205 protein-coding genes, 7 tRNA genes, 3 rRNA genes, 2 pseudogenes and 2 riboswitches are annotated in these 224,092 nt (G+C 71.8%); of the genes and pseudogenes, 119 read left to right on the forward strand and 98 right to left on the reverse strand.

What is annotated here, in order from left to right:
• The first annotated feature begins 145 nt into the window (after positions 1-145).
• On the forward strand, positions 146-1,675 hold the full coding sequence (gene purF, locus ACE4Q9_RS17645) for an amidophosphoribosyltransferase (protein WP_397985180.1): 1,530 nt from the start codon (positions 146-148) through the stop codon (positions 1,673-1,675).
• 35 nt (positions 1,676-1,710) lie between these two features.
• A complete protein-coding gene (gene purM, locus ACE4Q9_RS17650) occupies positions 1,711-2,778 on the forward strand; it encodes a phosphoribosylformylglycinamidine cyclo-ligase (RefSeq protein WP_397985181.1) in 1,068 nt (355 codons plus the stop codon).
• A gap of 94 nt (positions 2,779-2,872) precedes the next feature.
• Here the strand turns inward: purM and ACE4Q9_RS17655 are convergent, their stop codons facing one another.
• Positions 2,873-3,121, reverse strand: coding sequence for a DUF3073 domain-containing protein (locus tag ACE4Q9_RS17655; RefSeq protein WP_397985182.1), 249 nt, complete (start codon positions 3,119-3,121; stop codon positions 2,873-2,875).
• 364 nt (positions 3,122-3,485) lie between these two features.
• On the reverse strand, positions 3,486-4,589 hold the full coding sequence (locus ACE4Q9_RS17660) for a Leu/Phe/Val dehydrogenase (RefSeq protein ID WP_397985183.1): 1,104 nt from the start codon (positions 4,587-4,589) through the stop codon (positions 3,486-3,488).
• 198 nt (positions 4,590-4,787) lie between these two features.
• Between ACE4Q9_RS17660 and ACE4Q9_RS17665 the strand changes: the two genes are divergently transcribed.
• Together ACE4Q9_RS17665 and bldC are read left to right on the forward strand one after the other, a co-directional pair.
• Positions 4,788-5,630, forward strand: a complete 843-nt coding sequence (locus ACE4Q9_RS17665; RefSeq protein WP_397985184.1) for a hypothetical protein — start codon at positions 4,788-4,790, stop codon at positions 5,628-5,630.
• Positions 5,631-6,184: 554 nt separating this feature from the next.
• Positions 6,185-6,391, forward strand: a complete 207-nt coding sequence (gene bldC / locus ACE4Q9_RS17670) for a developmental transcriptional regulator BldC (protein WP_003949541.1) — start codon at positions 6,185-6,187, stop codon at positions 6,389-6,391.
• Between the two features lie 886 nt (positions 6,392-7,277).
• Here bldC and ACE4Q9_RS17675 read toward each other — a convergent pair.
• Positions 7,278-7,352: transfer RNA gene (locus ACE4Q9_RS17675), tRNA-Asp, on the reverse strand.
• Positions 7,353-7,449: 97 nt separating this feature from the next.
• On the reverse strand, positions 7,450-11,394 hold the full coding sequence (gene hrpA, locus ACE4Q9_RS17680; protein ID WP_397985185.1) for an ATP-dependent RNA helicase HrpA: 3,945 nt from the start codon (positions 11,392-11,394) through the stop codon (positions 7,450-7,452).
• Positions 11,395-11,582: 188 nt separating this feature from the next.
• Between hrpA and ACE4Q9_RS17685 the strand changes: the two genes are divergently transcribed.
• Complete coding sequence (locus tag ACE4Q9_RS17685) at positions 11,583-12,623, forward strand: ABC transporter permease (protein WP_397985186.1); 1,041 nt, start codon at positions 11,583-11,585, stop codon at positions 12,621-12,623.
• 8 nt (positions 12,624-12,631) lie between these two features.
• Here ACE4Q9_RS17685 and ACE4Q9_RS17690 read toward each other — a convergent pair whose 3' ends face one another.
• The 5 genes from ACE4Q9_RS17690 to ACE4Q9_RS17710 form a co-directional block, all read right to left on the reverse strand.
• Positions 12,632-12,976 (reverse strand): hypothetical protein, encoded by a 345-nt coding sequence (locus tag ACE4Q9_RS17690; protein ID WP_397985187.1) that lies wholly within the window; start codon positions 12,974-12,976, stop codon positions 12,632-12,634.
• A 76-nt stretch (positions 12,977-13,052) separates the two neighbouring features.
• Positions 13,053-13,129 (reverse strand) — tRNA-Phe (locus ACE4Q9_RS17695).
• Positions 13,130-13,153: 24 nt separating this feature from the next.
• Positions 13,154-13,228 (reverse strand) — tRNA-Asp (locus tag ACE4Q9_RS17700).
• Between the two features lie 39 nt (positions 13,229-13,267).
• A tRNA-Glu gene (locus ACE4Q9_RS17705) sits at positions 13,268-13,340 on the reverse strand.
• 80 nt (positions 13,341-13,420) lie between these two features.
• Complete coding sequence (locus ACE4Q9_RS17710; RefSeq protein WP_397985188.1) at positions 13,421-15,001, reverse strand: metallophosphoesterase; 1,581 nt, start codon at positions 14,999-15,001, stop codon at positions 13,421-13,423.
• A 414-nt stretch (positions 15,002-15,415) separates the two neighbouring features.
• On the opposite strand from ACE4Q9_RS17710, the gene ACE4Q9_RS17715 reads away from it, so the two are divergent.
• The 8 genes from ACE4Q9_RS17715 to ACE4Q9_RS17750 all read left to right on the forward strand — a co-directional run bounded on the left by ACE4Q9_RS17715 (position 15,416) and on the right by ACE4Q9_RS17750 (position 21,957).
• A complete protein-coding gene (locus tag ACE4Q9_RS17715) occupies positions 15,416-15,766 on the forward strand; it encodes a metallopeptidase family protein (protein ID WP_397985189.1) in 351 nt (116 codons plus the stop codon).
• Between the two features lie 149 nt (positions 15,767-15,915).
• The gene (locus ACE4Q9_RS17720; protein ID WP_397985190.1) at positions 15,916-16,428 is read left to right on the forward strand and encodes a hypothetical protein; all 513 of its coding nucleotides are present in this window, start codon (positions 15,916-15,918) and stop codon (positions 16,426-16,428) included.
• Between the two features lie 218 nt (positions 16,429-16,646).
• Positions 16,647-18,806: a DEAD/DEAH box helicase gene (locus tag ACE4Q9_RS17725; RefSeq protein ID WP_397985191.1), complete on the forward strand. Its 2,160-nt coding sequence runs from the start codon at positions 16,647-16,649 to the stop codon at positions 18,804-18,806.
• A 115-nt stretch (positions 18,807-18,921) separates the two neighbouring features.
• Positions 18,922-20,466 carry an amino acid permease gene (locus ACE4Q9_RS17730; RefSeq protein WP_397985192.1) on the forward strand — a complete coding sequence of 515 codons (1,545 nt, stop codon included), beginning with the start codon at positions 18,922-18,924 and terminating at the stop codon, positions 20,464-20,466.
• Between the two features lie 88 nt (positions 20,467-20,554).
• Positions 20,555-20,627, forward strand: a tRNA-Lys gene (locus tag ACE4Q9_RS17735).
• Between the two features lie 64 nt (positions 20,628-20,691).
• The gene (locus tag ACE4Q9_RS17740) at positions 20,692-21,228 is read left to right on the forward strand and encodes an NADPH-dependent FMN reductase (protein ID WP_397985193.1); all 537 of its coding nucleotides are present in this window, start codon (positions 20,692-20,694) and stop codon (positions 21,226-21,228) included.
• 50 nt (positions 21,229-21,278) lie between these two features.
• Entirely contained in the window at positions 21,279-21,686 is a 408-nt protein-coding gene (locus ACE4Q9_RS17745; RefSeq protein WP_397987253.1) for a leucine-rich repeat domain-containing protein, read from the forward strand.
• Positions 21,580-21,957 (forward strand): leucine-rich repeat domain-containing protein, encoded by a 378-nt coding sequence (locus tag ACE4Q9_RS17750; RefSeq protein ID WP_397985194.1) that lies wholly within the window; start codon positions 21,580-21,582, stop codon positions 21,955-21,957. Before ACE4Q9_RS17745 ends, ACE4Q9_RS17750 begins: the two co-directional genes overlap by 107 nt.
• Before the next feature lie 123 nt (positions 21,958-22,080).
• On the opposite strand, the gene ACE4Q9_RS17755 is transcribed toward ACE4Q9_RS17750, so the two are convergent.
• Positions 22,081-22,710 (reverse strand): DUF2637 domain-containing protein, encoded by a 630-nt coding sequence (locus tag ACE4Q9_RS17755; RefSeq protein WP_397985195.1) that lies wholly within the window; start codon positions 22,708-22,710, stop codon positions 22,081-22,083.
• 398 nt (positions 22,711-23,108) lie between these two features.
• Here ACE4Q9_RS17755 and ACE4Q9_RS17760 point away from each other — a divergent pair, with 398 nt between their 5' ends.
• The 4 genes from ACE4Q9_RS17760 to ACE4Q9_RS17775 all read left to right on the forward strand — a co-directional run bounded on the left by ACE4Q9_RS17760 (position 23,109) and on the right by ACE4Q9_RS17775 (position 26,947).
• Positions 23,109-24,290 (forward strand): dihydrofolate reductase family protein, encoded by a 1,182-nt coding sequence (locus ACE4Q9_RS17760; protein ID WP_397985196.1) that lies wholly within the window; start codon positions 23,109-23,111, stop codon positions 24,288-24,290.
• Positions 24,291-24,336: 46 nt separating this feature from the next.
• A tRNA-Met gene (locus tag ACE4Q9_RS17765) sits at positions 24,337-24,410 on the forward strand.
• A gap of 298 nt (positions 24,411-24,708) precedes the next feature.
• A riboswitch (cyclic di-AMP (ydaO/yuaA leader) is annotated at positions 24,709-24,878 on the forward strand.
• 7 nt (positions 24,879-24,885) lie between these two features.
• Complete coding sequence (locus tag ACE4Q9_RS17770; protein WP_397985197.1) at positions 24,886-25,935, forward strand: M23 family metallopeptidase; 1,050 nt, start codon at positions 24,886-24,888, stop codon at positions 25,933-25,935.
• Between the two features lie 67 nt (positions 25,936-26,002).
• The gene (locus ACE4Q9_RS17775; RefSeq protein ID WP_397985198.1) at positions 26,003-26,947 is read left to right on the forward strand and encodes an aldo/keto reductase; all 945 of its coding nucleotides are present in this window, start codon (positions 26,003-26,005) and stop codon (positions 26,945-26,947) included.
• 18 nt (positions 26,948-26,965) lie between these two features.
• Here ACE4Q9_RS17775 and ACE4Q9_RS17780 read toward each other — a convergent pair whose 3' ends face one another.
• The 4 genes from ACE4Q9_RS17780 to ACE4Q9_RS17795 form a co-directional block, all read right to left on the reverse strand.
• Positions 26,966-28,321: a PrsW family intramembrane metalloprotease gene (locus ACE4Q9_RS17780; RefSeq protein ID WP_397985199.1), complete on the reverse strand. Its 1,356-nt coding sequence runs from the start codon at positions 28,319-28,321 to the stop codon at positions 26,966-26,968.
• Positions 28,322-28,362: 41 nt separating this feature from the next.
• Positions 28,363-29,175 carry a tRNA (guanosine(46)-N7)-methyltransferase TrmB gene (gene trmB, locus ACE4Q9_RS17785; protein WP_397985200.1) on the reverse strand — a complete coding sequence of 271 codons (813 nt, stop codon included), beginning with the start codon at positions 29,173-29,175 and terminating at the stop codon, positions 28,363-28,365.
• A gap of 13 nt (positions 29,176-29,188) precedes the next feature.
• The gene (gene lhgO / locus ACE4Q9_RS17790) at positions 29,189-30,436 is read right to left on the reverse strand and encodes an L-2-hydroxyglutarate oxidase (protein ID WP_397985201.1); all 1,248 of its coding nucleotides are present in this window, start codon (positions 30,434-30,436) and stop codon (positions 29,189-29,191) included.
• Positions 30,437-30,519: 83 nt separating this feature from the next.
• Positions 30,520-31,944 carry an MFS transporter gene (locus tag ACE4Q9_RS17795; RefSeq protein ID WP_397985202.1) on the reverse strand — a complete coding sequence of 475 codons (1,425 nt, stop codon included), beginning with the start codon at positions 31,942-31,944 and terminating at the stop codon, positions 30,520-30,522.
• Between the two features lie 710 nt (positions 31,945-32,654).
• On the opposite strand from ACE4Q9_RS17795, the gene ACE4Q9_RS17800 reads away from it, so the two are divergent.
• Both ACE4Q9_RS17800 and ACE4Q9_RS17805 read left to right on the forward strand, forming a co-directional pair.
• Entirely contained in the window at positions 32,655-34,736 is a 2,082-nt protein-coding gene (locus ACE4Q9_RS17800; protein WP_397985203.1) for an asparagine synthase-related protein, read from the forward strand.
• A 195-nt stretch (positions 34,737-34,931) separates the two neighbouring features.
• On the forward strand, positions 34,932-38,186 hold the full coding sequence (locus tag ACE4Q9_RS17805; RefSeq protein ID WP_397985204.1) for a BTAD domain-containing putative transcriptional regulator: 3,255 nt from the start codon (positions 34,932-34,934) through the stop codon (positions 38,184-38,186).
• 62 nt (positions 38,187-38,248) lie between these two features.
• Here ACE4Q9_RS17805 and ACE4Q9_RS17810 read toward each other — a convergent pair whose 3' ends face one another.
• A complete protein-coding gene (locus tag ACE4Q9_RS17810) occupies positions 38,249-40,066 on the reverse strand; it encodes a sigma-70 family RNA polymerase sigma factor (RefSeq protein WP_397985205.1) in 1,818 nt (605 codons plus the stop codon).
• A gap of 214 nt (positions 40,067-40,280) precedes the next feature.
• The gene (locus tag ACE4Q9_RS17815; protein WP_397985206.1) at positions 40,281-41,084 is read right to left on the reverse strand and encodes a TetR/AcrR family transcriptional regulator; all 804 of its coding nucleotides are present in this window, start codon (positions 41,082-41,084) and stop codon (positions 40,281-40,283) included.
• 377 nt (positions 41,085-41,461) lie between these two features.
• Between ACE4Q9_RS17815 and ACE4Q9_RS17820 the strand changes: the two genes are divergently transcribed.
• On the forward strand, positions 41,462-42,826 hold the full coding sequence (locus ACE4Q9_RS17820; protein ID WP_397985207.1) for an NAD(P)/FAD-dependent oxidoreductase: 1,365 nt from the start codon (positions 41,462-41,464) through the stop codon (positions 42,824-42,826).
• A gap of 133 nt (positions 42,827-42,959) precedes the next feature.
• Positions 42,960-44,615, forward strand: a complete 1,656-nt coding sequence (locus tag ACE4Q9_RS17825) for a SpoIIE family protein phosphatase (RefSeq protein WP_397987254.1) — start codon at positions 42,960-42,962, stop codon at positions 44,613-44,615.
• A gap of 120 nt (positions 44,616-44,735) precedes the next feature.
• Here ACE4Q9_RS17825 and ACE4Q9_RS17830 read toward each other — a convergent pair whose 3' ends face one another.
• Entirely contained in the window at positions 44,736-46,010 is a 1,275-nt protein-coding gene (locus tag ACE4Q9_RS17830; RefSeq protein WP_397987255.1) for an MDR family MFS transporter, read from the reverse strand.
• A 122-nt stretch (positions 46,011-46,132) separates the two neighbouring features.
• Here ACE4Q9_RS17830 and ACE4Q9_RS17835 point away from each other — a divergent pair, with 122 nt between their 5' ends.
• From ACE4Q9_RS17835 to rrf, 4 genes are all read left to right on the forward strand, one after another.
• Positions 46,133-46,681, forward strand: a complete 549-nt coding sequence (locus tag ACE4Q9_RS17835) for a MarR family winged helix-turn-helix transcriptional regulator (RefSeq protein ID WP_397985208.1) — start codon at positions 46,133-46,135, stop codon at positions 46,679-46,681.
• Between the two features lie 635 nt (positions 46,682-47,316).
• Positions 47,317-48,841 (forward strand): 16S ribosomal RNA (locus ACE4Q9_RS17840).
• 280 nt (positions 48,842-49,121) lie between these two features.
• Positions 49,122-52,241 (forward strand): 23S ribosomal RNA (locus ACE4Q9_RS17845).
• Between the two features lie 75 nt (positions 52,242-52,316).
• Positions 52,317-52,433 (forward strand): 5S ribosomal RNA (gene rrf / locus ACE4Q9_RS17850).
• Together the 16S, 23S and 5S rRNA genes form the textbook arrangement of a ribosomal RNA operon.
• Before the next feature lie 70 nt (positions 52,434-52,503).
• On the opposite strand, the gene ACE4Q9_RS17855 is transcribed toward rrf, so the two are convergent.
• Complete coding sequence (locus ACE4Q9_RS17855) at positions 52,504-53,052, reverse strand: cysteine hydrolase family protein (RefSeq protein ID WP_397985209.1); 549 nt, start codon at positions 53,050-53,052, stop codon at positions 52,504-52,506.
• 61 nt (positions 53,053-53,113) lie between these two features.
• Here ACE4Q9_RS17855 and ACE4Q9_RS17860 point away from each other — a divergent pair, with 61 nt between their 5' ends.
• Positions 53,114-53,665: a GNAT family N-acetyltransferase gene (locus tag ACE4Q9_RS17860; protein ID WP_397987256.1), complete on the forward strand. Its 552-nt coding sequence runs from the start codon at positions 53,114-53,116 to the stop codon at positions 53,663-53,665.
• On the opposite strand, the gene ACE4Q9_RS17865 is transcribed toward ACE4Q9_RS17860, so the two are convergent.
• The 8 genes from ACE4Q9_RS17865 to ACE4Q9_RS17900 form a co-directional block, all read right to left on the reverse strand.
• The gene (locus ACE4Q9_RS17865) at positions 53,654-55,204 is read right to left on the reverse strand and encodes a type VI secretion protein (protein WP_397985210.1); all 1,551 of its coding nucleotides are present in this window, start codon (positions 55,202-55,204) and stop codon (positions 53,654-53,656) included. The two genes, ACE4Q9_RS17860 and ACE4Q9_RS17865, sit on opposite strands and share 12 nt — an antisense overlap.
• Before the next feature lie 13 nt (positions 55,205-55,217).
• Positions 55,218-56,630: an ATP-binding protein gene (locus ACE4Q9_RS17870; RefSeq protein WP_397985211.1), complete on the reverse strand. Its 1,413-nt coding sequence runs from the start codon at positions 56,628-56,630 to the stop codon at positions 55,218-55,220.
• A 14-nt stretch (positions 56,631-56,644) separates the two neighbouring features.
• Positions 56,645-58,204, reverse strand: a complete 1,560-nt coding sequence (locus tag ACE4Q9_RS17875) for an SCO6880 family protein (RefSeq protein ID WP_397985212.1) — start codon at positions 58,202-58,204, stop codon at positions 56,645-56,647.
• Positions 58,201-59,526, reverse strand: coding sequence for a hypothetical protein (locus ACE4Q9_RS17880; protein ID WP_397985213.1), 1,326 nt, complete (start codon positions 59,524-59,526; stop codon positions 58,201-58,203). The genes ACE4Q9_RS17875 and ACE4Q9_RS17880 overlap by 4 nt, the downstream gene beginning before the upstream one ends.
• Positions 59,516-60,346, reverse strand: a complete 831-nt coding sequence (locus tag ACE4Q9_RS17885) for a hypothetical protein (protein ID WP_397985214.1) — start codon at positions 60,344-60,346, stop codon at positions 59,516-59,518. The genes ACE4Q9_RS17880 and ACE4Q9_RS17885 overlap by 11 nt, the downstream gene beginning before the upstream one ends.
• A gap of 125 nt (positions 60,347-60,471) precedes the next feature.
• Positions 60,472-60,780 carry a hypothetical protein gene (locus ACE4Q9_RS17890; RefSeq protein WP_014673544.1) on the reverse strand — a complete coding sequence of 103 codons (309 nt, stop codon included), beginning with the start codon at positions 60,778-60,780 and terminating at the stop codon, positions 60,472-60,474.
• A gap of 360 nt (positions 60,781-61,140) precedes the next feature.
• Entirely contained in the window at positions 61,141-62,433 is a 1,293-nt protein-coding gene (locus tag ACE4Q9_RS17895) for a peptidase S8 (protein WP_397985215.1), read from the reverse strand.
• Between the two features lie 348 nt (positions 62,434-62,781).
• Positions 62,782-64,131 carry a peptidase S8 gene (locus ACE4Q9_RS17900; RefSeq protein ID WP_397985216.1) on the reverse strand — a complete coding sequence of 450 codons (1,350 nt, stop codon included), beginning with the start codon at positions 64,129-64,131 and terminating at the stop codon, positions 62,782-62,784.
• Between the two features lie 287 nt (positions 64,132-64,418).
• Here ACE4Q9_RS17900 and ACE4Q9_RS17905 point away from each other — a divergent pair, with 287 nt between their 5' ends.
• The 6 genes from ACE4Q9_RS17905 (at position 64,419) to ACE4Q9_RS17930 (ending at position 69,740) form a co-directional block, all read left to right on the forward strand.
• Positions 64,419-64,700, forward strand: a complete 282-nt coding sequence (locus tag ACE4Q9_RS17905) for a hypothetical protein (protein WP_397985217.1) — start codon at positions 64,419-64,421, stop codon at positions 64,698-64,700.
• A gap of 253 nt (positions 64,701-64,953) precedes the next feature.
• Positions 64,954-65,874, forward strand: a complete 921-nt coding sequence (locus tag ACE4Q9_RS17910; protein ID WP_397985218.1) for an oxidoreductase — start codon at positions 64,954-64,956, stop codon at positions 65,872-65,874.
• A 123-nt stretch (positions 65,875-65,997) separates the two neighbouring features.
• A complete protein-coding gene (locus tag ACE4Q9_RS17915; RefSeq protein ID WP_397985219.1) occupies positions 65,998-66,825 on the forward strand; it encodes an SDR family oxidoreductase in 828 nt (275 codons plus the stop codon).
• Positions 66,826-66,964: 139 nt separating this feature from the next.
• Positions 66,965-67,735, forward strand: a complete 771-nt coding sequence (locus tag ACE4Q9_RS17920) for a trypsin-like serine peptidase (protein WP_397985220.1) — start codon at positions 66,965-66,967, stop codon at positions 67,733-67,735.
• Between the two features lie 117 nt (positions 67,736-67,852).
• Positions 67,853-68,860 (forward strand): NlpC/P60 family protein, encoded by a 1,008-nt coding sequence (locus tag ACE4Q9_RS17925; RefSeq protein WP_397985221.1) that lies wholly within the window; start codon positions 67,853-67,855, stop codon positions 68,858-68,860.
• Between the two features lie 175 nt (positions 68,861-69,035).
• On the forward strand, positions 69,036-69,740 hold the full coding sequence (locus tag ACE4Q9_RS17930; RefSeq protein ID WP_397985222.1) for a phosphatase PAP2 family protein: 705 nt from the start codon (positions 69,036-69,038) through the stop codon (positions 69,738-69,740).
• Positions 69,741-69,815: 75 nt separating this feature from the next.
• Here ACE4Q9_RS17930 and ACE4Q9_RS17935 read toward each other — a convergent pair whose 3' ends face one another.
• Positions 69,816-71,411, reverse strand: a complete 1,596-nt coding sequence (locus ACE4Q9_RS17935) for an FAD-binding oxidoreductase (protein WP_397985223.1) — start codon at positions 71,409-71,411, stop codon at positions 69,816-69,818.
• 331 nt (positions 71,412-71,742) lie between these two features.
• On the opposite strand from ACE4Q9_RS17935, the gene pstS reads away from it, so the two are divergent.
• The 4 genes from pstS to pstB all read left to right on the forward strand — a co-directional run bounded on the left by pstS (position 71,743) and on the right by pstB (position 75,877).
• Positions 71,743-72,873 carry a phosphate ABC transporter substrate-binding protein PstS gene (pstS, locus tag ACE4Q9_RS17940; protein ID WP_397985224.1) on the forward strand — a complete coding sequence of 377 codons (1,131 nt, stop codon included), beginning with the start codon at positions 71,743-71,745 and terminating at the stop codon, positions 72,871-72,873.
• A 125-nt stretch (positions 72,874-72,998) separates the two neighbouring features.
• Positions 72,999-74,003 (forward strand): phosphate ABC transporter permease subunit PstC, encoded by a 1,005-nt coding sequence (pstC, locus tag ACE4Q9_RS17945; RefSeq protein ID WP_397985225.1) that lies wholly within the window; start codon positions 72,999-73,001, stop codon positions 74,001-74,003.
• On the forward strand, positions 74,000-75,061 hold the full coding sequence (gene pstA, locus ACE4Q9_RS17950; protein ID WP_397985226.1) for a phosphate ABC transporter permease PstA: 1,062 nt from the start codon (positions 74,000-74,002) through the stop codon (positions 75,059-75,061). Before pstC ends, pstA begins: the two co-directional genes overlap by 4 nt.
• A 39-nt stretch (positions 75,062-75,100) precedes the next feature.
• Positions 75,101-75,877, forward strand: a complete 777-nt coding sequence (gene pstB / locus ACE4Q9_RS17955) for a phosphate ABC transporter ATP-binding protein PstB (RefSeq protein ID WP_397985227.1) — start codon at positions 75,101-75,103, stop codon at positions 75,875-75,877.
• Positions 75,878-75,998: 121 nt separating this feature from the next.
• On the opposite strand, the gene ACE4Q9_RS17960 is transcribed toward pstB, so the two are convergent.
• Positions 75,999-76,997 carry an anion permease gene (locus ACE4Q9_RS17960; protein ID WP_397985228.1) on the reverse strand — a complete coding sequence of 333 codons (999 nt, stop codon included), beginning with the start codon at positions 76,995-76,997 and terminating at the stop codon, positions 75,999-76,001.
• A 7-nt stretch (positions 76,998-77,004) separates the two neighbouring features.
• Positions 77,005-77,625, reverse strand: coding sequence for a DUF47 domain-containing protein (locus ACE4Q9_RS17965; protein WP_015493282.1), 621 nt, complete (start codon positions 77,623-77,625; stop codon positions 77,005-77,007).
• A 234-nt stretch (positions 77,626-77,859) separates the two neighbouring features.
• Here ACE4Q9_RS17965 and ACE4Q9_RS17970 point away from each other — a divergent pair, with 234 nt between their 5' ends.
• Entirely contained in the window at positions 77,860-78,204 is a 345-nt protein-coding gene (locus ACE4Q9_RS17970) for a metal-sensitive transcriptional regulator (RefSeq protein ID WP_397985229.1), read from the forward strand.
• A gap of 15 nt (positions 78,205-78,219) precedes the next feature.
• Here the strand turns inward: ACE4Q9_RS17970 and ACE4Q9_RS17975 are convergent, their stop codons facing one another.
• Positions 78,220-78,381 (reverse strand): hypothetical protein, encoded by a 162-nt coding sequence (locus tag ACE4Q9_RS17975; protein WP_397987355.1) that lies wholly within the window; start codon positions 78,379-78,381, stop codon positions 78,220-78,222.
• A 129-nt stretch (positions 78,382-78,510) separates the two neighbouring features.
• Positions 78,511-79,377 carry a hypothetical protein gene (locus tag ACE4Q9_RS17980; RefSeq protein ID WP_397985230.1) on the reverse strand — a complete coding sequence of 289 codons (867 nt, stop codon included), beginning with the start codon at positions 79,375-79,377 and terminating at the stop codon, positions 78,511-78,513.
• Positions 79,378-79,490: 113 nt separating this feature from the next.
• On the opposite strand from ACE4Q9_RS17980, the gene ACE4Q9_RS17985 reads away from it, so the two are divergent.
• Positions 79,491-79,649, forward strand: coding sequence for a hypothetical protein (locus ACE4Q9_RS17985; protein ID WP_397985231.1), 159 nt, complete (start codon positions 79,491-79,493; stop codon positions 79,647-79,649).
• Positions 79,650-79,668: 19 nt separating this feature from the next.
• On the opposite strand, the gene ACE4Q9_RS17990 is transcribed toward ACE4Q9_RS17985, so the two are convergent.
• From ACE4Q9_RS17990 to ACE4Q9_RS18050, 13 genes are all read right to left on the reverse strand, one after another.
• On the reverse strand, positions 79,669-80,088 hold the full coding sequence (locus tag ACE4Q9_RS17990; RefSeq protein WP_397985232.1) for an NUDIX hydrolase: 420 nt from the start codon (positions 80,086-80,088) through the stop codon (positions 79,669-79,671).
• Positions 80,085-81,122 carry a CHAD domain-containing protein gene (locus tag ACE4Q9_RS17995; protein WP_397985233.1) on the reverse strand — a complete coding sequence of 346 codons (1,038 nt, stop codon included), beginning with the start codon at positions 81,120-81,122 and terminating at the stop codon, positions 80,085-80,087. Before ACE4Q9_RS17995 ends, ACE4Q9_RS17990 begins: the two co-directional genes overlap by 4 nt.
• Positions 81,103-83,457, reverse strand: coding sequence for an RNA degradosome polyphosphate kinase (locus tag ACE4Q9_RS18000; protein ID WP_397985234.1), 2,355 nt, complete (start codon positions 83,455-83,457; stop codon positions 81,103-81,105). Before ACE4Q9_RS18000 ends, ACE4Q9_RS17995 begins: the two co-directional genes overlap by 20 nt.
• A 207-nt stretch (positions 83,458-83,664) precedes the next feature.
• Positions 83,665-84,660 (reverse strand): ABC transporter permease, encoded by a 996-nt coding sequence (locus tag ACE4Q9_RS18005; RefSeq protein ID WP_397985235.1) that lies wholly within the window; start codon positions 84,658-84,660, stop codon positions 83,665-83,667.
• Positions 84,657-85,532, reverse strand: a complete 876-nt coding sequence (locus tag ACE4Q9_RS18010; RefSeq protein WP_397985236.1) for an ABC transporter ATP-binding protein — start codon at positions 85,530-85,532, stop codon at positions 84,657-84,659. The genes ACE4Q9_RS18005 and ACE4Q9_RS18010 overlap by 4 nt, the downstream gene beginning before the upstream one ends.
• Positions 85,529-85,915, reverse strand: coding sequence for a GntR family transcriptional regulator (locus ACE4Q9_RS18015; protein WP_397985237.1), 387 nt, complete (start codon positions 85,913-85,915; stop codon positions 85,529-85,531). The genes ACE4Q9_RS18010 and ACE4Q9_RS18015 overlap by 4 nt, the downstream gene beginning before the upstream one ends.
• 100 nt (positions 85,916-86,015) lie before the next feature.
• Positions 86,016-86,942, reverse strand: a complete 927-nt coding sequence (mshD, locus tag ACE4Q9_RS18020; protein WP_397985238.1) for a mycothiol synthase — start codon at positions 86,940-86,942, stop codon at positions 86,016-86,018.
• A gap of 238 nt (positions 86,943-87,180) precedes the next feature.
• Positions 87,181-88,641 (reverse strand): ATP-binding protein, encoded by a 1,461-nt coding sequence (locus ACE4Q9_RS18025; protein WP_397985239.1) that lies wholly within the window; start codon positions 88,639-88,641, stop codon positions 87,181-87,183.
• Positions 88,638-89,372, reverse strand: a complete 735-nt coding sequence (locus tag ACE4Q9_RS18030; RefSeq protein WP_037653459.1) for a response regulator transcription factor — start codon at positions 89,370-89,372, stop codon at positions 88,638-88,640. The genes ACE4Q9_RS18025 and ACE4Q9_RS18030 overlap by 4 nt, the downstream gene beginning before the upstream one ends.
• Positions 89,373-89,467: 95 nt before the next feature.
• The gene (locus tag ACE4Q9_RS18035) at positions 89,468-89,716 is read right to left on the reverse strand and encodes a hypothetical protein (RefSeq protein WP_397985240.1); all 249 of its coding nucleotides are present in this window, start codon (positions 89,714-89,716) and stop codon (positions 89,468-89,470) included.
• A gap of 113 nt (positions 89,717-89,829) precedes the next feature.
• Positions 89,830-90,888, reverse strand: a complete 1,059-nt coding sequence (locus ACE4Q9_RS18040) for a S1C family serine protease (RefSeq protein ID WP_397985241.1) — start codon at positions 90,886-90,888, stop codon at positions 89,830-89,832.
• A gap of 143 nt (positions 90,889-91,031) precedes the next feature.
• Positions 91,032-92,057 (reverse strand): LacI family DNA-binding transcriptional regulator, encoded by a 1,026-nt coding sequence (locus ACE4Q9_RS18045; protein ID WP_397985242.1) that lies wholly within the window; start codon positions 92,055-92,057, stop codon positions 91,032-91,034.
• 87 nt (positions 92,058-92,144) lie between these two features.
• Positions 92,145-92,924: a response regulator transcription factor gene (locus tag ACE4Q9_RS18050; protein WP_397985243.1), complete on the reverse strand. Its 780-nt coding sequence runs from the start codon at positions 92,922-92,924 to the stop codon at positions 92,145-92,147.
• Positions 92,925-93,101: 177 nt separating this feature from the next.
• Here ACE4Q9_RS18050 and ACE4Q9_RS18055 point away from each other — a divergent pair, with 177 nt between their 5' ends.
• The 4 genes from ACE4Q9_RS18055 to ACE4Q9_RS18070 all read left to right on the forward strand — a co-directional run bounded on the left by ACE4Q9_RS18055 (position 93,102) and on the right by ACE4Q9_RS18070 (position 96,138).
• Positions 93,102-93,926, forward strand: coding sequence for an alpha/beta hydrolase (locus ACE4Q9_RS18055; protein WP_397985244.1), 825 nt, complete (start codon positions 93,102-93,104; stop codon positions 93,924-93,926).
• A 51-nt stretch (positions 93,927-93,977) separates the two neighbouring features.
• Complete coding sequence (locus ACE4Q9_RS18060; RefSeq protein WP_397985245.1) at positions 93,978-94,232, forward strand: MoaD/ThiS family protein; 255 nt, start codon at positions 93,978-93,980, stop codon at positions 94,230-94,232.
• 4 nt (positions 94,233-94,236) lie between these two features.
• Positions 94,237-95,454: a hypothetical protein gene (locus ACE4Q9_RS18065; RefSeq protein ID WP_397985246.1), complete on the forward strand. Its 1,218-nt coding sequence runs from the start codon at positions 94,237-94,239 to the stop codon at positions 95,452-95,454.
• A gap of 159 nt (positions 95,455-95,613) precedes the next feature.
• Positions 95,614-96,138 (forward strand): DUF6879 family protein, encoded by a 525-nt coding sequence (locus tag ACE4Q9_RS18070; protein WP_397985247.1) that lies wholly within the window; start codon positions 95,614-95,616, stop codon positions 96,136-96,138.
• Positions 96,139-96,296: 158 nt separating this feature from the next.
• On the opposite strand, the gene ACE4Q9_RS18075 is transcribed toward ACE4Q9_RS18070, so the two are convergent.
• Genes ACE4Q9_RS18075 through ACE4Q9_RS18085 form a run of 3 tightly spaced genes read right to left on the reverse strand, consistent with a single transcriptional unit; the run spans position 96,297 to position 97,698 of the window.
• Entirely contained in the window at positions 96,297-96,569 is a 273-nt protein-coding gene (locus tag ACE4Q9_RS18075) for a DUF397 domain-containing protein (protein WP_397985248.1), read from the reverse strand.
• A gap of 29 nt (positions 96,570-96,598) precedes the next feature.
• Positions 96,599-96,874, reverse strand: a complete 276-nt coding sequence (locus tag ACE4Q9_RS18080; protein WP_397985249.1) for a DUF397 domain-containing protein — start codon at positions 96,872-96,874, stop codon at positions 96,599-96,601.
• On the reverse strand, positions 96,856-97,698 hold the full coding sequence (locus ACE4Q9_RS18085; protein WP_397985250.1) for a helix-turn-helix domain-containing protein: 843 nt from the start codon (positions 97,696-97,698) through the stop codon (positions 96,856-96,858). The genes ACE4Q9_RS18080 and ACE4Q9_RS18085 overlap by 19 nt, the downstream gene beginning before the upstream one ends.
• A 174-nt stretch (positions 97,699-97,872) precedes the next feature.
• Between ACE4Q9_RS18085 and ACE4Q9_RS18090 the strand changes: the two genes are divergently transcribed.
• Genes ACE4Q9_RS18090 through ACE4Q9_RS18100 form a run of 3 tightly spaced genes read left to right on the forward strand, consistent with a single transcriptional unit; the run spans position 97,873 to position 98,797 of the window.
• Entirely contained in the window at positions 97,873-98,145 is a 273-nt protein-coding gene (locus ACE4Q9_RS18090; protein ID WP_397985251.1) for a hypothetical protein, read from the forward strand.
• Positions 98,142-98,402, forward strand: coding sequence for a hypothetical protein (locus ACE4Q9_RS18095; RefSeq protein WP_397985252.1), 261 nt, complete (start codon positions 98,142-98,144; stop codon positions 98,400-98,402). Before ACE4Q9_RS18090 ends, ACE4Q9_RS18095 begins: the two co-directional genes overlap by 4 nt.
• 32 nt (positions 98,403-98,434) lie before the next feature.
• The gene (locus tag ACE4Q9_RS18100) at positions 98,435-98,797 is read left to right on the forward strand and encodes a DsrE family protein (protein ID WP_397985253.1); all 363 of its coding nucleotides are present in this window, start codon (positions 98,435-98,437) and stop codon (positions 98,795-98,797) included.
• A gap of 9 nt (positions 98,798-98,806) precedes the next feature.
• On the opposite strand, the gene ACE4Q9_RS18105 is transcribed toward ACE4Q9_RS18100, so the two are convergent.
• Entirely contained in the window at positions 98,807-99,070 is a 264-nt protein-coding gene (locus tag ACE4Q9_RS18105) for a DUF3099 domain-containing protein (RefSeq protein WP_397985254.1), read from the reverse strand.
• A 186-nt stretch (positions 99,071-99,256) separates the two neighbouring features.
• Between ACE4Q9_RS18105 and ACE4Q9_RS18110 the strand changes: the two genes are divergently transcribed.
• From ACE4Q9_RS18110 to ACE4Q9_RS18155, 10 genes are all read left to right on the forward strand, one after another.
• Positions 99,257-100,003, forward strand: a complete 747-nt coding sequence (locus tag ACE4Q9_RS18110) for a DUF2993 domain-containing protein (protein ID WP_397985255.1) — start codon at positions 99,257-99,259, stop codon at positions 100,001-100,003.
• Between the two features lie 206 nt (positions 100,004-100,209).
• Entirely contained in the window at positions 100,210-100,290 is an 81-nt protein-coding gene (locus ACE4Q9_RS18115; RefSeq protein WP_350751515.1) for an Ms5788A family Cys-rich leader peptide, read from the forward strand.
• Positions 100,291-100,412: 122 nt separating this feature from the next.
• Positions 100,413-101,258, forward strand: a complete 846-nt coding sequence (locus tag ACE4Q9_RS18120) for a sulfurtransferase (RefSeq protein ID WP_397985256.1) — start codon at positions 100,413-100,415, stop codon at positions 101,256-101,258.
• A gap of 30 nt (positions 101,259-101,288) precedes the next feature.
• A complete protein-coding gene (locus tag ACE4Q9_RS18125) occupies positions 101,289-101,576 on the forward strand; it encodes a DUF1416 domain-containing protein (RefSeq protein ID WP_397985257.1) in 288 nt (95 codons plus the stop codon).
• Between the two features lie 200 nt (positions 101,577-101,776).
• Complete coding sequence (locus ACE4Q9_RS18130; RefSeq protein WP_397985258.1) at positions 101,777-102,556, forward strand: hypothetical protein; 780 nt, start codon at positions 101,777-101,779, stop codon at positions 102,554-102,556.
• The gene (locus ACE4Q9_RS18135) at positions 102,553-103,302 is read left to right on the forward strand and encodes a hypothetical protein (protein WP_397985259.1); all 750 of its coding nucleotides are present in this window, start codon (positions 102,553-102,555) and stop codon (positions 103,300-103,302) included. Before ACE4Q9_RS18130 ends, ACE4Q9_RS18135 begins: the two co-directional genes overlap by 4 nt.
• Positions 103,299-104,189 (forward strand): hypothetical protein, encoded by an 891-nt coding sequence (locus tag ACE4Q9_RS18140; RefSeq protein WP_397985260.1) that lies wholly within the window; start codon positions 103,299-103,301, stop codon positions 104,187-104,189. The genes ACE4Q9_RS18135 and ACE4Q9_RS18140 overlap by 4 nt, the downstream gene beginning before the upstream one ends.
• Positions 104,190-104,400: 211 nt before the next feature.
• Positions 104,401-104,976 carry an FABP family protein gene (locus ACE4Q9_RS18145; RefSeq protein ID WP_397985261.1) on the forward strand — a complete coding sequence of 192 codons (576 nt, stop codon included), beginning with the start codon at positions 104,401-104,403 and terminating at the stop codon, positions 104,974-104,976.
• A 57-nt stretch (positions 104,977-105,033) separates the two neighbouring features.
• Positions 105,034-105,471 carry a Fur family transcriptional regulator gene (locus tag ACE4Q9_RS18150; protein ID WP_159702722.1) on the forward strand — a complete coding sequence of 146 codons (438 nt, stop codon included), beginning with the start codon at positions 105,034-105,036 and terminating at the stop codon, positions 105,469-105,471.
• Positions 105,472-105,481: 10 nt separating this feature from the next.
• Positions 105,482-106,447, forward strand: a complete 966-nt coding sequence (locus ACE4Q9_RS18155) for a YgfZ/GcvT domain-containing protein (RefSeq protein ID WP_397985262.1) — start codon at positions 105,482-105,484, stop codon at positions 106,445-106,447.
• 74 nt (positions 106,448-106,521) lie between these two features.
• Here ACE4Q9_RS18155 and dtd read toward each other — a convergent pair whose 3' ends face one another.
• The gene (gene dtd / locus ACE4Q9_RS18160) at positions 106,522-106,947 is read right to left on the reverse strand and encodes a D-aminoacyl-tRNA deacylase (protein ID WP_397987257.1); all 426 of its coding nucleotides are present in this window, start codon (positions 106,945-106,947) and stop codon (positions 106,522-106,524) included.
• A gap of 158 nt (positions 106,948-107,105) precedes the next feature.
• Here dtd and ACE4Q9_RS18165 point away from each other — a divergent pair, with 158 nt between their 5' ends.
• The 9 genes from ACE4Q9_RS18165 to ACE4Q9_RS18205 all read left to right on the forward strand — a co-directional run bounded on the left by ACE4Q9_RS18165 (position 107,106) and on the right by ACE4Q9_RS18205 (position 117,666).
• Complete coding sequence (locus ACE4Q9_RS18165) at positions 107,106-107,732, forward strand: aerial mycelium formation protein (protein WP_397985263.1); 627 nt, start codon at positions 107,106-107,108, stop codon at positions 107,730-107,732.
• A gap of 71 nt (positions 107,733-107,803) precedes the next feature.
• The gene (locus tag ACE4Q9_RS18170; protein ID WP_397985264.1) at positions 107,804-109,039 is read left to right on the forward strand and encodes a GNAT family N-acetyltransferase; all 1,236 of its coding nucleotides are present in this window, start codon (positions 107,804-107,806) and stop codon (positions 109,037-109,039) included.
• A gap of 233 nt (positions 109,040-109,272) precedes the next feature.
• Positions 109,273-110,187 (forward strand): winged helix-turn-helix domain-containing protein, encoded by a 915-nt coding sequence (locus ACE4Q9_RS18175; protein WP_397985265.1) that lies wholly within the window; start codon positions 109,273-109,275, stop codon positions 110,185-110,187.
• Positions 110,188-110,240: 53 nt separating this feature from the next.
• Positions 110,241-111,143, forward strand: coding sequence for a winged helix-turn-helix domain-containing protein (locus ACE4Q9_RS18180; RefSeq protein ID WP_397985266.1), 903 nt, complete (start codon positions 110,241-110,243; stop codon positions 111,141-111,143).
• A complete protein-coding gene (locus ACE4Q9_RS18185) occupies positions 111,143-111,880 on the forward strand; it encodes an HAD family hydrolase (protein WP_397985267.1) in 738 nt (245 codons plus the stop codon). Before ACE4Q9_RS18180 ends, ACE4Q9_RS18185 begins: the two co-directional genes overlap by 1 nt.
• 277 nt (positions 111,881-112,157) lie before the next feature.
• The gene (locus ACE4Q9_RS18190) at positions 112,158-114,254 is read left to right on the forward strand and encodes a phosphotransferase family protein (RefSeq protein WP_397985268.1); all 2,097 of its coding nucleotides are present in this window, start codon (positions 112,158-112,160) and stop codon (positions 114,252-114,254) included.
• A gap of 20 nt (positions 114,255-114,274) precedes the next feature.
• Positions 114,275-114,901 (forward strand): TetR/AcrR family transcriptional regulator, encoded by a 627-nt coding sequence (locus ACE4Q9_RS18195; protein ID WP_397985269.1) that lies wholly within the window; start codon positions 114,275-114,277, stop codon positions 114,899-114,901.
• 50 nt (positions 114,902-114,951) lie between these two features.
• Positions 114,952-116,994 (forward strand): HelD family protein, encoded by a 2,043-nt coding sequence (locus ACE4Q9_RS18200; RefSeq protein WP_397985270.1) that lies wholly within the window; start codon positions 114,952-114,954, stop codon positions 116,992-116,994.
• Between the two features lie 27 nt (positions 116,995-117,021).
• Positions 117,022-117,666 carry an RraA family protein gene (locus ACE4Q9_RS18205; RefSeq protein WP_397985271.1) on the forward strand — a complete coding sequence of 215 codons (645 nt, stop codon included), beginning with the start codon at positions 117,022-117,024 and terminating at the stop codon, positions 117,664-117,666.
• A gap of 113 nt (positions 117,667-117,779) precedes the next feature.
• Here ACE4Q9_RS18205 and ACE4Q9_RS18210 read toward each other — a convergent pair whose 3' ends face one another.
• Together ACE4Q9_RS18210 and ACE4Q9_RS18215 are read right to left on the reverse strand one after the other, a co-directional pair.
• Complete coding sequence (locus ACE4Q9_RS18210; RefSeq protein WP_397985272.1) at positions 117,780-120,146, reverse strand: ATP-binding cassette domain-containing protein; 2,367 nt, start codon at positions 120,144-120,146, stop codon at positions 117,780-117,782.
• A 76-nt stretch (positions 120,147-120,222) separates the two neighbouring features.
• The gene (locus ACE4Q9_RS18215; RefSeq protein WP_397985273.1) at positions 120,223-120,810 is read right to left on the reverse strand and encodes a CGNR zinc finger domain-containing protein; all 588 of its coding nucleotides are present in this window, start codon (positions 120,808-120,810) and stop codon (positions 120,223-120,225) included.
• Positions 120,811-120,902: 92 nt separating this feature from the next.
• Between ACE4Q9_RS18215 and ACE4Q9_RS18220 the strand changes: the two genes are divergently transcribed.
• The 4 genes from ACE4Q9_RS18220 (at position 120,903) to ACE4Q9_RS18235 (ending at position 123,525) form a co-directional block, all read left to right on the forward strand.
• The gene (locus ACE4Q9_RS18220; RefSeq protein ID WP_397985274.1) at positions 120,903-121,811 is read left to right on the forward strand and encodes an alpha/beta fold hydrolase; all 909 of its coding nucleotides are present in this window, start codon (positions 120,903-120,905) and stop codon (positions 121,809-121,811) included.
• Positions 121,812-121,953: 142 nt separating this feature from the next.
• Complete coding sequence (locus ACE4Q9_RS18225) at positions 121,954-122,385, forward strand: helix-turn-helix domain-containing protein (protein WP_397985275.1); 432 nt, start codon at positions 121,954-121,956, stop codon at positions 122,383-122,385.
• A gap of 80 nt (positions 122,386-122,465) precedes the next feature.
• Positions 122,466-123,065, forward strand: coding sequence for a hypothetical protein (locus ACE4Q9_RS18230; RefSeq protein WP_397985276.1), 600 nt, complete (start codon positions 122,466-122,468; stop codon positions 123,063-123,065).
• 112 nt (positions 123,066-123,177) lie between these two features.
• Positions 123,178-123,525: a DUF2516 family protein gene (locus ACE4Q9_RS18235; protein ID WP_397985277.1), complete on the forward strand. Its 348-nt coding sequence runs from the start codon at positions 123,178-123,180 to the stop codon at positions 123,523-123,525.
• Between the two features lie 70 nt (positions 123,526-123,595).
• On the opposite strand, the gene ACE4Q9_RS18240 is transcribed toward ACE4Q9_RS18235, so the two are convergent.
• The 3 genes from ACE4Q9_RS18240 to ACE4Q9_RS18250 form a co-directional block, all read right to left on the reverse strand.
• Positions 123,596-124,891, reverse strand: coding sequence for a PP2C family protein-serine/threonine phosphatase (locus tag ACE4Q9_RS18240; protein WP_397985278.1), 1,296 nt, complete (start codon positions 124,889-124,891; stop codon positions 123,596-123,598).
• Positions 124,892-125,576: 685 nt separating this feature from the next.
• A complete protein-coding gene (locus ACE4Q9_RS18245; protein ID WP_397985279.1) occupies positions 125,577-126,662 on the reverse strand; it encodes an NlpC/P60 family protein in 1,086 nt (361 codons plus the stop codon).
• Between the two features lie 237 nt (positions 126,663-126,899).
• Positions 126,900-127,715, reverse strand: a complete 816-nt coding sequence (locus tag ACE4Q9_RS18250) for a class I SAM-dependent methyltransferase (protein ID WP_397985280.1) — start codon at positions 127,713-127,715, stop codon at positions 126,900-126,902.
• Positions 127,716-127,876: 161 nt separating this feature from the next.
• Between ACE4Q9_RS18250 and mshA the strand changes: the two genes are divergently transcribed.
• The gene (gene mshA / locus ACE4Q9_RS18255) at positions 127,877-129,214 is read left to right on the forward strand and encodes a D-inositol-3-phosphate glycosyltransferase (RefSeq protein ID WP_397985281.1); all 1,338 of its coding nucleotides are present in this window, start codon (positions 127,877-127,879) and stop codon (positions 129,212-129,214) included.
• Positions 129,207-129,707 carry a YbjN domain-containing protein gene (locus ACE4Q9_RS18260; protein ID WP_397985282.1) on the forward strand — a complete coding sequence of 167 codons (501 nt, stop codon included), beginning with the start codon at positions 129,207-129,209 and terminating at the stop codon, positions 129,705-129,707. The genes mshA and ACE4Q9_RS18260 overlap by 8 nt, the downstream gene beginning before the upstream one ends.
• Here ACE4Q9_RS18260 and ACE4Q9_RS18265 read toward each other — a convergent pair.
• Positions 129,676-130,560 carry an AraC family transcriptional regulator gene (locus tag ACE4Q9_RS18265; RefSeq protein ID WP_397985283.1) on the reverse strand — a complete coding sequence of 295 codons (885 nt, stop codon included), beginning with the start codon at positions 130,558-130,560 and terminating at the stop codon, positions 129,676-129,678. The genes ACE4Q9_RS18260 and ACE4Q9_RS18265 overlap by 32 nt on opposite strands.
• A 49-nt stretch (positions 130,561-130,609) precedes the next feature.
• On the opposite strand from ACE4Q9_RS18265, the gene ACE4Q9_RS18270 reads away from it, so the two are divergent.
• Positions 130,610-131,092, forward strand: a complete 483-nt coding sequence (locus ACE4Q9_RS18270) for a DUF2000 family protein (protein WP_397985284.1) — start codon at positions 130,610-130,612, stop codon at positions 131,090-131,092.
• A 62-nt stretch (positions 131,093-131,154) separates the two neighbouring features.
• On the opposite strand, the gene ACE4Q9_RS18275 is transcribed toward ACE4Q9_RS18270, so the two are convergent.
• Together ACE4Q9_RS18275 and ACE4Q9_RS18280 are read right to left on the reverse strand one after the other, a co-directional pair.
• Positions 131,155-131,628, reverse strand: a complete 474-nt coding sequence (locus ACE4Q9_RS18275; RefSeq protein WP_397985285.1) for a carboxymuconolactone decarboxylase family protein — start codon at positions 131,626-131,628, stop codon at positions 131,155-131,157.
• Between the two features lie 120 nt (positions 131,629-131,748).
• The gene (locus ACE4Q9_RS18280; RefSeq protein WP_397985286.1) at positions 131,749-133,032 is read right to left on the reverse strand and encodes an MDR family MFS transporter; all 1,284 of its coding nucleotides are present in this window, start codon (positions 133,030-133,032) and stop codon (positions 131,749-131,751) included.
• A gap of 186 nt (positions 133,033-133,218) precedes the next feature.
• Between ACE4Q9_RS18280 and ACE4Q9_RS18285 the strand changes: the two genes are divergently transcribed.
• A complete protein-coding gene (locus tag ACE4Q9_RS18285) occupies positions 133,219-133,980 on the forward strand; it encodes a phosphoglyceromutase (protein WP_397985287.1) in 762 nt (253 codons plus the stop codon).
• An 84-nt stretch (positions 133,981-134,064) separates the two neighbouring features.
• Here the strand turns inward: ACE4Q9_RS18285 and ACE4Q9_RS18290 are convergent.
• The 5 genes and pseudogenes from ACE4Q9_RS18290 to ACE4Q9_RS18310 form a co-directional block, all read right to left on the reverse strand.
• Positions 134,065-134,448: pseudogene (locus ACE4Q9_RS18290) on the reverse strand (UTRA domain-containing protein); the annotation flags it as partial.
• Between the two features lie 493 nt (positions 134,449-134,941).
• Positions 134,942-135,352, reverse strand: coding sequence for a hypothetical protein (locus tag ACE4Q9_RS18295; RefSeq protein WP_397985288.1), 411 nt, complete (start codon positions 135,350-135,352; stop codon positions 134,942-134,944).
• 262 nt (positions 135,353-135,614) lie between these two features.
• Positions 135,615-136,832, reverse strand: coding sequence for an IS110 family transposase (locus ACE4Q9_RS18300; RefSeq protein ID WP_145486262.1), 1,218 nt, complete (start codon positions 136,830-136,832; stop codon positions 135,615-135,617).
• A gap of 785 nt (positions 136,833-137,617) precedes the next feature.
• Complete coding sequence (locus ACE4Q9_RS18305; RefSeq protein ID WP_397985289.1) at positions 137,618-138,214, reverse strand: hypothetical protein; 597 nt, start codon at positions 138,212-138,214, stop codon at positions 137,618-137,620.
• 39 nt (positions 138,215-138,253) lie between these two features.
• A complete protein-coding gene (locus ACE4Q9_RS18310; protein WP_397985290.1) occupies positions 138,254-138,847 on the reverse strand; it encodes a hypothetical protein in 594 nt (197 codons plus the stop codon).
• Between the two features lie 488 nt (positions 138,848-139,335).
• On the opposite strand from ACE4Q9_RS18310, the gene ACE4Q9_RS18315 reads away from it, so the two are divergent.
• Positions 139,336-139,689 (forward strand): antibiotic biosynthesis monooxygenase family protein, encoded by a 354-nt coding sequence (locus tag ACE4Q9_RS18315; protein ID WP_397985291.1) that lies wholly within the window; start codon positions 139,336-139,338, stop codon positions 139,687-139,689.
• 183 nt (positions 139,690-139,872) lie between these two features.
• Here the strand turns inward: ACE4Q9_RS18315 and ACE4Q9_RS18320 are convergent, their stop codons facing one another.
• Complete coding sequence (locus tag ACE4Q9_RS18320; protein ID WP_397985292.1) at positions 139,873-140,028, reverse strand: hypothetical protein; 156 nt, start codon at positions 140,026-140,028, stop codon at positions 139,873-139,875.
• Between the two features lie 217 nt (positions 140,029-140,245).
• Positions 140,246-140,935 (reverse strand): phosphate signaling complex protein PhoU, encoded by a 690-nt coding sequence (gene phoU, locus ACE4Q9_RS18325; RefSeq protein ID WP_128790653.1) that lies wholly within the window; start codon positions 140,933-140,935, stop codon positions 140,246-140,248.
• Between the two features lie 224 nt (positions 140,936-141,159).
• Between phoU and ACE4Q9_RS18330 the strand changes: the two genes are divergently transcribed.
• Both ACE4Q9_RS18330 and ACE4Q9_RS18335 read left to right on the forward strand, forming a co-directional pair.
• Complete coding sequence (locus tag ACE4Q9_RS18330) at positions 141,160-142,467, forward strand: sensor histidine kinase (RefSeq protein ID WP_397985293.1); 1,308 nt, start codon at positions 141,160-141,162, stop codon at positions 142,465-142,467.
• On the forward strand, positions 142,464-143,144 hold the full coding sequence (locus tag ACE4Q9_RS18335; protein WP_046419660.1) for a response regulator transcription factor: 681 nt from the start codon (positions 142,464-142,466) through the stop codon (positions 143,142-143,144). The genes ACE4Q9_RS18330 and ACE4Q9_RS18335 overlap by 4 nt, the downstream gene beginning before the upstream one ends.
• 84 nt (positions 143,145-143,228) lie before the next feature.
• Here ACE4Q9_RS18335 and ACE4Q9_RS18340 read toward each other — a convergent pair whose 3' ends face one another.
• Positions 143,229-143,933, reverse strand: a complete 705-nt coding sequence (locus tag ACE4Q9_RS18340) for a DUF461 domain-containing protein (protein ID WP_397985294.1) — start codon at positions 143,931-143,933, stop codon at positions 143,229-143,231.
• A gap of 615 nt (positions 143,934-144,548) precedes the next feature.
• Here ACE4Q9_RS18340 and ACE4Q9_RS18345 point away from each other — a divergent pair.
• From ACE4Q9_RS18345 to ACE4Q9_RS18375, 7 genes are all read left to right on the forward strand, one after another.
• The gene (locus ACE4Q9_RS18345; RefSeq protein ID WP_003953493.1) at positions 144,549-145,031 is read left to right on the forward strand and encodes a CarD family transcriptional regulator; all 483 of its coding nucleotides are present in this window, start codon (positions 144,549-144,551) and stop codon (positions 145,029-145,031) included.
• Positions 145,032-145,399: 368 nt separating this feature from the next.
• Positions 145,400-146,164: a 2-C-methyl-D-erythritol 4-phosphate cytidylyltransferase gene (ispD, locus tag ACE4Q9_RS18350; protein WP_397985295.1), complete on the forward strand. Its 765-nt coding sequence runs from the start codon at positions 145,400-145,402 to the stop codon at positions 146,162-146,164.
• Positions 146,154-146,645, forward strand: a complete 492-nt coding sequence (gene ispF, locus ACE4Q9_RS18355) for a 2-C-methyl-D-erythritol 2,4-cyclodiphosphate synthase (RefSeq protein ID WP_397985296.1) — start codon at positions 146,154-146,156, stop codon at positions 146,643-146,645. The genes ispD and ispF overlap by 11 nt, the downstream gene beginning before the upstream one ends.
• Positions 146,646-146,730: 85 nt before the next feature.
• The gene (locus tag ACE4Q9_RS18360; protein WP_397985297.1) at positions 146,731-147,135 is read left to right on the forward strand and encodes a PPOX class F420-dependent oxidoreductase; all 405 of its coding nucleotides are present in this window, start codon (positions 146,731-146,733) and stop codon (positions 147,133-147,135) included.
• Positions 147,136-147,267: 132 nt separating this feature from the next.
• Positions 147,268-148,668, forward strand: coding sequence for a cysteine--tRNA ligase (gene cysS / locus ACE4Q9_RS18365; RefSeq protein WP_397985298.1), 1,401 nt, complete (start codon positions 147,268-147,270; stop codon positions 148,666-148,668).
• A gap of 99 nt (positions 148,669-148,767) precedes the next feature.
• A complete protein-coding gene (rlmB, locus tag ACE4Q9_RS18370; protein ID WP_397985299.1) occupies positions 148,768-149,709 on the forward strand; it encodes a 23S rRNA (guanosine(2251)-2'-O)-methyltransferase RlmB in 942 nt (313 codons plus the stop codon).
• Between the two features lie 158 nt (positions 149,710-149,867).
• Positions 149,868-151,577 carry a DoxX family membrane protein gene (locus ACE4Q9_RS18375; protein WP_397985300.1) on the forward strand — a complete coding sequence of 570 codons (1,710 nt, stop codon included), beginning with the start codon at positions 149,868-149,870 and terminating at the stop codon, positions 151,575-151,577.
• Between the two features lie 101 nt (positions 151,578-151,678).
• On the opposite strand, the gene ACE4Q9_RS18380 is transcribed toward ACE4Q9_RS18375, so the two are convergent.
• The 3 genes from ACE4Q9_RS18380 to ACE4Q9_RS18390 all read right to left on the reverse strand — a co-directional run bounded on the left by ACE4Q9_RS18380 (position 151,679) and on the right by ACE4Q9_RS18390 (position 154,208).
• The gene (locus ACE4Q9_RS18380) at positions 151,679-152,410 is read right to left on the reverse strand and encodes an NDP-sugar synthase (RefSeq protein ID WP_397985301.1); all 732 of its coding nucleotides are present in this window, start codon (positions 152,408-152,410) and stop codon (positions 151,679-151,681) included.
• Positions 152,411-152,443: 33 nt separating this feature from the next.
• Positions 152,444-152,899 (reverse strand): hypothetical protein, encoded by a 456-nt coding sequence (locus ACE4Q9_RS18385; protein WP_397985302.1) that lies wholly within the window; start codon positions 152,897-152,899, stop codon positions 152,444-152,446.
• 172 nt (positions 152,900-153,071) lie between these two features.
• Positions 153,072-154,208 carry an ABC transporter ATP-binding protein gene (locus tag ACE4Q9_RS18390; RefSeq protein WP_397985303.1) on the reverse strand — a complete coding sequence of 379 codons (1,137 nt, stop codon included), beginning with the start codon at positions 154,206-154,208 and terminating at the stop codon, positions 153,072-153,074.
• Between the two features lie 218 nt (positions 154,209-154,426).
• Here ACE4Q9_RS18390 and ACE4Q9_RS18395 point away from each other — a divergent pair.
• Positions 154,427-154,503 (forward strand) — tRNA-Thr (locus ACE4Q9_RS18395).
• Positions 154,504-155,007: 504 nt separating this feature from the next.
• Positions 155,008-156,588 (forward strand): PE-PGRS family protein, encoded by a 1,581-nt coding sequence (locus tag ACE4Q9_RS18400; protein WP_397985304.1) that lies wholly within the window; start codon positions 155,008-155,010, stop codon positions 156,586-156,588.
• A gap of 74 nt (positions 156,589-156,662) precedes the next feature.
• Here the strand turns inward: ACE4Q9_RS18400 and ACE4Q9_RS18405 are convergent, their stop codons facing one another.
• Entirely contained in the window at positions 156,663-158,303 is a 1,641-nt protein-coding gene (locus tag ACE4Q9_RS18405; RefSeq protein WP_397985305.1) for an FAD-dependent oxidoreductase, read from the reverse strand.
• Between the two features lie 210 nt (positions 158,304-158,513).
• On the opposite strand from ACE4Q9_RS18405, the gene ACE4Q9_RS18410 reads away from it, so the two are divergent.
• The 7 genes from ACE4Q9_RS18410 to ACE4Q9_RS18440 all read left to right on the forward strand — a co-directional run bounded on the left by ACE4Q9_RS18410 (position 158,514) and on the right by ACE4Q9_RS18440 (position 163,817).
• Entirely contained in the window at positions 158,514-159,602 is a 1,089-nt protein-coding gene (locus ACE4Q9_RS18410) for a SchA/CurD-like domain-containing protein (protein WP_397985306.1), read from the forward strand.
• Between the two features lie 118 nt (positions 159,603-159,720).
• Positions 159,721-160,203, forward strand: a complete 483-nt coding sequence (locus ACE4Q9_RS18415) for a cupin domain-containing protein (RefSeq protein WP_397985307.1) — start codon at positions 159,721-159,723, stop codon at positions 160,201-160,203.
• The gene (locus tag ACE4Q9_RS18420) at positions 160,200-161,459 is read left to right on the forward strand and encodes a beta-ketoacyl-[acyl-carrier-protein] synthase family protein (protein WP_397985308.1); all 1,260 of its coding nucleotides are present in this window, start codon (positions 160,200-160,202) and stop codon (positions 161,457-161,459) included. Before ACE4Q9_RS18415 ends, ACE4Q9_RS18420 begins: the two co-directional genes overlap by 4 nt.
• 7 nt (positions 161,460-161,466) lie before the next feature.
• Entirely contained in the window at positions 161,467-162,711 is a 1,245-nt protein-coding gene (locus tag ACE4Q9_RS18425; protein ID WP_397985309.1) for a ketosynthase chain-length factor, read from the forward strand.
• A 19-nt stretch (positions 162,712-162,730) separates the two neighbouring features.
• Positions 162,731-162,985 carry an acyl carrier protein gene (locus ACE4Q9_RS18430; protein WP_397985310.1) on the forward strand — a complete coding sequence of 85 codons (255 nt, stop codon included), beginning with the start codon at positions 162,731-162,733 and terminating at the stop codon, positions 162,983-162,985.
• Position 162,986: 1 nt separating this feature from the next.
• Positions 162,987-163,466, forward strand: a complete 480-nt coding sequence (locus tag ACE4Q9_RS18435; RefSeq protein ID WP_397985311.1) for an SRPBCC family protein — start codon at positions 162,987-162,989, stop codon at positions 163,464-163,466.
• Between the two features lie 27 nt (positions 163,467-163,493).
• Positions 163,494-163,817, forward strand: a complete 324-nt coding sequence (locus tag ACE4Q9_RS18440) for a TcmI family type II polyketide cyclase (RefSeq protein ID WP_397985312.1) — start codon at positions 163,494-163,496, stop codon at positions 163,815-163,817.
• Between the two features lie 87 nt (positions 163,818-163,904).
• Here the strand turns inward: ACE4Q9_RS18440 and ACE4Q9_RS18445 are convergent, their stop codons facing one another.
• Entirely contained in the window at positions 163,905-164,969 is a 1,065-nt protein-coding gene (locus tag ACE4Q9_RS18445; protein WP_397985313.1) for a methyltransferase, read from the reverse strand.
• Between the two features lie 57 nt (positions 164,970-165,026).
• The gene (locus ACE4Q9_RS18450; RefSeq protein ID WP_397985314.1) at positions 165,027-166,139 is read right to left on the reverse strand and encodes a nitrous oxide reductase family maturation protein NosD; all 1,113 of its coding nucleotides are present in this window, start codon (positions 166,137-166,139) and stop codon (positions 165,027-165,029) included.
• Positions 166,140-166,226: 87 nt separating this feature from the next.
• Here ACE4Q9_RS18450 and ACE4Q9_RS18455 point away from each other — a divergent pair, with 87 nt between their 5' ends.
• The 3 genes from ACE4Q9_RS18455 (at position 166,227) to ACE4Q9_RS18465 (ending at position 169,130) form a co-directional block, all read left to right on the forward strand.
• A complete protein-coding gene (locus ACE4Q9_RS18455; protein WP_397985315.1) occupies positions 166,227-166,892 on the forward strand; it encodes a rhomboid-like protein in 666 nt (221 codons plus the stop codon).
• Between the two features lie 10 nt (positions 166,893-166,902).
• The gene (locus ACE4Q9_RS18460; RefSeq protein WP_397985316.1) at positions 166,903-168,309 is read left to right on the forward strand and encodes an NAD(P)/FAD-dependent oxidoreductase; all 1,407 of its coding nucleotides are present in this window, start codon (positions 166,903-166,905) and stop codon (positions 168,307-168,309) included.
• A gap of 173 nt (positions 168,310-168,482) precedes the next feature.
• A complete protein-coding gene (locus ACE4Q9_RS18465) occupies positions 168,483-169,130 on the forward strand; it encodes a hypothetical protein (RefSeq protein ID WP_397985317.1) in 648 nt (215 codons plus the stop codon).
• Between the two features lie 43 nt (positions 169,131-169,173).
• Here the strand turns inward: ACE4Q9_RS18465 and ACE4Q9_RS18470 are convergent, their stop codons facing one another.
• Positions 169,174-170,667: an MFS transporter gene (locus ACE4Q9_RS18470; protein WP_397985318.1), complete on the reverse strand. Its 1,494-nt coding sequence runs from the start codon at positions 170,665-170,667 to the stop codon at positions 169,174-169,176.
• A gap of 102 nt (positions 170,668-170,769) precedes the next feature.
• Here ACE4Q9_RS18470 and ACE4Q9_RS18475 point away from each other — a divergent pair, with 102 nt between their 5' ends.
• Positions 170,770-171,447: a pentapeptide repeat-containing protein gene (locus ACE4Q9_RS18475; protein ID WP_397985319.1), complete on the forward strand. Its 678-nt coding sequence runs from the start codon at positions 170,770-170,772 to the stop codon at positions 171,445-171,447.
• A gap of 25 nt (positions 171,448-171,472) precedes the next feature.
• Here ACE4Q9_RS18475 and ACE4Q9_RS18480 read toward each other — a convergent pair whose 3' ends face one another.
• Positions 171,473-171,973 carry a hypothetical protein gene (locus tag ACE4Q9_RS18480; protein WP_397985320.1) on the reverse strand — a complete coding sequence of 167 codons (501 nt, stop codon included), beginning with the start codon at positions 171,971-171,973 and terminating at the stop codon, positions 171,473-171,475.
• A gap of 183 nt (positions 171,974-172,156) precedes the next feature.
• Between ACE4Q9_RS18480 and ACE4Q9_RS18485 the strand changes: the two genes are divergently transcribed.
• Complete coding sequence (locus tag ACE4Q9_RS18485; protein WP_397985321.1) at positions 172,157-173,548, forward strand: M1 family metallopeptidase; 1,392 nt, start codon at positions 172,157-172,159, stop codon at positions 173,546-173,548.
• A 74-nt stretch (positions 173,549-173,622) separates the two neighbouring features.
• Here ACE4Q9_RS18485 and ACE4Q9_RS18490 read toward each other — a convergent pair whose 3' ends face one another.
• Entirely contained in the window at positions 173,623-174,198 is a 576-nt protein-coding gene (locus tag ACE4Q9_RS18490) for a TerD family protein (RefSeq protein WP_397985322.1), read from the reverse strand.
• A 168-nt stretch (positions 174,199-174,366) separates the two neighbouring features.
• Between ACE4Q9_RS18490 and arfB the strand changes: the two genes are divergently transcribed.
• Entirely contained in the window at positions 174,367-174,804 is a 438-nt protein-coding gene (gene arfB / locus ACE4Q9_RS18495) for an alternative ribosome rescue aminoacyl-tRNA hydrolase ArfB (protein ID WP_397985323.1), read from the forward strand.
• Between the two features lie 24 nt (positions 174,805-174,828).
• On the opposite strand, the gene ACE4Q9_RS18500 is transcribed toward arfB, so the two are convergent.
• On the reverse strand, positions 174,829-175,320 hold the full coding sequence (locus tag ACE4Q9_RS18500; RefSeq protein WP_397987258.1) for a flavin reductase family protein: 492 nt from the start codon (positions 175,318-175,320) through the stop codon (positions 174,829-174,831).
• A gap of 385 nt (positions 175,321-175,705) precedes the next feature.
• On the opposite strand from ACE4Q9_RS18500, the gene cdgB reads away from it, so the two are divergent.
• Together cdgB and ACE4Q9_RS18510 are read left to right on the forward strand one after the other, a co-directional pair.
• Positions 175,706-177,355 carry a diguanylate cyclase CdgB gene (gene cdgB / locus ACE4Q9_RS18505; RefSeq protein WP_397985324.1) on the forward strand — a complete coding sequence of 550 codons (1,650 nt, stop codon included), beginning with the start codon at positions 175,706-175,708 and terminating at the stop codon, positions 177,353-177,355.
• Between the two features lie 153 nt (positions 177,356-177,508).
• Positions 177,509-178,426, forward strand: a complete 918-nt coding sequence (locus ACE4Q9_RS18510) for a carbohydrate-binding protein (RefSeq protein ID WP_397985325.1) — start codon at positions 177,509-177,511, stop codon at positions 178,424-178,426.
• A gap of 12 nt (positions 178,427-178,438) precedes the next feature.
• On the opposite strand, the gene ACE4Q9_RS18515 is transcribed toward ACE4Q9_RS18510, so the two are convergent.
• The 3 genes from ACE4Q9_RS18515 to ACE4Q9_RS18525 form a co-directional block, all read right to left on the reverse strand.
• On the reverse strand, positions 178,439-179,365 hold the full coding sequence (locus ACE4Q9_RS18515; protein WP_397985326.1) for a 1-phosphofructokinase family hexose kinase: 927 nt from the start codon (positions 179,363-179,365) through the stop codon (positions 178,439-178,441).
• Positions 179,366-179,471: 106 nt separating this feature from the next.
• Positions 179,472-180,635, reverse strand: coding sequence for an N-acetylglucosamine-6-phosphate deacetylase (gene nagA / locus ACE4Q9_RS18520; RefSeq protein WP_397985327.1), 1,164 nt, complete (start codon positions 180,633-180,635; stop codon positions 179,472-179,474).
• Positions 180,635-181,573 carry an ROK family protein gene (locus ACE4Q9_RS18525; RefSeq protein ID WP_397985328.1) on the reverse strand — a complete coding sequence of 313 codons (939 nt, stop codon included), beginning with the start codon at positions 181,571-181,573 and terminating at the stop codon, positions 180,635-180,637. The genes nagA and ACE4Q9_RS18525 overlap by 1 nt, the downstream gene beginning before the upstream one ends.
• A 139-nt stretch (positions 181,574-181,712) precedes the next feature.
• Between ACE4Q9_RS18525 and ACE4Q9_RS18530 the strand changes: the two genes are divergently transcribed.
• From ACE4Q9_RS18530 to otsB, 3 genes are all read left to right on the forward strand, one after another.
• A complete protein-coding gene (locus tag ACE4Q9_RS18530) occupies positions 181,713-182,978 on the forward strand; it encodes an extracellular solute-binding protein (protein WP_397985329.1) in 1,266 nt (421 codons plus the stop codon).
• A 16-nt stretch (positions 182,979-182,994) separates the two neighbouring features.
• Complete coding sequence (locus tag ACE4Q9_RS18535; protein ID WP_397985330.1) at positions 182,995-183,234, forward strand: DUF3263 domain-containing protein; 240 nt, start codon at positions 182,995-182,997, stop codon at positions 183,232-183,234.
• A 223-nt stretch (positions 183,235-183,457) separates the two neighbouring features.
• Positions 183,458-184,291, forward strand: a complete 834-nt coding sequence (gene otsB / locus ACE4Q9_RS18540) for a trehalose-phosphatase (RefSeq protein ID WP_397985331.1) — start codon at positions 183,458-183,460, stop codon at positions 184,289-184,291.
• Here the strand turns inward: otsB and ACE4Q9_RS18545 are convergent.
• Together ACE4Q9_RS18545 and ACE4Q9_RS18550 are read right to left on the reverse strand one after the other, a co-directional pair.
• Entirely contained in the window at positions 184,279-185,706 is a 1,428-nt protein-coding gene (locus ACE4Q9_RS18545; RefSeq protein WP_397985332.1) for a trehalose-6-phosphate synthase, read from the reverse strand. The two genes, otsB and ACE4Q9_RS18545, sit on opposite strands and share 13 nt — an antisense overlap.
• Before the next feature lie 83 nt (positions 185,707-185,789).
• Complete coding sequence (locus ACE4Q9_RS18550; protein ID WP_397985333.1) at positions 185,790-186,734, reverse strand: glucosyl-3-phosphoglycerate synthase; 945 nt, start codon at positions 186,732-186,734, stop codon at positions 185,790-185,792.
• Between the two features lie 162 nt (positions 186,735-186,896).
• Positions 186,897-187,042, forward strand: a riboswitch (SAM riboswitch).
• 18 nt (positions 187,043-187,060) lie between these two features.
• Here ACE4Q9_RS18550 and thrC point away from each other — a divergent pair.
• The 5 genes from thrC to ACE4Q9_RS18575 all read left to right on the forward strand — a co-directional run bounded on the left by thrC (position 187,061) and on the right by ACE4Q9_RS18575 (position 192,522).
• Positions 187,061-188,344: a threonine synthase gene (gene thrC, locus ACE4Q9_RS18555; protein ID WP_397985334.1), complete on the forward strand. Its 1,284-nt coding sequence runs from the start codon at positions 187,061-187,063 to the stop codon at positions 188,342-188,344.
• Positions 188,341-188,619 (forward strand): MoaD/ThiS family protein, encoded by a 279-nt coding sequence (locus ACE4Q9_RS18560; protein WP_397985335.1) that lies wholly within the window; start codon positions 188,341-188,343, stop codon positions 188,617-188,619. The genes thrC and ACE4Q9_RS18560 overlap by 4 nt, the downstream gene beginning before the upstream one ends.
• A 444-nt stretch (positions 188,620-189,063) precedes the next feature.
• Complete coding sequence (locus ACE4Q9_RS18565) at positions 189,064-189,267, forward strand: cold-shock protein (RefSeq protein WP_037653356.1); 204 nt, start codon at positions 189,064-189,066, stop codon at positions 189,265-189,267.
• 301 nt (positions 189,268-189,568) lie between these two features.
• Complete coding sequence (groL, locus tag ACE4Q9_RS18570; protein WP_397985336.1) at positions 189,569-191,191, forward strand: chaperonin GroEL; 1,623 nt, start codon at positions 189,569-189,571, stop codon at positions 191,189-191,191.
• A gap of 203 nt (positions 191,192-191,394) precedes the next feature.
• A complete protein-coding gene (locus ACE4Q9_RS18575) occupies positions 191,395-192,522 on the forward strand; it encodes an NADH:flavin oxidoreductase (protein ID WP_397985337.1) in 1,128 nt (375 codons plus the stop codon).
• Positions 192,523-192,547: 25 nt separating this feature from the next.
• Here ACE4Q9_RS18575 and ACE4Q9_RS18580 read toward each other — a convergent pair whose 3' ends face one another.
• The gene (locus ACE4Q9_RS18580) at positions 192,548-193,129 is read right to left on the reverse strand and encodes a hypothetical protein (RefSeq protein ID WP_397985338.1); all 582 of its coding nucleotides are present in this window, start codon (positions 193,127-193,129) and stop codon (positions 192,548-192,550) included.
• Between the two features lie 101 nt (positions 193,130-193,230).
• Between ACE4Q9_RS18580 and ACE4Q9_RS18585 the strand changes: the two genes are divergently transcribed.
• A complete protein-coding gene (locus tag ACE4Q9_RS18585) occupies positions 193,231-193,878 on the forward strand; it encodes a class I SAM-dependent methyltransferase (protein ID WP_397985339.1) in 648 nt (215 codons plus the stop codon).
• Here ACE4Q9_RS18585 and ACE4Q9_RS18590 read toward each other — a convergent pair.
• The 3 genes from ACE4Q9_RS18590 to ACE4Q9_RS18600 all read right to left on the reverse strand — a co-directional run bounded on the left by ACE4Q9_RS18590 (position 193,783) and on the right by ACE4Q9_RS18600 (position 197,310).
• A complete protein-coding gene (locus ACE4Q9_RS18590) occupies positions 193,783-195,387 on the reverse strand; it encodes a PTS transporter subunit EIIC (protein WP_397985340.1) in 1,605 nt (534 codons plus the stop codon). The genes ACE4Q9_RS18585 and ACE4Q9_RS18590 overlap by 96 nt on opposite strands.
• Positions 195,388-195,403: 16 nt before the next feature.
• Complete coding sequence (murQ, locus tag ACE4Q9_RS18595; RefSeq protein WP_397985341.1) at positions 195,404-196,327, reverse strand: N-acetylmuramic acid 6-phosphate etherase; 924 nt, start codon at positions 196,325-196,327, stop codon at positions 195,404-195,406.
• Positions 196,328-196,404: 77 nt separating this feature from the next.
• A complete protein-coding gene (locus ACE4Q9_RS18600) occupies positions 196,405-197,310 on the reverse strand; it encodes a MurR/RpiR family transcriptional regulator (RefSeq protein WP_397985342.1) in 906 nt (301 codons plus the stop codon).
• 56 nt (positions 197,311-197,366) lie between these two features.
• Here ACE4Q9_RS18600 and ACE4Q9_RS18605 point away from each other — a divergent pair, with 56 nt between their 5' ends.
• Positions 197,367-197,750, forward strand: a complete 384-nt coding sequence (locus tag ACE4Q9_RS18605) for a hypothetical protein (protein ID WP_397985343.1) — start codon at positions 197,367-197,369, stop codon at positions 197,748-197,750.
• A gap of 7 nt (positions 197,751-197,757) precedes the next feature.
• Positions 197,758-198,036: a DUF4031 domain-containing protein gene (locus ACE4Q9_RS18610; protein ID WP_397985344.1), complete on the forward strand. Its 279-nt coding sequence runs from the start codon at positions 197,758-197,760 to the stop codon at positions 198,034-198,036.
• Positions 198,037-198,063: 27 nt separating this feature from the next.
• On the opposite strand, the gene ACE4Q9_RS18615 is transcribed toward ACE4Q9_RS18610, so the two are convergent.
• A complete protein-coding gene (locus ACE4Q9_RS18615) occupies positions 198,064-199,134 on the reverse strand; it encodes a GNAT family N-acetyltransferase (protein ID WP_397985345.1) in 1,071 nt (356 codons plus the stop codon).
• A 26-nt stretch (positions 199,135-199,160) separates the two neighbouring features.
• Positions 199,161-199,805, reverse strand: coding sequence for a hypothetical protein (locus ACE4Q9_RS18620; RefSeq protein WP_397985346.1), 645 nt, complete (start codon positions 199,803-199,805; stop codon positions 199,161-199,163).
• Between the two features lie 187 nt (positions 199,806-199,992).
• Here ACE4Q9_RS18620 and ACE4Q9_RS18625 point away from each other — a divergent pair, with 187 nt between their 5' ends.
• Complete coding sequence (locus ACE4Q9_RS18625; protein ID WP_397985347.1) at positions 199,993-200,697, forward strand: copper homeostasis protein CutC; 705 nt, start codon at positions 199,993-199,995, stop codon at positions 200,695-200,697.
• Positions 200,698-201,105: 408 nt separating this feature from the next.
• Here ACE4Q9_RS18625 and ACE4Q9_RS18630 read toward each other — a convergent pair whose 3' ends face one another.
• A complete protein-coding gene (locus ACE4Q9_RS18630) occupies positions 201,106-202,302 on the reverse strand; it encodes an FAD-dependent monooxygenase (protein WP_397985348.1) in 1,197 nt (398 codons plus the stop codon).
• 128 nt (positions 202,303-202,430) lie between these two features.
• On the opposite strand from ACE4Q9_RS18630, the gene ACE4Q9_RS18635 reads away from it, so the two are divergent.
• Positions 202,431-203,042: a TetR/AcrR family transcriptional regulator C-terminal ligand-binding domain-containing protein gene (locus ACE4Q9_RS18635; protein WP_397985349.1), complete on the forward strand. Its 612-nt coding sequence runs from the start codon at positions 202,431-202,433 to the stop codon at positions 203,040-203,042.
• 135 nt (positions 203,043-203,177) lie between these two features.
• Here ACE4Q9_RS18635 and ACE4Q9_RS18640 read toward each other — a convergent pair whose 3' ends face one another.
• From ACE4Q9_RS18640 to ACE4Q9_RS18655, 4 genes are all read right to left on the reverse strand, one after another.
• Positions 203,178-204,362, reverse strand: coding sequence for an SPFH domain-containing protein (locus tag ACE4Q9_RS18640; protein ID WP_397985350.1), 1,185 nt, complete (start codon positions 204,360-204,362; stop codon positions 203,178-203,180).
• Between the two features lie 13 nt (positions 204,363-204,375).
• On the reverse strand, positions 204,376-204,627 hold the full coding sequence (locus ACE4Q9_RS18645; protein WP_397985351.1) for a hypothetical protein: 252 nt from the start codon (positions 204,625-204,627) through the stop codon (positions 204,376-204,378).
• A gap of 77 nt (positions 204,628-204,704) precedes the next feature.
• A complete protein-coding gene (locus ACE4Q9_RS18650) occupies positions 204,705-206,687 on the reverse strand; it encodes a HelD family protein (RefSeq protein WP_397987259.1) in 1,983 nt (660 codons plus the stop codon).
• A 451-nt stretch (positions 206,688-207,138) separates the two neighbouring features.
• Entirely contained in the window at positions 207,139-208,989 is a 1,851-nt protein-coding gene (locus ACE4Q9_RS18655) for a choice-of-anchor A family protein (protein ID WP_397985352.1), read from the reverse strand.
• Between the two features lie 336 nt (positions 208,990-209,325).
• On the opposite strand from ACE4Q9_RS18655, the gene ACE4Q9_RS18660 reads away from it, so the two are divergent.
• Complete coding sequence (locus tag ACE4Q9_RS18660; RefSeq protein ID WP_397985353.1) at positions 209,326-209,508, forward strand: hypothetical protein; 183 nt, start codon at positions 209,326-209,328, stop codon at positions 209,506-209,508.
• Between the two features lie 12 nt (positions 209,509-209,520).
• On the opposite strand, the gene ACE4Q9_RS18665 is transcribed toward ACE4Q9_RS18660, so the two are convergent.
• Together ACE4Q9_RS18665 and ACE4Q9_RS18670 are read right to left on the reverse strand one after the other, a co-directional pair.
• Complete coding sequence (locus ACE4Q9_RS18665) at positions 209,521-211,176, reverse strand: DNA repair helicase XPB (RefSeq protein WP_397985354.1); 1,656 nt, start codon at positions 211,174-211,176, stop codon at positions 209,521-209,523.
• A gap of 123 nt (positions 211,177-211,299) precedes the next feature.
• Positions 211,300-213,990 carry a helicase-associated domain-containing protein gene (locus ACE4Q9_RS18670; RefSeq protein WP_397985355.1) on the reverse strand — a complete coding sequence of 897 codons (2,691 nt, stop codon included), beginning with the start codon at positions 213,988-213,990 and terminating at the stop codon, positions 211,300-211,302.
• Between the two features lie 110 nt (positions 213,991-214,100).
• Between ACE4Q9_RS18670 and ACE4Q9_RS18675 the strand changes: the two genes are divergently transcribed.
• Both ACE4Q9_RS18675 and ACE4Q9_RS18680 read left to right on the forward strand, forming a co-directional pair.
• Positions 214,101-215,213, forward strand: a complete 1,113-nt coding sequence (locus ACE4Q9_RS18675; RefSeq protein WP_397985356.1) for a hypothetical protein — start codon at positions 214,101-214,103, stop codon at positions 215,211-215,213.
• 268 nt (positions 215,214-215,481) lie between these two features.
• Positions 215,482-216,099: an HAD family hydrolase gene (locus ACE4Q9_RS18680; RefSeq protein WP_397985357.1), complete on the forward strand. Its 618-nt coding sequence runs from the start codon at positions 215,482-215,484 to the stop codon at positions 216,097-216,099.
• A gap of 45 nt (positions 216,100-216,144) precedes the next feature.
• Here ACE4Q9_RS18680 and ACE4Q9_RS18685 read toward each other — a convergent pair whose 3' ends face one another.
• Positions 216,145-216,402 carry a hypothetical protein gene (locus ACE4Q9_RS18685; protein ID WP_397985358.1) on the reverse strand — a complete coding sequence of 86 codons (258 nt, stop codon included), beginning with the start codon at positions 216,400-216,402 and terminating at the stop codon, positions 216,145-216,147.
• Between the two features lie 164 nt (positions 216,403-216,566).
• Here ACE4Q9_RS18685 and ACE4Q9_RS18690 point away from each other — a divergent pair, with 164 nt between their 5' ends.
• Positions 216,567-216,950, forward strand: coding sequence for a cold-shock protein (locus ACE4Q9_RS18690; protein ID WP_397985359.1), 384 nt, complete (start codon positions 216,567-216,569; stop codon positions 216,948-216,950).
• Between the two features lie 43 nt (positions 216,951-216,993).
• Here the strand turns inward: ACE4Q9_RS18690 and ACE4Q9_RS18695 are convergent, their stop codons facing one another.
• From ACE4Q9_RS18695 to ACE4Q9_RS18710, 4 genes are all read right to left on the reverse strand, one after another.
• Entirely contained in the window at positions 216,994-217,842 is an 849-nt protein-coding gene (locus tag ACE4Q9_RS18695; RefSeq protein WP_397985360.1) for a 1,4-dihydroxy-6-naphthoate synthase, read from the reverse strand.
• The gene (locus ACE4Q9_RS18700) at positions 217,832-218,617 is read right to left on the reverse strand and encodes a futalosine hydrolase (protein ID WP_397987260.1); all 786 of its coding nucleotides are present in this window, start codon (positions 218,615-218,617) and stop codon (positions 217,832-217,834) included. Before ACE4Q9_RS18700 ends, ACE4Q9_RS18695 begins: the two co-directional genes overlap by 11 nt.
• Positions 218,618-218,640: 23 nt before the next feature.
• Positions 218,641-219,138, reverse strand: a complete 498-nt coding sequence (locus ACE4Q9_RS18705) for a DUF2771 domain-containing protein (RefSeq protein WP_397985361.1) — start codon at positions 219,136-219,138, stop codon at positions 218,641-218,643.
• Between the two features lie 156 nt (positions 219,139-219,294).
• Positions 219,295-220,686: an MFS transporter gene (locus ACE4Q9_RS18710; protein ID WP_397985362.1), complete on the reverse strand. Its 1,392-nt coding sequence runs from the start codon at positions 220,684-220,686 to the stop codon at positions 219,295-219,297.
• A gap of 266 nt (positions 220,687-220,952) precedes the next feature.
• Here ACE4Q9_RS18710 and ACE4Q9_RS18715 point away from each other — a divergent pair, with 266 nt between their 5' ends.
• The 3 genes and pseudogenes from ACE4Q9_RS18715 to ACE4Q9_RS18725 form a co-directional block, all read left to right on the forward strand.
• Positions 220,953-221,879: a DUF3027 domain-containing protein gene (locus ACE4Q9_RS18715; RefSeq protein WP_397985363.1), complete on the forward strand. Its 927-nt coding sequence runs from the start codon at positions 220,953-220,955 to the stop codon at positions 221,877-221,879.
• 566 nt (positions 221,880-222,445) lie between these two features.
• Complete coding sequence (locus ACE4Q9_RS18720; protein WP_145486262.1) at positions 222,446-223,663, forward strand: IS110 family transposase; 1,218 nt, start codon at positions 222,446-222,448, stop codon at positions 223,661-223,663.
• A gap of 65 nt (positions 223,664-223,728) precedes the next feature.
• Positions 223,729-223,890 (forward strand): annotated as a pseudogene (locus tag ACE4Q9_RS18725) (GNAT family N-acetyltransferase); the annotation flags it as partial.
• Between the last annotated feature and the right edge of the window lie 202 nt (positions 223,891-224,092).

The raw sequence follows: 224,092 nt of genomic DNA on the forward strand, positions 1-224,092 counted from the left end.
CGGCGAAAATCCGGAGTGACGGCGGACACGCCGCGCTGACCTGCGTAGACGCGGAAAACGACAAGATGATCCGTAAACCGGTCGGCCGTTACGACCGCGTATCCCCAATTCGGACCAGTGGTCGATCTCGCCTACACTCGGTGCTGTGCCACGTGGTGACGGTCGACTCAATCACGACCTGCTCCCCGGAGAGAAAGGCCCCCAGGACGCGTGTGGCGTCTTCGGTGTCTGGGCTCCGGGTGAAGAGGTCGCAAAGCTCACGTACTTCGGGCTCTACGCCCTCCAGCACCGGGGTCAGGAATCCGCGGGAATCGCGGTCAGCAATGGCTCCCAGATCCTCGTCTTCAAGGACATGGGCCTGGTCTCCCAGGTCTTCGACGAGACCTCTCTCGGCTCCCTCCAGGGTCATATCGCGGTCGGACACGCCCGCTACTCGACCACCGGTGCCTCCGTCTGGGAGAACGCCCAGCCGACGTTCCGCGCCACCGCGCACGGCTCGATCGCGCTCGGCCACAACGGCAACCTGGTCAACACGGCGCAGCTCGCCGAGATGGTCGCCGAACTCCCGAACGAGAACAACAGCCGCTCCAGCCGGGTCGCGGCCACCAACGACACCGACCTGCTGACGGCGCTGCTCGCCGCCCAGGTCGACGAGGACGGCAAGCCGCTGACCATCGAGGAGGCCGCGCAGCAGGTCCTTCCGAAGGTCCGGGGCGCCTTCTCGCTCGTCTTCATGGACGAGCACACCCTCTACGCCGGCCGTGACCCCCAGGGCATCCGCCCGCTGGTCCTCGGCCGCCTGGAGCGCGGCTGGGTGGTCGCCTCCGAGTCCGCCGCCCTGGACATCTGCGGCGCCAGCTTCGTCCGCGAGATCGAGCCGGGCGAGTTCGTCGCCATCGACGAGAACGGCCTGCGCAGCTCGCGATTCGCGGAAGCAAAGCCCAAGGGCTGTGTCTTCGAGTACGTGTACCTGGCCCGCCCGGACACCGACATCGCCGGCCGGAACGTGTACCTCTCCCGCGTGGAGATGGGCCGCCGGCTCGCCAAGGAGGCCCCGGTCGAGGCCGACCTGGTGATAGCGACCCCGGAGTCGGGCACCCCGGCCGCCATCGGCTACGCGGAGGCCTCGGGCATCCCGTTCGGCGCCGGACTGGTCAAGAACGCCTACGTGGGGCGCACCTTCATCCAGCCCTCGCAGACCATCCGCCAGCTGGGCATCCGGCTGAAGCTCAACCCGCTCAAGGAAGTCATCAAGGGCAAGCGCCTGGTGGTCGTGGACGACTCGATCGTGCGCGGCAACACCCAGCGCGCCCTGGTGCGCATGCTGCGCGAGGCGGGCGCCGCCGAGGTGCACATCCGCATCTCCTCGCCGCCGGTGAAGTGGCCGTGCTTCTTCGGCATCGACTTCGCCACCCGCGCGGAGCTGATCGCCAACGGCATGACGATCGACGAGATCGGCACCAGCCTCGGCGCCGACTCGCTCGCCTACATCTCCATCGACGGCATGATCGACGCGACCACCATCGCGAAGCCGAACCTGTGCCGCGCCTGCTTCGACGGCGAGTACCCGATGGAGCTGCCGGACCCGGAGCTGCTCGGCAAGCAGCTGCTGGAGACCGAGCTGGCGGCCGGCCCCGCAGAGACGGCCGCGGCCGACGCGATCCGTCGCCCGTAACACCCCCGCAGTACGACACGAAAGCTCTCACAGTCATGTCTGAGACAACTGGTGCCAGCTACGCAGCGGCGGGCGTCGACATCGAGGCGGGCGACCGCGCCGTCGAGCTGATGAAGGAGTGGGTCAAGAAGACCCGGCGCCCCGAGGTCCTCGGCGGCATCGGCGGCTTCGCCGGACTCTTCGACGCCTCCGCCCTCAAGCGCTACGAGCGCCCCCTGCTCGCCTCCGCCACCGACGGCGTGGGCACCAAGGTGGACATCGCCCGCCGCCTGGGCGTCTACGACACCATCGGCCACGACCTGGTCGCCATGGTCATGGACGACATCGTGGTGTGCGGCGCCGAGCCGCTGTTCATGACCGACTACATCTGCGTCGGCAAGGTCCACCCCGAGCGGGTCGCCGCCATCGTCAAGGGCATCGCCGAGGGCTGTGTGCTGGCCGGCTGCGCCCTGGTGGGCGGTGAGACGGCAGAACACCCCGGGCTGCTCGGCGAGGACGATTTCGACGTCGCGGGCGCCGGTACGGGCGTCGTGGAGGCCGACCGGCTGCTCGGCCCGGATCGCATCCGCAAGGGTGACACCGTGATCGCCATGGCGGCCTCCGGGCTTCACTCGAACGGGTACTCCCTGGTGCGCCACGTCCTGCTGAACACGGCGGGCCTGGCCCTGGAGTCGGAGGTGGCCGAGCTGGGCCGCACCCTCGGCGAGGAGCTGCTGGAGCCCACCAAGATCTACTCGCTGGACTGCCTGGCCCTGACCCGTACGGCCGATGTGCACGCCTTCAGCCACATCACCGGCGGCGGGCTCGCGGCCAACCTGGCCCGCGTGATCCCGGACGGTCTGCACGCCGTGGTCGACCGCACCACCTGGACGCCGGGCGCGATCTTCGACCTGGTCGGCAGGACCGGGAACGTGGAGCGCCTGGAGCTGGAGAAGACGCTGAACATGGGCGTCGGCATGATGGCGATCGTCCCGGAGGAGTCCACCGAGGTGGCCCTCGCGACGCTGGCCGACCGGGGCGTCGAGGCCTGGGTGGCCGGCGAGATCACCGAGCGCGGCGACAAGGAGAGCGGCGCGGAGCTGGTGGGGGACTACGCGAACTGACGCCTACGGTGTGGTGCCCGCGGGAACCGCTCGCGGGTAGCACAGAAGCCGGTCGGTGGCTGTGCCACCGACCGGGCTTGTGCTCAGTACAAGGTCAAGCGCCGCGACGATGTTGTGAAGGGCCCTCGTCCTCGTCCTCGTCGTCCTCATAGAGGTCGGCGTAACGGGAGTAAAGGTCGTCCTCGTCATCGTCATCGTCCTCGAACGGCTCGCCGTTCGGCGGCTGGCTCGAAGTTGATGCGCCCAGTTCACTGGCCAGACGTGACAGGTCAGTCCCACCGCTGTTGTACTTCAGCTGGCGGGCGACCTTTGTCTGCTTGGCCTTGGCCCGGCCGCGCCCCATGGCTCGACCCCCTCGGTGACGGGGCTCGACGGCCCCAGAGTCTGACACGCGTTCATGATCTGGATCGGACTCTCCATGGAGAGGCCGGTCCGTAGGGCTTCCACGGTACCTGAGCCCGCGCCCATACGGTACGTCGCCCGCAGCACGCGCGTGTGCACAGAACCTTCGAGGTGCCCCGTCCTCGCTGGTCAGTGGCGATTTTAACCACTTATCGGGGAACGACCCGCCGAGGGAAGTGAGAGTTCTCTCTAACTCGCCCCCGGCGGGTACCGCTCATGTGTGCGAAATCATGCGCGTGAGGCCCTGCGTGCGGTGCTCACCGCAGTGCTCCATGTGGTGCTCCATGGGGTGCTCCGCATGGCGCTCAGCGCCCGGTGTGGCCCGCGCGTGCCTCGGCCATCCGCTGCTCGGCGATCCGGTCGGCCGCCGCGGCCGGCGGAATCCCGTCTTCCTTCGCACGTGCGAATATGGCCAGCGTGGTGTCGAAGATCCTCGCCGCCTTCGTTTTGCACCGCTCGAAGTCGAAGCCGTGCAGCTCGTCGGCCACCTGGATGACCCCGCCCGCGTTCACCACGTAGTCCGGCGCGTAGAGGATCCCGCGGTCGGCGAGGTCCTTCTCCACGCCCGGATGGGCGAGCTGGTTGTTGGCCGCGCCGCACACCACCTTGGCGCTGAGCACCGGCACGGTCTCGTCGTTCAGGGCGCCGCCGAGCGCACAGGGCGCGTAGATGTCCAGGCCCTCGACGCGGATCAGCGCGTCGGTGTCGGCGACCGCCGTCACCCCCTCGTACTGGTCGAGGATCCGCTGGACGGCGTCCGGACGGACATCGGTGACGACGACCTTGGCGCCCTCGTCCAGCAGATGGCGCACCAGGTGGTGGCCGACCTTGCCGACCCCGGCCACGCCGACCGTGCGGTCGCGCAGCGAGGGGTCGCCCCACAGGTGCTGGGCGCAGGCGCGCATGCCCTGGTAGACGCCGAAGGAGGTCAGCACCGAGGAGTCGCCGGCGCCGCCGTTCTCCGGGGAGCGGCCGGTGGTCCAGCGGCACTCGCGGGCCACCACGTCCATGTCGGCCACATAGGTGCCGACGTCGCAGGCGGTGACGTAGCGCCCGCCGAGGGAGGCGACCATCCGGCCGTAGGCGAGGAGGAGTTCCTCGGTCTTGTCGCGCTCCGGGTCGCCGATGATCACGGCCTTGCCGCCGCCGTGGTCCAGACCGGCCATGGCGTTCTTGTACGACATCCCGCGCGCGAGGTTGAGCGCGTCGGCGACGGCCTCGGCCTCGGTGGCGTACGGGTAGAAGCGGGTACCGCCGAGGGCGGGGCCCAGAGCGGTGGAGTGGAGCGCGATCACGGCCTTGAGGCCACTGGCGCGGTCCTGGCAGAGCACGACCTGCTCATGACCGCCCTGCTCCGAGTGGAACAGGGTGTGCAGGACATCAGCAGGCGCGCCGGTTACGTCGGTCACTGTGGTGACTCCTGTGTACTAGCGGCGAGTGGGGTCAGCTCCCGTACGGGTGGCGGGGGCTGGTGGCATGAGCGTAGAGCCTGCGTCCGGCCGCCGTCCGCGCAGTGTTCAGGATCACTCGCACGGGCTCACCGCGCCCCGCGGGCCGTGGCACGATTTGCAGTGTTTCCAGCCGGTCCCGATGGGGAGGGAGCAGGCGTGCCGAAGGTGTCCTCCGTGGTCGTCCCCTATGCCGCCTACCTGCGCGTGTACGAGCCGCTGGGCGCCTTCCCGCAGCCGGAGCGCGACCACTGGGCGCGCTACGCCCGCCGCCCGGACCGGCCCTCGTACCAGGACGAACTGCGCCGCTCCCTGGCCGACTTGGTGCCGACCCCGCCCATCGCGGTGCCGGTGCACGAGAGCGGCGACGCCTTCGTGCTGGAGGTCGAGGGGGTGGTCTGCGTATGCCCCTGGCGGACCCGGCTGCGCGGCTGGCAGGCGCTGGAGGAGCTCGGCGACGAGCTGCCGCCGCCGGTGCTGGACGCCGTGCTGCCGCCGGTGGTGCGCCGGCAGGCGGCCCTGGACTACGAGCGCTGGCTGGGCCGCAACCCGGACGCCCGCCCGTGGATCCGCACGGCGACCTGGCAGGTGCCGGTGAACTGGTTCGTGCTGGTCGCGGACGAGGAGCGGCAGTACGACAAGGGGAGCGCCGAGGAGCCTCCGGCGCTGCGCTACCGCACGCCGATGGTGCAGGCCCGGCGTCGGGTGGCCAGGGCGCTGCGCACGCTGAAGGAGACCGTGGCGGAAGGGCCGCTGATCGACGGCCTGCTATACATCGGCCGCTGGCTGGAGGAGTTCCATCCGCGTTCGCTGGTGGAACTGGACTACGGCGGTCTGGTGCATGTGCTGCCGGCCGACGAGCTGGCGGACGACCACTCGGCGGCGGACGTGGCCGAGGGCATCGAGGCGCTGCGCCAGGGCGACGAGGAGGCGGCCGCGGAGGCGTACGCGCGGCTGGTGGAGCGGTGGCGCCCGGTGCGGGACCGGCGTTCGGCGAACTGACGTTCAAACAGAATCCGCCGGAACGTGATCCGCGCCACAGCTGAGACGGTGCTCAACGGCGTACGGTCAAGCGCGCTTCCCTCACCTGACGGGGCATCGGCCACGATCCGGACGTTTGCGTCAAGGATGCCCGAAAGGTGATGGACTGCACGTACGGGGCCCTTGCGCCTCTTCCCCCTCCTCATGCCAAAATAGGACAAGGAGTCCGGGGAGGGTTCCTTCCGCCCAAGTGTGGTGCACTATGGGCGGAATCTTCGCATTGCAAGCTTTGGGGGGTCTGGTGCCTCCTGATCGCCCTGTGACTGATCGTCACGGTGGCGTGACTGTCCGCTATGGCATGGTCCATCGGCTTCCGTCGCTGATGAACACCTGGGAGGGCAATTCCGTCGGTTTGGCCGACCGGGCTGGACAGATGGTGTAGTTGTAGTGCCGAGGACAAGCCGTTCGTCCTATAACCGACTCGACTCGCGTCCGCCATTTCGGGCAACGCGGGTCAAGGTGCAGAATTTAGAGGAAAGAACCGAGAAGGTTCGGTTCTCCCGAGGAGGCCGCTCATGACCGCTCGCACCCCTGATGCCGAGCCGCTGCTGACCCCGGCTGAGGTCGCCACCATGTTCCGCGTCGACCCCAAGACGGTCACGCGGTGGGCGAAGGCCGGCAAGCTCACGTCGATCCGCACGCTCGGCGGGCACCGCCGCTACCGCGAGGCCGAGGTCCGCGCCCTGCTCGCGGGCATCCCGCAGCAGCGCAGCGAGGCCTGACCGAGCAGCGGAACAACTGAATACAGGGCGAAACGGCGGGCCCCCCAACCTGCCGAGGCGCCCGAAACCCTAGCTTCAAACGACGCGGGACCTGCCCCAACAGGCCTCACGCCCGAGCCGAAGAGAACGTTGTAGGCAAGCGACACAGGGTGCGTCGTCGATCGCGCTGGACTCCGCCGGGTCCAGCGCGATCTGTTTTGTGCGCTGGTCGGGGGTGGGGTGGGGGTCAGGGCGGGTGCTCGGGGCGCACTTCGGTATGGGGTGCAATTGCACATATTAAATTGACCCGTTGTAGGACGGGTGTAAGTTCCGCTCTCCTGAAAACTTATGCGGTGACACCCGTCACATGCCGGGCCACTTGTTGCCTCGGGCGCCGGTGAGCTAATGGAAGCACCGGTTCCAGTGTCCGCTGTGCGAACGGGAGTTGAGGGCGTGCGCCGGTCACGCCGTACGGGACCGGGCTCGCTGGTCCTCGGTCCGCTCCGCGGGGCCGGCGCTCGTCGCCGACCGCAGGGGCCTTGCTCCTTGGGCACCGACCCCGACGGACCCCGTCAAGGCCGCGCGCCACCAGGACCCCCCGGAAGCGCCCAGAAGCGGACGTGCGGGCTCGGACGGGCTTCTGCGGGGTTTGCCGACTGTCGTTGCCCTCAGGGGCCGTTGAGGCGGCGCGGCCGCGACGGGGCCGGGCGGCCTTCGCCTCAAGGAGACACGAGTAGGGCCCGCGATCCTCCGCGAACATGGGTCTTGCCGCTGCTGCGGTCCTGACGGGTTCTGCCCCGGCCGATCGCGGCTTCGCCGCGGGCGCGGCCCCCGTCTTGACGGGTGGCGAGATGGGGCATGAAGTAAGGCCCGCAGTCCTCAAGGGATGCGGGCCTTACTGTTACTGCGGTCCTGACGGGATTTGAACCCGCGGCCTCCACCTTGACAGGGTGGCGAGCACTCCAAACTGCTCCACAGGACCAGGTTTCGCGGCGCTTTGCCTGGTGCGTTGTGCTGCGAGATGAGACTGTACAGGAGGTGAGGCCGCCTGGTCGAACTCACCCCTTGTGAGCGGCCGGTTACGGCGCGAGCGCGTCGATCGCCTTGGTGATCCGCTTGTCCGAGACGGGGTACGCCGTGCCCAGCGCGTGCGCGAAATAGCTGACCCGCAGCTCCTCCAGCATCCAGCGGATGTCCAGGACCTGCTGCGGAACCGGCCGCCCCTCGGGCAGCTGCTCCAGCAGCCAGGCGTACTCGTCCTGCATCTCGTGGACCTTCTCCATGCGCGTGGTGTCCCGCTGCACGTTCGTCGGCATCTGCTGGAGCCGCCGGTCCGCCGCCACCAGGTACCGCATCAGATCCGGCAGCCGCCGTATCCCCGCCCATGTGACGAACCCCGGCTTCACCAGCGCGTCCAGCTGCTTGCGGACGTCCGTGAGGTTCGCGAGCAGCGCCGGGCTGCGGACGGCCTTCAGACGCCGCTCACAGGCCCCCCACGCGGCCAGCACCTGCTGCACCTGCCCGACCGTGCGCACCGTGGTGTCCACGATCTCGGCTCGCACCTTGTCGTACAGCTTCCGGTACGACTCCTCGTCCCACGCGGGGCCGCCGAAGTCGCCGATCAGCTTGTCCGCCGCGGCCATCGCGCAGTCGTCGAACAGGGCCTGGACGGAGCCGTGCGGGTTCGCGGACAGCCCGAGCTTCTGCTGGTTGCTGAGCTTCTCGGACGCGAACTTGGCCGGGTTCACCGGGATGTTGCGCAGGATCAGCCGCCGGGTGCCCTTCCACATGGCCTCCGCCTGTTCGGCCTCGGTGTCGAAGAGTCGTACGGAGACCGTGTCGCCGTCGTCCACCAGCGCCGGGTACGCCTTCACCGGCTGCCCGGCCCGGCGTGTCTCGAAGACCCGGCTCAGCGTGCCGATCGTCCAGTCGGTCAGCCCCTCGCGTTCCAGCGCGGGCCCGCCCTCGCGGGACGCGGTCGCCGCCGCGGCCTGGGAGAGGGCCTTGCGCGCCTTCGGTTTCAGCCGCAGCTTCAGCGCCTGGAGGTCCTTGTCCTCGGCCAGCTTCCGGCGCCGTTCGTCGACGATCCGGAACGTGATCCGGAGATGCTCGGGCACCTTGGACCAGTCGAAGTCCTCCGCCTCGAACGGCACCCCGACCATCCGCTTGAGCTCGCGCGCCATCGTCACGGTCAGCGGCTCCTGGAGCGGGACCGCCCGCTCCAGGAAGGCCTTGGCGTAGTTCGGCGCGGGCACGTAATGGCGCCGGATCGGCTTGGGCAGGGACCGGATCAGCTCCGTGACGACCTCTTCCCGCAAGCCGGGGATCTGCCAGTCGAAGCCCTCGTCCGTGACCTGGTTGAGGACCTGGAGCGGGATGTGCACGGTCACACCGTCCGCGTCCGCGCCCGGCTCGAACTGGTAGGTGACCCGGAACTTCAGGGCGCCCTGCCGCCAGATGTCCGGGTAGTCGGCCTTGGTGACCGCCTCCGCGGACTCGCGGATCAGCATCTCCCGCGCGAAGTCCAGGAAGTCCGGCTGTTCATGCCGCTTGCGCTTCCACCAGGAGTCGAAGTGCGCGCCGGAGACGACGTGTTCGGGGATCCGCTGGTCGTAGAAGTCGTACAGCGTCTCGTCATCCACCACGATGTCCCGGCGCCGCGCCCGGTGTTCCAGCTCCTCGACCTCGCTGAGGAGCTTGCGGTTGTCGGCGTAGAACTTGTGGTGGGTGCGCCAGTCGCCCTCCACCAGCGCGTTGCGGATGAACAGCTCGCGGGAGACCTCGGGGTCGATCCGGCCGTAGTTCACCTTGCGCTGGGCGACGATCGGCACGCCGTACAGCGTGACCTTCTCGTACGCCATCACGGCCGCCTGGTCCTTCTCCCAGTGCGGCTCGCTGTACGTGCGCTTCAGCAGGTGCCCGGCGAGCGGCTCGACCCATTCGGGCTCGATCTTCGCGTTGACCCGCGCCCACAGCCGGCTGGTCTCCACCAGCTCGGCCGACATCACGAACTTGGGCTGCTTCCTGAACAGCGCCGAGCCGGGGAAGATCGCGAACTTGGCGTTGCGGGCGCCCAGGTACTCGTTCTTGTTGCCCTCGCGTACGTCCTTCATCCCGACGTGGGAGAGCAGCCCGGCCAGCAGGGAGACGTGCACGCGGTCGGCAGGCGAGTCCTCCTCGGCGAGGTGGATGCCCATCTGCTTGGCCACGGTCCGCAGCTGGGTGTAGATGTCCTGCCATTCGCGGATGCGCAGGAAGTTCAGGTACTCCTGCTTGCACATCCGCCGGAACGAGCTGGAGCCGCGCTCCTTCTGCTGCTCGCGGATGTACCGCCACAGGTTGAGGTAGGCGAGGAAGTCGCTGGTCTCGTCCTTGAAGCGGGCGTGCTGCTGGTCGGCCTGCGCCTGCTTGTCGGCGGGGCGTTCGCGCGGGTCCTGGATGGACAGGGCGGCGGCGATGACCATGACCTCGCGGGCGCAGCCGTTCTTGTCGGCCTCCAGCACCATGCGCGCCAGGCGCGGGTCCACGGGCAGCTGGGCCAGCTTGCGGCCGGTGTCGGTGAGCCGCTTGCGCGGGTCCTTCTCGGCGGGGTTCAGCGCGCCCAGCTCCTGGAGCAGCTGGACGCCGTCGCGGATGTTGCGGTGGTCCGGGGGATCGATGAAGGGGAACTTCTCGATGTCGCCGAGGCCGGCCGCGGTCATCTGGAGGATGACGGAGGCCAGGTTGGTGCGCAGGATCTCCGCGTCGGTGAACTCCGGCCGGGCGAGGAAGTCGTCCTCGCTGTACAGCCGGATGCAGATGCCGTCGGAGGTACGGCCGCAGCGGCCCTTGCGCTGGTTGGCGCTGGCCTGGGAGACCGGTTCGATGGGCAGCCGCTGGACCTTGGTGCGGTGGCTGTAGCGGCTGATCCGGGCGAAGCCGGGGTCGATGACGTACTTGATGCCCGGAACGGTCAGCGAGGTCTCGGCGACGTTCGTGGCCAGCACGATCCGGCGGCCGGTGTGCGGCTGGAAGACCCGGTGCTGCTCGGCGTGGGACAGCCGGGCGTACAGCGGCAGGACCTCGGTGAATCTGTATTTCTTCTTCTCCAGCGCGTCCGCCGTGTCGCGGATCTCCCGCTCGCCGGAGAGGAAGACGAGGATGTCGCCCTTGCCCTCGGCCTGGAGCTCCTCGACCGCGTCGCAGATCGCGGTGATCTGGTCCCGGTCGGCGTCCTCGGAGTCCGCTTCGAGGAGGGGCCGGTAGCGCACCTCCACGGGGTACGTCCGCCCGCTGACCTCGATGATCGGGGCGTTCCCGAAGTGCCGTGAGAAGCGCTCGGGGTCGATGGTCGCCGAGGTGATGACGACCTTGAGGTCGGGCCGCTTGGGCAGCAGCTGGGCGAGGTAGCCCAGCAGGAAGTCGATGTTGAGGGACCGCTCGTGGGCCTCGTCGATGATGATCGTGTCGTAGGCGCGCAGCTCGCGGTCGGTCTGGATCTCGGCGAGCAGGATGCCGTCCGTCATCAGCTTGACGAAGGTGGCGTCCGGGTTCACCTGGTCGGTGAAGCGCACCTTCCAGCCGACGGCCTCGCCGAGCGGGGTGCGCAGCTCCTCGGCGACGCGCTCGGCGACGGTACGGGCGGCGATCCGGCGGGGCTGGGTGTGCCCGATCATGCCGCGCACGCCACGGCCCAGCTCCAGGCAGATCTTGGGGATCTGCGTCGTCTTCCCGGAACCGGTCTCACCGGCGACGATGACGACCTGGTGATCGCGGATGGCCGCCGCGATCTCGTCCTTCTTCTGGCTGACCGGCAGCTGTTCGGGATAGGTGACGGCCGGCACGCGCAGGCGCCGCTCGGCCATCCGGCCCGCTGCCTTGTCGAGCTCGCCCTCGATCTCGGCGAGCACGGCGTCACGGGCCTCGGGCTTGCGGATCTTGCGCGCGCCCTCGAGCCGCCGCCCGAGCCGGTGCGCGTCACGCAGCGACAACTCGGTCAGACGGGCGGCGAGGGAGCCGAGGGCGGGGGCTGGATGCGTAGACATACGCGATCCAGGATCTCACCTCGGCCGAAACGGAGTCGACCGATTTGCCGCCGGTCGACGGCCTCGCGCCCGAAGGGGCGCGGGACTGTGCCGATATGCAGCCCCGCCGCGTGGGCGCGAGCAACCACCGGCGACCCGCGCCCGGCGATCAACAGGCACCCGTCGCGCCGAGATGCCAGAGTTCCCCTATGTCCGATTCGCGTACGCCCGATTCGCACTGGACGACGTTCAAGCGGTCCCCCTTCCTCCCCGCCACCGTCCTGCTCCTCCTCATCTCCGCCGCGGCCGGCCTCTTCGCGGGCTCCTACACCTACGCCATGGCGAACCCCACCCCGCACAGCATCCCCGCCGCGGTCACCGGCGCCTACGGCAAACCACCGGCGCGCACCTTCCTCGCGGGCATGGAGCGCGCCCTGTCGGCCTCACTGAAGCTGCACCCGTACCCGGACCGGGCCGCGGCCGTACGCGCCGTGGACCGGCAGCGCGTCTTCGCGGTGGTCGACGCACCCGCGGGCGCCGGGCCGGTCAGGCTGGACGTGTCCGCGGCCTCCGGGGCGACCGTCGCCCAGCTCCTCGGCCAGGCCGCGGCGAGCGTGAGCCGGGCCACCGGGACGCCCGTGGTGGTGCACGACCTCAAGCCGCTCCAGCAGGGCGACCCGCGCGGACTGGCGATCTTCTACGTCTCCCTCGCCGCCGTGGTGATCGGCTTCATCGGCGCGATCCAGCTCAGCGTGCACGCGAAGGCGCTGAACCCGCTGGAGCGCATTGCCTTCACCGTCGGCTACGCCCTGCTCGGCGGGTTCACGATCGGCGCGGTGGTCGACTGGTGGCTGGGCGCGCTGCGGCTGCCGTTCATGGAGTCCTGGCTGATCCTCGCCCTGACGATGTTCACGTCCGGCATGGTCTTCACGATGTTCAACACCCTGTTCGGGCGCTGGGCCATGCTGCCGACCTGGGGCCTGATGGTGCTGCTCGGCAACCCCTCGTCCGGCGGCGCCGTCTCCTGGCCGCTGCTGCCGTCCGCGCTGGGCGCGATCGGCCGCTGGCTGCCGCCCGGCGCCTCGGTGAACGCCCAGCACACCGCGGTCTACTTCCGGGGCGACCAGCACGCCTTCCCGTTCCTGGTACTGGCCGGCTGGTCCCTGCTCGCCTGCGCGGTCTTCCTGATCTGGCGCCACCGCCACCCGGGCGGCCGCTCGACGGGCCCGGCCAAGGAGGTCGGGACCTAGGAACCGGCCTAGGAGCTGGAGGTGGGCGCCGCGGGGGCGGGGATCGCGTCGGTGCCCACGGGGGGTGCGGGGACCGCGGGAGCCGGCGCGGGGGCCGGCTGCTGGACCGGGCCGGCGGCCAGGGTCATGGACCGGGCGGTGTTGGACACCGCCTTGATGCCCAGGTAGGCGGTGGTCATGCCGCTGACCGCGGTGAAGGCGGCGGTGAGGATGCCGACGACCACCGAGGTGTCGCCGTTCAGCCGCCAGACCCCGACGGCCGCCACGGCGGCGATCGCGACATTGCTGGCTATCACCGCCAGCATGCCGTACTTCGCCTTCTTCTTTTCGAGCTCGATCTCGGTGCCGCTCATGGTCCCCCCGACCTGGCTGGAGTGCGACGCTGTCGTACGACGACGAAGGCCCCGTTCGTCGAACGGGGCCTTCGGGTGGTGGCTGGGGCCGGGGTCGAACCGGCGACCTATCGCTTTTCAGGCGATCGCTCGTACCAACTGAGCTACCCAGCCACGAGGTTTCACGTGAAACCTCAGCGGTCCTGACGGGATTTGAACCCGCGGCCTCCACCTTGACAGGGTGGCGAGCACTCCAAACTGCTCCACAGGACCAAGCTGTTTGTGTGCAACAGTGTCGCACACGGTTCTGCGTGCCCCCAACGGGATTCGAACCCGTGCTACCGCCTTGAAAGGGCGGCGTCCTAGGCCGCTAGACGATGAGGGCTATCGGCCCGCCTGGGCGCTTCTCAGCGCGTCGGGGACGTGAGAAGCATATGGGATGGCGAGGGGGATCGCCAAAACGGTTTACGGGCGGCCGGGGGCGGGCGCCTTCCCGGTGGGCGCGGGGGCGGTCGAGACGGGTGCCGCGCCGGGCCGGTTGTCGTCCGCCAGATGGCGGCTGACCTCGGCCGTCGTCAGTCCGAGGCCGCCCAGCCGGATCGCGTCCCAGGCCTGGAGCCGATGGCTGTCGCGGTCGAAATAGAGCACCGACGCCTCGATCGGCGCCGGGTACTTCCCCTCCACCGCCCGCAGCCCGCTGCCCCCGGTCGAGCCCTCCATCCGCAGCCGCGTCCCGTACGGAAGCTTCTCGTCCCCCTCGTGGTGCAGATGCCCGCACAGCACCAGCGGCACCTCCCCGTCCGTCTCCCGCGCCGCCACCGGCTCGTGCGCGATCGCCACGTCCACCGGGGTGCCCGCGGCCCGCTGGGAGCGCAGCGCGCTGTCCAGCCGGTCGCCGGCCAGCCGCTCGGCGGCGTCACCGCCGGGCACCACCGCGCGGTCCGGGGTGAACTGCGGATCGCCGATGCCCGCGAAACGCAGTCCGCCGACCGTCTGCGCGTGCCCGTCGTCCAGCACATGGACGTTCTTCATGTGCTCCAGATGGCGCTGGGTGACCTTGGAGTCGTGGTTTCCCCGCACCCAGACGTACGGCACGCCCAGCCCGGCGATCGGGCCCAGAAAGCCGTTCTCCGCCGCCGTGCCGTGGTCCATCGTGTCGCCGGAGTCCACGATCACGTTCACCTTGTACTGCTTGACCAGCGAGGCGATGATCTTCCAGCTCGCCGGGTTCAGATGGATGTCCGACACGTGCAGGACCCGGATGGTGGAGGGGTCCGGCTGGTAGGCCGGGAGCGTGGACGTGACGTCGTACAGCTTGGTCACGTTCGTCACCAGGCGGGCCAGCTCCTCCTGGTAGACGTTGAAGTCGGTGACGATGCTGCGCGCGTTGCCGATCACCGAGGGCGCGGAGGAGAGCAGCCCCGAGAACCTCGGCTCCAGCACGGACTTGGGGTTCCAGGTCGCGTACGCGGAGGCGCCCGAGGCGGCCAGCAGCGCGAGGGCCAGCCCGGCGGCCGTGAGGGCCCGGCGCGGGCGCCGGTAGACGGCGAACCCGAGGACGCCCGCGCCGGTGACCACGGCGACGCAGGAGCGCACGGCGAGGTCGAACGTGCCGTGCTCCACGTCGTGCACCACCTCGTCCTGGAGGCCGGAGATCCGTTCCGGGTGGTCGACCAGTTCCTGGGAGCGCAGCGGGTCCAGCTGATCGACGTTGACGTCCAGGCGGACCGGCGCGACATGGCTGTCCAGGGTGAGCGCGCCCAGCGGGGACACATTGATCTTCGTGCCGCCGGTCAGCGAGGGGCGCAGCGCCATCGTGGTGTTCATCGGCCCGACCGGCGTCCGTACGTTGCCGACGACCAGCAGCCCCAGCCAGGCGCCGACGAGCACGACCAGGGTGAGTCCCAGCGCGCCGGGCCAGGGCCGGGGACGGGCGGCCAGCTCCAGCTCGGGGAGCGGCCGGGGGCGGGGGGCCGGGGGGCGGCGGAAGAGGGCTGCGACGCGGTTCGGCATGCGGTTCAGGACGGCGGCGGGGACGCGGACCATTGGTCCCGTATGCCCATGTGCGGGGGCGGATATGCGGGTTGGCCGGCTCGCGCGCGGGGCGCCGTGGGGAAGTCGGCCAGGCTCGGAGGCTGCGGAGGGGTTCGCCGTCTCGTGGGCGGGGCCGTCCGGCCGGCGGGTGGCGGTCGTCCGGCGCGTGGTGATCGGCCGCCTCGTGCGGGGCGACCGGCCGCTCCCGTGCGCGCGGACCGGGTGGGCGGCGGGGGCGGACCGGTGCGGGAGCCGGCGGCCCCCGGTGCGCGGGCCCGATCGCCCGTGCGGCGTCGCGGGACAGGACGATGTCGCCGGCGGCCCCTGTGTGCGAGCGGTCGACGGCCCCCGTGCGCGGGCCCGGTCGCCCTCGCGCGCGTCGCACAGCCGCTCTCGTACGGCCCTCCCGTGCCCGACAATGGCCCTGTGCTGGAGATGACGCGCGAGGAGTTCGAGGAACTGGTGGCCGAGGCGCTCGACCGGATCCCGCCGGAGCTGACGCGGCTCATGGACAACGTGGCGGTGTTCGTCGAGGACGAGCCGCCCGCCGCCGACCCCGGTCTGCTCGGCCTGTACGAGGGCACCCCGCTGACCGAGCGGGGCGAGTGGTACGCCGGTGTGCTTCCCGACCGGATCACGGTCTACCGGGGGCCGACGCTGCGGATGTGCGACACGCGCGAGGACGTCGTGGCGGAGACCGAGGTGACCGTGGTGCACGAGATCGCCCACCATTTCGGCATCGACGACGCCCGGCTGCACGCCCTCGGTTACGGGTGACGAGGCGTCAACGCGGCCGTACGGGACGCGGGTACGGCCGTAGCGGCCGTACGAGCCGCGTGACTTGATGCGTACGCGGCGCGTGTCCTCCCGCGGGCGACGGGAGTTGGACAGGTTGACCCCGTTCCCTGTCCCCGGAGGTGGCCGCCGTGCGCCCCTTGCCCGTACCCGTACGTCTGGTCGTCACGGCACTGGCCGTCTCCACCGCCGCCGGCTGTGTGAACGTGGGTGATGCCGGGAGCCGGACCGCGCCCTCCCACTCCGCGGGGCGGCACGGCGGAGCCGGAGCGGCGGGCGCCGGGCCCGCTGCGGACGGCGTGGCCGCCCCCGGACGCATCGCCCCCGGCGGCGACGGCAAGCACGGGCACGGCGGCAAGCGGAAGCCGGGGGAGTCCGCCCCGGCGTCCCCGTCCGGCGCGTCCGGCGCGGACAGCGCCCCCGCGGACCCCGCGAAGCCCCGCAAGACCCCCGGCGCCCCGCCGGCCCCGCCGCGGGCCCAGCCGACCCCCGGACCCACCACCGCCCCGCCCCCGCCGCCGGCGACCACCCCGCCGCCCGACACCCAGCCCCCCTCGGCCGAGCCCTCCTCCTCGGCGCACGAGGACCCCGGCCCCCAACTGGTCCAGCGGGAGCCGGCCCCCGCGGCGGGCGTCCCGATGTGACCGGACACACGCTGCCGAGCGGGCCATCGGTTTGCCTTCATGGGGGGAGGGTGCGTATGGTGGTAGATCGTTTGATCCCATTTGCCCGGCGCCACCACAGAGCGCGCCGTGTGGCGCGTACTCTCCCTTGCCGTGGCGGACCGCATTGAGGCGGTCGTGTGCGAATCACGGAGTTGACGGGCGCGTGCCGACGAGACTCCGGAAGGTTTCGCATTCGCATGTCCGTGTCCAGTTTTGACCAGATCGTCGTGCCCGAAAACGAGAACGAGAACGAACTCGTGGACGAGACGACCGAGGCCACTGAGACCCAGGCCCCCGAGGCCCCCCAGACCCCCCAGATCACCTTCGCCGACCTCGGGCTCCCCGAGGGCGTCGTGCGCAAGCTCGCGCAGAACGGCGTGACGTCCCCCTTCCCGATCCAGGCCGCGACCATCCCGGACGCCCTGCTCGGCAAGGACATCCTCGGCCGTGGCCGCACCGGCTCCGGCAAGACCCTCTCCTTCGGTCTGCCGACGCTGGCGCAGCTGGCCGGCGGCCGCACCGAGAAGAAGCGCCCCCGCGCGGTCATCCTCACCCCGACCCGCGAGCTGGCCATGCAGGTCGCGGACGCCCTCCAGCCGTACGGCGACGTCGTCGGCCTGAAGATGAAGGTCGTCTGCGGCGGCACCTCCATGGGCAACCAGATCTACGCCCTGGAGCGCGGCGTCGACATCCTCGTCGCCACGCCGGGCCGGCTGCGCGACATCATCAACCGCGGCGCCTGCTCGCTGGAGGACGTCCAGATCACCGTCCTCGACGAGGCCGACCAGATGTCCGACCTGGGCTTCCTGCCCGAGGTCACCGAGCTGCTCGACCAGGTCCCGGCGGGCGGTCAGCGCATGCTGTTCTCCGCCACCATGGAGAACGAGATCCAGACCCTCGTCGACCGCTACCTGAAGAACCCCGTCTCCCACGAGGTGGACGCGGCCCAGGGCGCGGTGACGACCATGTCCCACCACATCCTCATCGTGAAGCCCAAGGACAAGGCGCCGGTCACCGCCGCGATCGCCTCCCGCAAGGGCCGCACGATCATCTTCGTCCGCACCCAGCTGGGCGCCGACCGCGTCGCCGAGCAGCTGCGTGACGCGGGTGTGAAGGCCGACGCGCTGCACGGCGGCATGACCCAGGGCGCGCGCACCCGCACCCTGGCCGACTTCAAGGACGGCTACGTCAACGTCCTGGTCGCCACCGACGTCGCCGCCCGCGGCATCCACGTCGACGGCATCGACCTGGTCCTGAACGTGGACCCGGCCGGCGACCACAAGGACTACCTGCACCGTGCGGGCCGTACCGCGCGTGCGGGCCGTACCGGCACCGTCGTCTCCCTGTCGCTGCCGCACCAGCGGCGCCAGATCTTCCGTCTGATGGAGGACGCCGGCGTCGACGCGGGCCGGCACATCATCCAGGGCGGCGCCGCCTTCGAGCCGGAGGTCGCCGAGATCACCGGCGCCCGGTCCATGACCGAGGTGCAGGCCGAGTCCGCGGGCAACGCCGCGCAGCAGGCCGAGCGCGAGGTCGTCCAGCTGACCAAGCAGCTGGAGCGCGCCCAGCGCCGCGCCGCCGAGCTGCGTGAGGAGGCCGACCGCCTGGTGGCCCGTGTCGCCCGCGAGCGCGGTGAGGACCCGGAGACCGCGGTGGCCGAGGCGCAGGCGTCCGCCGCCGAGGAGCTCGCGGTGGCCGAGGAGCCCGTCGCGCAGCAGGCCGAGCGCGAGGAGCGTCCGGCGGCTTCGGCGCCGTACGAGCGCCGGGAGCGCCGTGACGACCGTGGTGGTGCGCGTGGCTTCGAGCGCCGCGATGACCGCCGTGACGACCGTCGTGACGACCGTGGTGGCCGTTCCTTCGAGCGTCGTGACGACCGTGGTGGCTTCCGCCGCGACGACCGCCGTGACGACCGCCGAGACGACCGTGGTGGCCGTTCCTTCGAGCGCCGCGACGACCGTCGTCCGTTCGACCGTGATCGCCGTGACGACCGTGGTGGTGCGCGTGGCTTCGAGCGCCGCGATGACCGCCGTGACGACCGTCGTGACGACCGTGGTGGCCGTTCCTTCGAGCGTCGTGACGACCGTGGTGGCTTCCGCCGCGACGACCGTCGTGACGACCGCGGTGGCCGTTCCTTCGAGCGCCGTGACGACCGCGGTGGCTTCCGCCGGGACGACCGCGGCGGCCACCGGGGCAGCGACCGCCCGTTCAACCGCGACCGCCGCGACGACCGTCCGGGCTTCCGCTCCGGCGGCCACGAGCGCCCCTACGGCCGTCGTGACGACCACCGCGGCACCGGCGGCACCGGCTCCTCCTTCGGCCGCCGTGACGACAAGCCGCGCTGGAAGCGCAACGGCTGACGCACAGCGCCGTACGCACCGCGAAGGGCCCGCACGACCGATGTCGTGCGGGCCCTTCCGCGTACCGCCCCCGAGTGACGCATGTCACGCCCGTGACGGGGGAATTGCTGGGGGCATGACAGAAGACGCGACAGGCGACGCCACACGGGACGTCACAGGTGACACGAAGGGCGCCGCGCCGGCGGGCGGGCTCTCGGACGAGGAACGGCTGGCCCAGCTCGGTTACACGCAGGTCCTCGCCCGCCGTATGTCGGCGTTCGCCAACTACGCGGTGTCCTTCACGATCATCTCGGTCCTGTCGGGCTGTCTGACCCTCTACGCCTTCGGCATGGCCACGGGCGGCCCCGCCGTGATCACCTGGGGCTGGGTCGCGGTCGGCCTGATGACGCTGCTCGTGGGGCTGTCGATGGCCGAGATCTGCTCGGCGTACCCGACCTCGGCCGGCCTGTACTTCTGGGCCCACCGGCTGGCACCGGCCCGCTCGGCGGCCGCGTGGGCGTGGTTCACGGGCTGGTTCAACGTGCTGGGCCAGGTCGCGGTCACCGCGGGCATCGACTTCGGCGCGGCCTCCTTCCTCGGCGCATACCTGAACCTCCAGTTCGGCTTCGAGGTCACGCGCGTGCGAACCGTCCTGCTCTTCGCCGCGATCCTGTTGCTGCACGGCCTGCTGAACACCTTCGGCGTGCGGATCGTCGCCTTCCTGAACAGCGTGAGCGTGTGGTGGCACGTGCTCGGGGTGGCGGTCATCGTCGGCGCGCTGGCCCTCGTACCCGACCACCACCGCTCGACGTCCTTCGTCCTCACCCACTTCGTCAACCGGACGGGCTGGGGCAGCGGTGTCTACGTCGTGCTGCTCGGCCTCCTGATGGCCCAGTACACCTTCACCGGCTACGACGCCTCCGCCCACATGACCGAGGAGACGCACGACGCGGCCACGGCGGGCCCGAAGGGCATCGTGCGCTCCATCTGGACGTCCTGGATCGCGGGGTTCGTGCTGCTGCTCGGCTTCACCTACGCGATCCAGTCGTACGACAGGGAGCTGACGTCCGCGACGGGCGCGCCGCCGGCCCAGATCCTGCTGGACGCGCTCGGCGCCACCTCCGGCAAGCTGCTGCTCCTGGTGGTGATCGGCGCCCAGCTGTTCTGCGGCATGGCCTCCGTCACCGCCAACAGCCGTATGATCTACGCCTTCTCCCGCGACGGCGCGCTGCCCTTCTCCCGCCTGTGGCACACGGTGAGCCCGCGCACCCGCACCCCGGTGGCGGCGGTCTGGCTGGCCGCGCTCGCCGCGCTGGCCCTCGGCCTGCCCTACCTGATCAACTCGACGGCGTACGCGGCGGTGACGTCCATCGCGGTGATCGGCCTGTACCTCGCCTACGTCGTCCCGACCTTCCTGCGGGTCCGCAAGGGCGCGGCGTTCGAGCGGGGCCCGTGGCACCTGGGCCGCTGGTCGGGGGTGATCGGGGTGATCTCGGTCCTGTGGGTGCTGGCGATCACGATCCTCTTCATGCTCCCGCAGGTCTCGCCCGTCACCTGGGAGACCTTCAACTACGCCCCCGTCGCCGTCCTGGTCGTCCTGGGCTTCGCCGCCACCTGGTGGCTCGTCTCCGCCCGCCACTGGTTCCTCGCCCCGGCCCCCTCGGACCCCGTCAAAAACTAGCCATCCCGCCCCGCGACGCGGCCGGGTCCCCCCTACCCGATCGGAGACCCGGCCTCCTGCGGCTATGCTCGGACAGGCAACATCGCCTGGGCCCTTAGCTCAATTGGCAGAGCAGTGGACTTTTAATCCATTGGTTGTGGGTTCGAGTCCCACAGGGCCTACGGAATCGCCCCCAGCTCAGGAGCAGTTCGAGCTGGGGGCTGGTCCGTTTCGAGGGGGGCGGGGATGATTCTGTTGCTGTCGGGGAGCCTGCGGGCAGGTTCCGTGAACGAGCTGCTGTTGCGGACGGCGCAGGTGGTCGCGGCCGATGCGGGTGTGCGGGCCGTCCGGTACGACGGGCTGGGGCGGCTGCCGCACTTCAATCCCGATGACGACCGGGACCCGCTGACGGCGGCCGTGGCCGAGCTGCGGGCGGCGATCGGCGCGGCGGACGGGGTGCTGATCTGCGCGCCGGAGTACGCCGGGACGCTGCCGGGCGCGTTCAAGAATCTGCTGGACTGGACGGTCGGCGGGACCGAGATCTGCGACAAGCCGGTCGCCTGGGTCAATGTGGCGGCGCCGGGGCGCGGGCAGGGCGCGGAGGCCACCTTGCGGACGGTGCTCGGGTACACCGGGGCGGCCATCGTGGAGGCGGCCTGTGTCCGGGTGCCGGTGGGGCACGGGGACGTGGGCGAGGACGGGCTCGTCGCGGACCCGGAGATCCGCCGGCGGGTCGGGGAAGTGCTGGGCCTGCTGACGGCGGCCGGGGCGGGGGCGGCGTGACACCGGGTTCCGGGAGCGTGCTGAATCTGTGGCGGCGGCGGCTGGGCCGGGTGCCCGAGTCGGTCTGGGAGCGCACCGGCCTCCAGGTGCTGATCCTCGCGGACAACGGGCTCACCGACCTGCCGGACGGCATCGGGCGGCTGCGCTCCTTGCGGACCCTGGACCTCGGGCACAATCGGCTCCCCTCGGTGCCCCCGGCGATCGGGGAGCTGACCGGGCTCGACGGCTGCCTCTACCTGCACGACAACGCGCTCGCCGAGCTTCCCGGGGGAACTGGGGAAGCTGACGCGGCTGCGGTACCTCAACATCGGCGAGAACGCTCTCACCGCCCTGCCCGAGAGCATCGGACGGATGGCGGCCCTGGTCGAACTCCGGGCGCAGCACAACCGGTTGGCCGCGCTGCCGGACACCATCGGCGCCCTGCGCGCCCTGCGCGAACTGTGGCTGCGGGGCAATGAGCTGATGAGCCTGCCCGCGTCCGTGGCGGGCCTGCGCGAGCTGCGCCACCTCGACCTGCGGGAGAACGCGCTGACCGAACTGCCGTCCTGTCTGGCCGGATTGCCGCTGCTGCGGCAGCTGGACGTGCGCGGCAACCGGCTCACCCGGCTGCCCGGCTGGCTCGTGGACCTGCCCGCACTGGAGAAGCTGGACCTGCGCTGGAACCACGGCCTCCGGGAATCGCCGGTGACAGCGGAACTGGAGCGGCAGGGCTGCGTCGTCCTGCGCTGACCGGGCCTGCGGCGGTGGTACCGCGTTGACCGGGCTCGCGCTGACCGGGCCTGCGGCGGTGGTACCGCGTTGACCGGGCCCGCGATGACCGCGCCCGCCGGTGTCCCGGCGGGCGCGGTGGCCTCATCTGACGTCGTACGGTCCCTGTGTCTTGGGATTGCGGCGGCTGTGTGCCGCGTGCCGGGGGCGGGTCACCTTGGAGGAGACCTGGCCGACGATCTCCCAGAAACACACCAGGGCGGTGATCGGCGGAATTCCGAAGATGATCAGGGAGAGCGGGGAATGCGCCGTGTGACAGACGCACAGGGCGACCGCCATGGTGGAGGCGCCCAGCAGAACTCCCCAGGATCTTCTGGCACCTCGGTTCTGGACCGTCGCCCGCAGAATGGAAAGCGCCGCCACGAGCCAGGGCCCGTACACCGTCAACGGCCACCATTGTGCGAGGCGCATCGGCAGTACGGAGGAAGCGGTGGCGCGGAGTTGGGCGTAGGAATAGGAGAAGGACCAGCCCAGCATGCACAGCGCGCACACCGAGATGGTGGCGATCAGCAGCGTGACGGGCGCGCCGCGCTGATCGTCGCGCAGCAACCCGGGCTCGGTGCGGATGCGCCGGCGATTCTTCCGGTGGCTGGACCTGCCGTGGGGCGGGGTGGCCGGGTCGGGATTCGCGGCGGACGCGCCGGACAGCATCTGGGCCAGTTCCTCGACCGGGTCCCACTGCATCTCGAGCGTGCTGAACTCGTAGTCACACATAACGTCTTCATCGTGAATCCTGTCCATCGGCTGAGTCCTAGAGCCTCACCATCGCCCGCAGGTACTCACTCTCCAGCTGGCGGATTCTTCTCAAGAAATCGTCAAGAAGATCGGAACAGCCGTCGGTGAACACCTCGCCTTCCTTGCTTTCCACCCGGAATGTGACCGGCGAGTGGAGATTCAGCGCTGCGCGTCTCTCTGTGCGTGCCACGGTCAGCTAACGAGCCTCTCGGGAGCTGAGGGTGTGGGGCATTCGGGTGCTTCTGTAACTCGAAAGCGGGGTTCGGCGGTCCTATGACAGCAACGGGCGGAAATAAGAATGCTTTTAGGGCGGGCCGGGCGGCGCGTGCCGTCCCCCTGGGCGGGCCGGGTCGGCGGCGGGCCGCACACTGGAGTCGATGAGCACCGAGCGAGCTTTGCCCGAGTCCGCGCCGTACCCGTACGTGCTGCTGTCCGCCGCCGTCTCCCTCGACGGCTGCCTGGACGACACCGGCCCGCAGCGGCTGCTGCTGTCCGGACCGGCCGACTTCGACCGGGTCGACGCGGTACGGGCCTCGGCCGACGCCCTCCTGGTCGGCGCCGGCACCCTGCGCGCCGACAATCCGCGGCTGCTGGTTGCCTCCGCCGAGCGGCGCGCGGCCCGGCTCGCGCGGGGCCGGCCGGAATATCCGCTGAAGGTCACCGTCACCGGCACCGGCGATCTCGACCCCGCGGCCCGCTTCTGGCACACCGGCGGCGACAAGCTCGTCTACACGACCGACGCGGGCGCCGCACGGGTCACCCGTCTCCTCGGCGGCGCCGCCGACGTCGTCGCACTCGGCCCGGAGCTGGACTGGCGGGCCCTGCTCGGTCACCTGCGAGCCGAGCGCGGGATCGGCCGGCTGATGGTGGAGGGCGGCGCGGCCGTGCACACCCAGCTCCTCCAGCAGGGCCTCGCCGACGAGCTCCAGCTCGTGGTCGCCCCGCTGATCGTGGGCGATCCGGCCGCCCCACGGCTGTTCGGTCCCGGCCGCTACCAGGAGGGCCGGCTGCGGCTCGTCGAGTCCCGCCGGATCGAGGACGTCGTCCTGATGCGCTACGAGCCCACCGCGCCCGGCACCGGCCCGGTGCCCACCGCCGCCGACCGGCACTGGCTGCGCACCGCCTGCGAACTGGCCGCGCTGTGCCCGCCCTCGCAAACGGCCTTCAGCGTCGGTGCGGTCGTGGTCGCCGCCGACGGCACCGAGCTGGCCCGCGGCCACTCCCGCGAGGGCGGGGACCCGGTGGTGCACGCGGAGGAGGCGGCGCTCGCCAAGACCGACCCCGCCGATCCGCGGCTGCCCGGCGCCACCGTCTACAGCAGCCTGGAGCCCTGCGCCCGCCGCGCCTCGCGCCCCGCGCCCTGCGCCGAGCTGATCCTGCGGGCGGGGGTGCGCCGGGTGGTGACCGCCTGGCGGGAGCCGGACACGTTCGTGGTGGCGGCCGACGGCACCGGGGTGCTGACGGCCGCGGGCGCCGAGGTCGTCGTCCTGCCCGAGTACGAGCCGCTGGCCAAGGGGCCGAACCGGCATCTGGCCGGCCGATCCGGAGCCCCGTCGTAACCGGTGTGCTTTCCGCCCTGGTGATGGCGTACAGTAGAGACATCGCCGCGGGGTGGAGCAGCTCGGTAGCTCGCTGGGCTCATAACCCAGAGGTCGCAGGTTCAAATCCTGTCCCCGCTACTGATATCTCAGGGCCGGAATCCAGTTCATGGATTCCGGCCCTGAGTGTTTTCCGGACCCCGAAGGGGGGTTACCCCCAGTGACCGTTCGACCGCCCAGCGCATAAGATCTGAGTCACCATCAAAAACCGGGTGACTCCTGAACGGCGGTCAACTCGCCCGGATTGGCGGGCCGCTGGGCGGTAAGTCCACGGGTTTGAACCTTAATGATCAAGCCGAACGGCTTGGAAAGTTCCCCTCCGGTCTATTAACGTTCGATAACGCAGCGCGGTCGTCCCAGCCGTCACCCGAGGCGGCTCCGTGCGCACGCGCCGAATCCCGCGAGGGAACCGGGGAACCACCACCTTGGGGTGAATCACGCGGACACCACCGCGGACTCAGCCGAGTCCACGAGCGGTATACGCGCGTAGGAGACCTTCCTGCTCCGAACCCGTCAGCTAACCCGGTAGGCGGAGGAAGGAAAGGAGCACGCCCCCGTGGCGTCCAACCGTCCCGCCCCCGAAGCACCGTTCGTGCCCGCTCAGCGCGCACCCGAGTCGTTCGGTCCCGGCCCCGACGGCGACGGACCCTGGGAGGAGTGGAACCCCGGCGAGGAGTCCGTCGCCCCGGTCCGCGGCCGCCACCGCGTCGCCAAGCAGCGCGGCGGCTTCGCCCGCAGCTCCACCGTCCTCGGCGTCGGCGTGATCGCCGCCGTCGGCGCGGGCGGCATCGCCAGCGCCAACCCCGGCAAGCCGCCGGTCTCCGTCTCGATGCCCGACCTGCCGGACGTCTCGGTGCCGCACCTGTCCACCGTCGAGCACTTCCTCGGCGACGACTCCGCCGAGACGCCCAAGGCCGAGACCGCCACCGCGCTCACCGACCTCGGGCGGACCACCGAGGGCGCCACGGACACCGGCGCGGGCGAGGCCCTGCGCAACCGGATCATGGCCCAGGCCGAGCAGCAGCAGGGCCAGGCCGACAGCAAGGCCACCGCCGCGATGGTCGCCGCCGCCCAGCAGCAGAGCGACGCGGCGGCCGCCAAGGCGGAGAAGGAGGCCGCCGCCAAGGCCGCCGACGCCAAGGAGCAGGCGGAGGCCGACGCCAAGAAGGCGGCCGCGGCCAAGCGGCTGGCCGCGCTGGCCAAGCAGTACACGCTGCCCGTCGTCTCGTACACGATCACCGGCACCTTCGGGCAGCCCGGCGCCATGTGGTCCTCCGGCTACCACACCGGCCTCGACTTCGCCGCCCCCACCGGCACCCTGATCAAGGCCGTCCACGGCGGCACCATCACCCAGGCCGGCTGGGCCGGCGCCTACGGCTACCGCACCGTCCTCACCTTGGACGACGGCACCGAGCTGTGGTTCTGCCACCAGTCCTCGATCAACGTCTCGGTCGGCCAGAAGGTCGCCACCGGCGAGGTCATCGGCCGCGTCGGCGCCACCGGCAATGTCACCGGCCCGCACCTGCACCTGGAGGTGCACCCGGACGGGCAGCCGACCGCCGTCGACCCCGCGCCCTGGCTGCGCGACAAGGGCCTCAACCCCTGACGGAACCGCGCCGGTTCCCGCACCGGCGGCGGAATGCGGTCATCCGTCGCCGGTGTTGATGTGGAGCATGACTTCTCTGCGCACACTGGGCTCATCCGACCTCGAGGTCTCCCCGCTCTGCCTGGGCGGCAACGTCTTCGGCTGGACCGCCGACGAGCAGACCTCCTTCGCCGTCCTGGACGCGTACACGGCCGCGGGCGGCAACTTCATCGACACCGCCGACGTCTACACCGCCTGGATCGAGGGCCACCAGGGCGGCGAGTCCGAGACCGTCATCGGCAAGTGGGTCAAGGCCCGCGGCAACCGCTCCGACGTCGTCATCGCCACCAAGGTCGGCCAGCACCCGCAGTACCGGGGCCTGTCCGCGGCCAACATCAAGGCCGCCGCCGACGCCTCCCTGGCCCGCCTGGGCACCGACTACATCGACCTCTACTACACCCACTTCGACCAGCCCGAGGTGCCGGTCGAGGAGATCATCGGCGCGCTGGACGAACTGGTGAAGGCCGGCAAGGTCCGGCAGATCGCCGCGTCCAACATCAGCGCCGAGCGGCTCAAGGAGTCCCTGGACTTCTCCACCCGCGAGAACCTGGCCCGCTATGTGGCGCTCCAGCCGCACTACAACCTGGTCTCCCGCGACACCTACGAGGGCCCGCTCCAGGACCTCGTCGCCCGCGAGGGCCTGTCCGCGGTGCCGTACTTCGCGCTCGCCGCGGGCTTCCTGACCGGCAAGTACCGGCCCGGCGCCACGGTGGACAGCGCCCGTGCCGGCTCGGCCGCCAAGTACGCGGAGACCGAGCGCGGCCAGAAGGTGCTCGCCGCCCTCGACGAGATCGCCGGCGCACACGGGGCCGCGCACGCCACCGTCGCCCTCGCCTGGCTGGCCGCCCAGCCGACCGTCACCGCTCCGATCGCCTCGGCCCGCACCCTGGAGCAGCTCCCGCCGCTGCTGGCCGCCGGCGAGCTGAAGCTGACGGACGACGAGCTGGAGAAGCTGACGGCCGCCTCGGCCTGAGCAGCCAGGGCTCGCAGGTCACATTTGGTACGGGTGGTACGACGGGTACGACGGGTACGGCGCAGCCGGGTAGCCGTACCCGTGCCCCTGCGGCTGCCCCGGCCGGATGTACGCGTGCCCGTACGGCGCGGGCGCCCACCCCATCGGGATGTGGGCGGCGGCCGACCTGAGGGCCGCGTACTCCAGGGCCGGCCGGGCGGCCTCCCGGCGCTGCCACAGCTGATCGAGCAGTTCCCGCTCGCGGATGGCGAAGTCGGCGCCCGCCCGCCCCTGGCGGCCCTGCCGGCGCAGCAGCGCGAGGGCGGTGGCGTACGTCTCGTACTGGGCGACCGCCCGTGCCGTGGGGCGGCCGGCGTGGTGGCGGGCGTAGTCGCGGGCCATCCGGCGGGCGCGCATCGAGCCGAGCGCGAAGGGCTCGGCCGGGCCCAGCCAGCCGGCCAGCACGTACGTGGGCAGCTCCTCGCGCACCGTGCGCAGCTCCCGCTGCCGGGTCCAGACCGCGAGCCAGGTCAGCAGCCCGAACGCCGGCAGCATGAAGGCGCCGTAGACGGCGAGGAAGCCGTACTGGCCGAAGCCGGCGGAGCTGTTCCACAGGGAGTGCATGCACATCGCGAGCAGCAGACCGCTGAGCGGGAGCAGCACCCGCCGGGCGCGCCCGCGGGCCCCGTACAGCGCGGCGAGGCCGAAGCCGATGCCGGTGCAGGTGGTGAACAGGGGGTGCGCGAACGGGGACATCACGATGCGCACGAAGAAGGTGGCGGCGGTGACGGAGACGATGCCGTGGCCGCCGCTGATCCGGTCGGTGCCGAAGGCGGTGCCGAGATAGAGGATGTTCTCGGTGAACGCGAACCCGGTGGCGGTGATCCCGGCTATCACCATCCCGTCCACGATCCCGGTGAACTCGCGCCTGCGGAAGAGGAAGACCAGCAGGACGGCCGCCGCCTTGGCGGACTCCTCGACTATCGGGGCTATCAGGGTGGCGCCGAGGGTGTTGGCGCCCGCCGGGTCCGCGGTGGAGGTGGCTATCCACTTGGTCGCGAAGCTGTTCGCGACGATGGCTATCAGCGCCGCCGCGAACGCGCCCCAGCAGAATGCGAACACCAGGTTCCGCCAGGCGAACGGCGCCACCCGGTCCAGCCAGCGGAACGCGGTGACCAGCCAGGGCACCGGCAGCACCGCGAGGCCGAGACCCACCAGGAACCCTTCGGTGCCGGTCTCCTTGCGCACCAGCGCCAGGATGACCAGCCCGGACATGGCCAGCAGCGTGATCAGCGCGCCGTACCGCACCCACCGCAGCTGCCACCAGTGCGGGTGGCGCAGCGTCTCGCCGCCGGGGCTCGGGGGGTACATCGGGTACGCAGAACTGGTGGCCACGGCATCGACCCTAACGGTGGCGGGACGCGGGGCTGAGCGGTTTACCTGCGGCGGAACAGGAGATCGTGCACCACATGACCCTTGTCCAGCCCCTGCCCCTCGAAACGGGTCAGCGGCCGGAACGCGGGCCGGGGCGCGTAACCGCCGTCGGGCTGGATGTTCTCGTAGGAGGGGTGGGCGGTGAGCACGTCGAGCATCTGCTCGGCGTACGGCTCCCAGTCGGTCGCGCAGTGCACCAGCGCGCCGGGCCGCAGCCGGGTCGCGGCGAGGTCGAGGAACTCGGGCTGGATCAGCCGCCGCTTGTGGTGGCGCTTCTTGGGCCAGGGGTCCGGGAAGTAGACCCGGAGTCCGGCGAGCGCGTCGGGGCGGAGCATCTCGCGCAGCAGGATGATCGCGTCCCCGTTGCCCACCCGGATGTTGTCCAGCGCGTTCTGCTCGGCGAGGTTCAGCAGATTGCCCTGGCCGGGGGTGTGCACATCGACCGCGAGCACATTGGTGTCCGGGTCGGCGGCGGCCATCTGCGCGGTGGCCTCGCCCATGCCGAAGCCGATCTCCAGGACCACCGGACGGTCGTTGCCGAACAGCTCGGCGAGGTCGAGCACCCGCTGTCCGTCGATGTCCAGTCCCCAGGCCGGCCACAGCCGCTGGAGCGCGTCGGCCTGCCCGCTCGTGACCCGGCTGCGGCGCGGCTGGAAGCTGCGGATCCGCCGCTCGAAGTGCGAGCCGGCGGGATCGGCCTTCGGGCCGTCCGGGAAGCGCGGCTCGCCCTTGGCCCGGCCGGGCCGGGGGGCGGCACCGGGGGCGTCCGGGGCCGGCTCGGACAGGACGTCGGGGGTGTTCAGCGCATCAGACACAGTACGAACGAGTCTACGGGCGTCCGGCGGATATGCCCGCGCCGTCGGCCACGGCCAGCATCTCCAGGGCCCGGCGCGCGACCTCCCGGCCGATCGGCAGGGACGCGGTGGCCGCCGGGGACGGCGCGTTCAGCACATGCACCGCGCGGGGGCCCTCCTTGATCAGGAAGTCGTCCACCAGCGAGCCGTCCCGCAGCACCGCCTGCGCCCGCACCCCGGCCGGCGCCGGCACCAGGTCCCCGGCCCGAACCGCGGGCAGCAGCCTGCGCACCGCCGCCAGGAAGGCGTCCTTCGACAGCGAGCGGTGCAGCTCACCGGCGCCGTAGCGCCAGTGCCGCCGGGCTATCGCCCACGAGCCCGGCCAGGCCAGGGTGCCGGCCAGCTCCCGCGGCCGCACGACCCTCCAGTCGTACCCCTCACGCGCCAGGGCCGGTACCGCGTTGGGGCCGATGTGGACGCCGCCGTCGATGCCGCGGGTCAGATGCACGCCGAGGAACGGGAAGGCCGGGTCCGGCACCGGGTAGACCAGGCCGCGCACCAGCTCGGGCCGCGCCAGCTCGTAGTACTCCCCGCGGAACGGCACGATCCGCACGCCCGGCTCGTCACCGGTGAGCCGGGCCAGCTCGTCGCAGTACAGCCCGGCGCAGTTCACCAGCACCCGCGCGCGCACGACCTCGCCGGCCGCGGTGCGCACGGCCACGCCGCGCTCGGGGCGCCGGTCCACGCCGGCGACCCGCGCGCCGTAGCGGATGTCGGCGCCCGAGGCGCGGGCGAGCTGCCGGGCGACGCCCGTGTAGTCGCACACGCCGGTGCTGCCGACGTGTATCGCGGCCAGCCCGCGCACCTCGGGTTCGTACTCCTCGATCTGGGCGGCACCCAGCTCGCGCACCGGTATTCCGTTCTCCCGGCCGCGCTGGACCAGGGCGTGCAGCCGGGGCAGCTCGGCGCGCTCGGTGGCCACGATCAGCTTGCCGGTGACGGCGTGCTCGATGCCGTACTCGGCGCAGAACGCGACCATCTCGGCGGCGCCGCGCACCGCGTACCGCGCCTTGAGGGAGCCCGGCCGGTAGTAGATCCCGCTGTGGATCACCCCGCTGTTGCGGCCCGTCTGGTGGCGCGCCGGGCCCGGCTCCTTCTCCAGCACGGTCACCCGTGTCCCCGGCGCCGCACGGCCGATCGCGTACGCCGTCGACAGCCCGACGATCCCCCCTCCGACCACGAGCACATCGCAGTCGTACGCCCCGACCGGCACCTGCACCACCTCCCACGTCGATAGTGCACTGCGCCACTGACAACGCCTTCAAACACGGGATGCCGCGGTACGGCCGACGCGCGGGGATGTCTTTACGCGGGCGCCATCAGCAGGGGCCGGGCCCGCTCCCGCAGCTCGACCACGCGCGGCTCGTCGCCGTACGCCTCCAGCCGGTGCAGCAGATCCCGGACGTACTCGGTGGTCCGCGCCGAGGAGATCCGGCCGGCCACCTCGACCGCCCGCACCCCCTGCTCGCAGGCAGCGTCGAGGTTGCCGGACTCCAGCTCGGCCACCGCGGAGACGACCAGGCGCAGCCCGTGCGAGCGCACGAACTCCTCCGTCGGCTTCGACAGCGCCTGCTCGGTGAAGCGGCGCACCTGGCGCGGCAGCTTCAGGTCCCGGTAGCACTCGGCCGCGTCGGCGGCGAACCGGTCGTAGCCGTAGAAGCCGAGCCACGAGGGATCGTTGTCCCCCTCGCGGGAGCGCTCCAGCCAGCTCTCCGCCGCCTTCAGCGCCGCGCCCGCCGCCTGGGCGTCCCCGGCGCGCGCGTGGGCGCGCGCCTCGACCAGCCGGAAGAAGCTCATCGTGCGGGCGGTGGCCAGCCCCCGGTTGCGTTCGAGCGCGGCCTGCGCGAGGTCGACGCCCTCGTCCCCGAACCCCCGGTAGGTCGCCTGGAGGGACATGGAGGCGAGGACGTACCCGCCGAGCGGTACGTCGGCCGCCGCGCGGGCGAGCCGCAGCGCCTGGATGTAGTACCGCTGCGCCGCCTCCTGCTGGCCGGTGTCGAAGGCCATCCACCCGGCGAGCCGGGTCAGTTCGGCGGAGGCGCCGAACAGCGCCCGGCCGACTTCGTCGGAGTACCCGCCGAGCAGCAGCGGCGCCGCCTCGACCCGCAGGCACTCCGGCACCATGGACGAACGCCAGTCGCCGCCCCCGTACTTGGAGTCCCAGCGCCTGGCGTCCTCGGCGGCCTCCCGCAGCTTGCGGACGTCGCTGTGGCCGACTCTGACCGGTGCGCCGGTGCCCTCGGCGGCGCCGTCCGCCCGCGCGACCGAGCTGTCGGCGGGGGTTATCAGCCAGCGCGAGGCGGGCGTCGCGTAGGCGCTCACCGCGAACGATCCGGCCAGCGACTGCCAGATCCCGCCCGAGCCGGCCCGGCGTCCGGCGAGGTCGAGGCGGTACAGCTCGGTCGCCGAGCGCACCGCCTGCGCCACGTCCCTCGGGAAGGCGAGGCCGACCTCGGGCGCGGGGTCCGCGTCCGCCAGGCCGATCTCGTGGAGCGGCACCGGGCGGCCGAGCTTCTGTCCGATGGCGGCCGCGATGAGGTGGGGCGCGGCGCCCTGCGGCACCATGCCCTTCGACACCCAGCGCGCCACGGACGTCTTGTCGTAGCGAAGTGTCAACCCGCGTTGGGCGCCAAGGTCGTTGACGCGGCGCGCGAGTCCTGCGTTGCTGATTCCCGCGAGGGCGAGAACGGCGCCGAGCTTTTCGTTCGGCCCGCGTTGCTCCCTGGACATGCGCCACCCCTCGACACAGACGGCCGCCGCGCGGGCATAACCGTGCGGCATTCGTAAACCCAGCGTAGTTCGCCGCATCCCAAGCGTTAAGGGGCATTGTTCCGGATGGCGGGATTGTGGTCCGTACGGGAGTGCGGACCAGTACGCACCGTGCACGGACGGCCGTCGCGTGCCCCCGCGTGTGTGGCCGTGCGCCCGGCCGTGCGCTCTCCTGTGGCCGGCTCGTGGGCGGTTACCTGGTCCTGCGTGGGTCGGCCCGCTGTACTGGATCCAGCGGGCTGGGGGACACCGCCGCCTTCATCCCCGCGGGTGGCGGACCGGTCCGGGAGGCGGATGCCGTCTCCCGGACCGTGCGTGCGTCCGGGGCGACGCGCGAGCCGCGAGCCCCTACGGAGCGTGCTCATCTCCCCTGTCACTTCTGCTATTTGGCTGAAAATCGTCCCGGAGTCGACGGGGACATTTCTGCTCCGACCATGCAACTTGGGGGCGTGAAAGGCGTTATGGGGGAGTGTGCAGGGGGCGCATTCGCGTCGCGCCCTGCCTGGTGAGTGGCCACCCGAGCGCCGGCCCGCCCGCGGCGCCCGGCCGCCGACCGCCTTCTCCCTCCGCCGTTCCGGGCGGTGTCACCACACCTCTCCCACGCGTCCTTCGTGGCAGCATGGGGACCGGTTCGATCGGTGCACTGGTTGTCCCCGGGCTGTGGAGGCACGATGCGGTGGTTGGTGGGGTGGAGCAGCGCCGCCGGGGGCGCGGCCGGGCTCGGCTCCGCCGGTTCGCCGGGCGCCGCGGGCTCGCTGGGTTACGACGGCGAGACCCTGCACCCGGTCGGCTCCCAGCTCCTGTGGGGTGACCCCGACCCGCTGTGGGCCGTCGGCGACTGGCGCCCGGACGAGGTGCGCGTGATCAAGGCCGACGAGCAGAACCGGATCGCCGTCCTCGGCATCTGCGGCGCCTCCGACGAGGAACTGCGGCGCGGCCTGTTCACCGCGCGCGGCGGCGCGCTGCGCCATCTGACCAACTGGCCCGGCAGCTACACGGCCGTCGTCCAGGTCGGCCGCCGCGTCACCGTCTGCGGCGACCTCGCGGGCGCCCGCCCGGTCTTCCACACCCCGTGGGCGGGCGGCACGGCGTACGCCACCGCCGCGCTGCCGCTCGCCGACCTCATCGAGGCCAACCTCGACTTCGGTCATCTGGCCGCCCTGCTCGCCGCCCCGGACGTCCCGGCCGCGCTGCGCGACACCACCCCCTACGAAGGGGTACGGCGCATTCCGCCCGGACACGCGCTGGTGCTGCGCGCGGGGGCGCGGGAGATCGCCGGGTACGACCCGGTCTCCTCGCTCGCCGTGTCCGCACCCCCGGCCGATCCCGACCGCGCGGTGGACGCCGTACGCGACGCCCTGGTGGAGGCGGTGCGCACCCGGCTCTCGGCGCCGCGGCACGTGCCCGACCTCGATCCGGGTCCGGTGCCCGGGATGGGGCCCGCCGAGCGGCGCGCCCGGCGCGGGATGCCGGTGCCCGGAATCGGCGCCGACCTGTCCGGCGGGCCGGCCTCCGCCACCCTCGCGCTGCTCGCCGCCGGGCTGCCCGGGCGGCCCGGCACCCTGCTCGGGCACGGCGCCGGCGAACGCCTCCTCGCCGTCACCTTCAACGACCTCGCCGTCGGCGGCCGCGAGGCCGAGGTGCAGCGGGCGGCGGCGCTCGCGGCCGACCCGCGGCTGCACCACGTGGTGGTGACCGGCGGCGAGGAGGCCCTGCCCTACGCCGACCTCGACGGCCCCCTCACCGACGAGCCAGGACCCTCGCTGGTCACGGCCGGGCGGCACCGGGCGCGGTTGGCCGCGGGCAGCGCGGACCACTTCACCGGGCACGGCGCGCGGCAGGTCCTGGACGCGCACCCGGCCCGGCTCGCCGACCTGCTGATGGACCGCAGACGCCGCCATCTGGTCCGGCCGGTCGCCGCGCTCGCCCGTGCGGACGGCTCGGTCCTGGTCTCCGCGCGCGTGTACGGCGCGGCCCGGCGGCTCGCCCGCACGCCGTACCGGGCCGGCCTGGAGGAGCTCGCCGAGCGGCTGATGCGGCGGCGGTTCGAGGAGCCGAGGGGGGCGGTCGGGGCATCGCTCGCGGCGCTGACCTGGGCCGCGCCGGGTCCGGCCGCCCGGTGGCTCACGGGGGAGGCACTGGCTGAAGTATCGGTTCTGCTCGGGGTGGAGGGGGACCGGTCGGGTACGGGGGCGCAGCGGCCCGGCGAGCACCGGGCACGGGCGGCGCTCGCCCGGTACGCGGCGGACCTGCGGGTGCTGGAGCAGTCCGCGGAGGTCCGTTCGCAGCGGCTGCACGCGCCGTTCCTGGACAACCAGGTGGTCCGCGCGTGCCGGGAGCTGCCGGAGGCGCTGCGGGTACGGCCCGGTGCGCGGGCCGAGATCCTGCGCACGGTCCTGGAGAGCACCGGCATCACCGAACTGCCGCCCGGCTGGGGCACCCCGTCGCACGCCTCCTCGGCCGCGGCCGCGCGGGCGGGCCTGCGGCTGTCCGCCGACCCGCTGCTCGACCTCTTCTCCCGCCCGCTGCTCGCGGACGCGGGGCTGGTGGACGGGGGCGTGGTCCGCAAGGCGCTCCGCTCGGCGGCGGCGGGGTCCACGGTGGAGGGGCTGGCCGACCTGGTCTCCCTGGAACTGTGGCTGCACCGCCTGCTGGCCCGCCGGGGCACGTGCTGGACGGGAACGCCGGCGCGGTCGCGGGCGGTGCCGGCGGGGATCCAGCGGCGGAGGGACGCGCTGGCCTCCGGCGCGTGAGGGTTTCGGCCGGGCGCGTCAGGGGTGGGGGTGCGTGCGGCGGGGTGGCGTCCGCGGGTGCGTCGTGGCTGGTCGCGCAGTTCCCCGCGCCCCTAGGGAACTGCAGCGCTGCTACCCGTGTGGCGCCGCCGTTCCGCCCAGCCCCCGCCCGCAAACCCTTCGTCCGGAACTCCCGTCACCCGCGACAATGACCCGGTGCGGTACAGAATTCTCGGCATCACGCAGGCAGCGGACCCTGACGGCACCCCCGTCCCCCTCACCGCCCCCCGTCTCCGTACCCTCCTCGCCGTCCTCGCCCTGCGACCCGGCCGCACCACCACCCCCGCCACTCTCATCGAGGAGATCTGGACCGACGCCCCGCCCCAGGACGCCCCCGCCGCCCTCCAGGCCCTCGTCGGCCGGCTCCGCCGCACCCTCGGCAAGGACACGGTCACCTCCACCCCCGGCGGGTACCGCCTCGAAGCCACCGAGGACGACATCGACCTGTACGTCTTCGAACGGCTCACCCGCACCGGCACCGCCGCCCTCACCGCCGGCGACCCCGCCACCGCCCACCGCACCCTCACCGACGCCCTCGCCCTCTGGTACGGCCCGGCCCTCGCCGACCTCCCCGACCGCACCGCCGCCACCCGCCCCGAGGCGCTGCGCCTGGAGGCGACCCGTGCCCGTGCCGCCGCCGCCCTCGCCCTGGGCCGCGCCCGAGAGGTCGTACCGGAGCTGCGGGAGATGACCGCGGCCCACCCGTACGACGAACCGCTGCACGCCCTCCTCATCCGCGCCCTCACCGCCACCGGCCGCTCCGCCGACGCCCTCGCGGCCTACGAGTCCGCCCGCCGCACCCTCGCCGACACCCTCGGCACCGACCCCGGCCCCGAACTGCGCGCCCTGCACGCCGGGTTGCTGGCGCAGGAGCACCGCCCCGCCGCACCTCCCCCGGCCCGCGGGGGCAACCTCCGCCCCCGGCTCACCTCCTTCGTCGGCAGGGAAGGCGAACTCGACGCCGTACAAGCCGACTTGAAGCGGTCCCGGCTCGTCACCCTCACCGGCCCCGGCGGCTCCGGGAAGACCCGGCTCGCCGAGGAGGCCGCCGCCGCCCTCGCCCCGGCCTGGCTGGCCGAACTGGCCCCGCTGGACCAGCCGGACGCGGTGCCCGGTGCCGTGGTCAGTGCCCTCGGCCTGCGCGAGACCGTGCTCCGCAACCCCGAGCTGGCCGCCCAGCAGACCGACCCCACCGCCCTGTTGATCGAGTACTGCGCCCCGCGCGCCGAACTCGTCGTCCTCGACAACTGCGAGCACGTCATCGACGCGGCCGCCGCCCTCGCCGAGACCCTCCTCACCCACTGCCCGCGCCTGACCATCCTCGCGACCAGCCGCGAACCCCTGGGCGTGCCCGGCGAATTGGCGCGCCCGGTCGAACCCCTCGTCCCGGAGCAGGCGCACCGCCTCTTCACCGAACGCGCCAGGGCCGCCCGCCCCGACGCCGACGCGGTGCTCGGCGACACCGCCGCCGTGGCGGAGATCTGCCGCCGCCTGGACGGGCTGCCGCTCGCCATCGAACTGGCCGCGGCGAGGCTGCGGTCGCTCACCCCGCGGCAGATCGCCGACCGCCTCGACGACCGCTTCCGCCTGCTCACCTCCGGCAGTCGCACGGTGCTGCCCCGGCAGCAGACCCTGCGCGCGGTCGTCGACTGGTCCTGGGACCTGCTGGACGAGCGAGAGCGCAACGTGCTGCGCGAGGTCTCCGTCTTCGCCGGCGGCTGGGACCTCGCCGCGGCCGAGGCCGTGTGCACCGGACCGGTGGCGGACCTGATCGGGGCGCTGGTCGACAAGTCCCTCGTCCTCGCCACTCCCGGCGGCCCCGGCGGCATGCGCTACCGCATGCTGGAGACCATCCACGAGTACGCCGCCGAGCGCGCCGCCGAGACCCCCCACCTGCGCGCCGCCGCCGAGCGCCGCCACCGCGCCTGGGCGCGCGCCCTGGTCGAGGAGGCCGATCCGCGGCTGCGCTCGGCGGACCAACTCCACTGGATATCCCGCCTGGAGAGCGACCTGGACAACATCCGCGCCGCCCTCGACCGCGCGGTGCGCGCCGGCGAGGAGGCGGAGGCGGGCGCGCTCGTGCGGGCCATGTGCTGGTTCTGGTGGCTGCGCAACTACCGCCAGGAAGGGGTGGCGCGGGTACGTCAGGTGCTCCGCCTCGGCGCCGCCCTCGACGCCGGGGCGGCGGCCGACCCGGCGACCCTGATGGCCCGCACCGAGTCGGCCGACCACGTGGCCGCCCTGCTCGCCGCACCCGACGCCGAGGCCGCCCACCCGCTGCGCGAACTCCGCATGGACCTGCGGCTGTTCGAGCTGTTCCTGACGGCGGGCGGCGGCCTGGACCGCCTGGCCGGCGACGAACGCACCCCGCGCTATCTCGCTCTCGTCCGGGCCGCGTACCAGCCGGGCGGCCCGGTGGCCGCCCGGCTCCCCGGCGTCGTCTGGCCGATGACCGCCTACTACCTGGGCGGCCCGGACGACGCCGGCCGGGACATGGCCCCGGTGGTCGCCAACTGCCGTGTGCACGGCGGCGATTGGGAGCTGGGCGCCGCGCTGATGCTCCGCGCCCATGTGCTGGTCGACTCGCCGGGCAATCTGCGCGGGGTGGACGAGGACCTGGCCGAACTGCGGGTGCTCAGCCGCCAGGTCGGGGACCGCTGGATGCGGGCGCAGGTGTGCAGTGCGGCCGGCGAGGCGGAGATGGCGCGCGGCCGGTTCGCGGAGGCCCGCGGGGAGTACGAGGAGGCGCTGCGGCTCGCCTACGAGGTGGGCGCGTACGCGGAGTCGCCGTTCCTGCTGGCCCGCCTCGCCGACATCGCCTTCCGCTTCGGCGACCGGGACACCGCGCTGGCCGCCCTGGACGAGGCCGGTACCGCCGCGGACCGGTACGCGGTCCCGGAGTCCCGCGCCTTCATCCTGCTGATGCGGGCCTGGATCACCTTGTACGACGGCCGGATCGCCGAGGCCCGGACACACTTCGAGGCGATGCGGGACGCGGCGGGACCCGAGCCGGCCCCGCCGCAGTTCGTGGCCGCGCTGCGGACCGTCGAGGCGCTGCTGGTCGCCGCGGAGTCGGGTCCCGAGCACGGTCTGCCGATCCTGGCGGGGGCGCTGGAGGAGGCCGTCGCCGTGCGCTGCGCCGAGTCGATCACCGGTGGCATGGTGGACGCCGCGGCCGGTCTGCGCGCCCGGCTCGGGGACCTGCCGGGCGCGCTGCGGCTGTACGCGGCCGCCGACCACTGGCGCGCCGGCCGCCCGCGCAGCGAACCCGAGCGCACCGAGGCCGCCCGCATCCGTGCCGGGGCCCGCGCCGCCCTGCCCGCCGAGCGGTACGCGGCCGAAGAGGCCCGCGGCGCGGGCTACGACGAGGCCGACGTGCTGCGCGAACTGCGCCGGGCCACCGTGAGATGACCGCCGCCGGGCGACCCCGGCCGCCTGTCGGACGGTCCCTGCCGCCCGCCGGGTGAACCGGGCTACCGGCAGGTGAACCGGGACCGAGCCCAGTCCGCCAGCGCCATCCGGTCGAAGGGGGCGCGGTGCGGGCGCACCACGAGCTGCACGGTCCGCCGCCCGGTGAGGTCCACATGGACGGGGACGGCCCGGTCGCGGCCCTTGACCAGCCCCGACTGCCACAGCGGGACCCCGTCGGCGTAGACGGCGAAGGTCACCTTGCCCAGGCCGAGGGTCATGTCGTCCACGCCGGCCACCGCGTCGTACGCGGTGCACTGCCGGTTGAGGTCGATGGTCACGGAGGACTCGCCGCGCACGGTCGCGCCGTGCGCGTACCGAGTGCCGCCGACCTCCAGGCCGTACCGCTGCCACACCCAGCTGCTCGCGCCGAGCGCGATCTCGGGCCGGGTGCCGTCGCCGCTCACGTCGTAGCCCAGCTCGCTGAGCTGGTAGACGACGGGGGGCGCCGGGGGAGGGGGCTTCGGGGTCGGGGTGGGTCTGGGCGTGGGCGTGGGCTTGGGGCTGGGCTTCGGGGGTGCGGGCTTCGGCGACGGCTTCGGCGGGGGTGCCGGGGCCGGGGTGGGCGCCGGCGCGGGTGCGGTGGGCGCCGCCGGCTTCGGCGCCGGCTTCGGGACGGGCTTCGGCTTCGGCGGGGCGGGCGTCGGGGGAGGCGTGCGCACGACGACCGGCGGCGGCGCGGCGGGCTTGGCGACCTCCTTCGCCGGATGGCCGTCGTACACCAGGCCGAAGGCCACCGCGGCGGCGGCGACCGCGACGACACCGGCGGCGATGCCCGCCTTGACCGGCGCCCCGATCGCTTCGGAGGCGGCCCCGCCCGCGGCACCGGACCCGCCGGAGGACCCGCCCGCCGCGGCGGCCGCCCCCGCGGCACCCGCGGCCCCGGCCCCCGCGCCGCCCGCGACCAGGCCGAGCGCCTTGGCATACCCGGCGGCCCCGAACCAGCCGATGACCGCGACCGGCACGACCGCGGGAATGCCCCCCGCGACCTCCTCGATCTGCGCCGCCGCGAGCCGGCACCTGGCGCACTCCTCCAGATGCTTGCGCAGGCCCCGCTCGGCGCGCACGCGCAGCTTGCGGCGGGCGTAACCGCCGAGCTGGTCGGCGTAGCGGGCGCACTCCGCGTCCTCGGTGAGGGTGGTGCTGACATGCGCCTGGAGGTACGCCTGCTTCAGCCCCTCGCGGGCGCGGCTGGCGAGCACGCGGGTGCCGTTGGCGTCCAGCCCGAACAGGACGGCGACCTCGCTCGGGGACTCGTCCTCCACCTCGGTGTGCCACAGCACGGCCTGCCAGCGCTCGGGCAGCGAACGGAACGCCCGCATGGCCATGGACTGTTCGGCCTCGTGCAACGCCCGTACGTCGGCTCCGAGTTCAAGGGTGTCGTCGTCGGACACCGCCGAGGAGCGGGCGGCCTGCTGGGCGAACGTGGCGAAGTCGTCCACGAGTTGCTCGCGCCGGGCCGAGCTGACCCAGTGCGCGGCGACCCGTCGTACCGAGGTCAGCAGATAGGCCCGTACGGCGTGCTCGGGACCGGAGCCGCCGCGCACGGCCTGGAGCATCCGGGCGAACACCTCGGCGGTCAGGTCGTCGGCGGTGTGCGCGTCCCGGCAGCAGGTGCGCGCGTACCGGCGCACCGCGGCCGCGTGCCGCCGGTACAGCTCCTCGTACGCGGAGTCGTCGCCGCCCCGCATCCGCTCGATCAGCTCGGCGTCACCGGCCGGCATGCCCCGCTGCACCGGGACGTGCCAGTTGCTCGTCCGGCGCCCCTGGCTGGGCACCTGGGCCCCGGCGCCCTCGTCCTCACGCGCCCCGTCAGCACTCATCGCGGAACGCCCCCGCCCCAGCCCGACATCACCGCCTCAGCGTGCCACATCGTCATTTCTTCAACGACCCCCTCCGCCTCCTGTCACCCGTCCGAGGGGACTCGCGGAGAAACGCCCACGAAAAGAGGAGCCAGGCGAAAGGCCGCCCGCGCCCTCCGAGTGTGAAGATCGCTCGGGTGACGCGGGCGGCCGGAAATCCCCGCCGACGGCGCGGTCAGGCGATCGCCGGCCGGGACCGCAGACCCTCCAGCAGGATGTCCAGCAGCCGCGCCGAAGCCGCCGCCTGCTGCGCGGCATCCGGCAGCGACGGCGCCGCCGTGGCGATCACCAGCAGCACATCGGAGACGGACACATCGGCCCGCAGCTCCCCGGCCGCCCGCGCCCGCTCCACCAGCCGCCCCACGACCGCGAGCAGCTCCCCGGCCCCGGCGTCCTCCGCGGGGCCGGACTCCTCCCCCACGAGCCGCAGTTCACCGGTGGGGGGCTGGAGCCGCTGCTGCGGCACACGAGTCTCCCCGACGACCGGACCGACCGAGCGGACCCCGTCCACCGGATCCCCGGCGCCCTCCGCCGAGCCGACCCGCAGCACCTGCGGCGGCAGCAGCCGGCCCGCCCCCGACGCCACCGACGTGCGCAGGAACCGGGACAGCGCCGACCACGGCTCGTCCTCCTGCCCCAGCGCCGCCCGCGCCTGCTCGGTGAGCCGCGCCGTCTCCTCCTCGGCTATCCGCCGGACCAGCACGTCCTTGCTGGGAAAGCGCCGGTAGACGGTGCCGACCCCGACCCGCGCGCGCCGCGCCACGTCCTCCATCGGCGCGCCGTAGCCCAGCTCGCCGAACACCTCACGCGCCGCGCGCAGCACGTGCTCCAGATTGCGCTGTGCGTCCACCCGCAGCGGTGTCGTCCGCGCCCCGTCCGCGCGCCCGTTCGCCGTCGCGACCGCCGGCACCGCCGGCAGCGTCGAACCTGCGGTCGCCACCGCGGTGGCGGTCGACCAGTGCGTGTCCTGCATATGCATGTGTTTCCCCCCGGTGCATGACGTCTCCCCCCGGAGACACTCCCCGTCACTGATGCCGGAATGCGCGAAGGGGAACCGGTCGCCGCGGGCCGACCCGTCACAGAGCCCGAACGACCACAACCCCCACACCCCGTCGACACGAACATAGTTGAGAGGGAGTCAATTCAGAAGGGGCAGGTTCCGCACACTGCGCCCCCCGATCGGAGTACGAGCCGTATACGTCCCGATTCCCGGCGCGTCCGCCCGCGCATCCGCCCCCGCTGACCTGCCCCCTTTCCACCGCCCCGGGCGCCGGGCCGGCACCGCCCGCCACGAGACCTCCGGTCACACAAATTGCCGGGCCTGTGGACAAACAACAGCGCCGGGTGCGTCATGGGATGGTGAAGGAACGTGCGCGCATTCTGGTTGTCGGCGGCGGCTACGTCGGGATGTACACGGCCCTGCGCCTCCAGCGGAAGCTGAAGGCCGAGCTGCGGCGCGGGGAGATCGGCGTCACCGTCGTCACCCCCGACCCGTACATGACGTACCAGCCCTTCCTGCCCGAGGCGGCCGCGGGCTCGATCTCCCCCCGCCATGTCGTCGTACCGCTGCGCCGTGTCCTCGACCAGTGCCATGTCGTCGTCGGCGAGGCGAAGGCCGTAGACCACGCGGCGCGCACCGTCACCGTCACCACCCTCGCCACCGCCGACGCGGGCCGCACCGAACTCTTCCGCTACGACGAACTGGTGCTCGCCCCCGGCTCCGTCGCCCGCACCCTGCCCATCCCCGGCCTCGCCGAGCACGGCATCGGCTTCAAGACCGTCGAGGAGGCCATCGCGCTGCGCAACCACGTCATCGAACAGATGGACATCGCCTCCTCCACCCGCGACCCCGCGATCCGCGACGCCGCCCTCACCTTCGTCTTCGTCGGCGGCGGCTACGCGGGCGTCGAAGCCCTCGCCGAACTGGAGGACATGGCCCGCTACGCCGCCCGCTACTACCACAACGTCCGCGCCGAGGACATGCGATGGATCCTCGTCGAGGCGAGCGACCGCATCCTGCCCGAGGTCGGCGCCGACCTGGGCCGCTACACCGTCACCCAGCTGCGCCGCCGCAACATCCAGGTGCTGCTCGGGACCCGCCTGGAATCCTGCGCCGACCGGGTCGCCGTGCTCAGCGACGGCCAGCGCTTCCCGACCCGTACGGTCGTCTGGACCGCCGGCGTGAGACCGCACCCACTGCTCGCCGCCACCGATCTGCCGCTCACCCACCACGGCAAGCTGCGATGTACGGCCCGGCTCACCGTCGACGGCACCGAGCACGCCTGGGGCGCGGGCGACGCCGCGGCCGTACCCGACGTCACCGCCGCCGGACCCGGCACCCTCACCGCGCCCAACGCCCAGCACGCCGTACGCCAGGCCAGGGTCCTCGGTGACAACCTTGTCCACACCCTGCGCGGCGAACCCCTGGAGACCTACGCGCACGCCAACGCGGGTTCCGTCGCCTCCCTCGGCCTGCACCAGGGCGTCGCACAGGTCTACGGGCGGCGGCTGAAGGGCTACCCTGCCTGGTTCATGCACCGCGTGTATCACCTCAGCAGGGTGCCCACCGTCAACCGCAAGGCCCGCGTGCTCGCCGAATGGGTCCTCTCCGGACTCTTCAAACGGGAGATCGTCTCGCTCGGTTCACTCGAACACCCGCGCGCCGAGTTCGAACTCGCGGCCAGGGGAAAGCATCCTCACGACCCGAAGGGGTCGTCCTGACCGGATCCAGGAACTCCACGGCCCGCCCCACCGTCTGACGGATGTCGCCCGCCGCGGCCGGCTCCCTGCCAGACTGCCCCACGACATCGGACGGGCTCCCGCCCGCCCTAGCACCCACGAGGCCTTGCCCACAGTGAACTTCACGCGCTGGAGCGCCCGGCTCCCCGGAACGCAGCGCCGCGCCGCCGCGCGGACCGAGACCGCGGTACCCCCGGACCGGCGAGGGGAAGGCTCCGTGCCCGCGGCCCGCACCGGGGGCCCCGCCGACGGGTCCGGCCCGCTGCCCGCCGTCGACGCGCTGCCCGCCCGCGACGTCCTCGACCGCGTCCCGGCCCTCGTCGCCCTCCTACACGGCCCCGACCACCGCCTCGCCTACGTCAACGAGGCCTATACGACCGCCTTCGGCACCCGCCCCACCGGCGCCCCCGCCCGCGAGGCCCTGCCCGAACTCGCCGGACTGGGCCTGCTCCCGCTCCTCGACCAGGTGCTGCGCAGCGGCCGCCCCCGCACCCTGAAGTCCCGCCGCGCGGTCGACGGCCGCTCGTACACCTTCACCTGCACCCCCGTCGCCGAGGGCGGCGACGGGGGCGACGGCGCGGTCCTGGTCTTCGCCACCGACGTCACCGACCACGCGGAAGCCGCCGAGCGGCTGCGCGCCAGCGAACGCCGCCAGCGCGAGACCGCCGTCACCCTCCAGCGCTCCCTGCTCCCGCAGGACCTGGAGGAACCCGACGACCTGCGCATCGCCGCCACCTACCAGCCCGGCGGCACCGAGGCCGCGGTCGGCGGCGACTGGTACGACGTGATCACCCTCGGCGGCGGCCGCACCGCGCTCGTCATCGGCGACGTCATGGGCCGGGGCGTGCGCGCCGCCGCCGTCATGGGCCAGCTGCGCACCGGCGCCCGCGCCTACGCCCGCCTCGACCTGCCCCCGCACGAAGTGCTCCAGCTCCTCGACGGCCTCGCCACCGAGATCGACCCCCACCAGATCGCCACCTGCGTCTACGCCGTCCACGACCCCAACGAGGGCCGGCTGGTGTACGCCTCCGCCGGACACCTGCCCATCCTGGTCCGCGACGAGAACGGCACGGTCTCCCGCGCCGACGAACCCACCGGACCGCCCCTCGGCACCGGCGGCTGGATGCACTCCTCCGGCTCGATCGCCCTGGCCCCCGGCTCCACTGCGGTCCTCTACACCGACGGCCTGGTGGAGCGCAGGAACGAAGACCTGGACGAGGGCATCGCCGCCCTGGAACGCGCCCTGGCCGGTGCCACCGGCTCCCCCCAGGTGATCTGCGACCGCCTGGTCCGCTCGGCCGGCGTCACCGCCGACCATGACGACGACGTGGCCGTGCTCGTCCTCCAGCACCCGGCCCGCACCGGTCCCGACGGCGACCTCTTCCGGGGCGCGGCCCTGGACCTCCTCGGCGGGGTCGAGGCCGCCCCGCGCGCCCGCGCCTTCGCCTCCGGCGTCCTGACCAGCTGGCGCTTCCCCACCGAACTGCACGACCTCGGCGTCCTCGCCACCAGCGAACTCGTCGCCAACAGCCTCCAGCACGGCACCCCGCCCATGCGCCTGCGGCTGCGCCGCACCGACCGCCGCCTCATCGTGGAGGTCACCGACGGCGACGACCACCTCCCCCGGCGCCGCCGCGCCGAACCGGCCGACGAGTCCGGCCGGGGCATCGCCATCGTCGCCACCATCGCCTCCGCCTGGGGCTGCCGCCGCACCCCGGACGGCGGTAAGGCCGTCTGGTGCGAGTTCCCGCTGCCGAAACCGAGACCCTGACCGGCGACGCGGCAAGCAGCCGGGGCACGATCCAAGCCGCGCACGAGCGGCCACCACGACGCGAAGACCGGTGGGCACGCTCGCGCACCCACCGGTCTTCACCAATTCACCCGCGGAGCGTCACGCCTCCGCGGCCACCGGCTCCGCGGGAGCCCCGCCCCGGCTGACCACACGGCTCCCCCGCACCGACCACGGCCGGTCCTGCGCCACCGTGAGCTGCCGCCCGAGCCGCAGCGCCAGATACGTGATGCCCAGCGAGAACAGCACGAAGGTCACGATGTACGGCGCGTGCAGCGACGCCCCGAGAGGACCGCCCACCGCCGGACCGACGGCCAGCGCCAGCTGCTTGACCAGCGCGAACGCCGAGTTGTACTGGCCGGCCAGACCCTCCGGCGCCAGATCGGCGACCAGCGGGGCGACCGTCGGCGACAGCATCGCCTCGCCGAGACCGAACAGCGCGTACGTCGACACGAACGCGGCTGTCGCCATCTCCTGGCTGCCGTGCCCGAGCCCCGCGTACCCCGCGGCCAGCCAGGCCACCGCCCAGACCAGGCCCACCAGGGCGATCACACGGGTGCGCCGGGCACGCTCCACGAACCGCAGCACGGCGAACTGGGCGACCACGATCATCAGCGTGTTCGCGGCCAGGGCCGTGCCCAGCGTGGAGGTGGATATCCCGGCGGCCTCCACGCCGTACGCGCTCAGACCCGACTCGAACTGCCCGTAGCAGGCGAAGAACAGCACGAAGCCCAGCACGCACAGCTGCACCATCGCGCGGTTGCCGAGCAGCCGCTTCCAGCTGCCCTTCGCGGACGCGGGCGCGTCCTCCACGCGGGGGGAGTGCGGCATCCGCACGGTCGCCATCACCACGACCAGCAGCAGGAACATCGCCGCCTCGATCGCGAACAGCAGGGTGAACGAGGACACGCGCGTGGTGTCGACCAGGTGACCGCCGATGAGGCCGCCGATGCCGAGGCCCAGGTTCTGGAGGAAGAACTGCATCGCGAACGCCCGGGAGCGGGTGTCCGCGCTGGAGCAGTCCACGATCATCGTGGCCAGCGCCGGCTGCATCACGGCCTGGCCGGCACCGAGCGCCGAGGCGGCGAGCAGCACCGACCAGGCGCTGCCCGCGAGCCCCAGGCTCAGCGCTCCGAAGGCGGCGGTGACCAGGGCGGCGAGCAGGACCGGCAGCGGGCCGCGCCGCACGATCGCCCGGCCGGCGAACGGCAGCACGATCAGCGCGGCCACGGCGAAGACGGCGAGCACGAGTCCCGCCGTCATGGCCCCCAGTCCCCGCACCTGCGCCACATAGACGTACAGATACGGAACCGTGAAGCCGAGTCCGAATGCGCTGAGTGCGTTGCCCACGTGGATCCGGCGCATCGCAGCGCCCATCGCCCTGGTCACGTTCACCTCTTTCACTAGTTAGGAGTGAAGACTTCAAAGCTAAAGTTCGAAGCTAAAGAGTACACAGTGAAGGACTTCAAGGCAAAGCGGCCGCGTGCCATACTCGGGCCATGGCCGACACCGCCGGCATCACAGAGCCGACCCTCGAAGAACAGATCGCCGCCTACCAGCGCGAGTTCCAGGACCTCGACCCGCAGGTCGAGAAGATCGTGTCGGCCCTGTCCCGGCTCAACCGCCGGATGAACGTCGCGTACGGCCGCCAGACCGCCGCCCTCGGCATCAGCAACGCCGAGTGGGAGGTGCTCAAGGCGCTGGTCCTCTCCGGTGCCCCGTACCGGCTGGGCCCCAGCGACCTCGCCAAGCGCCTCGGCCTCACCCCGGCCGCCATGACCCACCGGATCGACCGCATGGTCACCGAGGGTCTGGTCACGCGGGAGCGCGACGAGGCCAACCGGGTGCGGGTCATCATCGAACTGACGCCCGAGGGCCGCGAGAAGTGGCTGGAGGCGATGCGCCTCGCGACGGTCTTCGAGGAGGACCTGCTCCAGGACCTCACCCCGGCCGAGCGCTCGGTCCTCGGGGAGGTCCTCACCACGCTGCTGCGCCGGGTGGAACACGCCCAGCCGGACGCCGGCGGCCGCCTCAGCGACCTCGACTGAGGCAGCGGAAAAGATCTTGACAGGGGATGGTTGACACGCCCCGGTCCGGTCCGTAGAGTTCTTCGGGTTGCCGCAGAGCCGTAGTGTCTCCGCGGTGGCACCTCAGCCGCTTCGAGCGGTACCTCTCACACCAACAGCGCGATCTCCCTCCGGGTTGATTTCGGCATGCCTGAATTCAATTCGAATAGGGATTCGGCGGCCCGATTGGGAATTGCCGGAGTGATCCGCTAAGGTTTGAGACGTCGGAACGGCCCAACGGTCGGGAAGACAAGCCCCGCTGACTGGGGGTCAGACACCGAAAGGGTCTGATAGAGTCGGAACCGCCGGAAAGGGAAACGCGAGAGCGGGAACCTGGAAGGCACCGAGGAAATCGGATCGCGAAGATCTGATAGAGTCGGAAACACGAAGGGAAGCCCGGAGGAAAGCCCGAGAGGGTGAGTACAAAGGAAGCGACCGTTCCTTGAGAACTCAACAGCGTGCCAAAAGTCAACGCCAGATATGTTGATACCCCGTCTCCGGTCATCACGATCGGGACGTGGTTCCTTTGAAATAAACACAGCGAGGACGCTGTGAACGGTCGGACTATTCCTCCGACCGTTCCGCTCTCGTGGTGCTCACCGGATTACCGGTAAACATTCACGGAGAGTTTGATCCTGGCTCAGGACGAACGCTGGCGGCGTGCTTAACACATGCAAGTCGAACGATGAAGCCCTTCGGGGTGGATTAGTGGCGAACGGGTGAGTAACACGTGGGCAATCTGCCCTGCACTCTGGGACAAGCCCTGGAAACGGGGTCTAATACCGGATATGACCGTCTTGGGCATCCTTGACGGTGTAAAGCTCCGGCGGTGCAGGATGAGCCCGCGGCCTATCAGCTTGTTGGTGAGGTAACGGCTCACCAAGGCGACGACGGGTAGCCGGCCTGAGAGGGCGACCGGCCACACTGGGACTGAGACACGGCCCAGACTCCTACGGGAGGCAGCAGTGGGGAATATTGCACAATGGGCGAAAGCCTGATGCAGCGACGCCGCGTGAGGGATGACGGCCTTCGGGTTGTAAACCTCTTTCAGCAGGGAAGAAGCGAGAGTGACGGTACCTGCAGAAGAAGCGCCGGCTAACTACGTGCCAGCAGCCGCGGTAATACGTAGGGCGCAAGCGTTGTCCGGAATTATTGGGCGTAAAGAGCTCGTAGGCGGCTTGTCACGTCGGTTGTGAAAGCCCGGGGCTTAACCCCGGGTCTGCAGTCGATACGGGCAGGCTAGAGTTCGGTAGGGGAGATCGGAATTCCTGGTGTAGCGGTGAAATGCGCAGATATCAGGAGGAACACCGGTGGCGAAGGCGGATCTCTGGGCCGATACTGACGCTGAGGAGCGAAAGCGTGGGGAGCGAACAGGATTAGATACCCTGGTAGTCCACGCCGTAAACGGTGGGCACTAGGTGTGGGCAACATTCCACGTTGTCCGTGCCGCAGCTAACGCATTAAGTGCCCCGCCTGGGGAGTACGGCCGCAAGGCTAAAACTCAAAGGAATTGACGGGGGCCCGCACAAGCGGCGGAGCATGTGGCTTAATTCGACGCAACGCGAAGAACCTTACCAAGGCTTGACATACACCGGAAAGCATTAGAGATAGTGCCCCCCTTGTGGTCGGTGTACAGGTGGTGCATGGCTGTCGTCAGCTCGTGTCGTGAGATGTTGGGTTAAGTCCCGCAACGAGCGCAACCCTTGTCCCGTGTTGCCAGCAGGCCCTTGTGGTGCTGGGGACTCACGGGAGACCGCCGGGGTCAACTCGGAGGAAGGTGGGGACGACGTCAAGTCATCATGCCCCTTATGTCTTGGGCTGCACACGTGCTACAATGGCCGGTACAATGAGCTGCGATACCGTGAGGTGGAGCGAATCTCAAAAAGCCGGTCTCAGTTCGGATTGGGGTCTGCAACTCGACCCCATGAAGTCGGAGTCGCTAGTAATCGCAGATCAGCATTGCTGCGGTGAATACGTTCCCGGGCCTTGTACACACCGCCCGTCACGTCACGAAAGTCGGTAACACCCGAAGCCGGTGGCCCAACCCCTTGTGGGAGGGAGCTGTCGAAGGTGGGACCAGCGATTGGGACGAAGTCGTAACAAGGTAGCCGTACCGGAAGGTGCGGCTGGATCACCTCCTTTCTAAGGAGCAATAGCCGACTGCAAGCAAGTGTCTTGCACGGTTGCTCATGGGTGGAACGTTGACTACTCGGCACACTTCGGATGGCTTCTCTTCCTAGTACTGCTTCGGCGTGGAACGGATGAAGGATGCAGCGGAGGGTGTCGGGCACGCTGTTGGGTGTCTGAGGGAATGATCTTTTCCTCAGTCGCCGGCCCCAGTGCACTCGGACTCGTTGGTGGGTTCGGGGTGATGGGTGGCTGGTCGTTGTTTGAGAACTGCACAGTGGACGCGAGCATCTGTGGCCAAGTTTTTAAGGGCGCACGGTGGATGCCTTGGCACCAGGAACCGATGAAGGACGTGGGAGGCCGCGATAGTCCCCGGGGAGTCGTCAACCAGGCTTTGATCCGGGGGTTTCCGAATGGGGAAACCCGGCAGTCGTCATGGGCTGTCACCCTTGCCTGAACACATAGGGCAAGTGGAGGGAACGAGGGGAAGTGAAACATCTCAGTACCCTCAGGAAGAGAAAACAACCGTGATTCCGGGAGTAGTGGCGAGCGAAACCGGATGAGGCCAAACCGTATGCGTGTGAGACCCGGCAGGGGTTGCGTGTGCGGGGTTGTGGGATCTCTCTTCTACGGTCTGCCGGCCGTGGGGCGAGTTATAAACCGTTGATGTAGACGAAGGACATGCGAAAGGTCCGGCGTAGAGGGTAAGACCCCCGTAGTTGAAATGTCAGCGGCTTGCTTGAGAGACACCCAAGTAGCACGGGGCCCGAGAAATCCCGTGTGAATCTGGCGGGACCACCCGCTAAGCCTAAATATTCCCTGGTGACCGATAGCGGATAGTACCGTGAGGGAATGGTGAAAAGTACCCCGGGAGGGGAGTGAAATAGTACCTGAAACCGTGTGCCTACAAGCCGTGGGAGCGTCGGAAGCACTTCGGTGCTTCTCGTGACTGCGTGCCTTTTGAAGAATGAGCCTGCGAGTTTGCGGTGTGTTGCGAGGTTAACCCGTGTGGGGAAGCCGTAGCGAAAGCGAGTCCGAATAGGGCGGTTGAGTAGCACGCTCAAGACCCGAAGCGGAGTGATCTAGCCATGGGCAGGTTGAAGCGGAGGTAAGACTTCGTGGAGGACCGAACCCACCAGGGTTGAAAACCTGGGGGATGACCTGTGGTTAGGGGTGAAAGGCCAATCAAACTCCGTGATAGCTGGTTCTCCCCGAAATGCATTTAGGTGCAGCGTCGTGTGTTTCTTGCCGGAGGTAGAGCACTGGATAGGCGATGGGCCCTACCGGGTTACTGACCTTAGCCAAACTCCGAATGCCGGTAAGTGAGAGCGCGGCAGTGAGACTGTGGGGGATAAGCTCCATGGTCGAGAGGGAAACAGCCCAGAGCATCGACTAAGGCCCCTAAGCGTACGCTAAGTGGGAAAGGATGTGGAGTCGCACAGACAACCAGGAGGTTGGCTTAGAAGCAGCCACCCTTGAAAGAGTGCGTAATAGCTCACTGGTCTAGTGATTCCGCGCCGACAATGTAGCGGGGCTCAAGCGTACCGCCGAAGTCGTGTCATTGCAGCATATAGCCCTAACGGGTGTTGTGATGGGTAGGGGAGCGTCGTCTGCCGGGTGAAGCAGCACCGGAAGGTAGTTGTGGACGGTTGACGAGTGAGAATGCAGGCATGAGTAGCGATTCACACGTGAGAAACGTGTGCGCCGATTGACTAAGGGTTCCTGGGTCAAGCTGATCTGCCCAGGGTAAGTCGGGACCTAAGGCGAGGCCGACAGGCGTAGTCGATGGATAACCGGTTGATATTCCGGTACCCGCTGTGAAGCGTCAAACATCGAGCATCGTGATGCTAAGGCCGTAAAGCCGCCCCGGAGCCTTCGGGCAAAGGGGAGTGGTGGAGCCGCCGGACCAAGCGGTTAGTAGGTGAGTGATGGGGTGACGCAGGAAGGTAGTCCATCCCGGGCGGTGGTTGTCCCGGGGTAAGGGTGTAGCCCGAGTGGTAGGTAAATCCGCCACTCATCAAGGGTGAGACCTGATGCCGAGCCGATTGTGGTGAAGTGGATGATCCTATGCTGTCGAGAAAAGCCTCTAGCGAGTTTCATGGCGGCCCGTACCCTAAACCGACTCAGGTGGTCAGGTAGAGAATACCGAGGCGTTCGGGTGAACTATGGTTAAGGAACTCGGCAAAATGCCCCCGTAACTTCGGGAGAAGGGGGGCCACACCTGGTGACGATCTTTACGGTCTGAGCTGGGGGTGGCCGCAGAGACCAGCGAGAAGCGACTGTTTACTAAAAACACAGGTCCGTGCGAAGCCGTAAGGCGATGTATACGGACTGACGCCTGCCCGGTGCTGGAACGTTAAGGGGACCGGTTAGCTTGGATTCGTCCAGGCGAAGCTGAGAACTTAAGCGCCAGTAAACGGCGGTGGTAACTATAACCATCCTAAGGTAGCGAAATTCCTTGTCGGGTAAGTTCCGACCTGCACGAATGGCGTAACGACTTCTCGACTGTCTCAACCATAGGCCCGGTGAAATTGCACTACGAGTAAAGATGCTCGTTTCGCGCAGCAGGACGGAAAGACCCCGGGACCTTTACTACAGTTTGATATTGGTGTTCGGTTCGGCTTGTGTAGGATAGCTGGGAGACTGTGAAGCTCATACGCCAGTGTGGGTGGAGTCGTCGTTGAAATACCAGTCTGGTCGTGCTGGATGTCTAACCTGGGTCCGTGATCCGGATCAGGGACAGTGTCTGATGGGTAGTTTAACTGGGGCGGTTGCCTCCTAAAGGGTAACGGAGGCGCCCAAAGGTTCCCTCAGCCTGGTTGGTAATCAGGTGTTGAGTGTAAGTGCACAAGGGAGCTTGACTGTGAGACCGACGGGTCGAGCAGGGACGAAAGTCGGGACTAGTGATCCGGCGGTGGCTTGTGGAAGCGCCGTCGCTCAACGGATAAAAGGTACCCCGGGGATAACAGGCTGATCTTCCCCAAGAGTCCATATCGACGGGATGGTTTGGCACCTCGATGTCGGCTCGTCGCATCCTGGGGCTGGAGTCGGTCCCAAGGGTTGGGCTGTTCGCCCATTAAAGCGGTACGCGAGCTGGGTTTAGAACGTCGTGAGACAGTTCGGTCCCTATCCGCTGTGCGCGTAGGAGTCTTGAGAAGGGCTGTCCCTAGTACGAGAGGACCGGGACGGACGAACCTCTGGTGTGCCAGTTGTTCTGCCAAGGGCATGGCTGGTTGGCTACGTTCGGGAGGGATAACCGCTGAAAGCATCTAAGCGGGAAGCCTGCTTCGAGATGAGGACTCCCACCCACTTGATGGGGTAAGGCTCCCAGTAGACGACTGGGTTGATAGGCCGGATCTGGAAGCCAGGTGACTGGTGGAGGTGACCGGTACTAATAGGCCGAGGGCTTGTCCTCAGTTGCTCGCGTCCACTGTGTTGGTTCTGAAACCACGAACAACCAAAGTGCCGGTTGTTGATAGTTTCATAGTGTTTCGGTGGTTATAGCGTTAGGGAAACGCCCGGTTACATTCCGAACCCGGAAGCTAAGCCTTTCAGCGCCGATGGTACTGCAGGGGGGACCCTGTGGGAGAGTAGGACGCCGCCGAGCAATCATTCCGGGGAACCCCCGCACCATTGGTGCGGGGGTTTTCTGCATTCCGGGCCTGTTGCGGGTGATCTCAGAACGTCACATCGGCCGTCTTCATCGTGCCAGCCTCACGTCCCGGTGCGGACTGGCCGCTCCAGTACAGATTGGTGTGCGCGATCACCTGCTCCGGGGCCGGGGCGCCGTACTCCGTGAGGTCCTCCGTCGTGTGCGCGTCGGCGACCAGCGTCGTGTCGTAGCCCCGCACCAGGGCGCCGTGCAGCGTGGAGCGGACGCAGAAATCGCTCTGGGCGCCCGTGACCAGCACCCGTCCCACCCCGCGTTCGGCGAGGACGGATTCCAGGTCGGTGTCCTCGAAGGAGTCACGGTAGCTCTTGGCGACCAAGGGCTCGGTCTCCAGGCGCTTCAACTGCGGGACGATCTCCCAGTTCTCGGTTCCGGGCACCAAGTCCTCGTCCTGGTGCTGCACCCACACCACCGGGACACCCGCCGAGCGGGCCCTGTCGATCAGGGCGTTGACGTTCGACAGGACATCGTCCAGGCCGTAGGAGCCGGCGACGACGCCGTTCTGGAGGTCGATGACGAGGACAGCGGTGTGGGGTCGTTCTCGAAGAATGGTCATGCGACGAGATTATGGGGTGCCGAGGGCCTGCCGCAGCACTACGGTGGCGGGCATGACCAGGATGACCAGCCAGGATTACGTCGTACGAGCCATACGTCCCGCGGAGTGGGAGAAGGTGAGGAGCCTGCGGCTGGACGCGCTGCGGGACCCGGCCGCGCCGCTCGCCTTCCTGGAGGGATACGAGGAGGCGGCCGCGAAGGACGACCTCTTCTGGCAGGACCGGGCTACCGGCTCGGGCGAAGGGTCGGCGACGGCGCGACAGTTGGTCGCCGAGCTGCCCGACGGCTCGTGGGCCGGTTCGCTGACCGTGCTGATGGAGGAGGCCGGCACCGAGGACTGGGCCGGCCTCCCGGTGGAATGCCGGCAGGGACATGTCGTCGGCGTGTACGTGCGGCCCGAACACCGGGGGAACGGGCTGATCAAGACTCTGGTCGACGCGGGCGTGACCTGGGCGTGGGAGCGCGGTGCCGAGCGGGTGCGGCTGCTGGTGCACCAGGACAACGAGCGGGCTCAGGGCGCCTATCGCAAGGCGGGGTTCGTGCCGAGCGGGGCGCGCGTGCCGTTCTTCAGGGACACGACACAGGACGAGCTGGAGTTCGTCCTAGACCGTTAGCCCCGGCAGTCCGGGCAGGCCCGGCAGCTCCTGGTGCGGCCAGCGGGCGCGGGCCTGTTCGCGCGAGCGGAACAGGGCGAGCGTCGGCAGCCCCTGTTCGTCCCCGCTGTCCAGCAGCTCCGGGAGCTGGGGGAAGGGGGCGACCGCGGCGATGTCGTCCAGGACCAGGGTCAGTGGTGGGTCGAGCCGACCGGAGGATGACCCTGCGGCCATGTGCCGGCCGTGCTCGACCACGCTGGAGACGAGGGCCGTCAGCAGGGGCATCGCGCCCGGCGTGCTCCTCGGGTCCTCGATGGATTCACCGACTACGTAAAGCGTGCCCCCTTCGTCGGCGAAGGAATCCAGGGCGAGCGCATCAGTTCGGTTGGGAGTGCACGCCTCGCGGATGTTGACCGTGGAGAGCGCAGCGAGCGCCCTGCCAGCCAACTCCTGGGCGATGTCCCGGCGTTCCGGATGGGCAGTGAGGGCGGCCTCCAGCTCACCGGCGGCACCGGCGGCGGCCTTGGGATGCGTGCGCAGGATGCGTACGGCGTCCTGCACCTGGCTGCCCTGGGACCAGCGGTGCACATGGCGGACCGTGCGGTTCTCCAGCGCGGCGGCGTGCAGATAGCTGCGCAGCAGGGTGGTCGCCGTGTCCACCACGGCCTGGTCGATGCGAGCGGTGGGCCGCACGGGGGCGAGGAGCGCGGTCGCCCGCTGGAGCGCGGTCTGCTTGTCCGCGCAACCGGCCGTGGGGGACCAGTGGAGGCGGGCCGGGGTGTCGCAGCGGTGTGCCGGGTCGTAGAGGTGGGTGGGGCCCAGCTTGGCCCTGGCGTCCTTGGTCTCCGCCCACAGGGACGGGTCCGAGGTGACGACGAGGACGGGCCCCGCCGCGTCCCGTACGGCCTGGGCGGCGGCCGTACGGCGGGTGTCCGGCGGCGCGATGAGGATCTTCTCCCGCCCGGCCACCGGTTGCCCGGCGGAAGCGGGGAATTGGTCCAACGGTGCTGTGGCGGGCGGCTGTTCGGCGGCGGCGGGCGGTTGCGGCATCTCGTGCCGCTGCACCGGAACCTCGTACCTCGGCGGCACCTCCGCAGGCGGCGGCGTGACCACCGGGGCCGCGGCCACCGGGGCCGGGGGCACCGGCTCCGGTACGAGCCTGCCCGCCCGTGCCCGCGCCCGGCCTGCCCGCCATCGCGCCACCGTCCCCAGCACGAACACGGTGGCGACGAACAGGACCATCAGCTGGGCGATGAACAGCCCCCAGAACAGGCCCCAGCCGGAGAGCCGGGACGCGGGGGTGTCCGGCCAGGCGCCGGCGAGGTCGTGCGGCCTGCCGATCAGATGGCGCATGGCCAGGGGGGTGCGCAGGAAGGTGACGCCCGCGGGCCAGGCGCCCTGGGCGAAGAGTGCCGACAGGCCCGTGGCCGTCCACACCAGGACGGTGATGCCGAGCAGGAAGGCGAGGAGGCCGAGCAGCAGCCCGTCGGGGATGCCGCCCTGGCCCTGCCGCACCTGCGGCCCCCGGTCTTCCCGTGGTGCGCGAGCGTCCGGTCTCACCTGCCGTGCCCCCCTACGCCACCGTCGACTCGGAGTCGCCGAGGTGCTGCTCCACGAAGGCCGCGGCCCGCTGCTCCGCCTCCAGCTCGGCGGCGCGCAGAGCGTCGTCCCGCGCACGGTCGCTGGAGGACTCGGTCATCGCGCGGTCGGTGAAGACCAGCGGGCGCTCGGACTCGGTGATGAGGTGCTTGACCACCTGGACATTGCCGTTGACGTCCCAGACCGCAATGCCCGGTGACAGCGTCGGGATGATCTCCACAGCCCAGCGCGGCAGCCCGAGCACACGGCCGGTGGCTCTCGCCTCGTCGGCCTTCTGGGCGTAGATCGTCCTGGTCGAGGCCATCTTCAGGATGGCCGCCGCCTCTTTCGCGGCCGCGCCGTCCACCACGTCGGACAGATGGTGGACGACTGCCACGAAGGACAGGCCGAGGCGCCGGCCGAACTTCAGCAGGCGCTGGAACAGCTGGGCCACGAACGGGCTGTTGATGATGTGCCAGGCCTCTTCGACCAGGAAGATGCGCTTCTTGCGGTCGGGCCGAATCCAGGTGTGCTCCAGCCACACGCCGACGATCGCCATCAGGATGGGCATGGCGATGGAGTTGCGGTCGATGTGCGAGAGGTCGAAGACGATGAGCGGGGCGTCGAGGTCGATGCCGACCGTGGTCGGGCCGTCGAACATGCCGCGCAGGTCACCGTCGACCAGCCGGTCCAGGACCAGGGCGACGTCCAGGCCCCAGGCCCGTACGTCGTCCAGGGCGACGTTCATCGCCTCGGCGGACTCCGGCTCGGGGTGCCGTAGCTGCTCCACGATGTCGGTGAGGACCGGCTGGCGGTCGACGATGGTCTCGTTGACGTAGGAGTGGGCGACCTTGAGGGCGAAGCCGGAGCGCTCGTCCAGGCCGTGGCCCAGCGCCACCTCGATGATGGTGCGCAGCAGCGCGAGCTGGCCGGTGGTGGTGATCGCCGGGTCCAGCGGGTTGAGGCGGATGCCGTGGTTCAGGGCGGCCGTGGGGTCCAGCCGGATCGGCGTTATCCCCAGCTCCTCGGCGATGAGGTTCCACTCGCCGACCCCGTCCTCGCCCTGCGCGTCCAGGACGACGACCTGCCGGTCGCGGAAGCGCAGCTGGCGCAGCACGTACGTCTTCTCCAGTGCCGACTTGCCGTTGCCGGACTCGCCGAGGACCAGCCAGTGCGGGGCCGGGAGCTGCTGGCCGTAGAGCTGGAAGGGGTCGTAGATGTAGCCCTTCCCGGAGTAGACCTCGCGGCCGATGATGACGCCGGAGTCCCCGAGTCCGGGCGCGGCGGTGGGCAGGTAGACCGCCTGGGCCTGGCCCGTGGAGGTGCGCACCGGCAGCCGGGTCGTCTCGACCTTCCCGAAGAGGAAGGAGGTGAACGCCTCGGTGAGGACGGTCAGCGGATCCCGCATCGGCGAATCAGCCCCTACCTTCGGATGCCGGTGGCGAAAGGAAGTGTGTTCACGAAGGCGCGGTGGTGCTCCCGGTCGCACCACTCCAGCTTGAGGTACGACTTTCCGGCCGAGGCCCTGATCGTCCGCTTGTCGCGGGCGAGGGCCTCCGGGGTGCGGGCGGAGACGGTGATGTAGCCGACGAGGTTGACGCCCGCGGCGCCGCTCGCGAGGTCCTCGCCGCGCTGGTCGAGCCGGTTGTGGGCGGCGATGTCGCGGGGGTCGACGGTGCGGTTCATCTTGGCGGCGCGGGACGCCTCGGCCACGTCGTTGGTCTTCTCGGTCAGCATGCGCTCGATGGCGACCTCGGTGGGTTCGAGGTCCATGGTGACGGCGACGGTGCGGATCACGTCCGGCGTGTGGACCAGGAGCGGGGCCAGGAAGTTCACGCCGACCGGGGTCATCGGCCACTCCTTGACCCAGGCGGTGGCGTGGCACCAGGGGGCGCGGGTGCTGGACTCGCGGGTCTTGGCCTGGAGGAACGTCGGCTCGGTGGCGTCCAGTTCGGCCGGCCAGGCGTTGCGCCGGGTCATCGCCTGGATGTGGTCGATGGGATGGTCCGGGTCGTACATGGAGTGGATCAGGGAGGCGAGCCGGCCCTGGCCGAGTGGCTGTCGGACGCGGATGTCGGCTTCCTGGAGGCGGGAGCAGATGTCGGTCAGCTCTCGGGCCATGACGACGGCGAGCCCGGCGTCCCGGTCGAGCTTGCGGCCGGACTGGGGGCGGGCGGCGCGGGCCATCGCCTGGGCCTCGGCGGCCAGTTCACGGCTGTAGTGCATGCAGGCGACGAGGTAGGCGCGGTGCTGCTCGCTGCTCGTGGACACCATCGACTGGAGTTGGTCGTAGGAGTGCTGGAGCCAGGCCGGGGCGCGGTCGTCGCCGCGCTGGGCGACGTCCTTCGCGTGCGCGTCGGGGTCGGCGGGCAGGGTGCGGGCGAGCATCTGGAGCCGGGTGACGAAGCCGTCGCCGTTGGCGACGTGCTTGAGCAGGGTGCCGAACCGGTCGACCAGGGCCTCCTGGTCCTCGGAGTCGCGCAGGCCGACGCCGGGGCCCTCGATCTCGATGGCGGCGGTGACGGTCTTGCGGTCGGCGTGCAGCAGTACGGCGATCTCGTCCGGGCCGAAGGGGGCGGCGAGCCAGCTGATGCGGCCGATGCCCGGCGGCGGCCCGATCTCCACTTCCTGGCCGTCGAGGCGGGTGCCGGCCTCCATGACGGCGGAGCGGTAGGTGGCGCCGCGCTTGACGGTGCGCTTGTAACTGCGGTTGATCTCGAACCACTTGTAGAAGGTGCGGCGCTTGTACGGCACGTACACCGCGGCGAGCGCGAGCAGCGGGAAGCCCATCAGCAGCACGATCCGCAGCGAGAGGGTGGGCACGAGGAGGCCGCACATCATGCCGAGGAACGCGCCCACGATGATCAGCGCGATCTCGCCGGACTCGCGGTTGCGGCCGACGATGGCGTTCGGCCGGGCGCGTCCGATGAGATACGTACGGCGGGGCGTGACCGGATGGGACAGGTGGGACTCGGTCGTCAACGCCCTTCACCTCCCGTGCGGTTGTTGCGGGTGTTGCCTGCGTGCGGGGTGTTGACCGGGCTGGGGGCCCGTGGCGCGGGGGTGGCGGAGGGGACGGCTCCGCCGCCCCCGCTGGGGGTACGGCCGCTGTGCGCGGCGACGCCGCCGGTGGCGGGGTTGGCCGGGCGGGGGGTGCTGGAGCCGCCGCCGCTCTGTGCCGCGTTGCTGTCGGCGCGGGTGCTGTGGGTCTTGATGCCCTGTGCGACGAGGGAGGCGGGGGAGCTGATGACGGCGGCGGCCTTGCCCTCGGCGCCCTGCATGATGCGGTTGTTGCGGCCGGCCGCGATCTCGTCGCCGAAGCCGGGGACGAAGCGGTAGATGGCGGCGCTGGCGAAGATGGCGAGCAGGATGATCGCGAGGCCGGAGACGACGGCGGAGAAGGCGTCGGGGCCGTTGCCGGAGGAGAGGGCACCGGCGAGGCCGAGGACGATCACGATGACCGGTTTGACCAGGATGACGGCGATCATGATGCCGGCCCAGCGGCGGACGTGGCCCCACATGTTCTTGTCGACGAGGCCCGCGTAGACGACGGTGCCGAGGAGGGCGCCGACGTAAAGGAGGGCGGCGCGGATGACGAGCTCCAGCCAGAGGACGCCGGCGGCGAGGATGCTCACCAGGGAGACGACGATCAGCATGATGGGGCCGCCGCCGATGTCGGTGCCCTTGCTCAGGGCGCCGGAGAACGTGCCGAAGAACGTGTCCGCCTGGTCGCCGGTGGCCTTCGCGAGTACGTCGGTCACGCTGTCGGTGGCGGAGACGACGGTGTACAGGATCAGCGGGGTGAACGCCGAGGCCATCACCGTCAGCCACAGGAACCCGACGGCCTCGGAGATCGCGGTCGTCAACGGCACGCCGCGGACGGCGCGCTTGGCGACGGCGAGGAGCCAGAGCAGGAGCGTGAGGATGGTCGAGGCGGCGAAGACGATGGCGTACTGCTGGAGGAACTTCTGATTGGTGAAGTCGACGTTGGCGGTGTCCTTGACGGCGGAACTGAGCTTGTTGATCGTCCAGGAAGCCGCCTTGGCACAACCCTGCGCAAGCGAGGAGAGGGGGTCGAGGGTGTCGGAGAGGGGGTTGGAGCCGGATCCGGTGCCGCCCTTGGATCCGCTGTTGCCCTGCTCGCAGTACTGCTTGGCGGGGCCGCGCACTAGGTCACAGTGACTGGTGCTTGTGGTGGGCGATGGGGATGGTGCCGCAAAGGCACGCGTGGCCAGAAGCACCGTGGCCGTCTGCAGGGAGGCGAAAACAGCAGTGACCTTGAGGAAGCGCTGGTTAGCGCGCATACGTGAACCCTCCGTACTCCTCGACGGCCTTCGTCATGTCCGTGGCGGTGGAGGCCTGCTGATCGCGACCCACAGGAACGGGCCCGTCCTTCTGCTGGAAGTCGCTGACCTTCCAGTCGTTGTTGACCCACTTCAGTTCGTAGGTCGTGGTGAACCAGCTCTCGGTCACCGGATTGATCGAGGAGTCACCTGAGAGGCCGAACAGCGAGGTGTACCAGACCGCGACCGTGGCGGTGTCTCCTGAGAAGTCGGTGGTCTTGGTCCCGACAGGAATGACCCGAGAGATGAAGGTCTCGCCCTTCGGGGCGATGCCGTCTTTTGACAGGCCGATGTTGGAGAGAAACTTTGCGCTGGTGTAGACGCTGTCCAGTGCCGCTTGTTTGTCTTTCGCGGAATCGGGGGTGTAGAGCCTGTCGATGAGCGCGTGCCGCGACGCGGTGTTGAACATGTCCGCCGAACCCAGAGCCACCGCGTAGTTCGCCGCCGCGCTCTCCGCGCCCTGTTCCGTATGTGCGAAGTTCGAGGGGATGCCGTTGGTTTTGGTTTGGACGGGGTGGGTGCCGGTGGGGGAGGTCGGGGAGGTCTGGGGGAGGGAGGACTTTCGGGTCGGGCTGTTCGACCCTGGATGGTCTCCGCGGTTCGCGAAGGCGATTGCCGCGATCAGGAGGACGACCACACCGACGACCGTGATGAGTCCGCGGGAGGGGGAGCGGGAGGGGCGGCGGGGGGCGCCGCCGTAGGGGTCGTGGTCGGGCAGGCGGGTACGGGTGTGCCCCGTGTCGCCGTAGTCGGAGTAGCCCTGCTCGTCTCCGTGACTCATGCCGTGTACGCCCCCTCCACCTCGTAGACATACGACGGTAGCCGTGCTGGTTCCCGCGCGGGCGCGGTGTGGTGACTCGACATCAGGGAGACGCGACCTCTAAGGGGAGGGGAACAGGGGGTGCGCTAGACCGCCATGCCGTAGACGATGGTGAACAGCGTGCCCAGGGACCCGATGATGAAGACCCCGGTGAGCCCGGCGATGATGAGACCCTTGCCCTGTTCCGCGCTGAAGGTGTCGCGCAGCGCCGTCGCCCCGATACGCTGTTTGGCCGCACCCCAGACCGCGATGCCGAGGCAGAGCAGGATGGCCACCGCCATCACCACCTCGATCATCACCTTGGCCTCGTTGCCCAGGCTGCCGAAGGGCCCCCAGTCCGGAGCGATCCCGCCGATGATGGTGTTGATGTCTCCCTTGTCGGCCGCAAAGAGCATGTAAGTCACCGCCCCTGGTGGGTAGTTCCGCGAGTCCTCTGCGGTGTGCAGAGGTCAGGCTTCATTGTCGCCGACAACCTCGCCGTCGTATGTCGACTTGACGTCATTGACGGCTGGGTTTCGTACGAATACCTCGTATGGTCACTCTGTGTATCACGGCAGGTCACCGCGGGCAACGAGATCCGACCGGAACCTGCCATGTGGTTCCGTCGTTGACCTCCTTTACGCCCCCGCCCGGTTCCTGACGGCCGGTCGGGTGAGAGGCCGTTTCGATGGTCTCACGCGCGGGCGGCGGAGGACGGCCGAGGGCCCCGGCGGCGGATGCCACCGGGGCCTGTGAGCGGGTGGGTTGACGAGCGGTCAGCCGGTGAAGGCCGAGACCCCCTCGGGGGTGCCGACGCCGGTCGGGCCGTCGTAACCCGAACGGGCGGTGCACAGGTAGCTGCCGCCGCACGAGCCGTTGCTGCCGCTGGTGACGTCGTTCAGCGCGGAGGTGCCGGCCTTGGCGTACGGGAACTTGGCCGGGTAGCTGCCGCTGCTCGGGGTGCCGGCCAGGGCGTAGACGGCGGCGATGATCGGGGAGCTGGCACTGGTGCCGCCGAAGGTGTAGAAGCCGGCGGTGACGCCGTAGGAGTCGTACACCGAGACGCCGGTCGCGGGGTCGGCCACGGCGGAGACGTCCGCGACGGTGCGCTTGGCGCAGCCGGTGTCGGTCTGCCAGGACGGCTTGGGGTCGTAGGCGGAGCAGCCGGATCCGGTGCCCTCGGTGCTGGAGGTGTTCCAGACCGACTCCGACCAGCCGCGGGTGGTGGAGGACTTGGTGAGCGCGGTGCCGCCGACGGCGGTCACGTACTGGGAGGCGGCCGGGTACTCGGCGCCGTAGCCCTCGTCGCCCGCGGAGACGGTGATGGCGACGCCCGGGTGCTTGAAGTACGAGGAGTCGTAGCTGGTGTCGGAGGAGGACTCCGAGCCGCCGTAGCTGTTGGAGACGTACTTGGCGCCCAGCGACACCGCTTCGTTGACGGCGGTGCCGAGGTTGGCCATGGTCGCCGACTTGGCCTCGACCAGCAGGATGTTGCAGTTCGGGCAGATCGCGGAGGCCATGTCGAGGTCGAGGGATATCTCCTCGGACCAGCCGGAGTCGCTGGTGGGCAGGGAGGTGGTGGAGCCGGTCTGGCTGACCTGCTTGAAGCAGCCGCTGGCCTTGGTGCAGGCGGGCAGGCCGTAGTACGAGCGGTACTTGGCGAGGTCGGCCTCGGCGTTCGGGTCGTTGTAGGCGTCCACGATCGCGATGGTCTCGCCGGCGCCCTTGGACGCGGCGGCGGAGGTGAGGCCGTAGGCCGACTGGAGGTCGGAGGGGCCGTAGCCGGAGGGCGTCGTGGCCTTGGGGGTGATGCCGTCGGCGGCCTGCTGCTGGAAGGCGGTGAGTCCGCCGGTCACCCGCAGCGAGTCGCAGGCGAGTTCGCCCTGGTGCTTGGGGGTCGCGCAGGGGGTCTTGGCCCAGGACGCCTTGGCCGGTGCGGCGGTGGCGGCGTCGGCCTGGACGGCGGTGCCGAAACCGGCGAGGGCCAGCGCGGCGGCGGCCGCGAAGGCGGTGCCGAGGCGGCGCCGGCGGGCGGCGGCCGTGGGTTCGGCGGTGGGGGACGTACGCATGAGTGCAGCCTCCAGGTGTTCCGGATATGGGGAGGGAACCGGGGCGTTGCTGGTGCGTGCGGCGGTACGACGAAGACGATGACTTGTTGAGTACGCGACAACAAGAGTCCGTGGCCGTTCCGTGGGAATCCTGGCTTCCGCCTTACCGAACGTTGCCGCCGCCTTGACCCGACTCACAGGAACGACGGCCGGAAAAGGCGCCACCGGAAACGGCCGGAGGGCGGGTCACGGCCGGCTGCCGTGATCCGCCCTCCTTCTTGCCCTGCCGCCGAGGGGACCCCACGTCCCCCTCTGGACCGGCGGCGCCCCCGTGACCCGACGGGGTGATCGCGTCCTCGGGACGCCTGCTCAGCCGGTGAAGGCCGAGACGCCCTCGGGGGTGCCCAGGCCGGTCGGACCGTCGTAGCCGGACCGGGCGGTGCAGAAGTAGCTGGTGGAGCAGGAGCCGTTGCTGCCGCTGGTGACGTCGTTCAGCGCGGAGGTGCCGGCCTTGGCGTACGGGAACTTCGCCGGGTAGCTGCCGCTGCTCGGGGTGCCCGCCAGGGCGTAGACCGAGGCGATGAGCGGGGAGCTGGCGCTGGTGCCGCCGTAGGTGTTCCAGCCGGTGCCGTCGGCGCCGTAGCTGTCGTAGACGGAGACACCGGTGGCCGGGTCGGCCACGGCGGAGACGTCCGCGATCATGCGCTTGGCGCAGCCGGTGTCGGTCTGCCAGCTCGGCTTGGCATCGTAGGCGGAGCAGCCGGAGCCGGTGCCCTCGGTGCTGGAGGTGTTCCAGACGCTCTCGCTCCAGCCGCGGGCGTTGGAGGCCTTCTTGAGCGCGGTGCCGCCGACGGCGGTCACGTACTGGGAGCCGGCCGGGTACTCGGCGCCGTAGCCCTCGTCACCCGCGCTCGCCGTGATGACGACGCCCGCGTGCTTGTAGTACGACGAGTCGTAGCTGGTGTCGGAGGAGGACTCCGAGCCGCCGTAGCTGTTGGAGACGTACTTCGCGCCCAGCTTCACGGCCTCGTTGACCGCGGTGCCGAGGTTGGTCATCGACGCGGACTTCGCCTCGACCAGCAGGATGTTGCAGTTCGGGCAGGCCGCGCTGACCATGTCGAGGTCGAGCGAGATCTCGCCGGCCCAGCCGCTGTCGGCGGTCGGCAGCGAGGTGGTCGAGCCGGTCTGGCTGACCTTCTTGAAGCAGCCGTTGGCCGTGGTGCAGGCGGGCAGGCCGTAGTACGAGCGGTACGTCGCGAGGTCGGCCGCGGCGTTCGGGTCGTCGTAGGCGTCCACGATGGCGACGGTCTCGCCGGCGCCCTTGGACGCGGCGGCGGAGGCCAGGCCGTAGGCCGACTGGAGGTCCGAGGGGCCGTAGCCGGTCGGGGTGCCGGAGGAGGCGTCGGGCTTGATCGTCGCGGGCGCGACGCCCTTGGCGGCGGCCTGCTTCTCCATGAAGGCGGTGGTGCCACCGGTCACGCGCAGGGCGTCACAGGAGGCGTAGCCCTTCTTCGGGGTCGCGGCACAGGCGTGCGTGGTCCGCACATGGGCCTTGGCGACCTGGGTGGCGATCGTCCGGGCGCTGACCTGGTGGGGAGTGGCCGCGTTCGCCTGGGCGGCGGCACCGAGGCCGGCGAGGGCGAGCGCGGTGGCGGCAGCGGCGGCGGAACCGGCGCGGCGCCATCTGCCGGATATGTGGGGGGTGCTGTGCGTACGCAAGGTACAGCCTCCTGGAGGTGGTGGGGCAGAGGCCTGCGGTGGGGGTCCAGCGGCGTGTTCGCCGATGGGGGCGGCGGCCCGCGATGACCTTCGCTTGTTGAGTACGCGACAACAAGGGGCTTTCGGAATACTGACTTCCGCGTTACCCAAATGGGGTGTCCGGCTTACTGATCAATGACGGGGCGATGGCGGGGAGATGACCGACTGAGCAGGTCAAGTGGGGTACGCGGAGCGTGAATTGACCAAGTGGGCGCTGTTCAGCGGGGCTTGAGCCCGTACAGCAGCAGATGGACGTGTTCGTCCAGGCCGGCCATGGCCTCGTCCGCGTCCAGTGCGCAGCTGGCGATGAGGGCGGCCAGACCGTGCAGATTGGCGGCGGCGGCCAGCGCGATGCGCTCGGGGTCGCCCGCGACGATCTCGCCGCTCGCCTGGGCGTCCGCGAACAGCCGGGGGAGCGAGCCGAAGGTGCGGTCGACCGCCGCGACGAGCTGGGCGAGCTGTCGGGGCGGTGCTTGCGTGTGAACATCAGCTCCAGCAGCTCGGGATGCTCGACGGCGAAGCCGAGGTAGGCGCGGGCGATCGTCACCATGCGCCGCCCGAAGTCCGGACCCGCGTCGTACGCCTCCGTGAGGACGCGCTCCAGCCGCTCGTACCCCTCCATCGCCAGGGCGTCGAGCAGGGCCTGCTTGTCCTTGAAGTGCCGGCCCGGCGCCGGGCCACCGACCCGTCCGGGATTTCCACCGCGGACGCCATCCTGTGTGGCTGACGCCGGTGTCGAGGGTGCGCTCGGCGGCATTTGTAGTCGCTGCCTACATTGAGACCATGGCTGAGACGACCGGCGCGCGCTCGGCGCGCAAGTGGAACGTGCACCGCATCCCCGACCAGACCGGTCGTACGGTCGTGATCACCGGTGCCAACAGCGGCCTCGGCCTGGCGACGGCCGAGGCGCTGGCGCGGGCCGGGGCGCATGTGGTGTTCGCCGTGCGCGACGTCGCGCGGGGTGGCGCCGCCGCGGCGCGGGTGGCCGGCAGCACCGAGGTGCGCCGCCTCGACCTCGCCGACCTGGACTCGGTGCGCGCCTTCGCCGCCGGCTGGGACCGCCCGCTGGACGTGCTGATCAACAACGCGGGCGTGATGATGCTGCCGGAGCAGCGCACCGCGCAGGGCTTCGAGATGCAGTTCGGCACCAACCACCTCGGGCACTTCGCGCTGACGAACCTGCTGCTGCCGTACGTCACGGACCGCGTGGTGACGCTGGCCTCCAGCGCGCACCGCTGGGGCGATCAGCGCATCCACTTCGAGGACGTGAACCTGCGCGGCCGCTACAGCCCGATGCGCGCCTACGGCCAGTCCAAGCTGGCGAACCTGCTGTTCACCCTGGAACTCCAGCGCCGCCTGACCGAGTCCGGCTCCGGCGTGCTGGCACTCGCCGCCCACCCCGGCTACGCGGCCACCAACCTCACGAGCCACCACGCGAACCCCCTGATGCGTGCCGCCATGGCGGTCGCCGACCGGGTCGTGGCCCAGAGCGACCGGGCCGGCGCCCTGCCCACGCTGTTCGCGGCCACCGAGGACATCCCCGGCGCGTCCTACGCCGGCCCCGACGGGCTCGGCGAGTTCCGCGGCGCGCCGACCCTGGTCGCCCGCAGCGCGGCGGCGAGCGACCCGGAGGCGGCGCGGCGGCTGTGGACCCTGTCGGAGGAGCTGACGGGGGTGGAGTGGAAGGCGGCCGGGAAGGGGTGAGGGGAGCGGGGGCCGGGTGATCGGGAGGGGAAAGCCGTAGGGGACGGGATACGGTGCGGGTAAGGGATGTCCCGGGACCTTCCGGGAATCGTCAGCACGCACCACGGACCGAGACCGACCCCCATGACCTCGGCAGAGACGGGCGGCAGCAGCGCCGGCCCGGCGAACGGCGGCGGCCCCGCGCCCGGCGGCGGCCCCGTGTCCTTCCGGCTCGACGGCCGTACGGCCCTCGTGACCGGGTCGGCGCGCGGCCTGGGCCTGGAGATGGCGCGCGGCCTGGCCGGGGCGGGCGCGCGGGTGGTCCTCAACGGCCGTGACCCGGCGGCCCTCGCCGCGGCGGCCGGGCGGCTGCGGGAAGCGGACGGGTACGACGTCACCACCGCCGCCTTCGACGTCACGGACCGGGCGGCCGCCCGGGCGGCGGCCGAGGAGCTGGGCGACCTCGACATCCTGGTCAACAACGTGGGCCACCAGGACCGGCGGGGCGTGGCGGAGATGACACCCGGGGATCTGAACGCGCTGCTCGACGCGGACCTGACCTCGGCGTACGCGCTGAGCCAGGCGGTGGCCAGGTCGCTGGCCGCCCGCGGGGTGCCGGGCCGCATCGTCAATGTCTCCTCGGTGGTGGGGCAGTTGGGCCGTACGGGTGATGTCGGCTACGCCACCGCGAAGGCGGGCCTGGACGGTCTGACCCGCGCGCTCGCGGCGGACCTCGGACCGAGCGGTACGACCGTCAACTCGGTCGCGCCGGGCACCTTCGCCACCGAGGTCAACGCCGGACTGGTGGCGGACCCCGACTGGCAGCGCTGGCTGCGCACCCGTACCGCGCTGGGGCGCTGGGGCCGGCCGGAGGAGATCGCCGGGATCGTCGTCTTCCTGGCGAGCGACGCGGCCTCCTTCATCACCGGGCAGACCATCGCGGTGGACGGCGGGATGACGACGACGTTCTGACACGGGGGGAGCGGTGGGGAGGCGGCTGCGGCGGGGGGACAGTAGCGTGGTGCCCGCACCGGCCATCGGGAGGTTTCTGCGGGAATTCTCAGCGAAGTCGGAGCGGGTTTCTCACCTTCGTGAGACAGAGTGAGGGCTGATGAAGCGCATCTCACGCATCTCGGTCACCTCGCGTCCCGCGTTGCTCGGGGCCGTGGTGATGCTCGCCCTGACCTCGGCGTCCGTGGCGTCCGCCGACGATGGGCCGGGACCCTTCGGGGTCACCGCGGACGCGGTCGGGTCCGTGCGCGAGGCCCGGATCGGCGCGCTGTTCGACGCGGACGGAGCGGCCCGGCCGGCCGGCAAACACTTCTGCACGGCCTCGGTGGTGCACAGCCCGCGGGGCGACCTCCTCGCCACCGCCGCGCACTGTGTGAGCGCCCAGGACCGGGACCTGGTCTTCATACCGGGCTACCGCAACGGGCAGGCGCCGTACGGGGTGTGGCGGGTGACCCGGCGCTTCCTGCCCGACGGCTGGACACGGGACCAGGACGAGGACAGCGACGTCGCCCTCGTCACCGTGGCCGATCTCGACGGGCGCACCATCGAACAGACGGTCGGCGGCAACCGCTTCGTCACCGGTGCGACGACCGGCGCGACCGCGGTGACGGTCACCGGCTACCCCGACTCCCGCGAACTGCCCATCCGCTGCACCAACAAGCCCCGCCGTCAGAGCGCCACCCAGCAGCGCATCTACTGCCCCGCCTTCACCGGCGGTACCAGTGGCAGCCCCTGGATCAACGGAGACCACCAGGTCGTCGGCATCCTCGGCGGCCACGAGGAGGGTGGCTCCACGGACGACGTGTCGTACAGCGTGGTGCTGGGCGCGCAGGCGGCGGAGCTGTACCAGGACGCGACGACGGCGGACTGACGCCCCTCGCCGCGGTGACGGGGTCGAGCAACTTCCGGTGTTCGGACGGGCGTTCTCGTGCTCGGCCGCCGCGGCTCCTACACTGCACTCGGCGGACTGGCCGACGGTGAGGGGCGGTTGACGGTGCGTAAGGCGTGGATCGTCGGTGGTGCCGTCGTGGCGGGCGGCCTGAGCTTCGTCATGGTGCTCGTGGTCGCGGTGTACCTGGTCGCCGGGAATCTCGTGGGGGGCCTGACCGCGGGCGGGCGGGCGCTGGCCAAGGGGGCGGTACCGGCGGCGTACCGGCAACTGGTGCAGAAGTGGGGGAACCTGTGTCCCGCACTGACCCCGGCGCTGCTCGCCGCGCAGCTGTACCAGGAGAGCGGCTGGAACCCCACCGTGGTGAGCCCGGCCGACGCCAAGGGCATCGCGCAGTTCATCCCGAGCACCTGGGCGACCCACGGCATCGACGGCAACGGCGACGGCAAGCGCGACATCTGGGACCCGAACGACGCGATTCCGTCGGCGGCGTCGTACGACTGCGAACTCGCCAAGTACGTCAAGGACGTTCCGGGCAACGTCTCCGACAACATGCTCGCCGCGTACAACGCCGGGGCGTACCGGGTCATCCAGGCCGGCGGGGTGCCGGGCATCAGCGAGACGCAGAACTACGTGCGGCGCATCAACAGCCTCGCGGAGAGCTTCGCCGCGCCGCCCAGCCGGCTCGACCCCACCCGGCAGGCGGCCGGCGCGATCAACTTCGCGCAGCAGAAGCTCGGTACGCCGTATCTGTGGGGCGGCGAGGGCACGGCGGCGCAGGGCGGGCGCTTCGACTGCTCGGGGCTGACGCAGGCGGCGTACGCGAGCGTCGGGATCAAGCTGCCGCGCGTGGCGAACGACCAGTACAACGCGGGCCCGCATCCCTCGCGCAGCCAGCTGCTCCCCGGCGACCTGGTGTTCTTCTCCCACGACCCCAACGACTCGCGGGCCATCCACCACGTGGGTATCTACGTCGGCGGCGGGTACATGATCGACGCGCCGCGCACGGGGGCGGTGATCCGGTTCGATCCGATCGACGGAGCGGATTATTTCGGTGCCACTCGGGTGACCGAAGATGGCGCAAAAGCGCTCCCCACGACGGTGTAAACCGCGCGTGAACCTACCCCCTGAGCTGCGATGATGAGTCTCTCTTCGATAACGTCTACGTGATCTTTCGGTGGAGAGTGGAACGCATTGGTGGTGACCGTGCGTTCCTGTTGACGGGGGTCGGTGCGACGCACACGAGGTGCGTCCGGGAAGACGACGAAGGGGCCGCAGCACCATGGCTGTACTCGCCGAATCCGGATCGAACCCCGACGTCGAACTGCTTTACGACATCAACGGTCTGGCCGGCAGTGCGCCGCACTGGTTCGACCGGGTCATGGAGTTCGTGGGTGAGTACGGCCTGCTGCTCGCGATGGTGCTGCTCGTGGTGTGGTGCTGGTGGTCCGTGCGCCGCCGGGGCGGAGCGGACGCGGCGACGTCCGTGGCCGCGCTGGTGTGGGCGCCGCTCGCCGCCGGGATCGCGGTGCTGGTGAACATCCCGATCCGGGGATTCGTGTCCCGGCCGCGGCCCTTCGTGGACCATCAGGGGCTCGATGTCCTCGTCTCCGGCAAGACCGACTTCTCCTTCGTCAGCGATCACGCGACCTTGACGATGGCGCTCGGCGTGGGGCTGTTCGTCGCCAACCGCAGGTTCGGCATCGCCGGGATCGGACTGGCCCTGCTGGAGGGGTTCTGCCGGGTCTACATGGGCGTGCACTACCCGACGGACGTGATCGGCGGCTTCGCCCTCGGCACCGCGGTGACCCTGCTGCTGGCCCCGCCGGCCTCCGCCCTGCTCACCCCGCTGATGAAGGCGGTGGAGCGGACCCCCAGGGTGTCCTGGCTGGTGCGCCGCCGGACGCCCGTGGACGTACCGCTGGTACCGGGCGCCCGCCGACCGGTCGAGCCGATGGACTCGGAGGAACGGGACCTGGCGGCGTAACCGGCCACGGCGCTCCCGCGGCCGGGAACGCCGCTCAGCCGATGCCCCGGACCCGCCGATCCCCCGGTCCCGCCCCTACACCCCCTGCGCGTACGAGAAGAACCTCGACGGGTCGTACTGCTGCTTCACCTTGGCCAGCCGCGCCGCCGCGTCCCCGTAGTACGCCTTCCGCCAGTCCGTCAGCGTCGGGTCCGTGTAGTTCTGGTACGCCGCGCCGGAGGCGTACGGTGCCATCGCGCGATGCGCCGAGGTCAGCCACGACTGCGCCGTGCTCCCGGACGCCCCCGCGGACCAGGACGCGATGTACTGCGCCAGCATCCGCGAGCGCCGGTGCACGAACGCCGTCGCCGTCGGCGCCACCCGGTTCACCGCCCCGCCCAGCGCCGTGAACGCGATGCTGCCCCCGCCGCCCCGCACCCCCGCGATCTGCCGCAGCACCGTCTGGATGCCGGCCGCGGACAGGGACCGGTCGAAGAAGTCGGAGCGGGCCGCGTACGTCTCCCGCCCGAGCGCCCCCTTCTCCGAGCGGCCCGGCGTGCTGCCCGGCAGATGGCACTGGGCCTGCGCGGAGAAGGAGGAGCACCCGGCGTAGATCTCCATCGCCTCCTCGTAGCCCCGCCGGTGCAGGGAGACGGAGGTGGCGTTGGCGCCGGCCTGGTGGGCGAGGCGGTCCACCGCGTTCTTCAGCTCGCCGTAGGTGCCGATGGAGAAGCAGGAGACGGAGATCGTCGGCGTCCGGCCCGGCACGCACGCCAGGTGCAGGGAGGACCAGATCTCGTCCGGCTGCGTCGGCCCCCACTCCTGCCACGCCTTGAGCACCGCCGCCGCCTTCGACCACGGCCAGGACAGATACGCGGTGACCGCCTGCGGCGCCGGGTGGGTGCGGAAGCGCAGCTCGGTGACGACGCCGAAGTTGCCGTTGCCCGCGCCGCGCAGCGCCCAGAAGAGGTCGGAGTGCTGGGTGGCGTCCGCGGTCAGCTGCTTGCCGTCGGCGGTGACCAGGGTCGCCTGGGTGAGGCTGTCGCAGGTCAGCCCGTACGCGCGGGAGACGACCCCGTGGCCGCCGCCGAGCACCAGGCCGGAGACGCCGACCGTGGGGCAGGAGCCCGCCGGTATGGTCACGCCCTTCGCGGCCAGCCCCCGGTAGACGTCGATCAGCTTCGCACCGGCGCCGACCACCGCCTCGCTGCCGCTGACCCGTATCCGGTTGAGCCGCGAGACGTCGACGATCAGCCGGCCGTCGCCGGAGGAGTACCCGGCGTAGGAGTGGCCGCCGTTGCGTATCGCCACCCGTATGTGCCGGCTTCTCGCGTACGACAGGACGGTGCGGATGTCGGCGGCGTGCGCGACGTAGGCGACCGCGGCGGGCTTCAGGCCGTCGAAGCGGGTGTTGTACAGCTGGTGCGCGGTCTTCCACTGGGCGTCGCCGGGCCGCACCAGGGAGCCGTCGAGGTCACGGCCGAGGGCGGCCCAGTCGGCGGCGCCGCCCGCGCCGGCCACGCTGCTCGCGCCGGTGGTCTTCATCGCCGTGAGCGACGCCGAGGAAGCCCCGGACCCGCCCGAGGCAGGTGTCCGGTCCGCCGCGGAGTGGCCCCCGCCCGTACCGCACGCGGTCAGTGCCGTCGTCGCCAGCGCGGCCGCGCCGCCCGAGATGAACGTACGCCGTTCCATGTGTCCGTCGCCTTTCCGCGGCCCGAGTGGCCTCCGGGAGACGAGACGACGCTGTGTACACAAGGGTTCCCCCGTACGGGTGCCGGACATCGCAAATGTGTGCGTCCGCCCCGCTCGCCGGAACCGGCGCGTGCCCTCCCCGTGAGCATTCCGTGACCTCACCGGGCCGACGGCAGGGGTTCACCCGTCGTTCACGTATGGCCTTCGGCGGCTTCACCTGATCTGCCTAATTTCGGCCTTACCCGGTGCGGAGTGCGGTTCGGATGCGCTCCCCGCACCCACGACTTCGCACGCCGCCGACCGCGGCGGCTCCTGGAAGGAACTCCCGAACGTGAAGCTTCAGCGCAAGAACCGGCTGCGCGCCGTGACCCTCGGTGCTCTCGCCGTCTCCGGCGCCCTGGCCCTGACGGCGTGCGGCTCCGACGACAACGGCGGCGGTTCCAAGCCCTCGGGTGGCGCATCGGCCTCCAACGCCTCTTCCATCAAGTGCGACGGCGCCAAGGGCCAGCTGCTCTCGGACGGTTCTTCCGCGCAGAAGAACGCGATCGACGCCTGGGTCAAGAACTTCTCGCAGGCTTGCGGCGTGCAGATCAACTACAAGGCCGGCGGCTCCGGCGCGGGCGTGACCTCCTTCACCCAGGGCCAGATCCCGTGGGCGGGCTCCGACTCGGCGCTCAAGCCCGAAGAGGTCGCCGCCTCCAAGAAGGTCTGCTCCGGCGGCCAGGGCATCGACCTCCCGATGGTCGGCGGCCCGATCGCCATCGGCTACAACCTCAACGGCGTGGACAACCTGGTCCTGGACGCCCCGACGCTCGCCAAGATCTTCGACGGCAAGATCACCAACTGGAACGACGCCGCGATCAAGAAGCTGAACCCCTCGGCGAAGCTTCCCGACCTGAAGATCCAGGCCTTCCACCGCTCGGACGACTCCGGCACCACGGACAACTTCACCAAGTACCTGAAGGCCGCCACCCCGGAGAACTGGAAGTACTCGGGCGGCAAGACCTGGCAGGCCAAGGGCGGCCAGTCCGCCGCGCAGTCCTCCGGCGTCGCCCAGCAGGTCAAGCAGACCAACGGCGCCATCGGCTACTTCGAGCTGTCGTACGTCGGTGACGGCATCAAGGCCGTGAGCATCAACACCGGTGCCGCCCAGCCGGTCGCCCCCAGCACCGAGAGCGCCACCAAGGCCATCGCCGACGCCAAGGTCATCGGCACCGGCAGCGACCTGTCGCTCCAGCTGAACTACAACACCAAGGCCGACGGCGCCTACCCGATCACCCTGGTGACGTACGAGATCGCCTGCGACAAGGGCAACAAGGCCGACACGCTGCCCACCGTCAAGGCGTTCCTCACCTACATGGCGTCCGAGGACGGCCAGAAGCTGCTCAGCGGCATCGACTACGCGCCGATGCCCGACGCGATCATCAGCAAGGTCCGCTCCACCATCGCGGGCCTGAGCTGACCTGATCCGAGAGTGCGGCCCGGTCCCACGGCCTCCCCGCGGGCCGGGCCGCACCGTCCGGTGCACCGCCGCCACGAGCCACGCGCCCCCACCGGGGCGAGCGGCTCCGCAGACCGGAGAACCCGATGGACATAACGAAGACAACCGACGCACCACCCCCCGCATCCCGGCCGGCCACCCGCCCGGAGAAGACCGCGAACCGCAGCGCCACCCGCGCCGGTGACCGCGTCTTCCTCGGCCTGTCCCGCGGCTCCGGCATCCTGCTCCTGGTGATCATGGCCGCGATCGCGGTCTTCCTCACCTACCGCGCGTCCCTCGCGATCAGCAAGGACCACGGCAACTTCCTGACCACCTTCGAGTGGAACACCAACCTGATGCCGCCGTCGTTCGGCATCGCGGTGCTCGCCTTCGGCACGGTGGTCTCCTCGGTCATCGCCATGGTGCTGGCCGTGCCCGTCGCGGTCGCCATCGCGCTGTTCCTCACCCACTACGCCCCCCGCAGGATGAGCGGCCCGGTCGCCTACGTGATCGACCTGCTCGCCGCGGTGCCGTCCATCGTGTACGGCCTGTGGGGCGCCCTGATCCTCGTACCGCACCTGAACGGCCTGTTCGGCTGGCTCAACGAGTACCTCGGCTGGACCGGGATCTTCTCCTGGCAGGGCGGCGCGCCCCGCTCGATGCTCACCGTGGGCATCCTGCTCGCGATCATGATCCTGCCGATCATCACCAACGTGAGCCGCGAGGTCTTCCGGCAGGTCCCGCGGATGCACGAGGAGGCCGCGCTGGCCCTCGGCGCCACCCGCTGGGAGGTCATCCGCATGTCGGTGCTGCCCTTCGGGCGCTCCGGCGTGATCTCCGCCTCGATGCTCGGCCTCGGCCGCGCGCTCGGCGAGACGATGGCCGTCGCCACGGTCCTCTCCCCGACCTTCGACATCCAGACCAGCCTGCTCGACCCGGGCGGCGGCACCTTCGCCCAGAACATCGCCAGCAAGTTCGGCGAGGCGACCCAGGACGGCCGGGACGCGCTGATCGCCTCCGGCCTGGTCCTGTTCGTCATCACCCTGCTGGTCAACGGCGCGGCCCGCGCGATCATCGCCCGCCGCAAGGAGTACTCGGGGGCCAACGCATGAGCACCGCAGCCGTCACCGACAAGCGCGGCGGATCGCTGCGCAGCGCCAGCCTGCCGAAGTGGTCGCCGTGGGCGATCGCCGGTGGCTCGATCGTGGTCGCGGTGGGCATCGGCGCGGGCGCCGGCCTGACCAGCCACATCCAGTGGGGCCTGATCGCCGCGCTGCTGTTCATCCTCGGCACCTACGTCATCGCCTCCGCGGTGGAGGGCCGCCGCCAGGCCAAGGACCGCATCGCCACCTCGCTGGTGTGGGTCGCGTTCCTGCTCGCCGTGGTCCCGCTGGTCTCGCTGATCTGGACCACCGTCAAGCGCGGTGTGAAGGTCCTCGACCCCTACTTCCTGACGCACTCCATGGGCGTCGTCGCCGACTCCGAGCCGGGCGGCGGCATCTACCACGCGATCATCGGCAGCCTGGAGCAGGTCGGCCTCGCCACCCTGATCGGCGCGCCGGTCGGTGTGCTCACCGCGATCTACCTGGTGGAGTACGGCCGGGGCGGTCTCGCCCGCGCGGTCACCTTCTTCGTCGACGTCATGACCGGCATCCCGTCGATCGTCGCGGGTCTGTTCATCCTCAGCCTGATGCTGATGGCGGACATGCAGCCCTTCGGCTTCGCCGGCTCGCTGGCGCTGGCCATCCTGATGATGCCGGTCGTGGTCCGCTCCACGGAGGAGATGCTCAAGCTCGTCCCGAACGAGCTGCGCGAGGCGTCCCTGGCGCTGGGTGTGCCCAAGTGGCGCACCATCCTCAAGGTGGTCCTGCCGACCTCCATCGGCGGCATCACCACGGGCATCATGCTGGCCATCGCCCGTATCGCGGGTGAGACGGCGCCGGTCCTGCTGCTGGTGTGGGGCAACTCCTTCATCAACAACAACCCGTTCTCGGGTGCCCAGCAGGCGCTGCCGCTGTACATCTACCAGCAGTACTCGCAGAGCTCGGGTTCCACGGCGGCGTACGACCGCGCCTGGGCGGCCTCGCTCACGCTCATCGCCTTCGTGATGATCCTCAACCTGGCGGCCCGCGGCATCGCCCGCTGGAAGGCTCCCAAGATCGGTCGCTGACGCGGCCCCACAGCGACTGACGGAAGTAGTGAAGTAGTCATGGCCAAGCGAATCGACGTAAGCGGACTGACCGCGTACTACGGCTCCCACAAGGCGATCGAGGACATCTCGATGACCGTCGAGCCGCGCTCGGTGACGGCGTTCATCGGCCCCTCCGGCTGCGGCAAGTCGACGTTCCTGCGCACCCTGAACCGCATGCACGAGGTCACGCCGGGCGGCCGGGTCGAGGGCAAGGTGCTGCTCGACGACGAGGACCTGTACGGCAACGGGGTCGACCCGGTGTCGGTGCGGCGCGAGGTGGGCATGGTCTTCCAGCGCCCGAACCCGTTCCCCACGATGTCGATCTTCGACAATGTGGCCGCCGGTCTGCGGCTCAACGGCAACTACCGCAAGAGCGAGCTGAACGACATCGTCGAGAAGTCGCTCAAGGGCGCGAACCTCTGGAACGAGGTCAAGGACCGCCTGAACAAGCCGGGCGCCGGGCTCTCCGGCGGCCAGCAGCAGCGGCTGTGCATCGCCCGCGCGATCGCGGTCGAGCCGAAGGTGCTGCTCATGGACGAGCCGTGCTCCGCGCTCGACCCGATCTCCACGCTCGCGATCGAGGACCTGATCGGTGAGTTGAAGGAACGGTTCACGATCGTCATCGTCACGCACAACATGCAGCAGGCGGCGCGCGTCTCCGACCGCACGGCCTTCTTCAACCTCGCGGCGGTCGGCCAGCCGGGCCGGCTGATCGAGATCGACGACACGGAGCGGATCTTCTCCAACCCGTCCGTGCAGGCGACGGAGGACTACATCTCCGGCCGCTTCGGCTAGTCCGTCCCGATTTCCTCGCGGTGCTGCATGGCGGTGCCACCACGAGGATGCAGAAGGGCCCGCCCCCGGCTTCCGGGGGCGGGCCCACTGCGTTCCCCGCCCGGCGGCGGGGAACCGAGAGTTACAGCGCCACCAGCTTCACCACGCCGAAGGCCAGCGCCGCGACCAGTGCGGCCGCCGGCATCGTGATGAACCAGCCCAGGACGATGTTCTTGGCCACGCCCCAGCGGACCGCGTTCACCCGCTTCGTCGCGCCGACGCCCATGATGGCCGAGGTGATGACGTGGGTCGTGGAGATCGGCGCCTTGAAGAGGTACGCCGTACCGAACATGATCGACGCGCCGGTCGCCTCCGCGGCGAACCCCTGCGGCGGGTCCAGCTCGATGATCTTCCGCCCGAGCGTCCGCATGATGCGCCAGCCGCCCGCGTACGTGCCGAGCGACAGCATCATCGCCGAGACCAGCTTCACCCAGACCGGGATCGGGTCGTTGTAGGTCGCGTGCCCGGCGATGACCAGGGCCATCACCACGACACCCATCGTCTTCTGGGCGTCCTGGAGACCGTGGCCGAGCGCCATGCCCGCCGCGGAGACCGTCTGCGCGATGCGGAAGCCCCGCTTGGCCTTGTGCGGGTTGGAGCGGCGGAACAGCCACATGATCAGCAGCATCACGAGGTAGCCGACGACCAGACCGACGACCGGCGACAGGAACATCGGCACGATGATCTTGTCGACCACGCCGTCCCAGTGGACCGCCGTACCGCCCGCGAGCGCCGCCCCCACCAGGCCGCCGAACAGCGCGTGCGAGGAGGACGAGGGCAGGCCGAAGTACCAGGTGACCAGGTTCCAGGCGATCGCGCCGAGCAGCGCGGCGAAGAGGATGCCCATCCCCGTGCCGCCCGACGGCGTCTCGATCAGCCCCTCGCTGACCGTCTTGGCGACGCCGGAGCCGAGGAACGCGCCGGCGAGGTTCATCACGGCGGCCATCGCCAGCGCCGCCCGCGGGGTCAGCGCCCGCGTGGAGACCGAGGTGGCGATCGCGTTCGCCGAGTCGTGGAAGCCGTTGGTGTACGTGAACAGGAGCGCGACCGCTACGGTCACGATCAGAGCCAGGGTGTCCATCGACGCCTCAGGACTCCTTGACGGCGATGGTCTCCACCGTGTTCGCCACGTGCTCGAACGCGTCCGCCGCCTCTTCCAGCACGTCCACGATCTGCTTGAGCTTCAGCACCTCGATCGCGTCGTACTTGCCGTTGAAGAGGTGCGCCAGCAGCTTGCGGTGGATCTGGTCGGCCTGGTTCTCCAGCCGGTTGACCTCGATCCAGTACTCGGTGAGGTTGTCCATGGTGCGGAGGTTCGGCATCGCCTCCGCGGTCAGCTCGGCCGCGCGGGCCAGCACCTCGATCTGCTGCTCGACGCCCTTGGGCAGCTCCTCGACGTTGTAGAGGACGACGAGGTCGACGGCCTCCTCCATGAAGTCCATGATGTCGTCCAGGGAACCGGCGAGGGCGTAGATGTCCTCGCGGTCGAACGGCGTGATGAACGAGGAGTTCAGCTGGTGGAAGATCGCGTGCGTGGCGTCGTCACCTGCGTGTTCCGCTGCCCGCATACGCTCTGCGATCTCGGCCCGGGCGGAGGAGTCCGCCCCGAGCAGTTCCATCAGGAGTTTCGAGCCGGTGACGATGTTGTCCGCGGAAGCGGCGAACATGTCGTAGAAGCTCGTCTCCCTGGGGGTCAGACGAAAGCGCACGTGGGGTCCTCGGGGTGCTTCGGTTTCGGTCAGGCTGATGCTAGGCGCATCATCCGGCCACGGCTATCGGGCCGCCCTCCAGTGTCGCCCATCGGGCAGAGCGATCATCACGGGGGCGTACCAAGGCCCCCCATACCCAGCAAAATTCGGTACCATATACCCAGTAGGGGTATGCCGGGTGATATGTCCCCCGGTGTGTGACCGAGAACACCCGTCCCGAGATGGAGGCCCGCTATGACGACCACCGAGGCCGGCGCCACGGCAGCCTCCGGGCAGACGGACCGCGCCGAGCACGCCACGCACGGTTACCACAAGCAGAAGGACGAGCACCTCAAGCGGCTGCGCCGGATCGAGGGGCAGATCCGGGGGCTCCAGCGGATGGTGGACGAGGACACCTACTGCATCGACATACTCACCCAGGTCTCGGCCTCCACCAAGGCGCTCCAGTCCTTCGCGCTCCAGCTGCTGGAGGAGCACCTGCGGCACTGCGTGGCGGACGCCGCGCTCAAGGGCGGGGACGAGATCGACGCGAAGGTGGACGAGGCGACGAAGGCGATCGGCCGGCTGCTGCGCACCTGAGGACCGCGCGGGCGCTCAGCCGTCCCGTTCCCGCCGTTCCACTCTCAGCACCTCGTCGATGCACTCCATGCTGAGCCGGTCCTCGGCGGCCGAGGCCGCGATGATCAGCTCGCCGCACAACTCGATCTCGGCGAGGGCCACATGGTCCTGAACCGCCGTACCGCCGGCCGCCGCCACCCGCCTCACCTCTTCTCTGACGTCACCGAACTCCTAGGGTAGGAGGCGGTTTACCTACCGCGCATGGCACGGACGGGCTACTTCCGAGGTGGCGTCAAGGGACTAGTGCGGCACCGGGAGTGGCCGGATTCAGGCACCGTCGGCGCCCGAGTCCTCCGCGATCCGGCCGGCGTAGATGTCCCGCTCGCGGGGCAGCGCGACGACGGCGGGGGCGCCGAAGTCGAACAGCAGGATGGTCGAGGTGACGGCGACGGGGGTGCGTCGGCGGCCGTTGACGAAGCTGAAGCGCTGGCGCAGCTTGCGCAGCCGGCCCTGGTCGTCCAGGTAGGCGTCGAAGGGCACCTGGGCCGTGGCGAACCCTTTTGCCGCCGCGGCCAGGGAGCTGCGGACGTCCGCGGGCGCGTACCGGGCGGCGCGGGCGAGGTCCGCGGTGCCCCGGTAGTGCCGTACCGGAATGCCGCCGACCTCGGTGCGGCCGACGTAGCTCGCCCGCCGGGTGCCGCGCAGCACCTCGGCCGCGGTGTACGGGTCGGTGACGCCGCCGGTGACCAGATTGCCGTCGGAAAGCGTGGCCGTCTCCACCCGCACCCACTTGTCGGCGGGCACCCCCGCCCCCCGGTTCTTCATGAACAGGGCGCCGGGTGCGAGGAGTTCGGTGAGCGGCTGGTGCTCGGCGGCGCCCACCGGGTCCTCCGGGAGCACGACGGTCAGCCGGCCGAGCCGGTGGACGTAGTCGTAGACCCCGGTGCCGCGGATGGTGACGCGGGTGCCGCCCGTGGCCATCTCCATGGCGGTGCCGGCCTTGGAGCTGCCCGCGCCGGTCAGGGCGCCGGCCGCGCCGGTCAGCAGGGTGATCGGATCGCCCGCGCCGCTGCTGACGTCCTCGGCGGGGAGCCCGAGGTCCGAGCAGCCGCCTACGCCCGCGCCCAGCGCGAGCGCGAGGCCCAGCGCGCCGGCCGTCCTGCCCGCGCGCCGTCTGTACTGCCGCCGTTCCATCGCCCTGCCTTCCCCCAGCCGGTACGTCCGTTACGGCCCCCTGTCCTCCGGTTAACGACGAGTAGGGGACCGCCGTCACGCTCTGCCCTTGGCATCTCGGTACGGTGGGCGGCGTGGCGGAGCAGGACACGCGGGACCCGGACCATCTGACGACGACGACCGAACAGGGCCGCTTCTGCGTGGCCCGCTGCACCTGCGGCTGGCGTGGCCCGGCCCGCAGGGCGCGCAGCCAGGCGAGAACGGACGCGACCGAGCACGAGGACGGCCGCTAGCGGGCGTACGGCACGGCCGCTAGCGCGGAGTCGTCGCGATGGCAGTCAGGGCCGGGGGGATCAGGTCCCTGTCGTGGGGGTGGGTCAGGCGGGCGCGGGCCTCGGTCGGGGGGAGCCAGAGGAGTTCGGTGACTTCGGCGTTGGGGGTGAAGGCGCCGCCCGTGGACTCGGCGGCCCAGTAGGTGACCTCCTTCGGGCGGCCCGCGTGGTCGGTGTAGCGGGCGGTCGGCAGGGGCGCGCCGAGCCGGCAGGTGTGGCCGGTCTCCTCCTCGACCTCGCGCAGTGCCGCCGCCCGCGGCGTCTCGTCCCGCTTCAGCTTGCCCTTGGGCCAGGACCAGTCGGACCACTTGGGGCGGTAGACCAGGGCCAGTTCGATGTCACCGGCGGGCGAGCGGCGCCACAGGACGCAGCCCGCGGCCCGTACGGGGGTCCCGGTCATACCGTCTCCACCGCCTCCCGCTGCCAGGCCCGCTGGAAGGCGAACCGGGCCGCCTCCACCTCGTGCCGCTGGTCCGCGTGCAGGACGCCCAGGGCGTAGGCCGTGGCGGGGGCGATACGGGGGGTGCGGGCGGCCTGGGCCGCGGCGGCGGCCGCCTCGGAGGCGTCGCGGTGCCGGTTCAGGGCCTGCCCCGCCGTCAGCAGGCGGACGTCCACGGGGGTGCCGGGGTCCAGCACCTCGCGGGCGTAGCGGTGCAGGCGCAGCAGCAGTCGTACCTGGTGCCAGGGGCCGTCCTGGGGGTGCGGGGACGGGTCCGGGGACAGGCCGTGGATCAGGGCCTCCGCGTTGTACGGGTGGCCCGCGGTGAGCAGCGGCAGCGCGGCGATGGCATCGGTGAGCCGCTCCCGCGCGGCCCCGGCCAGCGGGCGCAGGTCGGTGGTGGCGGCGGCCGGGGCGAGCGGGACCTCGCTGGCGAGCACGGCGACCTTGTCGGCGACGGCGTGGAAGCGGCTGGAGCCGAGCGCCTGGAGGGCGGTGGAGTGGGCGCGGGTCCGGGCGAGGGTGAGCTGGCGGTCGAGCAGGGCGCCCGCCTTCGCCGCGCCCACCGTCAGATTGCCGCGCTCCGGCGGAGCGGTCGCGGGGCCCCCGGACACCGCCACCTGCTCGGGGAAGGCCGCCGCCCCCGACAGCCGGTGCAGCGCCTGCAACAGCCGCTCCAGCCGGGCCTCGTACGCGTGCTCCAGGGCCAGCGTGCCCGACAGCCACGCCAGTTCGGGACGCATCGACTCCGACCAGGCGGGGTCGAGCAGCGGCCGGTAGGTGTGCAGGCTGCCGCTGATCCGCCGGGCCGAGCGGCGCAGCGCGCGGACCGCGTCGGCGGATTCCTCGCCGGAGCACGTGGCGCCCCCGGTCTCCCGGTGCAGCCGCAGGGCGCGCAGGAACTCCGTCGCCTGGTTGCGCAGATAGCCCGCGAGGGCGTCCCCGGTCACCACCTCGGCCGTGGGGTCCGTCGGGTCAAGGTGTCGCTGTGCCACGCCGGCGCCTCCGGGCGTCTATGAGCATCTCCTGGATGTTGCGCAGGGGCTGGCCGTCCGCGTCCACCGCGTGCCGCGTCCACTCGCCGTCCGGGCCGAGGTGCCAGGACGCGGTGGAGTCGGACATGCCGGTGTCCAGCAGCCGGTTGATGGCCGCGCGGTGGCCGGGGTCCACGACCCGCACCAGGGCCTCGATCCGCCGGTCGAGGTTGCGGTGCATCATGTCGGCGCTGCCGATCCACACCTCGGGCTCGCCGCCGTTGCCGAAGGCGAACACACGGGAGTGCTCCAGGAAGCGGCCGAGGATCGAGCGGACCCGGATGTTCTCCGAGAGCCCCGGCACACCGGGCCGGATCGCGCAGATGCCGCGGACCCAGACGTCCACCGGCACGCCCGCCTGGGCGGCCCGGTAGAGGGCGTCGATGACGGCCTCGTCGACCATCGAGTTGACCTTGATGCGGATGAACGCCGGGCGGCCCGCGCGATGGTGCTGGATCTCCTTGGTGATCCGCGATATCAGGCCGTCCCGCAGCGACTTGGGGGCGACCAGCAGCCGGCGGTAGGTCTCCCGGCGGGAGTAGCCGGAGAGCCGGTTGAACAGGTCGGAGAGGTCCGCGCCGACCTGCGGGTCCGCGGTGAGCAGGCCGAGGTCCTCGTACAGCCGGGCGGTCTTCGGGTGGTAGTTGCCGGTGCCGACGTGGCTGTAGCGGCGCAGCGTCTCGCCCTCCTGGCGGACCACCAGCGACAGCTTGCAGTGCGTCTTCAGGCCGACCAGCCCGTAGACGACGTGACAGCCGGCCTCCTCCAGCTTCTTCGCCCACTTGATGTTGGCGTGCTCGTCGAAGCGGGCCTTGATCTCCACCAGCACCAGGACCTGCTTGCCGGACTCGGCGGCGTCTATCAGCGCGTCCACGATCGGGGAGTCCCCCGAGGTGCGGTACAGGGTCTGCTTGATCGCGAGGACGTCCGGGTCGTCGGCGGCCTGCTGGAGGAAGGCCTGCACGGAGGTGGAGAAGCTGTCGTACGGGTGGTGCAGCAGCACGTCCCGCTGGCGCAGCGCGGCGAAGATGTCGGGCGGGGAGGCCGACTCGACCTCGGCCAGGTCGCGGTGGGTGCCCGCGACGAACTTGCGGTACTTCAGCTCGGACCGGTCGAGACCGTGGATGCGGAACAGTCCCGTCAGGTCGAGCGGGCCGGGCAGCGGGTAGACCTCGGCCTCGGAGATCTTCAGCTCGCGCACCAGCAGGTCGAGCACCTCGCGGTCGATGGACTCCTCGACCTCCAGGCGCACCGGCGGCCCGAAGCGGCGCCGCATGAGTTCCTTCTCCAGGGCCTGGAGGAGGTTCTCCGCGTCGTCCTCCTCGACCTCCAGGTCCTCGTTGCGGGTGAGCCGGAAGGCGTGGTGCTCCAGCACCTCCATGCCCGGGAACAGTTCCTCCAGGTGCGCGGCGATGACGTCCTCGACGGGGACGTACCGGCCGGGGCTGGACTCCAGGAAGCGGGAGAGCAGCGGCGGCACCTTCACGCGCGCGAAGTGCTTGTGGCCGCTGACCGGGTTGCGTACGACGACGGCCAGGTTCAGGGAGAGACCGGAGATGTACGGGAAGGGGTGCGCGGGGTCGACGGCCAGCGGGGTGAGCACCGGGAAGATCTGGTGCCGGAACAGCGTGAACAGGCGGGCCTGCTCCTTGTCCGTCAGCTCGCTCCAGCGCACCAGGTGGATGCCCTCCTCCGCGAGCGCGGGGGCGACGTCCTCGTGGTAGCAGGCGGCGTGCCGGGCCATCAGCTCGCGCGAGCGGGCCCAGATCATCTCCAGGACCTCGCGCGGCTGGAGCCCGGAGGCCGAGCGGGTGGCCACGCCGGTGGCGATGCGGCGCTTGAGTCCGGCGACCCGGACCATGAAGAACTCGTCCAGGTTGCTGGCGAAGATCGCGAGGAAGTTGGCCCGCTCCAGCAGGGGCGTGTTCGGGTCCTCGGCCAGTTCGAGGACGCGCTCGTTGAAGGCGAGCCAGCTGCGCTCCCGGTCGAGGAACCGGCCCTGGGGCAGCGGGGCGCCGTCGGCCCGGGAGTCCTCGTACGCGTCGAGGTCCGCGTCGATGTCGGGTTCCAGGTCGGAGACCGCGGAGGTCACGGTGTGCGGCCGGCGCGCCGCGATGGAGCCCACCGGGGGCTGCGGGTGCTGAACCTCTGCCTGGGCGTCTTGCTGACTCATGAACCCATTCTTCCGCGCGACCGGTGCGACGGGCGCGTCGGAACGTGCGGGCGGGAGCGTCACGGTCCCGTTCCCCGCGGGCCCCTCGGGGGGCGGCGAAGGCTCTGGCACGACGGGTTTCATTGGCCGAGCGTCGCAAGCCCGTCTGAATCGATGGTTACGGCGACATGACGTGCGGGATAGCGGGGGGCGGCTCCCAGGGGGCCCGCGTCGCGGAAGCGACGGATTCCGTGGCGGTCCGGGCGGGGTCGTACAAGGTCGTACGGGTCCGAAAGCGCGGGTGCGGGACCGTACGGCAGCGTACGGTCCCGCACCCGGTGGAAGAAGGCGTCAGGCGGCGGCCCGCGCGGTGCGCAGCGGCCCGGTCTGCCGGCGCAGCACCAGGAAGCAGCCGGTGGCCAGCAGCGCGGCGACGGCCAGGAACAGCGCGCTGGTGCCGAGCTGGAGCCCCCAGAAGTGGGAGGCGGGGTGGTAGGTGCTGTAGCGGCCGGCGAAGCCCGCGTACGCGGTCTCGCACGACGCGGGGGTGCCGCACGACGGAATCGGCACATGGGCGCCGGAGCGGGTCACCATGCCCTGGTCGACCACCAGCCCGCGGCCGGCGAAGCCGTGGTTCACCGTGCTCTCGCGGGTGACCGCCGGCCACAGGTACGGCAGCGCTTGGTACGCCAGCCCCAGCAGCCCCCCGCTCACCGCCACCCCGACGACCAGCGCGGGCAGCGTCCGGCGCAGCAGCAGCCCGGCCAGGGCGCCGGCCGCGAGCCCGGCGAGGGCGAGTGCCACCTCGATGGGGCCGTTGGCGTGCAGGGTGAAGCGGTCGTACCACTCCTTGGCGGAGTCGATCCGGCCCTGCCCCGCGGCCCAGGCGCGGTGGTGCAGCCAGGCCAGCAGCCCGGTGCAGACGGCGACGCCGAGCGCCGGCACGGCGAGGCGCACCGCGAGCCAGCGCGCCGGGGAGGTGGCCTGGGTCCAGGCGAGGCGGGCGGTGCCGGACTCCAGCTCCCGGCCGGTCAGCGCGGCGCCCGCCCAGGCGGCCACCAGGAAGGGCAGCACGTTCAGGGCGATGGTGGCGTAGTTGTAGTAGTCCTTGTAGTGCATGATCGCGGCCTGGTCGTAGCTGCACCGCTCGCTCATGCCGCAGGCGTCGTACTGCCGCCAGCCCTCGGCCGCCGCTTCCGCGAGCGGGCCGGAGAGGGCGATCAGCAGGGCGGCCAGGGCGAGCCACAGCACGCCCCAGGTGTACAGCGCGGGCCGGTGCAGGCGCAGCAGCCAGCGGATCTGCCGGGGCCGGTCGGCGGGTGCGGCGGTCAGGGTCACGGCGCTCACGCGGCACGCTCCTTCGTGGGGTTCGGTGCGCCGGGGCCCCGCAGGTGGGCGAGGACCAGCTCCTCCAGGGAGGGCGCGGTGGTGCGCCAGTCGCCGGCGAGCGGTCCGGCCGGGCGGATCAGCGCGGTGAGCTGGCGGCCGGTGACGTGGGACTCGATCACGGTGTGCGGGCCGAGGTCAGCGCCCGCGGCGGCGCCGCTGATCCGCAGATGGGCGGCGAGCAGCTCGTCGATCTCGCCGGCCAGCCGGATCCGGCCGCCCGTGACCAGCAGCAGATGGTCGCAGGACTCCTCCAGCTCCGCGATGACGTGCGAGGAGAGCACGATGGTGGTGCCGTGCAGCGCGGTCTGGCCCATCAGCGTGCCCATCAGCTCGTGCCGGGCCACCGGGTCGAGGTCGGCCATCGGCTCGTCCAGGAACAGCAGTTCGGGGCGCTTGCCGAGGGCGAGGGCGAGCGCGACACGGGTGCGCTGGCCGCCGGAGAGGGTGCGGATGCGGGCGGCCGCGTCCAGGTTCCCGACGATGTGCCCGGCGAGGTCCGCGTCCCAGCGTCCGGGGTTGAGGTCGGCGCCCATGCGCAGCGTCTCCGCGACGGTGAGCTGCGGGTACAGGGGCTTGTCCTGGGCGACGTAGCCGACCCGCGGGCGGGCCTCGGCGGGGGTGGTGCCGAGGACGCTGAGGGTGCCCTCGGTCGGGGTCGTCAGCCCGGCGGCGAGGGCCAGCAGGGTGGACTTGCCCGCCCCGTTGGGGCCCACGAGGGCGCACACGCGCCCCCTCGGCAGGCGGAACGCGCAGTCCCGCAGGGCCCAGCCGCCCCGGCGGCCGAACCGTTTGCCCAGAGCGTCGGCCCGCAGGGCCGTGTCGCTGCTCATGACGGATCTCCCTGGAAGTGCTTGTCGAGTACGGCGGTGAAGATCGCGGCCACGTCCTCCCGCTCCAGGCCGGCCGCGCCGGCGCGGCGGGCCCAGTCCTCCAGCTCCGCGCGGAGCGGGGAGTCGGCGGGAGCGGTGCCCAGCGCTCGGCGCACGAAGGTGCCGAGCCCCCGCCGCGCCTCGACCAGGCCCTCCCGCTCCAGCTCGCGGTAGGCCTTGAGGACGGTGTTGGGGTTGATGGCGGTGGCCTCGACGACCTCGCGGGCCGTCGGCAGCCGGTCGCCGGGGCGCAGCAGACCGAGGCGCAGGGCCTGCTTGGTCTGCTGGACGATCTGGACGTACGTGGCGACACCGCTGTGCCGGTCGATGCGGTATTCGACCACGCGTGCATCACCCTTTCACTAATTGAGTAGTGAAAGGGTGATGCGAAGAAGGGGCGGCCGTCAAGGCGACCGCCCCTTGAGGTGCCTGATGCCCCTTATGTCACGTCTCGGTGCGGTACATCAGGTCCGTCTCGTACGTGCGGAATCCCAGCCGCTCGTACACCGCGACCGCGGCCTTGTTGTCCGCGTCGACGTAGAGCATCGCGGTCGGCAGGCCCTGCGCGGCGAGATGACGCAGGCCGATGGTGGTGAGCGCCTTGCCCAGGCCGCCGCCCTGCTCGCCGGGGCGCACCCCGAGCACATAGACCTCGCCGAGACCCTCCTCCGCGTGCACCTTGGTCCAGTGGAAGCCGATCAGCTCCCCGCGCCGCTCGGCGAGGAAGAACCCGGCCGGGTCGAACCACGGCTGGGCCTTGCGGTCGTCCAGGTCGCGCTGGGTCAGCGAGCCCTGCTCCGGGTGGTGGGCGAACGCGCCCGCGTTGACCGCGAGCCACGCGGCGTCGTCCTCGCCGGGCTCGAAGGCGCGCACGCTCACGCCCTCGGACAGCTGCGGCTCCGGCAGCTCAAGTCCCGTCAATTCGCGCCGCATCTGGCGCAGTTCGCGGAACAGGGTCAGACCGAGCACCTGGGCGAGATGGCGGGCGGCCGGGTGTCCGCCGTGCGCCCACACCCGAAGGCGCTTGCCGGAGGCGGCGAGCAGGGCCGTGCCGAGCGCGCGGCCGTGTCCGTGGCCGCGGTGCGCGGGGTGGATGACGAGTTCGGCGGCCGGCGCCTCCACCGGGTCGGTGTCCTCCAGCTGGGCGTAGCCGACGAGTTGGCCGTCGACGGTCAGCAGTAGGTGCGAGACGCCCTCGCGGGCACCCCCGCGCAGTTGCAGGCGGCCCTGCTCGGACACCGGCTGCTGCCCGTCGACCCCCGCGGCCTCGCCGAGCAGGGTGAGCACGGCCTCGGCCTGGTCCGGGGTGAGCGCGGAAAGGGTCTCGATGGAGCGGGCGGGAAAGGCCCGTACGGTGTCGTCGCTGCTCATGCGTACGAGAGTACGGGGCGGTCACCGGCGCCGCCGAGAACACCGGCCGGCGGCCCGCCCCGGTGTTCATCCCGAGGGCCGCGGGAAGGCGCTCAAGGTGTCCATGGCCGGCTTGTCCGTCCCGGCATGCGCACCGGACAGGCGGTGCACGAGGGGCCGGCCGGGGGCGGTGACGTCGGTGATGCCGCCGAGCGGACGTGGTCCTGTGCCGAGGTGCGCTCCGGGCCGCCGGGGCCGGTTACGGCTGTCCGGCCGTCTCGTTCGCGGCCGGTTCCGGCGGGGGCACCGGCGCTCCCGGCAGTCGTACGGTCGCCACCGTGCCGCCGCCCGGTGCCGGGGCCAGGGTGACCTCGCCGCCGCACTGCTGGACCGTACGGGCGACGATGGACAGGCCGAGGCCGGAGCCGGGCAGCGCGCGGGCGCCGGGGGAGCGCCAGAACCGGTCGAAGACATGCGGGAGTTCGTCCTCGGGGACACCGGGACCGTGGTCGCGCACGGTGAGCACGCCCCCGGTCAGCCGGACCTCGATGGTGCCGCCCTCGGGGCTGAACTTCACGGCGTTGTCCAGGATGTTGACCACGGCGCGCTCCAGCGCGGACGGCTCCCCGTACACGTACCAGGGCTCCAGGTCCGCCGTGATGGTCAGCTCCGGGCCGCGCAGCCGGGCCCGGCGCAGGGCGGCCTCCACGATGTCCTGGAACGAGGTGATCTGCGTCTGCTCGCCGCCCTGCCCCTGCGGCCGGGACAGCTCCTGCAAGTCACCGATCAGCGACGCCAGTTCGGTCACCTGCGCCGTCACCGAGGAGAGCAGGGCCTTGCGGTCCTCCGGCGGGAGCGGACGGCCGGTCTCCTCGCTGCGGGTGAGCAGTTCGATGTTGGTGCGCAGCGAGGTCAGCGGGGTGCGCAGCTCGTGCCCGGCGTCCGCGATCAGCTGCTGCTGCATCACGCGGGACCCGGCCAGCGAGGAGGTCATCGAGTTGAACGACCGCGACAGCCGGGCCACCTCGTCGTCGCTGTCGTCCTCCACGGGGATGCGGATGGTCAGGTCCTCGGTGCGGGCCAGCTGCTCCACGGCCTCCGTCAGCCGGTCGACCGGGCGCAGGCCCGCGCGGGCCACGGCGAGCCCGGCGGCGCCCGCTCCCAGCACGCCGACGCCGGAGACGAGGAGCAGGATCAGCGCGAGGTCGTCCAGCGTCTTCTGGGTGTCCTTGAGGGAGATGGCGGCCACCACGACGATGCCGGGGTAGGTCTCCCCCGGCCCCGTCGGGATGGCCATGTCCATGACCCGCACATCGTTTCCGGCGCTGTCGGAGCTGTCGTAGAAGAGACGCTTGCGGAAGTCCATGCCCTTCGCCGCGTTCTTGTCCGTCGCCGTCACCTTCAGCACGCCGTCGGAGTCCGGTACGACGCAGAACTTGCCGTCGACCGTCACCATCTGGAGGTACACGAAGGCCGGGGAGCGGCCGACCATGGTGGCCGGGGCCTGCGGGCAGGCGGCCAGCAGCGTGGTGGCGTAGTCGGGGGAGAACGGCCTTATGCTCATCAGCCGGTTGTCCACCTCGTCGTAGAGCTTCTTCTCCACGATGAACCAGCACGACACCGACACCGCCGCGACCGCGAACGCCACCGCCGCCGCGACCAGGACGGCCAGCCGGGCCCTGATCGGCAGCGAGCGGTAGCGCCGTACGAGCTTGTTCACTCGGCGCCGCCCTGCCGCAGCACATAGCCGACGCCCCGCACGGTGTGCACCAGCCGGGGCTCCCCGCCCGCCTCGGTCTTGCGCCGCAGGTACATCACGTACACGTCCAGCGAGTTGGAGGACGGCTCGAAGTCGAAGCCCCAGACCGCCTTGAGGATCTGCTCGCGGGTGAGGACCTGGCGCGGGTGCGCCATGAACATCTCCAGGAGCGTGAACTCGGTGCGGGTCAGTTCGACCTGCCGCCCGCCCCGCGTGACCTCGCGGGTCGCGAGGTCCATGCGCAGATCGCCGAAGGTGAGGGCCTCGTCCGCCTGGGCCGCCGGGGAGACGGCCGCCGCGTACGAGCTGCGCCGCAGCAGGGCGCGGATCCGGGCGAACAGCTCGTCCAGCTCGAACGGCTTGACGAGGTAGTCGTCGGCGCCCGCGTCCAGGCCGGTCACCCGGTCGCCGACCGTGTCGCGGGCGGTGAGCATGAGGATCGGCAGGGTGTCGCCGCCGCCGCGGATGCGGCGGGCCGCCGTCAGACCGTCCATCCGGGGCATCTGGATGTCCAGGACGACCAGGTCCGGCTGGTACGCCGCGGCCTTCTCCAGCGCGTCCGCGCCGTCGACGGCGACCTCGGTGTCGTACCCCTCGAAGGCGAGGGAGCGCTGGAGCGCCTCGCGTACGGCCGGCTCGTCGTCGACGATCAGGATGCGCTGGGTGTCACGGTCGCCTTCGGCGGGGCTCATGCTCGCGATTCCTCGGGGGGATGGGTCCTGTGGTGGATGGTGAGCTGTCCTCCAGCCTGCCATGGTGCCGGGCCGGGCGGCACGGATGCCGGGGGTCAGGCCGTGAGGGCGGCGAGATTGCGCATCGCGGTCAGCCGGTGCAGCGGCACCTTGTGGCCCCGGCGGTGGTGCCGGTCCGATGCGCTGCGGCGCAGCCCCATCAGCTGGGGGACGTGCGCCGGGGCGATCTCCGCGGCGCGGGGCTCGGGGGCGGCCGGCGCGTGCAGCCGGCGTGCCACGGCGAGGGCGAGGGTGAGATCGGCCGGGCCGAGGCCCGCTTCCCGGTGGAAAGTCAGCTGGATCATGATGTTCCTCCAGACACCCCGAGTGACACTGGACGGCCCCGGTGGGACCGGTGTGCGGCCCTGGTGGGGCCCGCGTGAGGCCCCGGTGGGGCCCTGCGAGCCCCGGTGGGGCCCTAGTTCCGCCCGCCCGAGCGCAGCTTGGCCAGGTCGGACTTGACCGTGTTGACGGGGATCGCGAAGCCGAGGCCGATGCTGCCCGCGTCCGAGGACGAGGACGCCTGCTGGCTCGACGAGTACATCGCGGAGTTGATGCCGATGATGTTGCCGGCCGCGTCGATCAGCGCGCCGCCGGAGTTGCCGGGGTTCAGGGAGGCGTCCGTCTGGATCGCCTTGTACGTGGTGGTGGACGAGCCGGTGTCGCCGTTGAACTCGCGTCCGCCGAACTGGAACGGCCAGCTTCCGTCGCCGCCCTGGCCCTGCCCCTGGCTCTCGTCCGTGGGCACCGTGACATCCCGGCCCAGCGCCGAGACGATGCCGCTGGTGACGGTGCCGGTCAGGCCCTCGGGCGAGCCGATCGCCACCACCGAGTCGCCGACCTGCACGCTGTCCGAGTTGCCGAGGCTCGCCGCCCGCAGCCCCGAGGCGCCCTCGAGTTTGATCAGCGCGAGGTCCTTGGAGCGGTCGGTGCCCACCACGTCGGCGGTGTAGCTGTGCCCGTCGCTGGTGCGCACCTTGACCGACTGCGCGCCCGCGATGACGTGGTTGTTGGTGATGACCTCGCCCTTGGACGAGATGACCACGCCGGAGCCGGTGGAGGAGCCGTCGGCGAGGGTGGCGTTGATCTCCACCACGCTCGGGCTGACCGCGGCCGCGATCGCGGCGACATTGCCCTTCTTGCCGGCCGGCACCACGGCGGTGCTGGTCCCGGTGGCGGTCGCGTCGCTCTTGCCCGCCAGCTCCTGGAAACCGTACGCGGTGGCGCCGCCGACCGCCGCCGCGACGAGCGCGACCGCCGCGAGGAGGGCCACGGGCCCGCGGGCCCGCTTGCGCCCCGGCTCCGGCGCCGCCTCCGGTCCGGCGGGCGGCAGCGGCGAGGTGGCCGTGGCCGCCGGCTCGTACGCCGGCGGGGGCGGCCACTCCGGGTTCACGGGAGCGGAGTAGCCGTGACTCTGACGGTGCGGACCCTGCGGGTCGTAGTCGTACTCGCCGCTGCGGCGGAAGCTCTCGGTCATGGAAGAAGCCTCCCCGGCGACCATGAGAGCTTCCTGAGTGCGTGCTGAGAAGCCCGGCAGAACCTCGTTTGCCCGATATAAAGACGCCCCTCGGGGCTCGGCGAGGGCTCTCACCGGCCTCTCAGAAGGCGCCGACGACGTTGTCAGTGCGCGCATCCGCAGGAGGGGCGCACCACCAGCCGGGACGGGAACGTCTTCAGCCGCTCGCGCCGGGACCCGGCCACCCGCAGCCCGTCGTCCAGCACCAGGTCGACCGCCGCCCGCGCCATCGCCGAGCGGTCGGAGGCGACCGTGGTCAGCGGCGGGTCGGCGAACGCGGCCTCCTTGATGTCGTCGAAGCCCGCCACGGCCAGCTCGCCGGGCACGTCGATGCGCAGCTCGCGGGCGGCCCGCAGCACGCCGATCGCCTGGTCGTCGGTGGAGCAGAACATCGCCGGCGGGCGCTGGGGCCCGGACAGGATGTCCAGGGCCGCGCGGTAGGCGTCGTACCGGTTGTACGGCGCCTCGAACAGCCGGCCCTCGGTGCTCAGGCCCGCCTCGGCCATGGCCCGCTTCCAGCCCTCCACGTGGTCGGAGACCGGGTCGCCGACGGCCGGGGTGTCCGCGGTGCCGCCCATGCAGGCGACGTACGGGTGGCCGTGTTCCAGCAGGTGGCGCACGGCGAGCTGGGCGCCGCCGAGGTCGTCCGTCACCACGGCGACGTCGTCGATGGCCTCCGGCCGCTCGTGCAGCAGCACCACGCGGGCGTCCCAGGCGTCGATCTCGGCGGCGGCCAGGTCGTTCAGCGCGTGGCTGACCAGGATCAGCCCGGAGACCCGCATCCCGAGGAAGGCCCGCAGATAGTGGACCTCGCGCTCGGCGATGTAGTCGGTGTTGCCGACGAGCACCATCTTGCCGCGCTCGGCGGCGGCCTGTTCCACGGCGTGCGCCATCTCCCCGAAGAAGGGCTGGCGGGCGTCCGGGATGATCAGCCCTATCAGGTCGGTGCGCCGGGACGCCATCGCCTGGGCGACCCGGTCGGGGCGGTACCCCAGCTCCTTGATCGCGGCGAGGACACGCTCGCGCGTGGCCGGGGCGACCGGCCGGGGTCCATTGTTGATGACATAACTGACGACGGCGGTGGAAGTCCCCGCCAGCCGCGCCACATCATCCCGAGTCACCTTGGCCACGCGCGGAGTCTACGCGGATTGACCCAGCTCGGGCAGGGTGTTCCACACCCCGGCTGTACGCGGGAAACCGTCGGAAGGTGTGGAGGGTCAGGCGTCCGCGTGGACCTCGGCACCAACCGGGGCGCCGGCCGCGCCCGCCTCGTCCGCCTTGGCCCGGTTCGCCTTCGCCCTGGCCTCGTCCCCGCCGCGGTCGCCCTTCTCGGGGGTGACGAACCGGTAACCGACGTTCCGTACGGTGCCGATCAGCGACTCGTGCTCCGGGCCGAGCTTGGCCCGCAGCCGCCGTACGTGCACGTCGACGGTCCGGGTGCCGCCGAAGTAGTCGTAGCCCCACACCTCCTGGAGCAGCTGCGCGCGGGTGAAGACCCGGCCCGGATGCTGGGCGAGGTACTTCAGCAGCTCGAACTCCTTGAAGGTCAGGTCGAGCACCCGGCCCTTGAGCTTGGCGGAGTACGTCGCCTCGTCCACCGAGAGGTCGCCGTTGCGGATCTCCATCGGCGAGTCGTCGTGCGTGAGCTGCTGGCGGCCCATCGCGAGCCGCAGCCGCGCCTCGACCTCGGCCGGCCCCGCGGTGTCGAGGAGCACGTCGTCCACGCCCCAGTCGGCGGTGACGGCGGCGAGCCCGCCCTCGGTGACCACGAGCAGCAGGGGACAGCCGGGACCGGTGGAGCGCAGCAGCTGGCACAGGCTGCGCACCTGCGGCAGGTCGCGCCGGCCGTCGATCAGGATGACGTCGGCGCCGGGGGTGTCGACCAGGGCGGGGCCCTCGGCGGGGGCGACCCGCACGTTGTGCAGGAGCAGGCCGAGGGCGGGCAGGACCTCCGTCGACGGCTGGAGGGCGTTGGTCAGGAGCAGCAGAGAACTCATACGTCTGGTTCCTCCTCGGTCCCTGCGAGAACTGTGCGGACGGGCACTGCTCTGCGTTCCCGAAGGCCCGTACACCGGGGGCACCCGAAGGGGCCGCTCCGTATACAACGCTTCCGAAAGCACAAAAGGACCCGGTGGCGACGCTGCCCGAGTCCTCTGCCCAGCAGAATAGCCCACATGAGCAATCGCCCGGCAGGAGATGTGGCAGGTTCCACCGTACGTCCGGATGCCGAGACAGGCAGACCAGGCCCTGTCCGGACATTCCTGCGCACGGCGGACGGCGTCCCGGTCGAGGCCGTATACGACGCGGGTGCGGCCGTATACGACTCCGACGCTCCCGTCCTGGTGATCGCGCACGGTTTCACCGGGGACGTGGACCGTCCGCATGTGCGAAGGGTGGCGGCCGGGCTCGCCCGTTACGGTGCCGTCGTGACCTTCTCCTTCCGGGGCCACGGGCGCTCGGGCGGGCGCTCCACGGTCGGCGACAAGGAGGTCCTCGACCTCGCCGCCGCCGTCGCCTGGGCACGCGGCTTCGGGCACGGGCGCCTGGCGACCGTCGGCTTCTCCATGGGCGCCTCGGTGGTGCTGCGGCATGCGGCGCTGCGTCCGGGCACGGTGGACGCGGTGGTCGCGGTCAGCTCGCCCGCCCGCTGGTACTACCGGGGCACCGCCCCGATGCGCCGGCTGCACTGGCTGGTCACCCGCCCCGAGGGCCGCCTGGTCGGCCGCTACGGCCTGCGCACCCGCATCCACCACCGGGACTGGGACCCCATACCGCTCTCGCCCGTGGAGGCGGTCCCCCGGATCGCCCCCACCCCGCTGCTGATCGTGCACGGCGACCGGGACGGCTACTTCCCGCTCGACCACCCGCGGATGCTCGCCGACGCCTCCGGCGGCCACGCCGAACTGTGGCTGGAGCCGGGCATGGGCCACGCGGAGCACGCCGCGGACGACGCCCTGGTGGACCGCATCGGGGACTGGGCCGCCCGCCGCTGCGGCTAGCCTGGCTTCCGTTACTTACTGACTTTTACCAGCCGTCGATTGAGGAACCAGATGCCCAAGGTCACGGTGCGCTACTGGGCCGCCGCCAAGGCCGCGGCCGGTGTCGCCGAGGAGCCGTACGACGCGGCCACCCTCGCCGACGCGCTCTCCGCCGTCCGCACCCGGCACCCCGGTGAACTCACCCGCGTGCTCCAGCGCTGCTCCTACCTGATCGACGGCGACCCCGTCGGCACGCGCGCGCATGAGACGGTACGGCTGGCCGAGGGCGGCACGGTCGAGGTGCTCCCGCCGTTCGCAGGAGGGTGAGTCGATGACCGACCAGCCGTATCAGGGCGGCCCCTACGAGGGCTACGACCCCTACCAGCAGCCCGCGCCCCCACAGGACTGGCCGGGCCACCCCGCCCCGCAGGGCGGCTACGACCCCCAGCAGACCCAGACCTGGCAGGGCCAGACCTGGGAGACCCAGACCCACGCACCGGTCCAGCCGGCGGCCGAGGCGACGGCGTACCTGCCACCGGTGACGGGCTATCCGGGACCGGACCAGGGTCAGGGGTACCAGCAGGGCGGGCAGGGGACGCAGCCGCAGCATCAGTGGGCGGGGCAGCAGCAGGCGGGGCAGCCTGGGCCGATGCCGCAGCCGCAGCCGCAGCCGGTGGCGGGCCCCACGCAGGCCGCGCCGGTCTCCGCGCCCGAGTCCCCGGCCGGGGCCGCCGGGGAGCCGTCGGGCGACGAGCCCTCGTACGGCCCCGCGACGCTCGCCGGCAACTCCCGGATCACCGACGCGCAGCGGGCCCGCCTGGAGGGCCGTTCGCCGATCATCGAGCCCGGCATGCAGCCGGCGCTGCTCACCGCGCTGCTGGGCCTGCTGCTGGCCGCGGCGGCGGGCCTCGGCTCGTACGCGCTGGCCGTCCCGCTGGTGCTGCTCCAGGCGGTGACGGCGGCGGGCTGGTTCCGGCTGAACGGCATGTGGCCGGCCCGGCAGGGCATCGCGCTGGCGTTCGCGGGCGGCCTGGTGGCCGACGTGGCGGTCCTGGCCGCGGGCCGGGGCAACGCCCCCGCCGCGATCCTGGGCACCCTCGGCGTGTGGGTCCTGCTCTCCCTGGTCCTCCAGCTCCGCTCGCACGCCTCGCCGGACGAGCGGATGTACGGCCTGATGGCGACGGTCGCCTCCGCGGCCCTGGCGATCCTGGCCACCGGCTACCTGGGCGCCGACCCGCACGCCACCTCGGTGGGCGCGGCCGCGGTGGCGGTCGCCGCGCTGGCGCGTGCGCTGCCCCTGCCGACCCCCGCGTCGGTCGTGGTCGCGCTGCTCGCCGCGGCGGGCGCGGGCATCGCGGTGGGCGGCATGACCGGCCTCGGCACCCGGGGCGCCCTCCTCGGCGCGCTGGCCGGCGCCTGCGCCCTGGTCGGCCACCGCGTCGCCGGCTACGACTACCCCTCCCGCTTCGTCCACTTCACCGCGGGCGTCGCCCTCCCCCTGTCGGCGGCGGCACCGGTGGTGTGGGCGCTGGGGCGGGTGCTGGGCTAGGGCCTTTCACCGCTGAGGCGAAGGGCGCTCTTGACCGACCTCCGCTGCCGGATGATGGTCGTCGCACGTCGTGGAGACCACAGGAGGCGGAGGCGGTCATGGCCTTACGGTTCATACGGCTGCCCATCCGTATGGTGCCCGCGCTGAGGGAGGCGTGTGATGTCGCGGACCGACTCGGCGTTCACTGATCTGCTTGCCGAGACGCGGCACTCGGCCGTGCATCTGGAGATGCGCGACTCCTACGGGATCGGGGAGGAGGCGGCCGAGTTCGAGCGATGGCGTTCCGGCTGGCGGCCCGAGCCGGACCCGCAGACGTGGTGGAACGACTTCCACACCTGGGTGCGGGACGCGGCGGCCCGAGGGGTCGCGTTCCGCAGGGCGCGCATCGTGTCCGAGCCGGTGAGCGACTACATCCGGTACGAGCACGCCTGTACGTACCAGAACGTGGCGGCGGGAGAGACGGTCCGCTGGCTGCCCCGCCGACAGGCCTCGGACATCGCGCTCCCCGGCAACGACTTCTGGCTGTTCGACGGACGCGTGATCATGTGGAACCACTTCACCGGTGACGGAGGTTCGGCCGGCCCGGAGCTGGACGAGCGTCCCGAGGTGGCGAAGCTGTGCGCGTCGGCATTCGACGCCGTGTGGGAGCGGGCGATCCCACACGAGGACTACCGGATCCCGTAGGTCGGCTGCGGGAGCTCAGGAAGGACGCGGGCCTTACCGGTCACGCCCTGGCCGAGGGCGCCGGCTGGTACAAGTCCACCGCTTCGGCCTGACAGTGAGTGCCACCGGCGAACGGGCCTGGCTGGACAGCCCGTCCACCGAGTCCTGGCAGCTAGGCATCAGCCCTGCTTGACCCCGTCCACGAACGCCTTCCAGGCGGGGGCGGTGAAGAGGAGGGGGGTGCGGGTGGTGTCCTTGCTGTCGCGGACGGGGATGAGGGGGAGGTTGTCGGCGAACTCCAGGCACTCGCCGCCGTCCTGGTTGCTGTAGGAACTCTTGCGCCAGTCGGCGGTGTGGAGGAGATCGTCGGAGACCTCGACGCAGGCACCGCCGTCCTGGTTGCTGTAGCTGCTCTTACGCCACGTGATCGCGTTCGGGTCGATGAATCGCACGGCGGTTTCTCCAGCGGTCTGAGGTCGGATTACTGCCCGGCCTTGACCCCGCTCACGAAGGCCGCCCAGGTGGGGGCGGTGAAGAGGAGGGGGGTGCGGGTGGTGTCCTTGCTGTCGCGGACGGGGATGAGGGGGAGGTTGTCGGCGAACTCCAGGCACTCGCCGCCGTCCTGGTTGCTGTAGGAACTCTTGCGCCAGTCGGCGGTGTGGAGGAGATCGTCGGAGACCTCGACGCAGGCACCGCCTTCCGAGTTGCTGTAGCTGCTCTTACGCCACGTCAGGCTGCTCAGATCGATGGCTCGCATGGCGCTTCCTCCAGCATCCGCAAGATGAACTTCCGCGAGGCAGCAGGATCCAGGACCGCGTCGCGAATCGCATCATATCTGCGCTGTAGGTCCTCAACTCCGTTTGCGTCCTCGATGAGTTCGCCGCTCACGACGGTCTCCACGTAGGCGACGGTACGGCCGTCCGGGAGCCGCAGGAATGTCACAGCGGTGTCCATCAGACCATGCAGCCCGGCGCCAAACGGCAGCACGTAAAGGGTGATGTTCGGGCGCTCCGACAGCATCACCAGGTGCTCCAGCTGCCGCCGCCACATCTGTGGATCGCGCAGCGAGTTCCGTAGCGCCGCCTCGGAAAGGATGACGCGAAATGGTGAGGCGCATTCCCCGTGCAACAGGCTCTGGCGGTCCATACGTGCGTCAGCCTGCTGCTCCACTTCATTGCGGGTGAGGCCGCCCGTTGCGAGCAACTCCAACGCGTACTCGCGGGTCTGAAGCAGACCGTGCAGGACGCTGCCGCCGTAGTGCCACATGCTGAGAGCTATGGCCTCCAGCGACATGTACCGCCGGAAACGCTCCTTGAACTGCGTCGGGTCCGCCTTCGCCAGCTCCCACAGTGTGAGCAGCTTGTCACCCGTGCCGTAGAACGTGTCCAGCGCGGCCACCGTCTCCGGGCCGCCGAGCGACTGGCCCTTCTCCATCTTGCTGAAGAGGGTCGGGTCCCAGCCCACCTGCGCGGCCAACGCCCGGAAGGTCAGCTGGCGTTCGTCCCTGAGTAACCGCAGTTCCTCGATGAAGCGAGCCCTCGGCTCCTGGCTGCGACCCGTGGTCGCCCGTCGCTGCGGCACCGCACCCTCCCCGGTTTGTGGAATTTGTGGCACATGGCCCGCGCGGCCTGGCACAAGGCGCCGTTCCATGCGTTTCCGCCGTCGCGCTGGGCCATCCTCGTATCAGGCCAGGAATACGCAGAGTAGTGCAACTGGCTCATTTCGTATAGAAGTTGGAGCAAAGGAGTAAATCAGGTGAGTACGAATCCGGTCACCCCGGCGGCCCGAGCCGACCTCTACGACCGCGCACGCCTCAGCGCCGAGGTGCGGATCGCGAACGAGCGCGCGCTGGCGGCGCCGCCGGACCCGGACGACCTGAGCCGACCGCCCCGCCCGGTGCCGGGCTGCTCGGCGTGTCTGGCGCTCGCGGAGCGGCGCGAGGTGGCGCGGGCGGAGTGCGACCGCAGCGCGGAGGCGGACGCGAACGTGCTGCTGCGCCGGCACCAGAGGGCGGAGCACCGCCCGTGACCAGGCCCACGACGCGCAATGAGGACCGCGCCCCGCTGAACCCCGGCTACGCGATCCCGCCGCCGCTGTTCCCGCCGACGCCCCGGTCGCCGGCGCACTGGCCGCTGCCGCCCGCGGTACTCGTGGCGCCCGCCCCCGAGGCCGTACCGCGCCGTCGCCACCGTGCCCGCAAAGTCGACGGCGCGTTCATGAGCGGTGCGCTGACCGTGCTCAGCCTGGCGAGCCTGCTGGTGACGATCGCCGTGGTGGCGGTCTGAGCCGCGCTCGCGCCGCGGGCTACGCTTCCCGCATGGCGAAGAAGCTCGTGATCAAGGTGACGGCCGGGGCCGATGCCCCCGAGCGCTGCTCGCAGGCGTTCACGGTGGCGGCGGTGGCCGTGGCCAGCGGGGTCGATGTCTCGCTGTGGCTGACCGGGGAGTCGTCCTGGTTCGCACTGCCGGGGCGGGCCGCGGAGTTCGAGCTGCCGCACGCCGCTCCGCTGCCCGATCTGATCGATTCCGTCCTCGCGGCCGGCCGCGTCACGCTGTGCACCCAGTGCGCGGCCCGGCGGGAGATCACGGAGAAGGACGTGCTGGAGGGTGTGCGCATCGCGGGTGCGCAGGTCTTCGTGCAGGAGGCGCTGGCCGACGACGCGCAGGCGCTCGTCTATTAGTCGAGTGGTTCAGGGGCGCGGACGCTTCTTGCCGTCCAGTTCGTCCCACCACTCGTCGGACTTGGGATCGCCGGAGGGGTCGTCCCACCAGCGGTCCTCCGGCCCCCGCCGGTTCGCGATCATCGCGGCGACCGGCGGGATCACCATGGCGACGACACACATGCCGACGGCCGCCGGGACGGACCAGATCCGTACGACTCCCCACGCCAGGACGAAGAGACCGATACAGATCCCCATCATGGCGAAGTACACGTGACGTCGCCGTGCGTACATGCCTCCAGGGTAGGCCGGGTCACCTCGTTCGGCGCCGCCGCGTACGACTTCAGCGCCGTAGAGGGGCCCTCGGATTGCCGTCCCACTGCGTGCCCTGTCACAAGTGATCGACATTTACCCTGCCCGAAGCCCCGCGGCGTTACCGTTGCGTAGCCGTGACCTACGCCGACCGGGGGGAAACACCACATGCGCGCCCTGCGAATACTGCTGATCGTCGTCGTGATCCTGGGCGGGCTGTTCGTGATCGTGGACCGGGTGGCGGTGCACTTCGCCCAGGGGGAGGCCGCGGACAAACTGAAGTCCTCGGAGAACCTGTCGACGACCCCGAGCGTGGACATCAAGGGCTTCCCGTTCCTCACCCAGGTCGCCGGCGGCTCGCTGGACGACGTCGAGGTCGGGATCAAGAGCTACGACGCGGCCACCGGACAGGCGGGGAAGACGATCCGCGTCGACGACCTCAAGGCCGACATGAAGGGCGTCTCCTTCAGCGGTGACTACAGCTCGGCCACCGCCTCCAGCGCCACCGGCACCGCGACCATCTCGTACGACGAGCTGCTGAAGACCGCCAAGTCGCAGCCCACCGACATCGGCCTCGGCATCCAGGCCAAGGTCGTCGGCCTCTCCGACGGCGGCAACGGCAAGATCAAGGTCGCCGTCAAGGTGAACGGCACCATCGCCGGCGCCATCCCCGTCGACCGCACGGTCTCCGTCCTGAGCACCGTCAGCGTCGTCAACAACAAGGTCGAGGTGCACGCCGACTCCCTCCCCTCGGTCGCCGGGCTCGGACTCGCCGAGGAACGCGTCCGTACGATCACCGACTTCCAGCAGGTCGTCGACCAGCTGCCCGGCGGCATCAAGCTGGACAAGGTGGAGGCCGCGCGGAACGGCGTGGAGATCAGCGTGAAGGGTTCCGACGTCAAGCTGGCGGGGTAGAGGCCGCGAAACGGCCCGGATGGGCGCCGTACGTCCGACAGGCGAGACGGTGACGTCCGTACCGCAGATGTGAGAGCGCACCCGAGCGCCCGAAGGCCCCTTCCACGGCCGCCGGGCGCTTTCTTCATCCCGCCATTCGGACGATCCTGTCTCGCCATACGACACACCGGTGACACGCGCGCCTCCGCGTACCTACGATCGAGGCCATGAAGCGTCAGGCGGATCTCACGAAGCGGCGGGCAGTCGACCTGTGCCGCGTAGCCGCCATGCTCTGTCGCCCCTTCTGATCGGGAGCCCCGCTTCCGCGTCATTCCCCCCGCCCTGCTGGGCACCCGTGCGCCGCCCGCACCCCGAGCGCGCGCCCCTTCGCACTCGCACGCCCCGCCGTAACTGCCCCGGAGGAGAAAGCATGAGTCGCAGCGACGTCCTGGTCGACGCCGACTGGTTGCAGGAGCACCTGGACGACCCGACCATCGCGATCGTCGAGGTGGACGAGGACACGTCCGCCTACGAGAAGAACCACATCAAGAACGCGATCCGCATCGACTGGACGAAGGACCTCCAGGACCCGGTGCGCCGTGACTTCATCGACCAGGAGGGCTTCGAGAAGCTCCTGTCGCAGAAGGGCATCGCCAACGACCACACGGTGATCCTCTACGGCGGCAACAACAACTGGTTCGCCTCCTACGCCTACTGGTACTTCAAGCTGTACGGCCACGAGAACGTCAAGCTCCTCGACGGCGGCCGCAAGAAGTGGGAGCTGGACGCCCGCGAGCTGGTCGCCGGCGACGAGGTCCCCGAGCGCCCGGAGACCACGTACAAGGCCAAGCCGCAGAACACCGCGATCCGCGCCTTCCGCGACGACGTCGTCAAGGCCATCGACGTCCAGAACCTGGTCGACGTGCGGTCCCCCGACGAGTTCTCCGGCAAGCTGCTCGCCCCGGCCCACCTGCCGCAGGAGCAGTCGCAGCGTCCGGGCCACGTCCCGAGCGCGCGCAACATCCCGTGGTCGAAGAACGCCAACGACGACGGCACGTTCAAGTCGGACGAGGAGCTCAAGGAGCTGTACACCGCGGAGAACGTGGACCTCGCCAAGGACACGATCGCCTACTGCCGCATCGGTGAGCGCTCCGCCCTGACCTGGTTCGTGCTGCACGAGCTGCTCGGCGTGGAGAACGTCAAGAACTACGACGGCTCCTGGACCGAGTACGGCTCGCTCGTCGGCGTGCCGATCGAGCTCGGCGCCAACAAGTAAGCGACCCCAAGCGACCTCTGGAGAAACAGCATGTGCGGAGCGAAGGCCGGCGGCCCCGACGCCTCGGCGATCAAGCCCGGTGAGACCACGATCCAGGGCCAGGTGACCCGCGACGGCGAGCCGGTGACGGGCTACGTCCGGCTGCTCGACTCGACCGGCGAGTTCACCGCGGAGGTTCCCACCTCGGCGACCGGCCAGTTCCGCTTCTACGCGGCCGAGGGCACGTGGACCGTGCGCGCGCTGGTGCCCGGCGGCTCCGCCGACCGCACGGTCGTCGCGCAGCAGGGCGGGCTCGCGGAGGTCGCCATCGCCGTCTGACCGGCGGACGACGCGGAAGGGCCGCACCCCTGGGTTGGACGCCAGGTGGGGTGCGGCCCTTCGGCACGTCCGGGCGCGTCCGGGCGCCTTCTGGCTTTCCCGAATCGTGATCCCTCCGCCTACAACTCCATGCACATGCCATGGGTCTGCTGTGCGTGCGCGGGCCATCGGATCCCGCGTTCCGTACGGGAGGGGATGTCTTGGAGACACGGGAGAAGCCGGGCCCGGAAGCCGGGCCGACGGAGGAGGGCGAGGGGGAGAGACCCGTGGCCCCGGTGCGGCGACGCGCTCGTACCGCCGCGCTGATCGCCGCGGCCGCCGCCCTCGGGATCGTGGCGGGGGGCTGCGTCGGCTACGTCGTGCAGGCCGGCCGGGTGCCCACGAAGCTGCCGCCGCTCTCGCAGCCGGTGCTGCGGCAGGGGAAGGGGGCGGTTCCGGTGCTGACCGCGGCCGAGGACCGGCAGGTCAGGACCGACGGGGATCTGCGCAAGCTGCTGCTGCCGAAGCCGCGCGGGGCGCGGGGCAGCGTTCTGGCCGAGGGCACGGACGGCTGGTTGGACCTCGCGGGGTACGCGGGTGACTTCCAGGACCCCGCCGCGGCCTTCCAGAACCAGCTGGTGGACGAGTTCCGGCGCGCCGCTGTCACCAGCTGGCAGGCCGACGGCGGCTACGACATCGAGATCAGGCTCGTGCAGTACCGCCAGGAGACGAAGATGGCCGCGCACGAGGAGGCGGACCACGAGCAGTACTGGGCGTCGATCGAGCCGGACACCGAAGACCTGTCGGTGCCGGGTACCGGGGACGGGATGGCGTACACGCATCACCGGCCGCAGGCCGAGGCCGGGCACCGGTCGTCGTACCTGGGCGAAGCAATCGCCTCGCGCGGCGGCATCCTCATGGAGATCTGGGTCTACGGCTCGAAACCGGTGCCGATGAAGACGGTCATGGATCTGGCGAAGCGGCAGGTGGGACGGCTGTGAACAGGACAGTGGGCAAGCGGATCCGGGTCGGCGCGCTCGCCGTCGCGGTCGTCGCCGGGATCGCGTCCACCGCCGTGGTCGTCGCGGGGGCCGACCGGGACCCGGGTGCGCCCGGGTGGAGGTTTCCGCCGGCGGCCGCCGCGAAGGGGAGCGGGCAGGAGGCGCCCGGGCTCCGAGAGATGCTGCTGCCGTACACGCAGGGCGCGTACGGATACGGCCGGGGGCCGGACATCGAGGGGTACGGCTCGGACGTCGAGCTGAGCGGACGCCAGGCCACCGCGCTGCGCAAGCAGGCGGTCACGGACTGGCCGGCGGACACGCGGCGCAAGCTCGACGAGCTGATCGACAAGCAGCACATCAGCGGCATGGCCATGCGCAGCTACGCGAGCATCGACTCCTGGTCGGTGAACGGGCGGCACTCGTTCGTCATCGACTTTCAGCTCATGCGGATGGAAAACCGTGATTCTGTGCGCGCGATGGACGCGAGCCAGAAGGCGCTGTTCTCCGTCCTTGACGTCTTCCGCAAGGGGCCCGCGATCCAGGGGCACAAGGAGGCCGCCTGCTTCCTGATGCCGAAGGACGACGGGGAGAAGCTCGACCGGATGTTCTGTTCCGCCGCCGAGGGCGATGTCCTGGTGGGCGTCCAGGTCTCCGGGCACCGGCCGCTCGACGGCACCGCCATCGCCCTGTTCATCGGGCGCGAGCTGGACCGCGTCAAGGACAAGGACCCGGGGGAGGCCGTATGAGTGAGCAGGAGGTCGAGGGCCGTATGGCTGAGCAGGTCGTGGCCGGGCAGGAGGACGCGGGGCTCCGGGCCGAGGGGATCGCGGACACGAGGGGCGCGGACGCGGCGGGCGCGGACACGGGTGTCCGGGAGCGCCGGCGGTTCGGCGGGCTGCTGCGCTGGGCCGCCGCCGTCGCCGTGTTCGCGGTGTGCGGTGCCGGGACGGCGTACGGCGTCACACGGATCCAGCGCACCGACGTGCCCGGTCTCGCCACCGCCTCGGACGGCCGCTGGGACTACCCGGAGCTGGTCCGCCCGCCGCTGCCCGCCGGCCGCCCGGCGCCCTTCGCCGCCGCCAACACGGCCGCCGCCCACTACGCCGACCTGCGCCGGCTGGTGCTGCCCGCGCCGAAGGGCGCCACGGCGGACAAGGCGCTGGCGGGAGACCACGGATGGGTGAAGCCGGGGACGTTCCTCGCGGAGTACGCGACCAAGCAGGACCGGGAGGCCCTCGCCGGCACGTTCACCGACCAGGGACTGCGGCACATCGCCGCCCGCGGCTGGACCACGCCGGACGGCACTCGCACCCGGATCTATCTGCTCCAGTTCGGCACCGGCCTGATCGCCGGGGACGTCCAGCAGACCGACTTCGCCGGCTCCGACCAGGCGCCGTACGTCCTGCGCGGGGCGCCCAGCACGGTGGCGGAGGACCTCCCGGGGCGTGCCGCGGTGCCGAACGTGTCGGTGTCGGCGTACGAGGAGACCACGCCGTTCGGCGCCGAGAACGTGCGGCAGGCGTACCTGGTCGCCGGGGACGTGCTGGGGCTCGTCGTGCAGTCGCGAAAGGGCGGCACGCACACGGTGCCGTTCCAGCAGACGGTCGTGCTCCAGGAGCAGCTGCTCGGCTGAGGCCCACCTCGGAAAGAGAGCCGGGGCCCGGCCGCGTAAGCTGGGGCCCGGCTCTGTCGTATGCCCACCCTCGCTCAAGGAGCACCCGTGGAGATCTTCTTCGAAACCCTGCTGGTCCTGGTCTGCGTCGGCGTGCTCGCCTTCGCCTACCTGACCGTGAAGAAGCTGTACCAGGGCCAGCGCTGACCCTCCCACCAGGAAAGCTCCGCTCATGATCGAGATCCCGTCCGACCTGCACAAGGACCTCGTCCCGCTCGCCTTCCTCCTCGGCGACTGGGCCGGCGCTGGCGTGCACGACTTCCCCGGCTCCGAGAAGTGCAACTTCGGCCAGGAAGTCACCTTCACCCACGACGGCCGGGACTTCCTGGAGTACCACTCCCGTACCTGGGTGCTGGACAACGACGGCAACAAGGTCCGCCCGCTGGAGACCGAGTCCGGCTTCTGGCGGATCGACGGCGACCGCAAGGTCGAGGTCACGATGACCCGCGACGACGGCACCATCGAGATCTGGTACGGCGAGATGGCCGCCAAGAAGCCCCAGATCGACCTGGTCACGGACGCCGTCGCCCGGACCGCCGACGCCCGCCCCTACACCGGCGGCAAGCGGCTGTACGGCTACGTCAAGAGCGACCTCATGTGGGTCGGCGAGAAGCAGACCCCCGAGGTCGAGCTGCGCCCCTACATGTCCGCCCACCTGAAGAAGGTCGTCACCCCCGAGGACGTCGAACGCTGGGCCAAGGCCCTCCCGGACGACATGCCGGACGACGGCATCGCCTTCTTCAAGTAGGCCCGCGGGCACCTCACGGCTCTCCGTGGCGACGGGCGTGGTCCTAGACTCGTCGGTGTGGTGAGCACCGACTGGAAGAGCGACCTCAGGCAGCGCGGTTACCGGCTGACTCCGCAGCGCCAGCTTGTCCTCGAAGCCGTGGACACCCTGGAGCACGCGACCCCCGACGACATCCTCGTGGAAGTGAGGAAGACGGCGTCGGGGGTCAACATTTCCACCGTCTACCGCACCCTGGAGCTGCTGGAGGAGCTGGGCCTGGTCAGCCATGCCCATCTGGGGCACGGCGCGCCGACGTACCACCTCGCCGACCGGCACCACCATCTGCACCTGGTGTGCCGCGACTGCGAGAGCGTGATCGAGGCGGACGTGAGCGTGGCGGCGGAGTTCACCGACAAGCTGCGGCGGCAGTTCGGCTTCGACACCGACATGAAGCACTTCGCGATCTTCGGCCGCTGCAAGGACTGCTCCCTGAAGAGTTCAACTACCACGTCGTAGGCTTGCGCGTATGAAAAGCCCCCTGCTGTCCCTGCCCGGCGCCGTCCCCGCCGAGGGCGTGGACGAAGGCGTCGCCGCCCACTACGGCGATCTGTTCCGCGAGCAGCGCGCCCTCGCCGAGGGCACCGGATTCGTCGACCTCTCGCACCGCGGTGTCGTCACCGTCACCGGCGAGGACCGGCTGAGCTGGCTGCACCTGCTGCTCTCCCAGCACGTCAGCGATCTGCCGGCCGGCCAGGCGACCGAGGCGCTGATCCTCTCGGCCAACGGGCACATCGAGCACGCGCTGTACCTGGTGGACGACGGTACGACGGTCTGGGCGCACGTCGAGCCCGGCACGCGGCAGGCGCTGGTCGCCTACCTGGAGTCGATGAAGTTCTTCTACCGGGTGGACGTCGCCGACCGCACCGACGAGTTCGCGGTGGTGTACCTGCCCGCCGGGTCCATCGCCGAGGCGCCCGAGGACGTCGTCGTACGCGAGACGCCGTACGGCCGTGATCTCTTCCTGCCGCGCGCGGAGCTGGAGTCCTTCGCGGCGGCGCACGGGCCCGCGGCGGGCCTGCTCGCGCACGAGGCGCTGCGGGTGGAGCAGCACCGGCCGCGGCTCGGCTTCGAGACCGATCACCGGACGATCCCGCACGAGCTGGGCTGGATCGGCACGGCGGTGCATCTCCAGAAGGGCTGCTACCGGGGGCAGGAGACCGTCGCCCGCGTGCAGAACCTCGGCAAGCCGCCGCGTCGGCTCGTCTTCCTCCACCTCGACGGCAGCGATGTGCACCTGCCGGCGCCGGGCACGGAAATCCGGCTCGCGGAGGAGGGGCCCGAGGGCCGCAAGATCGGCTTCGTGACGTCGTCGGTACGCCATCACGAGCTGGGTCCTGTGGCGCTCGCGCTGGTCAAGCGGAACGTACCGGTCGACGCGGGACTCCTGGCCGGGGAGACGGCGGCGGCGCAGGAGGTCGTGGTCGAGCCGTAGCGCCCCCGGCGGGCCGGGCCGATCACGTCCCCGCGCGGCCCGGGTCCACCACATCCCCGCGCGGCCCGGGTTGGCTACATCTCCAGCAGCACCGTGAACGGCCCGTCGTTCGTCAGGGACACCCGCATCGTCGCGCCGAACCGTCCCGTCGCCACCGTCGCGCCCAGTGCCCGCAGCTGGGACACGACCTCGTCCACCAGCGGTTCGGCGACATCGCCGGGGGCCGCCGCGTTCCAGGTGGGGCGGCGGCCCTTGCGGGCGTCGCCGTAGAGGGTGAACTGGCTGACGACGAGCAGCGGGGCGTCGATGTCGCTGCACGAGCGCTCCCCGGACAGCATCCGCACCGACCAGAGCTTGCGGGCCAGCTGCGCCGCCTTCTCCTTCGTGTCCTCGTGGGTCACGCCGACCAGGACGCACAGGCCCTCGCCCTCGATCGCGCCCACCGTCTCGCCGTCCACGACGACGCTCGCGCCGTCCACTCTCTGCACCACCGCTCGCATGCGGACCATGATGCCGGGTACGCGGGCGGCGGTCACAGGCGGACCTTATGGAACCCTTACCGCCCATCCGGGGCTGTTCGGGGGCACTCGGTCACATATGGTGCGCCGGGGGTGGCACGATGCTGTCACACGCCGGTCGAGGGGACGGTCCGAACCACATGAGCACATTCAGCACCAGTGAGCTGCCCATCCCGCAGGGGACGTACCGGCCGCCCGTGCAGCGGGCCGACGAGCCCGTGATCGCACCGGCGCCGGCCCGGCAGGCGGCACCCGAACCGTCCCGGCCGGGCCTGCCCGAGCTGTCCGGGCTGAGCCTGTCCGAACTGCGCGCGCTGCGCCGCGACGCCCAGCGCGACGAGGCCGATCTCAGCTATGTGCGGCGGCTGTTGCAGGGCCGGATCGACATCCTGCACGCGGAGCTGGCCCGCCGCGGCCGGGCGGCGGTGCCCGCGCCGAAGGACGCCTCCCTGGTCGAGCGGCTCCCGGAGATCCTGCGCGACGCCCCGGCCCGCCAGCGCTCCTCGGCCCGCCATGTCACCGTCGGCACCCCGCGGGGCGAGGAGGTACGACGGCTCGCCGCCGAGATGCTCGCCGAGGTGGAGCTGAGCGACCTGAGCGCCCGCACGGATCTGGAACTGTCCGCCGCGCTGGGCCGGTTGGTTCGGTACGAACACGAGGTGTCGGGGCGGCGGCAGCGGCTCCAGCACACCGCCGACGGGTGCGGCGGGGAGATCGCCCGCCGGTACCGGATGGGCGAGGCGCAGGTGGAGGACCTGCTGGTGTGACGGACCGGTGACGGGGCCAAGGCGCGGAAATCGGGAGGACATCCGGCGGGACGGATGCCTACCGTGGGCCCATGAGCGACGTCCGCACCGCCACCGAGGCCGACTTCGACGACTGGCAGCGCGCCCTGGCCGTGGGGTTCACCCAGCCTCCGGCCCTGGCCCGTGAGCAACTAGACGCCCGGCGGCGGAAGTTCACACCGGGCCGCTACCGGGGGGCCGTCGACGGCGGGCGCTGGGTGGCCACCTTCCGGTCCTTCGAGCAGGAGCTGACCACGGTGGGCGGCGGTGTGGTGCCCGCCGACGCCATCAGCGGCGTGACCGTCAGCCCGACGCACCGCCGCCGCGGCCTGCTGAGCCGCATGATGGCCCAGGACCTCGCGGCGGCGCGGGAACGCGGGGACGTCGTCGCGACCCTGCTCGCCGCCGAGTACCCGATCTACGGCCGGTTCGGCTTCGGTCCGGCCACCTGGATGTCCCGGTGGGCCGTCGACGTACCGCGGGCCGGCCTCGACCCCCGCTGGTCCGGCCCGGACGACGGCGGCCGGATCGAGCTGCTGGACGGTGCGGAGGTGCGCAAGCTGGGCCCCGAACTGTTCGACCGGTTCCGCCGCGCACAGCCCGGCGCGGTCAGCCGGGACGAGTTGTGGTGGGAGCAGTTCACCGGCGCGCTGCGCGTCCACTCCGACTACGTGGAGCCGGTGCACGCCCTGTACCGCTCGGCGTCCGGGGAGGCCCAGGGCCTGGTGACGTACCGCAGCGACAACACCTGGACCGGACAGCAGCCCGACCAGACCGCGCGGGTGGAGCGGCTGTTCGGGACCACCCCGGCGGCCGAGCGCGCGCTGTGGCACTACATGTGCTCCATCGACTGGATCACCAAGGTCGACACCGGCGGGCGCGGCCCCGACGACCTGCTCCCGCACTTCCTGCCCGACCCGCGCGCCGCCCGGATCACCGATCACGCGGACCTGCTGTGGGTGCGCGTCCTGGACGTCGTACGGGCCCTGGAGGCGCGTGGCTACGACCGGGAGGGCACGCTGGTGCTGGAGGTCCTGGACGACGGCGGTTACGCGGGCGGGCGGTACCGGCTGGATGCCTCGCCCGAGGGCGCGTCCTGTACGGCCACCACCGCGAGCCCCGATCTGACGCTGGGCGTCCAGGAGCTGGCCTCCGTGTGGCTCGGCGGGGAGTCGCTGCTGCGGCTGGCCGCGCTGGGCCGGGTGCGGGCAGAGCGAGAGGGCGCCGCCCGGCTGGCCGACGCCCTGTTCCGCTCGCCCGTGCGCCCCTGGTGCCCGGACGACTTCTGACCGCTCCCCTCGTCGGCGGCGCTGATCCGTACATCCGTAGCGAGCTGTTCAGTTGTGGCTGTGCTGTGCGGTGTTCAGTTGTGGCTGTGCGCGTCGTGTTCAGTTGTCGGCAAGCTTGACCATGTCAGCCGAGTTGGCTGCCAACTTATCTCTACTTATCTCCGTTGGAAGGCGTCTCATAACCACCTGTCGGTGAACTGCCGGAAGTTGGCGGGAAGTTGTATGGTTCGCCCGTGGACCCGGAGCACGCCTCCGCCAGGGGACCCCGCGCGTCCCGCGCGTCCCACCGGGAGATCGCCGACGAGCTGCGCAGCCGGATCGGCTCCGGCGTACTGCGCGCCGGGCAGCGCATGCCCACCCAGGCCGAGCTGGCCGAGGAGTTCGGTGTGGAGCGCGGCGCCGTCCGCCGGGCACTGGACATCCTGCACGCGGAGCGACTGCTCACCGGGGTGTCCAGGGGCAGCCCGGCCAGGGTGGCCGAGGGGGCGTGGCCGGGGTGGTCCGCCGCGCCGCCGCAGCCCACCGTGGTGGGGCTAGGACCGCGGGTCGCGGCCGCCTTCGCCGCCCCGCACGTGCGGATCGACGCGCTCTGCCTGACCTCCGTGTCGCTCACGCTGGCCGTCGGCGAGCAGCTCCGGCTGATCCATGCGGGGGAGCTGGAACCGGCCAAGATCGATGTGCCGGTGCTGCTGCCCAGCCGCCGGATCGAGCTGGCCTTCCCGGCGCCGGTGGACCCGGTGCGCGCGGGCGACGGCGGACTGCTGCACGAGCGCTGGCTGGCGGTGCGCAACGCCCAGGGCATGGTGCTGCGGCAGAACCTGCTGGCCCTGCGCACCACGCACGGCATCGAGGTGCGGCTGACCTTCCGCGCCCTGCCGTTCACACCCCCGGTCAAGCTGGACCTGCTCAACGAGGACGAGGCGCTGCTGGCGTACTACACCCTGGACCGCCGTGAGCAGGAGTTCGGCGCGGAACCGCTCCAGCTGTACGACGCCGACGGCACGCGCTCGATCCTGTTCGCCTTCGGGCCGGGCGCCTCGGTTCTCAGATCGCGGGGCCGGTCAGGAGGGCGAGAGCGGGCACGGCGAATTCCCCTTCGCAGGTGGAACTTCCGCCAACTTGGAAATTCGGCAACCAACTCTGTTTGAGTTGCCCCAACTTGGTGGCACTACATAAACAACTGCTCGGCAACTTTCTTGAGATGGACGGAAGTTGTAGCGTTTGGGTGGTGACCCAGGAGCACATGGCAGTCAACGGCAGCGGCAGGCGCACCCCGCGGGAGATCGCGGGCGTCCTGCGCGAACGCATGCGCACCGGGATCCTGCGGCCGGGCGAACGGCTGCCCACCCAGGCCGAGTTGGCGGAGGAGTTCGGCGTCGAGCGCGGTGCCGTGCGGCAGGCCCTGCGGATGCTCCAGCAGGACGGTCTGCTCACCGGCGTCACCAAGGGCAGCCCGCCGCGGGTCGCCGAGCAGCGGTCCGGGGCCGAGGAGCCCCAGCCGACCATGGTGGCCCTCGCGCCCCGGCTGACCGACGCGTTCGCGGCGCCGCGGGTGCGCATCGACGCACTCTGCCTGACCGCGCAGAGCCTGATCCCGGCCCTCGGCGAACCGCTGCGCCTGATCCATGAGGGCAAGCTGCGCCCGGAGCGGATCGACGCCCGGATCCTGCTGCCCTCGCGGGAGATCAGCCTCGCCTTCCCGGTCTCGGTCGACGCGGGGAGCGCGGAGGACGACGCGGTGCACCAGCGCTGGCTGGCCATGCGCAACGCCCAGGGCCAGGTGCTCCAGTACAACCTCCAGGCCCTGCGCGGCACCCACGACATCGACGTCCACGTCACCTTCCGGGCCCTGCCGTTCACCCCGCCGGTGAAGCTCTACCTGCTCAACGGGTCCGAGGCGCTGTTCGCGCACTACATGATCACGCGCCGCGCCGAGTCCACCGACAGCGGGACGCTGGAGATGTACGACGCGGTCGGCTCCGAGTCCCTGCTCTTCTCCTTCGAGCGGCGCGCCGGGCAGCGGGACGCGGCGTTCGTGGAGGAATCGCAGAAGTGGTTCGACGCCCTCTGGGAAACCATCTCCTCGGACCTGACACTCTCCTAGTGACTTCTGATACGACTTCTGATGCGAGCGAGATCGAGAAGCTTCGTGTACTGATCACTTCCGCTCGGGTCGTGCTGTGGGACTTCGACGGACCCATCTGCCGGCTGTTCGCCACGCACAAGGCCGAGCGGATCGCCGCGGACCTGGTGGCCTGGCTGGAGCGGCAGGGGCTGCACGGCCTGCTCACCCCGGCCGAACGCGGCACCCTCGACCCCCAGGTGGTGCTGCGCGCGGTGGGCCGCCGCCGGCCCGGCAGCGACCTCGTCACCGGCCTGGAGGAACGTCTCACCCAGGAGGAGCTGCGCGCCGCCGCCTCCGCGCTGCCCACCGCCTGGGCCGACCCGCTGATCCGCACCTGGACCGCCGTCGGCACCCGGCTCGCCGTCACCACCGACAACTCGCCCCGGGTGGTGCGCAGCTACCTGGAGAGCCGGGGCCTGACCGCCTGCTTCGCCCCGCACCTGTACGGCCGTACCGAACACCTGCACCACCTCAAACCGGCCCCGCACTGCCTGCTGCGCGCCCTCGCCGCCATGGGCGCCGCCCCCACCGCCGCCCTGATGATCGGCGACGCCCCCTCCGACCTCGCCGCGGCCCGCGACGCCGGGGTCCCCTTCCTGGGCTACGCCCGCAACGAGGCGAAGGAGAAGCCCCTGCGCGCGGCCGGCGCCGAGCACGTCGTACGGTCGCTGGAACCGCTGTTGCGCCTGCTCAGGGGCGGGCGCGTGGTCGGCTAGCATGCGGATGCGCGGCCGGTCACCGTCCGGTCGCGGGCATGCGGGCGCGGGGTGCGGCGAGGAGCCGGGCCCCGGTCGCCGGATCGGCACAGCCGAGCGGCGGACCACCCGTTGGGCTACTCCACCGCGCCCGGCGGCCGTACCGGCCGCCACGGGGGAATAGCGTTTCCCCGGACCTGTCGTCCGGCATGTCCTCCCCTTGTGCGATCGACCTCCGGAGCGGCCAGTGGGCGCACCGTCAGTTCCCCCTACCGTCGCGGGGGAGCGCGCCACGACCATGCGGACCGACGCCGCCTGCCGCGCGTTCGCGGCCCGCGCCGCGGCCGGGCGGCCGGTCCGCGAGGGCCCGCGCCACCGTGACCACGTCCGGCCGCTGACCGAACCGCTCGCCGGTCTGCTCGGCCGCGCTCCGGGCACGCCGGTGACCGTGCGGCTGCCCCGCCCGGACGCGGCACCGGCCGTGCGCACCTGGGACGGCGAGGCGGAGATCCTGCGCGCGGTCCACCGGGTGCTGCCGGGGGCCGCCCCCGAGTGTCTGGCCGCCGGGGAGGGTTACGTCATCCACAGCCATGTGGACGGCGAGGTGCCGCCCCCCGAGGACGTCGCCGCGCTGCCCGCCGCCCTCGCCCAGGTGCGCGGCACCGCGCTGCCCCCGCTGCCCGCGCACTGGCCGCGCAACCACACCGACTCCCAGGGCTTCCTGCGCACCCTCGCCCACCTCGCGGACCGGCAGGTCCGGGGAGTGAACTGGCAGGCTTACGGCGGCCTGTTCACCGCGCTCGGCGTCCCCGAGGACGCGCTCGCCCGGTTCGCCGACCGGGTGCCCGCGCTGACCCGCCGCCCGTACGTCCTGCTCCACGGCGACCTGCGCCGCTCCCAAGTGGTCTTCAGCGAAAGTGGGTTGTGCTGCACGGGCTGGGAACTGGCCAGCTTCGGCGACCCGTTGTACGACCTCGCCGTCCACCTCGTACGGTCCCGGTACCCGGAGCGCGAGCGGGCGGCCGTGGTGCGCGCCTGGGCCGAGACGGTGGCCCGTGCCCGGCCCGCCGCCGTCGCCGGGCTCGCCAGGGACCTGCCCCACTACCTCGCCCTCGAACACGCCCAGTCCCTTTACGCCGACGTCATCGGGGCCGTCCGCGCCCTGGTCCGCTCCTTCGGCCCCAAGCCCCTGGAGCGGGCCACCGCCACCGTGGGCGACGCCCTGCGCGCGGCCGCCGAACCGCTGCGGCTCGGCCGGGTGCCCCGAGACGAGGAGATCGAGCGGATCCTCTTCCGGCGCGGCGCCGCCCGGCCCGCCGCGCGCCCCCGCGCCATCGTCTGGACACCGGACCGGCGGGTCCCCGAACACCCCGACTTCCCGCACCGCGCGGTCGCCGACGCCCTGTTCCTGGAGGGCGCCGCCCCGGCCGAGCGGGTGTTCAAGGGCGCCGCCCACCTCACCACCGTGCTCCGGGTGCCCGGCACCGGCTTCCCCGTCGTGGTACGGCGCGAGGCGACCGTCGTCCTGCGCCGCGAGCGCAGCTTCCTGAGCGAACACGCCGTCCTCGCCGCCATCGAACGGTCCGGGGTGCCGGTCGCCGCGCCCCGTGTGCTCGCCCTGGGCACCAGCCACGCCACCGACCCCGCCCACCGCTACCGGGGCGACCGGTTCGCCGTGCACACCTACGAGGGCGCCCGCGACCTCGGCCGCCGCCCCGACCACCCGGTCGACGGGCTGCGCCCGCACGAGGCGGACCACCTGGTCGACCAGCTGGCCGCGCTGACCGGCGTCGACCCGGCCGGCATCGACCCGCTCGGCGGCCGTCCCGGCTTCTACGGCTGGCTCAGCGAACAACTCGTCGCGCTGGTCGAGGCGCTGCCGGAAGGGTCCCGGCAGACCGCCCGCCTCCTCGGCCTGCCGGACGCGCCCCGGCTGCGCGAGATCCTCGCCCGCCACCACGTCACCGACCGCGCGCCCGCCCTGCTGCACGGCGACCTCAACCCCTGGAACCTGGTGCGCCGCGACGACGGCCCCGCCCTCACCCTCATCGACTGGGAGATGGCCCTGGTCGGGGACCCGCTGTACGAACTGGTCCGGCACATGCACCTCACCCCGACTCTGCCGGAGATCCGCGACCGCATGTTCCGCCGCTGGGCGGCGCGCCTGGACGCCCGGTACACCCGCAACTGGCAGGAGGACTGGCGGGTCTACCGCTGGATCGAGCTGGTCCGCTCGGCCTACGTCGACCTCGACCGCCTGGTCACCGGATCGAGCCTGGACGCGCCCAACGTGCGGCGGGCGGTGGCGTCGTACGGCATGACGCTCGCGGCGGCGACGGCCTCGCTCGGGCTGTCCCGGCGCGGGCGGGGGCTGCCCCGGCCGGGTCTCGGCTGAGCCTTGCGTAGGCTCGCCCCATGGGTGAGACGGAACCGCGCGAGCCGGGTCTGCGGGAGCGCAAGCGGCAGCGGATGTACCAGGAGGTGTCCGACACCGCCGTACGGCTGTTCCTGGAGCGGGGCTTCGACGCGGTGTCGGTGGCGGAGGTGGCCGCCGCCGCCGGGATCTCCAAGCCGACCCTCTTCCGGTACTTCCCGGCCAAGGAGGACCTGGTCCTGCACCGGATCGCGGACCACGAGGACGAGGCCGCGCGGGTGGTCGCCGGCGAGCCGGACCCGGTGGCCGCGCTGCGCCGGCACTTCCTCGCGGGCCTGGAGCGGCGCGACCCGGTCACCGGGCTCAACGACCACCCCCAGGTGCTCGCCTTCCACACCCTGCTCTACGGCACCCCGGCCCTGGTCGCGCGCGCCTACCGGCACCAGGAGCGCTCGGAGGCCCGGCTCGCCGAGGCGCTCGGCGGGGACCTGGACGCACGGCTCGCGGCCGGGCAGATCATCGCCGTGCAACGGATCCTCGCCCTGGACAACTGGCGGCGGATCGCGGCCGGGGAGAAGGTCGAGGACGTGGCGCCGGACGCGGTGCGGGCGGCGGAGCGGGCGTTCGGGCGGCTGGCGGGGGTGCCGGCCGGACCCGCGCCGCAGTGAGAGAGGGTTAAAAATTTAACTGGGTAACGACTTGTCGTAGGGTGGGCGGCATGACGCCACGCCCCGCCCTCACCGACGCCCTGCGCGCCGAGCGCGCCCACCACGACGCCTGCCGGGCCGGCCTCGCCGCGATGGTCGAGGGCGCCGCGGAGCAGGTCGTCGTCGGGGAGGACGTCTCCGCCTCCGGCGCGGACGCCGAGGTGCTCGGCCACCGGCTGCGCAGCCAGGCCAAGGCGCTGCGCGAACTCCCGCCGGGCCCCCTGTTCTTCGGCCGCCTGGACTTCGCCCCCGACCACCCCGAGCACGGCGGGCTCCGCTTCCACCTCGGGCGGCTGCGGATCACCGAGAGCCCCGCCGCCCCGCCCCTCGTGGTCGACTGGCGGGCCCCCGTCTCCCGCGCCTTCTACCAGGCGAGCGCCCGCGACCCCCAGGGCGTGGTGGTACGGCGGCGGTTCGGCTGGGCGCCCGGCAGCACCGGGGAGACGGCGGACCTCACGGGCTTCGAGGACGAGCACCTGGGGGAGGACCCTTCCGGGGACGGGGCGCCGCGCCCGGGCGGCATCGTCGCCCGTGAGCTGGAGCGTCCCCGCGTCGGGCCCATGCGGGACATCGCCGCCACCATCCAGCCCGAGCAGGACGACCTGGTGCGCGCCGCCCTCGCCGACTCGGTGTGCGTGCAGGGCGCCCCCGGCACCGGCAAGACCGCCGTCGGACTGCACCGCGCCGCCTATCTGCTCTACACCCACCCCAAGCGGCTCAGACGCTCCGGCCTGCTGATCCTCGGCCCCAACCGGACCTTCCTCGCCTACATCTCCGAGGTGCTGCCCGCGCTCGGCGAGAGCGGGGTGCGCCAGTCCACCCTGCTGGACGAGATCGCCCGCCACCCGGTCACCGGCACCGACCCGGCGCCCACGGCCGCCCTCAAGCACGACCCGCGGATGGCCGAGGTGCTGCGCCGGGCGCTGTACGCGCGCGTGAGCACGGACGGGGTGAGCGACCTCGTCGTGCCGGACGGCTCCTACCGCTGGCGGGTGCGCGCCAGCGAACTCGCCGCGATCGTACGGGAGGTGCGCGCGGAGGAGCCGCCGTACGCCGTCGGCCGCGAGCGGGTGCGCACGCGGGTGGTACGACGGCTGCGCGAGCTGGCCGAACGGCGCTCCGGGGTGCTGCCGGCCGCCTGGGTACGGCGCATGGAGCGCGCCCGGCCGCTCACCGCCCAGCTCGACCTGGTGTGGCCGAAGGTCCGCCCGGAGGAGGCGCTGGCCCGACTCCTCACCGACGAGGAGGAGTTGGCCCGCTCGGCGGACGGGATCCTGACCCCCGGCGAGCAGGCGGCACTGCTGTGGGCGCGCCCGCCGCGCTCGTTCAAGTCCGCCCGCTGGTCGGCCGCCGACCTGGTCCTCCTGGACGAGCTGTCCGGGTTGATCGAACACCCCGAGGGCTACGGGCACATCGTGGTGGACGAGGCGCAGGACCTCTCGCCGATGGAGTGCCGGGCCGTCGCCCGCCGGGCCGCCTTCGGCTCGCTGACCGTCCTCGGCGACCTCGCCCAGGCCACCGCGCCGTGGGCCGCCCGCGACTGGTCCGCGCAACTGCGCCACCTCGGCCGGCCGGACGCGGCGGTGGTGTCGCTGACCACCGGGTTCCGGGTGCCGGCGGCGGTCGTCGCCCTGGCCAACCGGCTGCTGGCCCGCCTGGAGGTGGCGGTGCCGCCCGCCCGGTCCCTGCGCACCGACGGCGAGTTGACCCTGCACCCGACCGACGACGTGCTCGCCACCACGGTTGCCGCCGCCCGCCGCGCCCTCACGCGGGAGGGCTCGGTCGGCGTGATCGCGGCCGACGCGGACGTGCCGGCCGTGGCCGGGGCCCTCACCGGCGCGGGCCTCGAACCCGCCACCCCGGACGCGCGCGGCGCCCGGCTGACCCTCGTCCCGGCGAGCGTGGCCAAGGGCCTGGAATACGACCACGTCATCGCGGTGGAACCGGCCGCCGTGACCGAGGCGGAGGAACGGGGCGCGCACCGGCTGTACGTGGTGCTGACCCGGGCGGTGTCCCGCCTGGACGTCGTGCACGGCCGGCCGCTGCCGTTCTGAGCGGGCGCGCCGGGTAGCGTGCCGGACATGACCGAACCCGCCGCCGGAACACCGGACTTCGCCGCCTTCCGGGACATCCCCACCACCACCCTCGCCGATCTGCTCGGCGTGGAGCAGGTCATGGACATCGGGATACGGCCGCTGTGGGGGCCGGTGCCCCGTGTGGCCGGCCCGGCGTTCACCGTGAGCTGCCCGCCCGGCGACAACCTCATGCTGCACGCGGCCATCCACCGCGCGGCCCCCGGCTCGGTGATCGTGGTCGAGTCCGGCGATCTGCGGTACGCCCTGGCCGGTGGCAACGTGTGCGCCGTCGCCCAGCGCAACGGCGTCGCCGCCTTCGTCGCCGACGGACTGATCCGTGATCTCGGCGAGGTACGCGACATGGGCTTCCCCGTCTTCGCGCGGGGGATCGTGCCCATTCCGGGCGCCAAGAAGGTCACGACCCCCTTCGGCCGTCCCGTGCGCTGCGGGGGTGTGCGGATCGAGGCCGGGGACGTGGTGGTGGCCGACGAGGAGGGCGTGGTCGCCGTCCCGGCCACCCGCGCCCCCGGCATCCTCACCGCCGCCCGCGCCAAGCTCGCCAAGGAGGCCACGCAGACCCTGGACGACTGGGAGCGGGCGCACCGGGCACGGATCGAGGAGATCCTGAAGGAGCAGGGATTCGAGGGGTGAGGTGAGGGGCGGGGCGGAAGGGCGGGCCGTGCGGTCCGAGGCCACGCCCGCGTCAGCGCCGTTCGCCCCTCCGGCAGCGGATCCCGGTGATCCGCCCGGTCAAGCCCCGCCCCTCACGCCCCCACGTACTCCGCCAGATGCTCCCCGGTGAGCGTCGAGCGGGCCGCGACCAGGTCGGCCGGGGTGCCCTCGAAGACGATCCGGCCGCCGTCGTGCCCGGCGCCGGGGCCGAGGTCGATGATCCAGTCGGCGTGGGCCATGACCGCCTGGTGGTGCTCCACCACGATGACCGACTTGCCGGAGTCCACCAACCGGTCGAGCAGGGCCAGGAGTTGGCCGACGTCGGCCAGGTGGAGGCCGGTGGTCGGCTCGTCCAGGACGTAGACGCCGCCCTTGTCGGCCATGTGCGTGGCCAGCTTCAGGCGCTGCCGCTCGCCGCCGGACAGGGTGGTGAGCGGCTGCCCGAGGGTGAGGTAGCCGAGGCCCACGTCGGCGAGCCGGCCAAGGATCTTGTGCGCCGCCGGGACGTGCGCCTCGCCCGCGCCGAAGAACTCCGCCGCCTCGGCCACCGGCATCGCCAGCACCTCGCTGATGTCCCGCCCGCCGAGCCGGTACCGCAGCACCGACGCCTCGAACCGCCTGCCCTCGCACTCCTCGCACGTCGTCGCCACCCCGGCCATCATCGCGAGGTCGGTGTAGACGACGCCCGCGCCGTTGCAGTTCGGGCAGGCGCCCTCCGAATTGGCGCTGAACAGGGCGGGCTTGACCCCGTTGGCCTTGGCGAACGCCTTGCGGACCGGGTCCAGCAGGCCGGTGTACGTCGCCGGGTTGCTGCGCCGCGAGCCGCGGATCGGCGCCTGATCGACCGATACGACGCCCTCGTCGGCCGGGATCGACCCGTGCACCAGCGAACTCTTGCCGGACCCGGCCACCCCGGTGACCACGGTCAGCACCCCGAGCGGGATGTCCACGTCCACCCCGCGCAGGTTGTGCGTCGTCGCGCCGCGGATCTCCAGCGTGCCGGTGGGCTTGCGCACCGTCTCCTTCAGCGTCGCCCGGTCGTCCAGATGGCGCCCGGTGAGCGTGCCCGCGGCCCGCAGCCCCGCGAGGTCGCCCTCGTAGCAGACCGTGCCGCCCGCCGTGCCCGCGCCGGGGCCGAGGTCCACCACATGGTCGGCGATCGCGATCACCTCGGGCTTGTGCTCCACGACGAGCACCGTGTTGCCCTTGTCGCGCAGCCGCCGCAGCAGCGCGTTCATCCGCCGCACGTCGTGCGGGTGCAGGCCGATGGAGGGCTCGTCGAAGACGTACGTCACATCGGTGAGCGAGGAGCCGAGGTGCCGGACCATCTTCACGCGCTGCGCCTCGCCGCCCGACAGCGTGCCCGAAGGCCGGTCCAGCGAGAGGTAGCCGAGGCCGATCTCCACGAACGAGTCGAGGGTGCCGCGCAGCGACTCCAGCAGCGGCGCGACCGACGGCTCCGTCAACTCCCGTACCCAATCGGTCAGATCGCTGATCTGCATGGCGCACGCGTCCGCGATGCTGATCCCCGCGATCTTCGAGGAGCGGGCCGCCTCGGTCAGCCGGGTGCCGTCGCAGTCCGGGCACACGGTGAAGGTGACCGCACGGTCCACGAACTCCCGGATGTGCGGCTGCATCCCCTCCCGGTCCTTGGCCAGCATCGACCGCTGGATGCGCGGGATCAGACCCTCGTAGGTCATGTTGATCCCTGCGATCTTCATCCGGGTCGGCTCGCGGTGCAGGAAGTCGGCCAGTTCCCGCTTGGTGTACGAGCGGATCGGCTTGTCCGGGTCCACGAGGCCGGACTCGGCGTACAGCCGGAAGTTCCAGCCGCCGGCCTTGTAGCCGGGCACGGTCAGCGCGCCCTCGTTCAGCGACTTGCCGGCGTCGTAGAGCTGGGTGAGGTCGAGGTCGGTGACGGTGCCCCGGCCCTCGCAGCGCGGGCACATGCCGCCCGTGATGCTGAAGCTGCGCCGCTCCTTGACCTGCCTGCCGCCGCGCTCCACGGTGACCGCGCCCGCCCCGCTGATCGAGGCCACGTTGAAGGAGAACGCCTTGGGCGAGCCGATGTGCGGGGTGCCGAGCCGGCTGAAGAGGATGCGCAGCATGGCGCCCGCGTCGGTGGCGGTGCCGACGGTGGAGCGCGGGTCGGCGCCCATCCGCTGCTGGTCCACGATGATCGCGGTGGTCAGCCCGTCCAGGACGTCCACCTCGGGCCGCGCGAGGGTGGGCATGAAGCCCTGTACGAACGCGCTGTACGTCTCGTTGATCAGCCGCTGCGACTCCGCGGCGATGGTGTCGAACACCAGCGAACTCTTGCCGGAGCCGGACACTCCGGTGAACACGGTCAGGCGGCGCTTGGGGATCTCGACGCTGACGTCCTTGAGGTTGTTCTCGCGGGCTCCGTGCACCCGGATCAGGTCGTGGCTGTCGGCGGGGGCGGCGTTGGCGGCGTCCATGCGGGCCACGGTAGCCGGGCCCACCGGCCCACCGCTTCTTCGATCCTGACCGGCTCCGGCGCCCGCCCTCCCGCGCTCACGTCCGGGGCGGCTGGGCCGCGCTGTGCCGCTGGTAGTAGCGGGCGACGCGGGCGCGGTTGCCGCAGCGGGCGGGGGAGCACCAGCGGCGGCGGGGGTGCGCGGGCAGGAAGACCAGCACACAGCCGTCCGCCTCGCACTCCTTGAGCCTGCCGATCGCCGGATCGGTGAGCAGCCCGGCCGCGGCCTCGGCCAGCGCGGCGGCCACGCGGACACCGAGCGGGCCGGTGCGGCGGGGGACGGCCGTGACGCTCGTCCCGTCCCAGCCGAGCTCGCGCACGGCCGGCGCGGCCCGCTGGGCCTCGGTGAGCCCGCGCAGGGCGGTAGCGGGGGGCTCGGCCCCGTCCAGCAGCGCCCGGACGACGGCCTCGGTGTGCTCTCGTACGGCGTGCACGGGAACCAGGTCGTCCGGTACCGGCTGTCCATCGGTGCCGCTCTCCGGCAGCCGGTCCGCCTCCAGCTTCAGCCACCGGGCCAGCTGCCGGGGCGTGCCGAGCAGGTCCATCCGGCCGTCGCCGCTCACCGGACGGGTGTTGACCAGATCCAGGGCCAGGGCCTCACCGGCCAGCGGTTCGCTCTCAGTCATGGGCTAATGCTAACTCCATCGATTGACACATTAGCCGGACAGGAGTAGCACTGACTGCACTAATGCATCTCCGTGCGAGAGAGGCATGTGAAATGACAGGCACAGGCACTCTCCCCCTCCCGGCTCTCCCTCTCCCCGCGCGGACCGCCCACCGGTTCGCCGAGGTCGACGGGGTGCGGGTCTTCTACCGGGAATCCCTGCCCGAGCGCGCCGACGCCCCGGTGCTGCTGCTCCTGCACGGCTTCCCCACCGCCTCGTACCAGTTCCGCCGCCTGATCGACGCCCTGGGCGGCCACTACCGGCTGATCGCCCCCGACTGTCCGGGCTCCGGGCGCACCGTGGCCCCGGACGGGTTCACCTACTCCTTCGAGCGGCTCGCCGAGATCGTCGAGGGCTTCACCGAACGCCTGGGGCTGACCCGCTTCGCGATGTACCTCTTCGACTTCGGCGCCCCGGTCGGCTTCCGGCTGGCGCTGCGCCACCCGGAGCGGATCACGGGGCTGATCGTGCAGAACGGCAACGCGTACGAGGAGGGGTTGTCGGATGCGGCCCGCGCCTTCACCGCCCTCACCCCCGGCGCTCCGGGCGCCGAGGAGGCCGTACGCGACCTGCTCAGCCCCCAGTCTCTCCGCGCCCAGTACGAGGCCGGCACCGCCGGCCCCGAACTGATCGCCCCCGAAGGCCCGCTGCTCGACCAGCACTTCCTGGACCTGCCGGGCCGCCGCGAGGCGCAGCGCGCGCTGTTCTACGACTACAGGACCAACGTCGCCGCGTACCCCTCATGGCAGGCGTGGCTGCGCGAACACCAGCCTCCGACGCTGATCACCTGGGGAACCGGCGACCCGTTCATCCTCGTCCCCGGCGCCCGCGCCTACCTGCGCGACCTCCCCGCAGCCGAACTCCACCTGTTCGACACGGGCCACTTCGCCCTGGAGGACCACCTCCCCGAGATCGCCCCCTTGATCTCCGCCTTCCTCACCCGATGCGCGGCGGCGCACTGAGCCCTCCATCGCGCCGTACCGGCCGCGTACGCACCGTGGTTCTTCTCGGGTGGGTGTCGGGGGCAGGCGGCGCCCCTCCGCTTCGGCACACTCCTGCAAGCAGGTGCTTGCAATTGTTAGCGGAGAGGGGCATGGTGGAGGCATGGCATCGCTGAACGTCGGCAATCTCGGTGAGTACCTGCGCGAGCAGCGGCGGAACGCCCAGCTGTCGCTGCGGCAGCTCGCCGAGGCGGCCGGGGTGTCCAATCCGTATCTGAGCCAGATCGAGCGCGGGCTGCGCAAGCCGAGCGCGGAGGTGTTGCAGCAGGTCGCCAAGGCCCTGCGCATCTCCGCCGAGACGCTGTACGTCCGCGCCGGCATCCTCGACGCCGAGCGGGACCGGGACGAGGTGGAGACGCGCGCCGTCATCCTCGCCGATCCCTCGCTCAACGAGCGGCAGAAGCAGGTGCTGCTCCAGATCTACGAGTCCTTCCGCAAGGAGAACGGATTCGGGGCCGGCGAACCCGCGGGTGAGGACGGCGCGGAGCAGGGAACGGACACCGACGATGCCGGTTCGCGGCGGACGGCCGGCTGACGCCGGACCAGGGCACCGGGCGCCCACCGCGAACCCACACCACCTCAGCCGAACGCGAGATCCGGGAGGACCTGATCACCATGGCCATCACCGACGACCTGCGCAAGACCCTCAGCGACCCGACCCCGCTCTACTTCGCCGCCGGCACCGCCGACCTCGCCCTCCAGCAGGCCAAGAAGGTGCCCGCACTGGTCGAGCAGCTGCGCACCGAGGCCCCGGCCCGGATCGAGAAGGTGCGCGGCACCGACCCGAAGGTCGTGCAGGAGAAGGCCACCGCCCGTGCCAAGGAGGCCCAGGAGACCCTCCAGGCCAAGGTCACCGAGCTGATCGGCGGCTTCGACGTGGACCTGAAGAAGCTCGGCGAGCAGGCCCAGGACCTCGCCCTGCGCGGCGTGGGCGTCGCCGCCGAGTACGCCGTCAAGGCCCACGAGACCTACGAGAAGGTCGCCGAGCACGGCGAGCAGGCCGTGAAGACCTGGCGCGGCGAGGCCGCCGAGGAGATCGAGGACCTGGCCATCGTCGTCGAGGGCAAGCCCGAGCCCGTCGAGGTCAAGGACGAGGCCGGCCGCCCCAAGGTCGCCACGCCCGAGGTCGCCGCGGAGAAGAAGGCCGCCGCCAGGAAGGCCCCGACCGCCCGGAAGACGACCCCGGCCAAGAAGCCCACTCCGCCGGCCAAGTGACCGCGCGGGCCGTGACGGACCGGGCATCTTTGGGGTGTCCGGCCCGTTCCGCCCGTTCTATGGGTACGGTTGCGGCAAAGGGACCGAGCAGCGGACAGGGGCGGTGGCGAGCATGCTGATGTTGGGCTTCGCGGGATTCATGGGGATCCTGAAGATCGTCCTCATGGCCCTGGCCGCGTTCGCGCTCGTCGACGCCGCCGTGCGCCGCGAGGACGCCTTCCGCGCGGCCGACAAGAACAACAAGGTCTTCTGGCTGATCATCCTGGCCATCGCCCTGGTCGTCAGCATCCTGTTCTCGATCCTGTCCATCCTGCCGATCGCCGGCGCGGTGGCCAGCATCGTCTACCTCGTGGACGTCCGCCCCGCCGTCAGGCAGGTCACGGGCGGCGGCAAGGGCTTCGGCCGCCGCGGCGGCAGCAGCAGCGACGGCCCGTACGGCCCCTGGAACGGCGGGCGCTGAAAGCCGCCCGCCGCTCTGGAAGCCCCGGCAGGGACGCGGGGAACAACGGCGGGAGCGGACCCCTGCGCCGTCACGCCAGCCGGTCCAGCAACACCACCGCCACGTCGTCCGTCAGCTCGCCCCCGTTGAGCCGGCGCACCTCCTGCACCGCGGCCCGCAGCAGCTCCTCGCCGCGCAGCCCCTCGGCGAACTGGCGGCGGATCATCTCCACCATGCCGTCCTGGCCGAGCCGCTCCCCGCCGGTTCCGACGCGGCCCTCGATCAGCCCGTCGGTGTAGAGCATCAGGCTCCACTCGGCGCCCAGCTCCACCTGCATCCGCGACCAGCGGGCGCCGGGCAGCAGCCCGAGCGCGGGACCGTTGTTGTCGTACGGCAGCAGCCGCGCGGGCATGCCGGGGCGCACCAGCAGCGGGGCCGGATGGCCGGCCAGGCACAGGCCCGCGTGGCGGCCGTCCGGCGCGATGTCCACCGTGCACAGCGTCGCGAAGATCTCCTCGTCCGCGCGCTCGTGCTCCAGCACCTCCTGGAGCGTGCCCAGCAGCTGGTCCCCGCACAGCCCCGCGAGGGTCAGCGCCCGCCAGGCGATCCGCAGCTCCACGCCGAGCGCGGCCTCGTCCGGGCCGTGCCCGCAGACGTCGCCGATCATGGCGTGCACCGTGCCGTCGGGGGTGCGCACGGCGTCGTAGAAGTCGCCGCCGAGCAGCGCGCGCGAGCGGCCCGGACGGTACCGGGCCGCGAACCGCAGCGAGGAGCCGTCGAGCAGCGGCGTGGGCAGCAGCCCCCGCTCCAGGCGCCGGTTCTCCTGCGCCCGCAGCCGGCTCTCGGTGAGCCGGCGCTCGGCGGTGTCGGATCGTTTCCGCTCCACCGCGTACCGGATGGCGCGGCTGAGCAGGCGGCCGTCCAGCTCGTCCCGGAAGAGGTAGTCCTGCGCGCCGACGCGCACGGCCTCGGCGCCGCGCTCGGCGTCGCCGGAGGCGGTCAGCGCGAGCACGGCGTGCCGGGGCGCGAGCTGGAGGACGTGGTGCAGCACGGCCAGCTCGTCGTCGGTGTCGCTGCCACCCGGCGCGGGCAGCGCCAGGTCCAGCAGGATGCAGTGGACGTCGTCGGTGAGCAGCCGCTCGGCCTCGGTGAGGTTGCGGGCGGTGCGCACACGGATCGGCTTGCCGGCCGAGTCCAGAAGTTCGGGCACGATCGGCGAGCCGACCGGGTCGTCCTCGATCAGCAGCAGGGTGAGAGTGGCGCCGCTCACGGTCGCGGCGTCGCGGTGGGCCTCTTCCTTGAGGGGGCCGCCGACGGCGCCGGCGGCCTGCGCCTGACCACTCTCCACGGCCGGGATCGCTCTCTGCCGCGGTACGGGTACGGGCATCGTCCTGGGTTCCTTCCCTCCCCCCGAGGGCGCGGCGGTGTCGAGGGGTCTCGACCCACCGTCGGGTGACCATAGCGGGTGCGGCCACCCCGATGGAATGGTGTGAGCCGCGTCGCTCCGGCTCGGGCCGCTGTCATATGCCGCTTTCCGTACCGCAGTTGGACAGGGAACCGGGCCCCGAGGAATGACGAAGCTCACGTCCTGCCCCGGTTTGCACGGGGGTTGGCGGTGGAGTGGGTCACATGACCCGCGTCACCGGGACGAAAGCCGTATAACGCGGCTCACGCGACCCCACTCACAGCCACGCTCGCCCGGACCGACGGCAGCGGGTGTCGGGCCCCGGCGGCCCGCGTCGGCGGAACCTCGGCCGGATCGACGGAAGCCCGCGTCGGCGCGACCCCGGCCGGGCCGAAGGAAGCCCGCGTCGGTGCCCCCCGGCCGGACCGACGGAAGCCCGCGGCGGCCCGCCTCGGCGGTCCGCCCCGGCGGCCCGCGTCGGCGGAACCTCGGGCCGCCCCGGCAGCACGCCTGGCCCACCCCGGCAGCACGCCTGGCCCGCCCCGGCAGCACGCCTGGCCCGCCCCGGCCGCGGAACCTCGGAGCCTCCAGCCCAGGTACCGGCGGCGCCCGCCGGCCGGACCGTCGGCGCAGCCCGCCCCCGGACCCCCGCGCTCCGCCCCCGGCATCACGCGTCCGGTCGTACGACCCCCAGGATCGGCATCGAACCCGCCCCCGCGACCGTCACCGAGCGCCCCGGACGCGGGGCCTGGATGATCGTGCCGTCCCCTATGTACAGGGCGACATGGCTGGCGTCGTCGAAGTAGATGACGAGGTCGCCGGGCCGCATGTCCTTGACGTCGATGTGCTTGAGCTGCTTCCACTGCTCCTGGGAGGTGCGCGGGATGGGATGGCCGGCCGCGGCCCACGCCTGGGAGGTCAGCCCCGAGCAGTCGAAGGAGTCCGGGCCCGCGGCGCCCCACACATACGGCTTGCCGAGCTGGGCGGTGGCGAACGCCACGGCCTTCTCGCCCGCCGCGGACGCCTTGCCGTGGATCCGGTCGAGGATGCCGGTGTCCAGCCACGCGGTCTGCGCCTTCACGGCGGCCTGCTGCTCCAGCTGCGCGAGCCGCTCCCGCTGCTTCTCCTCCAGCGAGGACTCCAGCTTCTTCGCGGCGTCGATCTGCTGCTGGATCTTCTTCTTGGCGCGCGCCTTGGCCTTGCGGTCGGCGTCCAGCTTCTTGCCCTGGGCGGCCGCGTCGGCGGCGTAGTCCCGCAACTGCTGCTGGGCGTCGGTCCGTTCGCCGATCAGGTGGTTGGCCGCCTGCTGGCCTTGCAGGACGAGCCCCGCGCCGTCCAGGAACTGATCCGGGTCGTCGCTGAGCAGGAACTGCGCGGTGGGCGGCACCCCTCCGGTGCGGTACTGCTCCCGCGCCGCCGCGCCCGCCTGGTCCTTGAGCTGCGCGAGCCTGCGCTGCCCGGCCGCGATCTTCCTGGCCAGCGCGGCGATCTCGGCGGACTGCTTCTTGGCCTTCTCCTCCGCGGCGTTGTACGCGTCGGTGGCCACGGCCGCGTCGTGGTAGAGCTTGTCCAGCTTCTCGCGGACCTGCTCCAGATCCTTGTCCGGGACGGGTCTCGGGCTCGGCCCCGCCGTCGGACCGGCGTCCCGTGGGGGTGCCGGCGCGGCGAGCGCCGTACCCGGTGCCGCGAGGACGGCCACCGCGCAGACCACGGTCAGGGCGGCCGCGAGCAGACCGCGCTTGCCCGTACCCATACTTACCCCCCAGCTGATTTACCGTCAGTAACTTACGGGTGCCTGAGGGATCGTGCCACGGCCGCGCGCAAAGCGACAGAGGCCGTGAGGAAAGTCGGATTCCCCCCCCCCGCACGGCCCTGACGACGATCACCTCGCCCGTCTGACGAACGACGCGCCGGGTTCGTTCCGCCGCCCGCCCACCCGAAGGGGTGGTTTCGACGGCTCCGCCCCACTCCGCCCCGCTCCGGCCCCGCCTCAGCCCCGCGGCGCCAAAGCCCCCCACGCCACGGTCACTTCACCCTGCCGCCAGCGGACCGGCGCGTCCGTCACCGGCCAGTCCGCGGTCAGGTCGCGCACCGCGCGCAGCCAGCGCTGCCGGGCGCCGTACGCGGCGTACGGCGCGGCGGCCGCCCAGGCGCGGTCGAAGTCGCGCAGGAAGGCGTGCACCGGCTCGCCGGGCACATTGCGGTGGATCAGCGCCTTCGGCAGTCGTTCGGCGAGGTCGGAGGGGCGCTCCAGGGAGCCGAGCCGGGCGGCGAAGGTGACGGTCCGCGGCCCCTCGGGCCCGAGCGCCACCCAGACGTGCCGCCGCCCGATCTCGTCGCACGTCCCCTCGACCAGCAGCCCTCCGCGCGAGGCGCCGCCCGCCGGGGCCAGCCGTGCGCACAGCCGCTCCCAGACGGCGGCGACCTGGTCCTCGTCGTACTGGCGCAGCACGTTCGCCGCGCGGATCAGCAGCGGGCGCCCGGCCACCGGGACCTCGAAGCCGCCGTGCCGGAAGACCAGCCCCTCGCGCTCGTAGGGCCGCGCCGCCGCCACCCGCTCCGGCTCGATCTCGATGCCGACGACACGGGTGGCCGGGGCGGCGGTACGCAGCCTGCCGAGCAGTTCCACGGCGGTCCAGGGGGCGGCGCCGTACCCGAGGTCGACGGCGACCGGCTCGGCGGCGCGGCGCAGCTCGGCGCCGTGGACGGCCGCGATCCAGCGGTCCATGCGGCGCAGCCGGTTGGGGTTGGTGGTGCCGCGCGTCACGGTCCCGACGGGGCGGCGGGCGGCTGCGCGGGTCGACATGAGTACGAGGGTAAAGGGGGATAGGGCCGAGCTAAGAAGGGTAATGATTCGGCAAAGCGGCTTGTATGGGAAATGGCCGGCCACCCGTCCGCTGTTGCACCTGCCTGGAGGGCGCAGGCGAGTCCTCCGTCCGGCATGCCCGCAGCAAGGAGGAACGCCAGGTGAGCCAGTACGCCAGCAGGCTCGGGCGCCGCTCCCCGTCCGCCGCGCCCCGGCTACGGCTGCTCCGCCGGCCCCGCCGGGTCGCGATGCTCTCCGTCCACACCTCGCCCCTGCACCAGCCCGGCACCGGCGACGCGGGCGGCATGAACGTCTACATCGTGGAGCTGGCCCAGCGGCTCGCCGCCCTCGGCATCGAGGTGGAGGTCTTCACCCGCGCCACCGCGGGCGATCTGCCGCCCACCGTCCAGCTCGCCCCCGGCGTCCTGGTCCGGCACGTGGACGCGGGCCCGTACGAGGGCCTCGCCAAGGAGGAGCTGCCCGCCCAGCTGTGCGCCTTCACGCACGGCGTGATGCAGGCCTGGGCCGGCCACCGCCCCGGCTACTACGACCTGGTCCACTCCCACTACTGGCTCTCCGGCCACGTCGGCTGGCTCGCCGCCCAGCGCTGGGGCGTCCCCCTGGTGCACGCCATGCACACCATGGCCAAGGTCAAGAACGCCAACCTGGCCGCCGGCGACCGTCCCGAGCCCGCCGCGCGGGTCATCGGCGAGACCCAGATCGTCGCCGCCGCGGACCGGCTGATCGCCAACACCGAGGAGGAGGCCGGCGAACTCGTCCGCCACTACGACGCCGACCCCGGCGCGGTCGCCGTCGTCCACCCCGGCGTCAACCTGGAGCGCTTCCGCCCCGCCGACGGCCGGGCCGCCGCCCGTGCCCGCCTCGGCCTGCCGAAGGACGCCCTCATCCCCCTCTTCGCGGGCCGCATACAGCCTTTGAAGGCCCCGGACGTGCTGCTGCGCGCGGTGGCCGTCCTCCTCGACGAACGCCCCGAGCTGCGCTCCCGCATCCTCGTCCCCGTCGTCGGCGGCCCCAGCGGCAGCGGCCTCGCCAAGCCCGAGGGCCTCCAGAAGCTCGCCGCCCGGCTCGGCATCGCGGACGTCGTACGGTTCCGCCCGCCCGTCGGCCAGGAGCAGCTCGCGGACTGGTTCCGGGCCGCGTCCGTGCTGGTCATGCCGTCCTACAGCGAGTCCTTCGGGCTGGTCGCCATCGAGGCGCAGGCGGCCGGCACCCCGGTGCTCGCCGCCTCGGTCGGCGGGCTCCCGGTCGCGGTGCGCGACGGCGAGACCGGCTTCCTGGTCGAGGGGCACGAACCGGCCGACTACGCGCGCGTCCTCGCCCGGTTCGCCGACGAGCGGGCCCTCACCGCGCGCATGGGCGACGCCGCCGCCCGGCACGCCCGGTCCTTCGGCTGGGACGCGGCGGCCGCGGCGACCGCCGACGTGTACACGGCCGCGATCCAGTCGTACCGCCGTCGCGTACGCTCCCACCATGGGTGATGTCGAGAAGGCCGGACAGGTCCTGGAGGCCGCTTTCCAGGACGCCGAACTGGAGTGGGAGAACCCCGAGCCCGGCACCTACGTGGTCAAGCTGCCCGGCACGCAGAAGCTGTCCACCACCGTCTCCTTCCTCGTCGGACGGCACTCCCTCTCTCTGAACGCCTTCGTCGTGCGCCACCCCGAGGAGAACGAGGCGGGCGTGCACCGCTGGCTCCTGGAGCGCAACCTCAAGCTGTACGGCGTGAGTTACGCCGTCGACCGCCTCGGCGACGTCTACGTCACCGCACGCCTCCCGCTCGCCTCCGTCACCCCCGACGAGATCGACCGCCTCCTCGGCCAGGTCCTGGAAGCGGCCGACGGCGCCTTCAACTCCCTGCTGGAGCTGGGCTTCGCGACCTCCATCCGCAAGGAGTACGCCTGGCGCGTCTCCCGCGGCGAGTCCACCCGCAACCTGGACGCCTTCAAGCACCTCGTCGAGCGCCCGGCCGAGTGAGCTCCGGGGGCCCCGACGCCGGCCGCGCCCCGCTGCGGTAGCGGCCCGGCGGCACCCCGACCAACTTCCGGAAGTGCCGGGTGAGATGGGCCTGGTCGTAGAACCCCGTCAGGGCCGCCACCTCGCCGGGCGGCAGCCCGTCCAGCAGCAGCCGGCGGGCCCGGCCGACCCGGCGTGACATCAGGTACTGGTGCGGGGCGATGCCGTACGCTCCGCTGAACGCCCGTACGAGGTGGGCGGGATGGGCGTGCAGCGCCCCGGACGCCTCCGCGAGCGAGAGGCCGTCGGTGAACCGCGTATCCAGCAACTCTCTGAGCTGGCGCGCGAGTCGCGGATCTCGTCGGGGCCTCGGCGGTTCGGCGCGCCGCCGCAGATGCGCCCGCAGCCGCTCCCCGACGAGCGTCAGCCTGCTCTCCGCCTCCAGCTCGTCGCCGGGCCGGGCGAGGGCCGCGTGCAGTTGCCCGACCCGCAGCCGCAGCACCGGATCGCGCAGATCGGGCCCGTCGACGGCCGCCCCGATCAGCTCCTCGCCGAGCCGGCTGCTGTCGAGGTAGACGACCCGTTTGCGGAAGCCGCCGGGGGTGGCGGGGGAGCCGTTGTGCGGCACGTGCGGGGGCAGCAGGCTGACCGTGTCGAGAGGGGTGCCGTGCTCGTGCCGGTCGAGGTCGTAACGGACCGCGCCGTCGTCCACGATGAGCAGCGTCCAGGCGTCGTGGACGTGCATCGGGTAGGCGTACTCGGTGAAATGGGCGTGGAAGACCTCGGTGACGCCCGGCACCCGCGGACGCCACGCGCTCACTTCCCCGCCCGGAGCCCCGCCCGGAACTCCCCGCGCGGCCCTGCTCGCGGCCATGCAAACAACGTACAAGACCGTGCGGCGGCACGATCGGCAGTCTCATCCCATGAGCACCCTGACCCCTGGGCCGATCCCGGCCGACGCCCCCGGACCGACCCCCTCCGTCGCCGCCGAACCCCTCCGCTTCGACACCAAGATCGCCGTGCTGCTGCGTGCGGACCTGGCCCCCTGGCAGCGGTTGAACGTCACCGCGTTCCTGGTCAGCGGCCTGGGCGCGACGCTGCCCGAGGTGGTCGGCGAGCCCTACGAGGACGCGGACGGCACCCGGTACCTGCCCATGTTCCGGCAGCCGGTGCTGGTCTTCGAGGGTGAGAAGGAGACCCTGCGCGCGGCCCACGGACGGGCGCTCCGCCGCGCCCTGCCCTGCGCGGTGTTCACCGCGGACCTGTTCGCCACCGGCAACGACCGCGACAACCGCGCGGCCGTACGCGCCGTACCGACCGCCGATCTGGATCTGGTCGGGCTCGCGGTGTACGGCCCGCGCAACGCGGTGGACAAGGTGCTGAAGGGGGCGCGCATGCACCCCTGACGCGCGCCCCCGACGGGGGAGCGGCCGGACCCCCGTACCGGCCGCCCCCCGGCTTCCCGCGGTCAGTCGAACATGCCGGGCTGGTAGTCGCCCGCGGGCTGCCGGACGAGCACGTTCACGCGGTTGTACAGGTTGATGACGGCGATCAGGCCCACGAGAGCGGCGAGCTGCTCCTCGTCGTAGTGCCGGGCGGCCTGGGCCCACGCCTCGTCGGTGACCCCGCCGGCCGCGTCCGCGATCCGGGTGCCCTGCTCGGTCAGCTCCAGCGCGGCACGCTCGGCCTCGGTGAACACCGTGGCCTCCCGCCAGGCGGCGACCAGGTGCAGCCGCTGCGCGCTCTCCCCGGCGGCCGCGGCGTCCTTGCTGTGCATGTCGGTGCAGAACCCGCAGCCGTTGATCTGGCTGGCCCGCAGCTTCACCAGCTCCTGCGTCGCGAACGGGAGGGTGGAGTCCGAGAGAACCTTCCCGGCCGAGTTGACGTACTTGAGGAACTTGCCGGTGACAGGGTTGGTCATCAGGTTCAGACGGGCGTCCATGGTGCTGCGCTCCTGTGTCGGGTCGTACGGCTCGCTGCTGCTTCACCTCATGGACGGAAGGGGGCGCGGCGAATGTGACAGGGTCGTGTGTGACCTGCGTCACACAGCCGGTGGGTGCTGTCACATGGCCGGCGAGCGTTCCGGAGCGGCATCGGCGGCGGGGACGACCACCGGCCCGTCCGTCGTACGGCCTTCCTCCTCGCCCCCGCGATCGCCGAGGCCGCGCATCAGCAGGGCGTACCCGAGCCCGGCGGCCATCCCGAGGACGGCGCACGTCCCCCACAGCCACCTCGCCCCGAACCGGTCGAGGACCAGGCCGGACATCAGGGGCGCGACCAGGGCGGCGACGGACCAGGACAGGGTGTACACGCCCTGGTAGCGGCCGCGGCCGTGCACGGGGGAGAGGCGGACGACCAGGCCGGTCTGGGTCGGCGCGTTGACGATCTCGGCGAGGGTCCACACACAGACGGTCGCCATGAAGGCGCCGACGGACCCGGCGAAGGCGGTGAGTCCGAAGCCGTACCCGGCGAGGACCGAGGAGACGACGAGCAGGGTGCGCGGGTCGCGGTGCTCGATGAACCGGGTGACGGGGATCTGGAGGGCGACGATCAGGACGCCGTTGGCGGCGATGGCGACGCCGTAGTCGGCGGGCGTGAACCCGGCGCGGCCCATGGCGACCGGCAGCGCGACGTCGCCCTGCTGGAAGATCAGTGCGACGAGGAAGGACAGGCCGACGACGGCCATGTAGCGTCCGTCGCGCAGCACGGTGCCCAGGCCGGTCCGGGGCTCGTCCTCGTGGATCGGGGCGGCGGGCCGGGACTCGGGGACCTTCAGGAAGACGACGAGGGCGCAGGCGGCCGTCATGCCCGCTTCCAGGAGGAACCCGGCGAGATAGCTGAACTCGGCGATGAATCCGGCCGCCGCGGCGGAGACGGCGAAACCGAGGTTGATGGCCCAGTAGTTGAGCGAGAAGGCCCGCACCCGGTCCTCGGGCCGCACGATGTCGGCCATCATCGCCTGCACGGCCGGGCGGGAGGCGTTGGACGCCACGCCGACGAGGAAGGCGACGCCGGCGATGGCGACCGGGCCGGTCATGAACCCCAGCAGCGCGACGGAGGCGGCGGTGGCCGACTGGGCGACGAGCAGGGTGGGCCGCCGCCCGACGCGGTCGGCCATGACCCCGCCCACGAGCGAGGCCACGACCCCGCCCAGCCCGTGCAGGGAGGCGACGAGACCGGCGTACGAGGCGGAGTAGCCGCGGTCGAGGGTGAGGTAGAGGGCCATGAAGGTGGCCACGAAGGCGCCGAGCCGGTTGACGAGGGTGCTGGTCCACAGCCACCAGAACTCACGGGGGAGCCCCGACACGGCTGTCCGGGCGGCGCGTCCGAGACGGGCGGCGGGCATGAGGGGACTCCCTGGGCGGTATACGGCTGACGCCTGGATCGGTAAGCGGCTGCTGGCGCTCGCACAACTTACTAACGGGGTCTGACATCGACCACCGGATTAACCGGCGGACGCCAGGCGCCCCCGGCGTTCCGCCCACCGGTCGGCCGCGCCGGCGCCCGGTGGGCGTGGATTACGCTCTGAGGCATGGCCGACGCACCGTACAAGCTGATCCTCCTCCGCCACGGCGAGAGCGAGTGGAACGCGAAGAACCTGTTCACCGGCTGGGTGGACGTCAACCTGAACGAGAAGGGCGAGAAGGAGGCAGTCCGCGGTGGCGAGCTCCTGAAGGACGCAGACCTGCTGCCCGACGTGGTCCACACGTCCCTCCAGAAGCGCGCGATCCGCACCGCCCAGCTGGCCCTGGAGGCCGCGGACCGCCACTGGATCCCGGTCCACCGCAGCTGGCGCCTGAACGAGCGCCACTACGGCGCCCTCCAGGGCAAGGACAAGGCGGCCACGCTGGCCGAGTTCGGCGAGGAGCAGTTCATGCTCTGGCGCCGCTCGTACGACACCCCGCCGCCCCCGCTGGCCGACGACTCCGAGTTCTCCCAGTTCGACGACGCGCGCTACGCGACCCTCCCGCCGGAGCTGCGCCCGAGGACCGAGTGCCTGAAGGACGTCGTCTTCCGGATGCTCCCCTACTGGTACGACGCGATCGTCCCGGACCTCCTGTCCGGCCGCACGGTCCTCGTCGCCGCCCACGGCAACTCCCTGCGCGCCCTGGTCAAGCACCTGGACGGCATCTCGGACGCCGACATCGCGGGCCTGAACATCCCGACGGGCATCCCCCTCGCCTACGAACTCGACTCGGACTTCAAGCCCCTGACTCCGGGCGGCAAGTACCTCGACCCGGAGGCAGCCGCGGCAGCAATCGAGGCGGTCAAGAACCAGGGCAAGAAGAAGTAACCTCCGCCGATCAAGCCCCCTGCCTGCGGTTTCTCCGCTGGGAGGGGGCTTGTTGCTGCGCTGGGGTGTCCGGCTCTACGACGGTCATGTCGCCGGGCGCTGGTACGACAGGACGTAGGCGTCCGCTGCCATGACGGTGTCGCAGACCTCGACCGCCCGCCCCTCGGTGTCGAGGGCGGTCCGGACGAGGTGGATGACGGGGACGCCGGGTGCGAGCCGGAGCGTCTTCACCTCGGCCGGGGTGGGCATCCGTGCGCGGATCTCCTCTTCGAAGTGGTCGAGGTGACGGCCGAGTTCTTCGAGGCGGGCGTAGATGCCGCCGGGTCCGGGATTGGGTTCGGCGATGGGCGTTCCGCGGGCGACGTCGACCGGCAGGTACGAGGCGGCAAACCCGACCGGCTTCCCGTCGAGCAGGTACCGACGCCGCCGCACGAGAACCCGCCGCACGGCCCCGAGCCGTGGACCCAGGGCAAGAAGAAGTGGCCCGAGTGCATCAGACTCCGCTATCTACCGGCGTCCCTGCAGGTGAGGGACCTGATGTGTGCCCGGTTCCCTATGTTCGCGATGCTCGCTTGCGGGGGCGTGACCACCTGTGCCAGCGGCCTGTGAAGAGCCGCTCAACGATCAACATCAGTACCAAGCTCGCGCCCACGATGCCGCAGCCCTGAAAGAACAGGGTGCTGAATAGTGCCTTCCAGAGGGTTATAGCAACGATGAGGCAGCCCACTACAACTGCGAGGGTGCTCACGAGTTGAAGCAGCACGTAGAGCGGTGCAAGCGCGTTGCGGACACCCCCATACGACTGAGGCTGTGGTTGCTCCCCATGCACGTGTACTGTCAGATGCTGATCACGTCCAGCTTGGTACACACGCCCGTCGCCCTCGGCATGGCCGTACATCTGCCGCCAAGAGCCTTCCTGGTCACGCTGGCCTGGGGCCATCATCCTCGTCTCACCTGGCGCTCATCGCTCGCTGATGAACTGGTTCCCGCCTGCTTGGTACACCCGGCCGTGGTCACGGGCCTCGGCGTTGAAAGTGCTGTTCGTCTTGTGTGAGCCGGCTTCCGTAAGTCTGGACAGCAAGCCTTCGAACTCTGCCGCAGCGGCCCGGTCCTCCAGGAAGAGCGTCAGCATGCGCCCCTGCCAGGCTGACTGAATAGCCTGACGTATGGGTTGGATCTCCGTGTAAGGAGCGGCGAGCAGTGCAGAACGCGACGTCTCAAGATCTCGTTCCAGCTCGGCAGCGGAGTCTGGGCGGAATCGGCGCCACAGATCAACGACGCCTGATCGCAGCGTCTGCCAGCCATCTGTTGCCATGGCCGATACGACGGCCGAGCCGCCTGCGCTGGCCAAGGCGATGAGCGTCGGCTCCACGATCTTCCCTCCCCGTTTAGGCCCAGTGGACCGATCCTAGCGACCAACTCCGGCACTTTGTGCGGCACTTCTCGTCTGTCGCTGGTCGTTATTGACAACCTCACCCCCTGGGTGACTTGGACGACAACCCGGCGTTAGGGCGGAGGAGCGTGCCACATGGGTGCCAGATCGTGCGGGGAACCACGGGGAACACCGGGGGGGTGCCTCTATGTCTTTCGTCAAGGCACCCTTGTCGGGTTTGGGGTGGTCCGGGGTTGCTGGGTTATGCGGCGAGCTCGATGTCCGTGCGCGTCCGGGATTCGTAGAAGGTGCCGTCGCGGAGCATGGCGAACAGGACGCTGATGCGTTGGCGGGCGAGTCGGAGGAGGGCCTGGGTGTGGGTTTTGCCGCGGGCTCGCTGGCGGTCGTAGTAGGTGCGGGAGGCCGGATCGGCGTTCATGCAGGCGAAGGCGGACAGAAACATCGCGCGTTTGAGCTGCCGGTTGCCGCCTCGGGGTGCGTGTTCGCCGTGGATCGAGGTGCCGGACGACTTCGTGGTCGGGGCGAGTCCGGCGTAGGAGGCGAGGTGGGCGGCGGTGGGGAAGCCGGTGCCGTCGCCGACGGTGACCAGCAGGACGGCGGCGGTCCTGACGCCGACGCCGGGCATCGACGTCAGGACCGGGGAAAGAGGGTGGGCCTCCAGCAGCGTGTTGATCTGCGCTTCCATCGCCCGGCGCTGGGTGTGGACGGCGGCCAGGGATGCGGCCAGGGAGGGGATGACGATGTCGAGGGTGCCGGTGCCGGGGACGGTGACGGTCTGCTCGTCGAGTGCGTCGAAGACATCGTCGATCAGCCGCTGGGCCATGCGGGGAGCTTTCGGGCGGATCAGCTCGACGAGTCTGCGGCGGCCGGCCTTGCGCAGGGCGGCCGGAGAACCGTAACGCTCCAGCAGCCAGGTGACGGCCTGGTGGTCCAGACGCGGTCCCAGGACACGTTCCAGGCTGGGGTGGAACTGGGTGAGCAGGCCGCGTATCCGGTTGGACGTGCGGGTGGACTCGGCGGCGAGGTCTTGGTCGAAGCCCACCAGGACCGTGAGTTCGGCGGTGATCTCGTCGGTCAGTTCCAGCGAGCGCAGGGTGTGCGGCATGGTGCGGGCCGCGTCCGCGATCACCGCGGCGTCCTTCGCATCGGTCTTGGCCTCGCCCGGGTAGAGATCGGCGATCCGGCGCATGGCCAGTCCGGGCAGGTAGGCCACTTGGCAGCCCGCGTCGCGGGCGACGGTCAGCGGAAGGGCGCCGATCGAGGCGGGCTGATCGACGACCACCAGGACGGTGCCGAACTTGTCGCGCAGCTTGTCGAAGACGGCCCGCAGCCTGGGTTCGCTGTTGGGCAGCGGTTTGTCGAAGACCTTCTTCCCGGCCGGGGTGCGTCCGTGGCCGTGATGGGCGCTCTTGCCGACGTCCAGGCCCAGGAACACGCCAACGTCTTCGATCTCGAACATCGTGCCCCTTCCCAAGGGGTGTTGACGGTGCCGGCCTCGGCTCGGGTGTCGTGCTCGCGCATCCACGTTATGCAGACCTGCCGCCCGCGAACTGCCCGGCGTTGCGCCGGACCGGACGGTGGCCGGACCTCTGATCAGCGTCTCCGACGGACACCTCCCGGGCCCGGTGACACCACCCCCCAGGTCATGCCTTCGACAGGGGGACACAGTCATACCGGGCCCGGAGGCCAGCGGCCCTCTTGCAGGACCGCGAAAAAGATAACGGGGAGTCCAGTGGCCAAGCAGGCGACGAGACCGCGTCACCACAGGTCAGCCCAACAGCCGGGCGTAGATCACCTCAGCTTCCCAGGTTGAGGGTCGGCCGGTCACCGCCGTGAGGCACTGGCCATCGAAACAGGCAGCGTGGCCGAGGCCGGCGGGCGGGGGTACAGCGAGGCATACGCGTGCGGGGTCGATTGGCGCACCCACCATCGTGGCGGGCTGTCGTCGGCTGAGGTTTGGGCTGGGCGCGTCGAAGGTGGCGGCCGTCAGGCGAGCGCGGCGAAGCTGGGCCGTCCGGGGACGCTCGGCAGTGGCCAGGGACAACCAACGACGACCACCAGGCGCACGAGCCCACTGCCTCTGACCAGCAAAAACCCAGCTCTCCAAGATCCCCGACAACACCCAGGGCAAGGATAAGTAGCTCCCGCAATTAAGCCCCTTACCTGCGCTTGGCGCGGGTCAGGGGCGTTTTTAATACCAGGTTCGACTGGGCCTCGATAGTCGTTGCGAAACCCGTTGTTGTTTCAGAGCCGCGGCAAGATCTTTTCGCGTACTCCTCGCGGGCCGATCACCACCATCAGGGCCACCGGATCCTCGGAGTTCTTCTTGACCGATACGTCACCCCGCTGGTCGGACACGGGTCCGTACGTACGGGACGAATAGCCAATCACCATCGCCGACTTGCCGCAACCGAGCGAGGCCCACGTGTCGGATCCGCTCGCACCTCCCGCTGAGGCGAAGCTGTAGGGGCCAGCGGGGTACTTGGCGCTGCCGTCCGAATCATTTGCAGGCCATGCCGACGTCACGTGAAGTAACGCGCGCTTGGGATCCGACGCATCAGTCACCCGCAGCCCGCAGGAGTCCCCCTGGATGTACGCAATCAGACGATAAGGTCCCTTACGCACCTCGCCGATCACCTTGGGGACGTGAGGATCCGAAGGAAATTCGTCCGCTGCGATGTTCTGTGCCTCACTCGCGTCGACGGACTTGAGTTGATTCAGTCGCGGGAATTGGTCGACTGATGATTCATGCGTCTTTCCATCCCCGCCTCCGGAAGTGCACGCGACGCAGGATAGCAAAAGGGCCACCCCTAAGACTGTCTTTCGAAAAATCTGCGCCATGGAGTCGCCCTTTCGCGTGCCGAAGCTAATGACTGCTGACTAGTCTAGCCACTGATTGAAGCATACGCCGATGGGCTTATATACATCGACCATTCGGGTGAAGCCGTGCCAGGGGACCTGGACGCGATAGTGTTCCAAGAGAGTGTATGCTTCGACGGTCCCATACTTTCCCTTGGGCACCTCATAACGGGTTTCATTTGTGACTTTGTAGGTATTTGTCACGCTGAACCCCACAGAGACAGTGATCCACCCCTTGCTGATCCCGGCGTCTCCGCTGAGTTGGACCGCCCGTTCCTTGCTGACGGACAGCACCAGAGTAGTCTTGCCTTGGCCGCTCGTCTTGGAAATCACTTCTGTGCTGCACGACTCGCCCAAATCGACGCGCCCCAACGTCTGGGGGGGAGCAGCGGAAAGCGACCGTGCGGCGGCGTTCGGCTTGACTATCAACTTGGCGCCGGGCTTAGAGAGATTTCCGGGTATCTTGGTTCCGGGCTCGAAGAACTTGGTGACGGGACTTGTGGTGGCGATATCCGTCCCACTTTGGGCCGCAGCCGGGGAAGCTGAGCTGACCCCTAACCCTACACTCATCACGACTGCACCAATGAGTGTGCCGATCTTTGCTGTCCGCTTCATGGTCCCCCCCCTGGGCCTAGGTCTTGCCAAATCATGGCTAATTTTCCGTGCCGGCCAACAAAGAAGAACATAGCGGTTACATGGAGTCTCCCTCAATTGAATTGAGGGAGATCTGATAGTGGACTGATTGATTCCGGCAATAATTTATGCGCGGGTCTACTGTTGTCAGTCCCGGCTCGCTATGTATGACGGCGGATCGATCTGTAAGAAGGGGGGGCGGAAGACCGTTGTACGCGGTTGCCCGGCCAGCGCGGTGCCCGCCGCGCCAACTCCGTGCTGTGCCCAGTCCAGCTTGATCCCGGCGTGTGTCAAAGGCGGCGGGGCTGCTCTGGCAAACTCCGCGTCCTCCACCGGCCCACTGCGTCTTGTCGCCCATGTCGAAGTACTGGGTCATCGCGGCATCGATCAGGTCAAGAGCCGGATCACTGATCGATTCCGTTCAGGAATGACGCTGGAGCATTGGGCGCGGCCTGACGCACAGTGGCGGCATGAGCGAGCATTCCGAAGTGGCTGTCAGGCCCGTCGAGGCCTTCGAAGCCCCCTATTACGCCGCTGTGTTCACCGCGATCCCGACCGAGGACCGAAGCGGTTACAGCGAGACCAACGCGCGCATGGAAGACCTGGTGAAGGACGTCCCCGGATTCCTGGGGGCGGATCATGCGCAGACGCCCGGCGGGTTGTCCATCACCGTCGCGTACTTCCGTGACGCGGACGCCCTCACGGAGTGGCGGAGCAACGCCGAGCACCGTGCGGCACAGGAGCGCGGGCGGGCCGAGTGGTACCAGAGGTACACGCTGCACGTGGCGAAGGTGGAGCGCAGCCACGGGTTCAAGCGGGAGTAGGTCCCGGCGGCGCCGTCACGCCGACGGCGCGATCTCGGCTGAGCCCGCCGGTTGCCGCGCCACCCGGACGCCCGAACCGGCCTCGCTTTCGACCAGCTGCGGCTGGACCCGTACGGGCGCGGTGCCGTACGGAAAAGGGCCGGTACGAAAGGAGTTCGTACCGGCCCTACGACGGCTCTGCCGTCAGCCGCACTGGCAGGGCGCGCCCGACTGGCAGCCGCAGCTGCAGCCGGAGCCGCAGCCGCACGCGGCGACCAGCGGCAGGCCCCTGATCTTCGCGGGCTGCTCGGTCTCGCGCTCCTGCGCGGGGTCGGGGGTGGTGCTGGGGGAGTCGGTCATGGGTCCCTCCTAGACGCCGGGGCCTAGTTGCCGGGGCAGGCATGCCCTCACCCATTCCATGCCCAGTCGACCGGGCGCATCAACGGCGCACGGATGCGCCACAGTTGGCCCCAGGGAGCAACCGACCCCCGCACGCGGCTCCCCACCTACGGCATCTCACCTACGTCACCCGACCTCTCGCCCCCGCCCCCGGCCCCGGCCCCCGCCCGGCCAGGGCCTACGCGCCCTCCACGCCCGTCACCGGCTGGATGTCCGACTGGATCTCGTCCGCGTGCTCACCGGTGACCAGGTACACCACACGCTTGGCGACGGCGACCGCGTGGTCGGCGTAGCGCTCGTAGTAGCGGCCGAGCAGGGTGACGTCCACGGCCGTCTCGATGCCGTGCTTCCAGCGGTCGTCGATGAGGTGCTGGAAGAGGGTGCGGTGCAGCAAATCCATCTCGTCGTCGTCCTGCTCCAGCTGGAGCGCGAGGTCGACGTCCTTGGTCACGATGACCTCGGCGGCCTTGGCCATCAGGCGCTGTGCGAGCTGGCCCATCTCCAGGATGGTCGCGTGCAGGTCCTGCGGGACGGCGCGCTCGGGGAAGCGCAGCCGGGTCAGCTTCGCCACGTGCTGGGCGAGGTCGCCGGAGCGCTCCAGGTCGGCCGACATGCGCAGCGACGTGACGACGATGCGCAGGTCCGTCGCCACCGGCTGCTGCCGGGCCAGCAGCGCTATCGCCCGCGCCTCCAGGTCGTGCTGGAGCTCGTCGACCTTCTGGTCCGCCTCGATCACGCTCTCGGCGAGCTTGAGGTCGGCGTCCAGCATGGCGGTCGTGGCGCGTCCGATCGCCGAGCCGACCAGCCGGGCCATCTCCACCAGACCGTCGCCGATCGAGTCCAGTTCCTCGTGGTACGCGTCCCGCATCAGGGTTCCCTCTCGTCATACGTGTTCCGGGGGTCGTGTCCGGGGGCCCGGCGGCAGAACCGGCGGTGCGAACCCCCACGCTCCCACGTTGTGCCCCGTACGCGTCCGTTTCCGGCTGCCCAAATGAACCGGTACTGGCCCCTAGGTGAACTCTGGGCGACGAGTGTTCGAGGTCGCACCCGATCGGCTGTGGGCATGTCGTACCCCATGCCTAACCTGGTGACATGGACGTGAACGCGGCGGTCGCCGCAGCGGCAGCGATCGCCGGGGTGCTCACCGGTGTCATCGCCATGCTGGCGTTCCGCTGGAGCGAACGCGACCAGAAGCGACCGACCAGGACCTCCTTGCACACCGATCCCGTACTCCCGCCTGGCGTGGACACCGTTCTCTCGGTGCTGCGCTCCTCCGCCGTGGTCCTCGACGAGGCCGACGCCGTCGTCAAGGCCAGCTCCGCCGCCTACGCCCTCGGGCTGGTGCGCGGGGGCAAACTCTCCATCGAGCCCATGCTCCAGATGGCCCGCGACACGCGGCGCGACGGTGAGATACGCCAGGTCGAGCTGGATCTGCCCCGGCGCGGCAGCGGACGCGGCGAGGCCCTCGCCGTCTCCGCGCGGGTCGCGCCGCTCGGCTCCCGTCTGGTCCTGCTGCTGGTCGAGGACCTGACCGAGGCCCGCCGGATCGAGGCCGTACGACGCGACTTCGTGGCGAACGTGAGTCATGAGCTGAAGACCCCGGTCGGCGCCCTCTCCCTGCTGTCCGAGGCCGTCATGGACGCCTCCGACGACCCCGAGGCCGTGCAGCGCTTCGCGGGCCGCATGCAGATCGAGGCGACCCGGCTGACCAACCTGGTGCAGGAGCTCATCGACCTGTCGCGGGTGCAGAACGACGACCCCCTGGAGGACGCCGAGTCCGTCCAGGTGGACGAGCTGGTCGCCGAGGCCGTGGACCGCTGCCGCCACCAGGCGGGCACCAAGCAGATCACCATGGTCACGAATGTGGGCGCGCCCGAAGGGCTCGATCAGGGTGGTGGCGGGCGACGGGCGGGCGGCACCGCCGACCTGCACGTCTGGGGCAACCGTGGCCAGCTGGCCGCCGCCCTCGGCAACCTGGTCGAGAACGCGGTGAACTACTCCCCGGCCCGCACCCGCGTGGGCATCGCCGCCCGCCGGGTGAGCGCCCCCGGCGGTGACATGATCGAGCTGGCCGTGACCGACCAGGGCATCGGCATCTCGGACAAGGACAAGGAGCGCATCTTCGAGCGCTTCTACCGCGTGGACCCGGCCCGCTCGCGGGCCACCGGCGGCACCGGCCTGGGGCTCGCCATCGTCAAGCACGTGGTCGCCTCGCACGGCGGGGAGGTCACCGTCTGGAGCGCCGAAGGCCAGGGCTCCACCTTCACGCTCAGGCTGCCGGAGGCGGGCGGGGCCCGCGACCGCGCACTTCAGCATCCGGATCCCGGCCTCGGCGACGAGACCGGTCCCACCGAGCCATCCCCGTACGAACCGCTTCCCTCCCCGGAGGTCCTTCCGTGACCCGAGTGCTCGTCGTCGAGGACGAGGAGTCCTTCTCCGACGCTCTGTCCTACATGCTGCGCAAGGAGGGTTTCGAGGTCGCCGTGGCGGCCACCGGCCCCGACGGCCTCGACGAGTTCGAGCGCAACGGCGCCGACCTCGTCCTGCTCGACCTGATGCTGCCGGGCCTGCCCGGCACCGAGGTGTGCCGCCAGCTGCGCGGCCGCTCGAACGTCCCCGTGATCATGGTGACCGCGAAGGACAGCGAGATCGACAAGGTCGTCGGGCTGGAGATAGGAGCCGACGACTACGTCACCAAGCCCTTCTCCTCCCGTGAGCTGGTCGCCCGCATCCGCGCGGTGCTGCGCCGCCGCGGCGAGCCGGAGGAGGTCACCCCGGCGGCCCTGGAGGCCGGCCCGGTCCGCATGGACGTCGACCGGCACGTGGTGACGGTCGCCGGCGCCAAGGTCGACCTGCCGCTCAAGGAGTTCGACCTGCTGGAGATGCTGCTGCGCAACGCCGGCCGGGTGCTGACCCGGATGCAGCTGATCGACCGGGTCTGGGGCGCCGACTACGTGGGCGACACCAAGACCCTGGACGTCCACGTCAAGCGCTTGCGCGCCAAGATCGAGCCGGATCCGGGCGCCCCGCGCTACCTGGTGACGGTGCGCGGCCTGGGCTACAAGTTCGAGCCGTAAGCCGCGAGGCCTGTGCGAAAGGGCGGCATCCCCGAGGGGGTGCCGCCCTTTCGCATGGCGCGCGGACGAGGGCCGTACGACCGCTCAGTGACCCGTGCCGGACGACTGCGAGGCGGAGTCGCTCGGGGGCGTGTCGGGGCCGGTGGAGCTGGTGGCGCCCGTCGAGCCCGCGGCACCCGTGCTCGCGGACGGGTTCGGCTTGCCGTGCTTGCCCGGCTTGGTGTTGCCCGAGGCGGTGGCGCCGGGGGCCGGGGAGTTGGTGGCCGGGGCGGACGGGAGCTGGGACGGGCCCCACTTGTCGAAGTAGCTGGTGGCCGGGACCACGAAGGCGCGCAGGCTCACCGCGCCGGCCTTGCTGAAGGTGAAGGTGACCGGCTGGGCGTTGCCGTCCTGCACGCTCTGGTGGCCGCCGGGGATCTCGGCGGAGGCGTTGCCCTGGCCGCCCAGGATCAGGGAGCCGTGCGCCGGGACGGTCAGGCTGCCGCCCTTGGCCGGGGTCAGCTTCACGGTGTCGCTGGTGCCCGGAATGCTGATCGACTGGAGGGTCTCGTCGCCGTTGCCCGAGTTGAACAGCGTCGCGGAGACCACGGCGGGGCCGGTCGACTTCGGGTCCGGCTGGGTGATGACCAGGGCGTTCTGGACCTTGATGTCGCCGACGCTGGTCGCCGCGTTGTCCGGCTTGACCTCGAGCGTCTGCGAGTCGTTGCCGGCGCCGCAAGCGGCGAGCGAGGCGATCGAGAAGACAATGGCGGACGCGGCGAGGGCGCCGCGTCGAAGGCTGCTGCTCACGGCGGCGGCAACTCCTTGAACGCAGGGGCGGCTTCCCTTGTAAAGCCACCCTAAGTGTCTGTCGGCGGCTTCAGGTTACCGAGCCGTCCCCACGCGATCGCACCCGACCCTCCCCCTCACGCCGGGCTTCCCGCCAGGTGGGGGTACGTGGGCCGACGGCACCCCGGCCGCCTCGGCGGTCACAACGGCCGCTCCAGCCGCTTTGCCGGGTGGCGGTGCGCCATTCGCATAACCGCGCGCAAAATTTCCGTGAAGGAATGCGCGGGCGTCCCGAAATTGATCACCGGATCACCCGTCCGGCCGTCACTGACCAATTCTTGAATCGGCTCACATGGCCCTGCGGCCTCCGAACGGAGTAGCGGAAGTCGTACGCTAGGAAGCGGACAAATCGGGATGTTTCCCCGCTTGGAGTGCGTGCGTGAGGTGCGTGACGTACGCGTTTCACCCCGTCCGGACAGCCCCTCCCACCTGCGAATTCCCGCTTCCGGGGGCCCTTCGCAGCACGTTCCGGTTGCTGTTGTCAAGCCCCGAGATATGCCCTGACCTGCGAAAACGCCATTCAGAAGACGCCGTATCCGTGTTACCCTGGATAGCCACGGAAGGGGTACCTGTCACATGACGTTCAAGGTTGGCGACACCGTGGTCTATCCCCATCACGGGGCCGCGCTGATCGAGGCCATCGAAACTCGCCAGATCAAAGGCGTGGACAAGACCTACTTGGTGCTGAAGGTCGCCCAGGGTGACCTCACGGTGCGTGTGCCAGCGGACAATGCGGAGTTCGTCGGCGTGCGTGATGTGGTCGGTCAGGACGGACTGGACCGGGTCTTCGAGGTGCTGCGCGCGCCGTACGCCGAGGAGCCCACGAACTGGTCCCGTCGCTACAAGGCAAACCTGGAGAAGCTCGCCTCCGGTGATGTCATCAAGGTCGCGGAAGTCGTGCGTGACCTGTGGCGTCGCGAGCGCGAGCGCGGACTGTCCGCCGGTGAGAAGCGCATGCTCGCCAAGGCCCGCCAGATCCTGGTGAGCGAGCTCGCTCTCGCGGAGAACACGAACGAGGACAAGGCCGAGGCCCTGCTCGACGAGGTGCTCGCCTCCTGACGTGCCCGTGCCGTGGGCGGCGATTCCCGGTCAATGGCCGATGAACTGATCGGTCCCTGCCCGTCGCCCCCACTCCCGCACGCTCAGCACAGTGCTCTCGCACATTCTCAGCACAGCGAAAATGCCGCGGTGCCCGATGACATTCGTTTTTGTCGCCGGGCGCTGCGGCATGTTCGTCCCCGCGGCGCCGTCTGCGGCGTACCCCCCGGAAAGCCCCTGAAAACGAAGCGGGCCCCCGATACTCGAGATGCCGGGCCCTGGGTGGGCGCTCGACCAGGGTCACGGAAAGGGTCCGGTCAGGGCGTCGCGCCCGGCACTCCTGAAGGCCATACCCAACTAGGTCGAGCACACAAACCTGACAGGAACCGATGTCTGACGAATCGCCTTCCTCGCCCTCCGCGCCGCCCGCGCAGGCCCCCGTCGCCGCCGTGATCCCGGCCGCCGGCCGGGGCGTACGGCTCGGACCGGGCGCCCCCAAGGCGCTGCGGACGCTCGGCGGCACGCCGATGCTCATCCACGCGGTCCACTCGCTGGCCGCCTCCCGCCATGTCTCCCTCGTCGTCGTGGTCGCCCCGGCGGACGGGCCCGGCGAGGTGAAGTCGCTGCTCGACGCGCACGCGCTGCCCGAGCGGACCGACTTCGTGGTGGTGCCCGGCGGCGACACCCGCCAGGAGTCGGTGGCGCTCGGCCTCGCGGCCGTACCGCCGCAGTACGGCGTCGTCCTCGTCCACGACGCGGCCCGCCCGCTGGTCCCGGTCGACACCGTCGACGCCGTGATCGAGGCCGTGCGCGCCGGCGCCCCGGCGGTCGTGCCCGCGCTGCCGCTGGCCGACACCGTCAAGGAGGTCGCGCCGGCCACCGAGCCCGGCGCGCCCGAACCGGTCGTGGCCACGCCCGAGCGGGCCCGGCTGCGGGCGGTGCAGACGCCGCAGGGCTTCGACCGGGTGACGCTGGTGCGCGCGCACGAGACGGTGACCGGGGACGTCACGGACGACGCGAGCATGGTGGAGCAGCTGGGCCTGCCGGTGGTGACGGTTCCCGGACACGAGGAGGCGTTCAAGGTGACCCGCCCGCTGGACCTGGTCCTCGCCGAGGCCGTCCTGGCCCGCAGGAGGCTGAACGATGGCTACTGAGACGGTGCTGCCCCAGGTCGGCATCGGCACCGACATCCACGCCTTCGAGGAGGGCCGCGAGCTGTGGTGCGCCGGCCTGAAGTGGGAGGGCGAGGGGCCGGGGCTGGCCGGGCACTCGGACGCGGACGTGGTCGCGCACGCCGCCTGCAACGCGCTGTTCTCCGCGGCCGGGCTCGGCGACCTCGGGCAGCACTTCGGCACCGGGCGGCCCGAGTGGTCGGGCGCGTCGGGGGTCACGCTGCTCACCGAGGCCGCGCGGATCGTGCGCGCCGCGGGCTTCACCATCGGCAATGTCGCCGTGCAGGTGATCGGCCCCCGCCCGAAGATCGGCAAGCGGCGGGACGAGGCCCAGAAGATCCTCTCCGAGGCGGCCGGCGCGCCGGTGTCCGTCTCCGGCGCCACGACCGACGGGCTCGGCTTCCCCGGACGCGACGAGGGGCTGATGGCGGTCGCGACGGCACTGGTGGTGCGGACGGCCTGAAACCCGCGCTCTCCTGGTGCGGGTGAGCCGGGAGCGTGCGAGGGTACCCGGAGAGTCACCGTCCGCGGCCCTTATGGAGGTACCCATGCCCGCCGCCCTGTCCGACCGGCTCAAGTCCCTGCTCGACGGCAAGGTGTTCATCGTCGTCGGCACCGTCCAGCCCGACGGCAGTCCGCAGATGTCGCCGGTCTGGGTGAAGCGCGACGGCGAGCAGCTCCTCTTCTCCACCACGGTCGACCGCCGCAAGAAGCTGAACCTCGACCGCGACCCCCGCGTCACCGTCGTCGTCATGAACCCCGAGCAGCCCTACGAGTACGCCGAGATCCGCGGCACCGCCGAACTGACCACCGACGGCGGCCAGGCCCTCATCGACGAACTGAGCCTCAAGTACACGGGCAAGAAGTACGCCGAGTTCAACCCCGAGTCCTCCCAGGACGCCGAACGAGTCGTCGTCCGGATCACCCCGCGCAAGGTGGTCGGGCGGCTCTGAGCGCCGGGCGGACGCGGGCGGAGGGGGCGAAGGGGCGGACGCCGCGCGGACAGGCGCAGTGAACAGCGGACAGGGCGCCGTAAACAGGGGAAGGGGCGTGAGGCACTAGGCAGGGCCCACTACTCTGGAGTGGTGACTATTCGCCTGTACGACACCAGCGCCCGGCAGATCCGTGACTTCGACCCGGTCAAGCCGGGCTGTGTCTCGATCTACCTGTGTGGTGCCACCGTGCAGGCGGCCCCGCACATCGGGCACATCCGCTCGGGCCTCAACTTCGACATCATGCGCCGCTGGTTCGAGTACCGCGGCTACGAGGTGACGTTCGTCCGGAACGTCACGGACATCGATGACAAGATCATCTCCAAGGCGCGCGAACAGGGCCGCCCGTGGTGGTCCATCGGGTACGAGAACGAGCGGGCGTTCAACGACGGCTACACCGCCCTGGGCTGCCTCCCGCCGAGCTACGAGCCCCGTGCCACCGGCCATGTCACCGAGATGGTCGAGATGATGCGGGCGCTCATCGAGCGCGGGCACGCCTACGAGGCCGACGGCAGCGTGTACTTCGACGTGCGTTCCTGGCCCGGCTACCTGGAGCTGTCCAAGCAGGACCTGGACGAGATGCGCCAGCCTGCCGAGGAGGGCATCACCGGCAAGCGCGACCCGCGTGACTTCGCGATGTGGAAGGCGACCAAGCCGGGCGAGCCGGACTGGGAGACGCCGTGGGGGCGGGGGCGGCCCGGCTGGCACCTGGAATGCTCGGCGATGGCCCACAAGTACCTGGGTTCCGCCTTCGACATCCACGGCGGCGGCCTGGACCTGATCTTCCCGCACCACGAGAACGAGATCGCGCAGGCCAAGGCCTTCGGCGACGAGTTCGCCCGGTACTGGGTGCACAACGCCTGGGTCACCATGAGCGGCGAGAAGATGTCCAAGTCGCTCGGCAACAGCGTGCTGGTCTCCGAGATGGTCAAGCGCTGGCGGCCCATCGTGCTCCGCTACTACCTGGGCACCCCGCACTACCGGTCGACCATCGAGTACAGCGAGGAGGCCCTGCGCGAGGCGGAGGCCGCGTTCGGCCGTATCGAGGGCTTCCTCCAGCGGGTGACCGAGCTGGCCGGCAAGAGCGTCGAGCCCGCCGCCGAGGTGCCGCCCGCCTTCGCCGAGGCGATGGACGACGACCTGGGTGTCCCCGGTGCCCTCGCGGTGGTGCACACCACCGTCCGGCAGGGCAACAGCGCGCTCGCCGCCGACGACAAGGACGCCGCGGTGGCCCGCTTCGCCGAGGTCCGCGCCATGCTCGGCGTCCTGGGCCTCGACCCGCTGGACGCGCACTGGGCCGGCGAGTCCGGTCAGGGCGAGGACCTGCACGGCGTCGTCGACAGCCTCGTGCGGCTCGTCCTCGACCAGCGCGAGTCCGCCCGCGCCCGCAAGGACTGGGCCACCGCCGACGCCATCCGCGACCAGCTCGCCCAGGCCGGACTGGCCATCGAGGACAGCCCGCAGGGCCCGCGCTGGACTCTCGGGGCGCGTTAGCCACCGCGGGCGCCCCTTGATCGATTGTGCCGCCCGGCCGTCCGGGCGGCACACTGCATAAGACGTACGTACGAACAAAGCTCACGGAACAGGTGACTCATGGCCGCGAACAACCGCCGCATGTCCGGCAAGAAGGGCGCGCAGGTCGGCAGTGGCGGCCAGCGGCGCCGGGGCCTGGAGGGCAAGGGCCCGACCCCGCCCGCCGAGATGCGCAAGGGGCACGCCAAGCAGCGCGCCGCCGCCGCGAAGGTCCGCCGCTCGCAGGGCCGCCCGCAGGCGCGCCGGGGCGCCGGCAGGTCGGCGTCCGAGCTGGTCGTCGGCCGTAACCCGGTGGTCGAGGCGCTGCGCGAGGGCGTCCCCGCGACGACCCTGTACGTGCAGCAGTTCATCGACAACGACGAGCGCGTCCGCGAGGCCCTCCAGCTCGCCGCCGAGCGCGGCGGCATCAACCTCATGGAGGCCCCGCGCCCCGAGCTGGACCGCATGACCAACGGCCTGAACCACCAGGGCCTGGTCCTCCAGGTCCCGCCGTACGAGTACGCGCACCCCGAGGACCTGCTCGACGCCGCCGCCGACGAGGGCGCCGATCCGCTGGTCGTCGCGCTCGACGGGGTCACCGACCCGCGCAACCTCGGCGCGGTCGTCCGCTCGGTCTCCGCGTTCGGCGGCCACGGCGTGGTCGTGCCCGAGCGCCGCTCGGCCGGGATGACCGCCGGCGCCTGGAAGACCTCCGCCGGTGCCGCCGCCCGCACCCCGGTGGCCCGCGCCACCAACCTCACCCGCGTGCTGGAGCAGTACAAGAAGGCGGGCGTCACGGTCGTCGGTCTGGCCGCGGACGGCGAGGCCGAGATCGGCGAGCTGGAGGCCCTGTCCGGCCCGGTCGTGATCGTGGTCGGCAGCGAGGGCAAGGGCCTGTCCCGGCTCGTCGGCGAGACCTGCGACTTCCGGGTGCGCATCCCGATGCCGGGCGGCACCGAGTCCCTCAACGCCGGTGTGGCCGCGGGCATCGTGCTCTACGAGGCCGCCCGCAGGCGGAGCTGAGCCGTCGCGACGACGCGCCGACGGGACTGAACACCCGTCCGGAACTTCACCCTTACGCGGGAATTCCGGCGTCCATATGGCGTTCGACGCTGCTTTGACGGGGCCCGGACACATCCGGCCGGTCAAAGCAGTGTCCTAACTCCACGTCACTCGGTTAGATGAGTGTGGACACCAGAACACCCCGCACACCCACGGGGGACCGCTCGTCGGGATTCGACGACGCTCCCGCGCTGAGCATGGTGAAGGTGCCGAGCGACCCGGCGCAGATCATCGTCAACCACGCCAGCTTCCGCGTGCAGCTGGGCGCGGCGGCCGGTCGCACCCGGTCCGCCCGGATCGCCCGCCATCTCAGCGCCGCCCAGGACACCGCCCGGATGCCCGTCGCGGCCTCGGCGGCCCGTCCCGGCGCCGGCCGTCGCCGTCCCGTCGTGTGGAGCGGCCGCTCCGCGCCGGACGACACCGGCGCCCACCGGCTCCTCCAGGCCGTGCGGGGCAGCATCGTCCGTCACGCCGAGGAGTCCGACACCGGCGCCACCCGCGTCATCCCGCGCGTCGGCACCACCGGCTACGACGAGACGTACGACGCGCTGGACCCGACCGTCGAGACCCCCGTCGTCGGCCACCAGCGCACCTCCGCCGACGACGAGGGGGGCACCCGCCTCCTGCCGCACATGCGCACCGGGTCGTACGACCAACCGCCTTACCCACGCCCGGACTTCGGGCGCCAGGACGAGTACGAGGGGTACGACGGCGACCCCACGGAGCCGTTCCCGGCGTACCCCGCGGACCACGACGCCGACTCCGGCGACGACCTCGACGCCCCGCGCCCCGCCAAGCGGCACGGGGACGACCCGGCCCGGCACGCGTACTACCCCGGCCGCCGGATGAACCTGGGCGTGGTGCTGCTCCCGCTGCGCATCTTCCTGGGCTTCATCTCGATCTACGCAGGCATGGGCAAGCTGTGCGACCCCGTCTACTTCGACGGCGGCAAGCGCGGCTCCATGGTCACCTGGCTCAACACCCTGCACCCCTGGGAAGTCGCCGAGCCGCTGCGCCAGTTCGCGCTGCACCACCCGGTCGGCTCCGGGCTGGTGATCGCCTTCCTCCAGGTCGTGGTGGGCGTGCTGACGATCCTCGGCTGCTGGCAGCGGGTGGCCGCGGTGGTCGGCGTGCTGCTGTCGGCCGCGCTGATCGTCACGGTGAGCTGGAAGACGGTCCCGGCGTACGACGCCCCGGACATCATCTACCTGGCCGCCTGGTCCCCGCTGATCATCGCCGGCGCCCCCGTCTACTCGGTGGACGGCCGGCTCGCGGGCAGCGCCTGGCGGCGGCTCGGTCCCCGCTCCGACATCTGGGAGCTGCGCCGCTACGTGCTGCGCCGCGGCGCCCTGATCACCGCGCTGACCGTCGGCGTCACCCTGCTGGTGGGCTCGCTGCTCGGCGGCGCGGTCCGCGATTCCAGCCGCGTGGTCGTCCCCGGCCCCGGCGAGGCCCCCCGCAACAACGTCCCCGGCTCCCCGCTCCCCGGCGAGCCCGGCGCCCGGCACAAGAGCACCCCGTCGGCATCCACCGCCCCGTCGGGCGGCGCCACGGCCGGCGCGAGCCCCTCCGGTTCCGCCACGCCTCCGGGCGCGAGCCACACGGCGGGCGGTACGACCACCACCCCGAGCGCGACCCAGGGCACCACGGGCCGGCTCCCGTCCCGCCAGTCCGCCCCCACGGGCGGCGCCCCCAGCACCACGGCGGGCCCGACCGGCACCGGCGGCAGCTCCACCACCTCCGGAGGCTCCGCTCCGGGCGGCACCTCCACGTCGAGCGGCGGCTCCTCCACGGGCCAACCGGGCGTGCTGGGCGGCCTTTTGGGCTGACGGACGGCGGACAGGAAAGGGGCCCGGTACCGCGTGCGGTACCGGGCCCCATGTCATGCGGAGACGCGTGCCACCTCTGGCTGTCGGCTACCGGCTACCGGCTACCGGCCCGAGCCCGCCAGCTCCTTGGCCGCCTCGGTCAGATCCTTCGCCGTGTCGATGGCCCGCCAGTACGCGCCCTGCGGCAGCGGGAAGCCCGCGAGCTTCCGGTCGCGGGCGAGCCCCGGAAACGTGGTGCGCTCATGGTCGCCGCGCTCGGGCAGCAGGGTGGTGAACTCCGGCGAGAAGACGTACACACCGGCGTTGATCTCGAACGTGGACGGCGGGGCCTCGATGAAGTCGGTGATGTGCCCGAAGCCGTCGGTCCGCACCGCGCCCCAGGGAATCCGCGGCCGGGCCAGCGCCAGCGTCGCCACGGCGTCCCGCTCGGTGTGGAAGTCGGCCATGTCCCGCAGGGAGAAGCGGGTCCAGATGTCGCCGTTGGTGGCGTACCAGGGCCGGTCCGGGTGGGGGAGATGCGCGGCGGCGAACCGGAGGCCGCCGCCGCGGCCGAGGGGCTCGGTCTCCACGACGGTGCGCACGGAGACCGGCAGCCGGGCCGAGTCCAGCCAGTCCTGGAGGACCTCGGCGAGGTGGCCGCAGGAGACCACCACGTCCGTCACGCCTTCCTCGGCGAGCCAGGCGAGCTGATGGCCGATGATCGGAGTGCCCGTGCCGGGGATCTCGACCATCGGCTTGGGCCGGTCGTCGGTGTACGGACGCAGCCGTGAGCCCTGGCCACCGGCCAGGATCACGGCTTGAGTGGGGCGCGACGCGGCGTTCGGATGGGTCATGAACCGCACTGTACGTGGCGCCCCGTGCCCGGTTCAGCCGCGTGCGGCCAGCACCCCGGTCGCGAAGGAGGTGTCGCACACCGGGCGCGCGTACGACTGGGCGCGCGAGGCGCCGTAGATGCGCACCGCGGCCCGGCCGAGCGAGCGGGCGATGGAGGTGCAGTGCCGGGCGAGCGAGGGATGGCCGTTGACGGCCTCCTGGAGGTGGGTGAGGACCACGCCCGGATTCTTCTCGTGCAGCTCGCTCAGCAGGTGGTCGCGCAGCACGTCCTCCGGGGCGTGGGCGGCGGCCTTCGGGGCGGTCTGCGCGGTGATGTCCGAGGCGGTGAGCACCGAGCCGGCGGGGCTTCCGGTCCAGTTGACCCGGGTGACCGCGAGGGTTCCCGAGAGCACCAGGACGACGGGCAGGACGAGGGCGAGGGAGCGGCCGACCCGGCGGGCAGGGCCCCGGTGGCTGCGTCGCGTCTGAGTGGTGGTGGAGTGCTTCACGCGCCTGAGGGTAGCGGCCGGTAATGACGCGCGGACATTCCGTCACTCTTACGGGGGATGAGAAAGGGCGGTTTTCTGGGTAACGAGTTGACGCCCGGACCCGTAACGATCATGCGAAGAGGGCCCCGCGGAGTACCGCGGGGCCCTCTGGCGGGACGGTGCCGGGGCGGGCTCAGTCGGACAGCCGCTCGCCGGTGGACGTGGAGAACACGTGCGTCTCGCCTGGGCGCGGGACGACGTGCAGGGTGGCGCCCTTCTCCGGCACCTGGCGGCCGTTCACGCGCACGACCAGCTCCTTCAGGTCGCCGTCGATGTCGGCGCTGCCGTACACGTAGCCGTCGGCGCCCAGCTCCTCGACGACGTTCACCGAGACGGCGAGGCCGGCCGGGGCGTCGGCGGCGTCCTTGGTGAGGGAGGCCGCCGCGCCGCCGCCGTGCTCCACGACGTCGAAGTGCTCGGGGCGCACGCCCACGGTCACCGTGCGGTCACCCTTGTCGGTGGCGGCCTTGAGGGCCTCGCGGTTGACGGGCACCACGCTGTTGCCGAACTTCACGCCGCCGTCGGTGATCGGGACCTCGACCAGGTTCATGGCGGGGGAGCCGATGAAGCCGGCGACGAAGAGGTTGGCGGGCTTGTCGTACATGTTGCGCGGGGTGTCGATCTGCTGGAGCAGACCGTCCTTGAGGACCGCCACGCGGTCGCCCATCGTCATGGCCTCGACCTGGTCGTGGGTGACGTAGACGGTGGTGATGCCGAGCCGGCGCTGGAGCGAGGCGATCTGGGTGCGGGTGGAGACGCGGAGCTTGGCGTCCAGGTTGGACAGCGGCTCGTCCATGAGGAAGACCTGGGGCTCGCGCACGATCGCGCGGCCCATCGCGACCCGCTGGCGCTGACCGCCGGACAGCGCCTTCGGCTTGCGGTCGAGGTACTCGGTGAGGTCGAGGATCTTCGCGGCCTCCTCGACCTTCTGCCGGATCTCCGCCTTGTTGACGCCGGCGATCTTGAGCGCGAAGCCCATGTTGTCAGCGACGGTCATGTGCGGGTAGAGCGCGTAGTTCTGGAACACCATGGCGATGTCCCGGTCCTTGGGCGGCAGGTGGGTGACGTCGCGGTCACCGATGCGGATGGCGCCGGCGTTGACGTCCTCCAGACCCGCGAGCATCCGCAGCGAGGTGGACTTGCCGCAGCCGGACGGGCCGACCAGGACGAGGAACTCGCCGTCCTCGATCGCGATGTCGAGCTTGTCGACGGCGGGCTTGGTGGAGCCCGGATAGATCCGGGTCGCCTGGTCGAACGTGACAGTGGCCATGGTGAATGGGCCCCCTTCTACCGGCAGGAACGTGCCGGACGATCCGTTGTAGGAAGGTGGTTGCGCGGTCCACGCGAGTGAACCGCTCCGAGACCGTACCCGGCGGTCGCGCGGTCTGTCAGTACATGGACGCCGGTGAACTTCGCGGAAATTTTCGACGGGCCCACCAGGTGACGTGGGTACACTGCACAGGCACACCCGCGCAGCACGCGCGACCCGCCTCCTTAGCTCAGCTGGTCAGAGCGCCGCTCTTGTAAAGCGAAGGTCGTCGGTTCGAATCCGACAGGGGGCTCCACCGAGGTCCAGGTCGGACGGCTTCAGACCTGGACTTTCACGTCCTCGGCCGTGCAGAGCCCGGCGATGGTGCCGACCTGCGGCCGCGTCGGCGGCGTATGCACGCAGGAACCGGTCCGCCTCCGTGTGGCATTGCTGCGTGCTGGTCTTGCGCCATGCCGGAGGCCGGCCGGTGTGTCCGCGGCGACAGCGCCAAGGGGATGAGGTCGCCATCGACACCCCCCGGAGTCGGCCCTGGGGCACAGGTTTCATGGTCAAAGAGGGGTTTCGGAGGGGACGCCGGTGGATCTACCGTCGACCTCAAGGGTCTCGGGTCTCGTGTCAAGGGGTGCCGGTGAAGTCTCACGACAGGAAGCGCACCGCTGCGTCGGGTGTCCGGGAACGAAGTGAGCGTGCGCCTGCGCCAAGCGGGTTGATGGGCTTACAGGCCACCGTCGGAAACGAAGCGGTGCTGAGGATGATGCGCCGCGAGCAGGAGAGAGACGGGCGTCGGCGCGATGAGGCCGTGGGACGCTCGGGCGGTGCCCGGCTCGCGGTGACGGCGGTCCAGCGCACGGAAGCGACGGACACGGCCGAGCCGCTCGCCGCCGAGGCAGCCGGTCCGGCGCAGGAGGCGGTGCCGGAGGGCAAGGCGATCATCGCCCGTCTCAGCCAGTCGATCGAGCAGCACACGGTCCAGGCGACGGCCAAGCGGAACGTCTTCGCGCCCGGCACATGGTGGCCCGAGCAATGGATGGTCGAGGGGCCCGCCCGGCTGCGCAGGACCCTGGACCGGCGGGTGATGCGGGGCGAGGTGTTCAACGAGCAGGACCTGGCCGACATCAGGCAGCTCTCCGGGACCGATCCGCAGTGGCTGAAGGAGGTGGGGATCGGCACGTACGACGAGGCCGAGAAATACGCCGAGGGGCCGTTCGGCGACTGGTTGAAACTGGCCGCCGGCAAGCGCGTGCTGACCGCGACGCTGGCCATCCGGAAGAACCACCCGATCCTGCGGGACCCGGCGGTCCGCACGCCGACGGACCCGGCCTACACGCTCGGCCGGTTCATGCGCACCCAGGCGCCCGGCACCGCGCCGGAGGAGCGGCAGGTGCTGGAGCAGGAGCGCGACCGGCAGATCCGTGACACGGCCGTCGACACGCTGCACCCGGAGGGCATGGCGCCCGAGCGTCGGCACAGCGGTGCCATCCCGGCGGAGGGCACTGTGCTGGGCAAGGGCAGGACGGCCCCCGACTACGTCAAGAAGGACGCCCAGGGCCGCGAGATGCTCACCAGGATCCTCCTCGTCCTGCGTCACGGGCTTCAGCTCTACAGCCCGGCGGAGGGCCGGCACACGGCCGATTACGAGCAGGACGTCGTCCGTGCCCTGGCCCATGGCGGTCGTGTCAACATACGTATCCCGGCGCTGAGTTCGAAGGACGAGCCCGCCTATTCGCTACCGCACTTCCTCGGCGTGTCCAAAGACGACACCAAGGGGGAGACCGCCCAGGGCGTGTCCGAACGGGGCTTCGCCACCCACCGCACCTCCATCGGCCCCAACAAGGACGGCAAACCCGGCAAGTTCAAGGAAAAGGGCGGCGTCCTGGCCTCCCTCACGAACAAGGTCGCCGTCGGCGCCGCCAGCCCGAAACTGTGGGGCCAGGACATCTCCGGCGGCGGACTCGGCTCCAAGGACTGGAACGGCGACATGGTGCTGCCGAACGGCTCCTACGGTCACGTCCTGCTGGTCTACCACCGTCCGACCATGGAGAAGGACGGCTCCCTCCAGATCGGTATCGAAACCATCGCGCCACACGCGGACAGCCCGGTCGGCTACGAGCACGACTTCCGCTCCACCGAGGCCACGTCCAACCCGGAGTCGGTCCTGCACGGCCACAAACGGGACAAGGTCGGCTCCGGTGGTCTCGGCAAGAACGAACGCCTGGTCGACCTCAGGGAAATGGGCTCATCCCACCCCAGCGGCGACTGGCGGGCCTACCTGGACGAGATCAAACGGGACTGGGACCAGGCACTCGCCGAAACCGAAGAGGCCTCTCCGCAACGCCGTGCTCTCTACGAGCAGTTGGTCGGACCACGGGCCCGCCCGTGACCCCAGACGGCAGCGCATGGCACAGGGCCGCCCGGTTGGGCGGCCCTGTGGGGTTGCCGGGGTGGGTCAGCAGGTCAGCGCCTGTGTAGTACGGCGTTCAGGGCCTCGCGGAGGGTGGCCTCGGGGTCGGGGGAGGCGCTTTCGGCGCGCCAGGCGACGAAGCCGTCCGGGCGGACGAGGACCGCGCCGTCGGTGCCGACGCCGTGCAGCGCGGCCCAGTCGTCGCCCTCGGTGTCGTACATCAGGTCGGCGTCGCCGCCGGGGCCGATCCGGTAGGCGTCGAGCCGTACCCCGTCCAGGGCGGCGACGCGCCGGGCGGCGTCGTACCAGCCCGCGTCGTCCGGGGCGTCGGTGAGCAGCACCATGGAGCGCTCGTACAGGTCGAGGGTGGACAGGCGGCGGGCGGCCTGGCGCAGCCACAGGTGGGGGGCGCGGGTGCCGGGGCGGCCGGTGAGGGAGAGGGCGTCCGGGACGACCGGCGCCTCGGGGTCGGTGCCGACGGCGGCGCCCGCGGGGTAGTGGTAGCCGAGGACGACGTTGAGGATGCCGCCGCGCTTGGCGCCGCCGACGCCGGGGGCCGGGGCGAAACCGGGGTGGCTGTGCTCGACGGAGCGGGCGGAGGCGCGGGCGCTGGTGGCGACGGCGACCGGGCGGCGCTCGGCGCCATAGCTGTCCAGGAGCGCGGGGCCGGCCCAGCCGTCGAGGACGGCGGCGAGCTTCCAGGCGAGGTTGTGGGCGTCCTGGATGCCGGTGTTGGAGCCGAACGCGCCGGTCGGGGACATCTCGTGGGCGGAGTCGCCCGCGAGGAAGACCCGGCCCCGCGCGTAGCAGTCGGCGACCCGTTCGGCGGCGCGCCAGGACGCCATTCCGGTGATCCGCACATCGAGGTCCGGCACGCCGACCGCGGCGGCGATGTGCCGCTGGAGCCGCTCCTCGGTGAACTCCTCCAGCAGCTCGCCGTGTTCGGGGTGCCAGGGGGCGTGGAAGACCCAGCGCTCCTTGTTGTCGACGGGGAGCAGGGCGCCGTCGGCGTCCGGGTGGGTGAGGTAGCAGCAGATGAAGCGGCGCTCGCCCACCACGTCGGCCAGCCGGGTGGAGCGGAAGGTGACGCTGACGTTGGCGAACAGCTCGCCGGGGCCGCTCTGGCCGATGCCGAGGGCGCGGCGGACGGGGCTGCGGGGGCCGTCGGCGGCGACGAGGTAGTCCGCCCGGACGGTGTAGCGCTCCTCGGTGGAGCGGTCGCGGACGACGGCGGTCACTCCGTCGGCGTCCTGTTCGAAGGACTCCATCTCGTGGTGGTAGCGCAGGTCGCCGCCGAGTTCGCGGGCGCTGTCCACCAGGACGGGTTCCAGGTCGTTCTGGCTGCACAGGCACCAGGAGGTGGGGCTGAACCTCCGCAGGCCGCCGCCGGGGTCGATCTCCTTGAACAGCCACTCGCCGGCGTCGCCGACCAGGGTCGGGGTCTGGAGGATGCCGTGGTTGTCGGCGAGCAGGGAGGCCGCCGCCTTGATGTCCGGCTCGATGCCGGCCACCCGGAAGAGTTCCATCGTGCGCACGTTGTTGCCGCGTCCGCGCGGGTGGTGCGAGGTCCCGGAGTGCCGCTCCACGAGCAGGTGGCGCACGCCGAGGCGGCCGAGGAACAGGGACGTGGACAGGCCCACCAGTGAACCGCCCACGATGAGGACGGGAACCCGGTGGTCGGCTGTGTGATGCATCGAGCCTCCAGAGGCAGGGGTGCGTACAAGGCGCCTGTGAGTCTCTTGCCCGGTATCACCGTTGTTGGGGCCATTTGCGCACGGGATCACCCACGTGGTTCCTACGAGTCGCGGGCTTACCGGCATCGGCACAGGATCAAGAAGCGCTGACGTCGCGTCACGGCGGTGACCGGCGCACCCGAGATCCCCCGCCAAGGAGATGCCCGCACCATGACCACCACCTCTGAACGCCTGTCAGAAGTACCGGCGCGCGACGCGTCGAAGCGTGTCTCCCAGTCCGTGTTCGACGGCTCGAGGCTCCGGGTCGTCCTGCTGGTCGACGTCTACGACGGCGCGCAGCAGCAGTTCCTGGAGGCGTACGAGCAGCTCTGCAACCAGGTTGCGTCGGTGCCCGGCCATGTCAGCGACCAACTCTGCCAGTCCATCGAGAATCCATCCCAATGGCTCATCACCAGCGAGTGGGAGAGCGCCCCGCCGTTCCTCACCTGGGTGAACAGCGAGGAGCACGTGCGGATGGTGGAGCCGCTGCACTCCTGCGTGCGCAACACCCGCTCGCTGCGCTTCCACATCGTCCGCGAGACCGGCCGCGCCTACGAGACGGACGCGCCCGCCCGCGGCCGGCTCCAGACCGAGGTGCGCATCGGCGATGGAGTGATCCGGCACGCGCTGACCTTCACCGTGAAGCCCGGCACCGAGGACAAGGTCGCCAAGCTGCTCGCCGACTACGCGGCGCCCGAGCCGCGGGTGGACGACTCCACGCGGCTGCTGCGCACCTCGCTGTTCATGCACGGCAACCGGGTGGTGCGCGCCATCGAGGTGCGCGGCGACCTGCTGGCGGCGCTGCGGCACGTGTCGCGCTCGCCCGAGGTGCGGGCCGTCGAGGAGGCCATCAACCCCTATCTGGAGCAGGACCGGGACCTGAACGACCAGGAGTCGGCCCGGCTGTTCTTCACCCGTGCGGCGCTGCCCGCCGTGCACCACGTGATGGCGGACGACCGGCCCGAGGGCACCCGGCGGGCCCTGTACTACCCGGCCAGGGCGGGCCGCGGGATGAAGCTCGCGGAGCTGCTCGCCAAGGCGGACTCGGCGGCCGCCGACGACCCGTCGAGCCAGGTGCTGCGCAGCACGGTCTTCGAGCGCGAGGACGTCGTGGTGCGGCTGGTGGACCTCGCCGCCGAGGGCGCGGACGTGGACCCGCTGCCCGGCGATGCCGCGCTGGCCGCCGAGGTGCGCGAGCTGCTGGCCGGTGAGGCCGCCCGGATGGAGCTGATCACCGACCGCCGTTCACCGGCCGTCTGAGCGGCCCCACCCGCTCCCCAGGCCCCACCCCGCTTCCCACGCCACACCGGCCCCCAGGCCCCACACCCGCTCCCCACGCCACACCCGGAAGCCCGATCACATCCACCGGAGGAACGTCGTGATCAAACCCCGTCCCAGAATCGTGGACCTCAGCGAGGTCGAGCCCAACACGCGGCGCGGCGGTGATCTGCGCGCCATGCTCACCCCGGCCACGGTCGGATCCACCAGCGGCTTCATGGGTGTGGCCATCGTGCAGCCCGGCGACCGCATCGGTGAGCACTACCACCCCTACTCCGAGGAGTTCGTCTACGTCGTCTGCGGTGAGCTGGAGGTCGACCTGGACGGCGAGCCGCACGTGCTGCGCCCGGAGCAGGGGCTGATGATCCCCATCGACATGCGCCACCGGTTCCGCAACGTCGGCGACGTGGAGGCGCGGATGGTCTTCCACCTCGGCCCGCTGGCGCCGCGTCCACAGCTCGGGCACGTCGACACCGAGGAGACGTCGGTGATCGGCGCGGCCGCGGTGCTGACCGAGCCGGGGGCCGAGCGGGGTGCCGAGCCGGCCGGGGCGGGCGCCGACGGCGGAGGGGTCCGGTCATGAACCGGCGCGTGGCGGTCACCGGCATAGGCATCGTCGCTCCGGGCGGCATCGGCACCCCCGCGTTCTGGGATCTGCTCGCGAACGGCCGGACCGCGACGCGGGGCATCACCTTCTTCGACCCCTCCCAGCTGCGTTCGCGGATCGCCGCCGAGTGCGACTTCGACCCGGCGGCGCACGGCCTGGACACCGAGCAGGTGGAACGGGCGGACCGCTACATCCAGTTCGCCCTGGTCGCGGGCGACGAGGCGGTCCGCGACTCGGGCCTGGACCTGGCGCGGGAGGACCCCTGGCGGATCGCGGTGTCGGTGGGCACCGCGGTCGGCGGCACCACCCGTCTGGAGCACGACTACGTGCTGGTCAGCCATGGCGGCGAGCGCTGGGACGTGGACCCCGAGCGGGCCCAGCCGCAGCTGCACCGGGCCTTCACCCCGGCGACGGCGGCCTCCGCGGTGGCGGAACGTTTCGGCGCCCAGGGTCCGGTGCAGACCGTCTCCACCGGCTGCACCTCGGGCCTGGACGCCGTCGGATACGCCTTCCACACCGTCCAGGAGGGGCGGGCCGACATCTGCATAGCCGGTGCGTCGGACTCGCCCATATCCCCCATCACCATGGCGTGCTTCGACGCGATCAAGGCCACGTCACCGAACAACGACGACCCCGCGCACGCCTCCAAGCCCTTCGACAACAACCGTGACGGCTTCGTCATGGGCGAGGGCGGCGCGGTGCTCGTCCTGGAGGAGCTGGAGCACGCACGGGCCCGCGGGGCGCACGTCTACTGCGAGCTGGGCGGCTACGCGACCTTCGGCAACGCCTACCACATGACCGGTCTGACCAAGGAGGGCCTGGAGATGGCGCGGGCCATCTCGACCGCCCTCGACCAGGCCCGGCTCGACCCCACGGCGATCGACTACGTCAACGCGCACGGCTCCGGCACCCGGCAGAACGACCGCCACGAGACGGCGGCCGTCAAGCGGGCGCTCGGGCAGCACGCCTACGACACCCCGATGAGCTCCATCAAGTCCATGGTGGGCCACTCCCTCGGGGCGATCGGCGCCATCGAACTGGTCGCCTGCGTGCTGGCACTGGCCAAGCAGGCCGTACCGCCGACCGCGAACTACGAGACCCCCGACCCCGAGTGCGACCTCGACTACGTGCCGCGTACGGCCCGCGAGCGGAAGCTGACCAGCGTGCTCTCCGTGGGCAGCGGGTTCGGCGGCTTCCAGTCCGCGGTGATCCTGACCCGGCCGAGGGAGTGAGGACGAGATGAGCGAACCCCAGGACCGGCGTGCGGCCGTCACCGGCATCGGCGTGGTCGCGCCCAACGGCATCAGCACCGACACCTTCTGGAAGGCCACCCACGAGGGACTGAGCGTCCTGGACCGGGTGACCCGCGAGGGCTGTGAGCGCCTGCCGCTGAAGGTGGCCGGCGAGGTCCGCGCCTTCGACGCGGCGGACACCATCGAGGAGCGCTTCCTCGTCCAGACCGACCGCTTCACCCACTACGCCATGGCCGCGGCCGACTTCGCGCTCACCGACGCCCGGCTCGGCCAGGCCGACACCGACCAGTCGCCGTACTCCATCGGCGTGGTCACCGCCGCGGGCTCCGGCGGCGGCGAGTTCGGCCAGCGCGAGTTGCAGCGGCTGTGGGGCAAGGGCAGCCGGTTCGTGGGGCCGTACCAGTCCATCGCCTGGTTCTACGCCGCGAGCACCGGCCAGGTCTCCATCCGCCGCGGCTTCAAGGGCCCCTGCTCGGTCGTCGCCTCCGACGAGGCCGGCGGTCTGGACGCCCTCGCGCACGCGGCCCGTGCGGTGCGGCGCGGCACCGACGCGATCGTGGCCGGCTCCACCGAGGCCCCGCTCGCGCCGTACTCGATGGTCTGCCAGCTCGGCTACGCGGAGCTGAGCCGGGCGAGCGAACCGGAGCGCGCCTACCGGCCGTTCACGAAGGACGCGTGCGGTTTCGTGCCCGCCGAGGGCGGCGCGATGCTCGTGGTGGAGGCCGCCGGGGCCGCCCGCGCCCGCGGCGCCGACATCCGGGCCTTCGTCGCCGGGCACGCGGCCACCTTCACCGGCGCCTCCCGCTGGGAGGAGTCCCGCGCGGGCCTCGCCCAGGCCATCCGGCAGGCGCTGGCCGAGGCCGAGTGCGCGCCCGAGGAGGTCGACGTCGTCTTCGCCGACGCCCTCGGGGTGCCGGCGGCCGACCGGGCCGAGGCGCTGGCCATCGCCGACGCCCTCGGCGCGCACGGCGGCCGGGTGCCGGTCACCGCGCCCAAGACCGGCACCGGGCGCGGCTACTGCGCGGCCCCCGTCCTGGACACCGCGGCGGCCGTCCTCGCGATGGAGCACGGACTGATCCCGCCGACCCCGAACGTCCACGACGTCTGCCACGACCTCGACCTCGTCACCGGCCGCGCGCGCGTCGCCCAGCCGCGTACCGCGCTGGTCCTCAGCCGCGGCCTCATGGGGTCGAACTCGGCGCTGGTGCTGCGGCACCCCAGCGCGCGGTGAACAGCAAAGGAGGAGAGCAATGTCCAAGATCACCGTCGAAGAACTCGCAGCCCTCATGAAGAAGGCGGCCGGGGTCACGGTCAGCCCGGAGCAGCTCAACGAGAGGCCGGACACCGGCTTCGACGTCCTCGGCGTCGACTCGCTCGGCCTGCTCGGCATCGTCGGCGAGCTGGAGAACGAGCACGGCACCCCGATGCCGGTGGACGCCGAGCGCTGCAAGACCCCCCAGCAGTTCCTCAACCTCGTCAACAACACGCTGATGGCAGGAGCCTGACATGGCAGGACACACCCAGAACGAGATCACCATCGCGGCCCCGCTCGACCTGGTCTGGGACATGACCAACGACCTGGAGCGCTGGCCCCAGCTGTTCAGCGAGTACGCGGCCGTCGAGGTGCTCAAGCGGGAGGGCGAGAAGACCACCTTCCGGCTCACCATGCACCCGGACGAGAACGGCACCGTCTGGAGCTGGGTCTCCGAGCGCGAGCCCGACCGCGCCACCCGCACCGTCCGGGCCCGCCGGGTGGAGACCGGGCCCTTCGCCCACATGGACATCCACTGGGCCTACGAGGAGGTCCCGGCCGGCACCCGCATGGTGTGGACGCAGGACTTCGCGATGAAGCCGGAGGCCCCGGTCGACGACGACTGGATGACCGACAACATCAACAAGAACTCGAAGGTCCAGATGGCCCTGATCCGCGACAAGATCGAGAAGGCCGCCGCCGGACACCGGACCGCCCCGGCGCTCGCCGACTGAGCGCCATCGCACCCGAAGGGAAGTACCGTGCACCAGGCCCTGATCGTCGCCCGGATGGCTCCGGGCTCCGCCCCCGACATCGCGAAGATCTTCGAGGAGTCCGACCGGGGGGAGCTGCCCCACCTCGTGGGCGTCACCCGGCGCAGCCTCTTCCAGTTCGGCGATGTGTACATGCACCTCATCGAGTCCGAGCGCGAACCGGGCCCGGCCATCGCCAAGGTCACCGAACACCCCGAGTTCCGGGACGTCAGCGAACGGCTGACGGCATACGTCAGCGCGTACGACCCGGAGACCTGGCGCTCTCCCAAGGACGCGATGGCGCGCCGCTTCTACGTCTGGGAGCGCTCCTGATACGCGCGTTCGATCCGGACGGACGTCGGTCGCCGGGCCCGTGGTGCGACGGGCCCGGCGACCGACGGTCCGGATACGGCCTCGCGGTCACGCCCTCACACGGCACTCGAAGGCGTGCAGGTACGGGTTCACCGGCCGGGCGCCGTCCACGTCGAGCCCCGCCGCGGTGAGCCGGCGCACCATGCTGTCGGTGGTGTGCTTGGCCCCGCCGACGTTGAGGAGCAGCAGCAGGTCCATCGCGGTGCTGAACCGCATCGACGGGGTGTCGTCGACCAGGTTCTCGATGACGATCACGCGGGTGCCGGGGCCGCCCGCCTGGACGACGTTGTGCAGCAACCGGGCCGTGCTCTCGTCGTCCCACTCCAGGATGTTCTTGATGACGTAGACGTCCGCCTTGACCGGGATGGCCTCGCGGATGTCGCCCGGCACGATCTGCGCGCGGCCGGCCAGGTCGCCGCCCTCGCGCAGCCGCGGCAGCGCGTTCTCCACCACGCGGGGCAGGTCCAGCAGACTGCCGTGCATCTGCGGGTACTTGTCCAGCAGGCAGGCCACCACATGGCCCTGGCCGCCACCGAGGTCGGCGACGGACGCGGCGCCCGACAGGTCGAGCAGGGCCGCGACCTCCCGCGCCGACTGCTCGCTGGAACGGGTCATCGCCCGGTTGAAGACGTCCGCGGATTCCGGCGCGTCCTCGTTCAGGTAGGTGAAGAACTCCTTGCCGAACAGGCCCTCCACCACGTTGCGGCCGCTGCGCACCGCCTCGTCCAGCTTGGGCCAGGCGGCCCAGGTCCACGGTTCGGTGCACCACAGCGCGATGGCGCGCAGGCTGTTCGGGTCGTCCTCGCGCAGCAGCCGGGACATGTCGGTGTGCGCGAAGGTGCCGTCGGGCCGCTCGGTGAAGACGCCGTAGCAGGTCAGGGCCCGCAGCATGCGGCGCAGCGGGCCGGGTTCGGCCCCCACCCTGGCCGCGAGGGCCTCGGCGCTCTGCGGGGTGTCCCCGAGCGCGTCGGGCACGCCGAGGCGGGCGGCGGCCCGTACGGCGGCGGACAGGGCCGCCCCGAAAGCGAGTTCGCGCAGCCGCATGGGCGGGGGCGGGGCGGTCGGGGCCTCGGCGGTGGCCCGGTTCGGCGGTGCCGTCTCAGCGGTGGTCATCTGCCGCCTTCCTTCGTTCTCGGCGTGCGTCGGTCCAGCGGGGGCGGGGTCGGGCGGTCAGCACAGGCCGGCGGGCTTGGAGACCCGGCAGGCGTTGTGGTCGAAGGTGTTGCCGATGCCCTTGGTCTCGGTGTTCACCAGGTCCGCGGGGGCGTTGCCGGCCAGCGCGTTGCCGCTGACGCGGTTCTGGTCGTTGGTGACGCCGACGAAGCTCTTGAACAGCACGATGCCGCCGGACAGCGGGGACTTGCCCGAGTTGCCGGTGACCCGGTTGCCGTCCACCACGGTCTTTTCGGCGCCGGTCAGCACGATGCCGGAGCCCTGGATGGCGGGCAGCCGGTCGGTCTTGGGGCAGTACTTGTTGTTCTCGGTGACGTCGTTGTAGGCGACCTCCAGGTCACCGGCCTTGGGCTTGTTCTCGTCGCCCACGACGAAGACGCCCGCGCAGTTGCCCTCGATGTGGTTCTCGGCCACCGAGAGGTTGCGCAGCCGCCGCACCGTGACGCCGATGCGGTTGTCCTCCAGCCGGTTGTGGTCGATCACCGTCCGCCGGGTGTCGAGGGCGCCGGCCTCCTCGGTGATGGTGTTGGCGAGGAAGACGCCCGCGTCTCCGTTGCCCTGCGCGTAGTTGCCGGTGATGCGCCCGTGCACGGACCGCTCCTGGGCGATGCCCCACACGGAGTTCCGCACGGCCTGGACGCCGTGCACGGTCATGGTGTCGGTCGCCATGCCGAACACCCCGGCGCGGGCGAAGCCGGTCACCTTCAGGTCGGCGACGGTGACGCCCTCGACGTTCGTCGTCTTGGTGCCGATCACGCAGATGCCGTTGCCGCCCTCGGCGCAGCTCTTGGTGGCCTTGGTGTCCTTGGTGACCTTGCTCGGCGCCGGGCCGGCCGTCGTCTTCGCGGCGGGCTCGATCACGGTGCGCGCGCCCGTCCCGCGCAGGGTGACGCGAGGCGTGCTGATGGTGACGCTCTCCTTGTAGGTGCCGGGGAGCACGAGCACGGTGTCGCCGGGCCGCGCGCGGTTCACGGCCTGCTGGATCGATTCACCCTGGTGGACCACGAGGGTCTGGTGGAGGGCTGCCGCGGGGGCGGCGCCCGGTCCGATTCCCGTACCGACGAGGGCCGCGACGGCACTCGCGGCGTAAGCGAGGTGACATCTCTTCATACTGGGTACGTTATGACCGAATAATCCGTAGATGTGCGGATAGGCCAATCGGCGGCGTGTCCGCGCGAGTCGACGCATACTGGCGGCGTGACCCGAGCCGGCCCCCTCCGCCGTGGACTCGGGGCGGTCGCGGGCTACGTCCGCAGCGCCCCGGGCACCTACGTCTGGCTGGCGGTCCTGTTCGTCACCACCGTCGCGGTGCACCACATGTCGCCCGGCTTCGAGCAGCACTTCCTGCGCCGCAGGTCCACCAACATCCACGAGCTGTCCCGCACCCCGCTGCGGGTGCTGGTCACCAGCGCGATGTGGATCGACGGCGGGCACTGGCTGCCGTACGCGTTCCTGTACACCGTCTTCCACGCCCCGGCCGAACGCTGGCTCGGCACCGCCCGCTGGCTCCTGGTGTGCGCGGCCTCCCATGTGCTCGCCTCCCTGGTCAGCGAGGGGCTGCTGCTGAAGGCGATCCGGGACGGCATCGCGCCCCACTCGGCGGTCAACACCCTGGACATCGGGGTCAGTTACGCCCTGGCCGGCGTCGTCGCCGTGCTCACCTACCGCATCGCGCCCCCCTGGCGCTACGCCTACCTCGCCGTCGTCCTCGCCGTCTTCGCGCTGCCCCTGGCCGGGTCGCCCACTTTCACCGACACCGGACATTTCCTCGCCATGCTGATCGGCCTGGCCTGCTATCCGCTGACCAGAGGCCGCGGAAAAGCATGGAATCCGAAGGAGACACTGACCCTGCTCAGGGGTTAGGTTCCCGGCCATGAGCAGCTCGGCGAGCAGTGTCGTGAACGGTGGCATCTCCTTCTGGTACGCGGACGACGGCCTTCCGGCGGTGCGGGAGCCGCTGCCCGGTGACGCCACGGCCGACGTGGTGATCGTCGGCGGCGGTTACACCGGCCTGTGGACCGCGTACTACCTGAAGAAGGCCGCGCCCTTCCTGCGGATCACCGTCCTGGAGCAGAAGTTCTGCGGCTACGGCGCCTCCGGCCGCAACGGCGGCTGGCTGTACAACGGCATCGCGGGCCGCGACCGCTACGCGAAGCTGCACGGCCGCGAGGCCGCGATACGGCTCCAGCAGGCGATGAACGACACCGTGGACGAGGTGATCGCGGTCGCCGGGGCCGAGGGCATCGACGCCGACGTGCACAAGGGCGGTGTCCTGGAGGTGGCCACGACGCCCGCGCAACTGGCCCGGCTGAAGGCGTTCCACGAGCACGAGCTGTCGTACGGCGAGAAGGACCGGGAGCTGTACGGCGCCCGGCAGACGGCCGAGCGGATCCGGGTCGCGGACGCCGTCGGCTCCGCCTGGACCCCGCACGGCGCCCGGCTGAACCCGGCGAAGCTGGTGAAGGGGCTGGCGGCGGCGGTCGAGGCGCTGGGCGTGGTGATCCACGAGATGACCCCGGTGACCGAGATCCGCCCCAAGCACGCCGTCACCCCCTACGGCACCGTCCGCGCCCCCTACGTGCTGCGCTGCACCGAGGGCTTCACCGCCTCCCTCAAGGGCCAGAAGCGGACCTGGCTGCCGATGAACTCCTCGATGATCGCCACCGAGCCGCTGACCGAGGAGCAGTGGGCGGCGATCGGCTGGGCGGGCCGGGAGACGCTGGGCGACATGGCGCACGCCTACATGTACGCGCAGCGCACCGCCGACGGCCGGATCGCGCTGGGCGGGCGCGGGGTGCCGTACCGCTTCGGCTCCCGCACGGACAACGACGGCCGCACCCAGCGCGCGACGGTCGAGGCGCTGCGGGACATCCTGGTGCGCTTCTTCCCGTCCCTGGCCGGGGTCGCCGTCACCCACGCCTGGTCCGGTGTCCTCGGTGTGCCGCGCGACTGGTGCGCCACCGTCACCCTCGACCGCGCCACCGGCCTCGGCTGGGCCGGCGGCTACGTCGGCTCCGGGGTGGCCACCACCAACCTCGCCGCCCGCACCCTGCGCGACCTCGTCCAGCAGGACTCCGGGCAGGCCGGCCGCACCGAACTCACCGAGCTGCCCTGGGTCGGCCACAAGGTCCGCAAGTGGGAGCCCGAGCCGCTGCGCTGGCTCGGCGTCCACGGCATGTACGCCACCTACCACACCGCCGATCAGCGCGAACGCCGCCGCCCGGCGACGGAGTCCTCGCGGCTGGCGAAGGCGGCGGACCGGGTGGCGGGACGGCACTGAGGGGCCGGCCGTTGATCCCCTGACGAAAGCGGAACGCGATCATGACAAAAGCGCGACGCGGGGCGGCCAGTATGATCCTCGCCGCACATCGACCAGATGAACGACCGCGTCCGCTTTGCCACGGCATCCGTGCGGCGGGCCCGCGTTCGTCTACGGGGAGAGGTTCTTTTTTCATGCGTATCCGTGTCGCCACCCGCGTTCCCGCCGTCGCCGCGATAGCCGCCTGCGGCCTGCTGCTCACCGGGTGCAACGACGACTCCGGCTCGGGTGCCGGCTCCGCGCCCTCACCCGCGCCGAGCGCGTCGGCCGCCGGCGGCTCCGCCCCCTCGGCGTCGCCCTCGCAGCCGGCCGCCGGGAGCAAGGGCGCGGCCACCGGCACCGCCGTGCCGGTGAACAAGACGATCGACGACGACGTGATGGGCGAGAAGGCCACCGTCATCAAGTACGTCAAGGACTTCCAGCCCTCGGCGGCGGCGAAGGCCAAGTACGCGGCGCTGGCCGACGAGAAGGTCGTCCTGGTCGACGTCAAGGTCACCGCCAGCTCGAAGTACTACGACAGCTTCGGCGCCACGTCCTTCTACCTCACCGGCATGCCCAACGGCATCGACCAGGCCAGCACCACCATCCTCGACGACGAGATCAAGGCGGCCGGCTACCCGCCGCTGAAGGACGCCGAGACCGGCAAGACCTCCACGGGCTGGGTCGCCTTCACGCCCACCAAGGACGCGGACAAGCTCGTCCTGCGCTACAAGCGCCTGGCGGCCAAGGCGTCGGACGGCACGGACATCACCGCGAAGAACTTCGACGTCCCGCTCGACTGACGCGTACGGAACGGGGCGCGTCGCATCGGGGCGCGTCCCGGCCTCAGCCCACCGGCTCCCGCACCGGCCGGCCGGCCCGCGTGCCGTGCTTCGGGGCCGGGGCGGTCACCATGAGGCCCGCGGTCAGGGCGGAGACGAGCATGATCAGGGCGGCGCAGCCGATGGCGACGGCGTAGCCGTGCACGGTGCCGGCCGGGACCGCGCCGGGCCGGTGCGGTCGGGCGGCAACATAGGACGCGGCACTGGTGGTGGCGATCGTGTTCAGCAGCGCCGTACCGATCGAACCGCCGGCCTGCTGGGCGGCGTTGACGGTCGCGGAGGTGATCCCCGCGTCCCGCGCAGCGACCCCCGCCGTCACGGTGGCGAACACCGGCATGAAGGTCAGCCCCATGCCGAGCCCGAGCAGCAGCAGGGAGGGCAGGATCTCCCCGGCGTAGGAGGAGCGCACGGTCAGCCGGGTGAGCAGCAGCAGCCCGCTCGCCGCCAGCAGCATCCCCGGCACCAGCAGCCGCCGCGGCGGCACATGGGGCAGCAGCCGCGCCGAGATCTGGGTGGCCCCGGCGAGGATCATGGCGGTCATCGGCAGGAAGGCGAGCCCGGTCCTGAAGGGCGAGTAGCCGAGGATGACCTGGAGGTAGTAGGTCATGAACAGGAACACCCCGAACATGCCGATCACCGCGAACGCCATCGTCAGCAGGCAGCCCGCCCGGTCCCGGCTGCGCAGGATGCGCAGCGGCAGCAGCGGGTCGGGCGCGCGCGCCTGCCACCACACGAACGCCGCGAGCAGCGCCACCCCGGCCGCCAGCACCGCGAGCACCAGCGGGGAGGCCCAGCCGCGCGGCTGGGCCTCCCCGACGCCGTAGACGATCGCGGCCAGACCGCCGCAGCCCAGCAGCGCGCCGGGCACGTCGAGCCGGACGTCGCCGTGCCCCGGCCGGTCGTGCAGCAGTGTGAACGCGCCGAAGACCGCGAGCGCCGCGATGGGCACGTTGACGTACAGGCACCACCGCCAGGTCAGGTACTCGGTGAGCACCCCGCCGACGATCAGCCCGATCGCCGAACCGCTGCCCGCCAGCGCGCTGAAGACGCCGAACGCCCTGCCGCGCTCGCGCGGATCGGTGAACATCGTGGTCAGCAGGGACAGCGCGGAGGGCGCGAGCACGGCGGCGAAGGCCCCTTGCAGCGCGCGGGCGCCGAACAGCATCCCGGAGCCGGTCGCCGCCCCGCCGAGCGCGGAGGCGAGCGCGAAGCCGGCCAGACCGGTCACGAAGGCGCGTTTTCGGCCCACGAGATCGGCGATCCGGCCGCCCAGCAGGAGCAGCCCGCCGAAGGCGAGGGTGTACGCGGTGATCACCCACTGCCGGTTGCCGTCGGACATGTGCAGGGCGCGCTGCGCGGAGGGGAGCGCGATGTTCACGATCGTGGCGTCCAGGACCACCATCAGCTGGGCCAGGGCGATGACGACCAGCCCCCACCAGCGGTGCGGATCCGTACCCTCCGCGGCGGCCCGGGACTCACCCGTTCGGCCGATGCTCATCTGGCCAGAACAGCATGGATCGGGACGTATCGCATCTGGGTGACACGAGGTGGACGGCGCGGGTGGGGGCGATTGTCAGTGGCGGGGTGCAGCATGGGACCCATGGCGAGGGGAACGACCGGCGGGAGCCGGGTGGGACGGGGCGCACGGCGGCCGGAGCTGCGGCTGCCGGAGCTGCGGCCGTGGACCGGCGGCGGGCTCGGCCCGGACGGGGACTACGACGGGCTGGAGTTCCGGGACGCGGATCTGACGGGCCAGGACGCGGCGGGCGCCCGGTTCATGGACTGCGCGCTGCGGGGCTGCGCGGCCGACGGGACGCGGCTGCGCCACGCCCGCGTGCTCGACTGCGCGCTCACCGGCCTGCGCGGGGTCGGCACCGATCTGTCCGAGGCCACCCTGCGCGACGTCGAGCTGACCGACCCGCGCCTCGGCGGCACCCAGTTGCACGGCGCGGTGCTGGAGCGGGTCGTGGTGCGCGGCGGCAAGATCGACTACCTGAATCTGCGCACGGCCCGGCTGCGGGACGTCGTCTTCGAGTCCTGCGTCCTGGTCGAACCGGACTTCGGCGGCGCCCGCCTGGAGCGGGTGGAGTTCGTGGACTGCGCGCTGAAGGGCGCGGACCTCACCGGGGCCACGCTGAAGGACGTCGATCTGCGCGGCGCCGCCCCGCTGGAGATCGCGCGGGGTCTGGACCGGCTGTCCGGCGCGGTGATCGGCACCGGCCAGCTCCTCGACCTGGCACCGGCGCTGGCGGCGGCGCTCGGGATACGCGTGGAGTAGGCGGCGTACCGGGGGCGGCGGGGTCTTACGCGACGCGGGGGAAGCGGGCCTGGAGGGTCCAGATCGCCGGGTTCTCGCCCAGGTCCTCATGCAGGTCGACGAGGTCGGCGACCAGGTCCTGGAGGAAGTCCCGTGCCTCGCGGCGCAGTTCGGCGTGGGAGAAGGAGAGGGGGGCCTCGTCCAGCGGCTGCCAGTCGGCCGTGATGTCGACCCAGCCGAAGCGGCGCTCGAACAGCAGCCGGTCACTGGACTCGGTGAAGTCCAGCTCCGCCCGCTGCGGCCGGGCGGCGCGGGAGCCCATCGGATCCCGGTCGAGCCGTTCCACGATGTCGCACAGCGCCCAGGCGAAGTCCAGCACGGGCACCCATCCCCAGGCCGTGGACAGCTCCCGGTCCGTCCTGGTGTCCGCGAGGTACACGTCCCCGCAGAACAGATCGTGCCGCAGCGCGCGGACGTCCGCGCGGCGGTAGTCGGTCTGCGGGGGGTCCGGGAAGCGGTTGGAGAGGGCGTAGCCGATATCGAGCACGGACCGATGGTGTCACGGCGGCGCGGGACCGCCGGGCGCGGTCCCGTTCCCGGATTCCGGCCCTTCCTGTGAGCCGCCTGTGTACCTGAGCCGTTTGCGCAGGCGGACGGCGTGCACAACGGTGCTGGACGCGCCGCCGGAGCCGACTCCCCCCGTGATCGGCTTCCGCCTAAGATCGCTGACATGTCCAGATCCGTACGCCTGGTACCGGCCGCCGCGGTCGCGCTGGTGCTCACCCTGGCCGGCACCGGGTGCGGGAGCGGGGTGCGCGGCACACCGGGTGGCGCGGGCGTGCGCGACCCCTACTTCCCGAAGGCGGGCAACGGCGGGTACGACGTCGGCCACTACGCCCTCACCCTGGACTACACCCCGGCCACCCACCGCCTCACCGGTACGGCGGTCATCACGGCCCGCGCCACCAAGGACCTGTCCGCGTTCGACCTGGACCTCGCCGGGCTGCACGTGGACTCGGTCGGCGTCGACGGCCGGGACGCCCGCTACAACCGGGCCGGGCAGGAACTCACCGTCCGCCCGCACGACGATCTGCGCAAGGGTCACACCTTCCGTACGACCGTCCGCTACTCCGGCGTCCCCGGCACCCTCACCGACCCCGACGGCTCCGCGGAGGGCTGGCTGCGCACGGCCGACGGCGCGCTCGGGCTCGGCGAGCCGGTCGGGTCCATGGCGTGGTTCCCCGGCAACGACCACCCCTCCGACAAGGCCACGTACGACATCACCGTGACCGTCCCGCAGGGCCTGCAAGCCGTGTCCAACGGCGAGTTGGCGGACCAGTCCACCCGCGGCGGCCGTACCAGCTACCACTGGCACACCGCGCAGCCCATGGCCAGCTACCTCGCCACCGTCGCGATCGGGCACTTCGACCTCACCCGGTCCAAGGGCCCCGGCGGGCTGCCCGTGCTCACCGCGGTCGACCCGACGCAGGCCGAGGCGAGCGCGGGCGTCCTCGCGAAGCTGCCCGAGGTCGTCAAGTGGGAGGAGGACACGTTCGGGCCGTACCCCTTCTCCTCCGTCGGCGTCATCATCGACCGGCCGGACGACGCGGGGTACGCGCTGGAGACCCAGAACCGCCCCTTCTTCCCCGGCGCGCCGGAGCTGAGCACCCTCGTTCACGAGCTGGCGCACCAGTGGTACGGCGACTGCGTGACCCCCGAGTCCTGGCGGGACATGTGGCTCAACGAGGGGTTCGCCACGTACGCCCAGTGGCTGTGGGACGAGGACCACGGCGGGGACACGGCCGAGCAGACGTTCCAGTCCTACTACCGGGCCCACGACAGCGCGATCTGGGCCTTCCCGCCCGCGAACCCCTCCGGCGCCGCGCACATCTCCGGGTCGCCGGTGTACGAGCGCGGTGCGATGGTGCTCCACAAGATCCGGCAGAAGGTCGGCGACAAAGCCTTCTTCGCCCTGCTGCGCGCCTGGCCGGCCGCCCACCGCTACGGCAACGCGAGCACCGCGGACTTCACGGCGTTCGTCGAACGCCGCTTCCCGGACCAGGACTTCGGCGAGATCTGGAAGGACTGGCTGTACGGCGACGGCAAACCGGCCCACCCCTGACCGGGGCGCGGCCGCGCGGGCCGTCCTGCCCCCTTCCCCGGTACTCGGGTGGGGAAGGGCGCAGGCGCGGTACGTCAGACGTTGACGCCGAAGTCCTGGGCGATGCCGACCAGGCCCGAGGCGTAACCCTGGCCCACCGCGCGGAACTTCCACTCCGCGCCGTTGCGGTACAGCTCGCCGAAGACCATGGCGGTCTCGGTGGCGGCGTCCTCCGACAGGTCGTAGCGGGCGATCTCCGCGCCGCCGGCCTGGTTGACGATGCGGATGTAGGCGTTGCGCACCTGGCCGAAGTTCTGGCCGCGGTTCTCCGCGTCGTAGATGGAGACCGGGAAGACGATCTTGTCGATGTCGGCCGGGAGACCGGCCAGGTTGACGTTGATCGCCTCGTCGTCGCCCTCGCCCTCGCCCGTGCGGTTGTCGCCGGTGTGCACGATGGTGCTGTCCGGGGTCTGCTTGTTGTTGAAGAAGACGAAGTGGGCGTCCGAGTAGACCTTGCCCTGCGCGTTGACCGCGATGGCGGAGGCGTCCAGGTCGAAGTCCGTGCCCGTGGTGGTGCGGACGTCCCAGCCGAGCCCCACGGTGACGGCCGTCAGGCCCGGAGCCTCCTTGGAGAGCGAGACGTTGCCACCCTTGGACAGGCTTACAGCCATGTTGGGAGTCCCTTCCTAGTTGTCCCTGTGCGTGCCGACGAAGCTACCGGCACCCGGAAGAACGTCCAGGGGGGTCCCCGTGGTTCCGGGCCTCTTTACCTTTTTTACCCGGACTTCTCCGCGGCTTCCGGGAAATCCGGATGACGTGGACGGGCCCCGGCCGGGAACATGGAGGGCATGTCCGGTCCTTACGTCATCCGCGGCTCCGTCTCGCTCCCCGAGGCCGAGCTGATGTGGCGTTTCTCCAGGTCGTCGGGGCCCGGTGGGCAGCACGTCAACACCAGCGACTCCCAGGTGGAGCTGCGCTTCGACCTCGCCGCCAGCGAGGCGCTGCCGCCGGTGTGGAAGGAGCGCGCCCTGGAGCGGCTGGCCACCCGGCTCGTCGACGGGGTGGTGACCGTACGGTCGTCCGAGCACCGCTCCCAGTGGCGCAACCGCGAGACCGCCGCCGTCCGCCTCGCCGCCCTCCTCGCGGAGGCCACCGCACCCCCGCCCAAGCCCCGCAGGCCCACCCGGATACCGCGGGGCATCAACGAGCGCCGGCTGCGGGAGAAGAAGCAGCGCGCCGAGACCAAGCGCGGGCGCTCGGGACGCGACTGGGGGTAGGGACCCCGCCGCGCGCGGTGAGGCTCAGCCCAACTGCCGGTAGCGGCCCCGGAAGTACGTCAGCGGGCCGCCCTCCGCGCTCGGTACCCCTGCCGTCAGCACCCGGCCGATGACCAGGGTGTGGTCGCCCGCCGCCACCCGCTGCTCCGTGCGGCACTCCAGCGTGGCGAGCGCGCCGCCGACCAGCGGGGCGTGCGTGACCTCGCCCCGCGTGTAGGCGATGTCCTCGAACAGCAGCCGGTCGCTGATGCGGCCCTTCATGGCGAAGCGGCCCGCGATGTGCCGCTGGCTCTCCGCGAGCACCGACACCGCCCACAGCGGCTGTTCGGCGAGCAGGTCGTCCATGCGCGAGCCCTCCCGCAGGCTGACCAGCACCAGCGGCGGATCGAGGGAGACCGACAGGAAGGCCGTCGCGGTCATGCCGACGTCCTCCACGCCCGGTGCGTCAGGGTCGCCGGGATCGAGCGGCGGTTCCTGCGCGGTCACCAGGACCACACCCGCGGCCAGCCGGGACATCGCGGCCCGGAACTCGTCGTTGCTCACCCCCTCAGCATGCCCGGAAGCTGCGAGGGCGGCGGGAGAAGGCGTCTTCAGCACGCCGGAAACGCTAGTCTGCGCTCTGCGCCCGACGCATCGGGCCCGAGCCCGAGCCGGGTCCTAGGACCAGCGGCGGAGCGGGACCGGAAAGAGGCCATACGGTGAACGCACGGAAAACGCTGAAACCCCGCCCAATTGTTCATGTTTTGCTGTGACTTGAGTCACAAGGGGCAGGAATTGTTGACCCTGTGTACCGGGTGAGCAGCGCGCTGTGATTCAGTGGCGGTGAAACTGCTGGAGCAACCACGAGGCGCCGAAGACGACGACCCTTGATTCGCTGCGAGGTCTCGGGGGGAGGGCGAGCATGGAGACCGAGTCGGAGCCGTACGTCCGCCTTGCGTCCCTGCGGCAGCTGCACCAGGTCATGGCGGACATGAACACGGCGCGCAGCCTGGCGGACACCTTGCAGACCGTCGCCGACGGCGTGGTCAACGCCCTCGGATACGAGATGGCGGGCGTGAACCTGGTACGCCCCGACGGCGATCTCGTCGTCGCCGCGTTCGCCGGCAACTCCGCGGCCGAAGCCCTGATCACCGGCCGGGTCGGCTCCCGCGAGGCCTGGGACCGGCGCCTGGGCATGGGCGAGCGCTGGGGCGACCTCGTGTTCATACCGCACACCGAGGGCTGGGTGCTGGACGACGACGATGTGCCCCAGTGGTTCACCGACGGCCCGGCGCCGCGCTTCAAGGACGAGTGGCACCCCTCCGACCGCCTGTTCGCCCCCATGTACACACCGGGCGCGCCGGGCGGCTCCAGCGGCGAACTGCTCGGCGTCATATCCGTCGACCGCCCGCGCAACGGCCGGCTGCCCGGCGCCTGGGGCCGCGAGGCCCTCCAGATGTACGCCTTCCAGGCCGCCATCGCGATCAGCAACGCCCGGCTGCGCTCCAACATGCAGCGCGCCCTGGTCCGCCTGGAGCGCGAGCAGCAGGCGCTGCGCGCGAGCGAGGAGAGCTTCCGGCAGGCGTTCGAGTACGCGCCGTCCGGCATGGCCATCGCCGAGATGGGCGGCGAACAGCACGGCCGCATCCTGCGCACCAACGACGCCCTGTGCCGGCTGCTCGGCCGCCCGGCCTCCGCGATGCGCCGCTACTCCTTCTCGGACCTGGTGCATCCCGAGGACATCGGCACCCTGCTGCGCACCTCGGCCGAGGGCGGCCGCGCCGAGCTGCGCCTCGGCCGCCGCGACGGCAGCTACGTCTGGGTGTCGCTGCGCAACAGCGTGGTCGCGGACGCCGCCGACGGGCCCCGCTTCCTGCTCACCCACGTCGAGGACATCGAGGAGCGCAAGCGCCGCGAGCTACAGCTCGCCCACCGCGCCTCGCACGACTCGCTGACCGGCCTGCCGAACTCCGCCGAGCTGCGCTCACGGCTCGCCGCCCGGCTGTGCCGCCGCCCGCCGCACGCCCTGGAGTCCCTGGACGCGGCCTACGGCCACCCCGGCTTCGACGGCCCCGCCGGGCACGGCTTCGACTTCGCGCCCGGCACGGAGACGTACGACGGCTTCGACCACCATGTGCACACCGTCGCCCCCGAGGGCGAGCAGGACGACGGCACCAAGGGCCTCGCGGTGCTCTTCTGCGACCTGGACGGCTTCAAGTCGATCAACGACCGGTTCGGGCACAACGCGGGCGACGCCGTCCTGATCGAGGTCGCCCGGCGGCTCTCCCAGGGGGTGCGCGACGGCGACACGGTGGCCCGGCTCGGCGGCGACGAGTTCGTGATCCTCGCCGACGGGCTCGGCCGCGCCGACGCCGAGGACCTGGCGGTACGGCTGCGCAACGAGATCATCCAGCCGATCCGGGCCGAGGGCCGGGCGGTCCGGGTGGGGGCGAGCTTCGGCATCGGATGGGCGCACTGCGGCATGACGGCCGACGAAGTGCTGAAGTCCGCCGACGAGCGGATGTACGTAGAGAAACGATCTCGTCCCAAACAGCACCGCCGCGCGGGATGAGCCCCAGGTCAGCGAGTTGATGCGGTCTGCGTCACCCGTTTGGCTCAGGTGATGGGGGTCCCCCCGTTCGAGCGAAGTCGAGAACGGGGGAGGGTAGGCTCGCTTTTCCAGCCATGACCGTATCCGTTCGCACCTGTTGAGGAGTACCAAGGGATGACGCCCGGCGACAACGGCGCGAGCACGCCCGAGGAAGACGACCCGTTCGGCTATCTGTACGCAGACGGCCAGGCCAGGGGAGCCCAGCCGCCCTCCGGCGGTTACGGCTACCCGAACTCGGTCAGCAGAGTGCGCACGGTCGGCGAGCGTCAGTACGGCCAGCAGCAGCCCCCTCACGTTCCGCAGCAGGGCGCCTACGGCCAGCCGAACGCGCACTACCAGGCCCCGGAGACGCTCCCCGGCGGAGCACCGCCCGCGGGCCGCGCCCCCGCCCCGCAGCCCGGCCCCGGCCGCCGCGGCCCCAACACCAAGGGCCTGCTGATCGGCGCGATCGCGGTGGTCGCAGCGGTGGTCATCGGCATCGGCGTCGCCATGATCCACGGCAACTCGGACGACACGTCCGACAGCCAGGCGAACACCACCCCGACCCAGAGCCAGTCCACGGACCCGACCCCGACGAGCAGTAGCTCGGCCGGTTCGGGCCTGCCGAAGGCCGATGCCGCGGACAGTTCGGTGCAGCTGTCGGGCGGCGCCGCGCCGGCCACCGACGTCAAGGGCTCGCGCGCCGCGGGCGGCAAGTACGTGGGCGGTCTGAACCAGGTCGGCGCCTCCGTCACCTGGAGCGTGGACGTCCCCTCGGACGGCGACTACACCCTCTTCACCGGGTACAGCGCCACCGGCGAGGACCAGTCGATGACGGTCACCGTCAACGGCAAGGAGTACGGCAGCAAGCTCGGGCTGCGGAACTGGCGGCACGCCGCCGACAACGACTTCGCCCAGGGCTGGACCCGCTCCTACGTGTGGCCCACCCTCAAGAAGGGCAACAACACCATCTCCATCTCCTGCCAGCCCGGCGACAAGTGCAACGTCCTGCTAGACCAGCTGTGGCTGAAGGCGGGCCGGGTCACCAGCTGAGCCCGGCGCGGCTCAATGACCGGCCTGCCCGGTCACCGTGACCCGTCCCAGCAGCTCCTCGTACGTCGACCGGTCGAACTCGCCCGCGGCGGGCGCCCGGACGGTGGCCGCCGCGAGGGCGACGGCGTGGGCGAGCCGGGCCGGCCAGGGCAGGCGGCTCACCAGGCCGGACAGCAGCGCGGCGACCGCCGAGTCGCCCGCGCCGGTCGGATTGCCGTGCACCCGGCCCGGTGGGGTGGCGCGCCAGCGGCCCTCGGAGGTGGCGGCGAGGAGGCCGTTCGGACCCAGGGAGGCGACGACCGTGTGGGCGCCCCGGCGGCGGGCGTCCTCGGTGGCGCGCAACGGGTCGTGGGAGCCGGTGAGTTCGGCCAGCTCGTCGGCGTTGGGCTTGATGATGTCGGGGCGGGCCGCCACCCCGCGGCGCAGCGGCTCGCCGCTGGTGTCCAGCAGCACCGGTACGCCCAGGGAGCGCGCCGTGCGTATCAGGCCCGCGTACGCCCCCACCGGCACTCCCGGCGGCAGGCTGCCGCACAGGGCCACCGCCGAGGCGCTGGGCACAAGTTCCGCGTAGCGGTCCAGGAAGGCGGCCCACTCGGCGGGCGTGATCTGCGGGCCCGGCTCGTTCAACTGGGTCGTGTCGCCGGAGATTTCGTCCACCACCGCGATCGTGCGCCGGCTCGCCCCCGCCACCGGCACCAGCGCGTCCGTCAGGCCCCCGGTCCCGGCGAGCCGGTCCCGTACCGCCCGGCCGGTGCCGCCGCCCGCGAACCCGGTGACCGTCACCTGGTGCCCGAGCGCGGCGAGCACCCGGCCCGCGTTCACGCCTTTGCCGCCCGGACGCTCGATGACCTCCGAGACCCGGTGCGAGGCGTGCGGACGCAGTGACCGCACCCGATAGGTGATGTCGAGAGCGGTGTTCAGCGTGACCGTGAGGATCACCCGGTCTGCCTCCCTCGAAGCCGTCGTTCCGGGCCCCGATCATGCCAAAGAGACGGCGGCCGGCCCAGTCGCGGGGCGGCCGCCGCCGGAGGAGAAGCCGGGCTTATCAGCCCAGTTGGGGAGCGACCACCCACTCGCCGCGCCGCATCACGCCCCGCACGTCGAAGTCCGCGTCCAGCAGCACCAGGTCCGCGTCCTTGCCGGGCTCCAGGGAGCCCACGCGGTCGGAAAGGCCCAGCAGCCGGGCCGGGTTGGCGGACAGCGCCTTCACCGCGTCCTCCACCGGCAGCCGGTCCACGGTCACCGCCCGCTTGAACGCCCGGTCCAGGGTCAGCGTGGAGCCCGCGATCGAACCGCCCTCCACCAGCCGCGCCACCCCCTCGCTGACCTCGACCTCCAGCGGGCCCAGCAGGTAGCGGCCGTCACCGGCACCGGCCGCGTCCATCGCGTCCGTGATGAACGCCACCCGGTCCGCGCCCGCGTGATGGAAGGCCAGCTCCAGGGCGGCCGGGTGCAGATGCGTGCCGTCGTTGATCAGCTCGACCGTCACCCGCTCGTCCTCCAGCAGGGCGGCGACCGGGCCCGGCGTCCGGTGGCCGAGGGCGGGCATCGCGTTGAAGAGGTGCGTGGCGACCGTGGCACCCGCCTCGATGGCGTCCACCGTCTGCTCGTACGTCGCGTCCGTGTGCCCGATCGCGGCGATCACCCCGTGCTCGGCGAGCAGCCGTACCGAGTCGATGCCGCCCGGCAGCTCGGCGGCCAGGGTGAGCATCCGGGCCTGCCCGCGCGCCGCGTCGATCAGCTTGCGCACCTCGGCCGGCTCCGGGTGGCGCAGCAGCGCCTCGGAGTGGGCGCCCTTGCGGCACGGCGAGATGAACGGCCCCTCGAAGTGGATGCCCGCGATGTCGCCCTGTTCGGCCAGCTCGCTGAGCAGCCCGGCGCGGCTGACCAGCAGGTCCATCTCGTCGGTGACGGTGGAGGCGACGAGGGTGGTGGTGCCGTGCTCGCGGTGGGTGCGGACGGCGGTGAGGATCTGCTCGGCGGTGCCGGCGAAGGAGGCTCCGCCGCCGCCGTGGTTGTGGAGGTCGACGAAGCCGGGGACGAGCCAGTGGCCGGTGACGTCGACGGTCCGGGCGCCGGCCGGGGTCTCGCCGGTGATGCGCCGGCCGTCGATGGCCACGGTGCCGTTCTTCACCGTGCCCGTGGGAAGTACCACGTTCGCGCCGGTGAGCACCTGTGGGTGCGTCGCGGCTCCTGTGGGGCTGGCCATCAGGTGTCTACCTCCGGAGTAGAAGTGGTCGTCAGCAGATCCCGCGCGAGCAGCCCCGCGCCCAGGCAGCCGGCGGTGTCGCCGAGGGCGGCGGGGACGATGGACGGCAGTCTCTGGAAGGTGACCCGGCACCGGACGGCGTCCCGCAGGGGCTGGAACAACACTTCCCCCGCCTCGGCGAGACCGCCACCGATGATCAGCGTGCGCGGGTCCAGCAGGGTGAGCGCGGTGACCAGGCCGTCGGCGAGCGCGTCCACCGCCTCCTGCCAGACCCGCCGGGCGTCCGGGTCGCCCGCCGCGACGGCCCGCGCGCAGTCGGCCGCGTCCGCCTCCGGGCCCCCGCCGGCCGCCGCCCAGGCCTCGCTGACGGCGGACGCGGAGGCGTACCGCTCCAGGCAGCCGCGCTGTCCGCAGGGACAGGGCGCCCCGCCGGGCCGTACGACGACATGGCCGATCTCGCCCGCGAAGCCGTGCGCCCCGGACTCCACCCGGCCGTCGATCCCGATCGCGCCCGCGATGCCGGTGCCGAGCGGCACGAACAGGAAGCGGTCGGCGCCCCGGCCCGCGCCGATCCGGCCCTCGGCGAGGCCGCCGGTGCGCACGTCGTGGCCGAGCGCGACGGGCACCCCGAGCCGCTCGGCGAGCAGCTCGCGCAGCGGTACGTCCTTCCAGCCGAGGTTGGCGGCGTAGACGGCGGTGCCCCGCGCCTCGTCGACGATCCCGGGGACCGCGATGCCGGCGGCGGCCGGCGGGCCGTGGTGCTCGGTGCCGTACGCGAACAGGTCGGCGGCGAAGTCGAGGATGCCCGCGACCACCGCGTCGGGGCCGCGCTCGCGGCCGGTGGCGCGGCGGGCGCGGTGCAGCAGGGCGCCGTCGTCCCCGACGAGGGCGGCCTTCATCCCGGTACCGCCCACGTCCAGGGCGATGACATGTCTCACGGGGACAGTGTGGCCCGCTGACCCGCAAGAGGTCTAGTCCATTCACGTGGTGTAGACCTTAGGCGTTCATCTCATGAATCGTTCGAACAGCAGGGTTGGGATTTTGACGGTGCGTCGGCGTACGGCAGGAATGGTCGCGATGGTGTCCGCGATGGGCATGACCGCGCTCCTCGGCGGCTGCGGGAGCACGGGCTCCTCCGATGTGACCCTCAGACTCGTGGCCGCGGACTACGGCGACTCGGCGGCGAACAGTTCGCAGAAGTACTGGGACTCGCTGGTCAAGGAGTACGAGACGACGCATCCGGGCGTGAAGATCCAGGTCAGCGTCTACTCCTGGAACGACGTCGACCGCAAGGTCAAGGAGATGGTCGACGCGGGGCACGCGCCGGACATGGCGCAGATCGGCGCCTACGCCGACTACGCGGCCGCCGGGAAGCTCTACGCGGCCTCCGACCTGCTCTCCATCCGCACCCAGGCGGACTTCCTCTCCCAGCTGGCCGACGCCGGCCAGTGGAGCCATACGCAGTACGGCATACCCTTCGCCGCGTCCACGCGGGTGCTGTTCTACAACAAGACCCTCTTCTCGAGCGCCGGGATCACCCCGCCGACCAGCTGGGACGAGCTGGCCGCGGACGCCAAGGCGCTCAAGGCGAAGGGCGTGAAGTACCCCTTCGCGCTGCCGCTCGGGCCCGAGGAGGCGCAGGCCGAGACGATGCAGTGGCTGCTCAGCGGTGGCGACGGCGGCACCGGGGGCACGGGCTACACCGACGACATCGGCAGCTACACCATCGACTCCGAGCAGAACGTGCGGACCTTCACCTGGCTGAAGGACGACCTGGTCGCCAAGGGGCTGACCGGGCCGGTGCCGCCGGGGAAGCTGAACCGGGCGCAGGCGTTCGCGGCGTTCGCCGACGGTCAGGTCGGCATGGTCGACGGGCACCCCACGCTGATCCAGCAGGCCGAGGCGAAGGGCGTGCGCTTCGGCATGGTGCCGACGCCGAGCCGGACCGGGCGGGCGCGGGCGTCGATGGGGGTGACCGACTGGATGATGGCGTTCAAGCAGAACGGCCACGCCGACCAGATCGGCGACTTCCTGAACTACGTCTACAGCGAGAAGAACGTCCTCGACTTCTCCCGCGACTACGGGCTCCTGCCGGTCACCACCTCCGCCTCCAACGCCATGAGCGCGTCGGACGCGGCCCCCGACAAGGCGCTGCACCCCTTCCTGGACCAGCTCCCCACGAGCGAGCTGTACCCGGTGGGCAAGACGTCCTGGGCGGCGGTGAGCGCGGCCGTGAAGCAGGACATCGGCCAGGCCGTCGCGCCCGGCGGCGACCCCGCGTCCGTCCTCACCCGCCTCCAGGCCACGGCCACAGCGGCGGACAGCGCGGCCAGCGCCGGCTGAGCGCTACGGTTTCCCCATGGAACCGGGCGACACGGAACTGGGCGACCGCGAGAAGGCCATCCTCGCGCTGGAACGCCGGGGCTTTCCCGGCCCCGGCGCGAAGGAGCGCGCCATCCGCGAGGACCTGCGCCTCTCCCCGGTCCGCTACTACCAGCTCCTCAACGCCCTCCTCGACGACGAACGCGCCCTCTCCCACGACCCCGTCACGGTGAACCGCCTGCGCCGGATCCGCGAGACCCGGCGCTCGGAACGCTGAGCCGGACCGACCCCCCCGGCCGCCCGGCCGCCCCCTGCTCCCCCGACCGACCGAGCGAAGGCCGCGGGCCGCCCGCGACGCCGACTTCGCGCGGGGCGGGGCGCGACGCGGGCTTCGCGCGGGCCGGGGGTGGAGCCCCTGGCGGGGGCTGGGGCGGAGTGCCGGCGGGAACGCGGGCCGGGGCCCAGGCGTGACATGCGGCGCCGCTGGATAGTGTCGGTACATGGACCCTCTGCCGACCCCCGCCACCCCGGCCGGCCGGGACGGACTCGCCGCGCTGCTCACGAACCCCGGCACCGCGGTGATCGGCCTGGACTTCGACGGCACCCTCGCCCCGATCGTCGCCGACCCCGAACAGGCCCGCGCCCATCCCGCCGCCGTCGCCGCCCTGACCGCCCTCGCGCCCAAGGTCGCCCACATCGCCGTGATCACCGGCCGCCCGGCCGGCGTCGCGGTCCGCTACGGCGGCTTCGCCGGCGTCCCCGGCCTCGACCACCTCACCGTCCTCGGCCACTACGGCGCCGAACGCTGGGACGCCGCCACCGGCACCGTCAGCGCCCCCGCCCCGCACCCCGGCGTCGCCGCCGTCCGCGCCGAGCTGCCCGGCCTGCTGGACCGGGTCGGCGCCTGGCGGGGCACCTGGATCGAGGAGAAGGGCCGCGCCGTCGCCGTACACACGCGCCGCGCCCAGGACCCGCAGGCCGCGTACGAGGCCCTGCGCGCCCCGCTCACCGACCTCGCCACCCGGCACGGCCTGATCGTCGAACCCGGCCGCATGGTCCTCGAACTGCGCCCGCCGGGCATGGACAAGGGCGTCGCCCTCGGCGAGTACCTCCGCGAGACCGGCGCCGGCTGTGTCCTCTACGCCGGCGACGACCTCGGCGACCTGCCCGCCTACGCCGCCGTCGACAAACTCCGCGCCGAGGGCACACCGGGACTGCTCGTGTGCAGCGGCAGCACGGAGGTCGCCGAACTGGCCGAGCGGGCCGACCTGGTGGTCGACGGCCCCGAGGGCGTCGTGCGACTCCTCACCGCGCTGGCGGCTCAGCTGGACTGATCGTCCAGGGCGTGCAGCTGGTCCAGGAACCACCGGTCCGGCGGCAGCGCCGTGCCCGCCGCGGCCAGCCGCTTCGAGCGCTCGGCACGCTCCGCCGCCGGCATGGTCAGCGCCGTGTGCAGCGTCTCGGCGGTGCCCGTGACGTCGTACGGGTTGACCGTGAGCGCGTCCTCGCCCATCTCCTCGTGCGCCCCCGCCTCCCGTGAGAGCACCAGCACGCACCCCTCGTCGGAGACGACCGGCACCTCCTTGGCGACCAGGTTCATGCCGTCCCGGATCGGGTTGACCAGCGCCACGTCGGCGAGCCGGTACGCGGCCAGGGAACGCGCGAAGTCGTCCTTCACATGCAGCACCACCGGGGTCCAACCCGGCGTCTCGTACGCCGAGTTGATCTCCTCCGCGACCCGCCGCACCTCGGCCGTGTAGTCCCGGTACACGGCGAGGTCCTGCCGGGAGGGATACGCGAACGCGACGTGCACGACCTTCTCCCGCCACTCGGGGTGGTCGTCCAGCAGCTGCCGGTACGCCAGCAGCCCGCGCACGATGTTCTTGGACAGCTCGGTGCGGTCCACCCGGACGATCGTCCGCCGGCCCTCCCCGATCTCCGCGCGCAGCGCCGCCATCCGCTCGTCCACGTCCGGCCGGTGGGAGCGCTCGCGCAGGAAGTCGGCGTCCGCGCCCAGACCGTGCACCCCGATCCGGGTGCCCGCGGGGATGCCGGGCCCCAGCACCGCGTGGCAGCACCCGGTGAACGCGTCCGCCCAGCGCCGGGTGAGGAACGCCGCCCGGTCCGCGCCGAGGATCCCGGTCAGCAGTTCCGCCGCGATGTCGTCCGGCAGCAGCCGGAAGTACTCCGCCGGAGCCCACGGGGTGTGCGAGAAGTGGCCGATGCGCAGATCGGGCCGCAGCCTGCGGAGCATCCGCGGGGCGAGCGCCAGGTGGTAGTCCTGGATCAACACCGCCGCGCCGTCGCCCGCCTCCTCGGCCAGCGCCTCGGCGAACGCCTGGTTGTACGCCTGGTACGCCGCCCACTGCCGCCGGAAGTCCGCGTCGAAGACGGGCTCCAGCGGTGTCTGGTACAGCATGTGGTGCACGAACCAGAGCACCGAGTTGGCGATCCCGTTGTACGCGTCGGCGAAGACCTCCGGGTCGATGCCGAGCATCCGCACCCGCTGCCCGCCGGTGTCCGCCTCCGGCAACAGGCCGCCCCCGGCGCGGCGCACCGCCTCGCGGTCGCCGTCGCCCAGCGCGGCGCACACCCAGACCGCGTTCGTCTCCGGACCGATCGCCGACAGGCCCGAGACCAGCCCGCCACCGCCCCGCTTGGCGCGCAGCGAACCGTCCTCGTCCGCCTCGTACGAAACCGGGCCGCGATTGGACGCGACCAGCACCTCAGCACCGTGCGTGGAAGCCATGGTCCACAACCTAGCCCGACCTGGGAACACTCAAACCCGCGGACCCGGTCCGAAGCCGGTCGTATACGGCCGCCCGCGCGCTTTCACGCCACCCGGCGCCGGGCGTACTCCGCGATCTGCGTCATCGGCGGCCGCTCCTCGGTGTCCACGGCGTACGTGCGCGGTTCGAAACCGGTCACGCCCCGCTCGAACTGGGTGAGCGCGGGGCGCACGAGATGGCCGCGGGCCAGCCGCAGCTGGGCCGTGCGGTAGATGGCCGCCGCCATCCGGCCGAGCGCCTGCCCGTCCTGGTGCCGGTGCTTGCGCACCCCGACGTCCACCTGGGCCAGCGCGTCGAGCCCCACCAGGTGCAGGGCGTCCACCAGCATGCCCAGCTCGACCCCGTACCCGACCGGGAACGGCAGCTGTTCGAGCAGCGAGCGCCGGGCCGCGTACTCCCCGCCCAGCGGCTGTACGAAGCCCGCGAGCTGCGGCCAGTGCATGTTCAGCAGCGGGCGCGCCATCAGCTCGGTGACCCGGCCGCCCTGCCCCGCCGCACCGGCGAGCGGTCGGTCGTACATCGCCTTGACCAGCTGGACGTCCGGCTCGGTGAGCAGCGGGCCGACGATGCCGAGGACGAAGTCGGAGGAGAACTCCCGCAGGTCCGCGTCGACGAAGCAGATGATGTCCCCGGTGGCGACGAGCAGCGAGCGCCACAGCACCTCGCCCTTGCCCGGCACGGCCGGTATCCGGGGCAGGATCGCGTCCCGGTGCACCACCCGCGCGCCCGCCGCGGCGGCGACCTCGGAGGTGCGGTCGGCGGAGCCCGAGTCGATCACCAGGACCTCGTCGACGAGCGGCACCCGCTCCATCAGATCGCGCCGGATCACCGCGACGATCTCGCCGACCGTCTCCTCCTCGTCGAGGGCGGGCAGCACCACGCTGATGGTCTGGCCGGTGCGCTGCTTCGCGGCGAGGACCTGGTGCGAGGGACGGTCGCGCACGGACCAGGAGCGGTTGCCCATCCAGCGCTCGACTTCTTCCAGCACGGTCCCCGGCTCCTCACGCTCGCCTCGCGGTCTCGTCTCGCGGTACGGACGACTATCTCAACTCTCCAGGCCTTCGGTTACAGTCTTGAGCAACGCCGATGACCATCGCATGTCGGGGGTCGCGTGCGGACATGCCGCAGCAGTGCGGACACAATCGAATACCGCTCATCCAGAGGGGCAGAGGGACACGGCCCGATGAAGCCCCGGCAACCCTCCAGCCGCTTCTCGTTCTCATAGCAGCGAGGCTCCCGGCTAGGGAAGGTGCCAAATCCGTCTCACGGCGAAGTGCGTCGTGAGGAAGATGAGGAGAAAGGGCCTCGCCTCTCATGGCTGTGCAGACAGTTGCCACCTCCGGTACCTCCACCGTCGACCTCGGCCCCGCCGCCGCCCTCAGCTGTCGCGAATGCGGCCACCGCGTCCCGCTCGGCCCGGTCTTCGCCTGCGAGGAGTGCTTCGGCCCGCTGGAGATCGCCTACGACTTCTCCGGCTACGACACCGGGGAACTCCGCAAGCGGATCGAGGACGGCCCCGCCAGCATCTGGCGCTACGCCCCGCTGCTGCCGGTCCCGGCCGACGTGGCCGGCAAGCCGAACCTCCACCCCGGCTGGACCAAGCTGGTCAAGGCCGACAACCTGGCCCGCGAACTCGGCGTCACCGGCGGTCTGTACGTCAAGGACGACTCCGGCAACCCGACCCACTCCTTCAAGGACCGGGTGGTCGCCCAGGCCCTGGAGGCGGCCCGCGCCTTCGGCTTCACCACCCTGTCCTGCTCCTCCACCGGCAACCTCGCGGGCGCCGTCGGCGCCGCCGCCGCCCGCGCGGGCCTGCGCTCCTGCGTGTTCATCCCGCACGACCTGGAGCAGGGCAAGGTCGTCATGGCCGCGGTCTACGGCGGTGAACTCGTCGGCATCGAGGGCAACTACGACGACGTGAACCGCTTCTGCTCCGAGCTGATCGGCGACCCGGCCGGCGAGGGCTGGGGCTTCGTCAACGTGAACCTGCGGCCGTACTACGCCGAGGGCTCCAAGACCCTGGCGTACGAGATCTGCGAGCAGCTCGGCTGGCGGCTGCCCGACCAGATCGTGGTCCCGATCGCCTCCGGCTCCCAGCTCACCAAGATCGACAAGGGGCTGCGGGAGCTGATCGAACTCGGACTGGTCGAGGACAGGCCGTACAAGATCTTCGGGGCCCAGGCGGAGGGGTGCTCGCCGGTGTCCACGGCCTTCAAGGCGGGCCACGACGTGGTCCGGCCCCAGAAGCCGGACACCATCGCCAAGTCCCTCGCGATCGGCAACCCGGCCGACGGGCCCTACGTCCTGGACATCGCCCGGCGCACCGGCGGCGCGGTGGAGGACGTGACGGACGAGCAGATCGTGGCCGCGATCAAGCTGCTGGCCCGCACCGAGGGCATCTTCGCCGAGACGGCGGGCGGCGTGACCGTCGGCGTCACGAAGAAGCTGATCGAGAGCGGGGTGCTCGACCCGGCGAAGACCACCGTCGTCCTGAACACCGGCGACGGCCTCAAGACCCTCGACGCGGTGGCCGGCACCGGCCTGACCGCCACCATCCGCCCGACCCTGGACTCCTTCCGAGAGGCTGGCCTCGCATGAGCGTGACCGTTCGCATCCCCACCATCCTGCGCACCTACACCGGCGGGCGGTCCGAGGTGGCCGCCGAGGGCGCGACCCTCGCCGAGGTCATCGAGGACCTGGAGAAGAACCACACCGGCATCGCCGCCCGTGTCCTGGACGACCAGGGCAGGCTGCGCCGGTTCGTGAACGTGTACGTCAACGACGACGACGTGCGTTTCGAGCAGGGCCTGCAGACCTCCACCCCGGACGGCGCGGGCGTCTCCATCATCCCGGCGGTGGCCGGCGGCTGCTGACCGGACGACCGGACGTTACCTTCGGTAATGACGGTCACCGAAGGTACGTCGGATTGCCCTCTCCGTGAGAGAAGCGGAGGGGGCAATTCTGCGTGATTGAGCGCGGTACAGTTGGGGAAGGCGCCCTGAGTTGATCGAGGGTTAGCCCTCGATTCTCCTCCGCGGGCCCGATAAGAAGCAGCCAATATGCACGGGCTTTCCGCGGCTTTTGTGACTTTTATGGGGCCCGACTTGCCCTGAATTCTGATGATTTCTCCCTACATTCCGGATCGTTCTCGTCCAGATTTCTCGTCCAATTGACCTGTTGCAGAGGGCAGTTGGACAGATACATTCAGCCGCGGTCGACGCGTTCCGGCGCACGCCCCCGACGCATTGGGGGGCGAGGTCTGACCCGGATCCGCGAAGTGCGGATCTGTGCAAGGGCCAGTAATAGGGGAGTTAGGCATGGCTCAGGGCACCGTCAAGTGGTTCAACGCGGAGAAGGGGTACGGCTTCATCGCGGTCGACGGTGGTGCGGACGTCTTCGTCCATTACAGCGCCATTCAGATGGACGGCTACCGCACCCTGGAGGAGGGCCAGCGAGTCGAGTTCGAGATCTCGCAGGGCCAGAAGGGTCCGCAGGCCGACATGGTTCGCGTCGCCGTCTGAACGTTTCTCCACCGAAGGGCCCGCACCTCGCACAGGGTGCGGGCCCTTCGGCGTGCCCGGCCCCGGACGGTGTTCGCCCCCGGCTGACCCGCCCGCCGTGGCGCCCGGGGCGCTTGCACTCGGGCATGCCGAGTGCTAATCATTGGCGTTAGCACTCTGAAGGTGAGAGTGACAACGAAGGACCGGGTCGGTGAGGTCCGCGGGCCACGTGGGGCAAGGAACCACAGGCCGGCGAGCCGTCCGTCGCGGGCGCGGGCGCGGTCCGAAGGAATCACCCCCAGTCCTGGAGGGACCACTTCACATGGCCAAGATCATCGCGTTCGACGAGGAGGCGCGGCGCGGCCTCGAGCGCGGCATGAACCAGCTCGCGGACGCCGTCAAGGTGACGCTCGGCCCCAAGGGTCGCAACGTCGTCCTCGAGAAGAAGTGGGGCGCCCCCACGATCACCAACGATGGTGTCTCCATCGCCAAGGAGATCGAGCTCGAGGACCCGTACGAGAAGATCGGCGCCGAGCTGGTCAAGGAAGTCGCCAAGAAGACGGACGACGTCGCCGGTGACGGTACGACCACCGCGACCGTGCTCGCCCAGGCCCTGGTCAAGGAAGGCCTGCGCAACGTCGCCGCCGGTGCCAACCCGATGGCTCTGAAGCGCGGTATCGAGAAGGCCGTCGAGGCCGTCTCCGCCGCCCTGCTCGAGCAGGCGAAGGACGTCGAGACCAAGGAGCAGATCGCCTCCACCGCGTCCATCTCCGCCGCCGACACCCAGATCGGCGAGCTCATCGCCGAGGCGATGGACAAGGTCGGCAAGGAAGGCGTCATCACCGTCGAGGAGAGCAACACCTTCGGTCTGGAGCTCGAGCTCACCGAGGGCATGCGCTTCGACAAGGGCTACATCTCCGCCTACTTCGCAACCGACATGGAGCGCATGGAGGCGTCGCTCGAGGACCCGTACATCCTCATCGCGAACTCCAAGATCAGCTCCGTCAAGGACCTGCTCCCGCTCCTGGAGAAGGTCATGCAGTCGGGCAAGCCGCTGCTGATCATCGCCGAGGACGTCGAGGGCGAGGCCCTGTCGACCCTGGTCGTCAACAAGATCCGCGGCACCTTCAAGTCCGTCGCGGTCAAGGCTCCGGGCTTCGGCGACCGCCGCAAGGCCATGCTCGGCGACATCGCCATCCTCACGGGCGGCGAGGTCATCTCCGAGGAGGTCGGCCTCAAGCTGGAGAACGCGACCCTGGACCTCCTGGGCCGCGCCCGCAAGGTCGTCATCACCAAGGACGAGACCACCATCGTCGACGGTGCCGGCTCCTCCGAGCAGGTCAACGGCCGGGTGAACCAGATCCGCGCCGAGATCGAGAACAGCGACTCGGACTACGACCGCGAGAAGCTCCAGGAGCGCCTGGCCAAGCTCGCGGGCGGCGTCGCGGTCATCAAGGCCGGTGCCGCCACCGAGGTGGAGCTCAAGGAGCGCAAGCACCGCATCGAGGACGCCGTGCGCAACGCCAAGGCGGCCGTCGAGGAGGGCATCGTCGCCGGTGGTGGCGTGGCCCTGCTCCAGGCCTCCCAGGTCTTCGAGAAGCTGGAGCTGGAGGGTGACGAGGCGACCGGCGCCAACGCCGTGCGCATCGCCCTGGAGGCCCCGCTGAAGCAGATCGCCGTCAACGCCGGCCTCGAGGGCGGTGTCGTGGTGGAGAAGGTGCGCAACCTGACTCCGGGCCACGGCCTGAACGCCGCGACCGGCGAGTACGTCGACCTGGTCGCCGAGGGCATCATCGACCCGGCGAAGGTGACCCGTTCCGCGCTGCAGAACGCCGCCTCCATCGCCGCGCTGTTCCTCACCACCGAGGCCGTCATCGCCGACAAGCCGGAGAAGGCCGCCGCGGCCGCTCCGGGCGGCATGCCGGGCGGTGACATGGACTTCTGATCGACCTCCGGTTGATCAAAGTCCTTACCGAGGGCGGCACTTCCTGTCAGGGACAGGGGGTGCCGCCCTCGGGCGTGTCCGGGGTCACAGACGACGGCTGCCGGGGGCGGGAATGCCGGCCCGCACCGAGTGAGTTACTTAAGCGTCTGCAACAATGCGCATTCACATACCGCCCGGTCAGCAGCTTTCCGAGGAGCCCTCACGTGACCGTCGACACGCAGCCCGCCTCCCGCGCGGCCCAGGTACTCTCCCGCCCCATCACCCTGGGCGGCCTCACCGTCCCCAACCGGATCGTGATGGCCCCGATGACCCGGATGTTCTCGCCGGGCGGCATCCCCGGCGAGGACGTGCGCTCGTACTACTCCCGGCGCGCCGCCGCGGGCGTCGGCCTGATCGTCACCGAGGGCACCTACGTCGGCCACGAGTCGGCCGGCCAGAGCGACCGGGTGCCGCGGTTCCACGGCGAGGAGCAGCTGGCGGGCTGGGCGAAGGTCGCCGAGGACGTGCACGCGGCGGGCGGCACCATCGTCCCGCAGCTGTGGCACATCGGCATGGTCCGCAAGGACGGCGACGCCCCCTTCCCGGCCGCCCCCGCGATGGGCCCCTCCGGTCTGGTCACCGCGGGCGCCGAGCCCACCGGCAAGGCCATGACCCAGCAGGACCTGGACGACGTCATCGCCGCGTTCGCCCAGGCCGCCGCGGACGCCGAGCGCATCGGCTTCGACGGCGTGGAACTGCACGGCGCCCACGGCTACCTCCTCGACCAGTTCCTGTGGGAGGGCACCAACCGTCGCACCGACGCGTACGGCGGCGACCCGGTGGCCCGCACCAAGTTCGCCGCGGAGATCGTCGCCGCGGTCCGCGAGCGGGTCTCGGCCGGCTTCCCGATCCTCTTCCGCTACTCGCAGTGGAAGCAGCAGGACTACACCGCCCGGCTCGCCGAGACCCCGCAGGAGCTGGAGGCGGTCCTGACCCCGCTCGCCGCGGCCGGCGTCGACGTCTTCCACGCCTCCACCCGCCGCTACTGGCTCCCCGAGTTCGAGGGCTCCGACCTCAACCTCGCGGGCTGGACGAAGAAGCTCACCGGCAAGCAGACCATCAGCGTCGGCTCGGTCGGCCTCGACGGCGACTTCACCGGCGCGTTCGCCGGCCAGGGCTCCCCGGTGCAGGGCATCGACGACCTGCTCGACCGGCTGGAGGCCGAGGAGTTCGACATGGTCGCGGTCGGGCGGGCGCTGCTCCAGGACCCCGAGTGGGCGGCGAAGGTGCTCGCGGGCCGGGTGTCGGAGCTGGCGCCGTACGACGCGGCGTCGCTGAAGACCCTCAGCTGAGGGCCCGGATCGCGCGGCCGGGGGTTCAGATCCCGCCGATGTTGCCGTTCAGCGGCTCGATGTCGACGCGTACCGGGGTGCCCCACACGCGGAGCACCTCGTAGTCGGTGAACTCGTGCACCAGCCGGTACGCCATCGCGGGCCGCGCCCCGCGCCGCTGGGCGGCGAGGTACGCCTCGGCCTCCCGGCGGTCCCGGCGGGGGGTCCCGCACAGCTGCCACTCCTGGCCGTTCCACAGCTCCGGCAGCCAGCGCTGCTGGGGCTGCGGGCGGTCGCCCCGGACGCCGTAGCGCGAGGGCGCGGTGGCCGCCGGCCCGGCCGGGCTCGGCCGGCCCCCGTACTCGGAGCGGCGGGCGGCCCGGCGCCGCGTCTCGCACAGCAGGCACAGATCGGGGGCGCTCTCGTCCACCGGGCCGTGCGGGTGCTCGGCGCACCGGGTGGCGGGCGCGTTCGTCCCGACGCTCTCCTCCAGCAGGTCCAGCGCCCTGCGCAGATCCGTCCTGATCTCCTGGAGCCGCCCGTCCGGAGTGTCGGCGGTCAACGCCTCCCCGTGCTCCCCGAGCAGCCGGAGCGCTCGGCCTAGGGCGGTCAGCTGGGCGTGATTCATGGTGGTGGGTTCCGGTCCGTAGACGAGTTCCTGGCGCGTTCTCGCTCCCCAGTGTCCAGGATGCCGCCGGGCGGCCGGGCAGGCTGTGGTGGGATGGGGCCATGGCGACCTCACCGGGGCGGCTGACCGAAAGGCTCCGCCGGTTCAACGACGCCCACCCCTGGGATCACAACGCCCACTATCACCCGTGGCTGCTACGGCAGTTGCCCCCGCGGTTCGGCCGGGCGCTGGACGTGGGGTGCGGCGCCGGGGAACTCGCGCGGCTGCTGGCCGGGCGGGCGGACCGGGTGGAGGCGGTCGACTCCGACCCGGCGATCCTGGAGCGGGCGCGGGAGCACGGCGGGCCCGGCCCGCGCGTCCGGTACACCCTCGCCACCGCCCCCGACGGGCTGCCGCCCGGCCCCTATGACGTCATCACCTGTGTCGCCGTACTGCACCACCTCCCCCTCGCCGAAGCCCTCATCCGGTTCCGCGCGGAGCTGGCGCCCGGCGGGACGCTGGTCGTCGTGGGGTGCGCCCGCGACGAGGATGTGCGCGGGGTGCTCTCCGTGCCGCTCAACGCGCTGATCGGCTGGGTGAAGAACCGGGGGCGGCCCGCGGCGGAGCGGCCCGCCGGGATGACCGCGCCGGTGCGGCCGCCGGAGACGGACTTCTCAGAGATCGCCGGGCAGGCCCGTCGGCTGCTGCCCGGTGCCCGGCTGCGCCGGGGCTTCTTCTGGCGGTACACCCTGGTGTGGCGCGCGCCGTGAGAGGGCGAGCCAGGTGGCCAGGAAGCCGACGGTGTAGCCGGTGAGGAGGCCGCCCGCGTAGACCGCCGCGGTGGCCGCGAGGCCCCGGTTGCCGGACAGCAGCGGGAACAGGGCCCACCCCGAGGGGCCGATCGCCGTCGCGCCGACCTTCGTGCCGAGCATCGCGAAGGCGCCGATGAAGGCGCCGCCCGCCGCGCCGCCCGCGCAGGCGGTCAGGAAGGGGCGGCCGAGGGGGAGGGAGACGCCGTAGATCAGCGGCTCGCCGACGCCGAGCAGCCCGGCGGGCAGGGCCGAGCGGATCGTCGTACGCAGGCCGGCGTCGTGGCGCAGCCGGACGTACACCGCGAGGGCCGCGCCCACCTGGCCCGCGCCCGCCATGGACAGCAGCGGGAGCAGCACGGTGTAGCCCTGCTGCTGGATCAGCGTGGCGTGGATGGGGATCAGGGCCTGGTGCAGGCCCAGCATGACCAGCGGGAGGAAGAGGCCGCCCAGCAGGAGGCCGGCCAGCGCGCCCGTCGTGGTCAGCAGCCAGTTCGCCGCCGTGCCGATCGCGGTGGCGACCGTACCGGCGGCGTACATCAGGCCGTACAGCGTGATCAGGCCGGGGACGAGGACCGTCACCGTCGGGGTGAGCAGGACGTCCAGGGTCTCGGGGACGCGGCCCCGGCAGAACCGTTCCACCCGTGTGGCCAGGAAGGCCGCCGCCAGCGCGCCGAGCACCCCGCCCTGGCCGGGGGCGAGCTGCGTGCCGAACACGGTCACCTTCGCCACGCCCGGATACACGACCACCGCCGCCACGGCGGCCCCCAGAACCGGTGTGCCGCCGAACTCCTGGGCCGTGTGGTAGCCGACGAACACCGCGAGCAGCGCCATGAACGCGGAGGCCACCGTGGTGAGCGCGGGGGTGAGGCCGGGCAGCCAGCCGGCGTTCTGGAGCACCCCGTTGACGCCGGCGAGGATGCCGCAGCCGATCAGGGCGGGGATGAGCGGCACGAAGACGGCCGCGACACGGCGCAGGGCGGTCTTGACGGGGGTGGGGGCGTGGCGGCGCGGTCCCTGCTTCAGGGCGGTCACGAAGGGGGCCGGGACCGCTCCGCTGGGGGCGGGGCCGGAGGCAGCCGCTCCGGTGGGGCCCGGACCGGCGGGAGCGGTTCCGGGGGAGGCCGGGGCGGGATGTCGTCCGAGGACGGCCGGGTCGGGACGCAGGCGCTCCCCGCCGTGTCGGCGTTCGTCGCCGTGGCGTGGCTCGGACCCGAGGGCCACCCGCGCCCGTACCTGGTCCGTCACCGCCTCCACCACTCCCGGCCCCAGCACGATCTGCCACATGGTCCCGTCCTCCACCACGCCCAGCACCCCCGCCACCGCCCGCAGCCCCGGCCCGTCCGCCGCGTCGGCGTCCGCGAGGGTGAGCCGCAGCCGGGTCATGCAGTGGGTCACGGCGGTGACGTTGGCGGGGCCGCCCACGTGGGTCAGGACGGCGGTCGCGGTGGAGGCGGGGTCCGTGTGCACCCCCTGAGCGTGCGGGTCAGCCGCTCGCGCGGGCCAGCGCGGCGCGCAGATGGCCGCCGGAGTCCTCCAGAAGGCGGTCGGCCGCCGGGCCGTCGACCCCGGCGAGCAGGACGAGGATCGCGGTCTTCACCTCACCGCCGGACTCGGTCAGCGCCCGCTCGATCTCCGCGTCCTGCGCGCCCGTGGCCAGCGCGACGATCCGGCGCGAGCGCGCCCGCAGCTTGGCGTTGGAGGCGCGCACGTCGACCATCAGGTTCCCGTACGTCTTGCCGAGCCGGATCATCGTGATGGTCGACAGCATGTTGAGGACGAGCTTCTGCGCGGTGCCCGCCTTGAGCCGGGTCGAGCCGGTGATCAGCTCGGGCCCGACCACGATCTCGATGCCGTGCTCGGCGGCGGCCGCGAGCGCGCTGTGCTCGTTGCAGGCGAGCCCGATGGTCAGGGCGCCCTGGGCGCGGGCGTGCTCGACCGCGCCGACGGCGTACGGGGTGCGGCCCGAGGCGGAGACGCCGACCACGCTGTCCTCGGGGGTGAGCTTGAGCGCGTCGAGGTCGGCGCGGGCCAGTTCGTCCGAGTCCTCCGCGCCCTCCACGGAGGAGACCATCGCCGCCGGGCCGCCCGCGATCAGGCCGACGACCTGGGCGGGATCGGTGTTGAATGTGGGCGGGCACTCGGAGGCGTCCAGGACGCCGAGGCGCCCCGCGGTCCCGGCGCCGGCGTAGATCAGGCGCCCGCCCCGGCTCATCCGCGCGGCCACCGCGTCGATGGCGGCGGAGATACGGGGGAGCTGGCCGGCGACGGCGGCGGGCACGCCCGCGTCCTCGCCGTTCATCAGCCGGGCGATGTCGAGGGTGGGCAGTCGGTCGATGTCGGCGAGTTCGGGTCGGAAGGCCTCGGTGGTCAGCGAGGCCAGCTGGCTGCGCAGGTCATGGGCGGTCATGCAAGCGGCTCTCTCGGTCTCGGATGCCGGTCGGTGTTCCCCCGGTGCCGGTGCTCACCCGCGGTCGGCGCGGGCGCTCACCGGGTGCTGCTGCGGTGCCGGTGCGCCAGCGCCTCGTACGACGCGGCGAGCGAGGGCGCCGCCGTCTCGTACGTGCGCTGGGCCACTCCCACGAACAGGCAGTCCACCACCAGCAGTTGGCTCGTCCGCGAGGACATCGCGGCCGGGCGCAGCTCGCTCTCCCGCGAGGTGGCCGTGGTCAGCACGTGGTCGGCGTACTGGGTGACCGGTGAGTCGGGGCGGCCGGTGATGGCCACGGTGGTCGCCCCGCGCTCGAAGGCGGCCCGCAGCGGCTCGATGACGTCCCCCGTCGAGCCGGAGTGGGTGATCGCGATCGCCACGTCGCCCGAACGGAGCTGGACGGCGTTGGTCACGGCGAGATGCGGATCGCTGTGCGCGTGCGCTATGAGCCCTATGCGCAGCAGCTTCTGGGTGAGGTCCTGGGCCACCAGCCCGGACGCCCCGATGCCGTACACATCGGTACGGCGGGCGCCGGCCAGCGCGGTGACGGCCGCGCCGAGCTGGCCGGTGTCGAGCCCGGCGGCGGTGTCGGCGAGGGTCTGCTGCTCCTCGTAGGCCAGTTTGGCGACGACGTCGGCGATCGGGTCGTCCACGGCGATGTCGGTGGTGATGGCGGGCGCCCGCCCGGACTGCTGCTGGGCGGCCAGCCCCGCGAGGGCGAGCCGCAGGTCACGGTAGCCGGGGTAGCCGAGCAGCCGCGCGGTGCGCACGACGGTGGCCTCGCTGGTGCCGGTCAGTTCGGCGAGGCCGGTGACCGTGAGGGCGGCGCAGCCGGCCGGGTCGCCGGCGACGGCCTCGGCGACGCGCTGCATGGACCGGGTCATCGACGGCGCGAGGGTGCGCACCTTGGCGGCGAGCGAGCCCACCGGACTGCCGAAACTTTCCTTCACGTCCTGGGTCACCTCTGAAAGATATTTTCGGTTCGGTGTCCGGGTCAAGAGTGCGCACAATGGCTTGCATGGAGCCCATCAGTCCCCTTGAACAGGCCCTGCACGCGGCCCGTGCCCTGGTTCTCGCCGATCTCGTGGCGGGCCGGGTCGCGGAGGCGGACGTGGTCTCGCTGGTCGAGGACTCCGTGGCGCAGCGGCGCTGGTGGGTCGAGCAGTGGCCGGACGGCATGCACTACGTGGCCGGTCTGGTGGCCCAGGACGTGCAGGACGCGCTGCTGGAGCGGTACGGCCGCTGGCCGCTGTGCCCGGTCTGCGGCACGGGCGACCCGCACGCGCTGGAAGTGGAGCCGGAGCTGGGCCCCGACCCGCACTGGGTATGCCACCAGGCGGGCGTGAAGGTCGCGGCGGTCGGCCTGCTGGGCTCGGCCCTCGGCGGGACGCCGTCCTCGTGAGGCGCCCGTGACGGTCTACATCGACCCGCCGACCTGGCCGGGCCACGGGCGCCTGTGGTCGCACCTGGTGAGCGATGTGTCGTACGACGAACTCCGGCTGTTCGCCGACGGGCTGGGGGTGCCCCGGCGGGCCTTCGACCGCGACCACTACGACCTTCCGGCGCGCCGGTACGCCGACGCGGTGGCGGCCGGCGCGGTGGAGGTCGGCAGTCGCGAACTGGTGCGGCTGCTGCGGGAGTCGGGGCTGCGGCGCCCCAAGGGACTGGTGCGGCGGGGGCTTTCGTAGCCGCCCCGCGCGACTACCGGTCCGCGCTCACGCGCGCAGCTCGTAGGCCAGGAGCCGGTCGTCGAGCGCGCCGGCCGGCCGGAAACCGGCGCGGGTGAGGACCGCCTGGGAGGCGGTGTTGGTCCGCTGCGCCCTCGCGTACAGCGTCCGTACGTCGTCGCGGGCCAGCGCCCACCGGGACAGCGCGTGCAGCGCCTCCGTGGCGTACCCCTGGCCGCGGGCGCCCTCGACCAGGTTGTAACCGATCTCCGTCCGCCCCTCCTCGTCCGGGGCGCCGTGGAAGCCCAGGGCGCCGACCGCGCGGCCGTCCTCGGCGCGGACGAGGGCGAAGACGGTGAACTCGGGCCGGTGGGCGCCCGCCTCGTACGCCTTGACCAGCATCCGGGCGGCTTCCCGCGTGCCCTCCTCCGGTTCGCCGCCGGCCCACTCGAAGCCGCCGTCGCCGCCGAGGGCGAGATCGCGGGCGGCGGCCGGGCGGACGCCGCTGAGGGTCAGGCGCTCGGTGGCCAGGACGAGGTTGTTGTGCCAGCGCCACCCGGTGACCGGGGCGCGGCCGGGCAGCTCGCCGCGGCCGGTCGCCCACAGCAGGGTCGGCCAGGGCTCCGGGCCGGGCTGGACGTGCGGGAAGATCGTGGCCAGGACGGATTCGGCGAGCCCGGCGGAGGGCTCGTAGGGCAGGCCGAGGCCCTCGGCCATGTCGTGGGTGTGCAACAGGACTTCGGCGACGCCCATCGCGGCGAAGCCCACCCGGTCGGCGCTGCGGAACGGGTAGGGGTGGAAGGCGCGGACGTCCGGCGGCGCGGTGGTCACGGCGGCGGCGAGCAGCGCGCCGGTGGTCTCCAGGACCTGGAGCAGCCCCGTGTTGCCGGTGCCCTCGTCCAGCCTCAGTTCGAAGGGCACGTAGGCGTCCCGCGCGCGCCCGGCCAGATTGGCGGCGTACGCCACCAGGTCGTCCGCCACGTGCACGGCCGTGGTGTGGCAGTCCCACTCGACCCGCCCGGCGCGCACGCCCCGCCAGTCCCGGTCCACCGCCCCGCGCAGCACGGCCAGACAGCCGGCCACGGCCTCGGTCACATGTTCCCCGCTCATCGCGCGCATGGGCGCACCCTAGGCGGGGGCCGCCGTCACGGCGACAGCATTTCCAGCTCGGCGGCGAGGTTGTAGCGGGCGGTGGCCTCCCAGTGCTCCTGGCCGTAGGGGGTGCGGAACAGCCGTGGCAGCGCGAGGAGTTGACGCAATACTGCGGAACGCCCCTGCCGGAAGGCGTCGTTCGGGACGAAGTGGTACTCCTCGCGGACCTCGGCGGTGTAGGCGGCGTACGCCGACGGGGGCGCGGCCAGGATCGCCAGGTCGGCGTCGCACAGCACCTGCCCGTCCCGGTCGTCCGCGGCCGGGTCGTGGGTGACGGTCAGCCGGACCAGCCGGGCCACCTCCGCGGCCTTCGCCCCCGGGACCCCGGCCTCGGGCAGCGCGCGCTCCGCCAGCCGCGCCGAACGCTCCTCGTTCTCGGACCGCTCCGGCAGGTACACGGCGTCGTGGAACCAGGCGGCCAGCCGTACGACGTCGGGGTCGGCCGCGTGCGGCTCCAGGGTGTCGATGTGGTCGAGGACGGCGGTGAGGTGGGCCGGCGTGTGGTAGCGGCGCTGGGGCTCCTGCCAGCGGGCGAGCAGGTTGTCCGCGTAGGGGCCGGGATCGGGACCGCCTCCGGGAGCGCGGACGGCTTCCAGGGCACGGGCGAAACGGAGGCGGAGGGCGTCGAGGTCGGCCATGGGCTCATTCTCGCGTGACGCCGGGTGGAGGGGACGGAGGGGACGGCGGAGCCGCGGTCGAGCGGTTGGTGGCGGCTGGACGGAGCGGTGGGCGGGGGCGGGGTGGCGTACTGGCGCGCGCCCGGCCACGTACCCTTAAATTGGACTAGACCTCTACTGGATCTTTGGCCGCGACGAATGGGGTGCCATGAGCAAGCGTGCAGTCCTGGAGGTGATCGCCCTCGACATCGAGGACGCGGTCGCCGCCCAGGCCGGAGGCGCGGACCGGCTGGAGCTGGTCACCGAGATGGCCGCCGATGGGCTCACCCCGTCCGCCGCCACCGTCGCCGGCATCCGTGCCGCCGTCGACATCGACCTGCGCGTGATGCTCCGCCTGGCGGACGGGTTCGCGGCCGGTGACGTGGCGCGGCTGCTGGGGGTGGTGGAGGAGATGCGGGCGGCCGGCGCCGACCAGTTCGTGCTGGGGTTCCTCGACGCGGACGGGGCGGTGGACCTGGCCGCCGTGGAGCGGGTGGCCGGGGCGCTGGAAGGCTGCCGGTGGACCTTCCACCGGGCGATCGACCGCGCCGCCGACCGCGACGCCCTGCGCAAGCAGCTCGCCGACCTGCCCGGCCTCGACACCTACCTCACCGCGGGCGCCGCCACCGGCGTGGACGAGGGCCTGCCGACCCTGCTGGCCGAGTACGGCCGCCGCGGCGAGCCGGGCTACGGCCAGACCCTCCTCGTCGGCGGGGGCCTGCGCCTGGACCACGTCCCGCCGCTGCTCGCCGCGGGCCTCGACGCCTTCCACATCGGCGGCGCGGCCCGCCCCCAGGGCTGGCACGGCCCGGTCTCGGAGGGCGCGGTCAAGGAGTGGCGCAGAGTACTGGACGGCGCGACCGACCGGGACTGAGGCGGCGCGGCCGGGCGGGGGTGGGGCCGCGTGGCCGGGCGGGGTGAGGTCGTGTGGCCGGTCGGTGGCGGTGTGGCCAGCCAGGGTGGGGCGGCGCGACCGGCCGGGACTGAGGTGGTGCGGCCGGGCTGGGTGAGGTCGCGTGGCCGGTCGGGTCGGGGACGGCGTGCCCGGTCGGGACTGGGGTGGCGCGGCCGACCGAGGTGAGGTGGCCTGGCACGCCGGGGCTGGGGGGGGGTGTGGCCGACCAAGGGCGGGACGGCGTGGTCGATCGGGGGTGAGGTGGCGCGGCCTGCCGGGGAGGTGGCGTGGTCGACCGGGGCGAGGCCGTCTGGCCGGCCAGGACCGGGGCGGCGTGCCCCGGTCTGAGGCGGGCGGGGGCCGTTTCCCGGTTTCCGGGTGACGCCGTCAGGCCGGCTGCTCGTGGCCGCGCTCCGCCGCCAGCCGGGTGAAGGCCTTCGCCAGCGGGGGCTTCTGGATCCGGCGGATCAGCCACGCGACGGTACGGATGCCGAACTCGGTGCGGGGCGCCGCCTGCCGCACCCGCCCCGGAAACAGCCGCTGCGCGGCCTGGACGCGCGGACGCATCGCGGTCTCGTAGGCGGTGAGCGCGTCCGCGAGCCGGTGCGGCAGCCGCAGGGCGTCGGCCGCCTCGACGGCGTCGGCCAGCGCCGCCGCGCCGTGCAGCGCCAGCGCCGTGCCGAGACCGCTGAGGGGGCTCGCGCACCAGGCGCTGTCCCCGAGCAGGACCACCCGGCCGTCGGACCACTTCGGCACGTGGATCTGGTCGAACGTGTCGAGGGCGAAGTCGGGCGCGAGCCGCGCGGCGGCGAGCAGTTCGCGCGTGCGCCAGCCCACGTCCGCGAACACCCGGTCCAACAGGGCGAACTGGGCCTCCCGGTCGTGCCGCGGCGGCAGCGCCGACGCGGCGAAGGTGAACCCGATCTCCTGCTGGCCCGGATGCCCCGGCCGTGCCTCGACGGAGCGGCTGCCCGGCGCGTTGTGGGTGATGAACCAGCCGTCGACCGAGGGGGTCCGGGGCGTCTCGTCCATGGTGAACCAGGCGTGCGCGAGGCCCAGCGAGCGGCGGCAGACCTCCTCGGGCCCGAAGCGCAGCCGCCGCACCCGCGAGTGCGCCCCGTCCGCGCCGATCACCAGGTCGAACTCGGCGGGCGGCGCGTTGCGGAACCGTACGGACACCCCGTTCGGGGCGTCCTCCAGCGCCTCCACGGTCTCCTCGAACAGATGCGTGACCTGCGCGCCGGCCGCGTCGTGCAGGACGCGGGCGAGGTCGGAGCGGAGCAGTTCCTCCTTGGAGACGTAGCCGTTGCCGCCGAACGCCTCGACGGGCATCGTGGCCAGCCGGCGCCCCTCGCCGTCCACCCAGGCCGCGCCGCGCTGGTCCACCAGCCGGGCGAGGACCTCGTCGAGCAGACCGAGGCGGGCGAGCACCTCACGACAGCCGCCGCGCAGATCGACGGCCTGGCCGCCGCCGCGCAGCGCCGGGGCGATCTCCGCGACGGTGACCTCCCAGCCGGCCCGTCCCAGCATGAGCGCGACGGTGTCCCCCGCGATCCCCGCACCCACCACAAGTACCCGAGGCATGAGCCCCACCTTCCTAATGCGAAACGGTCGCGTTTGAGAGTACGCCGAAAAACTCCCTAACGCGAATGGGTCGCGTTAGAGAATGGGATTCGGCCACTAACGCGAGTGTGTCGCGGTAGCATGGACGCATGACGCAGGCAGCAGGGACGATCCGTCCGGGAGGCAGATCCGCCAAGACGCGGGACGCGGTGCACGCGGCGGTCCGGGAACTGCTCGACGCCTCCCCGGACGGCACGGTCACGGTCGCCGAGGTGGCCGAGCGCTCCGGGGTGCACCCCGCGACCATCTACCGGCGCTGGCGCACCCCCGAAGGGCTCGTCCTCGACACCCTCTTCGAGGAGCTGAGCCGGCGCTCGCCGCTCCCTGTCACCGGGGACCTGCGCGCCGACGCGCTGGTCTACACCCGCCACCTGCTGGCGGACCTGCGCGCGGACCGGAACCTGATGCTGGCCAGAGCCGTCGCCGCGGCCACCCGCTCGGGGGTGCTCGGGGCCGACGCGCTGAACCGGTTCGTCGAACCCCGCACCCGGCAGATCGAGGCGATGCTCACCGCCGCCGGCACCGGCGAGCTGGATGTCCAGGACGTGCTGGAGCTGATCCTCGCCCCCGCCTACACCCACGCCCTGCTGGGCGCCCCGCTGGACACCGACGCCGACGCCGAACGGCTGGTCGACAACCTCCTCGCCGTCCTCGCCCGGCGCAGGGCACGCGCGGCGGCGTCCTCGGGGGACGACACCTGAGCCGGTCGTACGAGTGGGCGTGCGAGTCGCCGTACAAGCTGTCGTACGAGCCGTCGCAGACGCGAACCGCCCCGCCCCCGGCCGATCTCTCGGCGACGGGGACGGGGCGGTCGTGCGCGATGTACCGGGTGGTCGCTAGTCGACGTCCACCGGGCCGTCGTCCGACTTCTTGTCGCGGCGGGCGCTGAGCTGGAGCAGGCCGTTGTCCCGCGGCTGCTCGGAGTGGTTGCCGTCGGACTCCTGGCCGCTGAGGTTCTGGCGGACCGAGTCCAGGATGGTCAGGCCCTGGGAGACCAGGCCGGCCGCGATCTCGCCGAGGCCGTCCGCGCCGTTCAGCACGTTGACGTTGGCGCCCGCCAGACCGCCGGCCGCCTCCTTCACGATCTGCGGCAGCTGGTCGATCAGCATCCGGTCCAGCGCGACCCGGTCGTACGACGCCGCCGCCTCGGCCTGGATCTTCATCCGCTGGGCCTCGGCCGCCGCGAGGATCCTGACCCGCTCGGCCTCCGCCTCCGCGGGCTTGACGACCTCGGACACCAGCTGCTTCTGCCGCAGCAGGGCCTGGCGCTCGGCCAACTCCGTCTGCGCGTCCAGCACTTCCTGCTGCGCATGGGCCTGCGCCAGCGGACCGGCCTGCGCCGCCTGGGCCTGCGCCCGGTCCACCTCGGCCGAGTACTCGGCCTTGACGACGGCGGTCTGCCGGGCGTACTCCGCCTGCCGGCGCGCCGCCTCCTGCTCCGCCTCCACCGCGGCCTGCGTGGCCTGCGCCTGGGCGATCTGCGCCTGGCGCTGGATGGCCGCCTTGTGCGGGGCGGACATCGCGTCGATGTAACCGGTGTCGCCGTCGTCGATCGACTGGATCTGGAGCGAGTCCACGATCAGACCGATCTTGGCCATCTCCATCTTGGAGGTGTCCAGCACCTCGGCGGCCAGCTTCTGCCGCTCGGTGACGATCTCCTCGACGGTCATCGAGCCGATGATGGCGCGCAGATGGCCGGCGAAGATCCGGCCGGTGAGCACCGACATCTGGTCCTGGTCGGAGAGGAAGCGCTGACCGGCGTTGATGATGCTTTCGTGGTCGTTGCCGACCTTGAAGGCGATGACGGCACGCACGTGCAGCGCGATGCCCTGCTTGGTCACACAGGTCTCGGTGACCTCCGACTCGCACATCGCCAGCGAGAGGAAGCGGGTCTTGCGGAAGAACGGGACCACGAACTTTCCGTGGCCCGTCACCACTCGGAACGGCGCGCCCCCCAGTCCCCGTCGTCCGCCCGAGATCAACATCGCCTCGTCCGGCGCGGGTACGCGGTATCCGAACATTTTCTCGTACTCCTCAGCTGGCGCCGACGGCGTCGCCGCCGAGCGCGTCCAATGGGTCGGCCCATTCGATGACGCCGACCTCGCGGCATCCCCGTGATTCGATCACGAGGACCGTCGCTCCCGGCGGCAGGGGATCCTCCGACCAGGCGAGAAACGTCTCGGATCCGCCCCGGACCCGGACCAGCACCTCGCCGGGTCCCGCGGGTCCACGCGTTCCGATGAGGACTTTCCCCGTGCAGCCGATCACGGCCTCGTCCTGCGTCATCACCGGCCGTCCTCCTCGCGCTGGCCTCGGTATTCCGACGATAGTCCCCCTCGGCCCGTGCACCAACGGGCGGGAGGTCACAGCACGCGCACGGACTCGGCCAGCTGCTGCGGCAGGGGCGCCGTGCGGGTCACCACGAGGCCGGAGACCGCTCGGGTGAGGGCCACGTACAGCCGCCGCAGGCCGGTGCGCTCGTCCGGTTCGCCGTCGACCACCGCCCGCGGCTCGTCCAGCACCACGTAGTCGTACTCCAGGCCCTTGGCGAGCGAGGCCGGCACCAGGGTCAGCCGCTTCTCGCGGGTCGTCTCCTCACCCGGCGCGAGGTATCCGATCCCGGCCGCCGTCAGCGCCTCGGCCAGCGCGGGGACCCGGGCGTCGGCGGCGATCAGACCGGTCGAGCCCTCGTTGCCGAGCAACTCCTCGCAGGCGGCGACTACTTCGTCCGCGCCCTCGATCGCGCGGACCTCGAAGAAGCCCGGGTTCTCCCGGACGGAGGCGACCGGGGTCAGACCCGGCGCGATGTGCGGGAGCAGCCGGGAGGCGTACGTGATGACGTCGGTCGGCACCCGGAAACCGGCCGTCAACTCCTCGATCACGCCGTCCGGTTTGCCGAGGTGGGCCAGCGCCTCCTGCCAACTCCGGGTCGCCCAGGGCGTCGTACCCTGCGCCAGGTCGCCGAGGACGGTCGCGCTGCCCGTGGTGCAGCGGCGGCCCACCGCCCGGTACTGCATGGGGGAGAGGTCCTGCGCCTCGTCCAGGACCACATGGCCGAGCGAGTGGGTGCGCTCGATCAGGTCGGCCGCCTCGTCGATCAACACCGCGTCCGCGGCGGACCATTTGGCCGACTTCACGCTGCGGGCGGGCTTGGCCCACAGGATCGTCTTCCGCTCGTCCTCGTCCAGCAGTCCGGCGGCGTGCTCGGCGAGGAACTCCGGCTCGGTGAGCAGCCGCAGCACCAGCTTCGCCGGGTCGACCGCGGGCCAGATCGCCTTGACGGCCGCCTTCACCGCGCTGTTGCGCGCCACCGCGTCCTGCACCCGGTCGTCCGGCGCCTCCCCGGCCCGCTCCATCCGCACCAGCACCGCGTGCGCGATCCGCTGCGGCAGGGCCTCGCGGGCGGCGCCGTACCGGATCTCCCGGTCCCGCAACTGCCGTACCAGCTCCTCCAGTTCGTACGCCGGAATCCGCCAGCGCCGGGAACCGCGCACGACCACCACGGGTTCCGTCGGCAGGGTCACATGGGAGTACAGGGCCCGGCGCAGCACCTCGGCCATCCGGGCGTCGCCCTTGATCACCGCGGCGGCCGCGTCGTCCGTGCCGCGCACCTCCACCCGCGCCACCAGGTCGTCCACGGTGGCCTGCTGCACGGACAGCTCGCCCAGTGCGGGCAGCACCTGCTCGATGTAGTGCAGGAAGGACTTGTTCGGGCCGATGACCAGGGTGCCGGTGCGGGCGAGGCGCTCGCGGTGTGCGTACAGCAGATACGCCACCCGGTGCAGGCCGACGGCGGTCTTCCCGGTGCCGGGGCCGCCCTGGACGCAGACGGTGCCGCCGAGCCCGCTGCGGACGATCTCGTCCTGCTCCGGCTGGATGGTGGCGACGATGTCCCGCATCGGGCCGACGCGCGGCCGCTCGATCTCCTGCTGGAGCAGCTTGCTGGTGGTGGCCGCCTCCGCCGGGTCGGACAGCCGCTCGTCCTCGTACGCCGTCAGCTCGCCGCCGGTGTAGCCGAAGCGGCGGCGCAGCCCGATGTCCATCGGGTCCTTCTTGGACGCCCGGTAGAACGGCTGGGAGACCGGCGCGCGCCAGTCGATGACCATGGGATCGCCGTCGGCGTCGTGCACATGCCGGCGCCCGATGTAGAACTGCTCGCCCGACGCGCCCTCCGCCTGGTCCACGCCCGGAGCATGCAGGTAGTCGAGGCGGCCGAAGAACAGCGGGGTGTCGCTGAGGTCGGCCAGCGCCTTGATGCGGTCGTCGATCTGGCGGCCGAGCACCGCGGCGTTGACCCAGTTCGCGGTGACGTCGCGGATGTCCAGCGCCTCCACGTCCTCGCGCATGGCACGCAGCGCGGCACGCGAGTGGGCGAGGTGCGCGCGCTCGCGGGAGAGCGGGTCCCCGGCGGGGTCGATGGCCTGTTCGTGAGCGGACGTGGACAAGGGGGTGCCTCCGGTGGGCCTGCTGCGGGCGGTACGACGGTGACGGTGCCGTGCGGGACGGCGTGGCCGTCCGGTTTCCGTCCGGGCGGCGGCACTCCCGGAGGGGAGGCGGGCAAGGGACGGGATTTTAGTGAGGGAGCACGGGGAGCGCCAGTGAATATTCACCGAGGGGACCGCGAGGACCGAGGGGACCGAGGGGTGCGGCCGGGGGCAGACGGCGGATCACCCAGCTGACGGCTCGACCGGCGCCCACCGGGGCCGGGGCCGGGGTGCCTCGCGGCCCTGAGACGGCAACCGGTCCGGCTGCCCACGGCGGGGCTGCCGGACCGGTGGTGGTGGAGCCGTTACGGCCTCAGTGCCGGCCCTTCTTGTCGTCCGGGCCGGAGCCGTAGCCGTAGCCGTGCTCGCCGCCCTCTTCGCGGCGCTCGTTGGTGACGGAGACCGCCACCGGGGCGGTGCCGCTCGCCTCGGTCACGGTGAACGGGCCGAAGACCTGGTTGGCGGGCAGGACGTAGCCCTCCGGTACGGCCGTCTCGCGGAGGTAGTACAGGCCGAGGGGCAGCTCGTCGAAGGCGCAGTGGCCGGCCGCGTCGGTGGTGCAGGCGGCGCCGGTGCGGGTGTCCGGGTTGGGGCCGGTGGTCTGGAGGCCGTCGACGCCGTTGGTCTCCCGCCACGCCTCGAAGACGGCACCGGCGAGCGGGGCGCCGCTCCGGGCGTCCGTCTTGGTCAGCTCGATCGCTCCGTTCACCGGCGGCACCGGCGTAAGCGTGTCGCGGACGGTGGCCCCGACACCCGCCGACGCGTTCTCGGCGCTCAGCGTGAGCGGGCCGAAGACGTCCGGGTCGGGCAGCTCGTAGCCCGCGGGCGCCATGGTCTCGCGCCAGTAGTAGGTGCCCGCCTCGGCCGTGACGGCGCAGCGGCCGCCGGCGCCGGTGGTGCAGTCGGTGACGTGGGTGTCCGGGTCGGCGCCACCGGTCTGGAGCCCGGGCTCGCCGTTGGTCTCCCGCCACAGCTGGAACCCGGCGCCCGCCAGGGCCGCGCCGTTCTCCTCGTCGACCTTGTGGACGCGGACCTCACCGGTCACCTGCGGGGTCGGCGCGCAGTCGGGCAGGTCGCCGTCGAACGGGTAGGCGTGGATCTCCTGGCCGCCGCCCCCGGTCGCGGCACTGGTGTGGGTGAGCGAACCGGTCGTGAAGAAGCGGCCGTTGATGCCGGGCAGGGTGACCGTGGTCATGGACGACTGGTCGCCCATCAGGAAGCTGCCCTGCATCTGCCCGGTGCCGGCGAGGTCCACGGTCGTGGCGTCGGGGAAGTTCCACAGCAGGCGCTCGCGGTAGGCGTTGAGCGGGTCGGTGCTGTCGTCGATGCCGCCGCTGTACGTGCGGATGGTGCGGTCGGCGCCGTAGACGTTGACCAGCACGGTGGCCCCGGCCGGGATGCCGCGGAAGACGATGCCCTGCTGGGCGCCGTTCGGGCCGGTCAGGTCGAAGTCCACGTCGAAGACCTGGAGCGCGGAGGTGCCGTCGCCGGTGAACACGGTCTGCGAGCCCTCGTTGACCGCCCTGCCGGTGGGCTGCCGGTGGGCGCCGCCGACGCGGGCGTAGCACTGGCTGGCCGCCGTCAGCTCGTCGCGCAGCGCGGTGTACGGCCGCGCCGCCGCCGGGTCGTGCACCAGCCGCCCGGTGACCTGGCCGCTCTCGGTGCCGGCGTAGCGCACGGTGCCCTGTTCGCCGATGAGCCCGCCGGTGGTGTCCAGGCGCTGGCCGCTCGCGATGGTCACGTCGCCGCCGGTGGTCAGGAAGTCCGTGTCACCGGGCGGGGGGACGCGCGAGCCGACGCCGGCGATGCCGAGGTTGTACAGGGCGCTGCCGCCGGCTTCCTTGTGCTGGTCGAAGTCGTTCAGGACGACCACCCGGCCCTCGGCCTCGGCGGCCCGGCCGCGTACCAGGAAGTCGTGGCCGACGAAGATGTTGATCGCGGCGTCCCGCCCGGCGAGCGGGCCGTTGCCGACGCCCGGGAACGGGTCGGGGCAGCTGCCGGGGACACACGGGCCGAGCCCGCCGGGCAGGGTGGCCGCGGCGGCGGGGACGGCACCGAGGCCGAGGGCGAGCGCGGGCACGGCCGTCGCCACGACCGCCCAGGAGGCACCGGTGGTGCCCACACGTGAACGCAGCGCCCGCAGGCGCTGGGTGATGATGCTCATGCCCGGCATGTTCGCCGGGCCGGGCCGTCTCCGGCGGCGATGACACATGGCCGGGGCGATCACCGCGGCAAGGTCATGCGAACGGGGCCGCCCGGTACTCCGCACGGCCCCCAGCCGCATACTCCGGACGGCCCCGGAACCCTGCTCCCCACGGCCCCAGCCGTGTACTCCGCGCGGCCCCGAGTCTCTTGCGCCGTGCGGCCCCTAGGGGGTGCGGGCGGGCCGGGCCTAGGGGGCGGGTGGGGGTCGGGTCCACCCGCGGGTGCAGGCGGGGGCGCCTGGAATTGGACCCGTGGACCGATACCGCGAAGGGGCCCGGAGTTCCACCATGGAGTCATGAGCGCAGCAACCGTTTCCCCTTCCACTCCCCATCCCCCGACCGGAGCCACGGCGGTGGACGGCGCCCCGCGCCACCTCCTGGGCAGCGCCCTGCGCGCGCTGAAGGTGTTCGCACAGGCGGCGTTCGGCGTCGTCATCCTCGGCGAGTACGGCGAGGAGGCGGGCATACGCCGGGCGTGACGGCGGCACCCGTCACCCCCGGCCCTCCGCCTCCGAGAGGATCTCGTCCGCGTCCATGATCCGGTAGGCGTAGCCCTGTTCGGCCAGGAACCGCTGGCGGTGCGCGGCGAAGTCCTGGTCGATGGTGTCGCGGGCCACGACCGAGTAGAAGTGGGCCTGGTGGCCGTCGGCCTTGGGCCGCAGCACCCGGCCGAGCCGCTGGGCCTCCTCCTGGCGGGAGCCGAAGGTGCCGGACACCTGGATGGCGACCGTGGCCTCGGGCAGGTCGATGGAGAAGTTCGCGACCTTGGACACCACCAGCACGTTGATCTCGCCCTCACGGAAGGCGTCGAAAAGCTTCTCGCGCTGGGCGTTGGAGGTCTCGCCCTTGATCACCGGGGCGTTCAAGTGCTCGCCCAGCTCGTCGAGTTGGTCGATGTACTGACCGATCACGAGGATCTGCTGGCCCGCGAACCGGCGGACGATCGCCTCCGTGACCTTCCGCTTGGTGTCCGTGGTGGCACAGAAGCGGTACTTCTCCTCCGTCTCGGCCGTCGCGTACGCCAGCCGCTCGGACTCCGTCAGGTTCACCCGGACCTCGACGCAGTCGGCGGGCGCGATATAACCCTGCGCCTCGATCTCCTTCCAGGGCGCGTCGAACCGTTTGGGCCCGATCAGGGAGAACACATCCGACTCACGGCCGTCCTCGCGCACCAGCGTGGCGGTCAGCCCCAGCCGCCGCCGTGCCTGGAGATCGGCGGTGAACTTGAAGACGGGAGCCGGCAGCAGATGCACCTCGTCGTAGACGATCAGTCCCCAGTCACGCGAGTCGAACAGCTCCAGGTGCGGATAGACGCCCTTCCGCTTGGTCGTCAGCACCTGGTAGGTGGCGATGGTGACCGGGCGGATCTCCTTGCGGGTCCCGCTGTACTCGCCGATCTCGTCCTCGGTCAGCGAGGTCCGCTTCACCAGCTCGTGCTTCCACTGCCGGGCGGAGACGGTGTTGGTCACCAGGATCAGCGTGGTCGACTTCGCCTCCGCCATGGAGGCCGCGCCCACCAGCGTCTTGCCCGCACCGCAGGGCAGTACGACGACACCGCTGCCGCCGTGCCAGAAGTTCTCCACGGCCTGCTTCTGGTACGGCCGCAGGGTCCAGCCGTCCTCACGCAGGTCGATGGGGTGCGCCTCGCCGTCCACGTAGCCCGCGAGGTCCTCGGCCGGCCAGCCGAGCTTGAGCAGCGTCTGCTTGATCTGCCCGCGCTCGGAGGGGTGCACCACCACGGTGTCCGGGTCGATCCGCGCGCCGACCAGCGGGGTGATCCGCTTGGACTTCAGGACCTCCTCCAGGACCGGCCGGTCGGTGGTCGTCAGGACCAGTCCGTGCGCGGGGTGCTTGGAGAGGGTGAGGCGGCCGTAGCGGTCCATCGTCTCGGCGATGTCCACGAGCAGCGCGTGCGGCACGGGGTAACGGCTGTACTCCACCAGCGCGTCCACGACCTGCTCCGCGTCGTGCCCCGCGGCCCGCGCGTTCCACAGCCCGAGCGGCGTCACCCGGTAGGTGTGGATGTGCTCGGGCGCCCGCTCCAGCTCGGCGAACGGCGCGATGGCGCGTCGGCAGTCGTCGGCCCGCTCGTGGTCGACCTCCAGGAGCAGGGTCTTGTCGGACTGGACGATCAGTGGACCATTCACGCGCGGCACACCCTTTCCACCACGGCCTTCACGGGGACGACGGCCTTCACCGGGACCAAACCTCCAGTGTGCCCCATCCGGTGGCGATCACGGCGGGCCAAGGGCCACCGCGACCGTCCCCGTTCACTCCCCGGCCAGCTCGGCCACCCCGGTGATGCGGTGCAGCGGATAGGTCCGGACCTCGTCCGCCGTGTGGTCGTACGCCGTCACGAAGCCGCCCTCCACACGGACCGGCGCGATGACGCGCTGGCTGGCGGCGCCCTCGGCGTTGACGTAGCCGATCCACAGGGAGTCGCCGGTGAGCACGGCCGCCTGCACGGTGGCCAGGGTCTCGGCGGCGGACGTGCGGGGCAGCTCACCGGCCGCCGGATCGGTGCCGACGGGCTTGCGGGGCGCGGTGGCGGCCAGGTCACCGGCCCGGATGGCGCGGATCGCGGCGGACAGGAGCGTGGCGTCGGGCGGCGGCGGGCCGTCCGGCACCGGCTCGGGCGCGGTCCGGGGCGGGGTGCGGTGGGCATGGGCGCGGGTGATCAGCACATCGCCCTCGGCGGACTCGGCGGCGGGCGCGAAGCCCATCGCGCGCAGGCCCTCCAGCAGGGCGGCCGGATCGGTCTGGGCGGCCAGCACGGTCGGGGCGAGGCGGCGCAGGCGCAGGGCGGTGGCGCGCTTGTCGGCGAGGATCTCGTTCAGCAGCGCGTCGTCGTCGCAGCGGACGTAGGCGGAGGCGGCGCCGATCCGCAGATGCCCGTGTCTGCGGGCCACGTCGTCGATCAGGTAGGCGAGCGGCTGCGGGACCGGGGTGCGCGAGTGCCGGGCGAGGAAGTCGTGCAGATCGGCGGCGGTCCGCCCGGCGTCCAGGGCCCGGCGCACCGACCCCGGAGTGAACCGGTACACCGTCGCGCCGCCCTTCGACTCCACGTCCGCGAGCACCCCGAGCATCTCCGCGAGCGGCCGCTCCAGCGGCCCCGGCGCGACCGCCGTCAGATCGGCCTGGAGGAGGACGTGGTCGAGGGGCTCGGGCAGGAGCGGGGCGAGCAGCCGGGCGGCGGTGGCGGTGGCGGCGGCCTGGTCGGCGGCGGAGAGGGGGGCCGGGGCGGTGGCAAGGGGCGTGGTCGGGGCGGTGGCGGTCGGGGCCGCCGCCGGGACCGGGGCGGATGTGTGGTGGTGATGGACGGGGAGCTTGTCGCCGGGGCCATCAGGGCCACTGGGCTCACCCCTGCCGGCCGGGCCACCCGCACCGGTCACGCCGACCGCGCCGGTCGGACCAGCCGCGCCGGTCGGGCTACCCGCGCCGGCCGCCGGTGCCCCCAGCAGTGCCCTGCCATGGGTGGACAGCGCGCCGCGTCCCGTCACGCCCAGGAGTTCCGCCTCCGTGAGGGTCCAGCGGGCCAGGCGGGTGCGCAGGTCCTCGGCGGGGGCCGCGGGGGTGTCCCTGGCGGGGCGGGGGGTGGCCGCGGTGCCCCGCAGGGGGCGTTCCCAGTGCAGGCGGGACAGGATCGACTCCGGGACGGGGGCGGCACCCGCCGGGAGGCCGGCCAGCAGGGTCAGCACCCGGTGCCGTACCTCGGGCGCGGCCGAGCGGTCCAGACCGGGGCCGAGCGCGGAGAGGGTGCGGTCCTTCGCGTCCCGGCCGCCGACCAGGCCCGGCGCGCGGGTCGCCGTCAGCCAGACCCCGGCGAGCAGCGCCCAGCGCTCGGCCGGGGGACGCTCCAGCCACTCGTCGTAGAAGGGGGTGGCGGCGTACCGCTCGTCGGCCTCGCCGTCGGAGGCCAACAGGCCCGCCGCGTAGGCCAGTTCGACCCAGAACGCGGCGACCGGCTCGGGCGCGTCCAGGGCGACGGCGGTCCGCTTGAGATCGCGCACGCTCAGCCCGCCGGCCCGCAGCACCGCCGGCCCGCCCTCGTCCCAGTCCTTCAGCAGCTCCTCGACGGTGGCGAGCGCGGTGTGCGCCTGACCGGCCGCCGTTGCGTCCACAACCTGTGGACGGTGGGTCGCGGCCGGCTCCACCGCGGGCGGCAGCGGCTCGGTCTCCCGGTGGGCGCGGCCCGCGCGCAGATGCAGGGCCACCTCGCGGGGGAGTACGACGGTGCCGGGTGCCGTCGGCAGCAGCAGGCCCCGGTCGAGCAGCCAGCGCAGATGGGCGGCTGGTTCCGGGGTGACCTGGCCGTACGGCGGCCCCCACACCAGCCGGGACAGCACCTCAAGGGAGCCCTCCGGCGCCTTGGCGAGCAGCCTGGCCATCTTCTTCCGGTGGGTGAACAAGGCGGTCAGCGCGTTCACCGCCGACACCGAGTCATGGGTCGAGGCCAGCCCCGCCGTGGTCACGATCTCCTGGATCCGCCCCGGAGACATGCCCGAGGCGGCCTCGTGCACGGTGGGCCCGAGCCCGGTCGGCGAGGGGTGCTGCGGGGACGGCGCGAGCAGCTCGCGGGCGGTGCGCACCAGGCGCAGCCGCTCGTCGTCGCCCCACACCAGCGCCTGTTCGCGCAGGGTGGCGAGGGCGCGGGGGAGCGCGGCGGCCACCGTCTCGTCTCCGGCGTCCCCGGCCATCAGCCCGAGCAGGGCCCGGTACGAGGCGGGGTCCGGGGCGACGGCCAGCGCCTCGGCGGTTTGCAGCGCGAAGCGGTCCAGCCGTTCCAGGGCCCGCAGCACCGAGGACCGGGTGCCGGCACGGGTGGCCAGCTGGGTCAGATCGGTGGGGACGGGCGCGATGAGGTCCGGGCGGCTGCGCAGCAGCGCGGCCAGGGAGGCGTCGTCCCTGGCGCGGAGCGCCTCCGCGAGGGACCGAGGGGCTGGGTTGGCCTCTTGGCTCATCCGGCCAACGGTAGCGGGTCACCCCCGGCCCTTCAGCCGTGGCGGGCGGGGCCCCGCTCTGCGCTACCGTCCTCACGGGGTTTCAGTCGGCGTCTCCCCGGAGGGATTCCGTGGGCATCGAAAGCGACAAGGTCGTCTACGAGTACCTGAGCCGCGTCGGGGACATCGCTCAGCAGCGGCAGCTGCCGTCCTCCGCGCGCATGCGGCTGGTCTCGGAGCTGCGCAACGAGATCGACCGCGACCGGGCCAGGGCGACGGTGGACAGTCCCGCCGCGGTCCGCCGCATCCTGGACCGCCTGGGCACCCCGGACGAGGTGGTCGAGGCCGCGGGCGGCACCGGGCCCGCCGGGGGCGGGGCCAGCCCGACCGCCGCCATACCGGCGCAGCCCGCGCCGCGGGAGCGGGAGCCGGAGCGCGCGGCGCCGGGTGGGGAGCGTCCGCGGGGTCTGCGCCGGGTCGTGCCCCGGCCGCGTCCCGCCGGGTCCCGGCCCGAGCCGTCCGTGCCCGCGGACGCGCCGCCCGCCGCCGCGCACGAGCTGTGGCAGGCCGAGCCGGTGCGCGACTGGTGGCGCACCTCCGACGGTGCCTTCGGCGGCGCCGGGCACAGCCCCTTCCTGGACACCGACCCGGTGCCGGGCTTCGTCGGCGGGGTGGAGATCCCGGACCTGCTGCGCCGCCCGCCGCACGAGCTGGAGAAGGAGCGGGAGGAGCGGGAGAAGGCGGCACAGGCGCCTCCTCCGGCCCCCGCCCGGCGCTTCGGGCTGTTCCCGCGCCGGACCACGGCCGCCGCCCAGGCCCCGGACAAGGCGCCCGACGTCGCGTCCGACAGCGCGCCGGACGCCGGGACCGCCGCCCCCGCCCGCCGTCTCCTGCCCGGTCCCGCCGCCGGCTGGTCCAACCCGTTCCTGCTGCTGGCCGCCGCCGCGCTGGTCGCCGGGGCGGTGCTCGGCAACTGGTTCGCGCTGCTCGCGGGCTGGGCGATCGTCTACGCCTCCCGGCGGCTGAGCCCGTCCGAGAGCAAGTGGGCCGTGCTCGTGCTGCCCGGCAGCGCGGTCGCGGCGGGCCTGGTGTGGCTGTGGGGACGGCAGAGCGGCCGCTGGGGCGACCCGATCGCCCAGGGGCAGATGAGCGACGCCGTCACCCAGACCTGGCCCTGGGTGGTGCGCGGCGCGGCCGTCGCCTCGGCGCTGTACGTGGTGTGGCGCTCGCAGCGCAGAGGCTGACACCGGCGGCACGCCAACCGGCGGCCTACCGGGACAAGGCCGGACGCCCGCGGCGCGGCACCCGATGCCCGTGAACAGCGGCTGACGCCCGTGGCGCGGGCACCGGATGCCCGCCGGGCAGCGGCCGACGCCCGTGAACAGCGGCTGGCCCGCGTGAAACAGCGGCCGACGCCCGTGGGGCAGCGGCCTACGCCCGCGGGGTAGCGGTCGGCGTCCGTGGTGGGGAGGCCGGATGGAGGGCGGCGGGCTGTCGTACCCACCTGGCACCATGTCCCCCATGGCCTCCCTCACCGTCGGCTTCGACCTCGACATGACCCTCATCGACTCCCGGCCCGGCATCCGCGCGTGCTACGTGGCGCTGGCGGAGCGTACGGGGACGTACATCGACGCCGATCTGGCGATCACCCGGCTCGGCCCGCCGCTGGCGGACGAGCTGGTGAACTGGTTCCCGGCCGAGCGGGTGCCCGCGGTGGCCGACCTGTACCGGGAGATGTACCCGTCCATCGCCATCGCCGCGACCCCCGCCATGACGGGCGCCCGCGAGGCCATGGCGGCGGTGCGCGCGGCCGGCGGCCGGACCATGGTGGTCACCGCCAAGTACGAGCCGAACGCGAAGCTGCACCTGGCCCACCTCGGCATCGAGCCGGACGTGGTCGTTGGCGACCTGTGGGCCGAGCAGAAGGCGCAGGCGCTGCGCGAGTACGGCGCGGGAGTGTACGTCGGCGACCACACCGGCGATGTGCGCGGGGCGCGTACGGCGGGCGCGCTGTCGGTCGCCGTGGCGACCGGGCCCTGCCCCGCGGACGAGCTGCGCGCCGCCGGGGCGGACGTCGTCCTGGACGACCTGTCCGCCTTCCCCGCGTGGCTGGCCGATTACCGCCCCTGACGGCTCCGGCTCCGACGGCCCCCCGGCGCTGCCGCGGCCCGCTCGCTACCGGGACGCCGCGGCGCTCCTCGCCTGCCGCCGGCCGGCCGCGATCGACCGCAGCACCCCCGCGCCGGCGACGAGGAACCCGATGCCCATGAGCATGCACAGTCCGTACATGTAGGTGGGAAACGGCTTGGTTCCGAGGAACAACGGGACCATCGTGACCAGGGTGGCCAGGGCTCCGACGAAGAACACGATGGCGCCGGCACGGATCAGTCCGTCGCCGGGCCCGGCGGAATTCGCTTGGGTTTTGTCACGCACCGGACCAGGGTAGTTCCTGCGCGAGAGAACGACCGGGCGACGTCTTGTCACCGGGTCCAAGACCATTAGCCTTGATGACGGCGGGTCACGGTCGACCCGCTCTAGTGCTATCAAGAGCCGTTTCCGAAGAAGTTTTCCCGACGAGTACGAGGACGAGGACAGACGTGCCTACCGGCAAGGTCAAGTGGTTCAACAGCGAGAAGGGCTTCGGCTTTCTCTCCCGCGACGACGGCGGTGACGTCTTCGTCCATTCCTCGGTTCTCCCCGCCGGAGTCGATGTGCTCAAGCCGGGACAGCGCGTGGAATTCGGCGTGGTCGCCGGCCAGCGCGGCGACCAGGCGCTTTCGGTGACCGTGCTCGACCCGACGCCCTCCGTGGCCGCCGCCCAGCGCAAGAAGCCCGACGAGCTGGCCTCGATCGTGCAGGACCTGACGACCGTCCTCGAGAACATCACCCCGATGCTGGAGAAGGGCCGCTACCCCGAGAAGGCCTCCGGCAAGAAGATCGCCGGGCTGCTCCGCGCGGTCGCCGACCAGCTGGACGTCTGACCGGCGCCCCCTCTCCAGCAGACCCCTGCCGGGCGGGCTCCCGTCAGGGAAACGCGAGCGCGTCCGGGCCGAGGGGCGGCACCAGCCCCTCGGCCGCGGCGCGGGTGAGCAGCCCGCGGATCGCCGCGTAGCCGTCCTCGCCGAGGTCGGCGGTGAACTCGTTGACGTACAGCCCGATGTGCTGGTCGGCCACCGCCGGATCCATCTCCTGGGCGTGCGCCATGACATACGGCCGGGAGACCTCGGGCGCGTCCCACGCGGCCCGCACGGAGGCGCGCACCGCCTCGGCGAGTCCCTTCAGCGCCTCGGCGCCCAGCGACCGCTTGGCCACGATCGCGCCCAGCGGGATCGGCAGCCCGGTCGTGCGCTCCCAGTGCTCGCCCATGTCGGCGAGCTTGTGCAGCCCGTAGTTCCGGTAGGTGAAGCGGGCCTCGTGGATCACCAGTCCCGCGTCCACCGTGCCGTCCCGTACGGCCGGCATGATCTCGTGGAACGGCATGACCACGATCTCGCCGACTCCGCCGGGCACGGTGTCCGCCGCCCACAGCCGGAACAGCAGATACGCCGTCGACTTCTCGCTGGGCACCGCGACCGTACGGCCGGTCAGGTCGACCCCGTCCTCCCGCGTGAGCACCAGCGGCCCGCAGCCCCGGCCGAGCGCGCCGCCGCAGGGCAGCAGCGCGTACTCGTCGAGGACGTACGGCAGCACGGCGTACGACACCTTCAGCACGTCGAACTCGCCGCGCTCGGCCATGCCGTTGGTGATGTCGATGTCCGCGAAGGTCACGTCGAGCGCGGGGGCGCCGGGGACGCGGCCGTGGGCGAGGGCGTCGAAGACGAAGGTGTCGTTGGGGCAGGGCGAGTAAGCGATCTGCAACGGCTCACTGGTCATACGGGTTCCAACTCTCCAAGGCGGGCGCGAACTTCCCGAAGGCCGCGGTGAGGGCGGCGAGGGCGTCGCCGATGCGCCAGGCGGCGCGGTCGCGCGGCCCGACCGGGTTGGAGATCGCGCGGATCTCCAGCACCGGCACGCCCTGGGCGTCGGCGGCCTCGGCGACTCCGAAGCCCTCCATGCCCTCGGCGAGCGCGCGGGGATGCCGGGCGCGCAGCGCGGCGGCGCGGGCGGCGGTGCCGGTCACGGTGGACACGGTCAGGACGGTGCCGTTGCGGGCGCCGGTGGCCTCGGCCACGGCTCGTACGAGTGATTCCGGCGGGCGGTGGGTGACGGTCCCGAAGCCCAGCTCGGTGACCGGGAGAAAGCCGTCCGGGGTCTCGGCGCCCAGATCGGCGACGGTGATCGCGTCGGCGACGACGAGCGAGCCGAGCGGCGCATCGGGCACGAAGCCGCCGCCGATCCCGGCCGAGACGACCAGGTCGTAGGGGGTTCCGGCGAGCGCGGCGGCGGTGAGCGCGGCGGCGGTGGCGGCGGCGGCCCGCGCGGGCCCGACCCCGGCGGCGAGCAGATCGGTCACGACGGCACCGGCGCTCGCACCGGCCGGACCGGCACCGGCGGCCGTACGACCCGCGTCGGCGTCGGCCGGCGTACGAGTCGGACCGGCACCGGCCGTCGTACGGATCACCACCGCGCCCGGCAGCCGTACCTCGTCCCCGGACTCGGGGAACGCGCGTGCCACCGCGTCCCGTTCGGCCGGGACCGCGGTGGCCACGAGGATGCGTGCGGACGTCGTGATCAGGCCTTCTTCAACTTGAAGGACCACACGCCCTTGGTCGGGCTGGAGCCCATCTGGATCACCAGCGTGTTGGTGTTGCCGCCCGTGCCGTACTGCTCGTTGAAGAACGCGTTGCCCGGCAGGGTGCGGTACGTCTCCTTGCTGAGGCTGGTGAACGGGCGGCCGTTGACCAGCACGGCCCAGCCGGCGTCCGCGATCTTCGGGTCGACGCCGATGCGGACCGTCGAGTCCTCGCCGACCGAGATGCCCTTCGCGTCGGCGGACTTCTTGGCGCAGTCGGTCAGGGCCTTGGCGTCGATCGCCTTGCCGTCGTTGTAGCAGACCGCCTCGGAGTGCACCGAGTCCCGGCCGACGGTGATCGTCGCGTTGGGCGTCGGCTTGTCGCAGGCCGACAGGACGAGCAGTCCGGCGGCAACGGCGCCGGCGGCGGCGACGGCGCGGCGGCGCCGCACAACGCGGTGTACTTCAGCGGCTTCGCCGCGGGGCAGCGTGGTCATGGCCGAAAGATTATCGGGCGCCCGGAGCCGTCCCCCCACGCGGGGTGCGGCGTGCCCGGTTCGTTACGCCAGTCGTGTCCGCGACAACCCAGGCGTGCCCGGTTCGTCATGCGACCTGCCCCTTTACGACACCGCCCCTTCACTCCCGCCGTCCGGTCACGCCACCCGCGCGCGGGGCCGGCCGCCGTACCGGGCGGAGGCGATCAGACCGCGCAGGGTGCCCAGCCAGCCCACGGCCACGAATGCGGCGCCGGCCAGCAGCCCGAGCGTGCCGTCGAGCGGCATCACGATGCCGACCGCGCCGCCGAACACCCACGCCATCTGGAGCAGCGTCTCGGAGCGGGCGAAGGCCGAGCTGCGCACCAGCTCCGGCACGTCCCGCTGGATCAGCGCGTCCAGCGCCAGCTTGGCCAGCGCCTGCGCGCACCCGGCGACCGCCGCGAGACAGGTCACCAGGACGGTCCCGAAGAACACCGCGGCCACGAGCGCCATGCCCAGCGCCGCCGCGACCACGGTCACGATGATGATCTCCGGCGCCCGTGATCTCAGCCACGCCCCCACCGCCGTGCCCAGCGCGTTGCCCGTGCCGGCCGCGGCGCCCACCAGGCCCAGCGAGACCACCGCGCTCTGGCCGCCGAGCGGGTGCTCGCGCAGCAGGAAGGCGAGGAAGAAGATCAGGAAGCCGGACAGGCAGCGCAGGGCCGCGTTGGCGCCGAGGGCGTGGGTCACGGCGGGCCCGACCGTGCGCAGTCCGGGCCGCTTCACCCTGGTCCGCGGCAGCCGCCTCTCGTCGGCCGCGAGCAGCGCCACCACCTCGCCGCGGGCCGAGTCCACCTTGGGCGGCAGCGAGAAGGACAGCGCCGTACCCCCCACGAAGATCACGAAGGCGCCGTAGAGCGGCCAGGGATCGCCGAGCCGGTGCAGCCCCGCCGCGATCGGCGCGGCCACCCCGGTGGCCAGCAGCCCGGCCAGGGTGACCCTGGAGTTGGCCTTCACCAGCGAGAACAGGGGTGGCAGCAGCCGCGGTACGACGGCGCTGCGCACCACGCCGTACGCCTTGGACGCCACCAGCACGCCCAGCGCCGCCGGATACAGCTCCAGGCTGCCGGTCGCCACCGCGCCGGAGATCAGCAGGGCGAGCAGCGCCCGCGCCAGCATGGCCGCCGCCATCGCGGCCCGCCGCCCGTGCGGCAGCCGGTCGAGCAGCGGGCCGATCACGGGGGCGAGAACCGTGAACGGCGCCATCGTGATCGCCAGGTACAGCGCGACCCGCCCGCGCGCCTCGTCGGTCGGCACGGAGAAGAACACGGTGGAGGCCAGCGCCACGGTGATCATGACGTCCCCGGCGCCGTTCACCGCGTGCAGCTCGATCAGCTTGCCGAGGCCCGACTCACCCGCGCCGTGCGCGTGGGTCGCCCGGCGGATGCCGCGCGCGGCGCCGGTGACCGGGGAGTGCAGGGCACGCCCGACGGACCGGGCGGCACCGCCCACCCGGCGCGCACCGCCACCCCGAACCCCACGCCTGTCCGCGGTCGCCACGAGGTTCATAGTGCCCCGAGATGCCGCGGGATAGTGCCGATACGGCACGTATGGCGGCGAACCGTGCCCCCGGGGTGGGGGAGAATGCCGCCGAGCGGCAATGAATCCTGTTCGGTGTAGCGTGCGTATCTCAGCCATAACGCAGAATGGATGGCAGAGGTGCGCCCGAGCGCGCGGATGATGCAGACGTCGATGCGGTCCTGAGGTCCGCTCCGTCGGCCAACCCGCCTAAGGCAGCCGCCTTGACGAGACGGCGTAGGAGAGAAGCGATACCTGTGAGCGCAGCGACAACGCGAAGCCGCACCCCCGACCGCCTGTGCGCCGAGGCGGTCGACCTCGCCCGCGCCGCCGCGGAGGAGGCGGCCGCGCCCGGTGTGGTCGGCGAGCACTCCGGACTCGTCTCCGAGGGCGACCGTGTTGTCACGCACTTCTTCGAGTGCAAGGAACTCGGCTACCGGGGCTGGCGCTGGGCCGTCACCGTGGCCCGCGCCTCCCGCGCCAAGGTCGTCACGCTGGACGAGGCGGTCCTGCTCCCCGGCCCCGACGCCCTCCTCGCCCCCGAGTGGGTGCCGTGGAGCGAGCGGCTGCGCCCCGGCGACCTCGGCCCCGGCGATCTGCTCCCCACCGACCAGGACGACCCGCGTCTGGAGCCGGGCTACATCGGCGAAGACCAGCCGCCGGTCGACTCCGCGGTGTCCGAGGAAATGGCGGAGCTGGCGGAGGCCGAGGACGCGGACGTCGCGCCGGGCGCGCCGGCCGTCCAGCCGGCGGTGCCCTCGCGGGGCACCATCGCCGCGGTGGCCGAGGAACTGGGCATGCGCAGAGCGCGTGTTCTGTCCCGTTACGGCCTGCACACCGCGGCCGACCGCTGGGAGGAGGCGTTCGGGCCGAAGACGCCGATGGCCCAGGCGGCGCCGGCCACGTGTCTGAGCTGTGGGTTCCTCGTGCCCATCGGCGGCTCGCTGGGCCAGGCGTTCGGTGTGTGCGCCAACGAGTTCGCCCCGGCGGACGGCCGGGTGGTCTCCCTCGCGTACGGCTGCGGCGGCCACTCCGAGGCGGCGGTCATGCCCAAGCCCCCCCAGCCGGCCACGCCGGTCATCGACGAGACCCGCGTCGAGCCCTTCCCGCTGCACCCCGCCCGCGACTCGGGTTCGGTCCCGGAGACGACGGACGAGGAGACGGCGGAACTGGGCCACTCGTGACCCTGGTCCGGCCCGCCCGCGAGGCGGACCTGACCGGTTTCCTCTCCCTGGCGGCCGAGGTGGAGCACTGGTTCGGCCCGATGACGGACGACCCCGGTTTCACCGAGGCGGTGCGGCGGGGCGTCGGCCGCGGCACGGCGCTGGTCGCCCGGGCCGCGTCCGGGGATCTGCTGGGCGCCCTCCTCTTCGGCGGCAAGCCCCCGGTGCACAAGGTGCACTGGCTGGTCGTCACGGAACGGGCCCGGTGCGGGGGCGTGGGCCGCGCGCTGCTGGCCGACGCGATCGACCGCTTCGTCCGTCCCCGTTATCTTTTTCGCGGTCCTGCAAGAGGGCCGCTGGCCTCCGGGCCCGGTATGACTGTGTCCCCCTGTCGAAGGCATGACCTGGGGGGTGGTGTCACCGGGCCCGGGAGGTGTCCGTCGGAGACGCTGATCAGAGGTCCGGCCACCGTCCGGTCCGGCGCAACGCCGGGCAGTTCGCGGGCGGCAGGTCTGCATAACGTGGATGCGCGAGCACGACACCCGAGCCGAGGCCGGCACCGTCAACACCCCTTGGGAAGGGGCACGATGTTCGAGATCGAAGACGTTGGCGTGTTCCTGGGCCTGGACGTCGGCAAGAGCGCCCATCACGGCCACGGACGCACCCCGGCCGGGAAGAAGGTCTTCGACAAACCGCTGCCCAACAGCGAACCCAGGCTGCGGGCCGTCTTCGACAAGCTGCGCGACAAGTTCGGCACCGTCCTGGTGGTCGTCGATCAGCCCGCCTCGATCGGCGCCCTTCCGCTGACCGTCGCCCGCGACGCGGGCTGCCAAGTGGCCTACCTGCCCGGACTGGCCATGCGCCGGATCGCCGATCTCTACCCGGGCGAGGCCAAGACCGATGCGAAGGACGCCGCGGTGATCGCGGACGCGGCCCGCACCATGCCGCACACCCTGCGCTCGCTGGAACTGACCGACGAGATCACCGCCGAACTCACGGTCCTGGTGGGCTTCGACCAAGACCTCGCCGCCGAGTCCACCCGCACGTCCAACCGGATACGCGGCCTGCTCACCCAGTTCCACCCCAGCCTGGAACGTGTCCTGGGACCGCGTCTGGACCACCAGGCCGTCACCTGGCTGCTGGAGCGTTACGGTTCTCCGGCCGCCCTGCGCAAGGCCGGCCGCCGCAGACTCGTCGAGCTGATCCGCCCGAAAGCTCCCCGCATGGCCCAGCGGCTGATCGACGATGTCTTCGACGCACTCGACGAGCAGACCGTCACCGTCCCCGGCACCGGCACCCTCGACATCGTCATCCCCTCCCTGGCCGCATCCCTGGCCGCCGTCCACACCCAGCGCCGGGCGATGGAAGCGCAGATCAACACGCTGCTGGAGGCCCACCCTCTTTCCCCGGTCCTGACGTCGATGCCCGGCGTCGGCGTCAGGACCGCCGCCGTCCTGCTGGTCACCGTCGGCGACGGCACCGGCTTCCCCACCGCCGCCCACCTCGCCTCCTACGCCGGACTCGCCCCGACCACGAAGTCGTCCGGCACCTCGATCCACGGCGAACACGCACCCCGAGGCGGCAACCGGCAGCTCAAACGCGCGATGTTTCTGTCCGCCTTCGCCTGCATGAACGCCGATCCGGCCTCCCGCACCTACTACGACCGCCAGCGAGCCCGCGGCAAAACCCACACCCAGGCCCTCCTCCGACTCGCCCGCCAACGCATCAGCGTCCTGTTCGCCATGCTCCGCGACGGCACCTTCTACGAATCCCGGACGCGCACGGACATCGAGCTCGCCGCATAACCCAGCAACCCCGGACCACCCCAAACCCGACAAGGGTGCCTTGACGAAAGACATAGAGGCACCCCCCCGCCACGGTCGAGGTGGTCACCTTCGGCCCGGACCACCCCGGCGCGGTCCTGAGCGGCGCCCGCGCCTTCTACGAGTCCCTCGCCTTCACCCCGGCCGAACCGGCCCCCGACGGCCCGGAGGGCGGCTCCCGCCAGGTCTACCGCAAGGCGCTGCGCTGACTGCGGCCGAGGGTTTACCGGGCCGGTGTGGGTTTTCTGCGGACTCGTGAGGGTCTTCTGCGGGCTGGTGAGGGTGTCTGCGGACCGGCCTGACGGAGCCGGGGGCATTCTGCCGGTGCGCGGTGCGCGGTGCGCGGTGCGCGGTGCGCGGTGCGCGGTGCGCGGTGCGCGGTGCGCGGTGCGCGTGTCCGGTGCCCGGTGC

It is taken from the genome of Streptomyces sp. AM6-12, assembly GCF_044327085.1.
GTDB lineage: Bacteria > Actinomycetota > Actinomycetes > Streptomycetales > Streptomycetaceae > Streptomyces.

Excerpts from the sequence above, each read along its gene's own strand:
- purM (WP_397985181.1), top strand. The coding sequence starts at position 1,711 with ATGTCTGAGACAACTGGTGCCAGCTACGCAGCGGCGGGCGTCGACATC.
- ACE4Q9_RS17655 (WP_397985182.1), bottom strand. The coding sequence starts at position 3,121 with ATGGGGCGCGGCCGGGCCAAGGCCAAGCAGACAAAGGTCGCCCGCCAG.
- bldC (WP_003949541.1), top strand. The coding sequence starts at position 6,185 with ATGACCGCTCGCACCCCTGATGCCGAGCCGCTGCTGACCCCGGCTGAG.
- hrpA (WP_397985185.1), bottom strand. The coding sequence starts at position 11,394 with ATGTCTACGCATCCAGCCCCCGCCCTCGGCTCCCTCGCCGCCCGTCTG.
- ACE4Q9_RS17685 (WP_397985186.1), top strand. The coding sequence starts at position 11,583 with ATGTCCGATTCGCGTACGCCCGATTCGCACTGGACGACGTTCAAGCGG.
- ACE4Q9_RS17690 (WP_397985187.1), bottom strand. The coding sequence starts at position 12,976 with ATGAGCGGCACCGAGATCGAGCTCGAAAAGAAGAAGGCGAAGTACGGC.
- ACE4Q9_RS17710 (WP_397985188.1), bottom strand. The coding sequence starts at position 15,001 with ATGGTCCGCGTCCCCGCCGCCGTCCTGAACCGCATGCCGAACCGCGTC.
- ACE4Q9_RS17725 (WP_397985191.1), top strand. The coding sequence starts at position 16,647 with ATGTCCGTGTCCAGTTTTGACCAGATCGTCGTGCCCGAAAACGAGAAC.
- ACE4Q9_RS17730 (WP_397985192.1), top strand. The coding sequence starts at position 18,922 with ATGACAGAAGACGCGACAGGCGACGCCACACGGGACGTCACAGGTGAC.
- ACE4Q9_RS17740 (WP_397985193.1), top strand. The coding sequence starts at position 20,692 with ATGATTCTGTTGCTGTCGGGGAGCCTGCGGGCAGGTTCCGTGAACGAG.
- ACE4Q9_RS17750 (WP_397985194.1), top strand. The coding sequence starts at position 21,580 with ATGGCGGCCCTGGTCGAACTCCGGGCGCAGCACAACCGGTTGGCCGCG.
- ACE4Q9_RS17755 (WP_397985195.1), bottom strand. The coding sequence starts at position 22,710 with ATGTGTGACTACGAGTTCAGCACGCTCGAGATGCAGTGGGACCCGGTC.
- ACE4Q9_RS17760 (WP_397985196.1), top strand. The coding sequence starts at position 23,109 with ATGAGCACCGAGCGAGCTTTGCCCGAGTCCGCGCCGTACCCGTACGTG.
- ACE4Q9_RS17775 (WP_397985198.1), top strand. The coding sequence starts at position 26,003 with ATGACTTCTCTGCGCACACTGGGCTCATCCGACCTCGAGGTCTCCCCG.
- ACE4Q9_RS17795 (WP_397985202.1), bottom strand. The coding sequence starts at position 31,944 with ATGTCCAGGGAGCAACGCGGGCCGAACGAAAAGCTCGGCGCCGTTCTC.
- ACE4Q9_RS17800 (WP_397985203.1), top strand. The coding sequence starts at position 32,655 with ATGCGGTGGTTGGTGGGGTGGAGCAGCGCCGCCGGGGGCGCGGCCGGG.
- ACE4Q9_RS17810 (WP_397985205.1), bottom strand. The coding sequence starts at position 40,066 with ATGAGTGCTGACGGGGCGCGTGAGGACGAGGGCGCCGGGGCCCAGGTG.
- ACE4Q9_RS17815 (WP_397985206.1), bottom strand. The coding sequence starts at position 41,084 with ATGCATATGCAGGACACGCACTGGTCGACCGCCACCGCGGTGGCGACC.
- ACE4Q9_RS17820 (WP_397985207.1), top strand. The coding sequence starts at position 41,462 with ATGGTGAAGGAACGTGCGCGCATTCTGGTTGTCGGCGGCGGCTACGTC.
- ACE4Q9_RS17830 (WP_397987255.1), bottom strand. The coding sequence starts at position 46,010 with ATGGGCGCTGCGATGCGCCGGATCCACGTGGGCAACGCACTCAGCGCA.
- ACE4Q9_RS17835 (WP_397985208.1), top strand. The coding sequence starts at position 46,133 with ATGGCCGACACCGCCGGCATCACAGAGCCGACCCTCGAAGAACAGATC.
- ACE4Q9_RS17855 (WP_397985209.1), bottom strand. The coding sequence starts at position 53,052 with ATGACCATTCTTCGAGAACGACCCCACACCGCTGTCCTCGTCATCGAC.
- ACE4Q9_RS17860 (WP_397987256.1), top strand. The coding sequence starts at position 53,114 with ATGACCAGCCAGGATTACGTCGTACGAGCCATACGTCCCGCGGAGTGG.
- ACE4Q9_RS17870 (WP_397985211.1), bottom strand. The coding sequence starts at position 56,630 with ATGCGGGATCCGCTGACCGTCCTCACCGAGGCGTTCACCTCCTTCCTC.
- ACE4Q9_RS17880 (WP_397985213.1), bottom strand. The coding sequence starts at position 59,526 with ATGCGCGCTAACCAGCGCTTCCTCAAGGTCACTGCTGTTTTCGCCTCC.
- ACE4Q9_RS17885 (WP_397985214.1), bottom strand. The coding sequence starts at position 60,346 with ATGAGTCACGGAGACGAGCAGGGCTACTCCGACTACGGCGACACGGGG.
- ACE4Q9_RS17890 (WP_014673544.1), bottom strand. The coding sequence starts at position 60,780 with ATGCTCTTTGCGGCCGACAAGGGAGACATCAACACCATCATCGGCGGG.
- ACE4Q9_RS17895 (WP_397985215.1), bottom strand. The coding sequence starts at position 62,433 with ATGCGTACGTCCCCCACCGCCGAACCCACGGCCGCCGCCCGCCGGCGC.
- ACE4Q9_RS17905 (WP_397985217.1), top strand. The coding sequence starts at position 64,419 with ATGGACGTGTTCGTCCAGGCCGGCCATGGCCTCGTCCGCGTCCAGTGC.
- ACE4Q9_RS17910 (WP_397985218.1), top strand. The coding sequence starts at position 64,954 with ATGGCTGAGACGACCGGCGCGCGCTCGGCGCGCAAGTGGAACGTGCAC.
- ACE4Q9_RS17915 (WP_397985219.1), top strand. The coding sequence starts at position 65,998 with ATGACCTCGGCAGAGACGGGCGGCAGCAGCGCCGGCCCGGCGAACGGC.
- ACE4Q9_RS17920 (WP_397985220.1), top strand. The coding sequence starts at position 66,965 with ATGAAGCGCATCTCACGCATCTCGGTCACCTCGCGTCCCGCGTTGCTC.
- ACE4Q9_RS17930 (WP_397985222.1), top strand. The coding sequence starts at position 69,036 with ATGGCTGTACTCGCCGAATCCGGATCGAACCCCGACGTCGAACTGCTT.
- ACE4Q9_RS17935 (WP_397985223.1), bottom strand. The coding sequence starts at position 71,411 with ATGGAACGGCGTACGTTCATCTCGGGCGGCGCGGCCGCGCTGGCGACG.
- pstC (WP_397985225.1), top strand. The coding sequence starts at position 72,999 with ATGGACATAACGAAGACAACCGACGCACCACCCCCCGCATCCCGGCCG.
- pstA (WP_397985226.1), top strand. The coding sequence starts at position 74,000 with ATGAGCACCGCAGCCGTCACCGACAAGCGCGGCGGATCGCTGCGCAGC.
- pstB (WP_397985227.1), top strand. The coding sequence starts at position 75,101 with ATGGCCAAGCGAATCGACGTAAGCGGACTGACCGCGTACTACGGCTCC.
- ACE4Q9_RS17960 (WP_397985228.1), bottom strand. The coding sequence starts at position 76,997 with ATGGACACCCTGGCTCTGATCGTGACCGTAGCGGTCGCGCTCCTGTTC.
- ACE4Q9_RS17970 (WP_397985229.1), top strand. The coding sequence starts at position 77,860 with ATGACGACCACCGAGGCCGGCGCCACGGCAGCCTCCGGGCAGACGGAC.
- ACE4Q9_RS17980 (WP_397985230.1), bottom strand. The coding sequence starts at position 79,377 with ATGGAACGGCGGCAGTACAGACGGCGCGCGGGCAGGACGGCCGGCGCG.
- ACE4Q9_RS17990 (WP_397985232.1), bottom strand. The coding sequence starts at position 80,088 with ATGACCGGGACCCCCGTACGGGCCGCGGGCTGCGTCCTGTGGCGCCGC.
- ACE4Q9_RS18000 (WP_397985234.1), bottom strand. The coding sequence starts at position 83,457 with ATGAAACCCGTCGTGCCAGAGCCTTCGCCGCCCCCCGAGGGGCCCGCG.
- ACE4Q9_RS18010 (WP_397985236.1), bottom strand. The coding sequence starts at position 85,532 with ATGAGCAGCGACACGGCCCTGCGGGCCGACGCTCTGGGCAAACGGTTC.
- mshD (WP_397985238.1), bottom strand. The coding sequence starts at position 86,942 with ATGAGCAGCGACGACACCGTACGGGCCTTTCCCGCCCGCTCCATCGAG.
- ACE4Q9_RS18030 (WP_037653459.1), bottom strand. The coding sequence starts at position 89,372 with ATGAGCCCCGCCGAAGGCGACCGTGACACCCAGCGCATCCTGATCGTC.
- ACE4Q9_RS18035 (WP_397985240.1), bottom strand. The coding sequence starts at position 89,716 with ATGATCCAGCTGACTTTCCACCGGGAAGCGGGCCTCGGCCCGGCCGAT.
- ACE4Q9_RS18040 (WP_397985241.1), bottom strand. The coding sequence starts at position 90,888 with ATGACCGAGAGCTTCCGCCGCAGCGGCGAGTACGACTACGACCCGCAG.
- ACE4Q9_RS18050 (WP_397985243.1), bottom strand. The coding sequence starts at position 92,924 with ATGAGTTCTCTGCTGCTCCTGACCAACGCCCTCCAGCCGTCGACGGAG.
- ACE4Q9_RS18055 (WP_397985244.1), top strand. The coding sequence starts at position 93,102 with ATGAGCAATCGCCCGGCAGGAGATGTGGCAGGTTCCACCGTACGTCCG.
- ACE4Q9_RS18060 (WP_397985245.1), top strand. The coding sequence starts at position 93,978 with ATGCCCAAGGTCACGGTGCGCTACTGGGCCGCCGCCAAGGCCGCGGCC.
- ACE4Q9_RS18065 (WP_397985246.1), top strand. The coding sequence starts at position 94,237 with ATGACCGACCAGCCGTATCAGGGCGGCCCCTACGAGGGCTACGACCCC.
- ACE4Q9_RS18070 (WP_397985247.1), top strand. The coding sequence starts at position 95,614 with ATGTCGCGGACCGACTCGGCGTTCACTGATCTGCTTGCCGAGACGCGG.
- ACE4Q9_RS18080 (WP_397985249.1), bottom strand. The coding sequence starts at position 96,874 with ATGCGAGCCATCGATCTGAGCAGCCTGACGTGGCGTAAGAGCAGCTAC.
- ACE4Q9_RS18100 (WP_397985253.1), top strand. The coding sequence starts at position 98,435 with ATGGCGAAGAAGCTCGTGATCAAGGTGACGGCCGGGGCCGATGCCCCC.
- ACE4Q9_RS18105 (WP_397985254.1), bottom strand. The coding sequence starts at position 99,070 with ATGTACGCACGGCGACGTCACGTGTACTTCGCCATGATGGGGATCTGT.
- ACE4Q9_RS18110 (WP_397985255.1), top strand. The coding sequence starts at position 99,257 with ATGCGCGCCCTGCGAATACTGCTGATCGTCGTCGTGATCCTGGGCGGG.
- ACE4Q9_RS18115 (WP_350751515.1), top strand. The coding sequence starts at position 100,210 with ATGAAGCGTCAGGCGGATCTCACGAAGCGGCGGGCAGTCGACCTGTGC.
- ACE4Q9_RS18120 (WP_397985256.1), top strand. The coding sequence starts at position 100,413 with ATGAGTCGCAGCGACGTCCTGGTCGACGCCGACTGGTTGCAGGAGCAC.
- ACE4Q9_RS18125 (WP_397985257.1), top strand. The coding sequence starts at position 101,289 with ATGTGCGGAGCGAAGGCCGGCGGCCCCGACGCCTCGGCGATCAAGCCC.
- ACE4Q9_RS18140 (WP_397985260.1), top strand. The coding sequence starts at position 103,299 with ATGAGTGAGCAGGAGGTCGAGGGCCGTATGGCTGAGCAGGTCGTGGCC.
- ACE4Q9_RS18145 (WP_397985261.1), top strand. The coding sequence starts at position 104,401 with ATGATCGAGATCCCGTCCGACCTGCACAAGGACCTCGTCCCGCTCGCC.
- ACE4Q9_RS18155 (WP_397985262.1), top strand. The coding sequence starts at position 105,482 with ATGAAAAGCCCCCTGCTGTCCCTGCCCGGCGCCGTCCCCGCCGAGGGC.
- dtd (WP_397987257.1), bottom strand. The coding sequence starts at position 106,947 with ATGCGAGCGGTGGTGCAGAGAGTGGACGGCGCGAGCGTCGTCGTGGAC.
- ACE4Q9_RS18165 (WP_397985263.1), top strand. The coding sequence starts at position 107,106 with ATGAGCACATTCAGCACCAGTGAGCTGCCCATCCCGCAGGGGACGTAC.
- ACE4Q9_RS18170 (WP_397985264.1), top strand. The coding sequence starts at position 107,804 with ATGAGCGACGTCCGCACCGCCACCGAGGCCGACTTCGACGACTGGCAG.
- ACE4Q9_RS18180 (WP_397985266.1), top strand. The coding sequence starts at position 110,241 with ATGGACGGAAGTTGTAGCGTTTGGGTGGTGACCCAGGAGCACATGGCA.
- ACE4Q9_RS18190 (WP_397985268.1), top strand. The coding sequence starts at position 112,158 with ATGCGGACCGACGCCGCCTGCCGCGCGTTCGCGGCCCGCGCCGCGGCC.
- ACE4Q9_RS18195 (WP_397985269.1), top strand. The coding sequence starts at position 114,275 with ATGGGTGAGACGGAACCGCGCGAGCCGGGTCTGCGGGAGCGCAAGCGG.
- ACE4Q9_RS18200 (WP_397985270.1), top strand. The coding sequence starts at position 114,952 with ATGACGCCACGCCCCGCCCTCACCGACGCCCTGCGCGCCGAGCGCGCC.
- ACE4Q9_RS18205 (WP_397985271.1), top strand. The coding sequence starts at position 117,022 with ATGACCGAACCCGCCGCCGGAACACCGGACTTCGCCGCCTTCCGGGAC.
- ACE4Q9_RS18210 (WP_397985272.1), bottom strand. The coding sequence starts at position 120,146 with ATGGACGCCGCCAACGCCGCCCCCGCCGACAGCCACGACCTGATCCGG.
- ACE4Q9_RS18215 (WP_397985273.1), bottom strand. The coding sequence starts at position 120,810 with ATGACTGAGAGCGAACCGCTGGCCGGTGAGGCCCTGGCCCTGGATCTG.
- ACE4Q9_RS18220 (WP_397985274.1), top strand. The coding sequence starts at position 120,903 with ATGACAGGCACAGGCACTCTCCCCCTCCCGGCTCTCCCTCTCCCCGCG.
- ACE4Q9_RS18225 (WP_397985275.1), top strand. The coding sequence starts at position 121,954 with ATGGCATCGCTGAACGTCGGCAATCTCGGTGAGTACCTGCGCGAGCAG.
- ACE4Q9_RS18230 (WP_397985276.1), top strand. The coding sequence starts at position 122,466 with ATGGCCATCACCGACGACCTGCGCAAGACCCTCAGCGACCCGACCCCG.
- ACE4Q9_RS18235 (WP_397985277.1), top strand. The coding sequence starts at position 123,178 with ATGCTGATGTTGGGCTTCGCGGGATTCATGGGGATCCTGAAGATCGTC.
- ACE4Q9_RS18240 (WP_397985278.1), bottom strand. The coding sequence starts at position 124,891 with ATGCCCGTACCCGTACCGCGGCAGAGAGCGATCCCGGCCGTGGAGAGT.
- ACE4Q9_RS18245 (WP_397985279.1), bottom strand. The coding sequence starts at position 126,662 with ATGGGTACGGGCAAGCGCGGTCTGCTCGCGGCCGCCCTGACCGTGGTC.
- ACE4Q9_RS18250 (WP_397985280.1), bottom strand. The coding sequence starts at position 127,715 with ATGTCGACCCGCGCAGCCGCCCGCCGCCCCGTCGGGACCGTGACGCGC.
- ACE4Q9_RS18260 (WP_397985282.1), top strand. The coding sequence starts at position 129,207 with ATGGGTGATGTCGAGAAGGCCGGACAGGTCCTGGAGGCCGCTTTCCAG.
- ACE4Q9_RS18265 (WP_397985283.1), bottom strand. The coding sequence starts at position 130,560 with ATGGCCGCGAGCAGGGCCGCGCGGGGAGTTCCGGGCGGGGCTCCGGGC.
- ACE4Q9_RS18270 (WP_397985284.1), top strand. The coding sequence starts at position 130,610 with ATGAGCACCCTGACCCCTGGGCCGATCCCGGCCGACGCCCCCGGACCG.
- ACE4Q9_RS18275 (WP_397985285.1), bottom strand. The coding sequence starts at position 131,628 with ATGGACGCCCGTCTGAACCTGATGACCAACCCTGTCACCGGCAAGTTC.
- ACE4Q9_RS18280 (WP_397985286.1), bottom strand. The coding sequence starts at position 133,032 with ATGCCCGCCGCCCGTCTCGGACGCGCCGCCCGGACAGCCGTGTCGGGG.
- ACE4Q9_RS18285 (WP_397985287.1), top strand. The coding sequence starts at position 133,219 with ATGGCCGACGCACCGTACAAGCTGATCCTCCTCCGCCACGGCGAGAGC.
- ACE4Q9_RS18300 (WP_145486262.1), bottom strand. The coding sequence starts at position 136,832 with ATGTTCGAGATCGAAGACGTTGGCGTGTTCCTGGGCCTGGACGTCGGC.
- ACE4Q9_RS18305 (WP_397985289.1), bottom strand. The coding sequence starts at position 138,214 with ATGGCGCAGATTTTTCGAAAGACAGTCTTAGGGGTGGCCCTTTTGCTA.
- ACE4Q9_RS18310 (WP_397985290.1), bottom strand. The coding sequence starts at position 138,847 with ATGAAGCGGACAGCAAAGATCGGCACACTCATTGGTGCAGTCGTGATG.
- ACE4Q9_RS18315 (WP_397985291.1), top strand. The coding sequence starts at position 139,336 with ATGAGCGAGCATTCCGAAGTGGCTGTCAGGCCCGTCGAGGCCTTCGAA.
- ACE4Q9_RS18320 (WP_397985292.1), bottom strand. The coding sequence starts at position 140,028 with ATGACCGACTCCCCCAGCACCACCCCCGACCCCGCGCAGGAGCGCGAG.
- phoU (WP_128790653.1), bottom strand. The coding sequence starts at position 140,935 with ATGCGGGACGCGTACCACGAGGAACTGGACTCGATCGGCGACGGTCTG.
- ACE4Q9_RS18330 (WP_397985293.1), top strand. The coding sequence starts at position 141,160 with ATGGACGTGAACGCGGCGGTCGCCGCAGCGGCAGCGATCGCCGGGGTG.
- ACE4Q9_RS18345 (WP_003953493.1), top strand. The coding sequence starts at position 144,549 with ATGACGTTCAAGGTTGGCGACACCGTGGTCTATCCCCATCACGGGGCC.
- ispD (WP_397985295.1), top strand. The coding sequence starts at position 145,400 with ATGTCTGACGAATCGCCTTCCTCGCCCTCCGCGCCGCCCGCGCAGGCC.
- ispF (WP_397985296.1), top strand. The coding sequence starts at position 146,154 with ATGGCTACTGAGACGGTGCTGCCCCAGGTCGGCATCGGCACCGACATC.
- ACE4Q9_RS18360 (WP_397985297.1), top strand. The coding sequence starts at position 146,731 with ATGCCCGCCGCCCTGTCCGACCGGCTCAAGTCCCTGCTCGACGGCAAG.
- rlmB (WP_397985299.1), top strand. The coding sequence starts at position 148,768 with ATGGCCGCGAACAACCGCCGCATGTCCGGCAAGAAGGGCGCGCAGGTC.
- ACE4Q9_RS18375 (WP_397985300.1), top strand. The coding sequence starts at position 149,868 with ATGAGTGTGGACACCAGAACACCCCGCACACCCACGGGGGACCGCTCG.
- ACE4Q9_RS18380 (WP_397985301.1), bottom strand. The coding sequence starts at position 152,410 with ATGACCCATCCGAACGCCGCGTCGCGCCCCACTCAAGCCGTGATCCTG.
- ACE4Q9_RS18390 (WP_397985303.1), bottom strand. The coding sequence starts at position 154,208 with ATGGCCACTGTCACGTTCGACCAGGCGACCCGGATCTATCCGGGCTCC.
- ACE4Q9_RS18405 (WP_397985305.1), bottom strand. The coding sequence starts at position 158,303 with ATGCATCACACAGCCGACCACCGGGTTCCCGTCCTCATCGTGGGCGGT.
- ACE4Q9_RS18410 (WP_397985306.1), top strand. The coding sequence starts at position 158,514 with ATGACCACCACCTCTGAACGCCTGTCAGAAGTACCGGCGCGCGACGCG.
- ACE4Q9_RS18420 (WP_397985308.1), top strand. The coding sequence starts at position 160,200 with ATGAACCGGCGCGTGGCGGTCACCGGCATAGGCATCGTCGCTCCGGGC.
- ACE4Q9_RS18425 (WP_397985309.1), top strand. The coding sequence starts at position 161,467 with ATGAGCGAACCCCAGGACCGGCGTGCGGCCGTCACCGGCATCGGCGTG.
- ACE4Q9_RS18430 (WP_397985310.1), top strand. The coding sequence starts at position 162,731 with ATGTCCAAGATCACCGTCGAAGAACTCGCAGCCCTCATGAAGAAGGCG.
- ACE4Q9_RS18435 (WP_397985311.1), top strand. The coding sequence starts at position 162,987 with ATGGCAGGACACACCCAGAACGAGATCACCATCGCGGCCCCGCTCGAC.
- ACE4Q9_RS18445 (WP_397985313.1), bottom strand. The coding sequence starts at position 164,969 with ATGACCACCGCTGAGACGGCACCGCCGAACCGGGCCACCGCCGAGGCC.
- ACE4Q9_RS18450 (WP_397985314.1), bottom strand. The coding sequence starts at position 166,139 with ATGAAGAGATGTCACCTCGCTTACGCCGCGAGTGCCGTCGCGGCCCTC.
- ACE4Q9_RS18460 (WP_397985316.1), top strand. The coding sequence starts at position 166,903 with ATGAGCAGCTCGGCGAGCAGTGTCGTGAACGGTGGCATCTCCTTCTGG.
- ACE4Q9_RS18465 (WP_397985317.1), top strand. The coding sequence starts at position 168,483 with ATGCGTATCCGTGTCGCCACCCGCGTTCCCGCCGTCGCCGCGATAGCC.
- ACE4Q9_RS18470 (WP_397985318.1), bottom strand. The coding sequence starts at position 170,667 with ATGAGCATCGGCCGAACGGGTGAGTCCCGGGCCGCCGCGGAGGGTACG.
- ACE4Q9_RS18475 (WP_397985319.1), top strand. The coding sequence starts at position 170,770 with ATGGCGAGGGGAACGACCGGCGGGAGCCGGGTGGGACGGGGCGCACGG.
- ACE4Q9_RS18485 (WP_397985321.1), top strand. The coding sequence starts at position 172,157 with ATGTCCAGATCCGTACGCCTGGTACCGGCCGCCGCGGTCGCGCTGGTG.
- ACE4Q9_RS18490 (WP_397985322.1), bottom strand. The coding sequence starts at position 174,198 with ATGGCTGTAAGCCTGTCCAAGGGTGGCAACGTCTCGCTCTCCAAGGAG.
- arfB (WP_397985323.1), top strand. The coding sequence starts at position 174,367 with ATGGAGGGCATGTCCGGTCCTTACGTCATCCGCGGCTCCGTCTCGCTC.
- ACE4Q9_RS18500 (WP_397987258.1), bottom strand. The coding sequence starts at position 175,320 with ATGTCCCGGCTGGCCGCGGGTGTGGTCCTGGTGACCGCGCAGGAACCG.
- cdgB (WP_397985324.1), top strand. The coding sequence starts at position 175,706 with ATGGAGACCGAGTCGGAGCCGTACGTCCGCCTTGCGTCCCTGCGGCAG.
- ACE4Q9_RS18510 (WP_397985325.1), top strand. The coding sequence starts at position 177,509 with ATGACGCCCGGCGACAACGGCGCGAGCACGCCCGAGGAAGACGACCCG.
- nagA (WP_397985327.1), bottom strand. The coding sequence starts at position 180,635 with ATGGCCAGCCCCACAGGAGCCGCGACGCACCCACAGGTGCTCACCGGC.
- ACE4Q9_RS18530 (WP_397985329.1), top strand. The coding sequence starts at position 181,713 with ATGGTGTCCGCGATGGGCATGACCGCGCTCCTCGGCGGCTGCGGGAGC.
- ACE4Q9_RS18535 (WP_397985330.1), top strand. The coding sequence starts at position 182,995 with ATGGAACCGGGCGACACGGAACTGGGCGACCGCGAGAAGGCCATCCTC.
- otsB (WP_397985331.1), top strand. The coding sequence starts at position 183,458 with ATGGACCCTCTGCCGACCCCCGCCACCCCGGCCGGCCGGGACGGACTC.
- ACE4Q9_RS18545 (WP_397985332.1), bottom strand. The coding sequence starts at position 185,706 with ATGGCTTCCACGCACGGTGCTGAGGTGCTGGTCGCGTCCAATCGCGGC.
- thrC (WP_397985334.1), top strand. The coding sequence starts at position 187,061 with ATGGCTGTGCAGACAGTTGCCACCTCCGGTACCTCCACCGTCGACCTC.
- ACE4Q9_RS18560 (WP_397985335.1), top strand. The coding sequence starts at position 188,341 with ATGAGCGTGACCGTTCGCATCCCCACCATCCTGCGCACCTACACCGGC.
- ACE4Q9_RS18565 (WP_037653356.1), top strand. The coding sequence starts at position 189,064 with ATGGCTCAGGGCACCGTCAAGTGGTTCAACGCGGAGAAGGGGTACGGC.
- groL (WP_397985336.1), top strand. The coding sequence starts at position 189,569 with ATGGCCAAGATCATCGCGTTCGACGAGGAGGCGCGGCGCGGCCTCGAG.
- ACE4Q9_RS18580 (WP_397985338.1), bottom strand. The coding sequence starts at position 193,129 with ATGAATCACGCCCAGCTGACCGCCCTAGGCCGAGCGCTCCGGCTGCTC.
- ACE4Q9_RS18585 (WP_397985339.1), top strand. The coding sequence starts at position 193,231 with ATGGCGACCTCACCGGGGCGGCTGACCGAAAGGCTCCGCCGGTTCAAC.
- murQ (WP_397985341.1), bottom strand. The coding sequence starts at position 196,327 with ATGACCGCCCATGACCTGCGCAGCCAGCTGGCCTCGCTGACCACCGAG.
- ACE4Q9_RS18605 (WP_397985343.1), top strand. The coding sequence starts at position 197,367 with ATGGAGCCCATCAGTCCCCTTGAACAGGCCCTGCACGCGGCCCGTGCC.
- ACE4Q9_RS18615 (WP_397985345.1), bottom strand. The coding sequence starts at position 199,134 with ATGCGCGCGATGAGCGGGGAACATGTGACCGAGGCCGTGGCCGGCTGT.
- ACE4Q9_RS18620 (WP_397985346.1), bottom strand. The coding sequence starts at position 199,805 with ATGGCCGACCTCGACGCCCTCCGCCTCCGTTTCGCCCGTGCCCTGGAA.
- ACE4Q9_RS18625 (WP_397985347.1), top strand. The coding sequence starts at position 199,993 with ATGAGCAAGCGTGCAGTCCTGGAGGTGATCGCCCTCGACATCGAGGAC.
- ACE4Q9_RS18630 (WP_397985348.1), bottom strand. The coding sequence starts at position 202,302 with ATGCCTCGGGTACTTGTGGTGGGTGCGGGGATCGCGGGGGACACCGTC.
- ACE4Q9_RS18635 (WP_397985349.1), top strand. The coding sequence starts at position 202,431 with ATGACGCAGGCAGCAGGGACGATCCGTCCGGGAGGCAGATCCGCCAAG.
- ACE4Q9_RS18640 (WP_397985350.1), bottom strand. The coding sequence starts at position 204,362 with ATGTTCGGATACCGCGTACCCGCGCCGGACGAGGCGATGTTGATCTCG.
- ACE4Q9_RS18645 (WP_397985351.1), bottom strand. The coding sequence starts at position 204,627 with ATGACGCAGGACGAGGCCGTGATCGGCTGCACGGGGAAAGTCCTCATC.
- ACE4Q9_RS18650 (WP_397987259.1), bottom strand. The coding sequence starts at position 206,687 with ATGCGCGAGGACGTGGAGGCGCTGGACATCCGCGACGTCACCGCGAAC.
- ACE4Q9_RS18655 (WP_397985352.1), bottom strand. The coding sequence starts at position 208,989 with ATGAGCATCATCACCCAGCGCCTGCGGGCGCTGCGTTCACGTGTGGGC.
- ACE4Q9_RS18660 (WP_397985353.1), top strand. The coding sequence starts at position 209,326 with ATGAGCGCAGCAACCGTTTCCCCTTCCACTCCCCATCCCCCGACCGGA.
- ACE4Q9_RS18670 (WP_397985355.1), bottom strand. The coding sequence starts at position 213,990 with ATGAGCCAAGAGGCCAACCCAGCCCCTCGGTCCCTCGCGGAGGCGCTC.
- ACE4Q9_RS18680 (WP_397985357.1), top strand. The coding sequence starts at position 215,482 with ATGTCCCCCATGGCCTCCCTCACCGTCGGCTTCGACCTCGACATGACC.
- ACE4Q9_RS18695 (WP_397985360.1), bottom strand. The coding sequence starts at position 217,842 with ATGACCAGTGAGCCGTTGCAGATCGCTTACTCGCCCTGCCCCAACGAC.
- ACE4Q9_RS18705 (WP_397985361.1), bottom strand. The coding sequence starts at position 219,138 with ATGACCACGCTGCCCCGCGGCGAAGCCGCTGAAGTACACCGCGTTGTG.
- ACE4Q9_RS18710 (WP_397985362.1), bottom strand. The coding sequence starts at position 220,686 with ATGAACCTCGTGGCGACCGCGGACAGGCGTGGGGTTCGGGGTGGCGGT.
- ACE4Q9_RS18720 (WP_145486262.1), top strand. The coding sequence starts at position 222,446 with ATGTTCGAGATCGAAGACGTTGGCGTGTTCCTGGGCCTGGACGTCGGC.